This is a genomic window from Marinobacter sp. S0848L, assembly GCF_023016065.1.
Lineage (GTDB): Bacteria > Pseudomonadota > Gammaproteobacteria > Pseudomonadales > Oleiphilaceae > Marinobacter.
The window spans coordinates 1-230,686 of the sequence record NZ_JALKAQ010000003.1 but is presented as its reverse complement, the minus strand read 5'-3'; the positions used below and the strand labels follow the sequence as shown (position 1 = coordinate 230,686).

Below are 230,686 nucleotides of genomic sequence, written 5' to 3'. Positions count from 1 at the left end.
GGCGGAAGGGGTCGAAGATGAAGCCACCCTCAACCTGCTGTCAGATATGGGCTGCGACCAGATTCAGGGATACTTCCTGAGCCGGCCGCTGCCTTTTGAAGAGACCGTTGAATGGCTGGCAGATCAGCCCTGTCGCTCACGGATCAGTGCTTCCTGAGTGGTCGATGCCACCAGCACCCCGTCCCGCGTGTAGAAGTTACCTCGATTGAAACCGCGACCGCCTGACGAACTCGGGCTGTCTTTGTCATACAGCAGCCACTCATCCATTCGAAAATCCCGATGGAACCAGATCGAATGATCGAGGCTGGCCACTTGCATATCCGAACTCATAAAACTGCGGCCATGGGGATCAAGCGAGGTCCCCAGAAAGCTGAAGTCCGAAGCATAGGTCAGCAAGCACCGATGCAAGACGGGGTCGTCAGGTAGCGTACCGGCCGCGCGGAACCAGTTCTGCCGGAAGGGCGGGCGCTTCTTCGGGTTGAACGGGTCCCCGGGATCAACCGGACGAATTTCAATCGGACGATCACGGGTCAGTACGTCCCGAAGCTTTTCCGGCACCTTATCGGCAATCATTTTGCCCCAGTCCTGCTCGGATCGCAGAGTTTCCGGCTCTGGCGCGTCCGGCATTTCAAACTGATGGCTCAAACCCTCTTCAGCAGTTTGAAAAGACATGGAGCCGGTCAGAATCTCTTTTCCATCCTGCCGGGCGATGACCCGGCGTACCGCAAAAGAACCGCCATCCCGAACCCTCTGCACTTCGTAGTCGATGGGCATACGGTGGTTACCGGGGCGCAGGAAATACGCGTGCAGTGAGTGGCAAAGCCGGTCTTCAACGGTGCGGCTCGCCGCCATCAAGGCTTGCCCCAACACCTGCCCGCCAAAAACATGGGGGAACCCCAGGTCTTCACTATCCCCTTGAAAATGATCATCCCCAATCGGCGATAGATCCAGCAATTCCACCAGCTTTTTGGTTACTTCCAGCATGCCCGCTCCTGTCACGTCATTCGAGAGCTTTTTGTAGCTCCTTAGCTTACGAATAGTTTTCTACCTCAGGCGCAGGCTTTACGCAATGCTAATCGGGAAAAGAAACTTGCCTGCCCGGCACTGCCGCTGCCCTATTCCCGATGGATCGGCGGCACCTGTTTGGCCAACGCCTGCTTTTCAACCGCAAACCGGCCAGTCACAGCAAACCCTAACAGGTCGCCCGAGGCAGTCTTGAACACAGCCTTCACGTCGGAGCCCGCTTGCTCGACCTGCCATTCACCTTGCGCATCTTTTGGCGGCGGGCACACGGCGGTTGGGCAGCACGGTGTTTTGATCATAATCGGCATGGTGCCGTAGCGCACTTCCGTTCGCTGGCCCGTCAGCGTTTTCGCCAACGCCCGCGCACTCGCCATCAACGGGAGCACGTACAACAAAACCTGGCCGTCTACCTCTGCGCAATCTCCCAATGCGAAAACATCCGGTGCAGAGGTTTCCAGAGCACGGTTCACCGTGATACCACGGCCAACGTCCAGGCCAGCCGCTTTTGCCAATTCAACTCGCGGACGAAGGCCCACGGCTGAAACCACCAGATCGGCATCCAACTGTTCCCCGTTGGCCAGGGTCAACCGAACCCCTTGCTCTTGGCGATCAACACGCTCAACCACCGTGCCCAAATGAAAACGCGCGCCCAACTCGGTCAGTTCATGCTGCACCGCTTTTGCCGCGGCCTCAGGCAGCAAACTGGGCATTACGTTGGTATCCGGTGCAATCACATCCACCTCATAGCCACCGTTACGCAGGTCGTTGGCAAACTCACAACCAATTAACCCTGCCCCCATAATGGCGACGCGCTTACCACCGTGAAGGGCTTTTCGGAACGAGCGGTAATCAACCAGGTCGTTAATGGAATGGATATGCTCCTGGCCATCGCCTTCAATGCCTAAACGAATCACATCTGCGCCCCAGGCCAGCACCAGCTTGCCATACGCCAAGCGCTCGTCGCCCAGAATCAGCTCACGATTCGCGGTATCGATCCCGGTCACCGTGGTAAAGGTACGCACGGTAACGTTCAGTTGTTCCGACATGGCGGCCGTTTCGGCCTGAGCCAAACCTTCGGCGTCTTTACCTTTGGTGAACCCGGTCGAGAGCATCGGCTTGGAATAACTCACGCCATCGTCGGCGGTAATCATAATAACCGGTGTTTCTTGATCGAGCTTGCGCAGCTCTTTCGCCAACGAATATCCGGCGAGTCCGGTTCCGACAATAACAATGGGCGCTGGATGTGACATGGCGGTGCTCCGTTTATCAGCTGATTTCGATCATCTCGAAGTCTTCTTTCCCTACGCCGCAGTCGGGGCACTCCCAATCTTCTGGCACATCTTCCCATAGCGTTCCGGGCTCGATACCGTCTTCCGGCCAGCCTTCCGCTTCGTCATAGATCAACCCACAAACCACACACTGCCACTTTTTCATAACCGCTTCTCTCTCTAAACATTCAGGTAAAACTTGTCAGACAATACATCAATCATCCATATTTTCAAAACGCTTGCCTGCGCAGCATTGTCTGAGTCAGAAAACAGCCGTCATCATAACCGCCTCACCCGCACCAACCAATGCCGGATCCGACGAGCTTCGTCACTTTACCGGCCAATAGCTGTAATTACACATAAGGATCACGCTATCCGCACTCCCTTCAGGCCTCTCGGTTCGGTATAATCTGCCGTTTTGAGACAGGACCGACCGTTATGACCGATACCGTCGCCGAAATGAACCAAGTCATGGCTGAAGCTGACTGTTTAGTGAATGACCAACAAGTCAGTGCAGCGATCGACAATATGGCGAAAGAGATTACTGATCGCCTGAAAGACAGCAACCCGCTGTTGTTTTGCGTCATGAATGGTGGCCTTATCCTGACAGGCCAGTTGCTACCCAGGCTCAACTTCCCCGTTCAAGCCGAGTACCTGCACGCCACCCGTTATCGGCAGGAGACTACCGGGGGCATTCTGGAATGGAAGCTTCAGCCCGAAGCCGACATGAAAGACCGCACCGTGTTAATTGTTGACGACATTCTGGATGAAGGCACCACCCTGTGTGCGATCGCCGATTACTGCAAAGCACACGGCGCCCGCGAAGTTCTGACCGCCGTACTGGTCGACAAAGACCACAACCGCAAGGCAACTCCTGACCTGAAAGCCGACTTCACTGGCCTGTCAGTCGAAGATCGCTTCCTGTTCGGCTACGGTATGGACTACAAAGGGTACTGGCGTAACGCCCCCGGTATTTATGCTGTCAAAGGACTTTGATACAGCGACCGGGCTGACCATCCCCTCTACCCAATGGTACCAATCACTGGCGGCTGCCGGACTCCAGAACCCGGACGTTTACGGCCCAGCTCGCCACTGGTTGCAGGTGGAAGGCTCGTTTACCAAAGCGCTGCAGAAAAAGTGCCGGTCCGGCGTTCAGGTAGACGTTATCCGGGAAGGGTTCGCCGAGCCTTCTGACGAAGAAGCCCGGCGTTTGTCGATTCCGCGCCGGCAAAAAGCCTGGATTCGGGAAGTACAGCTGTGCGGAGATGGGCAGCCCTGGGTTCTCGCGCGCACCATCATTCCCGTCAGTTGTCTTGAAGGCCGTGGCCGGCGCTTGCTCAACCTTGGCAACAAACCTCTGGGCGCTTATCTGTTCAGCAGCCCGGACTGGGCGCGCGGACCGCTGGAAACCGGGCTCTGCCAGACGGAACTCGCCCATCAGCCCCAGCTGGCCCGCCGCTCGCTTTTCCATTGCGGACAATCCGCTCTCATGGTCTGCGAGTTTCTTTTGCCCGCCCTGTATCAGCCGGACCATCCGCTTTAACCCGCACCACACTGGTGGCTATAATCAAGCCTCCACCCCCATGTTCGACGAACGGATGACCACCATGTTGCAGAATGCTCTGCCTGAGCAGGTTCAAGCACGTTTAACCGATTACGCCAAATTGCTGCGCATCGACCGCCCCATCGGTACATTGTTACTGCTGTGGCCGACCTACTGGGCGTTGTGGCTGGCGGGCAACGGCAGCCCTTCTGTGGCCAACATCATTATCTTCACGCTCGGTGTGTTCATGATGCGCGCCGCCGGCTGTGCGATTAATGATTTCGCTGACCGGGAGTGGGACCGGCACGTCGAACGTACTCAAGCCCGCCCTTTGACCACGGGGCGCATTCAAGCCTGGGAAGCCATAGCCCTGTTCGGCGGCCTTTGCCTGATCTCCTTCCTGATGGTGGTACTGTTCACTAATTCCCTCACCTTATACCTGTCGTTTGGCGGCGCAATTCTGGCGTTCATTTACCCGTTCATGAAACGCTACACCCACCTGCCGCAACTTTTCCTCGGTGCCGCTTTTAGCTGGGCAATTCCAATGGCGTGGGCTGCCGAAGCTAATGAACTCAGCCAGCTCACCTGGCTTCTGTTCACAGCAAACGTACTCTGGACCGTCGCTTACGACACCTTCTACGCCATGGTTGATCGCGACGACGATTTAAAAGTGGGGATCAAATCAACCGCTGTTCTGTTTGGTGACGCCGACCGCGCCATCCTTGCAATCCTCCAGACGCTCGTGCTTCTGGTACTGATCATGGTGGGCCGGCAGGCTGATCTCGGCAGTTTCTATTATCTCGGGCTGGTGGTGATGGCCTGTCTGTTCGTTTACCAGCAGTATCTGGCGAAGGATCGCGCCCGGGACGGTTGTTTTAAAGCCTTTTTGAACAACAATTGGGCCGGGCTGGCCGTGTTCGTCGGCTTAATTCTGGACTTAGCGCTGTAACCACCCGCTCCTGTCATAAACTTGTAACCTAGGCACGTTGTAATGGGTCGGTAACAAATCTGGGAGCAACGAATGGACTCCCCTGCTTGATACAGGTTGAAGCTCATGACTGGAAAAACCGTGCTGATCGTTGACGACGAAGCGTCAATTCGTGAAATGATTGCTGTTGCGCTGGAGATGGCCGATTACAACTGCCTTGAGGCGGCCGATGCGCTGGAAGCGCATACCCTGATCGTCGATAAACAGCCCGATTTGATTCTGCTTGATTGGATGTTACCCGGCACCAGCGGCGTGGAACTCGCCCGGCGCCTGAAGAAAGACGAAACCACCGCCGACATTCCCATCATCATGCTTACGGCAAAAGTCGAAGAAGATAACAAAATACAGGGGCTTGAAGTCGGTGCGGACGACTACATCACCAAGCCTTTCAGCCCGAGAGAACTGGTCGCGCGACTGAAAGCGGTGTTACGCAGAGCAACGCCGGCCGGCGTTGACAGCCCGATTGACGTCGAGGGCCTGATACTTGACCCCGTCAGCCACCGCGTGTCTACCCCTGCCGGGCCTTTGAATATCGGGCCAACCGAATACCGGTTACTTCAGTTTTTTATGACGCACCAGGAGCGGGTTTATACGCGCGCTCAACTGTTGGATCAGGTCTGGGGTGGCAACGTTTATGTGGAAGAACGCACCGTTGATGTTCACATCCGGCGGTTACGGAAAGCCTTGGGTTCCGACTACGACCATCTGGTTCAAACCGTGCGTGGCGCCGGCTATCGTTTTTCAACCCAGGCGGCCTGACATGTGCGGCACTCCCATTCATCAGAAGCAGCAATGCCGGGCGGGTATGGATGCGGTATAACTGGTCCCGATATTTACGTCTGATTCTCGCGGGCATCGCCGGCAGCACACTGGTTGGCTGGTACTTTGGCTTTCCGCTCTATGGTTTGCTTACCGGGTTGATACTCTATTTGTGGTGGACGTTACTGCAAGCCCGCCGCCTCTACCAATGGCTAGGCAACCCCAGCGGGTCTGACGAGCCGCCTCAGAGCATCGGCATGTGGGGCCATATTTTCGACAGCCTGCACAAACTGCATCAGGGCCACCTGAGCAAGCAAGACTCGCTGCGCTCACGCATCAACCGGGTACAAGACTCCACCAACTCCATGCGGGAGGGTGTGATCATGACCAACACCCGGGGAGAGATGGAGTGGTGGAACGATGCCGCCGAATACCTGCTGGGCTTTCAGCGCAGCACCGACCGGGGCCAGTACATCCAGAATCTGATTCGCTCCCCGGCGTTCAAAGCCTACTTTGAAAAAAGGGACTATGCCGAACCTCTGGAACTGAATTCGCCTGCCAGGCCGCACATTCATCTGGAGTTTCAGATCAACCAATTCGGAGACGACGACCGGTTACTGGTGGTCAAAGACGTGACTCGCCTGCACCAACTGGAACAGATGCGCAGAGACTTTATTGGCAACGTCTCCCATGAAATGCGAACGCCGCTGACGGTCATCAGCGGATACCTTGAAACCATGGTCGATCACGGCGACGAGTTACCCGCAAAGTGGCGCAGAGCCATCCAGACCATGGCGACCCAATCGTCCCGCATGGAAGCCCTGATTACAGACTTGATCTTGTTATCGATGATAGAAACCGGTGAGCACAGCGCCGATCAGGAACCCATCGACGTATCGGCAATGATTGGCCAGATCGGTAACGACGCCCGCGCCCTCAGTGGTGACAACAACCACCAGATTGAGATCAACGTGACCGGCCAGCCTCTGCTGAAGGGGGATCAGAAACAATTGCGTAGCGCATTTTCGAATCTGATTTTCAATGCCGTAAAGTATACGCCGCGGGACGGGCAGATTGTCGTGTCTTGGCGCGCCGACAAAGACGGCGCTCAGCTGTCGGTCAAAGACACCGGCATTGGCATAGACTCGAGCCACATTCCCCGGTTAACCGAACGCTTTTACCGGGCCGATCCCAGTCGACACAAAGACACCGGTGGCACCGGCTTGGGGCTGGCCATCGTTAAACACGTTCTGATCAACCACGACGGTCATCTGGAGATCAACAGCCGCATTGGCGAAGGCAGTGAATTTACCTGCCACTTCCCGAGAGAACGGCTGATTGACGGCGGGCCGGACCAGGCCGTGCGCTAAACCGCTCCGGAACGAAACCGCGCAACAAACCGGGACAGGTCTTCCAGCTTTTTGGGATCGTCGTCAACGAAGCGGATGGTCACGCTGACAAAATCGGTGTCCTGACGCTTGTCCACCGCCTGCAACTGATGAACGTATCCGTTCAGGCGGGCCACAGCCCCTTCCCCAATATCGATATCCACAACGGCCTGATCCAGAATGCCCGGAAAATCCTGATCCCGCTTCGCAATCACTCGCACGTCGGTCAGACTGATATCCTTCACCACTGACTTTAACGTACTTTCAGCAAATCTGACCGCAGCCACATTAGCCGCACGGGTCGACGATTTCGGGCTCGGCGCCGCATCTTCCGTGACTGGCTCGGGCCCGCTTCGCTTCTGGGTCAGCAAATCGGCAGATTCCGACAACGCGCCCGCCGAAAGACCGGACAGCGAGGCCTTCTGTCCCCCTACCGGCTGCAACCGCCGGCCCATCACTTTCAAGATCTTTTTGCTAAGCCCCTCCGGACTGAACGGCTTACCCAAATACTCGGACACACCCTCTTTCACCGCCTCGACCACGTGGCCTTTATCGCCGCGACTGGTGATCATTATGAAGGGAATCTTCTCGTATTGGGGTTGCTGGCGCATCCATTGCAGCAACTCCAAACCCGACATTTCCGGCATTTCCCAATCACACAGCACCAGATCAAAGGTGGTCCGCGACATAAGCGATTGTGCCCGGCGACCATTCTGGGCATCGGTTGTTTCGATCATCGGAAAGCGCTGTCGCACGGTCCGCTTTATAAGATCCCGCACGAAACTGGCATCATCCACTACCAGTGCCTTTAAACTTGCCATAAACGCCATTGCTCCGGGATTGCTGAATGCCTTCAACTATAGAACATTCACCACTATCTGGGGCCGGATCAACACAAAAAGACAACAATCCCTCGCCTTTCAGAACCCCATTAAACAATTGTCACCTGCCTGGCCTTGTGGCGGCGTTTCCTTATCGAAAAAACACGCTACCATGGCTTCTCCGATTTCATTATTTGGTTTACGAGGTTCACTGTGGCACAGCTTATGACACGGACGACATTACGGCGCGCAATGACCGCCCTAACCTTCTCTGCTTTGTCCTTTTCCGCGCAGGCGGAAACCGTGTCGGCAGACGAACTCTCAATAACCGGAACCGCCTTCGCTGAGTGCAAAGAGACACTGCACGATAAAGCGGTTCAGGGGGGCGTAAGCGAAAAAACGGCAACATCGGTGTTGGCCGATGTCGAGTATCTGGAGCGCGTGATTGAACTGGATCGCCGCCAGCCCGAGTTCACCACGACCTTTGCAGACTACTTCAACCGCAGGGTCAACGAAGCCCGGATCACCAAAGGCCGGGAACTGCTGCAGGAGCACCGCGACCTGCTTGCGCGGGTAACCGAGGAAACCGGCGTACCCGCGCCCTACCTTCTGGCATTTTGGGGCCTTGAAACCAATTTCGGCAGTTATTTCGGGAAAATGCAGGTACCCAGCGCCTTGGCCACCCTGGCCTGCGACCCTCGGCGTACCACTTTCTTCACCGAACAGTTTGTTGCGGCACTACAGATCATCGACGAAGGCGCTATTCCGCTGGAGCAGATGGAAGGCTCCTGGGCCGGCGCCATGGGCCACGTGCAATTCATGCCGACGGTCTTCTTGAAGCACGCAGTTGATGCCGATGGCGATGGCCGAAGAGATCTCTGGAACAGCCTTCCAGATGCCATGATGTCCGCAGGCCGCTTTCTCCAGTCCATGGGCTGGGACGGCGACTATCGTTGGGGACGCGAAGTGTTGATCCCACGCGACTTCGATTTCAATCTGGCCGATGGCCGCCGCCTGCTACTGAAGGAATGGAACCGTCTGGGCATCACCGACGTGTTCGGCCACCCTCTGGATGACGAGCCCATCAACGCGTCGTTAGTGGTTCCGGCGGGACATCAGGGCCCGGCGTTTCTGGCGTACAACAATTTCCGCGTCATCATGGGCTGGAACCGATCGGAGTTCTACGCCATCGCCGTTGGCCACCTTGCCGATCGCATTGCCGGTGCCGGCGGGCTGGAAAACCCGCCACCAGAGGACCAGCCTGCGCTGTCTCGGGACCAGGTGATCCAGCTGCAAGAAACCCTGAGTGAAAAAGGCTACTCCAGCGGGAAAGCCGACGGCATTCTGGGCTCCAACACCCGCAAAGCCATTCGCGCCTACCAAAAAGCTGAAGGCATGATCGCGGACGGTTTCCCCTCGGCGCAGTTGCTTGAAAAGCTGAAGGTCGAGACTAGCGGCTGAAGTCCTGACCGAATCCGCGCATAATATCGGCATCTACAGCAACGATGTTATCCGGGCCTCATGGACTCAATTACTCAAATAGCGTTAGGCGCTTCTATTGCTGGCGCTGTGGCAGGCAAGGCACTTGGCCGTTCGGCTTTGCTGACCGGCGCGGTTCTGGGCACTCTGCCCGATTTGGATGTGCTGATTGACTACGGCACAGCGGTCGCGAACTTCACCCAACACCGGGGCTTCAGCCATTCGTTGTTGGTGTTGGCCCCTTTATCGTTGCTGATTGCCTGGGGATTGTCCCGCTGGCAACCGAAGGTGTCGTACCGGCGCTGGCTGGCGCTGGTAGGGCTGGTGCTGCTTACCCACCCTTTGCTCGATACCTTTACCACCTACGGTACCCAATTGTTCTGGCCTTTCGGCAGGCCGCTTGCCATCAACAGCATTTTCATCATTGATCCGCTCTACACCTTGCCCTTACTGCTTGGCTGTCTGGCGTTTCTCGTTCGCCCGCCGGCGACAAAAACGCTCGCGCTGAGCTTGATGTTATCCACGCTGTATCTGGGCTGGAGCGTTACCGCTCAGCATTGGATCACCGAAAGGGTCAAACCTGCCCTTGCGGCTGCCGGTTTCGGTAATGCCGCCTTAATGGTGCAGCCAATGCCATTCAACACAGCACTGTGGCGGGCAACCGCCATCACCGATGAGACGCGCGTGGAAACTGTAACGGGCTTTTTCGACGGCGATAATGATCTTACGCTGGAGCGCTTCGCTCGCGATCCAGAACTCGCCCAGTCGGTTTCACATCTCCCCGAAGCCCGACAGCTGGATTGGTTCACAAACGGTTTCCTCCACTATGAGCTTAGAGGTCAGCAGATAACCGCGACCGATATCCGCCTGGGTATCCCCGGCGCACACCCATTCACCTTTGCTCTGGCCGAAGTTCAGGGTTCAGATCTGACAGCGCTTCCCAGCGGCCAACTCCCTCGCCCCGCCATGAACCCGGATGCTCTGCCGGTGCTTTGGTCGCGGCTCACCGGAAAAACACCCGCGCTTTGCCTTCGCACCCTCAGTGCGCCTCTGGAAGGAGGAAACTGTTAATGCGGCTGGACCAGTACCTTGCCACCAGCACAGAGTTATCACGCAAAGATGCCAAAAAAGCCATTACGAAAGGTCGGGTGCGTGTCGATGGCGCAGCCGTCCGGTCAGCGAATACGCAGGTCGCTGGCAACGCCGTCGTCGAACTGGATGGCTCCGTGCTTCATTTGCCGGGTGAAATCTACGTGATGATGAATAAGCCTGATGGCGTCATCAGCGCCACCACCGATAGCAGCCAACCGACGGCTGTTGATTTGCTACCGCCTCGGTTGGCCACCCGAGTGCACATTGCAGGCCGATTGGATAAAGACACCACCGGCTTACTGCTGCTCACCAGTGACGGCCAGTGGTCACACCAAGTCACCTCCCCCAGACGGGATTGCCCAAAGACTTATCAGGTTATGTTGGCGGAGCCGCTTTCAAACGAGGCCAGAGTGAAGTTAGAAACGGGGGTGCTGCTCAGAGACGAGGAGAAAGCCACGCGACCGGCAACCGTGGTCATTTGTTCAGAAACAACAATTGAATTGACGATCAACGAAGGCCGTTACCATCAGGTAAAGCGTATGCTGGCCGCTGTCGGCAATCACGTGAAAGGGCTGCACCGTTTGCGAATCGGTGAAATCACACTGGACCCGGCACTGGCGCCTGGCCAATACCGGGAGTTAACCGAAGACGAATTTCGCTCTATTGTCCGCTAGAGCGACCTAAGGCCGCGTTCTTTTCCTGTTCATAGCGCTTCGCGGCTTTTGCGACCGAACCGGGTTCGCCTGTCGCCATCCATCGCTTAATGCGCCCGGCATCCCCCATGGGAGAGCGGGTACCCAACGAATCCAGCAGCACGGTAATCACGTCTTTCCCGTCCATCTCGGACACCATAACCAAACACCGCCCCGCTTCTTTGAGATAACCGGTTTTACTTAAACTTACCCCCCACCGTTCACTTTGCACGAGGGAATTCGTATTGCCATAGGACAAGCTGTAACGGGGTTTTCGAAACTCCGCACGGAAATATCCGGTGGTAGAGTACTCCCGAATTTGCGGATGTTTTAACGCGGCTCTTGCCAGCAATACAAGATCGGCGGCCGACGAAGTATTCTGTGTCGACAGCCCCGTGGGATCAACAAATCGAGTATCGGCCATCCCCAAGATTTTAGCTTTACGGTTCATAGCTTCAACAAAGCCATCAAAGCCTTTCGGGAATGCTCGGGCCAAGGTATAGGCCGCGAAGTTCTCGGAGGCCATCAGGGCGATCCGCAAAACATCTTTTCGGCGTAGTTGGGAGCCGATTCGAATACGCGTCCAGGCATTTGCAGCAGCGGGCCGGTGCCGCTCTTCAAAGGTCAGCCATTCGTTCATATCCAAACCCGACTCCACAATCACCAAGGCCGTCATCAGCTTGGTAACTGACGCCACCGGTACGGGCCTATTCGCGAACTTGTCCACCAATAAGCGGTTGTCATCGACCAGAGCAACTGCTGCACTCGCGGAAGCGAGGTTGGGTTTTTCTACGGTTTTACCGTGGCTTACGACCGACACCAAAACAAGTAACAACAACCACCATTTCATGGAACAAGCCATACCTCTGTGAACCCGCCTTCTGCAGCATTGAAAGGGTGGCTACTATAACAGCGCAGCCGTTTGAGCGCAGGCACGAGTCACGGTTATCCATAACCCTCTTAAGCATTATCGGAAATCCTTGTTTGTCTTGATTTTCGACAAGCCGTATTATTGCGCACCCTTTTGGTGCAATGGAACAAGCATGGGTATTCGTAACGAAAGGTTGCGCTGGCAGCTCGCGATCGGGCTTCTGAAGGCGCTTCATCTGGAAAATCTGGCACAAAAATACAGCCGCAAAACGGTGCTGGCCGGCTTCAACCTGATTAATGGTGGCCTGAGCATTGCGCTGGTGTCGTTTGTCGCGCTGGTTACTCAGGAAGCGTTCATATTCCCATCCCTGGGTGCGACCGCGTTTATCCTTTTTTACGTACCGATGGCTCAACCTGCTTCCCCCAAGAACACCTTATGCGGTCACTTGATTGGCGCGTTAATGGGGTTGCTCAGCCTTTACCTGTTTGGCCTGCAAGAACAATCGTCAGCCTTTCTAACGGGCGTGGACCTGCCTCGTGTCGGTGCAGCAGCACTGTCGCTCGGATTAACCGGGTGCTTGATGGTGCTCTTCAATGTTGCACACCCACCCGCCGGTGCAACCGCATTGATCGTATCCTTGGGATTGATGCCCGACCCAGCCCAGCTGCCTGTGCTTATGGCGGGGGTTGCGCTGCTGATTGCTCATGCGTTTGCCATGAACCGGCTCGCAGGTATTCCCTACCCACTCTGGTCAACGGAAGCCGACTCAACTGCGCCAGCCGCATCGTCGGTGGCGCAGTAAAACCCTCAACCACCAATGATTACGGTGCCGCTACCGATGGTCACGCCGCCACAGGACACGGCGCTGCCGGTAATTGCGGCTGGCTGCCCGTTGATCATGACGGTCGCTGAGCCTGCAGCAATTGCACGGGGATGGGGAGGATGTTTTGGTTTGGAGTGCGGTGCCAATGGATCCCCCAGCCGGGCGACGGGTTTGCCGTCAACCAAGACATCGGGAGAGCCTGCAATTACGGGGGTTGGGGGGAAGCCGGCGTGATCCATACCCAGATCACCAAGTAAAACGATGGGCTTACTCATCATCTGATTCCTTTCAAAGTTGAGTGCGAGGCTGACATCCTATAACGATTTCAGCCCCAACCCAAGTCAGCACCTCCATCCTTAGAAGTGCTACACACTATCCGTCAAAAATCAGCCGCTGATGAAGACCGGGCCAACGCCCAGATTCCACAGAATAACCGATCCCCCACGGGTCGAAACCAGAATGACCAAAGCAACCGTTAACAGTGCTCCGCCGTACATCACGGCCCGCTCTTTCTCGATCCCCATGACGATAGGCAGTCCGTCGTACATCAGCCACGCGCTGTAGGCCGCTGCTGCCAGAAAAACAAACGCATTAAACCATGGAACCGGATACAGCAGAGCAAAGCCTGCCAAAAACATGGGCGTGCACGAATAAGCCGCCAGCGCCACACCATTGGACGGAACATACTCTTCTTTCGCGCCATAGGTCTTGGCCATCCAGTTAATGGCATAACCCAGAGCAAACACGCCCACCAACATTGCCAGGTAGGTCAGAATGCTCAGCTGAAGCGCGCTGATTTCCGTTAATTTGATTAACCTTTCGTTGCCCACCGTCCAACCAAAGTGGGCTGTGGATATATAGGCGCAAACAGGCGCAATGGCGGCTAACGCCAGCACATAGGCCACGTAGAGTTTCATCGGACTTTCATGTTCTTTACGTATCGATGCCCATTCCTCGCCGGGATGGGTAAAGAGACCGAACGCATGAGACAGCAGCATAGACTACCCCGCATTTTACTGTTGTTAGTATCGGGACACACGGCGCCCGAGGTGGCTCGGGTTTCTGCCGTTTGTTGTCTTAACTATAGTCAAGAACTGCGGGTGCAACAGGAAGATTTGATTCTATTTCGTTCATAGCATCGCGCGCTCAGATCATTTGGTTCTTGGCGGTCAGCGGTTTTTCTCTTTCCCCAAAAACGCAAAAAGGCAGCCGAAGCTGCCTTTTCATGTTGTGCTTGAATCTTTACAGATTACAGAGCAACAACGTTCTCCGCCTGAGGACCTTTCTGGCCCTGAGTCACGGTGAACTCTACCTGCTGGCCTTCGGCCAGAGTCTTGAATCCTGAGCCTTGAATGGCGCTGTAGTGAACAAATACGTCCGGGCCGCCTTCACGAGTGATAAAGCCAAAACCTTTAGCTTCGTTGAAGAACTTAACAGTACCGGTAACAGTAGACATACGTAAACTTCCTGAAATCAATCATTTTATCTGCTGCCACACACCATTCTGATGCTGGTCAGCGTGTATACGGAAAAACTGAACTCGCGGGATCAAAAACAGGACGGCACTACTAACTGCGGAGGTACGTCTTATTCATGAACTGCTTTGCTAATCTTTCCTTCAGTAAACACTCTACTCTGGAATATCGGGCTTGCCAAGAGTCTTTGTAAGATTTTGTGTAGGTAAAGATACACAGGCCGAAATCGGCGTGTTTTCGAGCGTTAACCTTTAAGCAACGCGAAGGTCCAGAACCCCAAAGCGGTCATTAATATTGAGCCCACAACGTGTAACAGTATCCCGGTCAAGGCCGCGGCCCACTTGCCGCCCTGCAGCGCGGCAAACATTTCCAGGGAAAACGTCGAGAAGGTTGTCAGGGCACCACACAATCCGGTTATCGCAAACAAACGCCATTCCGGTGCCAGCGAGCTATTGTGTGTAAAGTAACCAATCAATACACCCACCAGCCAGCCCCCAAACAAGTTGGCCGCCAAGGTGCCCCAAGGTACAACGTGGTAGGACGCGTTCAACCACATCCCCAAAGCCCACCGAAGGTTGGCACCAATAACGGCGCCAACACTTACAGCAAAGGCAGACAGCCACATTTCAGCTCACGCCCTCACGCCGGGTTGTGGTCGATAAGCGTGTCCTTGTTACTGGCAAACTCATCAAACGGGAAGTCGTCGACGGTCAGCATTTCAAGCACCAACGCTTCATACTCACGCATAAAGTCGGCTTCTTCCTGGGTGAACACGTCCGCCTTCAGAGCCGCTTCGAAACGTTCTTCCGGGTGCAAGGCCGTCATCGGCAGATCGCCTTTGGCGTAGGCTTTGGTGGCCTTTCGATACAATTGTTCCGCCTTGTCGTAATCCTTGAGCAGGTGATTGTACTGGGCGACTGGATTGGGCACATCGCCGTCACCGTCAGTGGTCCAGGCACCCGCCAGCAACTTGTTACGCAGCGGTGTATCTTTGGAGATGGCCTGCGCCAGGGCCCGGGTCAGTTTGTCGTTAGGTTCTGCCCAGCAACGGCCCAGCGGCAGCGTGACAACCCGCAGTGCCATGGCCACCGGACGGTTCGGCAAATTCTTGAGGAACTCGTCGAGGGCAGTCTCGGTGCGGTTCAACAGCAAGGTCATGCTGTATTCCATCAGTTCTTTCTCGCCTTCAGCCGGCTGTTCTTCGTGCCAGTTCTTCAGCACCATGGACCCCAAATACAGGTTCGCCAGCATATCGCCCAAACGCGCAGACAGCAGCTCACGCATCTTCAACTCGCCACCCAGGGTGGACATAGCCGCATCGGCACACAGGCCAAATGCAGAGCTGAAACGCGCCAACGCCTGAGCGTATTTGCTCGAAGCACTGTCGAGGGGAACATCCGCTTTACCGATACCAAAGGCTTGGGTGAAGGCACGTGCGGCGTTGCCGAAGATCAGCCCGGCATGGCCAAAGAAGGCTTCGTCGAAGGCTTTCAGGTCGTCGTTGTCTTTGGCGGCCAGCTCTTTAAGCACATACGGATGACAACGAATGGCACCCTGCCCGAAGATCATCAGGCTGCGGGTCATGATGTTGGCACCCTCCACCGTGATCGACACCGGCATACCGCTGTAGCCAATGCCCAGATAGTTACGGGGCCCCAGTGTGACTGCTTTACCACCGTGTACGTCCATGGCATCGGTCAAGACGTCACGTTGGAATTCGGTCAGGTGATATTTCAGGATTGCAGACGGCACTGCCGGCTTCTCACCCCTATCAATCATGTTCGCCGTGTGATTAACCGCAGATTGTGCGATGTAGGTCTTACTGGCAATGCGCGCCAGAGGTGCCTGCACACCTTCCATTTCAGCCACCGGGGTATTGAACTGGCGACGAACGCGGGTAAAGCCACCTGCGGTGCCAACCGAGTACGCCGCTGCACCAGCCGCGCCGGACGGCAGTGTAATGCAGCGACCAACCGACAGACATTCAACCAGCATACGCCAGCCCTGGCCGGCCATTTCCTGACCACCGATGATGAAATCCAGCGGAATGAAGACATCTTTGCCTTTAATCGGCCCGTTCATGAACGGTGAACCAATCGGGCAATGACGACGGCCAATTTCCATGCCGTCAGTATCACGCGGAATCAACGCGCAGGTAATACCATGATCTTCGGTGTCGCCCAGCAGCCCATCAGGGTCGAACATCCGGAACGCCAGGCCAACAACGGTGGCAACCGGGGCCAGAGTGATCCAGCGCTTCTCGAAGTTGAGGCGGATACCCAGCACTTCTTTTCCATCAACTTCCTGTTTGCACACGATACCGGTGTCAGGCAATGACGTGGCATCGGAGCCGGCACGTGGGCCGGTCAAACCAAAACAGGGAATCTCGCGACCATCGGCCAGACGCGGCAGATAGTGCTTTTTCTGTTCTTCTGTACCGTACTTCAGCAGCAGCTCGCCGGGCCCAAGCGAGTTTGGCACCCCGACGGTCACCATCAGCATTTCATTGGCGGCCAATTTCTGCAGGACGGCCGTCTGCGCTTTCGCCGAGAAACCCAAACCGCCGTATTCTTTCGGAATAATCATGCCGAAGAACTTTTCTTTCTTCAGAAAATCCCACAACTCTTTGGGCAAATCGGCACGCTCAACCGCCAGATCCCATGCGTTACACATGCTAACGGCCTGCGTGCACTGGTTATCCACGAAGGCTTGCTCTTCTTCATTTAAACCACTGTGACGATTGATCAACAGGTTGTGCCAATCCGGGCGGCCGGTGAACAGTTCACCGTCCCAGCCCACGGTGCCTGCTTCCAAAGCGACCTTTTCGGTTTCCGAGACTTTCGGCGCCACTTTTTTGAAGATGGCAAACACCCGCGGGGTCAGCCAGTTAATGCGGAATTGCGGCAAGCCGGCAGCTGCGGTGATGGCGGCGCCCACGAACAGCACCAAGCTTAACCAGCCGGAGCCAACGAAAAGGGATAGCACGCCCACAACCAACATCACGCCAATAGCGTGCTTGGCGCCCGATTCCCGACGCATTACAAAGAGTAAGCCGGCTATTGCCGCCAGAAAAAGAATCAAGGTCATTTTAGGTTCTCTCTGTCTTCCATGGATTAAAGCCTTGGTCGTATTGACCCAAGGCTCTGGCTAATGATTCGTTTATTCAACTTACCTTAACAGGTGTCCTTGCGCTAGATAACCACGAGAGCAAATTCACGGCTTTTGTCACGATGTCACAATCACCCGAATACCTTCCAGCGCCAGGCTGGCATGCCCCACCGCTTCACGCGCGGCGGCCAGTTGGTCACGCAGGAAGTCGACTTCCTCATCGCGGATCGCCGGGTTAACCTTTCGCAACGCCTCCAAGCGCCGGATTTCTGGTTCGAAACCCGCTTCAACCTGAGCAAGCGCCTGCTCTTTAAGCGGTGTCAGGTGCGGATCAGACAGCCGCTCTGCGTGATCCACCATGGTTTCCACTTCAGCCCGGATTTTAGGCACGATCGCCTGGGCCGTACGCCGACGAATGTTTGAGCACAATTCATTCAAGCGGTCATGAGGCAAAGCCTTCGACAAATCACGGCCATTAACGTCTACCACCAACCGCAGCGGCGACACCGGCAAGTAACGGGTTAACTGCAGGCTCTCAGGGGCTGGGCAATGCACAGCAAAAACCGCTTCCAGCAATAGCGTTCCCGGGGGCAGCGCTTTGACGGACAAATTGGCAAGGGCTGCTTTACCCAAACCAGAGCTAGTGACTGAATCCATTACCCCCGTCACCATCGGGTGTTCCCAGCTCATGAACGCCATATCTTCACGCTGTAACGCTTGTTCGCGTTCCCAGGTCACCGTCAGGCCATCTTCCGGCAACTCAGAGACGTGGCCAGACTGATACTGCTCGCCAGGCTTAAGTACGTCGGCGTGTTCGCTGTGGTCTTCGATATCGACACCCAATATATCGAAGGCCTGCACCATGTAATCGCGCACCTGCGCCGAACCTTCTTCTTTCTCGATCTCGGCGATCAGAGCTTCTGCCTCATCCCGGCGGCAGGAATTTAATTCGATCAGTGCATCCCGCCCGTTGTGCAACAGTGTTTTCAAGCGCTTGGTTTCGTCGGCGCTGGCCGCCAGCAACGGCTCCAGTGCCGCCTGATCTCCGTCGAGGGCCTTCTGCCAATCGTTACTGACGTGCTCATGCACCGCAACGCCCACAGCACAGCTTTCCGTAAAGGCATTCAGGCCGTCTTCGAACCAACGGTACTGAACCTCCTGACTGGTGCCCTGCAGGTAGGGAATGTGAATCTTGATTGTTTCAGTCTGGCCAATTCGGTCCAAACGGCCAATCCGCTGCTCCAGCAAATCGGCGTTTGCCGGCAAATCAAACAACACAAGGTGATGAGCAAACTGGAAGTTACGGCCTTCACTGCCGATTTCCGAACAGATCAACACCTGAGCGCCCTGCTCGGTGTCGGCAAAATACGCTGCAGCACGATCCCGCTCGACCAGACTCAAGTGTTCGTGGAAGGCGGCACTACGAATGCCTGCCCGTAGCTGCAAATAACTTTCCAGCGCCATGGCCGTATCGGCCCGAGCACAGATAACAACGACTTTCGCCGGGCGCAGACTGGCCAGTTTTTTCTCTAACCAGGCCACGCGTGGATCTTCGGCCAGCCATTGTTCTTCCGCAGCGGTTTGCTCCGGTGCCAGCCCTACATCGCCGTATCGGGCGTCGTCATAGAGTTCCGGGCAAGGCAGAGGTTCTGGCAGCGGCTGGCGTTCGGGGAAACCTTGAATCGCGGCACGGGTATTTCGGAACAACACTCGCCCGGTTCCGTGACGGTCCAGCAATGCGTCGATAACAGCTTGGTGCGCCTCGCCCTGCTCCAGTAATTCGTCGAGCTCATCGCCTAACCAGTTCGCCAGAGCGGCTTTATCTTCCTCGGCAATTTGATCCGGCGATGCCTGCAGGCGCCGCACTACCGAGTTGATGGCTTCGTACTGTTGTTCTTCCGAGCGAAACGTTTCCAGATCGTGGAAGCGGGCCGGGTCCAGCAAGCGCAAACGGGCAAAGTGGCTGGCTATCCCGACCTGTTCCGGAGTTGCAGTCAGCAACAATAGCCCTTTACTGGCAGCCGACAGCTCTTCCACAACCTCGTATTCTGAACTTGCTTGTTCTGGCGCCCAAGCCAAGTGGTGAGCTTCGTCTACCACCATCAGGTCCCAACCCGCTGATAAAGCGTGGTCACGGGCTTTTTTACTATTCACCAGAAAATCCAGGCTACAAAGAACCAACTGGTCCGATTCGAACGGGTTTTCGCCATCATCTTCGTCACCGAAAATGTGGTTAACCAGCGCATCAACATCGTCTTCCTGAGCCTTGATGTCGTCGTAACGGCCTTGATCAACAATCGAGAACCGTAGATTGAATCGACGAAGCATTTCTACCAACCACTGGTGCACCAATGAATCCGGCACTACTATCAGCGCTCGACGCGCACGGCCAGTATGCAATTGGTAGTGCAGAATGAGGCCGGCCTCAATGGTTTTGCCCAAACCAACTTCATCAGCCAGCAACACTCGTGGCGCGTGGCGGCGGGCCACTTCATGGGCGATGTACAGCTGATGGGGCAAGTGTTGAGTACGGGCACCAATCAGCCCTTGCGCCGCCGAAGCCCGAAGCCGGTCTTGGTGTTCTAGCGTGGACACCCGCAAACGGAAAGCGCCATTGCGATCGAACTGGCCGGCAAACAAACGCTGGTGAGGCGCCGAAAAGTTGACCGAGCCCGCCAGTTTTACTTCAGAAACCTGCGCAATCTCATCGCCGTCATCGGCGTGGTACATCAGAATTCCGCCCACTTCTTCCACGGCACGCACGGTATATTTGTTGCCATCAAAGGTTTCTATGTCCTCACCTAGTTGATACACAATTCGCGAAAGAGGTGCGTTATCGATGGCGTAAGTGCGCTCTTCATCGGCCGCAGGAAACCCCAGCGTGACTCGGCGACCGGAGATGTCGGTAACAATACCCAACCCCAAAGCCGTATCACTGTGGCTAACCCAACGCTGACCGATGGCAAATTCCGATGTTTCCAAGAAACCTCCGCTAGAAATTACTGATGTTTTGAATCGTTTTCGCGAACCCAATAGGCTGTTGCACCGCACACGGCGGCCGGAACAACAATCAAGTTCAATATGGGCACCATGGCTGCCAGCGCGACCGGCAAGCCAAATCCCAGAGCCGACAGCCGGCTGGCCGCAAGATCTCTGCGCAGTTTGGGGAAACTGACCTTGTGGTTATCGGCGGGGAAATCCACGTACTGCAGGGCCATCATCCAGCTATTGAACAGGAACCAAAGCACTGCTGCTGCCAGGTTGACCACAGGAATCAGGCCGATGATGAACAATCCTAAGGCTCTGGGAAGGTAATAGGCGATCTTCTGCACCTCACGCCAGAGCGCCCGGGGAATATCTTTCACAATCGCCGCCCAACTCCCCTCGGTGCTGACCTCTTGGCCGGTAAGATGTTTTTCCGTTAATTCGGCGAGATAGCCATAGAAAGGCGAGCCAATCAAATTGGCGATGATGACAAAACCGTAGGCCAGCATCAGCAAGATCACCACGCCATACAGCAGCCAGAACAGCCAATCCAAAGCTTGCAGCCAGGCCCAATCAGGCAGCCACGCCATGGCGCCGGCAATCATCACCGCAAACAATTCAGCCAGGAAGTAAAATAAGAGTCCGAACAACAGAACGTTGATCACAAGTGGAATGATCACGAACAGCCGAAGGCCGGGTTGGCGAATCAGCCTGAACCCCTCTCCCAGGTAGCCCAGTCCTCGAAAAAAGTTTCCCTTGAGCATTGCTGGTGGTCCTCCGCTGCCATGACAATAACGGGGCGCAAAGCATATCATGTCACGCACAATCCCACAGCCCGCAACTACACTCGGATTTCCCTATGCGTCGTTTTCGACAAACTCTTCATTCACTCCTGCACCTGTCCCGGCTCTGGCAAACGGTGCTGTTTCTGTCCCTTGCGGCTATTTTATATCTGGCGACCACCGACCAGAGCTACCCCATTCCGTCGTCCGCCAATGACAAGATCAATCACTTGATCGCTTTCGCTGAGCTGACCATCGTCACGCGATTGGCCTGGCCGCGCCTCGGTTTCTATTGGTACGTACCGGCATTACTGGGTTTTGGCTTTGTGCTTGAAGCGGTTCAGGCCACTCTGCCCTATCGGGATTTTTCTCTCGCCGATGTACTGGCCGACGCCCTCGGCATTGCTGTCGGCATGCTGCTTTGGCCGGGCATCCGGCGCATCGGGACAACCACGTAAGATAATTCCGAACGGCCTTGTGCGACATATCTCACAAGCCCGTAGGAACTTTCGGCTTCATGACGTACGCAGCTCTTCACCGAGCACCCAAAAAGACGCGTAAGCCATTAATTTTACGTAATTATCACCAAAATCATTCAAAACAGATCCAAGTTTTCGTGCCAGGGTCACAGGTTTGCAACAGAAGCCTTGGTATAGTGTTTCTCGTCAGGGATGACAGGGAAATGGACGACGCATTGGACGCACCCCCACAAGGATTGAGGGGGGAGGCAAGGACACATGGACGCCTCGCTTAAGGGAAATCGAATTGGATTGCCGGCTCGGACGCTGGCACCAGGGAAAGGCAAAGGATCCAGCAACAAGGCTGTTGCTCACCGCGCAAGGACGCGCTATTTGTTCCGACTGTGAACTGCTCAGGATGGCGGTTCAGTACCTGTAAAGGGCGACTTCCGGGTCGCCCTTTATTTTTTTCGCCTGTTAACCCTCGCCTTCTGCCAGGTAAATTCGCACCTTATTAAACTCTTCGAATTCGTTCAGGTCTGGCCAAGTTCGTGCCTCAACCATGCCTTGGCGCACAAAGGCCGCATTGCCCAAATCCTTAACCCGGGAATCTGCCAGCAGCACCTGCTTCGCCGCGGCCTGAAAGGCTGCCAATAACGGCCGGTTTTCAGGGTCGTAAAGCACATCAGCTGCCGTAACCAAATCCAGATTTTCTGGCCGGTTTGCCCAATCGTCACACAACTCCACGTTCACGCCGTTAAGGTCGGCATTTGCGACTGCCGCATCCAAGGCTGCAGGATCGATATCACACGCAATCGAGCGAGCGGCCCCCGCCCTCGCGGCTGCAACCGCCACCACCCCCGAGCCGGACCCGAAATCCAGCACCGATTTACCACGAACCAACTCCGGGTGATCAAGAATCCACTGTGCCAGCACCTGACCACTAGCCCAACAAAATGACCAATAAGCAGGCTCGGCAACAACCGCCTGCGCTTCATCATGGCTGAGCGGACCTTCCAATACCGAAGGATCAAACAAATAGAGTGGCATACTCGGGCAGCCCGCGGGTGCAGATTCGGCGACGCGACCCCGACTCAAGGTCTTACGAAGGTGCTGATTGAGATGTTCTGGCGTCATCATAGGTCCTGATCAGGTACATAAACGAGCGACATTGTACCCTTAGCCAGGATGCCGGGATAATAGCAGTCCGGTATACTGCCGGCTCACTCAAAACCACAGTGACCCGAGGACATGGCCAGTAGACCCGATACCGATGATTATCTGAACCTGTTCCTGAACGATGTGCCGCTAATGGACGTGCGAGCACCGATTGAGTACGACAAAGGCAGCTTCCCCGGTGCCGTCAACGCGCCCCTGATGAACGACGAAGAACGTCACCGAATCGGCATCTGCTACAAAGAAAAAGGACAGGACAAGGCCATCGAGCTCGGTCACCAACTGGTTTCAGGCGACCTCAAGGCACAAAGGATCGAAGCCTGGAAACGCTTTGTCACCCGGCATCCGAACGGCTACCTGTTTTGCTTTCGTGGCGGCCTGCGTTCCCGGCTGACTCAGCAGTGGATCAAGGATTCCGGCATCGACTACCCACTGGTTAAGGGCGGCTACAAAGCGCTGCGCCGATTCCTGATCGACAGCCTTGATGCGCTCATCGAGAAGCAAGATTTTCAGGTTCTCAGTGGCCGCACCGGCACCGGCAAAACCCGGGTTCTGCTCAAGCTGCCCAACCCGGTGGACCTTGAGGGGCTGGCGAATCACCGCGGCTCAAGCTTTGGCCGGCAAGTCAGCCCGCAACCGTCCCAGATCGACTTTGAAAACCGCTTGGCGGTCGCCATCCTGAAAGCCCACCATAACGTGGGCGGCCCCGTTTATCTGGAAGACGAAAGCCGCCTGATTGGCCGCTGCGCCATGCCAGAACGTTTGCGCGCCAGAATGAGCGAATCCGGCCTACTCATACTGGAACAGCCGATGGACGAACGCATCTCCATCATCCGGGCCGATTATGTGGAAAACATGCTCGCTGATTACGTTGCGCGCGATGGTGAAGAAGCCGGCTGGCTCAATTTCCGGGACTACCTGCTAAGCGCCCTCGACCGCATCCGCAAACGCTTGGGTGGCGAGCGACACCAGCAGCTACGCGCCCAGATGGAGCAGGCGCTCGAGCAACAGCAAAGAGGTTCGATTGAAGCCCACGACCTCTGGATCGAAAACCTGCTCACCCGTTATTACGACCCGATGTACGACTACCAACTCAGCCAGAAGCAAGGCCGGATCCTGGTACGAGGCGGCCCCGAAGAAATCGTCGAGTACGCCCAAGCCCATCGCAATTAGCCGTCAACGCAAACTTGATTTGCGTCATGCGGTTCGCTGACTCTAGGATACATGCCTATACTGGTTCAGGTTAAACCTGTTAAGACAGCAAGTTACCCCGCTTGCACATCCACCAAAAACATCAAGGAGCGTTTCTATGGAAGAGCTATTCAGCGATAGCGGCAAAGCTTCCGAATTACTGGAGCAAGGCATCACGATGGTCATGGCCTATGCCCCCAAGGTATTGCTGGCGATCATTACACTCGTGATCGGTTTATGGGTGATCAATCGTTTTGTCACCGTTCTGGACAACAAACTCGGCAAAAAAGACCCGACTCTGAATAAATTCCTGTGTGCCTTGATTGGCGCGCTACTGAAAATTCTATTGCTGATCTCCGTTGCCTCAATGGTCGGCATAGCCACCACGTCGTTCGTGGCCATCATCGGTGCGGCTGGTCTGGCGGTAGGTCTTGCACTACAAGGCAGTTTGGCCAATTTCGCCGGCGGCGTGCTGATTCTGATCTTCAAACCGTTCAAAGTCGGCGATGTTATCGAAGCGCAAGGCTTTTTGGGCTCGGTACGTGAGATCAGCATTCTCTACACCATTGTCGATACCTTTGATAACCGTCGTATCGTTATCCCTAACGGCGACCTGTCCAACTCCAGCCTGACCAACATGAGTGTTTACGAAACACGGCGTTGTGACATGACATTCGGTATTGGTTACGACGATGACATCGATAAGGCCAAGGCCATTTGTAAGCGCCTGATCGAAGAAGACGAACGTGCCTTGAAAGACCCCGAACCGCTGATCGTGGTTGGTGGACTGGGCGACAGTTCTGTTGACCTGAAGGTTCGTGCGTGGACCAGCTCTGCGGATCTGTGGCCGTTCTACTGGGACATGCAGGAACGTGTGAAAAAAGCATTCGATGCGGAAGGCATCTCTATTCCGTTCCCACAGCGCGATGTGCATATGATCAAAGCCGACTAATCGGAACCCTGTCACACAGGACGAACGATTATTCGCAAAGCATAAATCCTGGGCTAAGCTGACGGTATGGCGGGCGAACAATGCTCCGCCTGCTACCGGAGCCAGCCCGGGATTTTTTTCGGAAGGCTCTACAACCCTGTCCGTACTGTCAGGAGGTTGTATTTATGCCAGTACAGCAGCTTAAAGATTTCCTGGACAAAACCGGCACCGAATACATGTGCCTCACCCACCCTCCGGCCTTCACCGCTCAGGAACTTGCTCGCCACGTTCAGATTGCCGGTGACAAAGTAGCTAAAACCGTCATTCTGGAACTCGATGGCAAAATGGCCATGCTGGTGATGCCCGCGACTTGGCGCATTCGCTGGGACAGCCTGTCCAGAATTCTCGATACGGACTTCGTGGATCTTGCCGACGAACAAGCCTTTCAGGATCGCTTCCCCAACTGTGAAGTCGGCGCCATGCCGCCTTTCGGCAATCTTTTCGACATGACCGTTTACTGCGCAGAATCGCTTACCGAACAGGAAGATCTGGCATTCGCCGCCGGCAGCCATACCGAAACCCTGCACATGAAAACCAAAGACTTCCTGAGCCTCGTGCAGCCTCTGGTGCTCACGCACGGGTTCAAAAAACCGGGCACCCAGAAGCCGGCATGGCTGGCAAAAGGCCGCCAGCAAGCCACAGAACCTTCACGCCAGCGGGTATCCGGCATGACCGGCTAACTGCTCCCTCCCACCAACGGAGTCGATTGAGTTCCATCGCTTGTCAGTTCTTTGCCTTCGCGTAAACTGTGGGCATCAGACAGGAACCCGATATGACTCAAGTTTTTGATATTGTGATCGTCGGCGCCGGCATGGTCGGCGCCGCCCTCGCCACCGGTCTGGGCCGCGAGGGCTTCAATGTTGCCATGGTAGACCGCGCCCCTGCGCCGGCGTTCAACCCGGACGCCGCGCCCGATATTCGGGTATCCGCATTAAGCGCAGGAAGCGAAGCCTACTTGCACAGCCTTGGCGCCTGGGAGCCGATTCTGGCGATGCGTGCCACCCCCTACCGCCGCCTGGCCGTTTGGGATGAAGCGCCCCACCCGCTGAGCAAACTGCTTCCCAGAACCGTCAATCAGGTTGAGTTCACCGCCGATGGGCTAAAGGCCGCTCATCTGGGTCACATTGTCGAAAACTCCGTCACTCAAAAGGGGCTATGGCAAGCGGCAGAGGCCGAGCCGACCGTCTCAATTCTGGCCGGTCACGGTGTTTCCAGCATTTCCCAAACCGAGGCCAGCGCCACCGTTACACTTGAAAACGGTCAGGAACTGACTGCCGCTTTGGTGATCGGTGCCGACGGTGCGCAATCCCGGGTGCGGGACATGGCCGGTATCGGCATCACCAAAGACCAGTACAGCCAGCAAGCGATGATTATTTCCGTGCGCTATCAGGGCGAGGTGCAGGACATCACCTGGCAAGGCTTTTACCCCTCCGGCCCGAGAGCGTTTTTACCGCTGTACAGCGCTGGGGCACAATACCCGGGCGAGAGCCGCGGATCCCTCGTCTGGTACGACGCACCGGCCGAGATTGCACGCCTGAAAAGCCTCAGTGATGAAGCTTTGATGACGGAAATCCAGAAAAGTTTTCCACAAGAGCTGCCGCTGTTGACCCATATCGAAGACCGTGGCAGCTTCCCCATCGCCCGCCAGCACGCCAAGCAATATTATTCGGGCCGTGTTGTGCTCACCGGCGATGCCGCCCACACCATCAACCCGCTGGCTGGCCAAGGGGTGAATCTGGGCTTTCAGGATGCGGAGTGCTTGCAAGGTTTATTAAAAGAAGCGCGCCGCGGCGGAGATGATCTGGCCAGCGCCCATTGGCTGGGGCTTTACGAACAACAGCGCCGACCGGCCAACCGGCGCATGATGCTGGCCATGGACCTGTTCTATCACTTGTTCAGCAACACCATTCCGCCGCTGCATCTGGCCCGCAACCTCGGGCTTGGTGCGGCTCGCGCTCTGCCCTTTGCCCGCAACAAAGTGGCCCGTTATGCCATGGGGCTGGACAGTCAGCCGCCGGCGATATTTCGGGAAATCACCAACCGGTTACCTATGCCAAACTGGCTATAAGCGAACACTCAACGGATTCAAAGAACAACCAAGGAGCCATTATGTCTGAAACACTCTTTACCAAAATCATCAACCGGGAAATCCCGGCCGACATCGTTTACGAAGACGACCTGACCCTGGCGTTCAAGGACATCAACCCGCAGGCACCTGTGCACCTGTTGATCATTCCGAAGAAACACATCGCCACCATCAACGACATCGAAGAAGGCGACCGCGAGGTGGTCGGGCACCTTTACTGGGTGGCCGCCAAGCTGGCCAAAGAGATGGGCTTTGCCGACGATGGCTACCGGGTGGTTATGAACTGCGGCGAAAACTCGGGCCAGACGGTTTTCCATATCCATCTGCACCTGCTGGCAGGCAAGCCGCTGGGCTGGCCGCCGTATACCGACAAGATGAAGCAGGCCTGATTTTCTACACTCAAGGTCTCGGGAACCGGCAGCCCCACCCAAGCCAGATTGGCCGATGTGCGGAGCTGCCTCCCAGCTCGATGCCCCAGACTTCAGCGCCCAACCACCCGCTCGGCTTCTTCCATGGGCGAGTGTCGAACGTCTTCGCCTTTGGCCATGAAAATCACGTGTTCGGCAATGTTACAGGCATGGTCACCGATACGTTCCAAAGCACGCAAGACCCACATCACCATCATGCATCGCGTGATGTTACGGGCATCTTCCATCATAAAAGTCAGCAACGCGCGGGCGGCAGCCTGATACTCCTCATCGACTTGCTTGTCTTCTTTCATCACCCGTAACGCCTGATCGGAATCCAAGCGGGCAAAGGCATCCAACGCGTCGTGCAGCATGCTTTGCACGTGCTTGCCAATGTGGCGGATTTCCACGTAGCCACGGGGGGCCTGCCCTTCTTCCGACAGTTTGATGGCCATCTTGGCGATCTTTTTCGCTTCGTCGCCCACCCGCTCAAGGTCCGCAACCATTTTGATCACCGAGATCACTAAGCGCAGATCGCGTGCCGCCGGTTGGCGACGGGCGATCACCAGAATAGCTTCTTCGTCGAGATCCATTTCCATCCGGTCAACGGTTTTGTCGTTCTGCCGAACATCTTCGGCCAATTGACTGTCGTTATTGGTGAGCGCCTCAATCGCCTGCTCGACCTGGCTTTCCACCATACCGCCCATGTTCAGGAACTGGGTTTTCAGCTCGGTCAGTTCGTCGTTGAATCGGGCGGAAATGTGATCGCCGTATACATCATCTTTTGTGTTGGACATGCTTTCTGTCTCCAGCGTTGCCAGACCGGTTTAACCAAAACGACCGGTAATGTAGGACTCGGTCAATTGGTGATCAGGGGCGGTGAATACTTTGTCGGTGTCGTTTACTTCCACCAGATGGCCAAGGTGGAAGTAAGCCGTGCGATCTGAAACCCGGGCCGCCTGCTGCATGGAGTGGGTCACGATCACGATGGTGTAGCTTTCCGACATTTCCGCAATCAGTTCTTCAACCTTCGCCGTCGCAATAGGATCGAGCGCCGAGCAGGGTTCGTCCATCAGGATGACTTCCGGGCTGACGGCAATTGCACGGGCAATGCACAACCGCTGCTGCTGACCACCGGACATACCGGTTGCCGTAGCATCCAGGCGATCTTTTACTTCATCCCACAAACCGGCTTTGCGCAGGCTGTTTTCAACAATGTCGTCCAGGTCGGACTTGCGATTCGCCAAGCCGTGAATCCGGGGGCCGTAGGCCACGTTGTCGTAAATCGACTTCGGAAACGGATTCGGCTTCTGGAACACCATGCCAACCCGGGCGCGCAGTTCCACCACATCCCGCTTGGGGTCGTAGATATCCTGATCGTCCAGCATCAGCGACCCTTTCACCCGGCAGATGTCGATGCTGTCGTTCATCCGGTTCAGGCAGCGTAAAAAGGTGGACTTACCACAGCCGGACGGCCCGATAAACGCGATCACTTCGTTGCGGCCGATATCCAGACTGATGTTCTTGATGGCCGGATTCTCGCCATAGAACACTTCCACATTTCTCAGTTTGAACTTGGGGTCATCCGCAAACGGCTGGCCTACAGTGGAGCCTTCGGTAATCACTGCGGTTTCCGGTTTTTCATCAATCACGGGTTTAGCCACCTTTTCGGACACATTCTGTGCAGGCATTGCTGCTGTATTCATACTGTTCATTAGTGTACTCCTTACCACCGGCGCTCAAGACGTTTGCGCAGCCAAATGGCCAAACCATTCATGGAAATCATAAACGCCAGCAGAATCATGATGCCGGCAGAGGCCAGTTCGACAAACCCTTGCTCGGCGCTGCTGGCCCACTGGTATATCTGCACGGGCAGCACGGTGGCGGAGCTGAAGAAGCCTTCCGGCACTTCGACGATAAACGCCACCATCCCGATCAACAGCAAGGGCGCGGTTTCGCCCAGCGCCTGGGCCATACCAATGATGGAACCGGTCATCATGCCGGGCATCGCCAGTGGCACCACATGGTGCATAACCACCTGCATTTTTGACGCGCCAATACCCTCGGCCGCCTCGCGAATGGACGGCGGCACACTTTTTATCGCCGCCCGGCTGGAAATGATGATGGTGGGCAGGGTCATCAGCGCCAGCACCAGACCACCCAATACCGGCACCGACCGGGGCATCCCGAACACGCCGATAAACACCGCCAGCCCGAGCAAACCGAAGATGATGGAGGGCACCGCCGCCAGGTTGTTGATGTTCACTTCAATGAAATCGGTCAACTTGTTTTGCGGGGCGAACTCTTCCAGATACACCGCCGCCGCCACACCGGTCGGGAATGCAATCACCAGGGTCACCAGCATGGTCAGCAGCGACCCGACAATCGCCCCCAGAATGCCCGCGTTGGAGGGCTCCCGAGAATCTCCGCGACTGAAAAATACGTCGTTGAAGCTGGTGGTGACCACGCCCTGCTCTACCAATTCATCCACCCATCGCTGTTGCTGCTCGGTCAGCCGAATGCTGTAGGCCGGGTTATCCGCATGTTTGACGTAAACCGACACGGTGTCGTGGACCAGAAACTCCAGAGTTTGAGTGGTGCCCAGCCGTTCAGGCTGTGCTTGCAGCAGATCACGAATCTGATTGCTGGCGTAGTTGCCCGATAACCGACTCAACTCACGAACGTCTTTGCGAGACTGCGCCTCTGGAAAATAACGCTGCAAGGCGGCGATGATCGGTGCCTGGAAATCCGCCATAGAGATCTGATCTTTATCGGTCGGATCCTCCAGATACATCTGCTCACCATCCAGCACCACCTCCAGCGTCATCGTGGTTTTGATGAATCCGGTGTAGCCCTTGCCAATGATGTCGGTGAACAACACCACCAGAGACAGCAGGGCAACGGCAATCGCGGTCATGCCATAGAGCCGGAACCTGCGCTCCTTACGGTATCGCCGCTTCAGCGACTGGCGAACAATCTCCGCCTGTGTGCGTGAGTTAGTCATATTGTTCCCTATATTTGCGAACCACTTTCAGGGCAATCATGTTGAGGGCGAGGGTCAGAATGAACAGCATCATGCCCAAGGCGAAGGCTGCGAGGGTCTTGGCGCTGTCGAACTCCTGGTCACCGGTGAGCAACGTGACGATCTGAACCGTGACCGTGGTTACCGAATCCAGAGGGTTGGCGGTCAGGTTGGCGGCAAGGCCCGCGGCCATTACCACAATCATGGTTTCACCAATGGCCCGGGATGCCGCCAGCAAGATACCGCCCATAATGCCGGGCAAAGCGGCCGGGAAAATCACGTTTTTCATGGTTTCAGACTGAGTCGCGCCGAGGGCGAGAGAGCCATCACGAAGAGTGCGAGGCACGGCGTTGATCACATCATCCGACAGCGACGATACAAACGGGATGATCATAATGCCCATCACCAGGCCTGCCGCCAGAGCACTCTGGGACGACGCTTCAAGGCCGACCATTTCAGCCAGATCCCGGATAAACGGGGCAACGGTCAAAGCGGCAAAGAAGCCGTAAACGACAGTGGGTACACCGGCCAGCATTTCCAGTAAGGGTTTGATCACGGACCGAGCCGATTTCGAGGCGTATTCAGAGAGATAGACCGCTGACAGCAAACCGGTAGGCACCGCCACCAGCAGAGCGATGGCCGAAATCAGCAAGGTCCCGGTAAACAGAGGAATGATGCCGAACGCACCATCCGAGCCCACTTGATCGGCTCGAAGTGCCGTTTGCGGACTCCAGGAGGTGCCAAACAGGAATTCAGTAATTGGCACCTTGCCGAAGAAGCGGACGGTTTCGAAAATCACCGAAAAAACAATGCCTACGGTGGTCAGTACCGCCACCGCCGCGCAGGCGAAGAAGATCCACCGAAGCGTGCGTTCAACGTTCTCGCGGGCATTAATCTGGGGCTGCACCCGGCTCCACGCGAACGCCGCACCGAGCACGGCGATCAGAACCACCAGAACCGTCTTGAACTGGCTGCTCTGGGCATTCAGCGCACCCAGTTTATCAGCCGCGCCCACCACATCTGCGGGCACGAAATTCGGGTTCAGCTTACCCGCCGCCACGTTGTTGATCTGCGACATCAGCAAGCTGGCTTCGCCCGCCGACTGAGGCAGCAACTCTGATGGCAGGGAGCCAACCACCAGGTTCTGAATCACTTTACCTTCAAACGCCGCCCAAGCGCTCAACACAATCAAGGCAGGAATGGCACACCACAACGCTGCTCGGGCAGCGTAATAAAATGGCAATGCCTTGAGGTTACGGATACCACCCAAAGGGCCGGCAACCGTTCGCGACCGCATGTACGCCAATCCATAGGCTATGACGGCAATCACCAGAATCAGGGGCAATAGATTGGCCGTTTGCATAGAGTTCTCTGTGTTAAGTGAATAGTTAGCGCAAATCAGAAACAACAAAAGAACGCGAACCTTCCGGCTCGCATTCTCTCATCGTCCCTGATGATTCTGGATGTTGCTCAGAGCTCGTTACCGGTCATCGGTGTCAGATTACGCACCTTCTTAGCCACGTCCATGCGCACGTTACGCGGGTTGGGAATCAGGCCGACATCCACCAGATAGCCGTTGTCACCCCATGCGCTTTCGCTGGTGAACGCTTCCGCGTATTCCTTGATGCCGGGAATCACGCTCACGTGCGCACTCTTAATGTAGAAGAACAGCGATCGCGCGACCGGATAATCTTCATCGGCAATGCTGTCCGGAGTCGGTTCAACACCGTTGATGGTGGTGGCCTGAATCTGGTTCGCATTTTCCATCAGGAAGCTGTAGCCGAAAATACCCAGTGTGTCTTTGTCCTGAGCCAGACGCTGAACGATCAGGTTATCGTTTTCACCGGCTTCAACGAACAAGCCATCTTCACGCATGCTGTGGCACACGCTGCGCATCTCTTTTTTATCCATCGCCTTGATGAAATCAAAGGTCTTGCAGCCACCCTCCATGGCAATTTCAACAAACGCATCGCGAGTGCCGGAGGTGGGAGGCGGCCCCATCACGCTGATTTCTTTGTTCGGTAAACTGGAATCGATGTCACTCCACTTCTGGTACGGGTTCGCAATCAGCTTGTCGCCGCCTTTCGGATCCGGGACTTCTTTGGCCAGAGCCAGAAACACCTGACGCAGGCTTAGATCCATCTGATCCGCGTCTTTCGAGTTAGCGATCACGATGCCATCAGCGCCAATTTTGACCTCGGTGATGTCTTTCACACCGTTGTTCTGACACATCTCGAACTCGCTTTTCTTCATGCGACGAGAGGCGTTGGTGATGTCCGGGTGCTGAGTACCAATGCCCGCGCAGAACAGCTTCAAGCCACCACCAGAACCGGTGGATTCAAGCTTCGGGGTCGGGAAATCGGTGTTGCGCCCAAAACGCTCGGCTACCACGGTCGCAAACGGGTAGACCGTAGACGACCCGACAATGTTCACGGTATCACGGGCCATGGCCGGTACCGACACAGCGGCAAGGCTTCCTGCCAAAGCAACAGACGTCAAAGCTGTTTTCAGTTTCATCACGTATTTGTCTCCAATGTGGGTGGACGCTGTTTACGTATCTCGTTCTTCGATAAGTGCATCCTAAGGAGACTCTGTGACAACTTTGTTACAGCGTTTAACAAAGATTGCGGCAAGCTATGCCTATCATTAGTCGAATTTGCTTGCAGACCGCGCCGGCCCCGCTACCATGCAGGAAAACAATTCATAACATCAGTAGTAACAGGCTAACCAATGACAGCGTTTGATGATGACAGACCGAACCCTCGCGGCGAACTGACCCTTCAGATAGTGCCACTTCCTTCCGACACCAATGCTAACGGCGATGTATTTGCCGGTTGGCTGGTCAAGCAGATGGATCTCGCTGCCGCCACCATGGCAGGGCGTATTTCCCGGGGCCGCAGCGCGACGGTCGCTATGGACCGGATGGAGTTTCTATCGCCTTTGCGCGTTGGCTCCCAAGTCAGTTGCTATTGCGAACTGGTGGACATTGGCCGCAGCTCCATGAAAATCAACGTGGAAGTGTGGATGCTGGACCGCTTCGCCAAAACGCCGAGAAAGGTCACTGAAGGTTTGTTTGTGTACGTGGCTATAGACGAACAGGGCCGCATCCGGGAAGTGCCAGACCAGCGGTAAAATCCGATCAGGCGCCTTGTTCGGCGGTGAGCAATTCGTTGATCAGCGTTCGATAGCGGTGCGCCAACTCGGAAGATTTCCAGGCGTCCGGCGTACGTAACGCCGGTGGTTCGTTCAGAATGCCCTGCAGGCAGTCAAGCGCTGATGCGGCTTCTGCTTCGGCGTCTTGTTCGAGGCTCTGGTATCGGCAGCCCTTGGGCACGTATTCGCGGTAGGCCAACCGATCCGGCGCCAAGGGCACACACCCGGACGCCATGGCCTCCAGCATCGAAAGGCCTTGGAAATCATGCAGGGCCGTGGAAAGCACCACATCCGCCTGACGCAATAAAGCATCGTACTCGGACCGGCTTGCCAGAAAGCCCCAATGTTCGAGCCGATGGGCGAACTTTGCCTGAATTTCACCAAACGCCTTCGGGTGGTTGCGAAACCCTTCCCCCACCACACTCAACTTGTAGGACTGGCGGCTCTGTTCCAGCCGCTCCAGAAAGTTCAGCAATCGATCCGGGCCTTTGTCGTATTCCCAACGGTGGTTCCACAGTATGTGCGGGCAGGCTCGGTTGATAGCGCGAGGTTCGTCTGTGAACAGGCGGTCTTCGATCGGCACCGGAATTACGTCGGATTTTTGCTGAATACGTTCGATGATCCCGCCGGGCACGGCATCCGGCAGTTTATTCAGCAAGGCTTGAGCGCCGTTTAAAAAACTGTCCCGATTCCAGGCACTGTTGAAGGCCACTCGATCCGCCGCCACCACGCTGTACAGATTCACCATCTGGGGTTCCACGCGATCCTGCTGCTGTTGGCTGATCGGGAAGGCAAACTGATTTTCGTGCATGTAGAGCACGCAGGGCGTGCGGGCCAACTGAGGGTTCAGCCCCCGCAAGGTTGCGAGGTCCACCATGGAAGTGGCAACCACCAAGTCCCAGCGCTCTTGCAAACAAGGCTCGTCGAGCCAGCTCAGGGCGTTACCCCGGATTCGCCACTGAAAAAAGCGCGGGGGCAAGGTCAAGCTTTGCCAGTGGTACTCTGGCAATAGATCCGTCAGCTGCTCCCGCCAGCGCTTATGGCTGGCTGCATCGTAGGCTGACAGGAGCAGAACGCGGGGTTTGGAATCACGCACTCCCTTGCTCCGCCGCCGGGTGAGCCGTTCGTTCGGGTAGCCAAACCGACAACAGGGCAGCAACGGCCACCAAAGCAGAAGATATCCACAGGCACGCTTCCAAGCCGTATGCCTGATAAACCCATCCGGACAACACGGTGCCCAACAGCCGGCCAGCGGCGTTGGACATGTAATAGAAGCCCACATCCAGCGAAACGCCATCACCCCGGGCATAGCTGACAATCAGGTAGCTGTGCAGGGATGAATTGATGGCAAACAACACGCCGAACAGCAGCAACCCCCCGATGACCACCAACTGAGCCGACCAACCGGCCATCAAAGCGCCGGCAATCGCGGCCGGAATCACCGCCAGCAACGCAGCCCACAGCACCGCGCCGGATTTACCATCAGTATGGCCGGTAATTCGGGGCGCAATGGTCTGAACAAAGCCATAGCCAATGATCCAGCTGGCCATAAATCCGCCCACCTTCCAGTGATCCCAGCCGAATACAGTCGCCATATACACCGGCAGCGCCACCACAAACCAGACATCCCGAGCGCCAAACAAGAACATCCGCGCTGCCGAAAGCACGTTAATCGCTTTGCTTTTGGACAGGATTTCGCGGAATTTGGGTTTTGCTTTGCTCTTACCCAATTCCTGTTTGAGCAAAAACAAGCTGGCCAACCACACCAGCCCGAGTACCGCAGCCATCAGCACCACGGCTCCCGTGAAGCCAGCTGACATCAGCAGCACACCACCCAGGAAGAAACCGACGCCCTTCAGAGTGTTCTTGGAGCCGGTGAGTATCGCCACCCACTTATACAGCGTGCCCTGCTGTTCATCCGGCACCAGCAGCTTGATGCCGCTCTTGGCAGACATCTTGTTCAGATCTTTGGCAATGCCAGACAACGCCTGCGCTGCCATCACCCAAGGTACCGTCAACATGGCGGCCGGCACCGCCAACATCGCCAGAGCAACAATCTGCAGGAACAACCCGATGTTCATGGTGCGATTCAGGCCCAGTCGGGCACCGAGATAGCCACCAACCAGATTGGTCACCACCCCGAAAAACTCATAGAAGATGAACAATAGGGCAATGGCTAACGGCGAGTACCCCAGCTGATGGAAATGCAGCACCACCAACATGCGCAACGCGCCATCGGTCAGGGTAAAAGCCCAATAGTTTCCGGTGATGACCAAATACTGACGAATGGCGGCAGTCATATCAGGCCAAGCCCACCTTGCGCGTCAGTTCTACAGTACGGTTCGCGTAACCCCATTCATTGTCGTACCAAGCGTAGATCTTTAGCTGACTGCCATTAATGACCAAGGTGGACAGGGCATCAACAATGGAAGACCGTGGGTCAGTTTTGTAATCGATAGACACCAGCGGGCGTTCTTCGTAACCCAAAATATCCTTCAATTCCCCTTCGGCGGCTTCTTTCAACAACCGGTTGACGGTATCGCGGTCGGTGGGCGTTTCCACCTCAAAAACACAATCGGTCAGCGAGGCATTGGTGAGCGGAACACGCACCGCGTGGCCATCCAACCGCCCTTTCAGTTCCGGGAAAATCTCGATAATCGCCGTAGCAGAGCCGGTGCTGGTCGGAATCAACGAGCTGCCACAAGCCCGGGCCCGGCGCAGGTCCTTGTGGGGCGCGTCGATAATGGTCTGGGTATTGGTCAGGCTGTGAATGGTGGTGATTGAGCCATGCTTGATGCCAAGCTTCTCGTGAATCACCTTCACCACCGGCGCCAGACAGTTGGTGGTGCACGACGCTGCGGTCACAATGCGGTCGCTAGCCGGGTCGAAAATGTGCTCGTTCACGCCCACCACGATGTTCTTGGCACCCTTTTCCTTCACCGGTGCTGTGACCACCACCCGCTTCACGCCCTGATCCAGATAAGCCTGCAACACCGCGACCGTTTTGTTCACGCCGCTGGCTTCGATCACCAGATCGCAACCGGACCAGTCTGTGTCGTCGATGGCCCGGTTGTGGGTAACGGCAATGCGCTGGTTTTCAATGACCAACGCGTCCCCGGAGGCTTCGGCTTCATGATTCCAACGCCCGTGGACACTGTCGAAATTCAACAGGTGCGCCAGCGTCCCGGCGTCTGCGCCTGGATCGTTGATCGCCACAAACTCCAATTCCGGCCACCCCCACGCCGCCCTCAACGCCAGTCGGCCAATGCGGCCGAAACCGTTAATACCTACTTTGATCTTGCTCATGGCGATCTCCTTTTATGAATGGCCATTCGATCAATCTTCAGGGACACCTGGGCGCCGGGCGCTCAGCCAATGCCCTAAGCTTCGCCAGCGGTGCGAAAATCAACGCCTGATTGTGCGCCGCCGTTTCATCGAGAACCCGCAGGACCCATATGGGCAGACCAGGGTTAATAGAATAATAGACCCACTGCCCCCGCCGTTCTGTTGCTACCAAGCCGGAATCCCGCAATATCGCTAAATGTCGACTGACTTTCGGTTGGGATGCCTCGAATGCTTCCGTCAGTTCACAGACGCAGAGTTCCTTCTCACGCCGAATCAACAACAGCGTGGTCAATCTCAGCTCATCACTTAAAGCTCGGAACAGGCTGACAGGGCTGAACTCGGCCGATCGTTCATTGGTTTCAGGTAATGGCACAGTGCTTTTTTTATCCATCAGGCGAGCGTGTCACGCTATTGTATATTCGATTATCCATATATATGCTTTATACGATATTAGGGGTGAAAAATGTCAAAGTAAAGACACCAGCCCGCGCTTTTGCTTATCCAACTTTCGGGATTTTCTAGCTGCCTTATGACATCAACCAACCTACCCAACATCGATGCCGACCTGTTCCAAGCACCCAGCAAAGATCAGCTGTTCGCGAACGCGCCTTCAGAGCACGCGCCACGCATTCTTTTGCTGTACGGCTCACTGCGTGAGCGTTCTTTCAGCCGTCTGGCTGTAGAAGAAGCCGCGCGACTGCTGGAAGCGATGGGCGCAGAAACCCGCATATTCAATCCCCGCGGCCTGCCACTGGCCGATGCCGAAGATGCGTCGCACCCGAAGGTACAGGAGCTAAGAGAGTTGGCCGAATGGTCTGAAGGCATGGTGTGGTGCTCTCCGGAACGCCATGGCTCTATGACCGGCATCATGAAAACTCAAATCGACTGGATTCCACTATCCATGGGCGCAGTTCGCCCCACCCAAGGCAAAACCCTGGCCGTCATGCAGGTATGCGGTGGTTCCCAGTCTTTTAACGTAGTCAATCAGTTACGGGTGTTAGGGCGTTGGATGCGCATGGTGACCATCCCGAACCAGTCCTCAGTGGCCAAGGCCTTTATGGAATTTGATGACAACAATCGCATGAAGCCATCGTCTTACTACGACCGGATTGTGGATGTGATGGAAGAACTGGTGAAATTCACTATGCTGGTGCGCGACCGCAGTGACTATCTCACCGACCGCTACTCCGAGCGCAAGGAAAGTGCGGAAGAACTGTCCAAACGTGTTAACCAGCGGTCTATCTGAGGAACAGGCATGAACATCGATACCGAAGCGACAGCGAGTGAGACGGGTGCCGAGGGCATGGATCTATTCGGCCGCTATCTGTCAGTCTGGGTTGCGTTGGCCATTGTTGCGGGTGTGGCGTTGGGCCAACTGGCACCGTCTGTACCCGAGACCCTGGCCCGCTTTGAGTACGCACAGGTTTCCATTCCCATCGCTATCCTGATTTGGGCCATGATTTTTCCGATGATGGCGCAGATTGATTTCAGTGCCGTGGTCGGTGTGCGCAAGGAACCCAAGGGCCTGGCGATCACCACAGTCGTGAACTGGCTGATCAAGCCCTTCACCATGTTCGCCATCGCTTGGTTTTTCCTGATGGTGGTGTTCAAGCCCTTCATTGCACCTGATCTGGCCAGCGAATACTTGGCAGGTGCCATTTTGCTGGGTGCGGCCCCCTGCACCGCCATGGTGTTTGTCTGGAGTTACCTCACCAAAGGCGATGCAGCTTACACGCTGGTCCAAGTGTCCCTGAACGACATCATCATGCTGTTCGCTTTCGCGCCCATCGTGGTGTTTCTTCTGGGCATTTCTGACATTCAGGTGCCTTGGGATACGGTGATTCTTTCTGTCGTGCTGTACATCGTCATCCCGCTGACTGCCGGCTACCTGACTCGCCGCGCACTAATCGCCCTCCACGGCCAGCCGTGGTACGACGACGTGTTTATGAAGCGCCTCAGTCCGGTCACACCGGCGGCGCTGATCGTGACACTGGTGCTCCTCTTTGCCTTCCAAGGCGAAGTGATTTTGGAAAACCCGCTTCACATTGCTCTGATTGCCGTGCCGCTGATCATCCAGACGGTGTTTATATTTCTACTGGCCTACGGCTGGGCCCGCCTATGGAAAGTTCGCCATTGCATCGCCGCGCCGGGCGCGATGATTGGTGCCAGCAACTTCTTCGAACTGGCTGTGGCCGCCGCCATCGCCCTCTTCGGCCTGCAATCCGGTGCAGCACTGGCGACCGTCGTGGGCGTGCTGGTGGAAGTGCCGTTAATGCTGGCGCTGGTTAAAATCGCCAACAACACTCGGGACAAATTCCCAACCTAGTCACCATGATCGCTCCGGGTGCTAGTAGAAACAGCACCCGGAGACTACACCTGTTCAGCCAACGACCACCCTGCTAATATCCCGCCCATCCAAATCACCCTGAACAGCAAACGCTGCCCCGAACGGAACCGATACCATGGATTTTTTTCAGGCCCTTTTCCTTGGCCTTCTCCAGGGACTGACTGAATTTCTCCCCATCTCCAGCTCTGCCCACTTGATCCTTACTCCCGCGTTCTTCGACTGGGACGATCAGGGCGTAGGCTTTGATCTCTCGGTTCACATCGGCACTCTGTTGGCGGTAGTCCTATACTTCCGCCGCGACGTCTTCGGCATCGCCAGAGACGGTTTGCTCTCCGTTGCTCAACGCAAAATCGTCGGCCAAGGCGCCCTCGCCTGGTATCTGGTCATCGGCACCATCCCCGCCGGCTTGGCGGGATTGGCGCTGTTGGACATGATCGACAACGAACTGCGGGCGGTGGAAGTGATCTTCTTCACCACCCTGATCTTTGGCATATTGCTGGGCATCGCTGACTGGCTGCCAAAACGCCAGCGCACACTGGATTCCCTGAACTGGAAAGACGCCGTTCTGGTGGGCATCGCCCAAGCCATGGCCTTGGTACCGGGCACCTCCCGCTCGGGCGTGACCATCACCGCCGGCCTGTTCCTGGGCATGAGCCGCGAAACAGCCTCTCGCTTCTCGTTTCTGCTGGCTATTCCCATCATTGTGCTGGCATCTGCCGTGAAATTGCTTGAAGTAGCGACTTCTGATGTCATCGTCGATTGGAGTGGTTTTCTAGTTGGCGGGGTTACATCCTTCTTGATGGCCATTACCGCGATCCATTTCTTCCTGAAATGGCTCAACAACGTGGGCATGTGGCCTTATGTGATCTACCGGATTGCGTTGGCTGGGGTTATTTACGCGGTTTTGATGTGATTATTTTGACTTGGGAGCTCTGATCTTCGGGGCTTCTGGGTTTGGGGGTGGCAGGTATCGGGGACGGCTTTCCAAAAAGCGCTCGAGCCGTCCGTGGTCGCTTGTGTTCCGCCATCCATGGCTCCACAAATTTTTGGAAAGCCGTCCCCGACACCTGCTCCAAACTTCCGAATAGTCTTTAAGAAAAAGCGGCCTGCACAATGCCTGCCGTGTTGGGGCGCGAGGGCCTGTCCAAAAATGTGCGTAGCCATGGATGGCGGAGCAGAAGCGTCACATGGACGTGCCGAAGGAGCGGTTTTTGGACAGGCCCTCGCGCCCCAACACACATGCACCAAATCTCAAAGGCTAACAGGCCTCCAAAGGCGCATAAGCCAACACCAGCCACTTGGCACCTTCATCGAAGTTCACCTGAACGCGGGTGTGATGCCCAGTACCCTCGGAGTTCATCACAATACCCTCGCCAAACTTCGGATGACGCACCCGCTGCCCCAAACTAAAGCCAGACTGGGCAGCTGAATCCTGCGCGAACATACTCTCGTTAGGCCGCCCCACCATCGCCGGACGCGTCACCGTATTCCGTAACCGAACCTCCTGCAGACAATCCGCCGGAATCTCACGCACAAACCGCGACAACGCATGAAACTTCTCCTGCCCGTACAAACGGCGGGATTCTGCGTAAGTGAGTACCAGCTTCTTCATGGCCCGCGTAATCCCCACATAGGCCAACCGGCGCTCCTCCTCCATACGCCCCGGCTCTTCCAGCGACATGCTGTGAGGGAACAAACCTTCCTCAACACCGGCCAGAAACACCAATGGGAACTCCAGTCCCTTCGCCGAGTGCAAGGTCATCAACTGCACACTGTCCTCATGATCTTCGGCTTGAGACTCACCGGCATCCAACGCCGCCTGCGCCAGAAACTCCGCAAGCGGATCAACTCCGTCTTCCACTTCATAATCCGACAAGGCATTAACCAGCTCTTCCAGGTTTTCCACCCGGGCCTGGCCCTTCTCGCCTTTTTCGCTGGCGTGGTAATCCTTCAAACCACTGACCTCAATCGCGTGTTTCATCAAACCCTGCAGGGAGGCATCGCCGGTCATTTCAGACAAGCCATTAATGATATCGAGGAACGACTGCAAACCGGTTCGGGCTCGGCCTTTCACCTGACCCGCCGCCAGCAGGCGCTCGGAGGCTTCCCACAACGAAATACCCTGCTCCGTGGCGTAAGCGCGAATTTCCGCAAGACTCTTGGCGCCAATGCCGCGGGTCGGGATGTTCACCACCCGCTCAAACGCCGCGTCGTCCCGGTGGTACTGTACCAAGCGCAAGTACGCCAGTGCGTTGCGAATTTCCTGACGGTCGTAAAAGCGCAAACCGCCGTACACCCGATACGGGATGCCCTGGCGCATCAACGACTCTTCCAGCACCCGGGACTGGGCGTTCGAGCGGTAAAGAATCGCGGCTTCGCTGCGTAAATTGCCCTGATTCACCCAGTCGGTGATGGAATCGGCAATGTAATTGGCTTCGTCTTGCTCGTTAAACGCCGCGTACAAGCTGATGGGATCGCCATCGGGACCGTCCGTCCAAAGCTCTTTGCCCAACCGGCCCTGGTTGTTGGCAATCACCGAGTTGGCGGCCTTCAGGATCATCTGTGTCGAACGGTAATTCTGCTCCAGCCGCACCATGCGAGCGTTAGGAAAATCCCGCTGGTACTGCTGAATGTTCTCGATCTTGGCGCCACGCCAGCCATAAATTGACTGGTCATCATCACCCACCACCGTCAGTGGTACACGATTGCTGGCCAACACCTGCAACCAAGCGTATTGGATGGTGTTGGTGTCCTGAAACTCGTCCACCAGAATGTGCTGGAACCGGTCCTGGTAATGGGCCAACAACTCGGGCCGGTGCAGCCAAAGCTCGTGGGAGCGCAGCAGCAATTCACCGAAATCGACCAAACCGCCCTGCTGGCACAGTTTTTCGTACTGGCGGTAAATCTTCAGCATGGTGTTGGTGAAGTGGTCGCCGGGGTTTTCCTGAATGTGATCGGCCCGTAAACCTTCGTCTTTCTGGCTGTTGATGAACCACTGGGCCTGCTTGGGGGGCCACTGGCTTTCATCAATCTGGAACTCCCGCATCACCCGCTTGATCAAACGCAGCTGGTCGTCGCTGTCCAGCACCTGGAAGTTTTCCGGCAGACCGGCGTCTTTCCAGTGGGAGCGCAACAAACGATGAGCAATACCGTGGAAGGTGCCAAACCAAAGGCCGCGCGCGGGAATGTTCATCATCTGCTCGATGCGCGAGCGCATTTCCTTGGCGGCTTTGTTGGTAAAGGTCACGGCCAGAATGCCCGTCGGCGGCACCCGGTCTACGGTCATCAACCACGCCATCCGGTGAACCAGAACCCGGGTTTTGCCACTGCCGGCTCCAGCCAGCACCAACAGGTGGTCGTTCTGGGCGGTAACGGCCTCGCGTTGGGCATCGTTCAAGGGATCAATGATGTGGGAAACGTCCATAGCACCTGGCTTTTTACTGGTTAAATAAACAGGCCTGGAAGTATAACAGGAGATAACGGGGATTTCTGTTGGGCCTGATGATCCGACTCAGCCTCAGATGCGGACGCCCACGAGCGGGGAGGCCTTTTCAGGACTATTGAGGGCCAAGGATGGCCCGAAATAAGCCCCATGGATGGCTCGTAGCGTGTCCTGGAAAGGCCTCCCCGCCCGTGGGCGTTAACTCCAAAAGCTAGAGGCTTCAGAAGCCCCGAGGTACCGTCTGCGCTTCCACAAACTCGAACAAACCTTCCAGACCACCTTCGCGGCCAATGCCAGACGCCTTCATCCCCCCAAACGGTGCTTCCGGTGTGGGGCCGGTGCCGGTGTTCCAGCCTACATGACCAAAACGAAGCCCTGCCGCCACACGCTGGGCACGCTCGGCATCCGCGGTGAACACATACGACGCCAAACCAAATTCGGTGTCGTTACCCGCTTCGATCACCTCATCCTCGCTGCGGAACAACGCCATGGGCACCAGCGGGCCGAAGGTTTCTTCCTGGTAGCAGCACATATCCCGGGTAACGCCCATCACGGCGGTTGGCGGGAAGAACAAACCGTCACCCAGTTCCTCTGGTTGCTTGCCCGCCACCAGTGTCGCGCCTTTGCTCAAAGCGTCTTCCAGATGGCGTTTCACTTTGTCGAAACCAGCCTGATTTACCAGCGGCCCGATATCGACACCGTCTTTCATACCATCGCCGACCGTCATACGGCCGATTCTCTCAGCCAGCTTTTCGCCAAACGCTTCAGCTACGTCCTCATGGATAAACACCCGGTTGGCGCACACGCAGGTCTGGCCACCGCCCCGGAATTTATTGGCGATCAGGTTGTCCGCCGCGGCATCCAGATCGGCATCGTCAAACACAATAAACGGTGCGTTACCACCCAGTTCCAGCGCCAGTTTCTTCACCTGGTCGGCCGTATCCACAACGAGTTTCCGGCCGACCTCAGTAGAACCGGTAAAGCTAAGCATCGGCACCTCTTTATGCTCGCACAGCACCTTGCCAATCACGCTGGCTTTACCCATCACCAGATTCACCATCCCCTCGGGTAAGTCGAGTTTATCCATCAGCGTGAACAGCGCCACCATGGTCAGCGGGGTTTCACTAGCGGGTTTAATCACCGACGGGCAGCCTGCCGCCAGCGCCGCCGACAGTTTTTTCGCGATCATGCCAATGGGAAAGTTCCAGGGAACAATCAGGCCAACCACGCCCACCGGCCGGTAGTGAACCGTCCAGGTGCAGTCTTTTGGTTTTTCCGGAATGGTGTGAGCGTCCAGCGCTTCGACATGTTTGGCACAGTAATCAAAAAAACCTGCCGCGTATTCCACTTCGCCCTGCGCCTCGGCCAATGGTTTGCCGTGTTCCATGCACAGAATTCGACCGATTTCGTCTTTGCTTTCTTTCAATGCATCCCGAATGCCTTCCAGCCACTTTCTGCGGGTTTCGATGGGCCACGGGTTGGTCAGCCTCAGCGCCGATTTACCCGCATCGACCGCGGCCAGAACATCGCTTTCCGGCATGGAGGGCACCTCGGCGATCCGCTCTCGAGTCGCTGGATTGAACACCTCGAAGGTATTGCCCCCGACATTATCTACCCAACGTCCGCCAATATAGCCTTTAACATTTTGCAGCAATGGTGACTCAATCATCTCGGCTCCTTTTGGATCACGGATACTGCCCCGGTAAAGGGCAGAACGGCTTGTTCATCTATGCCCTTCATAGTGGTAGCTGACAGCCAGCCTGTAAAGTTCTCCCGTGTTTTTGACGCAACCCAGTTCGTGCCTATACTCGAAGGAGCTAACCAAGGAGGCCGGATATGAAAGCATTCTTCCATCCCTCGCAGGATCTGCACATTCCCAAGACCTACTTTACGCGAGGACAAATGCGCCAGCCCCAGGAGGTGCCGGATCGGACCGTACAGATGCTGGAGGGTTTGAAGGAACTTGGCATCCTCGTGCTACAGCCGGCGGACCAAGGCACTGCGCCCATTTCCCGGGTACACGATCTTGGTTATCTGAGATTTCTGGAATCCGCCCACCGCCGCTGGCAGGAAATGGATGACTGGGGTGACGAAGTCATCTCGAACATCTTTGTGCGCTCACCCAACGCCCTGCGCGGGGTGCTCGCGGAAGCGGCTCGCTACCTTGCTGATGGCAGCTGCCCGATCGGCAAGAACACCTGGGAGGCCGCTTACTGGTCGGCGCAAACCGCATTGGGTGCTGCTGATACGTTGATGGCGGGCGAACGCACCGCGTATGCGGTTTGTCGACCACCCGGGCACCACGCTCGCAAAGATGCCGCCGGCGGGTTCTGCTATCTGAATAATGCCGCGATTGCCGCCGAACACCTGAAAAGCCGTTTTCCACGCACGGTAATACTGGATACCGACATGCATCACGGCCAAGGTATTCAGGAAATTTTCTACGACCGGAGCGACGTGCTTTATATATCAATCCACGGCGACCCCACTAACTTCTATCCCGTGGTGACAGGCTTTGAAGATGAACGGGGCGAAGGGGATGGCCTGGGTTACAACATCAACCTACCCATGCCTCACGGTTCCAGCGAAGAGGATTTCTTTACCAAACTGGACGATGCGCTTGCCGCGATCCGTCTGTATCAACCGGACGTACTGATTCTGACGCTAGGCTTTGACATCTACAAGGACGACCCTCAAGCAAAAGTGGCCGTTACGTCAGAAGGTTTTTGCCGCCTCAGCACCCACATACGCCAACTGGGATTACCGACACTGGTCATTCAGGAAGGAGGATACGATCTGGACACGCTCAGCGAGAATGTCCAGCAATTCATGAGAGGGCTCACCGGCTAACGCGCCGGCGTGTAGACCTTCACATTGCCGTGCCCGTCGGCCTTCAAATGGCCGGCGTGCATGCGGCTCATAGTGCCTCGGTCGCAGTACAGCAGGTATTGGCCATCCGCCGGCAGATCCGCCAGCTTTTGATTGATTTCATAGAAAGGAATCTTCAGCACGTCATTACTGGTTAGCGTCAGGGGTGCCCGCTCTTCCTCGGAAGGATGGCGGATATCGATAATGACATCGCCCACTGCCGGGGTTTCTACCAGCTCGACTTCTTCCGGAGTCACCACGCTGTCGAGCAACTGGCTGACCATCACATCCGTGCGGTCCTCAATGGCCTTGGCCAGAACCTCCGGGTTCATTTTCTCTTCTTCTTCCTCAACCCGGTGCAGCTTGGCCCGGGTAACCGGCTTGCTGGAAATCACACCACAATATTCCGGCATGGTTCGGGCAAACGGCTCAGTGCCAATGTCCTTGGCAATCTGAATGATATCCTGCTTGTCCATAGCAATCAGCGGGCGCAGAACGATTTCGTCACTAGCACGGTCAACCACGTTCAGGTTGGTCAGGGTCTGGCTCGACACCTGGGCCACGGCATCGCCCATCACCAAGCCGCCCACGTTGTAGTACTGGCCAATCTCGGCCGCGGCTTTCAGCATCATCCGCTTGAGAACCACGCCCCAGTGGCGATGGTTCACGCTGCGCATGATTTCTGCCACCACGCCTTCAAACGGTACAGAAATAAACTTTACGTTGTGAGACGACGCGTACCGGTCCCACAGATAATGGCAGACCTGACGCACCCCCACCTCGTGAGCGGCACCGCCCAGATTGAAGAACAAAAAGTGGCTACGCATGCCCCGACGCATCATCAGATACGCCGCAACCGAGGAATCGTAACCACCGGAGATCAACGTCATCACGGTTTCAACGGCTCCGATCGGGTATCCGCCCGCGCCTTCATGACGACGATGGGCGATATGGAACTGGTCGTCTTTAACCTCGATGCGTACTTCGATCTGCGGATTCTTCAAATCAACGCCGCGAGCGTTGGTGGCTTGCAACAGCATGCCGCCCACCGTGCGCTCCAGATCAATCGAGCGGAAAGCGTGATTACCGATTCGCCGGGCCCGCACTACGAAACTCTTGCCTTCAAGCCGGTCTGCAAAGGCCGCAATGGCTTTAGCGCCCACATCCTGAATATCCACAAACGGGAACACGCCGATTTCCTGGATAGTGGAAATGCCCGGAATACGCACCAACTCATCAATCACTGGCCCGGCCAGACCACGCTCCTCCGGCACATCCACATCAATGCGGTCCCAGCTGCCATCCACCCGAATGTCCGAATCCAGCCGTGACAGGATTTTCCGGATGTTCTGCCGCAAATGTCGCATTTGCTGCTTACGAACGGGTTTACTCTTGATGGCGACTTCAGAGGCAGGGCGAATCAGCAATTTCATAAGATAAGGACTTCAAATAGATAGAGACGTTGGTTGGAGAAACGTCGGGTAGCGAATTAGCGGGAAAGGGCTTAGTGTAACCTTAAGACCGTTATGATCAAAATCCGTCATAGCCGAAACACTCAGGAGCTCTCCAAACGATGACAGAATCCACCATGAATGCACTGGTTTCCCCCGAAGGCAGCCTCGAGATTCTATCCAGTCACGAGGTCAACAGGCTCAAGGATAAGAGCGAAGGAGGACTGTATCGATTATTCCGTCAATGCGCGCTGGCGGTTCTGAATACCGGCGTGGAAACAGACGACTGCAAAGAGTTAATGGAAACCCACGCGGATTTCGACGTACATCTTGTGCCCCAGCCCCGAGGCCTGAAGCTGGAACTCATTAACGCACCGGCCCACGCTTTCGTGGACGGTGAAATGCTGCGGGCCAACCGGGAACACTTGTTTTCTGTGCTGCGAGACATTGTTTACAGCCATTCTCTACCTAACTTCGTAGAAGGCTTTCGCAAAGACAACCCGGAAGACCTCACCAATTTGGTGTTCCACATCCTTCGTAATGCCCGGGTACTGGAAGCCGGCAGGCAACCGGATATCGTGGTTTGCTGGGGCGGGCATTCCATCAGCCACAATGAATACCAATACAGCAAAGATGTCGGGCACCAATTGGGTCTGCGCGGGCTGAGTATTTGCACAGGGTGTGGTCCGGGAGCCATGAAAGGCCCCATGAAAGGCGCCACCATCGGCCACGCCAAACAACGCATTAAAAACGGGCGCTACATTGGCATCACTGAACCGGGCATTATTGGCGCTGAAGCCCCCAACCCGATCGTCAATGAACTGGTGATCATGCCGGATATCGAAAAACGCCTGGAAGCGTTCGTGCGCGCCGGCCATGGCGTCATTGTCTTCCCCGGCGGCGTCGGTACAGCGGAAGAAATTCTGTATTTGCTGGGCATACTGCTGCACCCGGACAACGCCGACCTGCCGTTCCCGGTGGTGTTCACAGGTCTTCAGGAAAACGCGGAGTACTTCGAGATGATCGACCGTTTCATCCGCGATGCACTAGGCGACGAAGCCGCCAGCAAATACGACATCATCATTGATGACCCTGTGCGAGTGGCCCAGACCATGAGCCAAGGCATGAAAGACGTAGAAACCTTCCGCCGGGCCATGCAGGACGCCTATTACTTTAACTGGATGCTGAAGATCGACCCGGTTTTTCAGTTACCGTTTGAACCCGATCACGACAACATGCGGGCTTTGGAGCTTCACAGAAATCAACCACCGCACATGGTCGCCGCCAATTTGCGTAAAGCCTTTAGCGGAATTGTGGCGGGTAACGTGAAGGAAAGCGGTATTCGGAAAATTCAGGAAAAGGGGCCGTTTGAGATTTCGGGGGATCCGGCGCTGATCGAGCCGTTAGAGGAAATGCTGGCGCAGTTTATCGAACAAAATCGAATGAAGCTGCCAAGTTCATCCGCATACAAACCCTGCTATCGGATTGTCAGTGGCGCAGCCTGAGCCGCACCACTGCCATGGCTTGCAAGCTGCAGCTTACTTACCGCCGGCCGGCAGGCTGGCGTAGTAGGCGGCCAGGTTGGCAATGTCAGCATCGCTCAAGCCTGTTGCCTGACCTTGCATTACGGGCGCTTGGCCACCTTTGCGCTGACCCGCTTTGTAGGCCTTAAGCGCGCTGACCAGATACTGCTCATTCTGGCCCGCGAGGTTCGGGTAAACAGGTATTTGAGCAATACCGTTCTGGCCGTGGCAAGCTGCACAGACAGCCGCTTTCGCTTTACCTGCAGCAGCATCACCTGCCGCCATAGAAGCCGCCGGCGCCACCGCGCCCAGTGCAAACAAACCAGCAACTGCGAAATGTTTCATATTCATGGGGATACCCCTCTCATCTTTTCGTTTTTTAGTTGGCTAAACGCCGAGCCAAAACCTAAGACTCAGTTATAGCACAGCAAACACAAGTGACAAATGCGATAGATCAAGGACATTGAAAGCATCATAATGTCCTTTGTACCCCCGAATATACGAAGCCACAGTAAGAACAAACCACAAGACAAACACAAAACGTATCATCCGCCGATTACCGGAGACAGTGCTCATGCCAGTAAAGGTCCAGGAACTCGCCTGCCGGGAAGGCCACATCGGCCTGCTGACCCTGAATTCGCCAAAAACCCTCAACGCGCTGACCGAAGAAATGGTGGTGCAGGCACAGGCAGCGCTTGACCGCTGGGCAGACGACAGTCGCATTTGTTTGGTCATTTTACGCGGCAGCGGCGACTGCGCTTTCTGCGCCGGTGGCAACATCCGCGCCCTCTACGAAGACATTCTCTCTGACGGCAACAGCGATGCCGCGGAACGATTTTTCACCCAGGAATATCGCCTCAACTACAGTTTGCACCGCTTCCCCAAACCGGTGATCGGATTGGTTCATGGCATTGTGATGGGTGGAGGCATGGGGCTGATGTCTGGCTGCCGCTATCGTCTGGTGACACCCGACGTCACGCTGGCCATGCCGGAAATCAGCATTGGCCTGTTTCCAGACGTTGGTGCCAGCTGGTTCCTGAACCGCCTTCCGGGCCGGCTCGGTTTGTTCATGGGCCTGACCGGTGCGCGCCTGAACGCTGCCGATTCCCTGCGCGTGGGACTTGCCGACATGATCATTGAACCCGACCAGATCGAGACGTTGCTGCAAAAGCTTCAAGAAGAGTATTGGCGAGGCGAGCCCGCAGCCGACGACAACCGCCTGTTCCGTTTGCTAAACCAAGTGGAGGCTGTGGATTATCGGGCTTTGCCGTCAGGCCATCTGGAGCAACACGAACAACACATAGCCAAACTCACCGCCGGTACGGAACTTCCCGCCGTGGTTGAACAACTGCTTGGCAGCGACAGTGACGATCCGTGGTGGCAAGGCTGCATCCAATCCCTGCGCAAAGGATCTCCGGTTACCGCCTGGCTCATTTGGCATCAGCTGCAAAAGGGGCAGCAAATGTCCCTGAAAGATGTGTTTCGGATGGAGCTGGCCATGGCACTGGAATGTATCCGCCGCCCTGACCTGGCCGAAGGCATTCGAGCTTTAATGGTCGATAAAGACCAGGCTCCGGTATGGAGCTACCCGTCGGTGGCGGAGGTGCCGGTAGAGGTTGTGGAGCAACACTTCCAACCGGAATGGAACGATCAGACCGACCCCATGGGGCTGGAGTAATCGCGTTTGCAGGTGCTACCGTGTGGCACCCGCATGCACCAGCAACATTTCGAGGTCGCGATTGTTCTGAGCGCGGGCCAGATCCAACGCTGTGCGGCCGTCATCGCTTCGGTAATTTACATCGGCACCGGCCGCTAGCAGCATTTCGGCGGTCAGAAGATCACCGCTACCCACCACTTTCATTAACAATGACTCGCCGTTCTGGCTGACATTCACATTCGCGCCTGCCGCCAACAACGCCCGTACCACCGACAAATAGCCATTTTCAGACGCATGGATCACGGGGGTATAACCGGCAGCGTCCTCGCCATTCACATCAGCGCCAGCCGCCAACAACAGCCGCACGATGCGCCGATTACCATTTGCTGCGGCTATCATTAAGGCAGATTCGCCCGCGGCGGTTGTCGGATTGGGGTTTACGCCTTGCGTCAGCAGGTTGAGCACCTCGCGGTCTTCGTTGTCCGCGACCGCATTCATCAACGCATTGGAGGGTTCGTTTGTTTTCGGCTCCGGCTTGGTGTCCATCGAGCTACAGCCAACCAACAGCAGCACAACGAAACCCCAGAGGTACTTCAATTTGCCTACTTCCATGACCATTGCTCTGAATCCCTGATTAACGTTCGGCTATTTTGAGCGGCAACCCGTGCCATTTAAATCGAACCGATCACAACTCCGGGCCATTTTTCAGGAGTTCACCGACCAGCTTTCGCAGCCGGCTTTCACCGTCTTTCTGCCCGGAACACTCGCCGGCAATCCGAACCGCGCTCCAAGACCAACCCTGAGTGACCATCCGGCACCACAAGGCCAAATCCGACTGCGCCTGAAGCCATGCAATTACCCCAGAACATTGCTCTAATTGCCGCAACACCGGAAGCGTTAGTTCAAAGCCCCGATATCCTTCGGAAAAATTCACCAAATCCCGGCGATCATGGGCATCCAACCGAGCCGAAGCAGGAAAACTCTTAGCAATAGCCGCCAACAACTCAGACGCCAGCCCGGCCCAATGCCGAGGCACCAGCACCGGCCAGTGCCGGGCAAACCGATCACACAGGCCTTGCGCCAGCTGCTTTCCGGGCCCGGACACGCCGCGCAGCATCTGCACCGGAAACTCCCCGGTACTGGCCTCTTGCCGCACCCCCAAACGCACCACACGCAAACCGCACGCTTGCCAGAACGCCAACAACCCCGGCTCGCCACCAAAACTGGTACCCAAACCATCTAATTTTTGTTCCGCACAGGCTCGTTCAGCCTGAGCAACCAACTGTTTACCCATGCCTAACTGGCGATATTCCTCGGAAACCGCCACTCGCACAACCCTGAGCGTGCGCTGCACTGCTGCTTCCGGAAAACCACCATGAGTCGCCAGCGATTGAGCAAGCAGATGACCACGAGGCCTGCGCACCCCCTGCGCCACCTGCTCCGCCAGCTCCGGTGCCAAACCGCCTTCCACCGAAGCCCACAGCACCCCCACCGTTACCCCGTTCACAACGGCACGCCAACTTTGCGCACCCGGATCATCCAGCCACTGCCGAAGATCCGCCGGTGTGGTCCGGTAATGAGCATCCACCAGCAATCCGAAGGCTTCAGAGAGCGCCCGCTCGTTCGCTTCGGCCGGGTGCCAACGCTCAATCACCACGCCATCTTCAGACGGGCGAGCACCCTTCGGGCTATCCGCCGACAATAAAAACAACGCCGAAACCAGACGCTCCAGCGGATCACCCGCGGCCCAACGCACCGGCTCTGTCACATGAACCGACTGCCAATGAGGCGTTTCCCGATCCAGTACCTGCCTAAACCGAATGGCGAAGCCCCGGCCCGTACCTTCGTATCCATGCACCGTGCTGGCAAACGCCACCCGCGGCCATCCCAGCAGAATCACCCGCAACCAATGCGCCGGCACCCCGGCGGCCTCATCCACCATCACCACCTCGGCATCGGGTTTGTCGGCCAATAAATCCTGCACCGACAGATACCGAATAGACGCGCCGCCTTCCATCACCAATTCATCATCGCGACACTCGGCCAACCGCTCACCCAGCGTTTCGGCCGCATGCCGGAAAAAACTCGTTAAATTCTCCACCGAAGGCGATGTCACCAACACCCGCTGCCGCCCTGCAAGCAACAGCTCCGCCGCCGCCATACCCAGCGCCGCCGACTTCCCTCGCCCCCGGTCCGCCGTCACCACCAGCGGCCGACGCCGCCGGCCCAAACCAAACCGTACCAACTGCGAAACCAACTGCGCCTGCTCCGGCGTAGTCGCGGGCTCGAAAACCGACGAACCCGGCTTCACCACAGGCAAAACCGGCGCCTCCTCATATCCCTGCCGAACCCGAATCGCATCCTCATCAGACACCAAAACACCGGCCATACGCATCGCAAAGGCATGGTGTTCTGCTTGATCGAGCCCCGTACGCACATAATCCGGATCATTAAACGTGGCCCAACTCTCCAACGGCGGCATCAACCAAAACAACAAACCACCCGCCTGCAAGGTCCCCGACAACGCCGCCAACCCATCCGGCGGATTCCCCTGCCAACCGTCCCAAACCAAAACGGACGTTTCCTGTCCCAACCAGCGTTTGAACTGCTTCGACGCAATACCGGTCACACCCGCCAACCTCACATTCTCTACACGACCCACCCAAAGGGCCTGAGACGAGTCCAGCGTTTCAAGACATTCAGTTACCCACGAACGACACCACTCCGGTTCACCCTCGACCATAACCAGACGGCGTTCACCGGCAGCACGCAGACTTTCAGCGAGCGCTTGCCAGTTCCTTTTAGCAACAGATGTCATCGTCAAAAGCAGACTCCAAGATAATGCGAGGCATAAAACCCGTCTGAAGTAGTGCCTTGCCGGGTAGCCCTTTCCAAAACTGTGCGCAGCCATGGATGGCGGAGCTCAAGCGCCACATGGATGTGCCGCAGGAGCGTGTTTTGGAAAGGGCTACCCGGCAAGGCGCGGGGCGCAAGGCACCCATACTCATGCTAAATCAAACAGGGCAACCATTATGGAGCCCAACTACCCCCACCGCCAGTTGCCAAGTACAATACCCACCATGCCAACCAATCCCCAAACACCCGACACTAGCTTCCTTCCGGACTACCTCACCGACGAACAGCGGAACATCATCACCGCCGGTTACGAACACTCGGTGATCACCGCCGTCGCTGGCAGCGGAAAAACCTCCACCCTGGCCTGGCGCATCCGCTACCTGCTGGCACAGGGCCACGACCCCAACCGCATGCTGGTCCTCATGTTCAACCGCAGCGCCCGGGTCGATTTCGAACGCAAACTCCAACAAGTCTGCGACCAATCCGGCTTGGCACCACCCGAAATCCGCACCTACCACGCCATGGGCTACCGGCTCTACAAGCGCTTCGTGCGGGAAGGCTACCTGCCGAACTTTTCGGACAAAATCCTGACCGAACAGGAAATCGGCTACCAAGCCTGGATGCTCACCCGAAGACTGGCCCCCGAAGATCTGGCCGACGAAATCCGCCGCAACAAAAAAGACTATGTCGAAACCGCCACCGGCTTCATCGACCTGGTCAAAACCTGCTTGTCACCCGCCGAAACCGTCTTCGAAGAACTCGGCTACTCAGACAAGCACAAATACCTGATCGACCTGTTCCACAGCTTCGAACAATGGCGCAAAAGCCAGGGCCGAATCAGCTACGCCGACATGATTTACGAGCCGGTTATGGCCATCCACCAGAACCCGCCATTGCAGCGGCTGGTCGGTAATAAAATGGACCTGATTCTGGTGGACGAATACCAGGACACCAACGAAATCCAGCACCTGCTGCTGCGCTACGTGGCGGGTGATCGGGCCAGAGTGACCGTGGTCGGCGACCCGGACCAGACCATCTACGAATTCCGTGGCGCCAAACCGGAATTCATTTTGCGCCGGTTCAGCGACGAATTCGAAAGCCCACTTGAACAAACCCTGAGCTTCACATTCCGCTATGGCAATCAGGTTGCTCTGCTCGCCAACCACCTGATCTGCCACAACACCGGCCGGAAAGATGTGCTCTGTCATTCTCATCCCTCAACCCCGCCGACCCGTGCCGAATTGCATCGGGCCGAAAACGATGGCGATGAAGTCCTGAAAATTCTGCAGAGCCAAAGCCCGGAAACAAACAACCAGACTGCCGTACTGTTCCGGGTCTGGAGCCAGAGCGTGCCCATTGAACTGAAACTGCTGGCACGACACATTCCTTATCGGATTGATGCCGGCAAAGGGGCCTTGTTCAGCCGGGAAGTTCAGGCCATCACCTCACTGTTGAAGGTGGTCAGCGGCCGCATCAAACAGCTGCCCGATTCTGACCGATTAGACATCGCCCGGCAGCTGTTGCGTTTCCCACACGTGGGCCTGAAAGAACCGGAACTCGAGAACCTTGCTCAGTTTTTGACGGGTTTTGGCGAAAACTGGCACGAGCGCTTATTAGCCATGGACTTCGACGTCCTGCAGCCGATGCCTGCCCGCAAACTTCGGAAACTCGGCGAGGCGCTGGCTCAGCTAACCAACTACCAGGGCCCGGTTGCAGGCCTGATCCGAATTTACGCCGAACACACCGACCTGTATGACGGTATCCGCAGTCTGGCCCTGACCCATGACAGCGCCGAAGAACGCATCGACACTATCCAAGGCTTCCGGGTTTATCTGAAAAGCCTGGACACCGATGCCAGTGGCGCGCTGGATCACCTAAAAGCCCTGAAGCAACAAGCCGGTGAAAACGCCGACAGCGGCGTACTGCTGTCCACCATTCACCGCACCAAAGGCTTAGAGTGGCCGGTGGTGATTATTCCCGGTTTGCAAGAGAAGTACCTGCCCTACAGCCCACGCCCGCAAGACAGCGCACAAGCGCTGCTGGAGAGCGAGCGGCGGCTGTTGTACGTGGGTATGACCCGCGCCCGCAACGCCTTGCATTTGATCACTCGCCCCGCCAGCCAACGGCCTCATCTGGACGGTGACCAAGGGCCCAGCCGGTTCGTGTCGGAACTCTGCTACGAGCTGTCGCACGAACTGGGGTCGCACCTTGACGAGCACGCGGCTTCCAGCACAGCTCCCTTGACCTTGAGCCGAGCCACAACCGCCGTCAGCGTTCGCTATGCAGCCCGCGCCGGGCTGACACTGGAAGGCACCAACCCAGATGATGACTCCGATTTAATGGAACCAGTCTGGCATCATCGTCGTATTACTCATACGGTATTCGGCGCCGGAGAAGTGATCAGTGAGGACGAAAGCTCTTTCGAAGTTCGCTTTGACAATGCAGATACTCTGAACTTCAGTAAAAAGAGTGCACACCTGTACTTTTCGACGAGTAAGTAACAGCACTATCCGTAAAACTCCGAAGGCGTTAACACCATTATCTTTTTGTGTTTTTGTGGCGGCTACTCTACTCTTTAGAGGACTAAAGGTATCCGCGCAGGTATATTAATATCCGGGCATTAGTCGGACTCAAAAAAACGAAACAGGAGGTTCCGCATGAAGTTTATGCGTCCGGTGGCTTTGGCTGCCCTTGCTACAACCCTTACAGCACCCGCCCTGGCCGAAAGCCAGCAAACCATCTATCTGAACCCGTTCGCCGGTTACCAGTACTTCGGTGACAAGCGCGATCTGAGTGAAAGCGACACCTACGGTGTGGGCATTGAGTACCGCTTCCGTCCGCACTGGGCGGTAGAAGCCGTATACTCACGCGCCGATGTCGACCGCAAGTACAACTCAGGCGAATCCGAGTTCGATGAAGTCCGTGTGGATGGCCTTTACTACTTCGCCGGTCAGGACAAAGCCTGGAACCCGTACGTTTCTGTAGGTGCCGGCCACGCAGACTTTGGCTCAGGCCCGGCAGGGCTACGCACGCCAGGTACCGACCACGACGAAACCCGGGTTAACGTGGGTGCCGGTGTCCGTTACAACATCAGCGACATGATCTCTCTGCGTGCAGACCTGCGCGAATTCCACGGTATCGATGAAAGCACCTTCGACACCATGGCTTCGCTGGGCCTGAGCTTCGCGTTCCATCGCACGACTGAAAAACCGGCTCCTGCCGACGCTGATAACGATGGCGTACCCGATACCCGCGACCAGTGCCCGAACACACCGGCCGGTGTTCAGGTCGACAGCAACGGTTGTGAGTTAGACGACGACAACGATGGCGTGGTCAATAGCAAAGACCAGTGCCCGAACACCCCTGCCGGCGCTCAAGTAAACAGCCGCGGCTGTGAGCTGGACAGCGACAACGATGGCGTGGTCAACAGCAAAGACCAGTGCCCGAACACCGCTGCTGGCGTTGAAGTGGACGAAAACGGTTGTGAAGGTGTTACCGACACCATCGAAACCATCAACCTGCGTGTTCAGTTCCCGCTCAACAGCTCGGTGATTGACGATGCCTACGATCTGGAAATTCGTCAGGTTGCCGAGTTCATGGAAGAGCATCCGGGCACCACGGTTGAGATTGCCGGCCACACCGACAACACCGGTAAAGCCGAATACAACCGCTTCCTGTCTCAGCGTCGCGCTGAAGCCGTTGCTGAGCGTCTGGTATCCGCACTGGGTGTTGATGCCGACCGCGTCAGAGCCGTTGGTTACGGTGAGGTTGAACCGATTGCCACCAACGACACCTCCGCTGGCCGTGCCCAGAACCGTCGTGTAGAAGCCCGCATCCAGGTGCTCCGCTAAGGCACTTTGATTCGGCCATACCAAAGAAGGCGCCTGAGGGCGCCTTCTTTGTTTCTGTTATTTATTATGCGTTCGCGTGAACCGCATCCAGCAGCAAATTGCGTGGCGTCAATGAACGCTCGCAGAACGTTCCCAGATTCACCTGATACCCCTGCTCTTCCAGATACACCGCATAATCGAATACCAACCACAGCTCCAGCGGCCGTCGAAACAGATGCCGAAGCAGCTCATGCCGGCGAACCTGTCGGGACCGTTGCTGCCCCACCGCCAGCCAGTATGACCAATCCGTGCCTGGCGGTAACGCCACGCGTTTATTGTCTGCAGCCCATTGGCAAAACGCTTCAAAACCAGCGCTGTTCAAATAAGAAGGATGCGACGGCACCGGCAAATACCGCCTATCCGCCGACACACTTCGCTGCAACGCATCGAAGCCTAACCGCCACACGCGCACGCGGGCCGACTGAGCGCGTTCCCTCGCCGGGGCTGTCACCGTTTCTTGCACTGCTAAACGAAGGCCCGCCCGGTCCATACTAAGCGCATTCACCGAATCCCGGGTCTGTCGCGAAAGCAAACCATAAGCCCCGCGCCCACCCAAATGGTAGCAACAAGGCGACACACTCAACCGCGCCAGCTCTGCTGCACTGCCTAAACGCAACAACTGCCGGTGCAAATCACCACACGCGTGCAACGCAGCGCCGTGATCAACGGCGGGCCATTGCAAGGTGTCAGCCATCACATCCTGCTGCAACACATGCACCGGTTCACCGTATTTTTTCGCAAGACGATTGCCGTCCTGCACCAAGGCCGCGTCCCACTCGAAGCCGATCACGGCCTGCGCGCCCTGCCCCAGCATCGTGCGAGCCAAGTGGCCCTTGCCGCAGCACCAGTCCAGGACGGAGCCGTTCAACGGCGAAATAGAGGCAGCGAAGGCACCGGCCTGCAGGCGCTTTCGGCCCGGCATATCCACGGCCTGAACTTCCTTTAAGGCGGCCTGCGAGCCACGATCATGGCCGGACAATGTTGGCAGCGCGACTAACTCGCCATAAACCGACATGGCCGGGACAAAGCGAGCAACCTCCTGCGCAAACGCTGAGAGCTGCTCATCCCATTCATCGCATTCGGCGTCTGACAGTTGCTCCAACCAAGTCGCCAGATCCGGATACCGCTGGCTCCAGCCGGGCTTCGGCTCTTTAAACGGCACCGGCCGCCACAAAGCTTCATGGCGAAGCAGCCAATCATTGACCGCCTGCCACCGCTGGAAGAACGATGCGTAGATCTTACAGTCCTCCGGCAAAGCGACCCGGGCGGAACGCATCCAGCGACACCGCAGGCTCCTCACCGTCAATCACCTGGGCAATCACCGCGGCGCTGCCCGCGGACAATGTCCAGCCAAAGGTGCCATGGCCGGTGTTCAGGTACAGGTTGTCGCGCGGCCCCTTGCCAATAATTGCCGGGCCATCTGGTGTCATCGGGCGGAAACCGGTCCAGGTTTCCGCCGCGTCCAGTTCCGCACAACCGGGGTAACGGGATTGCACCGACTTTTTGATGGTAGCAATTCGGGCCTCGGGAATGTCTCGATTGAAATCGGCCAGTTCAACAAACCCTGTCGCTCGCAAACGATTGCCCAGCCGGGTTGAAACCACTTTGTAGTTATCATCGTGAACCGTTGCCGTGGGCGCTTTGTCGGGGTCGCTCAGGGGCACAGTAATGCTGTAGCCCTTAATCGGATAAATCGGCAGCGTCAGCCCCAGCGGCTTCACCAGTTCCGGTGACCAGCAACCGGCAGACACCACCACCGCATCCGCTTCCAAGCGTTCAAGTTTGCCGCTCGCAGTACGAAACCGCACCGCGTCAACCCGCTGGTGATCCGCCAAAAGAGCCTCTACCTCTACCTCATAGCGGAAGTTGACACCCAGCTCCTCGCACACCTTTGCCAGCGCTCGGGAGAACAGGTGGCAATCGCCGGTGCCATCGGTGTCGTAGCGTATCGCACCGTATAGTGGCCCGTTGCCGGTCATACCGGGCTCCACTTCACGAACCTCTTGGGGCGACAGCAAATGCGACGGAATACCAACCTCGTTGAGAAGCTCATGTGTCTTGTGCAATTCATCCAACGCTTCTGGCGTGCTGGCCAAATGCATCAACCCGTCATGGGCCCCGTCGAACGCCAACTCGTGTTCTTGCTCGAGCGCCAAAAAGCGCTCACGACTGTAGGCACCCAACTTCAACATGGCTCGCTTGTTAAGCCCGAACAACCCCGGAGACCAGGCGTAACGTAGTGTCGCCAGCAAAAACCGCGTGGCCGCTAGCGAGGGCGGCAGCCGCATCTTCAGAGGGCCGTCGGTTTTCACCAGCCAAGGCAGCGCCTTGAACACCATTGACGGGTCCGCCCAAGGATAAACCACGCCGTAGGAACGCTGCGCCGCATTGCCTTTACTGGTTTCGTTTCCCGCCAGTGCGTGGCGCTCCAAAACCGTTACCTGATGACCGCGCCGCACCAGTTCCCGGGCTGTCGTTATACCAACGACACCGCCTCCAACAACCACAATATGCATGGTGTTCTTCCCCTAATCACCGCTACTGAATTATCGCCCTACTCTCTTCGCTCGGTGCAAACTGGTAAACTCGACCATAGTCGCTCTCAGCATAGCACCCACTCAACTTCCGAGATGGAGTCAGGACACCGGACATGAGCAAAAAACGCCGCGAAATTCCCGTATTTGACCACCCGATCATCGAGACTCACTGTCATCTGGATTATCTGAAAGATCGTCCTCTGGAAGACACGCTCGAACAAAGCCGACGGGTGAACATCGAAAAAGTTATCACCATCGCCGTATCCCCAGACAACCTGGCGGCGGTCCGAGAACTCAGCCAGGCCAAAGACTGGGTGTATGGCACGCAGGGCATCCACCCCCATGAAGCCGAAAAATACAACGATCAGGTAGAGGAAGAAATACGTACCCATGCGCAAAACGAGAAGATCGTTGCCGTGGGCGAAATCGGTCTGGACTACTTTTACGACAAAGCCGACCGGGCCACCCAGCGCGATGTATTTCGCCGCCAGCTTCAAATCGCCTGTGACAAGGATAGGCCCGTGGTGATCCACAGCCGTGAGGCCGATGATGAAACCATCGAGATTTTGAAAGAGTTTGAAGCCTCTCTCAAACGCCGCGGCGTGATCCACAGTTTCACATCCGGGCCGGGTTTAGCTCAATACGCATTGGATCAAGGCTGGAACTTGGGCTTTAATGGTATTACCACATTTAATAAAGCGGAGAACGTCAGGGACATCGTTCGTATGACGCCTATAAGCCAGATTCTCCTTGAAACGGATGCTCCGTTTTTGACCCCTGTGCCGTATCGCGGCAAGGAGAACGCGCCGTTCTATCTGCCGTTTGTCGCTGAAAAAATTGCGGAGGTGAAAGACTTGGCACTGGAAGACGTAATCGTTCAAACCTATCAAAACAGCCTGAGAACGTTTTTTCCTGAGCGATGATCAAACGCATTCCAATCGCCGCGCTGAAGGTCGGGATGTACATCACCGACCTGAACAACGACTGGATACCTCACAACACCCAGAGAAAGCGCGGTGTTATTCGCGACGAAGCCACCATCGAAAAGATTCGCGCCATGGGCGTGCAGTTTGTCTACATCGATGCAGACAAAGGCCTGGATACCCAAGACTACGAAACTGCATCAGAAGTAGACGCGCGCAATGAGGAAGCGCTGCAAAACGTGGGCGAACACAAGCCCGGAGCTTCCGCCAAAGTTCCCCTTGAACAGGAAATGGAAACCGCTCAAGGCATCCATACTCAGGCGCAGCGACTGGTGGACAGCTTCATGAGCAACGTCAAAATCGGTGCTGCTGTGGATGTCGCGGCCATCCACCAACTGGCCGACGATCTGCAGAATTCCGTGATCCGAAACCCCAACGCATTGGGCTGCCTGGGGCGTATTCGCGACAAAGACAATTACTTACTGGAACACTCCGTTAACCTCAGTGTCTTGATGACCCTGTTCGGGCAATACCGAAAACTGTCCGCGGATGTTCTGCACCAAACCGTAGTGGGCGCCCTGCTTCACGATCTCGGCAAGATCTTGACCCCAGACGACATACTCCACAAAGAGGGCAGACTAACGGCAGAAGAATTCGAAGTGATGAAGCTGCATGCCCGCCAATCCCGGGACATTCTTCTGGCAACCGAAGGCATCGGTGAGCTCACCGTTGTCACCGCCGCACAGCATCACGAGCGCGTGGATGGCACTGGCTACCCGGAAGGCCTGAAGGGTGAAGAGATCTCGATCTACGGGCGCATGGTGGCCATAGCGGATGTTTATGATGCCATCACCGCGGACCGTGTTTACCACAAGGGCATGACACCCACTCAAGGCCTGAAGAAACTGCTGGAATGGAGCGACTCACACCTGGACGCCACCTTGGTTCAGGACTTTATTCATTGTGTTGGTTTGTACCCGGTCGGCTCTCTGGTGTTGCTGGAAAGCGGACGGTTGGGTGTGGTGACCGAAACCAACGAGGACGATTTACGGTTGCCGGTGGTGCGGGTTATGTACCACAGCAAATTCAGGGCCCCCATTACCGTCACCGATGTTGATCTTGCCAAACCGGGCAATCAGGACCGCATTACACGAGCGGTTGACCCCGGCTTATACAAGATCGATGTGGGCAAATTCCTAAGCTACTAACCCAGAGACAAAAACACCCCCATCAGCACGGGCGAGAGGAACGACAACAGAAAACCCGAAGCAATGGCGACCGGCACACACGCCAAGCCACCGCTGCTGCGAATCACTGGCAAGGTAAAGTCCATAGACGTAGCGCCTCCGTATCCGATGGCCATGGCCGGGCGGGCGCTGATCACTACAGGGATCAACGCCAGAGCAATAATTTCGCGCAACACATCGTTCAAGAAAGCAACGCCACCCCACGCTGGCCCCATGGCGTCACCGATCATGATGCCGGATAAAGAGTACCAGCCAAATCCCGACGCAATCGCCAGTGCCTGATTCCAGGTTACGTCTAACCAAGGCGTGAGGGCCAGCCCGGCAATCAGCGAACTCGCTCCCATCGTCAGCGCTATCCCAAGACCCTGACGGTTCATCAACAGCTTCCGCAGCGACAAGCCGGCATTGCGAAGCTGAAGACCAATCAAAAACAACAGCAACATCAGCGCCCAGGTGGCCACATCTTCAACCATGGGCAGCTCGGAAAACCAGAGGTAGCCCAGAAACCCTCCCACAACCACTGCCAGCAAGGGTTTCAGGCCGGCCATAAATAACCGCCGATAGCTCGGCTTGGCACTGTCGTCGGTGGGCCCGATGTCTAACGGCAGAAAGTGATGAAATAGCCAAAGCGCCGCGAGGTTTGCCACCAGCATCGCAATCACCAAACCCGAGACCTGATAAGCCATGGTGCCCAAATGCGAAAGCAATCCTTCCATTTGCCCCAAACCAAGGCCCAGCAACACCAGAATGAAGTACACCAACCCTTCTACGAGGTAGTGAATCACCGTCATCAGGCGACGATTGGAAAGGGCGAACGCAAAGCCCAAAAACAACGGGGCCAGAATCAGCAAAGCGCCGGTCAGCATAACAGCCTCTGAAAAACAGGTATCGAAGAGAAAGCCGGCAGACGAATGCCTGCCGTCGGAGAAAAACTTAGTGGAGTTTACTCGCAGAGCGGTCTTGCACCAGCACCCAAGGTGCCACCACAACAGCCCAGAGTTCGCTGTTCTTTTCGTACCAAGCACGGGCAAGATCCGGCGATACATCGCCCACCGAGCCGCTGGCTAACCACTGCTCAAACTGCGCCTTGTTATCCGCCGTCAGCTGCGCCGCCACGTCGAGAAGATCCAGCTCTGACTCTACCCGCACCACGTGGCCGCGAGCGTAATAGGTCTGTAGTTCATGCCAATGAATCCGGGAGGTTTCCAGATTGAGTTTGGCTTTCAATTCGTCCGGCGATGACATGCAATCCTCGTTAACTCGTGCGCGTAATTTAAAGCAGACAGCCTATCTCAAAATGCCGTTGTTCGCACCCGAGACAATGAGCCAAACCCGGCTCAGGCAAGCTCCTGGTATATTCTCCGTATTTCATCGGCCAGCGTCATCGGGTCAAACGGCTTCGGAATCACGCCCAGCGCACCCAACGACAGGTATTCATCAATCTCTGTTCGCTGAATTCGGGCGGTCATAAAAATAACCGGCGTCGTTTGAGTTGCCTCAATCTTGCGCAGTGCTTTCAAGGTTTCCGGGCCGTCCATTTCCGGCATCATCACATCCAGGAGGATCAAATCCGGCTGAAAACCCGGCGCAACCTCAACAGCTTCCGCGCCGGAGCTACATAGCTTGGCGGAAAATCCGCCAACGTCCTGCAACGCCAACTCCGCGATGGCCCGTATGTCGGCATCATCCTCCACGTATAACACTTTATTCAACTCGTTTCCCTCATACGGCATCGCTCGGCGTCTCCTTGGTAAGCTCCGTTGCATCCAAACCCAATTGACGCAACAATCGCTGGCACTCTTTTTCTTCTTGTCGGCTTTCAGCCATCAACGCGGCAGCCCGCATAATGATTGGCCCTTCCCGGTGGTTGTCGGGCGATAAAAAATGCACAGCGCCTATCAACTCCCTCAAACCTAACGGAAACTTCCAGTGTACTTTCAGGCGGTTGCCGTATTCCTCAGACCAGCGCGCCAAACACTGCTCAATCTCGGCCTCGGCAAGGGTTCCGCCAGCCGCATCAAACTGATTCAGCACTTTAAGCACCGCCATTTCACCCAAACGACTCAGTAACCCGGCGCTTCGATACATCGTAGAGGCTTTACCAACACGAAGGGCTATTTGATTTGCATCCCGAGAAACCCGAAGCGAGATATCCTGATAACGGTCTGCGACCGCTTTCAGTTCCGGGCGAGTCAGTTTTGCGGTCACATCCAGCGCAAGCGCCAACGCCTGGTTCAGTGCCATGGAAACACCGATGCTTCCGATAGCCACTCTAAGAGACTCAACCGGTTTACCCGTTCGCCTGAACGAACTGCTGTTGGCCACATCCAGAATGCGGGCGGTCAAACCGATCTGCTCCCGCCAGCGCTCCGCCAGTTCCGAGGCAGATAGGGTATCAGCACGACCGATCAGCTCGATGATCTCGGCCGGGTCAAGTTCGGTCGGCAGTTGGACCACCGAATTCGAAGCTTTGGCCATGAATTCATGCACGGAGGCGCTCTCAACAGTGGGCGCGGGAATGAGATCCGTCAACCGTTGGTGCAGCAGTTCGACATCCAGCGGTTTGGTGATATACCCGCTGATGCCATGATGCGCGGCTTTTATTACAGACTCGCGGTCCGAGCGCCCGGAGATAATAACCACAGGCACCACCGAATCCGAACGCCGTATTTGTTTCACCAGTTCCAGACCAGACCCGTCCGGCAACTCCCAGTCCACCAGATACAGCCCAAAGGCATCGCCGGCCACACACCTCTTGGCTTCGGTTAGCGACCGGGCCAGCGTGACTTGCTGCACGCCGCCAAGACCCGCAACAATCGACTCAATCAGCTCACCCACAAGCTCGTCGTCTTCCAGAACCAAGGCCTTCAAGGGGCTACTCCTCAATCATCCTGATTTTCGTCTTGGCGCTGATAAACGGACACACCGTTACGCCCTGCCTGCTTGCGCTCATAAAGTGCCTGATCTGCTGCTTCAATTGCCTCGCTGGCCAGCGGGAAATCATTGATAGCTGCAATACCCGCACTCATAGTCACCTGAAAACTGTCGTCGCCTGAGGTGAACACCAATTCCGAGAACCTGGCCCGAATGTCGTCGATCAGCTCTTTGGCTTGCTCGGTCGGGCAATCCGACAAAACCACCAAAAACTCTTCGCCGCCATAGCGCCCGATGGTATCGGATTCTCTGAGACGGTTACGCAACAGATGCGCAAGCGTTCGAATGACAATATCACCCTGCCCGTGACCCCAGGTGTCATTCACTTTTTTAAAGTGATCCAGATCCAGCATCACCACGCAAGATAAATGCCCCGAACGCCGGCAGCGAGCCAGTTCACGCTCCACTTCCTGCTTGATCAACGAATGTTTGAGCAAGCCGGTCAAACTGTCACGGTTCATCAAATCCGACAATTGGCGGGCGCGGTAGCAGCGAATACGGACCGAGCGAATCAGATACTCGTCGGTGACCGGCTTTACCAGAAATTCGTCGGCCCCTTTGGCCAACGCATCCAACTGGGTTTCCGGGTTGTCTTCCGATGACAAATACACAATCGGCAACCCGAGCCAACGGGGCTCGTACCGTATCATTCGAGCCAGAGTCACCCCGGAATGGGCTCGTAACTGAACATCCATCAACACGATATCCGGTTCAAACGCCGACAAGGCAGACATCATCTTCGTGGGGTCAGACACCAGCTTCGTTTTCATTCCGGCATTGTTCAACACCAAACAATAACGCTCGCCCAGTTCCTTATCATCATCCACAATCAACACTCGCCCCTGGGGACGGGACCCGCGCTCCAGCGCCAGCGACTCAATCCGTTCCGCCAATGCGGGCATATCCAGAGGTTCACTGAAGTATGCGGTCGCGCCCTGTTCGGCGACGTGATAAAGGCTTTCGAAGGTATTTTGACGACCAATGCCGACGACCGGAAAACGCCGGTGCTCGTTCTTTTCGATATGGTCTGAGCGAAAGCCGAGCACATCCGCCAGATCAGAATCCTGACACAACAGAATGGTGGCCCCCGAGCGCTTGTTCAGGCTTTTGATGGCCGCCTCTGATTCCTGCAGCAATATCAACTCACAGGCAAACCCGTATCCTTGCAAATCGGCCATCAAATTCGACAAATAGCCGGTATTATGGGCCAATGCCATTACCTGGACTTTCATGCCGTGAGAACCTTCATAGGCATTTTCTGCTTGATGAAGACGGGGGTGTGCATGTGTCGATTCCGGCTTCGTTTCATCGGTGCCCTTTTGCACCAACGCCGTCAGCTCATGGATCTGCATGGCTATGTCGGCCGGTAACGCGACTGGGGCATCCTGCCACTCCGCGTGTCTGGCCTTTGCTTCTACAACCGTCCTGAGCTGATTCTCGATCGAGCGCGCTGCGGCACCCAGTTCCGGGAGCCCGAACGTACCCGCAGACCCCGCCATACGGTGCAGCAACTGATAGCATTCCACCAAGTCTTGCCGGCTTAACTGTTGTTGTTCGATCTGCCGGGCAAAATGACCTAGCGTTTCTACGTCACTCTGGGCGCGTTCGATAAAACGATCCTGCAACAGTTTCAGGCGTTTCTGGAGTTGATCATGGGCTGCGGCGGTCAAAGCACTTCCTCACCAGTTCATTCAGCAGAAGAAATCCACTATCCTCACCTTATGTAAGCATGTTTTCATCATTACGACCACAACCACAAGAGTCTTCCTTGAAAACACTAAACCTTGGCACCCGTGTTGTCCTGATTACCGGCCTGAGCATCATTTTCAGCGTTTTCCTGATTTTGTTTGTGGCGTACGGTCGATTACTCCACGATTTCGAAGAGGTGTTGAGCGAACGCCAAGCCCTTCAGGCCGATTCAATGGCCAGCCGGGTCAATGAAGAACTCTCGATTCGGCTGAATGCTCTGAGCGCGTTTGCCAGTACTTTGACCGATGGCGAAGATCTGCTTCCGATGGACCAGCTCAAGTTCGCGATGGCGCGACAACCCGGGTTGGAAAACCTGTTTCAGGACGATCTGCTAATTTTCGATAACAACGGCGTGGCGATTACTGAAAACCGCTTCGTACCGAACCGGATCGGAACCTCCTATGCAGATCGGCCCCATTTCAAACGCGCCATGGCCGCCAATACTCCCATTGTCAGTCGTCCGATCATTGGCCGACGAACCGGACTACCCTTGCTCTCGTTTCTGGCACCGATACGGAGCGACGACGGCGATTTGTTAGGGCTGGCAGGTGGCACTATCAACCTGACACAAAAGGGCATTCTTCCTGACGACCTCAATCCTGAACCCGGTACTCTGCTGAAAGTACTGGATACCGGGCACTTCATTCAGGTGGATGCGCTGCAACCGGGGACACCCGCGCCGGACCTGCCGCCACCGGGTGAAGACATGCTCATTGATGCCGCCTTATCCGGCGTTAACGCGGGCGTTGTATCCGACGGGTCCGGTGAGGACTGGGTGTACGCAACCCAACATCTTGACCGGCTAGGCTGGCTGTTTCTCAGCGCAGCGCCATACGCTCTGGCTACCCAACCCGCCAAAGCGTGGTTCAAGAGTTTCCTTTGGGCCAGCGTTGCGGTCATGGTGCCATTGCTGTTTTTCGCCTATCTGATGACCCGTGCCGCTACTCACAGCCTCAGCAGCATGTCTGAAAAAATCCACGAAATGACCACCGGCAATGCACGCAACACCCGGCTAAGTATCACCGGCACAACCGAAACCCGAAATTTGGCCAATGCTTTCAACGCCTTGATGGACGAGAGAGAAGCGTTGGATGCTCTCAAAAGCCAGTTTGTCTCCAACGTCAGCCATGAACTTCGTACTCCGCTCACCTCGATCAACGGGTCGATGAAGCTATTGGATTCCGGCGCAACCGGTCAGCTTCCCGACAAAGCCAGCGCCCTGATCAAAGTTGCCCTGCGCAACGGCGAACATTTACAAGCCCTGATTACGGATCTGCTGGACTTTGACAAGGCGGTGTCGGGGAAGCTGAGCATTCACACCACCACAACCCGGATAGACGAAGCCATTCACCAAGCCTGCGAAGGCAACCAAGCCATGGCAAACCAGTACGGCGTTCGCCTGACCAGTAAACATGCAGAGGGTTTGGCAGCCTGTGCCGATCCCGAACGATTGCGGCAAATTCTCAATAACTTCATCAGCAACGCCATCAAGTATTCACCCAGAGACGGGTTGATTACAGTAGAGGCTGAAGCCACCCAGACCGGTTATATCCGCATTACTGTTAGCGACGAAGGCGACGGTGTTCCTGAACATTTTACTCCCAACTTGTTCCAGAGATTTGCGCAGGCAGAGGTCGGATCTTCTCGGGCGAAATCCGGCACGGGGCTGGGTTTGGCTATTTGCAAAGAACTTGCCGAGCTCATGAACGGTAAAGTGGGCTATTTTTATAATCACGGTGCCCACTTCTGGCTTGAACTACCGACATCACCTTGTACGCAAGGAAGCCTTCATGAAAACACCTGATTTCCCGTCAAACGAAGCCAGCAGGCTCGCCGCGCTTCAATCGACTCTTTTACTCGACACACCGCCAGAAGAGCGCTTTGATCGGGTTACCCGCCTCGCTGCGCAGTTATTCGACGTGCCAATATGCCTAGTATCTCTGATAGATTCAGACCGGCAATGGTTCAAATCCTATTATGGCCTGGATGTAAGGGAAACCGGTAGAGACATTTCATTCTGTGGACACGCTATTCTCGGCAGCAATCTGTTTGTCGTGGAAAACGCGCTCGCCGATGAACGCTTCGCCGACAACCCCCTGGTGACCGGAGCACCGGACATTCGGTTCTACGCCGGCGCGCCCCTGACCGATCTGGAAGGTTATCGCTTGGGCACTCTGTGCCTGATTGACAGCGAACCCCGAAGCTTTTCCGCACAAGACCGACAATCTTTACGAGACTTTGCGGATATCATCGAGCGGGAATTCCGGTATCAGGAGCTCAACAGCTATTACACCGACCGAACTCGAGCCCTTAACATTCTCAATGATATCGCCCTGGATACGAGTGGCAAAGTTGATCAGCGCATTGAACGCGCCCTGGCAATTGCCTGCCAGTACCTGAACATTGATACCGCCATTGTCAGCAAAATCGAAGGCGAGGCGTACACCATACTGTGGCATCACGAGCGGCAAGCTCCCTCGTTGCAAAACGGTTTGACACTGCCTCTGGCACAAACCTACTGCGCTATATTAATGAGCCAGCCCGATATACTGGCCATCGACCACATGGCAACATCACCCTATCGCGACCTGCCCTGTTACCAGATGTTCGGTCTGGAAAGTTATTTGGCCGCCCCCATATGGGTTGATGGCGAGGCCGTGGGCACCCTGAACTTTTCGTCAACCGCGCCCCGGCTACCGGGTTTTTCCGAAACCGAAAAAACCTTCGTCAGTCTGCTCGCCCGCTGGGTTGCCGACATTATCCAGCAACAAGAACAGGCCGAGACCCTCGATAAGCTGGTGTCCAACGCCCCGGGAATGCTTTACCAGTACCGGCTGTGGCCCGACGGCCACGCCAGCTTCCCTTACACCAGCGAAGGCATTGAAGATGTTTACCATCTATCGCCAAGCGACGTTCTGGAAGATGCAACTCCGGCATTTGAGCGCATACACCCCGATGACTTGCCGAAGGTTGCCGAATCTATAACTCAGTCCGCAGAAACTCTTACCCCTTGGGAGGCACAATATCGCATTGTTTCCAGAGACGGTCACTGGCTCTGGATTGAAGGCAAGGCCAACCCGGAGAAGCTACCCGACGGCAGCGTCTTATGGCACGGCTATATCGTCGATATCGATGAGCGGCGGAAGAATGAGGAAATGAAAAACCAGTTCGTATCGACTGTCAGTCACGAGCTGCGCACGCCACTCACGTCTATTTCGGGTTCTTTAGGATTGATTCTTGGAGGCATTACCGGGGAGATTTCCGAAAAAACCAGACAAATGCTGAACATTACTCACCGTAACGCGGATCAACTCCGGGCGCTCATCGACGACCTGCTGGATATCGACAAACTGATCAGCGGCAATATGGTGTTGGTTATGGAGCTCCACCCCATTGCCAAGGTTGTTTCAACGGCCGTTGAACACATTCAGACCTACGCCAATCAGAAACACGTTGAATTGCGCCTGAAAGAAACCTCCACAGGCCTTGAAGCAAATATAGACCCACAACGCCTTCAACAGGCTGTCGCCAATTTACTGTCCAATGCCGCCAAGTTCTCACCCGCTCATGAGGATGTCACGATCGAAATCCGCCAAGCAGGCGATCAGGCCGTGATCGAAGTTTCCGACAAGGGCACAGGCGTTCCCGAAAGCTTTCGAAACCGTATTTTCGAGAAGTTTGCACAGGCAGACGGCTCATCCGCCCGAGCCAAGGAAGGCACAGGTCTGGGCCTTGCAATCACCAAGCAACTGATGAATGCGATGGGGGGCGAGGTCGGTTACGAATCGGCGGAAGGGGCCGGCGCCACGTTCTGGCTTTCGATACCAATTCAGGGCAAGGCCAATAACAAGTAACCGAAGCAGGCGACTTGCCTGCTTCGGTTCAGGGTCATGCCGACTTCAGCATTTCCCGCACGACGTAGTGCAGGATGCCGCCATGCATGAAGTACACCGCCTCATTGGCGGTATCAATCCGTGATTTCAAATCGCAGGTTTTGGTGGAGCCATCGGCATACGTCACCGTCATGGTCAGTGTCTGGCCCGGTTTGATATCACCAGCCAAGCCTTCAATGCTGATGGTTTCTTCCCCGGTCAGCTTCAACGATTGTCGATTTTCGCCTTCCGGGAACTGCAGCGGCATCACGCCCATACCAATCAGGTTGGAGCGGTGAATCCGTTCATAGGACTCTGCCACCACGGCCCGGACACCCAACAAACGCGTACCCTTGGCCGCCCAGTCCCGGCTGGAGCCCGTGCCGTATTCCTTACCGGCAATGACCACCAATGGCGTACCTTTCTGTTGATACTTCATGGCGGCATCGTAGATCGGCATCTGCTCGCCGGTCGGTACGAATTTGGTGAAACCGCCTTCAACACCGTCCAGCATTTCGTTACGGATGCGAACGTTGGCGAAGGTGCCGCGCATCATCACCTCGTGGTTACCCCGACGGGACCCGTACGAGTTGAAGTTCTTCGGCTCTACACCGCGCTCCTGCAGGTATTTCCCGGCAGGACTGTCAGGGCTGAATGAACCCGCAGGCGAAATATGGTCGGTTGTGACGGAATCACCCAACATGGCCAGAATGTGCGCGTCTTTGATGTTTTCCACGGCATCCGGCTCTGGCCCCATGCCTTCAAAGAACGGCGGGTGCTGAATGTATGTCGACTTATCCGACCAGTTGTAGACCTTGGTTTCCGGCACATCAATTGCCTGCCAGGTGGCATCGCCATCGAACACGGCGGCATACTCGCTGCGGAACATGTTGGTTTTCACCTTCTCCACCGCCTGAGCGATTTCCTCCTGAGACGGCCAGAGGTCCTTCAGATACACCGGATTGCCATCTTGGTCGTTACCCAGCGGATCTTCGTGCAGGTTCACCCGCACGTTCCCGGCTAGCGCATAGGCCACGACCAAGGGGGGCGATGCCAACCAGTTGGTTTTCACCAGGGGATGAATGCGGCCCTCAAAGTTACGGTTGCCTGACAACACAGAGGCGACGGTAATATCACCATCTTCGATGGCTTTCTCGACCGCATCCGGCAGCGGACCGGAGTTACCAATACAGGTTGTGCAGCCGTAACCCACCAGGTCAAAGCCCAGTTTGTTCAAGTCATCCTGAAAACCGCCAGCGTTCAGGTATTCGGTCACCACTTTGGAGCCGGGCGCCAGCGACGTTTTTACCCAAGGCTTGGTCTGCAGGCCTTTTTCAACGGCTTTGCGCGCCACCAACCCGGCGGCCATCATCACGCTGGGGTTGGATGTGTTGGTACAAGAGGTAATGGCGGCAATCACCACCGCGCCCGGGTCCAAACGGGTTTCCTGACCGTTCAGTGTCAACGACCGGCTGCACGGATGGTGATAACTCTTATCCACACCGACCGCTGTTTGGCCGCCTTCAGATTCCAGTTCGGCATCACGCTTTTCAGTTGCATCCGGGCCACCTTCGTTGGTTGCCATAAGCAGCTCAAACGCCGACTTCATGTTTTTCAGGGCAACTCGATCCTGCGGCCGTTTCGGCCCTGCCATACTGGCTTCCACGTCGCCCATGTCGAGTTCCAGCGTTGCGCTGTAAACCGGTTCGTGGCCCGGCTCGCGCCACAAGCCTTGTGCTTTCGAGTAGTTTTCGACCAGATCGATCAATTCGTCGTCCCGGCCAGTCAGGCGCAAGTACTTCAGCGTTTGTTCGTCAACCGGGAAGAAGCCACAGGTGGCGCCGTATTCCGGTGCCATATTGGCAATGGTGGCGCGGTCTGCCACCGGCATGTCTTTCAGGCCATCGCCGTAGAATTCCACAAACTTGCCCACTACACCCTTCTCACGCAGCATTTCCACCACGGTCAATACCAGGTCCGTAGCGGTGATACCTTCGCGCAATTTACCGGTCATTTTGAAGCCAACCACTTCCGGGATCAGCATGGATACCGGCTGCCCCAGCATCGCGGCTTCGGCTTCAATACCACCAACACCCCAGCCCAAGATGCCGAGGCCGTTGATCATGGTGGTGTGGGAGTCGGTGCCCACCAGCGTATCGGGGTAGGCGATGGTTTTGTCGCCGTCCTGTTTCTGCCAAACGGTTTTGCCGAGATATTCCAGGTTTACTTGGTGACAGATACCGGTTCCGGGCGGCACCACACGGAAGTTATCAAAGGCTTGCTGGCCCCAACGCAAAAATTCGTAACGTTCCTGGTTACGCCTCATTTCGATTTCGACGTTTTTGCCAAACGACGACGCGGAGCCGAATTCATCCACCATGACCGAGTGGTCAATCACCAGGTCGACCGGCGACAACGGGTTAATGAGGGCCGGGTCGCCCCCTGCTTTCTTGACAGCTTCGCGCATTGCGGCGAGATCCACCACACCGGGCACACCGGTAAAGTCCTGCATTAGCACCCGGGCCGGGCGAAACTGGATTTCGGTATTGGACTTTCGGTCTTTCAGCCACTGCACCATGGCGTCGATGTGGGAGCGATCAACGGTTGCGCCATCTTCGTTGCGCAGCAGGTTTTCCATCAGCACTTTTAACGAGAAGGGCAAGCGCTGCAGATCGCCCAAGGATTCTTCGGCCTTTTTCAGACTGTAATAATGAAACGTCTTGCCACCGGCCTCGAGGGTGGAGAGAGTACTCAGACTGTTGGAACTCGACGATTTATTCGACATACGTTGCCTCCTCTAATTACGCTCTCGATTTGGTCCTTATACTTAACTATCGCACCGAAAACGCAGACTTCAACCATTGGTCGGTAAATACTCATACATGATAGCCGGTTGCCATGCCGGGTTGCCGATATGAGAACAGAGCTGATGCGGGCTTTTAGCACTTCTGTCATCATTAACTCTGATTTCTGACGGACCAGGACTTTTGCCATGAAACACGATTGCCATTACCACCCGGGCGACCCCGCCAAGTGGCACTGCGGTGAGTGCCAGATGCACTATTGCAGCCGCTGCATGCCCGATGCCGATACCCGCCAGCGCCAAGGCCTGTGTCCGAAATGCAGTAAGGCCATGCGCTATCTGGGGGCGGCCACCGAAGTCGTGCCCTTCTGGCAAAGAATTGGCGCCTTCTTCCGCTATCCGTTTCATAGCGACCCGCTGATCGTTATTGCTATCTGCACGCTGGTGCCGATCGTTGCACCTGCCAATCTCATTGGATTGATCATCTGGGTGGTGTTGGCGCTGGCGCTATTCAAGTACACCTACGCCGTCATCAATCGAACAGCGGAGGGGCACTTGAAGCCACCTCCGGTGTCAGAAGCGTTTTCAGGCAGTGGTTTCAACATCGTGATCCTGCAATTGCTGGTGTTTGTGTTGATGGGTGCCTTGGTGACCGCCGCCGCCATGCTCGGCGGTTCGATTTTAATGATGTTGGCCATCGCGTTTGTGGTGCTGGGGCTGCCCGCCAGCATTATGGTTCTGGCAATGGAACGCTCGGTGGGTGCGGCGGTGAACCCGCTCAATCTGGCGGTGCTTATCTCCCGTATCGGCACGCCTTATTTCTTGCTGTACGGGTATTTGATCCTGCTGACACTGGCCTCAGGGGCGGCCCAGGATTTTGCGGTGACTCACTTTCCCTTGTGGGTGGCGCAGCCTTTGGCGGGCTTTTTGAACAGTACGTTCACACTGATTCTGTTCCACATGCTCGGCTACCTGCTGTTTCAGTATCAGGAAGAGCTGGGCTTTGCCTCGGATATTCAGGATGAAGACGATCTCGCCGGCCATCAGCACCGGGACCGGTCCAGCCGGTTGGATGCGGATCTGGATATGAACCTGAAAGACGGCAACTACGATCGCGCTCAGGCGATCCTCAAAGAAGCGCTCAAGAAAGACCGGAATGACCCACGTCGGCTGGGGCAATTGTACCAACTGCTTACCGCTCGCAACGATGTCTCCGACTTGTACCGGTATCATCCGCGGTTGATGGCTTGGCTTGCCGACCGCAACGACGGCGACGGGCTGAACGAGCTGATCGGAACGCTGCAAACACTGGAGCCGAACTTTCAGGTAGACGATGCCGATCTGGCGCTGGCCTGCGCGACGGCTTTGTACCACCGGCAGCATTTCAAGCCTGCGCTTCGGCTGCTGCAGGACTTCCACAAGCGCTTTCCGGACAGCGAACAACTGGCACCGGCTTATCTGTTGGCGGCACAAGTGTTAGCGAACGGCCTGCAACAATGGGAAAAGGCGAGTGCGTTTGTTACCTATGTTCAGAAGCGGTGTAACGGACACCCTACCCACCAGCACATTGAAGTCTGGTTAGATCAAGTAAACAACAGGGAGCCTCTGAAGGGCCCGAAAGCCAGTTTCCAAATCGCTGAATAAGCCTGCAGAAGAGGGGCCTAATGCTTATTAGCTCAGGCCCTGCAGCAATTGCCGGTAATGTCGGGCTTTCGGCTCCATTTGCAACTTATCAAACTCGCTCACCAACAGTTGGCAGGCCTCGTACACCATTTCAGGCTCCGCCCGCGTGCGCATCCGCTCGAACGCCTTCTCAGCCGCTTTCAGATCATTGTTCTTCAGGCTGGCAAACAGTACCCGGTTGTGGTCTTCGCCGGCCAACGGGTGATGGGCTTCGCCCTTGCTGAGATATTCCTGCCAAACCGACACCAGCTGTTCAGGTTGGCGCCGAATCAGCGCATCCGCCATCAACTCGGTGGTTCGCTCCCGATACGCTGGAAGATCGGGCCGAAGTTTGGCGAGCTGATACAGGTGTTCGAGCAAGACCGGGCGCTCAGGATAATGCTCTCTAAGCGCCTCAAACTGGCGTCTGGCCTGTTCAAATTCCATCCGGCCAAGGCTGGCCATGGCCTGCGCGTATCCAGCGGTAAAACGGGCATCCTGTTCATCGGGCTCTGGCTCGTAGAATTCTTCTTTCACCTGCAGCCAGCTTTTGCCCAACAGCCAGACCAAACCGGCGCCAGCAACCAACCCGCCCGCGTGGGCCATGTAGGCAACACCGGTAGCACCGGCAAACCAGTAATCGTAAATTTCCTTACCGAGCCAAACCGGCAACATGGCAATGGCCGGTGCCCGGAAGTAGTTGAAATAAACGCCTAGGAAGTAGAAAAAGCGAATTTTTTGCAGGCCGTAAATGGCCACGTACATGCCCATCAAACCAGAAATGGAACCCGATGCACCGACCAGCGGTATCTGGCTGCCTGAAGAAAACGCGGTAAACACCAAGCCCGACAGCGCACCACACACCAGATACGCCACCAGAAACCGCCCCGGACCCAACGCCCGCTCTACCGTGAACCCCAGTAAAAACAGGAACACCAAGTTACCTATGATGTGCCCCCAGCCACCGTGCAGAAACTGGTAGCTGATGAGGGTGTAGAGCGACAGTTCGGCCGGCACTAACCCCAGCTGAAACGCGCTCATCTGGCTGATCCATTGCTCTTCTATGGCCGTGCGCTGCTGCAGCCATACCCGACGTTCGGCAGGCGCCCAGATGATGTCGGTGTTGTCCTGCAGGTATTGGTAATACTCCCGGTCCATCAATAAGGTAATCGCTTGCCAGAGCTCATTGTTTTGCTCCTGAAGCTGCTGGAAGTCTTGCAGTTCCAGCACGCTCTGCTGATCACCCTCAAAGCGGATCTCCCGCTGCAGATAATCTTCGTAGGCTGGCGCTTCCAGTTCTAACAAACCGCTGTTGATGTACTGTTCGAGTGCGTGTTCCAGCTTCTGGTCGTCGCCGCCCTGATAGAAAAGAAACACCAGCAGGCAGGCCATGATCAGACTCAGCGTTACCCAAGGCGGGCGTTTCCAATTAACGGTATTCTCGGCGGGGATAATCAACATAGGCGGTCACTATTCATCACAATCGGTCCTTGATAGGCTGCTTTTTACCACAGCGGTGCCTTATTTTCGCGGTGTAATGTCATCAGGCGGTCATATAAGCGCTCTTCAATGGGTAACCGTACCCGCGGATCTTGTATCGACTATTCGCCAATTGCTGTTATTGCTCTATAACTAAATAGTACCTGAGCAATAACAAAAAGAACCTGACTTTGATTGCAAGGATACTGCAGATGACGACTCTCGTTTTAGATAACCCTGAAATGCTGGCCCAAGCCGCGCTGATGTCCGGATTGAATGCAGCACAGCAGTGTCAGGAGGCAGGTCGCCCGCACCGCACTCGCTTTCATTACGGTTTCAACAAGCACACGCTGGATGAGGCAGATAGCGAGATTCTCAAACAGCATGCGGCCTATCTGAAGCGGAACCCGGGCACACGGGTAAAAATTCACGGTCACTCCGACAACTTCGGTTCTGGCGACTACAACCAGTTTCTGGCGCGCCTGAGAGCCCACTCAGTGGCGCGATTGTTAACACAGGAAGGGGTTTCGCCATCGGCTATGATCATGGCGACTTGGGGCGCTGAGCGGCCACTGGCGCGGCCAGAAGATCACGCGGCCAATCGCAGGGTTGAACTGGAATACCTGTCGATGGACATCGCACAGGCGCTTTAACGCTTACTTTCGAACCTGAAAGATACAAAAACGGGGCCTGACAAAGGCCCCGTTTTTGTTTGACCGGTGTTCGGTATTAACCGTATACCGTGCCTACGTTCCACAGCAGTAAAACCGCGGCGACCAGAATCGACAACCAGGTCAGTACCATTCCGAACAATCGGGCCATGTGGGTTTTGCCCTTACCTTTAATCATGCCGAACGCATGCAGGATTCGCCCAACCACCAGCGCCATGCCGGTCCAGTAGATCAATGTTGATGACACGCCATTGAGTTCAGCGATGGCCAGCATAATCAAGCCAACCGGCGCGTACTCCACCAGGTTGGCGTGAGCCCTCACGGTGGCCTGGAATACAGGGTCGTCGTTTACCCCCATGCCAATCTGGTACTTCAGGCGGAATCTGACCGCCAGCACGGACAGAACCAGCAACAAAATGCCTAAGACTGCAGCGAAGACAGCCGTAACGGGTATGATCATGTCAGCCCTGCTTTATCTTGTTAACAACAGCGAGTAGCAGTACCGCACCCGCCGTTGCTGTGACCAGCTCTCCGACCATGCTTTTTACCGCAAGTCCGAGCAGACCAAATACCACTCCGCCAATGACCGACCCCACAATACCGATACCAATATTGGCCAGCACGCCGAAACCTTTGCCTTTCATAATCAGGCCGGCTAACCAGCCAGCAAGACCACCAATAATCAGAAACCAGATCAGACTCATCTATCGGTTCTCCTGTCGTTTAGTCGTTCAACCGTATGTGCCAAAGACTGCCCTGTTTGTTAAGGCTGTTCAAGCAGTTCTGGGTGTAGCTGGAAGCTCGTTCACCGCCTCAGCCATTTGCTTGTGACAACGGTCCATCAACTCTGTGACATCAGCATTAGTCAAACCTGCCGTTTCGATCGGTGGAAGGATGCGTACCGGCACGGATCCGCGGCGGCCAAGTAACCCTTCGGTTTTGCCGTGGTAGTTGGCCACACACACCATGGTAATTGGCGCGCCCGCAGCAATGGCCATGTGAAACGCGCCTTTTTTGAAGCGTCCAAGTCCCTGGCCCCGGCTGCGGGTGCCTTCGGCAAACACCCAGATACTCTTGCGGTCTTTGTTAATGGCATCGCTGGTGGCCTTCATGATGGCCACCGCTTTATGAGATTGGCGTCGGTTAAGAATGATGTTGCCCCCTAACCAGAACACCTGACCAAAGAAAGGAATCCACAATAGCGCTGATTTACCCACGGCAACGGTTCGCGGCGGCAACAAATCGCCCACCACCATCAAATCATCGTTTTCCTGATGGTTCGCCACAATGACCGTAGGCCGGTCTTGCGGCATGTTCTCGGCACCGTACAAAGGGCGCTCCATACCCAGTACCCGCCGGCAAAAGCGGGCAATGAATCCCGCCAACAAACGGTTATTGTCCGGGTTAAAAGGCCGTGCCAGATACAACACCAATGACAACAAACAGAGAACGGCAACCGACACCCAAGCCAGTAATTTTCGTACGACACCCATACTGTGTTTCCGGATCTTAAAATTTTTGGCGCACAAGTGTACGCCAATTTATAAAATCGCAACAGCATTGTTTGGCCCCTTCTGCGTGGTGGGGCGCGCCTTTACAACATAGCGCAAAGGCCCTCTGGCATCCAAGGTATCAAAGGGGTAACAGGTAATCAGAAGCACCGAATCCTGCGGGAGCTGGTGGGTATCTATCGACTCCGTACGACTGTCTACTATGGCCACATCGGTCACCTCATATTCCTGCCAGCGCCGGCTCTGGTCTTGCACGCGTAGCTGATTACCCGGCTGCACGTTCTGCAAGTGACGGAAATGGGTATCCCGGTGGCCCGCCAGAATAAGCGGGCCATGCTCACCGCCAAATACCCGGCCGGGTCCAAAGGCCAGGCTTTCGCCATGGCCGCCCTCCAGCACGATCATGGAAACCCCGAATTCCGGTAGTTCAAGCCTGGCCACGGGCCAGGTATCAGCCCAGGGCCAGGGCCGCTGCTCGGTTTGTTGTGCCTGGCTCTCAGACCAGGCTTGCTCCAGCAACTCCTGAGCCACCAGCGCCTTCAACGGAATCCATAATCCGAACATCAGCACAATAAGCGAAGCACTCGTCAACAGCACCAGAAAACGTCTCATGCGGTTGCCCTCCGGTTCAGCATGGCTAACGCCAGCGCAAACATCAGTCCCACCAAACCCAGCGCACTGAATAGCGGTCCAAAGGTAGCCGTCTGGGGATAACGCAACATACCTGACCGGCTGCCGGCGGGCAGCAAGGTCGGTAACTGCTCACTTTCAAGATTCTCAGCGGCGGGTCGAACCGGTTGTTCCTCCACGGCAACAAAGCTGGTAAACGGCGACATCACCCGGTGCGCCATCGACAACCGGATAATCCGGGCTTGGTCGGGCGATTCTCCATTCAGGCGCGCCGTATCCATCAGTTCATCAATCTGGCCTCTGGCCCAGTGTCGGTTCAAGCCGGTTGCCGGGGCCGCATGATTAAGGTTCAAGCGTGTGCTCCAGCGTCGGCCACCCGGAAGTTTGCCTGACACGTCTAACTCACCAGCTGCGGGCACGCCTTGGATCACTTGTACCAATGGTCGGCCAAGGAATAGATCACCGGGTTTGGACGGTACAGGGTTCGACTCTGAGCCTTCCGAGGGCCAGCGCACTTCAAGGTCGGTCAGTACCGGCGCCTCCATAGCGGCGAAGAGTTTTTTCAGCGCCTGATTCACCTCTCCGCTGTTGTGAATGGCGGTGTACTCCCCGCGGCCCCAGCGGGCCGCTTCCCGCAGAAAGTGCATATTGGGCGCCGAGCCAATACCCACCGTAAACAGGCGACGCTCATCCAGTCCTTGGCGAATCTTCTCGAACAACGCGGATTCGTTACCCACGGCACCATCGGTGATGAACACCATTTGCTGAACCAATGCCTCGACCGGCGCCCTGTTCATACTCATCGCCAGCGACAAAGCACCCGTCATTTCGGTACCACCGTCTGCCTGCAGGTTGTGCACATAATGGCGGGCACGAGCCAGATAATGCCGCTCTGCCGGCACCGGTTGAGTAAACAGTGCGTGGGCCTGGCTGTTGAACTGGATGACATTGAAATAGTCGCCCGGGCGCAGGGTATCGAGTCCACGCAACAAAGCCTCCCGTGCTTGCACCATGGATTCACCCGCCATAGAGCCGGAGGAATCGATCACGAATTGCAGTTCACGGCGCAACACCGGACCGGTACTTTCCGGCGGCAACACCATCGCCATCAGAAAATCCTGGCCCTGCCATTGTTGATGAAACACCGCCGCGGTCGGTTCCCGACCTGCCAGGGCACGCCAGCGCACGATCACATCCTTGTTCATCAACACCCGATCACCTTCGGGGGTCACGGTGGCCCGGGTACCGTCGATATTCGTGTGCAGGCTATGGCTCGGGCTGGTGACTTCGGCCAGCGGAAAACCGCCTTCAATGTCCAGTGCAATGGTTGCTCTGTGGCTATGCGGCGATACATCGTCGGCACGTACCGTGAACGGGCTGATATCTCGGGCATCGGGCACCTGATCGGTCGGCGTCGCCCAGCCAGACTGCCAGTGCTTCGGAGCATCGGCGATCGTTTCCCCCGGCATGTAACGTGGCGTTAGCGTAGTAGGGAGACGCAGCTCAAACTCGCCGTGCCGATAGCTGACCGGCTGTTGGTAACGAATGTCTACCCGAACCGTTTCACCCGGTGGAATGTTGGCAATCCGACTGGTGAACATATTGGGGCGCTGCTGCTCAACCGTTGCCGCATGCTGTCCGGCAGCTTTGGCTTTGTCATAGGTTTTGCGAGCTTGCGCCTTCGGCTCAAGCCGCCCGACGACCCGGCGCTCACCCACCGTCATCTCCAAACCGTAGACCGTGGCTTTTTCCGGCAGCGGAAACACAAACACACCTTCTTGCCACTGATCGCTGGTGTTTTTAAAGCTTCTGGTCAGCCGGGTTTGGGCCAGCAAGCCAGAAACCTGCACTTTAAAATCACTGTCCAGAACCAGCGCCGGTTGTTGCCACGAGCGTTGTCCATCCATCAGGTACAGCTGCCCTGCTCTTTCTTCATTGCCCTCGCTGGCTTCGGCATACAAGGGGTGCACAAACAGCATCATCAACACCGCCAGCCAAAGGCTGACACCTTCGGCAATACGCAGCCTTTTGCGGGCATCCAATTTCGGGCTTAACCGGCGGGAGGCATTGAAACCGGCTCTGGCGGCCGGATTGGCAAACAGCGTTAGCAACATCATCACGTCATCCTTTTTTTGGCAGTGAGTGATGCTATTGCAACAGCCGGATACGACCTCGCCGTGGCAAAAGCAGGCAAACTGGCGGAAAACTATGATGAATTGTGGCAATCAGGCAGCCCTGACTTGAACCGGCCCTTGAGCGTGCTTTAATGGGGCGACATATCGCTGAACGACGGGTTATGAAAAAACACATTGCACTGATAGAAGACGAACCAGGCATTCGCGACAACTACCGGGCGGCGTTCGAACGCCGGGGGTATCAGGTATCTGCCTACGGTGACCGGCCCTCGGCCTGGCAGGTACTGCGCCAGCGGCTGCCCGACCTTGCCATCATCGACGTTGGGCTGGGCGACGAACCGGAAGGCGGTTTTGAACTGTGCCAGGCGCTGCGTGACCAATCGGCAACCCTGCCGATTATATTCCTCACCGCTCGGGACAGCGACATAGACACCGTTCACGGCCTGCGCTTAGGGGCCGATGATTACGTCACCAAAGACATGAGTCTGGACCACCTGTTGGCCCGGATTACAGCCCTGCTTCGCCGTGCCGAGGCCTGGGCCGAAGCCCTGCAAAAACCCGATGAAGTGGTGCAGCGAGGGCGCATGGAAATGAACGTGGACCGCATGACGGTGAGCTGGGACCAGCAACCGGTTGACCTGACAGTGACCGAATTCTGGATGCTGCATTCGCTGGTGCAACACCCCGGCCACGTTCGCAGCCGTGAACAGCTGATGGAAGCGGCCAGCACGGTACTCGACGACAACACCGTAACCTCTCACATCAAACGCATCCGGCGTAAATTCATACAACTGGATGCCAGTTTCGACGGCATTCAAACCGCCTACGGCATGGGGTATCGGTGGAACGCTCGTGAGGTTTAAAGCGTGAGCCTCAAACGCCAGTTATTTCTCGCCAGCGTGCTGATGCTGCTAATCCCGTGGGCCGGTCTGAAATTCGTGCTGGAGCTGGATAACGCCCTGCGGGCTCAAGCACTGCAGCAACTGGAAGAAAAAGGCACCCGACTGGCAGAGCTGGCTGGCGATTTCATGCTGGGTTTGCCTATGGTGACTGACAATGATGCTCTTTACGCCGACACCACCACCCAGTTTCCGAAAGTGGACGGTTTCACAACGACCTGGCCCGGCTTTCGCGACCACGAAGACCAATTGCCCTGGCAATCGCGCCCCGGCCAAGACCACCTTCGCTGGCTGTTAACCAGCAACAACCGGTATCTGTATTTACTAGTGCAAAAGCGCAATCAGGGCCTGCGCTCCTTTAACCCCAGCCAGCCCGACCAGCCTCATGACCGCATCAAACTGGTGTTGAGCCCGCCCCCCGGCCAACTTGACGCGGGCCGACCAAAGGCATGGCTGATCAGAACCACGGCCCCGGGCACCAACGTGCCCGCCCTGATTGATGGCGACCCCACGCAAACAGACCGCCAGCTTGAGGTGGCGTGGGAAGATCTGGGCTCGCGCTGGCAACTGGAACTGAGGATGCCGAAACCCGCGCCGGGCAGTCGGCTGGGTTTCCAGACTGGGCAATTCAGCGATAGCCAAAGCGCTGAAGGCACGCCGCTCACGCCACCACCGCTCCTGGTTCAACGCAATACCGCCCTTGAGCGCGCGCTGGCCCGACAACTCAGCGATGGCCAACAGGTGACTGTGATGGAACCTGCCGGTTGGATAGCAGCTCACAGCGAAGCCGAAAATCCTGTTTCCTCAACCGACTTCGACGACCTGTCCACCAGCCAGATTATTGAGCAAATCACCCTCAATGCACTGCGCAGTCTGGTCCGGTTGTATCAGCCACAGCCGAAACCGATGGCGACAACAGCCCATCAGCTACACACGGACGGCCTGCCAGAACACCACTTGGTTCAGCAGGACGGTAAGGTCTGGCTGGCCACAGAGCACCCTTTCTTCAACGGCCGGTCACTGTTGCTGAAGCAATCGATGCAACAACTGCTCAGTGTTTCAGGATCGGCTCTGGGAAGCGTATTGGCTCGGAGCCTGCTGATCATTCTGGCACTGACGCTGGCCCTGCTCGGATACGCCAGCTGGCTCTCATGGCGCATCGCTCGCTTACAGAAATTGGTGAGCGCCAGCGTTGACGACGACGGCCGGATTCTCGAAGCCATCCCGCCCGCCCGGGCTCGCGACGAACTGGGGCAGCTACAGCAACATTTCGGGCACATGGTGTCGCGTCTGCAAAGCTATAACCATTATCTGGAAAGCTTCTCGCGCCGACTGTCTCATGAATTGAAAACGCCTGTGGCGGTGGTTCGCTCGTCATTAGAGAACCTGACCCATAGCCATTCCGAGGAAGAACGCCAACAGTATCTGGAACGAGCCGCCTCCGCCGCCGAGCGCTTAAGGCGCATTCTGAACAGTATGAGCGAAGCGGCGCGGTTGGAGCAGAGCTTTGATCAGGCCGACAAGGAACATTTCGATCTGGCAGACGTTATCCGTCAGGCCAGCGCGGCCTATCAACAACTGGATCCGCACCACCAGCACCATTGCCAGACCCCGGACAGCGACTGCCCGCTGCATGCTTCACCGGAAATGCTGGTGCAAATGCTCGACAAACTGGTTGATAACGCACGGGACTTTACCCCGGAGGGCGGCCAGATTCTGCTGCGCCTTGAGCAAGACTCCGAGCACTACCACATCGAAGTATTCAACGAAGGCTCTCGCCTGCCGGTCAATCCGGGCGTGGACATTTTCGGGGCTTTTGTGTCGAAACGCGAAGGTAACGCCGAGGGGCATCTGGGCCAGGGCTTACTCATTGTTCGCTTGATTGCTGAGTTCCACGGTGGCCGAATTGACGCTAAAAACCAGCACTTTAATGGCATTGACGGTGTCGCCTTCCGCGTTATCATCCCTAGACTTCCCAACGAACAAAGGACTGCCCCGTGACAGCCAAGCCCGTCGCTTTGGATTTTCACCCCCTGCGAGCCGATCTCTATCAGGAGCTGCATTCACGGCCATTTCAGGTGCTGCCGCCACAGGCCAGAGTAACCCACATCGCGGTTGTGACCACGCCGGAACAACGCCAAAACCAGTTCAAGCATCTGCAGAATCTGCACCGCATGCTGGGTGAGCCCTGGCCGGAAGAAGAAGTGACCTGCTACGAGCAGACCTTTGATCAACTGCGAATTCGCCGCGAAGTGCACATGGAATTTACCGCGTACACCTTCACCAATCTGGCACCTTCAGACGCAGAGCCTTTCGAGGAAACCGGCATCAGCGCGCTGCCCCATGGCTGGCTGAAACAGCTTCAAGGCACCGTGGTTGCCGCCTTTCACATCGATGTGAGCCCCTCCTCGGCCCACGCTCGCGACGAGCCCGCATTCATGCGCCGGCATTTTGAAGGCATGCGACTGGTGGGCAGCAGCCCGCAGGAAGGCGCAGCCCGGGTACTCGGCACCTTCCAGCTACACAGTGACAACTTCGGGCGCTTCATGGTGATCAACGACAGCATGTCGGACAGCCAGCTGGGCCGTTTGGTGCAGCGCCTGATGGAGATTGAAACCTATCGACTGATGTCGTTGCTGGCGTTGCCGGTCGCGCGGAAAATCACTCCGGCCCTGAACGACATGGACCAACAACTGGCCACCATCACGCAGGCTTTAGCGGATAACGAAAGCCTGGATGAGCAAACCATTCTGGCCAAACTCACCAACATCGCCGCCAAAATCGAAGCGTTTCGGGCCCACTCGACCTTCCGTTTTTCGGCCACCAAAGCCTACCACCAGCTGGTACTGACCCGTTTGGAAGAGTTGCGGGAAGACGAAGTATCCGGCCACCTCACCATCACCGAATTCATGACCCGGCGGCTCACCCCGGCGGTCAAAACCTGTGAGTCCGTGAGTGTTCGGCTGGAAGACTTATCCCGCCGGGTAGACCGGGCTTCAGACATGATGCGCACCCGGGTTGAACTGGCCATTCAAAGCCAGAATCAGGAACTGCTCAGCTCCATGGACCGGCGCTCGCGCATACAGCTGATGATGCAGCACACGGTTGAAGGCTTCTCGGTAGTTGCGATCTCTTACTACCTGATCGGCTTGCTCAGCCTGGGGCTGAGTGCTCTGGCAGGCGCCGGTTATTCGATTAACAAACCGGTGGCTCTGGGCATCGCGATTCCTGTGGTTCTGGTGACGGTGTTTATTGCCATCCGGCTGATCCACCATCGATTTATTCGTATGGCAGATCGCCAGTGACACGCCTCAGATAAAACGGGGGTCGCCCGCAAACTGGCGGTAAAACTGCTGGGCCGAGCGGCCATTGCGCACGCCTTTTCGGGTCGCAAAGCGGACCGCCTCAAGATGCAGTTGCTCGCGATCCGCCACCGCGGGAAACAACGCGTCCACTGCCTGCAGGTAAACGTCCTGAGAGAAGGGATAGAACGACAACTGCAGTCCGAAACGATCCGCCAGCGACACCTGCTCCTCGATGGCTTCCGCGGGATGCAACTCGCCGTCGCGCACCTCGCTTTTCAGGTTGTCGCTCATAAACTCGGGCATCAGATGGCGACGGTTCGAGGTGGCGTACACCCGCACGTTTTCCGGGGGCAATTCTAAGGAGCCTTCCAGCACACTTTTCAGCGCCTTATACCCCGACTCGCCCACATCAAACGACAAATCATCGCAAAAAATCACGAACCGGAACGGCAGATCGCAAATGTCATCAACAATTTCCGGCAGGTTCACCAGATCGTCTTTATCCACTTCGATCATCCGCAGGCCCTGGTTTTGATAGCGGTTCAACAAAGCTTTAATCAGAGACGATTTACCCGTGCCACGAGAGCCCCAGAGCAACACATTGTTAGAGGGCTGCTTATTCAGGAAGCGCTCGGTGTTGCGCTCCAAAGCGGCCTTTTGCGAATCAATACCCGTGAGGTCATCCCAACCGATCGGGTCCAGCCGACGAATCGCTCTCAAGCCTGACCGATGGCGGCGCCATAAAGCTGCGGGCGTATTTTGCCAGTCAAAAGAGGTCGCGCTCATAACCTTACTCCATTTGGTTCTTAGGTTTGCTTGCTTACAGTCTGGCCTTTGCCAGACCCTCAAGGGTAGGATCTACACATCTTACCAGACAGCAGGAGCAAAGCATGGCACGTATCTACGACGACAACTCCCTATCCATCGGCAATACCCCGCTGGTCAAACTGAACCGGGTTAACGATGGAGCCACCATTTGGGCCAAGATTGAAGGCCGCAACCCGGCCTATTCAGTCAAATGCCGAATTGGTTCGGCCATGATCTGGGATGCCGAGAAACGTGGTGTGCTCAAACCCGGCATGACCATTGTTGAGCCCACTAGCGGTAATACCGGCATCGCCCTCGCCTACGTAGCCGCCGCCCGAGGCTACAAGCTGGTGCTGACCATGCCGGCATCCATGAGTCTGGAGCGACGCAAGGTACTGAAAGCACTGGGTGCGGACTTGGTTCTGACCGAGCCAGCCAAAGGGATGCCCGGCGCCATTGCCAAGGCAAAAGAACTTGCGGAAGCTGACCCTGAAAACCACTTTCTGCCCCAGCAGTTCGAGAACCCGGCCAACCCCAAGATTCACGAAGACACCACCGGCCCGGAAATCTGGAACGATACCGATGGCGCCGTCGATGTATTTGTTGCAGGCGTAGGCACCGGCGGCACCCTGACCGGCGTGTCCCGTTACATCAAGGGCACACAAGGCAAAGCGATCACCACCGTGGCGGTTGAACCGACCGATTCCCCGATCATGACCCAGGTGAAAAACGGGCAAGATCCGAAACCGGCACCGCACAAAATCCAGGGCATTGGCGCGGGCTTTATCCCCGGCAACCTCGACATGGATCTGGTCGATCAGGTGGAAGCAGTATCCAATGAAGACGCCATGACCATGGCCCATCGCCTGATGCAGGAAGAAGGCATCCTGTGCGGCATTTCCTGCGGAGCCGCGGTTGCTGCAGCCGTTCGAGTCAGCAAACAGCCGGAACACAAAGGTAAGAACATTGTGGTGATTCTGCCGGACTCGGCCGAGCGCTACTTGTCCAGCGCACTGTTCGCTGACACTTTTGGAGAACTGGAAAATCAGCAGTAATAAAAAAAGCGCAGCCGAAACCGGCTGCGCTTTCGTTCTTTCTGCACTAACGAATCAGAACTGGAATTTCAGACCCACCCGACCGGTATCGAAATCCGGACCGCTATTGGTCACCTGACCGTTAAAATCGTCTTCATCGATATCAACGTTGTACCGGTTATATTCCGCAAAGGCGGTAAGTTGTTCCGTCACTCGGAAATCCACACCGGCACCCACAAACGGGCTCACGTCATCGTAGGTCTCGCTGTCATCGAAGGCGTCTACGTCAAACGCTGACGCGAAGGCACCCGCTTTCGCATACACACCAAAGCTTTGCGTTAAGGGTAAACGGCCTATGGCACTCAGACCGGCACCTTTGAGCTTACCTTCTACGTCGTCGTCACCGAAGTTGCCAAAGTCGATGTACTCGGCCTCCAGCGCGAAAAATTCGTTAAACTGGTAACCTAGCGCGGCGCCCAGCATGTCATTGCTATCGTCGAATTCGCCACCGTGAGACTTATAGCCACCGTAGCTACCACTGATGTACGGGCCGGAACTGTCACGGCTGGTATTGTCTTGTGCCCAAACTGCCGGTGCAGTCAGTACTGCGGCACTCAGAACCGTGGCACACACAACATGAGATTTATTACTCATAACGCGTTTTCCTCCGTGGTTTGATTACGTGCTTTCACCCTACCAAGGAAAATCCCGTGTTTGGGTTAACCTCCGACTACGTTTTGTTCATTGTTTCTTCATGTGCAATTACGACATTTCCACCAGAACGCTTCACGCTAAACCATCGGCCCTGCACTCGGGATCACTTCAACTATTCTTAATCGCACGGCAATCACGACATCAGATGAGGGCTGTTAGCCTTCCCGATATTCTCACGGAAAAGACGTTTTTATCGCTGAACAAATCAGGAGTTGATGCATGCGCTTTGCCCTAATAATCCCCGCCCTTATCAGCGCTTTATTTGCCACGGGCACCCAAGCTGCCAAATCGGCTTCAGACACTTCACCGGAAGCCCCGGAGGTGCTGGGCTTCGTGGAATGGGTGGTTATGGACGACACGGAAGTCCGGCTTAAAGGGAGGCTGGACACGGGCGCCAAGACCTCATCCCTGCACGCCATTAACGTCGAACCGTTTGAAAAGAACGATGAAGAGTGGGTTAGGTTCAAACTGCCGCTGGGAGATCATGAAGACCAACCCAGTGAAGGCCAGTTGGACCACGAAGATGTCATCCTGGAGTTTGAGCGTCCGGTGCATCGCACCGTGCTGATCAAGCGGAAAGGCGCGCCCTCCCAACGCCGCTATGTGGTAAACATGGAATTCTGCATTGCCGGCAAGCTGCACGAAACCCAGTTTTCTCTCACCGATCGCGGGCGCTTTTCGTATCCGGTTTTGCTCGGCCGCCGCTTTATGCGCGACGACAACATTCTGACCGACTCAGCCCAAAGCTTTATGGCTACCCAAGAGTGCGAATACCGCACACTGGAAGAACTGGCCGAACGCCCGGAAGCGCTGACCCGATAAGGCCAAACAATCATCGGGCGTTTTCTGGCTCGTCATTGCGAACGCGGAGGTAACTGGCGAAACGGGGCAACCCGGTTGCAGTAAAGCCGCGGTATCGAAAGGTCACCGTCGCCCCGATCGGCGGTGGGATGCGCCGGTCTGCATCGCTGAACCCTGTTCCGATGCGAAACCGGCGGCCATTCTCAAGCGCGACTTCCAACGCCCCCATCATGCCCCGATACTTGCCTTTACCCGGCCAGTGGCCAATCACCACCGCTTCGGCATCCTGAACGGTTTTCACCTTGAGCAAATCATCCGAACGGCCACTTTGGTAAAGACCGGCTTTACGTTTGAGCATCAGACCTTCACCGTCAGCCGCAACGATTGCGTCCAGCTTCTTCATAAGGGCGGCATGGTCTTTGACCGTGCTTTGCTCAACCAATACCAGATAGCTGGAAACGGACTCGTCCACCAGCCGTTTCAAGCGCTGATAACGAGTACTGAACGGTGTGTTTTTGATTGGCAGATCAAAGACATGAAAACGCACAGACTGCCACTCTTCCGCAACCGACTGCTGCTTGCGAACCGTTCCGGATAAGGCCGAAAACTGCCCTCGCCCGCTCCACAACTCGCCGTCCAACGGCTGATTCGGAAACCGTTTGGTGAACCAGGCCGGGGCTTGGTAAACGTGCCCACCACGAGACCAGAATTGCTGCCCATCCCAATAGGCGCGCACACCATCCAGTTTTTCACTGACCCAATACGCCTGGAGGTCAACGCCTTGCTGGTAAACGTTCGCCAACGGAATAGCCGGCGGTTGCGCCTTTGCAGGCGAGGAGTGCATGAATACGATCAATAACATGATCAAACCGGTGGTCAGAGTTCTCGCTCCGACCAACCGAGTGATGACAATCGGCATCATCCTTTGCCTTATAACGTTCTGTGGGGTACGTACCAACACTGGGCTCGATGGATAACGCTAACCCGGACAGCCCCGTCTTTTTCATGATCCGCCCGGCGCTTTTCACGTCTACAGAGATCTCTCACAAAGCGAACCGGAATGCTCCTACAAACAATATCCACGGGTAAGGTACTTTCAGCCGCCCCAAAACCCGTCTGGAGTATCGAATGGATTCCCAAACACTTTCAAGGACCGAGCAATGGCTGAGCCCTGTACTGGCCAGCCTGAAAAAATACATACTCGCGATCGCCGGTGTCGCGTTCGCGGTGTTTCTCGCCATGTCGTCGTTCTTTACTACGCAACTCGGCTATACCTATGTGGTGCAGGACACCTTATTCGGCAGCATCCGCGTGTTCACAGAGCCCGGTGTTCACTTCAAGGTTCCACTGTTTTCCAACGTTTACACCTACAATCAGGCGATGACACTCAGCTTTGGCAATCAGGAGAGTGGTGAGAAAATCAAATCGACCCGCCAGCTGACCGAAGTTGAAGTTCAGTTTGCAGACACCTATACCGCCCGCATCCCTGCTACGTTTCGTTTTCGATTGTCGGCTGACCCGGAAAAAATCGTGGCCATGCACCGGGAATTCCGCAGCTACGACAACCTGATCGACTCCCTGCTTATTAAAAACGCGAAAAACGTAACCGTGGTTACCGCGACCCAGTACACCGGTGAGGAATTTTTTCAAGGTGGCCTGAACAAGTTCAAGGTGCAGCTGGAAGACCAGTTGCAGAACGGCCTGTACGAAACCGAAAGGCGACAAGTTGAAATCGAGCAAACCGACCTGGCAGCCGTCTCTTCCTCTAACGACGATGGCGACCGCCTCGAGCGGAAAGTGCAGCTGGTGTGGAAGAACATCATTCTTCAAGACAAGGCGGGGCAAGCCAAGCGAATTGCCAACCCGCTGGATTCCTACGGCATTCAGGTGCGCCAGGTGACCATCGGCCGGCCACTTCCAGAAAAACGTCTGGATGAACTTTTGATCAAGAAAAAAGACCTAGTGGCCAAGCGCATCACTGCGATCCAGGCACAAGAAACCGCGCGTGCAGAAGCCAAGACCGCACAGCTGGAAAAAGAGATCGAAAAAGCACGGGCAATTCAGGACGCGCAGCGCAGCAAAGAGCTCGCCATTATTTCGAAGCAGAAAGAAGTAGAAATGGAACGCCAACAGGCTCAGCTGGAAACGGTTCGGAAAGAGAAAGAAAAGGCCGTGGCCGTTCTGGAAAAGCAGAAGCAGCTGGAGATTTCGGTCGCCGAGCGTGACATTCAAAAAGCCAATGCAGAAGCCGCCACCTACGCCGCCAAAGCCATTCGTGAGCAGGGTATGGCGGAGGCCGAAGTTGCCAAGGCTCATCTGTTGGCCAAGCAGGCCGCTCGGGACATCTACATGGCTGAGATCCAGCGGGATATTGCTCAGGTAATGTACCCGGCGCTGAAGGATGTCACCATCGACATGCCCGATTATTACGTGGGCGGTGACGGCTCAGGAAACCCAGTCAGCAGTCTGGAAGTGTTCACCAGTTTGGGGGCCATGGAGCAGCTGCGCAGAGCCGGCGGTCAAACCGCGGCCCGATAAGACAAAGCCCTTACAATCAAGAAATTCGATTGTAAGGGCTCACCAGCTGTCCGATTGTTGATAGCTTGGCGGTTAGACCGCCGTCATTACGCGGTAACGTACTTCAACAGCTCAACCACTTGCTCGGGGGTTTGCGCCCAAGCCATGGCGGCGGCATCCACTTCTTTCAGCGGATGAACAATGTCTTCATCGTGCAGGGTGACGTAGGGCGTACCCATGGCCGCGCAATAACCGGCATCAAACGCCGCGTTCCACTGTTTGTATTTGTCACCGAAGCGAATCACCGCTATGTCACACTGCTCCAGCAGGGTCTTGGTACGGATCGCATTTACCTTGGAAGACTGGTGGTCGCGCCAGAAGTTATTCTCCGGCTTGCCCAGAAAATCACCGGCGGCGTCGCTGGAATCGTGATCGGTATTGGCAGACACAAACTCTACCGGCAGGCCAGCGGCTTCCGCACCGGCTGCAATCTGCTCACGCCAGTCTGTGTGGATTTCACCGGATAGGTAAACAGTCCAGATCATTATGCTCTCCTGTAGACATTGAAAGGCTTTGAACCGGGGATGATACGCCAATACCCGCTGATGTTCACTGCGGGTTATCCGGCACTGGCCGGTAACCCGCAGTCTGGCGCACAGGAACGTGCGTCAGGCCATCAACTTCAACAAAGCTTCTGCAGCCGCCGCCGAAGACGCCGGGTTCTGCCCAGTGACCAACCAGCCGTCGGTGACCACGTAGGACTGCCAGTCATCCCCTTTACTGTAGTGCCCACCGTTGTCTTTCAGCATGTCTTCAACCAGAAACGGTACTACGTCGGTCAGGCCAACCGCTTCTTCTTCGGTGTTGGTAAAGCCGGTGACGTTTTTGCCGGACACCAGAGGCTTTCCGTCCTGGCCTTTGACGTGGCGCAGCACGCCGGGCGCGTGACAAACTGCCCCTACCGGCGTGCCGGCCTTAATCGCGTTTTCAATCAACGCGATGGACGTGGGGTCTTCCGCCAAATCCCACAGCGGGCCATGACCGCCCGGATAGAACACAGCGTCAAAGTCCTCCAGCGAGACATCCGCCAACTTGGCGGTTGAAGCTAATGCGGCCATGGCTTCAGCATCGGCTTCGAAACGATCGGTGGCTTCGGTGAGCGCGTCTTTCTGACTGCTGTTAGGGTCGAGCGGTGGCTGGCCACCCTGAGGTGACGCCAGAACCACCTTGGCACCCGCGTCTTTGAACACGTAATAGGGTGCAGCCAGTTCTTCCAGCCAGAAACCGGTCTTTTCACCGGTGTTGCCGAGTTGATCGTGGGATGTCAGTACCATCAATACGTTCATAGTCTTTCCTCACCTGATCTGAATGGTTTTTGGGTCAAAGTCGCGAAGGTTAGGCTCCGAAATCCACCACCACTTTGCCGAAGTTCTTACCTTCCAGAAGGCCGATGAAGGCCTCTGGGGCGGCTTCAAACCCTTGCACCCGGTCTTCCTTGATACGGATCTGGCCCGCTTGCAGCCATTGGGTCATTTCTTTGGCGAACGGCGCATAGCCGGTTTCGTAATGATCCATGATGATGAACCCCTGCATGCGGATGCGCTTGCGCAGAATCATGCCGGCCAGCATGGGCACGCGATCGGGCCCCTGCGGTAGTTCCGTCGCGTTGTAGTGGGCGATCACACCGCACACCGGAATACGGGCGAAATCGTTAAGCAGCGGCAATACGGCATCAAACACTGCGCCACCTACGTTCTCGTAATACACATCAATGCCTTCCGGGGCGGCCTTGGCCAGCTCTGCCTCGAAATTCGGCGAATGCCGGTCCAGGCTTTCATCAAAGCCCAGCGTGTCTTTCACGTACTGCTGTTTTTCACCACCACTGGTGATGCCAACCACCCGACAGCCTTTCAGCTTGGCGATCTGCCCTACCACTGAGCCTACCGCACCGCTGGCCGAGGCCACGACAACCGTTTCGCCCGGTTTTGGCTCACCGATGTTCAGCAAACCGTGATAGGCGGTGAAACCGGGCATACCCATCAGGCTCAAGGCGTAAGAAGGCTCGGGTAAGCCTTCAACCGACATCAGACCCGTGCCGTCAGACACTTCGTATTCCTGCCACCCGCTACCAGCCAGTACCCGGTCGCCTTTGGCGAACTTCGGGTTTTTGGATTCAACCACTTCCGACACCGTGCCGCCGACAATCACCTCGCCAATGTTCAGAGACGGCGCATAGGACGGCGCGTCGCTCATTCGGCCACGCATGTACGGGTCTAAAGACAGGTAACGTGTTTTGAGCAACACCTCACCTTCGTTCAGGTTCGGGATGTCGCTCTCCACCAGTTTGAAATCTTCGGGTGTTGGGGCGCCGTTCGGACGCTGGTTCAACACCCACTGACGATTTTTCAACGATGACTGTTCCATGATCTTTTCTCCTCCGTTACAGGCTGGCTTCAAGGGCACGACGGCTGATCTCCGGGGTCACATCTCCGTGCTCACCCAATTTCGTCATGCCGTGGCGTTCAAGTTGGCTGATGATGTCGTCGATGGAGCTTTCATCGAGTCCGTAATCCGGCAACCGCGTAGGAATCGAAAGGCTTTCAAAAAACTGGCGGGTGGCCTGAATCGTTTTCTCAATACGCTCGGCTTCAGAGCCTTCCCGAATGTTCCAGACCCGCTCACCATACTGTAGCAACTTTTCAGCTTTTGACTCGCGGCGCACCTCCAGCATGCCGGGCAAGACAATGGCCAGGGTCCGGGCATGGTCAATGCCGTACAGCGCGGTTAATTCATGGCCAACCATATGGGTTGCCCAATCCTGAGGTACGCCCGCACCGATCAAACCGTTCAATGCCAGCGTTGCCACCCACATCAGGTTTGCTCTCAGCTCGTAGTTTTCCGGGTCTTCCAATACTTTCGGGCCGATCTCGACGAGGGTTTGCAGCAGACCTTCCGCAAAACGGTCCTGCACCAAACCATTCGCCGGATAGGTCAGATATTGCTCAATGATGTGCGTAAATGCATCGGCCACCCCGTTGCTGACCTGCTTGGCGGGCAGCGTGAAGGTTTTCACCGGGTCCAGAATGGAGAACGCGGGATACACCAATGGGCTGGCAAATGGCAGTTTTGCCTGCAGCGCCTTGTTGGTCACGACCGCGCCGCTGTTCATCTCGGAACCGGTGGCGGGCAGGGTCAGTACAGAGCCGAATGGAATGGCGTGGCTAATATTCCGCCCGCGTTTCTCAAGAATGCTCCATGGGTCGCCGTCGAAATTCACGGCGGCGGCAACAAACTTGGTTCCGTCAATGACAGACCCGCCACCCACCGCCAGCAAGAAGTCGAACCGCTCTTGCTCGATCAGCGCTACGGCTTTCATCAGTGTTTCGTAGGTCGGGTTTGGCTCAATGCCACCAAACTCAGCAATGTGCCGGTCGCCCAGCGCTTGCTTGACCTCATCAAGGGTGCCGGTTTTCCTGGCACTTTCACCGCCAAACAGCACCAGCACCCGCGCATCGGCCGGTACAAGGTCATCAAGGCGCGCCACCGTGCCTTCACCAAATACGATTCGGGTGGGATTGTAGAACTCGAAATTATTCATAACACCTCACTCTTAGACCAGTCGTCTAGTGTTTAGGTAAATAAAAAGCCGATCAGATCAGCTTAGTTTTTAACATCTGCTCTCAGTCTAAAACATGATTAGACCAGTCGTCTACACTCAAATGAAAATTCGAATATTGCACCGACATACCACGGGGCCTAGACCAATGACACCAACGCCAACAGCCCAAAGAACAAGCCGATAATCGCGGCCATGGGCAGGGCCTCGGCAGTCGATTGCGTCGGTTTCATGAAGCTACGCTTCAACGCTTTCAGAAAACGCCTGGGGGTGTAGATGTTTTTCCGGTAGTTGGCCTGATAGTACGCCTGCATTTCCTGGGGCATGCTGTTCCGGTCGAAGCGGTACCAGAGTTTTAGTACGCCCAACTGATCCTTCTTGCGGGCCCACTCTCCTATCACCCCCGGCAATAAACGGAAAAATACGGCAGACCCAAAATCGATGATTTTCGGTTCGCCCGAAGGCGAGCACAGCACGTTACCGGAATTACCCAGATCAAAATGCACCACGCCGCTTGTGTGCATCTGTTGCACCGAGGCGTATAGCTTCACGAAGAAGTCGTTCGGAACACCGCCACGCCGGCTCAGCTCTTTGAGGGGCACACCCTCTACGTGCTGATACTGAAGAGCACCGCTGCAGTCAGCGCACCGATAAACGTCATTAGGGGTAAACGGAAGACCCTCGACAGCCTTAAGCATTCGATATTCATGCCGGGCCAGCATTCGAAAGTATTGGGTAAGCGGAAACACAAAAGAAGGATAGGTTTTCACCACCTGCTTTGCCCCCGCCGGGTTCTCGGCCACAACGGTTAACGGCTTGTGCCAACGCTTGGCACGCTCACGGCTTCCACCACACTGTTCACCCACATCAAAACAATCGACAAAACTGCCACTACGAGAACTCATTCCGCCTTCCTTTTGATGGATGTTACCGAGCAATGTCGGAGGAAGGGCCATTATTAGCGGGCGGAAGGGGTTTGAATAATTCGTAAGTCGTATCCTTCATATCACTGAGAATGATATGAAGAAAAAAAGGTCGTCGGCGGTATGTTTGGGGCTAACTCTAATTCAACGAGGCGTTATAGACCAAGAATTTCTTTAGTCGCCGTGAGCGCGCACTTCATGGGCTCCGGGTCACGGATGATTTTGCTGCGCAGGCTTGCGCCCAGCCACAACTGGTAAAGGGTGGACGCGGTGACTTTGGCATTCAGAGTCGCAGGCAAGGAACCGTCCTCTATACCCTCTGCAACCGCCTGCTCCAATCGTGCAACAACCCGGGAGGTTTCTCGCGCTAAAACCGCTCGCATGGTTTCAGACAAATCACTGACCTCGGCAGCCAGCTTAACCGTGAGGCATTTACCTTTTGGATCACAGGCCGATTGGGTCTCCAGCCAGGTTTGCCAATAGCTGATCAAACGCTCGGCACCGTTCAGGCCCGGGCGCGACAGCATAGCATCCAGCGTTTCGTGGTAATCGGCAAAATAGCTCTTGAGCAACTCTTCACCAAACGCTTCTTTGGAGCCGAAATAATGATAGAAAGATCCTTTCGGCACACCGGCAGCCTGCAGGATCTGATTTAATCCCACAGCGCTAAAACCCTTGCCACTGATGATGACTTGGGCGGTTTCGAGGATGTGGCTGCGCACATCTTGAGTTGCTACTTTTGGTTCCATGGCGAAATTCTAAGTGGGATTAGACCAATTGTCTAGAAAGCAAACACTAACCGGCGATCAGGAGTTTCCGCAGCCTTGGCGTTAAAAACTCATCCTAGGCTGTGAATCACATTTATCAGTGTTACTGATAACGCAAACACGATTAGACCAGTCGTCTACAGTGTGCGATAGTAAGAATCGAAATCGGCAAACACTTTATGGAGCCCACCCTATGATTCTTGTTCACCACCTAAACGACTCGCGCTCTCACCGCATCCTCTGGTTGCTCGAAGAGCTTGGCCTGAATTACGAAGTTCGATGCTACCAGCGCGACCCAAATACCCATTTGGCACCGCCCGAGCTGTTTGACGTTCATCCCTTGGGCAAGTCTCCAGTCATCGAAGATGGCGAGAACATCATCCACGAATCAGGCGCGATCATTGATTACCTCGTTCGGAAATACGCGACCAATCAGCAGCTACAGCCAGAACCAGATAGCTCAGCCTACGAACAGTACGTTCAATGGCTTCACTACGCCGAGGGGTCGGCGATGCTGCCGCTGTTACTGAAGATCTATGTTGGCCAACTCGGGGATAGCGGCGAGCCTCTGCAGCCCCGCATTAACAGCGAACTGGACAACCATTTAGGTTTCATCGAATCATCGCTGGCCGGTAAGACGTACCTGGTTGATGAACAGTTCAGTGCTGCAGACATCCAGCTGAGCTTTGTTGGTGAGGTTGCCCACTCCTTTGGGCTATTGAGCCAGCGCCCCCACCTGAAAGCATGGGTTGAGCGCTTTCAGGCCCGTCCCGCCTATAAAGCGGCAGTTGAACAAGGCGGGGCTTACTCTTTGGCCAAGTGATGCGGGTCAGCGATCACCTCAAAGTGGAGAGCACGGTGAAGCCGTCATGATTTCTTCCCAGCGCTCCTGAAGGAGTCGCTCAAGATGGCCCCGGATCCAAATAACCCCGGGGTCACGATCGTGGCGGGCGTGCCAAATCAAGTAAAGACTGGTCGGGTCTACTTTGAACGGCAGCTCGCTCATCCACAGTCCGTTGACGAAACCGCAGTCCTGACTGATCAGTTCAGGCACTGCGGCGATAAGGTTGGTTTCTCTTAGCAGTTCAGGGGCAATGGAAAACTGGTTGACCGTTGCCGCAATTCTTCGGCTCTGGCCTTTCTGGTCGAGATAACTGTCCACGAACCCGTGAACATCTCCGGACATCGTCACCAGCAAGTGACGAGCCTCCAGAAATTCCTCCAGCGTGATGGGCCTTCCGGCAAGAGGATGATCTTCGCGCATCGCCAGCACGAACCCACTTTCAAATAGCCAGGTACTGCGCAAGCTGTGGTCGTGCTGCTGCAACATCCCCACCGCCAAATCGACGTTCGCTTCCCGAAGATCGTCATGGGTGCCCTCGGGCGTATAGGGCACGGCATAGATATCGACTCCCGGTGCCTCTTGCTCCAGCAGCTTGATCAAAGGGCGCCAGACCATTTCTACGATAACGTCGGTCACCGCCAGCCGGAACTTCCGCTTCGAGGTTTTCGGATCAAACTGTGTAGCGCTTACGGCGTTCGTCAAAGAATACATGGGCCCGCCCACTTGGTCCCAAAGACTCAACGCATAAGACGTGGGCTCGATATTCCTACCTTTGCGCACGAACACCGGATCGTTCCAGATCTGGCGCATTCTGGAGATGGCATTCGACACCGCCGGCTGAGTCATGGCGAGACGGTCAGCCGCGCGCGTGACCGACCGTTCCGTCATGATGGCATCGAAGATATAGAGCAACTGGAGCTCTTGGTTTTTCATCAACAGTTACTCCGGGTGATTCCGTTTAGGATCTTACAGGTAACCTTTCACAAACGTACGCAGCTCACTCAGGCTACCCGCACCGGTTTGGCGAGCGATGGCGCCACCGTCTTGAAAGAGCGCTAATGTGGGGATGGCCCGAATACTCATTTTAGCCGCCACTTCCGGGCTATCATCAACGTTTACTTTAGCTACGGTCAACTGCCCATCAAACTCTTCGGCCAGTTCTTCAAGCAGGGGCGCTATTGCTTTACAGGGGCCACACCAAGGCGCCCAAAAATCAACCAGCACGGGCTGATCGCTCTGAAGAACCGCTTTATCAAAATCGGCGTCGGTTACATGGATAATGTCAGTCATCGTTATTGCTCCTAAAGAATAAACTTCTGATCGCTACCTTGCGACTGAATGACCGGCAATACCAATTTTCCAATCGTATGATCCACATTCACATATCTGATACCAGACTTGCCCCTTACCGTAGGCTAGCGGCGTTTTTTCTTTTGCACCCTGGCACCGGGGCCGCGCGTCTTTTTCCTTCAATTTTATTGGCTCCCACAACCCCAGTCCGCTAGAGTTCTAAACCAAAATTCCGCGCTCTAGATAAGGTATGAAAGATGATGTCTGAATCCAGCCATAGTACCAGTCCCGCTGGCCCAAATACTCTGTCAGCAGGCTGGAAGCTGGCGCTTATCGGCATCGCCGTGGTTTGCCTATCCATCGCTTCGTACATCGAGATCCCCATGGTGCCGGTGCCTATTACCGCGCAAACCTACGTGCTGCTGACCGTTGCCGGGGTTCTAGGCTGGAAACTGGGCACCGTTTCAACGGTTTTATGGCTAGCTCTCGGCGCTGCGGGGCTACCGGTTCTTGCGGGCGGCGGAAGCGGGCTGGATTACTTCTTCGGCGCTACAGCAGGCTACCTCTTTGCCTTTCCCTTGGCCGTTGCTCTTGTTGGTTTACTCTTTGCCCGTGGCTGGGACACAAAACACCTGAAACTTGCCTTCATAGCCATGCTGTTGGGCCATGTTGTATGCCTGGGTTTTGGTGGGATATGGCTCGCTTTTACCATCGGCCCAGCTGATGCATTCCTGAAGGGTGTTCTGCCGTTCTTGCTCGGGGGCGTTATAAAGTCCGCTCTTGCGGTTGCTACCGTCGTTTTCGTTAATCGTTTTACCTGACAAAGTGCTTCCCGCTAAGGGAAACAGGGACCTCATGCCTAGAACACGTGCTTATAACTGCCCTGCATGCTCCAACTCTGCTCTGGTGGCCACCAGCAATCCGTCGATCTTTAAATGCCGGCACTGTCACGGCATGTGGTTTGAAGACGGTGCGCTGAATCAAGCCATTGCCAACCGGCATGACCACATCGACCACTACGACCATGAGCAACACTTAGGCTCTGCACTACGAACCAGCGACCGACAATGCCGACGCTGCCGGACTTCCATGGTTCATTACCAACTGCTGAAACACTACACGACCGAAATCGACTGCTGCCCGAGTTGCGACGGAGTCTGGCTGGATAAGCACGAAGTCGATCAAGTGATGCACTCTCCGGAACTGAAACGGGCGTTGAACAATCTCAATGAAAAAGTGAACTGGAAATCTTGGCTGTTTCAGTTTTTTACGGCCATGCCGGTGGAATACAACATCAAGCCCCATCGCACGCCTTGGGTTACCCGAGCATTAATTGCACTTTGCAGCATCGTGTTTATCGCCGGCCTACTCTCCCCCGAAATCAACGATTGGGTGTTCGCATACTGGGGGTTCAACTCTGAAAACCAGAGCCCTGCACATTTTGCCATCCAGCTCCTGACCTACCAGTTCATCCATGGCGGTTTCATGCATTTGGCTGGCAACATGTATTTTCTGTGGATCATTGGGGACAATCTGGAAGACGCCCTTGGCCATGGAACCTTTCTGGCGCTGTACCTATTCGCCGGCGTGATGGCGGCTTTGGCGGAATGGTTGTTCTTCAACAGTAGCCAAGGCCCGCTGCTGTTGGTGGGGGCCAGCGGGTCTATCGCTGCGCTATTCGGCCTTTACTTAATGTGGTTCCGCCACGCCAGCCTGACCTTCATGTTCTTTGTTTACCAGAAGAAACTCGCACCCCACTGGTACTTCCTGATCTGGAGCCTGATTAATCTGTTCGGCATGTTCTCCGGCCAAGGCGGTGTGGCTTGGGTGGCCCACTTGGGCGGCTTCGCGCTTGGCCTATTGCTGGGTTATCTGCTGCGGGATTATGTGTTCAGGAAGAACCCGCTGATTGCGATGCTGAATCGGTCGGAGGCTGAGTTGTTGCGTTAGGGCGCTTGCTGCTTTGTCAGTACCAGACGTTTCCTGAACCTTTTTGTCATTACCACTGATTGTTATACAACTTATGACGATTGTCTTTCATAAACCGCTCGTAATCCTGCTTGCTCATATCCCGCCAGTAACGGGGATTTCGGCCCGTTTTATCGTCATGGCGAACAGTGCGCGGATCTTCGTGACGAAAGGACTCGAATAGCGGAATATCCGGTAGTGGCTGGGTGACATCCATGTACCGGCAAATCAGCAGCCAGAAAGCCAGGACGTCTTCCCGGTTAGTGGTGGCTGGCATCAACTGGTTCAGGGGTAAGGCCCACTCTTCAGTTTTGTGTACCAGGTTCAGTCGATACCAGAGGTTGCCCTGACGATCCGGCAAGGTAACCAGGTAACCATCCCATTCATCGAAGGGTGCCTGGGCACTGATCTCACCTGCCCGCTCGTCCGTGTCCGGATCGTAGTAGAGGGTCACCATGCCGGTGCGACGGTTCAGCTCCCATTTGGGGCCTTTGGGGCGGCGGTAGATGATGTGGGGGAAGTGCTTTTCAAGAAAGCGACCTATCGCCCAAAATAAAAAAGCCGGTGCATAGAGATATGCGACAAAAGGGAAAACCGCTTCCGTCCAGAAAGCGTGAGCGCCAATTTCTTCGCCTATGTTGAACCAAGTCATCAACATGGCTATGACAAACAAACCAAACAACCAGGTCGCTATAAAGCGGCCGCCATGCTGCATCCACAACAAAGCCCAACTCACGCGAGGAAGTGTTGCGAATCGGATGCTGATTCCGTTGATCCAGCCTGCTGGATTATAGGGCTCTCCGCCTTCGGCCGCTTCTCGCTCGAACTGGCGCCTGAGATTATCCTCTTCCACCATGACTTCGGGCGACCAGGTTTCCAAAGCCTTGGGTGGAAAAACACCAGAGCGGCTGCTTTTCGCAAGCGGCCGGCCACCCTGAGTCCAGCCATTTATGAACAGTTTACTTTGTTCAGATGGAGCAATAGGTTCAGGGCTTTTTCTGTTGCCACGATACGCGGTGTCTTCGTACTGAAGCGAGGCAGCGTTACTCATAGAATCCTTCCTGTCTAGCTTGTACCGTGGGTTTTCTGGCTCGCCCAGAAAAGCAGCTTATCTGATTCAAAATCCGGATCACCATGGGCCGCCGGATCAAATCGAGTACCGTCTGCAAGTTTGGGAGCCGGAAAAACCAATTTGCGGCACCGATCAGCACCGCTCCAGATCGACGACCATTGGGCACGCACTTCCAACCCTGAAACTGTACTGCCGGATTTTCGCTCTGGTAATTCCAAATACAGTTTTATCCCGTTTTCGAGCGGTTCCTCCACCACAACCTTTACGTTCTGGATCCTAGTGACCTGACGGGCCCCTAATCCCCAGCTTGATCCCATGTAAGATGCTTCAACAATTCTTAATTCGGACCTCAATGAAACCTCATCCAACAACCCGTACAAGTTGTTCTCTATAGTCACTTCCGCGTTTATAGCGGAAAGCTTTCGATCCTGCTCCAAAGTCGGGGCATAACCACGTTTAACCGCATTAATGTTGAAGTTATACACGTTCTTTACAGCAATTCGCGGCCGGCTAAGAAGGTTGGTCAGCCGATAAAAAGACTCGTCCGGATCATTCTTTAAATGCTTAAACTCGCTGTCATTCTCTCTTCCAAACGGACCACGTTTCAGCCACTCTTCTAAAGGTTCATCATCGAGAAAAACTGCCGCAACTCCTCCAGCGATCGCCAGTGTCAGGCCAAGGGCCACCCAACCCCACGGGCCCGCAAGGGCTAACCACCCGGCTCCTTTACCGGCTACCTGCGCCAACAACATACCACCGTACATCGTCATGCCAGTGCCAATAATCGACACCCCATACGCTGCGGCTGCGTCATAATCACCGGAGTTCACTTCATGAATAAGATCCAACACCGAGACTATAACGGCCAGTCCACCAGTGGCCATACCGCCAACGACCCGTGTAGTAATCACTTTCGGAAGCGCTTTGGCCAGAGATGGGAAGAGCCGAACGATTATCGTTCCCTCGGTTTTCAGCAAGGTCTTATCCAACAGCTTGGGAACTCCTTTCCAAACAGCAAGCTCCTTACTTATTCGCTCAGCAGCAAGACTACCAGCAAAAGTTAAATCTGCCAGAGCGCTTAGCGCACCTGCGCCCATCCGGGCAAAGCCCTTGTCATTGGTGATCTGGGACTGCAAACGCAGTTCACTCGTCAGGTTGAGCGTCTCAATGGCAAAAACTAAATATGGGATTCTCGCATGATCAAGAAAGCGCTCCCATTTAGTGGTTGATCGTAGCTGTCTATGGGTTTCAATCACCTCAGAATCTGCTGGCGCTGCAAAAACCTGCATTTCCCTCGCATGACGGGACGCCCCGGGGTCAACATCATCCGCGGACAAATCCAGGCGGGATTTTGACGTCGTCGCCAGGAGATTACCCTCCTCATCATAAAGTTCACCGTACAACCTTTTATGCAGATTCGCTTTATGGCGATATTCGTGATCAGCCTCGGTCAGGCCATACTTCAAGCCGATTTCAGGATCAGAGATTCCGATCATTAACCACCCCTGCGGAACAGCATTTCTGGCGACCAGTTCCACTGTGCCGAAGAGATCAGGATCCCTGGCCTTCGCCATGCGCAACAAAGGCCCATAGAACTTGGCAGATATCGAGTAACTTCGGGATTTCAACTTGTTCAAAAGTGCTTGTGAATGCTTTTGCAAACTATCCAGTAGCGTATTGACTGCGGCACTCCAACGCTTCAACTCAGTTACCAGATCAAGACTTTTCTCGTCTTTGGCGACTGCCGCCAGGGCAACGGCCGTCAGGGATTGAGAATTCTCTATCTCCGGAAAGGACTCGGAGATACCTTGCAAATCATTGGGCCGGCAACGGCCGTCACCACACTCCTCGGGAGCTGGAGTTTCAGCCCTTGATTTCAAAAGCTCATCACTGGGAAAAATCATCGCATGTAAGGGCTGATCACTGCCCTCTTCAATGATCTTCAACAAAAGGTCATTGGCATCGCGCACCTGCGCTTCATTGGTGACGGCTCGCTCGGACTCCGGATCCCAGTCGTTCGGGTTCTGACAAAGAACCTGAAAAATATTGCTGCAAACAGCAAACCCTTCGATATAGTCCTCTTTCTTCAGGGTAAACAGATCAGCAAGTACTGACTGGTACTCTGTGGACTTGATGGTATCTGCAACCAGCTTCTGGGCCCTGGCCAACTCCTCTCGGGCAATGCGTCGTTGGGCAGACCGCAGCGCCATGTGAAGTGGCCCGAAATAGGTCGTATCCAGGTGTCGGGCAAACTCGTTTAAAGGATTTTTCTTTCCGCCGAGCTTCTCAGGCAGAATGACCGACTGCACAAGGTAAGCACTATCAATGTGTTTCGACTTCTGCGCCAGCTGGGCAACAGTTTCAATCAATGACTGGGCCGACAACGCCTGAGATACGTGGTGACGTACACAAAACAGGTGATCTTGCAGAATCACGCCGGTGTAGCCTGCATCCCTCGATTCTGCCAGGCTGTCACCCGTTTCGCCGAGTGCTTGCCACAGTTCGCTCTCCTCGCCACTTAGCTGACTCTCCAGTGCCGCCAATCGGACAGATGCTGATCCTTTGAGAGCCGAGTCCCGATACCCCGCGTTTTCCCAGGCAGAACTGGCGGATTCCTTGTTCGCTGCAAAGGCTTCGGCTTCCTCCTTGGCCTGGGCGTACAGGTTTCGGGAGTATTGACCCTTAAGGTCGTAAACGCTCTTCCATGGCCGTGACAGGTTTTGCTCCAGATATGGCTCCCGCAACCTCATTTCCGGAAGTTTAAACAAAGACATCAAGCAGCCCGGCTTTTGCCTGTCTTCCGGTTGAGATGCCACTTCAGGCAGTGGCTCAGGACCTTTGAGAGACTGGCACCGCTCCTTTCGTGCAGAATGGGACGCTTCGAGGTAAGCAATGCGCTGAGCCGACCACTGCACCTCGGAAAAGGCCATCTCGAATTCAGACAACAGGGACCGGCTCATTTCACTGACCGGAATCCAGATAGCAGGCTGGGCCTTCCCTAAGGCCGGCCGCCGGTCTTCGGTAACGCCTTTCCTCCCGTCTTGTCGATAATCCGTCAGGCGAACATCCCGAAATTCCATGACGCCCGAATCGGCGTACTGCACCTCAAGCTCTCGCCACAGGCGACCATTGCGGAACACATAAATAAACCCGGGGCGCACCGGCACAAGCTGTTCCTTCGGCTGCCCCGGCTCAGGTTCCGGATCATGGATCAGCGTCAGGGGAACCAGCGGCAGAATGCGGTTCTGTTGTTTCTCCATCTCCCGTTTTGTTGAGGTTACGGACTCGAACAACGGCACGCGGATGGCAGCACCCTCTTCCGCAGAAATATCCAGCCACAGATTATGACTTAGCCCCCGCTGCCAAGGCCAAACATGCAGGACTGAATTATCCAGGGGATCTACTTCAAGCTGTCTCTCCAGCCATTCCTGCTGCTCATAGTTAGTTTCATCGAAGATTCTGAAACTATGCCCTTCCGGATGCTCCTTACCGATCACTTCAATAATCAGTGATTCGCCCTCACAGGCAGGGCCGCAGTTTCCGGCAACCTGATTTGAGTTGTTCTCAGACATCCCTGTCATTCCTTGGTTTGCATAGGGTGAATTCGTGCTCAGACAGTAACGGTGTTCAATGCCTGCCATTGGCTTTCGTTCAGCGTGGGCACAGGTAACATGTTAAACGGGCTTGGTTTTTCGGTGGTCAGCCAGCGGGCCTCACCCGATTCACCATGCCAGTAGATAACGCGCTCCACCACATCCGCTTGCTCCTGGACCACTGGAGATAGCCGATGCCAAACATCCGGGTCATAGAAGCGCAACAGGCCCTGTCGTTGCCCATCGAAGCGTACTTTCAGACGCGTTCTTAACCATTTCGTGACGGACTCGAGTCCTACTGACGACTCCAGAATCAGGCCCGTTAATCGTCCCTCTTTCAGTCCTTTCAGCGCCCACTGGTATTCAGGGCTACTCTGGTTTGCTTCCAGGACAACGGGGCTTTCAGTCAGGTATTGCTGCCAGTCTGTTTCAGCAAACAGGTGCACCCACGTCGGGTTGTCTGCCTGCTCATACAACGACCGCACAACCGGTGGATTCTGGCGGGCTTCCAGCACCAGATAACACACTTTGTCAGATGAAGGTTTTGGTAATGCCACGGACCTCTCCCCTCCGATCATGCCGACTTGTTCTTGCCGCACGGGCAGTTCCCGAGCGGACACGAGCCATCGGGTTGTTGCTGACACTGCTCAACAATGGCGGTTCCTTGCATGCGTGCCTGCTTGAGGCGATGGGCAACGATGGCTTTTGGTTCGGCATCCAGACGTTGATCGACTTCCGCCAACGCCACCGGCGCCACAACCCCGCCCGCAGCCGTTACCAATCCGGGCCGCTCCGGCACCTGCACCTTCTGCCCACTGCCTTTACCTGCAGCCCCACCGGCATTCATCTTGATACTCGCGCCCCCCATGGCCACGCCACTGGGATCGATCTTTACGAAGCTGCCACCGGCTTTGAGGGTGATTTCGGCTCCTGCTTCGATCACCGCTTTCTGACCGGCTTTGATATGCAGCTCGGTGCCCGAGTCACTGAGCCAGGCGGTGCCGGCTTTGAGGTGCAGGGTGCCGGTGACGTTGAAGCTGTGGTCTTTGCCGGTTTGTTCGCGCTTCTCGCCGTCCACGGTGTGGTGGCTGTTGCCTTTGGTGTGGCTGAAGCGGTTGTTCTCCACCGTCAGGTGGCTGTCGTTCTTGATGACTTCTGTGCGGTTGTTATCCGTCAGCAGGTCCAGGTCTTTCTGGGCGTGGACGTAGATCTGTTCCTGGTCCGCTTCGTCTTCAAACCTGAGTTCGTTGCTGCCCTCACCCTTGTGGGTTTTGGTTTTTAATGTGGTCCGGGTTTTGTGTTCCGGCAGCGCGTAGGGCGGTGTGTTGGTGGCGTGGTAAGTCCTGCCGGTAATAATGGGCTGGTCCGGGTCGCCGTCCAGGAAGGAAACTATTACTTCATTGCCGATTCTGGGCAGGGCCATAAAGCCGTATTGGCCGCCGGCCCAGCCCTGGGCGACGCGCAGCCAGGCACTTGAGTGTTCGTCGTTCTTGGAATAGCGGTCCCACGGAAATCTTACTTTCACCCGGCCACACTGGTCGCAGTGGATTTCTTCACCCTCGGGGCCGGTGACGAGCGCCATCTGGGGGCCGTCCATCACGGGTTTGTGATTACACAGGGGGCGCCAGGTTTTGTCGGCCGGGATAGCACTGAAGGTGTTGTGGTAGCTGGTGGGTTCGCTGCCACCCTCTTCTTCCAGGGCCTGGGGCTGTTTGCCGGTGTGGGTGATGGCGGTCAGCAGCCATTCCCGGTTCAGACTTTGGCTGTCGTGGTCTTGCAGTTCCACTTTGGCTCCGGCGGCGAAGTCTGGGCGGTTGCTTTTACCTTTGGCGACGGAAGCGTCGTTTCTCAGTGCGTCTAATCGGGTCTGGGTAAACGGTTGGCCGCTGGCGTCGGCTTTGTAGCGGCCGGGGTAGTCGTAGTGTTGGTAGTCATCGCGATGATTGGCTTCGGCGCTCTGCTCATGCATCAGAGCGTAAGCAGGATTCTTGAAGGTGTAGTCTTTCATCGCCACCGATGAAGCCCGCACCCTTTCTTCGTAGGCAAAGCTGGAGATGCAGGCCTGTTGGGTGCTACCGCCGGCTTTGGTGTTGCATTCAACGGGCGTCAGCTTCGGCGCATCACCGTGATGGTCGGCGATGACTAACGCTGGCTGCTCTTCACCGTCCACGCTGCCGTGTTGGTAGCGGTAGTGCCAGCCTTCTTCAGCAGCCAGTCGTTCTAAGAATTTCAGGTCGCTTTCGCGGTGCTGGACGCAGTATTCCCGCTCTTCGGGCGCGCGTTTCAGGTCGAACACCGTATCCACAATGCCCCGCTCTTCCAGCAGCGTGCGCACGATGGCATCGGTGGTCTGGGCCTGGAAAATCCGGCTGTTGTGCATTAAGCCCAATCGCCACACGGGAGGCTGAATCACCACTTCGTAATGGGTACGGCGATGGCCGGTGTTGCCCCGAACAAATTCGTTCACTACGCCGGTGAATCGGCGCAGGGGCTGGCCGTCTTGCCACACCACCAGATCCACCGGCTGTTCCAGCACATCCGCTGCTTGCACGTCCGGGTCGGTGCTGGCCAATTTTAAGCGGCCATGGGAGAGCGTGGATAAACCTTCGGTGAGCACAAAGCTGGCAACCACGAAGTGGTCTGAGGGGAATTCGCCAATACGGGCGGTGAACTGCAATCCGCTTGCCTGGGGCATAACTTCAGTCCCTGAAGAATGAACATTTCCTTTTCAGCCAGCGCCATCCGGGTGCCAGCTCCCGCCAACCCGAGCATTCATGCTCGGGCGACGGCACACAGTCTAATACAAGCTGCGGGGTATTCGGTACCCTGCAAGCATCTGCTGTGTGAACGGGTTGGTATTACTGGCCGCATGCAGGCGGTAACGCATCTCGCCATCGTCCACTTTGAACATCACATCCACCGCATTACTGCTGACTCCAGTGATTTCTGCTTTGTTCAACAGCCGGAAGAGCGCCCACGGGCCACGTTCGGAAATGCTGCGCGGTGAGCGGTTTACCTGTATCGGCACCAGGGTAATCCGGCTTTCCACGCTGTCACGCAGAGTGTTCGGCCAAACCAGCGGGATGCTTTGGCGAGGCCCATGGGAAAACTCCACCAGTTGCCCGTCGATATTCACCACGGCGCGGCGCTTGTTGTTGGTCAGGTTCAGCGGCTCTAGCGCGAACTCAACATCCAACGTGCCACTGCGGGTGAAGAACGCCTGGCGAATCTGGCGGGCCCGTTCCAAGGCGGCGCGCACATCGCGGCGCACCAAGCTCGCGCGGCGGGCATCGCCGACCTGTTCAGGGTGGTCTTCCAAAAACAGCTTCAGGTTATTGTTGTAGAAAGACTCCAGAATGCCGTCGGGAGCGAAGAAGCGCTCGAAATCCTGCAACGCGGCATCTCGGCTTGCGTCTGTCGCAAACGGGTAATGCCGGGCAAGGGTTTGCTGGAACGGCTGGTACACTTCCCGGTACCACTCCCGCTCAAGCTGGGCCACGGCACGATCAAGCACCACTCGCCAGCTTTCGGTAGCCAGTCGGCTTAACAGGCGGTTCAGCGGCTCGGGCTGATGACTGGCCATGCGCTGGAGCGTGAAGATGGGGTCTGACCCCTGAAGGGCCATACGCGCTCGGGCAGCACTCAGTGCAGCCTTGCCGGAATCCGGTGATTCCTGAATGCTGCGCATGTACTCGTGCAACTCGGCTACCACCACCATGACTTCTTCCAGACCACTGGGCTGATCGCTGTTTTTGCGAGTCAGCCGGTTCAGGTCGTCAAACTGGCGCTCGATATCCTGTAGCATTCGGTAATGCGGCGATTCCTGCAGTAACTTACGAGCCACTTCGGCTTCACCTTCACCGGCAGGAATCAGTTTGGTATTGGCCTGCACCTGGCCAAGCAGACGCGCCAATGGCTGATGGCCGCTGGTCAGGCTTTCAAGAATACGCACGCCATGATTCAAGTCTTCAAAACGATGCACATCGATTCGGCTGAGCGCGGTGCGCCACACGTTGGCGTAGTTCTCGGCATAGAGGGTCTGCAAGCTCGACAGCAACTCGGCTTCATCAGCTTTACTGAAATCTACGTCATTCCGGCGCCCTAACACCCAGGCATCCACCAAGGCCAGCTCCGTCACCGAGCTTGATTGACGCAGGAACCATTTTTCCAGGCCATCCCGGGTCAGCAGTGCCGGAATGGAGAGCGGGTCGTCCTCTGCCGGCAAGGCGTCGCCCTGCGGCTCGCCGTAGGCATCCACGCGAGTGAAGACAGTGGCAAAGGCCGGGCCAGAGCTACGCGCCAACTCCAGCGGCGACTGAAAATCCCGACCGGCTTCAACTTTCAGATCACGATACACCCTGTCCGGGGTGCTGATCCGACCCAATTCGTGCTGCGCCCACTGCACACTGCTCCGGAAAGGTGCCAGTGCCATGCTCGCAGCCTGATCACCTTCGGCGGCCATACCCGCAAGGTTGGTGTGCGCCATCGCGTACTGCAGATGGCTGTGCAGCCGGTTCTGTACTTCCCGCTGGCCGGGGAAGCGCGCCTGCCAATACTCGCGCATGTATTCCGATACGATGTCGCCACGGCGGCCGCTTTCGTCATACATCATGCGCAGAACCCGCAAATGCTCCAACCGCTCGGTGCTGTTATCCGGCGCTTGCCCCATCTCTTCCATCACACCGAACATCAGCGCTGGAAGGTATTGATAGGCCAGCATATCCAGATAGGCAGCATCCACTTCCGGCCCAACTTTATGGCCTTGATACAGGCCCATGTCGGTTACCAGCGGCCACTCTTTACGGTAGTCGCCGAACGCCAGGGTGGCTTCTCGAAGCTCATCCAGTGGCTGCAGCAGGTTGCGGCCGGTTGTGTCCGGCTCGTAGCCAACCGGCTGCCAATCGTTCAGGAAGGCGTTAACCCGGTTTTCCACCTGCGCCGCAGCTTCGGCATTCTTGATGAAATAGTGCTGCCAGCCGGCCGTCATACCTGCGCCGGCACACAGAGCGACAATTGAAGCCATCGCGACTTTGCGGTGGCGCTTTTTGATCACTTTTCGGTTATCACCGGCCAGACCGGCCTCGCGATAGATCACACCCGGGAACAGGTTCTTGGTGAACAAACTGACTGACTGGGCATTCCGCTGCGCCGGTTGAATCGGACCGCTCATCTGGTAATTACGGGCGGCGGCGGCCACGAAGGCATCTTCAGGCACCCCTTCCTGCAGAACGGAGGTGAAATACGTCCCCCGCACCAAAGCCGGTGTCGAGAAAGCGTCGGCGGACAGCAAGTCGCTGAGGAACTGTTCTACCGCCGGCTTGAGGCCCGCCAGCTGGCGCGTGAAGGAATACGCTGCCGCCCGTTCTTCAGCGTCCCGGGTATCGGCAAGCACGTCTGGTAAGCGCTGGCTCAGTTCATCCACCAATTCGGTGTATCGTTCCGCAAACTGTTCAAGCCATTCGTCGTGATCTTGCTGGTTATCCAGCTGGAAGGTGAAGCCGAGCGCCTGATCTTTTTCGGCCTTCGACATGGCCCTAACAAACGGGGCAAAGCCGTACATCAAGTCCATTTTGGTGAAGGTGACGTACACCGGAAGGCGCGAGCCCAACTGCTCCATGAGCTCCCTTATCCGTGTGCGTAATAAAATGGCGTGGGCTTCCCGCTGTTGCTCATTGGCCGTGCTCAATCGCGCCAAGTCTACGGCAAGGATCAGGCCGTTCAACGGTCTTTGCGGACGGCTGTTTTCCAGCCAGCCGATGAAGTGGTTCCACAACCGGTTCTGGATTTCACCCGAGGCCCCTTCGCCCTGGTTCTGGCTTAGCAATTCACCGTCTGGATCAATCAGAACGCCGTTATCACCAATCCACCAATCGAAACCGAAGGGGTTGCGATCACTCCGGTTATTGCGCGTGACGTTGGTCAAGGTGTAGGTTTGCCCTGAGCGCTGGATCAGACTTGTTTTACCGGCGTCTTCAAGCCCCATCACCAAATACCACGGCAGGCGATACAAACCTTTTCGGCCCGGCAAGTTGCTCTTGAGTGCCTGTAACTGGCGATCCAGTAACCGTTGTTGCCGGCGCTCCATGGGGAGAATCGGGTCTTCTTGCTCTTGTTGCTCGGCCGCTTTGGTCTTATTGACCTTGCTCAACCGGCGAGCCAGCGCCATGCCCCAGAATATGACCACCAGCAGAACAACGCCGAGAGTCACCAGCGCCCGCATCTGCCAGGCCACCAACGGGTACTCGCCGTTGATCTCCAGCCGTGGCCCTAACCACCAAGTCGCAACCAATAGGGCGATCACGCCCAGGGTCAGCGTGACCGGGGCGGCGTTACGAAGGTATGGCAGCAGCCATCGACCAATGAGTAATGCTTTTCTCCACATGGTTTCCATTCCTGCGTTTAATGCGTGTGGCGATTACGCCAGCCGTTCCATTTGTTTGATCAAAGCCGGTTCCCAGTCTTCCAGAACCAACCCTTGAACCTGCCCTTGCAGGTCCTGAATTTGCTGTGCAGCCATGGCTTTCAAGCCGCTTTCTTTCATCAGTTTTGTCGTCGCCAGGCGCCAGTAGAATTTCTCCCGGGGCTCACGAGCATCAGCCAAACCTTGCTCCAGCAACTCCAGAGCGGATGACAGCTTGTTCTGCTGCACCAACTCCAGTGCGGTTTCCAGAGCCTGCTCCCAAGGGTTTGAACTGCCGCCACCGGCTTTGGCCGAAGCCGGGACTGTATACATCCACTCCGCTGCTTGTTCACTGAGAAACGGTGTTTGGTCGTTGAAGGTCAACTCGGCGAGCTGAGGCAACCGTTCGACAAATTGCTTTAACGCGTCCCGGATTGCTTCTGCGCAGCGGTTATGGCCCAAAGCTTGGGCGGCGCGGGCGCTCAGCCAATGGCCATCGAGCCAGAACGGGCTTACTGACAAACTTTGTTCAATGCGCTGCCACAGGTCGATATCGGGCGTTTTTTCCAGCGCCTCTTTGTAGTCCGCAACCCGGTCTGCACTGACTGCGGCCAAATCGGTACGAATGCCGTCCCGTGTCGGCGGCAGGCTGGTGATGTTTTGCCAAATGGCGTAACGGCGCAGCTGATAGCCCAAGGGGTTGTCCGGTTCGGTACCGGTCAGCAACTCCGCCACTTTCAGCAAGCTTTGGCGGGTTGCTCGTTCGTTGCCCGGGTCCAGAGTGAGATTGCCCAAGGCCGCCGGAGCCGCAGCTGACTGTGCCGGTGCTTGAGCAGGTTGCGCTTGTGCGGGACTTTCCGGTGCAACCGTTGAAGCCGGTTGCTGGCTGCTGCCTTGATCCGGCTTTGGCAACTTATCCACAGCCCGCTTCAACTCGAACAGCGGGTCATCCGGTAAATCCCGGTTCCGCGCCTGCTCATCCAACCTGGCAATCAAGTCCAGGCAAAACTGCCGCCCATCACCCACACTGGCATCAAAACCCAGACCGTCCACGCTTTTAACCGCACGCTGCACAATCTGGGTGAACAGCATTTTTCGGGCCCGCTGTCCCTTGGCTCCCGGGTAAGGCCACGCGCTTTCCCACCAGTCATCCAACACTCGATGCAACAGATACAAGGACAAGGCGAAGTGCTCGCCATCCTTGCCCTGCTGCAAGCTCAGCATGAAAAAGCCGAGCACTTTCAGGTCTTTGCTTCGGTCGGCCAGCAGTTGCAGAGATTCGCTCTGCACTTTTTGCCAATTGATGTCGTTGTGAGCCAGCGAGCCCACCTTCATCACTTCGTCTTCCAGAAACTCCAGCACGGAATCGTCGGCAAGGTTGTCCCCCACCCCGGAGTCCCCTGGAATGGCGGCGAGAACCTGATCAACGTATGGATGCTGTTCAATCACTTGCATAGCACTCTCCTCACCAGCCACAGGCTTGTCGCAGCGGGCGAATGGCGTCGCGGTAACCGGTCAGGTCAAACAACAAGCCATCCAGCTCCGGTACGTCTGCCTGAATACGAACATCTGGCTGGTGTACGATATCAAGCACCGCACGTATTGCCGGCAGGCCACGGCCAGCACTCACCACCAGCCCTTCATCCCGCACTCGCCACTGACCGGGTGCCGATGCCAGCGCAACATCTACACGCTCCCGGCTGATCGGTTTCGGCAACATCACCGTCAATTCCGTGATGTTGTTGTGGCACTGGAGTGTCAGCACCGGCCGCGGAGGCTGAGCCCCCAAAGCGGCTACCGTTACCATGTGTCCGGCGACCGAGCCGGTATCGCGGTAGATCGGACCACTGGCATCGCTTTGACCCGCTTGCGCAAAGGCCTGGCGCCAACGTTCGGGCTGGTTAATAACCGCGTCGCTGGCGCCGGCTTCGTATCGAGCCAGTGGGGTATCAAACACCTCATCAAAGCACGCCAAGCGGGCCAGCCGATTGGCTTCTTCGGTGCAGGCTTGAGCATCGCTCAGGCGGGTATCCGCTTGCCCGGCGCTGCTCATCAGCACTAGTGCGAGGCCGAGTAAGTGGGCTCTGGTTTGGTCTTTCAGGGTCATACGTCGGTTACCTGATACTTCAGACATTTATGGGCCAGTGTTCGCTTGGGTAAACCCAAACTCTCGGCGGCCTGGGCCCGGTTGCCGCGGTATTGCTGCAGGCGTTCCCGAATGATGGCGGCCTCGAATGCTTGTGCGGCGGCTTTCAGATCCCGAATTTCCTCAGCCACGGGGATGCCCGGAATCGTCGCCACGTCTGCGACCGCAGGGGCGGCGTGCCCGGCGTCCATCAGCAGATCATCCAATCGCAGTGCTTCGGGTTGAATGTCGCCGTTGGCGGCGGTTTGCAGACAGGCCAGCTCAATGATGTTGCGCAATTCCCGCACGTTGCCGGGGAAGCCATAGCCTGCCAGTCGCTTCAACGCGTGGCTGCTGATGCCCAGCGGTCCACTGCCTTCGCGCTCAACGTAGAGCCGGATGAAATGCCGGCTCAACGCTTCGAGATCGTCGGTCCGTTCGCGCAGCGGAATCACCCGCAGCGGGAACTGGCTGAGGCGATAGAACAGGTCCCGGCGAAACAGGCCGTCATCAATGCCTTGCTGCAGCGGTTGGTGGGTTGCGGCCACCAAGCGGAAGTCTGAAAACTGTTCTTCCCGAGCGCCCAAGGGGCGGAACTGCCGGCTTTCCAGAACCCTTAACAATTTCGATTGCAGGGCCATGGGCATGTCGCCGATTTCGTCCAGAAACAGGGTGCCGCCGTTGGCCTGCGCCAATAGCCCTTCTTTGGCTTGATCGGCACCGGAGAAGGCGCCTTTGGTGTGGCCGAACAGTTCGCTTTCCAGCAGAGTGTCGGGGATGGCGGCGCAATTCACCACGACCATCGGGCCTTTCGCCCGCTCGGATAGGTCATGAATGCCTCGGGCAACCACGTCTTTCCCGCAACCGGTTTCACCCTGGATCAGTACCGACAGCTGGCTGCTGGCCGCGCGCACGACTTGTGCCCGGAGGTTGGTCATGGCTTCGGAGTTGCCCACCAATGTGTGGGACAGTTGCTGGCAGCGCTGGCGTACACTTTCGGCATCGTGCAGGTGGTCCAGCGAGCGTTTAAGCATGCGCCGCTGCCAGACTTGGTCACGGGTTTGCAGTTGGCTGATCCATTGATGCACCAGCAGTTGTTTCAGGCCGGTGTACAAGGGTTGGCCGATAATGCTTTGCCAGTCGTCGTGGTCACCGCACAGGGCGAGTACGCCAAGGGTGCGGCCGTCTGCGCCGGTGAGTGGTTCGAGCCAGAAGCTTCTGGGGCGGTCGCTGTGTTCGAACAGGGTTTGGAAGCCGGTGTGGTCAAGCCGGTAACTGGCTGCGCGGGTGAGTTCGCGCGGCTTACCAGTTTGCAGTACGTGAGCGAAGGGGTGGCTGAAGTCGCCACAGTCGAATTCGCTGGCATCACCTAGCTGGCCGCAGTGGAGTGTTCGGCCACTGAGGTCGAGTTCTAGCGCCCAGCATTTGCTGAGGCCAAAGGCGCTTTCGAGTTGGCGGGTGGCTGTGTCGAGCAAGGCAGGGAGTGTGTCCTGCTTGATCAGTGCTACCGCCAGTTCTATGCCGGTGTGCAGTTCCATCTGCATCCGTCCCATGCTTTCTACCCCAGAACAATGACTTAGGAGATTGTCGCCCGCGCATCCTGCGGGGTGGCTTTCCAAAACACGCTGTGAATACATCCTTGTACGCTCCGCTCCGCCATCCATGGCTCCGCAGGGTTTTGGAAAGCCACCCCGCAGGCTACGCTCCGTTTCTATAGGCCGTCAGGCAACGACCCCGGTGAACTTTCCGTCGTTCACCCCCAAGGTGACCTTGGTCACCGGCTCTCGTGCCGCCAGTTTTTCCAGCAGCGCCAAGGATACCGGTGGCAGCAATTCACCTTCGATGATCGATTCCAGCATCCGGGCGCCGTTTTCACTTCGGGTGGCGCGGCTGCGGATGGCTTCTACCAGGCCGTCTTCCAGCGCCACTTCGGTGTGGTAGCGGGCCGTGATTTGGTCAGCAAGGCGCTGGAGTTTATCGCCCACGATGCGGTTGAGGGTGTCTTCGCCCAACGGCAGGTAGGGCACCACTTCCATGCGCGCCAGCAAGGCCGGTTTGAAGAAGTTGGCCAGTTCCGGGTAAAGCGCCTCTTCGATCTTTTCCGGCTCTTCAGCGTGGTTAACGATGGTTTGGTAGCCAAGGTTGGAGGTCAGGAAGAAGACTACGTTTTTGCAATCGATCAACCGGCCTTCGCCGTCTGCCAGTTCGCCTTTGTCAAAAGCCTGATAGAACAGGTTGAGGACTTCCGGGTGGGCTTTTTCGACCTCGTCCAGCAACACCACAGAGTAGGGTTTCTGACGGATGGCTTCGGTGAGGATGCCGCCTTCGCCAAAGCCAACGTACCCCGGGGGTGAGCCAATCAGGCGGGAAACGGTGTGTTTCTCTTGGTACTCAGACATGTTGATGGTGGTTAGGAACTGGCGGCCGCCGTAGAGCAGTTCGGCCAGTTGTACCACGGTTTCGGTTTTCCCCACGCCACTTGGGCCAACCAGCAGGAAGGCGCCCATGGGGCGGCCGGGCCGGCGCAGGTCGGCGCGGGCGGTGAGCAGGTGCTGGTGCAGGCAATCGATAGCGGTGTCCTGGCCTTTGATGTGGGCCTGCAGGTATTCCGGCAAGTGGGTGATTTTTTCCAGCTCGTCAGTGGTCATGCGATTGACCGGAATGCCGGTCCAATCGGCGATCACTTCAGCCACTTGGCGGGCATCCACGCGGGCGTGAACCAGCGGTTCGTCGGCTTGAAGTTCCGCCAGTTCCTGTTCGATGGCTGCGGCTTCGCTTTTCAGGTCCGGGCGCTCTTCGTTGTCGGCGTCGGCCGTTGCTTCCGGAGCTTCCGACACTTCTCCGGTGAGCAGTTGTTCGCGGATTTCGACCAAACGGGCCACCAGCTCTCGCTGGTCGTTCCAGCTTTGCTCCAAGGCTTCGGACTCAGCGGTAAGCTCGGCAAAGCGCTGCTCCAGCGCCTGCTCTCGTTCATTATCGACCGCTTGGCCTAGCGTGTGTTCCCGGCTCAGCAGGTCTTGTTCCATGGCCATTTGGTGCAGTTCGCTGCGCACGTGACTTAGCCGGCGTGGCGGGGTGCTCAGGTTCAGGCTGACGCGGGCGCAGGCGGTGTCCAGTACATCGATGGCTTTGTCCGGCAGTTGGCGGCCGGCCAGATATCGGGCAGACATTTCAGCGGAGGCTTTCAAGGCGCTGTCGGCCACCAGCACTTTGTGGGCTTTTTCGTAGACGGTGCGCAGGCCACGGAGAATGTGAACAGCCTCACCCGGCGTGGGCTCGTCCAGCGCCACGGGCTGGAAACGGCGGCTCAGGGCCGGGTCTTTTTCGAAGTATTTTTTGTACTCGCGCCAGGTGGTGGCGGCAATGGTGCGCAGCTCGCCACGGGCCAGTGCGGGTTTCAACAGGTTAGCGGCGTCTGAACCGCCCTCGCTGTTACCCGCGCCAATCAAGGTATGGGCTTCGTCGATGAACAGGATGATCGGGGTAGCAGAGCCTTTGACCGCTTCGATGACGCCTTTCAGGCGCTTTTCGAACTCGCCTTTCACCGAGGCACCGGCTTGCAGCGCGCCCATGTCCAGGGTCCAGAGTTCAACGTTTTTCAGGCGGTCCGGCACATCGCCACTCACAATCCGCAGGGCCAGCCCTTCTACCACCGCACTTTTACCCACACCGGCATCGCCCACCACAATGGGGTTGTTCTTGCGGCGACGGCAAAGGATATCGATCATTTGGTCGATTTCGGCATCCCGGCACACCACGGGGTCGAGTTTTTCGTCCCGAGCCAGCTTGGTGAAGTCTGTGGCGTAACGCGTGAGCGGGTCCATGTCGGCTTCGGTCGCTGGCTTGGCCGCACCGTTTTCTGCCAGCTGTGGGCGTTCCACAGAGCCTTCGGTTACCCGGTCGAACTGCTTACGCAGTTGTTCACGGTTAATGTCCACCAAGGCTTGAGCAACTCGTGGCATCAGGTAGCGGTCGGCGTTCATCAACAACGCCAAGAACAAGGCGCCAGAACGCAATTCGCTGTGGCCGAGTTCGGTTGAGGCCAGCAACCAGGCGTCCTGCATCAGTTCCACCAGCAAGGGTGAAAAGGACGGGTATGGCTCGGCGCTTTGTGGCTCGCCGTTCAGGCTGTCGCCCACCAGAGGCTGCAGTTGCTGATGGTTGATACCGGTTTGTTCGAGAATCTGACGCACATCGGAAAACGGCGTTTCCAGCAGTTTGAACAGCAGGTGTGCCGGCGTAATTTCCGCCCCTTGTCGGCTGATGCACAGCGCGGCAGACCCTTCCAGAGCCTGACGGGAAATCTCGTTAAGGCGCCCGATCAGCGCCGGTAGTTCTACCCGAATCACAGTGATGTCCTTATTTCGGTAGTTGTTCCAGTACGCTGAGCACATCCCTGATGCGTTCGTTCAGCGCTACGTTATACAAGTGATAAATCCCGACCATGGCCGCGGCAAACGCGCCGGTGATGAGCCAGATGGGCAAGCCCGTTCGCAAACGGTTGCGTGCCGGCACGACGTTTTCCGAGGCATCGGCCAGCGGCTTCGGGTCCCGATCTCCGCGCAAATCACGCAGCTGTTCGTACAACCCGCGAACAATTTGCTCGTACTCATCACGGCCGCTTTCCATGACCTTGTAGCGGCCTTCAAAGCCCAGACACAGGCACAGATAGATGAAGCCGAGCATGTCACGGTAGCGTTCCGGCTCTTTCTCCATGCGCGCCAGAATTGCGAACACTTTTTCGCCGCCCCAGGTTTCGTTGTGGAAACGCGAAAGCAAAGAATGCTGCGACCACACGCTGTGTGCGCCCCAGTCGGTGCCCAATACGGCTTCATCGATAAAGGCACAGAGCACGTAACGATAGGCCACCACGATGGGCCGCTCATAACCTTGTTCAATCAATTCGCGGTCAATGGCCGCCACTTCATCGACGACCTGCTGGTACAGGCTTTCGACATCGTGAAAATCGGCCAGCCGACGAACCCGAATGACCAGCCCCAACAACGGTGTGCTGGCATCAATCAGTCGATTTTCTTCCAGTCCGCGCAGCTGAAAGTGGGTATCACCCAACTCGGTGCGGCGGCCAGTGTTATCGGTGTCCGCGAACAACAACTCACTGAATGCACTATCACCCGTGTCCGTGGTGGTATTTGGTCGATCCATTACCGGTGCATTGGTCATTATTTAGCTCCTGATTGCCCAGAACTGCATTTCCAGCCCCGGATAGCTGCCTGCTACGTGGAAGGCAAACCCGCTGGCGTTATCGAGCATTTGCCAGGCCTGGCTTTGGTCATCTAACCGGAAATACACGAAGCCGGCGTGATACGGCAACTGGCGCGGTGCCACAGGCAAAGCCGACAGCGGAATACCCGGTAGCTGCAAGCTGATGAGGTCGCGGATTTTTTCCACAGAGGCCACTTTGCACTGCTGGGTGAATTGCTTGCGCAGGTCGTCCAGCGGCATATCGGCCTTCACGGCCAGAATGAACTCGGCATCCTTGATCAGCTGACCGTCCTGAACCGGTGCCACCGTCAGTCCGTATTGACGCTGCTGCAGGGCAATCGACAAGGCTCGTGGCTCCAGCACGGTGCTCAGAGCTTGTCGCAGCACCTGCATCAGCGGGCTGAAACAGCCTTCGGGCAGATCGTGATCATAGGGGGTGTATTCCCTCGGCATACGGCTTTCATCGGTAAACGTCACCAACTCGCCACACAGCTCCAGCAAGGCTTCGTACAACCGCTCGGGATGCAACTGACGCAAGCGTGCCAAATGCATGAATTTAGGGTGCGCACGGTTCAGCATTTGCAGCAACATGAAGTCGGAGACATCGGCGACACCGCCCTGCCCCGGCGCGCCTACTCGCTCGGCAATGTTGCGGGCACGCTCCTGCATCAAACCGGCCATTTCGCCGACAAATCGCTGCAAGCGAGGCGCTGCACGCACGCTGAGCATGGTGGGCAGGAAGTTAGGGTCCATCACCAAACTGCCGTCTGGCCGCTTCTCCAGAATTCGGCCAATGGCCAAGGCCGCGTAGGCGCTGCGATCTTCACGCTCCAGCATCAAGCGCGGTGCGACTCGCCCGACATCGATGCTGTGAGCATCGCCATCAATGGAGTGCAAATCGCGAATTTCCACAGACAACGCCCTGAAGCGCCCGGCAACCGGCGCATCCGGCCACTCCACTTCCGCCAAGGAATCACTCCCGAGAGGCAACGCCAGATACACCACCTGATTGGCCACCGAAGCATCGGTAATTTCCAAAGGCTCTGGCATCACGTCGTCTTGCGGCAGATTGAAGCGCGTGCCGTCCGGGAACAATCCTGTAGCGCGCACCAGACCCACCCGGCCAAAACTCAGATATTCGGCGTTTAGTTCCAGATCACTGAAGCCGTAGAGGTAGTCCGAAACCGCCAGCGCGCGCTCGTTGATCTGATGCTCCAGATACCGTTGTTGCTGCTGGAAGTGCTGTGGTTTGATGAACAGACCATCACTCCAGACCACTCGATTGCTAACAGCCATCAGCTTTCATCCGAACGTGTCAGTTTTACTTCCCGCTCTCGCAGGTTGACCAGCAAATGGTAGTTGCCACCAATGGGGTCGACCTTCACCACCTTTTTCCACTGCGATAAGTTGGGGTACGCGTAGAAGGCAATCACACCGATAAACCGAGTGTCTTCGCTGATCTCGAACGGCTCCACAAACTTGAACTGGCCCGGTACGAGGGTGTAGTCGCTGTGGTCCACGTAGTTGCGACCCAACGAGTCTTCCAGGTTATTCAGTAACTGGTCGAAATCACCCGCCATCAATAGCGAACTGTCGCGAAGTTCAATAATCTGAAACGCGATCGGCGTGGGCGCCAATGACTGGTTCGGGTTGACGCTCGGTTCGGCCAGCATGGTCAGGTCTACCCGGCTGGGCTGATCTTCCGGGTAGCCCACAGGAATATCGGGGTCCCACAACACTTTGGCGGTTTTGGTAACGGCGTTGTAGGGGGTGCTGCACCCCACCAGCAACATAACCATCGTCAGCAAGCTCCATTTGCAGTACTTCACTAGCCATTCTCCCTCTGTAATTGGCGCAAGTGTTGGTCGTAAGCCTGGTCGAATACCTCTTGGAAAAGACGTTCAAAACCCTGCTGACGACTGGATCTAAGTTCTTGGTAGTAATGTTGATACATGTCCCAGGCCCAACGGCCCTCGTCTTCGTTGTCCTTGAGCCCACGGCGGTATCCGTGGAACCTTCTCAGCAAGGCCTCCGGCGAGAAGGCATGCAGAATCGCGTCCAAGGCTTCGCGAATGGCTTCCTGCGTGGCCCGCTGGTGGTGGTTCAAGCTGTCCAGGCTTTCTCTCACCGCAGCAGGCGCAGATAGGTGAACCGGGCTACGTTCGGCGGCAAACAGGGTTTGAATGGTGCCGTGGTAATCGTTTCCCAGTCGCAGCGGGTTGTCTTCAAGGGGCTGCAAGCGGGTACGCAGCGCCTGATGCCGGGTATCTTCGCTCTGGTGCAGCGTAAGCAAGCCATCCACCACGGCTTTCAGGGTTTGCCCGGCTTCTTCCAGAAACAGCTGCATGTCTTCGCTGTCGGTAAATTCAATATTCGCCTGCAGCCCTCGCAATAAGGGCGCCCCACTGATGTGCTGACGGCTGGCATCCCGGATGGGTGCTCTGGTGTCTGACATTCCCTGTCGCTCCTTTTCCTGATCACTCTGATTGCGGGCCGTGCGGTTCACCGGTAGCCCCATCGCCACATCCCGGTTTTCCCGATATTCCTCATCCACATCAGTAGAACCGGCAAACCAACGCTCCTCGCTGGCCAGCAGTTCTGGCGTTGATTGCTCATCCGATGCCTCTGGCTTCTGCCAAGGGGCCAGTGGGTCGTTACTTTGAGGCGCGTCGGCCGGGTTTTTCAGCCCCGCCAAAGGCTCGCGGCCTTCCGGCAACGTCTGGCGCTGACTAGATCGCAGCAAGTCGCCTTCATCCACATTCACCAACCGATGATCTTCGGCGCTGGGCTCGTTCAACTCGCTTCGCCCTGAACAACCACCCTGCAACTCCGCCCGGATTTGGTACCGGCCAATGCTGACGGTATCGCCATGGTTCAGGCGCGCTCGCCGTCCACGACCTACGGGCTGGGTGCTGCTGTTGATAAAGGTTCGGCCGCTGCGATCGATCAGGCAGAAACCGCCATCCAGAAAACGCACCTCGGCATGCCCCGCTACCGCACCGGTACGGTGAGGCGATAAACGCCAGGTATCGTTGGCCGCGGTGCCTATCGAACCCCCGGTTGCGCTGAAACGGTGTTCGATGTTGGCACCACCTCCCGCTTCCGTGGGGTTGGTGATCACCAAGGTTAATTCTGCTGTTTGCGTGGTCACTCTTGGCTCCTTGCCTTAACGTCTGATCTGGATTCGAACAGCGGGGCGTTTGCTCGCCCGCTCTGGCGTCACGAACGAATTCCACCCCAAACGCACCTCTTGCCCCATTTGCATGGGCCGTATGTCTTTCGGTCGCATTTCCAGCTCAAGGTCATAGGCCAGCTGCTCCCGTGTGGCAAACTCCACCAACTTAACCAGCCGTTCATGCTCAGCACCGTTGGGCAGGAAATCGGCAAAGCGCTGTCGGCTCAGGTTACGTAGCCGAAGTATGAATTTGCCGCTGCGGTCCCGAATGCTCGACCCTAACAACGTGTCATGGCCGAGGCTGGCATTCGCTTGCCCCAGACGAGTTTGCTGGTCTTCTGCGATCGCCACTTTTCGTAGCACCCACTGTTCAATACTGACATCATCCAGATCAAAGCAATGAGCAACGATCCCGCTGACGACTTCCGGAGACCGACTACGCCCCGCCATCAAACCGGCATACGCCAGCATTTTCGACCAGTTCACCGGCGTGGCCTCCCGGAGGCGGCGATCACCCAGCCCCGTCAGGGAAAACACCAGTTCCGAAAACCCGTCACTGGCACCCGGCTGAAATCGAATGTAATAGCGGTACTTGCGCCAGGCCCGGTGAAACAGGGTCACCAAGCGGTGGTTAAAGAAGTCCAGAAAATGCCGGCGTACGCCCAGATTCTGGCCCGCTTCCCACGCCAGATCCTCCAGGTAATACCCCGGTAACGGCGACTGGGAACCGTGTAATCCGAGAAAGCTCACTTCCATCTGGTAGGGCGCATGCTCGTGCTCCGGCGATAACGCCGACACCACATCACTGCCCGGAAACCCCAGCCCGGCTGAGGCGGAAAACCGGATGCGCTCTTGCACTGAATCACCCGAGCCGGAGCGTTCCAGATCATCGCCATGGTGCCGGTGAATCAAATCCACCAGCTGGAAAAAACTGTAGCGCCGCGCGTTGCCCAGAACGGGTTCCAGCCCGGCTACATCAGCGGCTGCTGACCTTGCTGTAACGTCCATGTGTACCGTTCCTGATTCTCTGTATTCACCACTTCCAGCTGGTGAAAGGCGTTAATGCTGGCGTAGAGCGCAAAGAACTGGCTCAACACCGTGCCAAACAGGTACAAATCGCCTTCACTGGCGAAATTCTGTTGGTCGAGTTTTAGCACTGACCGGATACCCCGCACCGGCAAACCACGCACCATCCGGTCTACCGGTTGCGTGCTGATGTCGCTGATGCCCGCCAGCCGCTTCTGAGACACCCGCTCAGCCTGGCGATCTACCAGTGCCCGAAAGTCGTATACCCGCAGCACGGTGCGCAAGGCATCCACATCGAGCATCGACAGGTAGTTCAGAGACAAGTTGGAAATCAGCGTCCATAACAAACTGCCATCCAACGTGGGTCGCAGAGTGGCGGTGGGCCGGGTAATGTTGCTGAACGAAGCGAAGGCCGGTGTGGTTTCGGTGGCCATGCAGATCTCACCCACCGCCAGCTGTTGCGGCAGTTGCCGGTTGGTGCAGGTAAGCGTTAACGAAACCGCTTCCTGGCGATTCAGGCAGTCGGATTCGTCGGCGCGCACGAAGGAGATGTAGTGATCAAAGCCATCGCCCCGAACGCTTTCGCGGGTGCGCACGCGGTAATACAACGCGGTGCGGCCACGGTCCCGTTCCACTTCATGCTGAAAGCTCTCAAACGCCGTGTATAAACGAGGTTCGCCCCGGCCCGAGCGACCTTCCAGCCAGCCTTCAACTTGTTCGATGCTGAACACTTCGTAGTGCTCGGGGCAGCGGCTGGACGGCGAAATCCGGTACTCGGTTTCACGACCGTTCAAATCCACCGGTTCGCCTTCGTGGCTGAACAAATTCACCGCTGGCGTGCAATACAGCTGCAGGGAATCCCGGGTGACTCGGGTGTCCGGCGGCAAGATACGGCTAAAGTGGAAGCGCAGGCTGATCTCGTCGGCCTGAACTCCGGGTAGGCGCTGCTTCAATCCGGCGACATCGATAAACCGAAACGCCTCGGGGAAGCTCAGGTACTCCTGAATAATCCGGTAGCCGGAGTAAGCATTTTTCGGATACGGCAGCATGGCTTCATCTGCCGCAAAGCCGACCGGTTTGAGTAACGATGTGGGCAGGCTGTATACGCTGTCGCCCACAACTAGCTCCATACGGCTGAGATAGTGATTCAGCCACAGGTACAGAGTTTCCGCGGTGTGGTTGTCGCCCCCCAGATAAAAACGCAGGCTGTCCATGCCCAGTTGGTTCAGTGGCTGGTCGGTGTGCAGGGCCAGATCGACCGACACTGAAGACACTTCGCGGGAATGCTCGGCGTGGGCTTCTGCCACGCTGACGGGAAAGATATCCACAGCCCGGCAAGTACGGAAACGGCACTGGGTTTGACGGGTGCTTTCACCCACGGGTCGGCTTTTGATTTCGGTATGGCGTTCCACCCGTTGGCGTTCGCTGATCGCATGTAGCTGGGGGTCGAAGCGCATGATGGTGCAGCTGGGCACGGGCCGCAGGTAGTTAGGCCAGAGCATGTTGAGCAATGAGTGCGTCAGCTCCGGGAATTCGTCTTCCACTTTTTCGCGCAGCTTGCCGGTCAGGAAGGCAAAGCCTTCCAGAAGGCGCTCTACGTCTGGGTCGGTGCTTTGTTCGGATAAAAATCGGGTGAGCTGCGGGTGTGCATCGGCAAATTCCCTGCCTTGCAACCGCAAAAAGCTCAACTCATCCCTGTAGAACCGATTCAACTTCATAAATACTGCACCAGTCTGGCTCCGAGCGGTTAGTAGGGGGGCTATCCAACCGCTCTCATCCTTGCCTTTAACCACTCGGATTTATGCTATCCGGTAGTACCGCTTTTCATCCAACACCAGATCGATCGTGGTTCTGTCATCACTTCCCGTGACGCTCAGATAAACCGTGACCTGAAACTTCAACTGCAACGGGTTTGGGCCCGGCGGCAACGCCACCACGTCCACCCGTTTCACTCTGGGCTCAAACTTCTCGATACACTGACGGATCGCCCCGCGAATCTGGATACTCAGATCGTGCGTACCCAAGGTGGCGTCGTTGAAATCCAGCAAGCCCAGGTCCGGAACGCTTGCGCTGTTGCCAGGGTGGGCGTTTAGCAAACGCACCAAGTGGCGCTTGATGGATTCCACCACATGGGTCACTTCTCCCATGCCCTGCCCTGCGGGGGCGGCAGCCTGTTCAAGCCTTTCGAACAGACTGCCGGTGTTGCGAACGCCGTCAGTGGCTGTGTCGCCGAACACGGATTAATCCTTGTCCAGTCGACCAACCAGCGAAAGCTCGAAGTTCGCGCCCATATACTTAAAGTGCGGGCGTACCGCCAAGGAGATCTGGTACCAGCCCGGATCGCCCTCAACATCCGACACCACAACCTGCGCGGCGCGCAGTGGGCGACGGCTGCGAACTTCCGCCGGTGGATTTTCCTGATCGGCTACGTACTGGCGAATCCAGGTGTTCAGCTCGCGCTCCAGATCCTGACGTTCTTTCCAGGAACCGATCTGTTCACGCTGCAGCACTTTGATGTAGTGTGCCAATCGGTTCACGATCATCATGTAAGGCAGCTGGGTGCCCAACTTGTAGTTGGTTTCCGCTTCTTTGCCTTCCTTGGTGTTCGGGAACTGCTTGGGCTTCTGCACTGAGTTGGCAGAGAAGAAGGCGGCATTGTCACTGCCCTTACGCATGGTCAGGGCGATGAAACCTTCTTCAGCCAGTTCGTATTCACGACGGTCGGTGATCAACACTTCAGTCGGAATCTTCGCTTCCAACTGGCCGAAAGACTCGAAGGTATGCACCGGCAAGTCGTCCACCGCGCCGCCGCTTTGGGGGCCGATGATGTTCGGGCACCAGCGGTATTTGGCGAAGCTGTCGGTCAAACGGGTGCCCAACAGGTAGGCAGTATTGCCCCACAGGTAGTGCTCGTGATCGCCGGATACGTTTTCTTTGTAGTTAAAGCTGCGCACCGGGTTTTCCGTGGGGTCATAGGGTGTACGCAACAAGAAGCGCGGCGCAGTCAGGCCCAGATAACGAGCGTCTTCGGATTCACGCAGGGAACGCCACTTGGCGTATTTCGGGCCTTCGAATACAGCGCTCAGTTCCTTGATGGCCGGCAGCTCCTGGTAGCTGTCCACGCCAAAGAACGACGGAGCCACGGAAGACAGGAACGGTGCGTGAGCCATCGCGCCCACGGACGACACATACTGCAGCAGCTTCATGTCGGGCGTAGAGGGGCTGAAGGCGTAGTTACCCACGATAGCGCCAACAGGTTCACCACCAAACTGGCCGTATTCGGCCGAGTATACGTGCTGGTAAAAACCGGTCTGGGTCACGTCTGGAGCAAATTCGAAGTCTTCCAGCAGTTCCTGCTTGGTGGCGTGCAGGATGTCTACTTTGATGTTTTCACGGAATTCGGTGCGGTCGACCATCAGTTTCAGGCCGCGCCAGGAAGATTCCAGCTCCTGCAGTTTGGGGGCGTGCAGAACTTCATCCATCTGCGCGCTGATCTTGCGGTCCAGCTCTACCACCATCTGGTCTACCAGAGCTTTGTTGACCGGCTGGCCTTTTTCGTCGCTTTTTAGCAGGTTGGCAATAAACGTTGCAACGCCTTTGCGTGCGACATCGTAACCTTCGTCAGCCGGTGCCATGCGGCTGTTGGCCATAACCTGGTCAAGCAGAGAGCCCTCTGCCACGGATTCGGAGGCAGCAGATTGCTGCACAGCAGTATCAGACATACCACATCCCTTCAGTACGTAATTGATAATTGGTGTTGGGTGTAACCGGTGCCAGAAACGCGCTTATTCGTCGTTTTCGGTTGCCAGTTCCAGTTCCGCCAGCAGCGATTCCCGTGCGCGTTCGTCGTCCAGCAGCTCCTGAAGCTTGGAGCGGAAGGACGGCACATTGCCGAGGGGACCTTTGAGGGCCACAAGCGCTTCGCGCAGTTCGATCAGCTTTTTCAGCTCCGGAACCTGGCGGGCAATACTGTCAGGCGAAAAGTCTTCCAGACTTTCGATCTGCAGATTCACCGGAAGGTCATCAGCGCCGTCTTCGAGCTTGTTAGATACGGAGGTTGAGAGCGTAAGGCCAGCTTCCTTCATGACAGAACGGAAGTTGTTCTTATCCACAGAAATGGCTTTACGGTCTTCAATGGGGGTTTCTTCAGCATGGCCCTTGAAATCGCCGACCACAAACATCTTCAGCGGCAGTTCGGTTTCAGCCTGCTGATCGCCGGTGGCGGGGACATACTTGATATTAATGCGCTCTTTCGGCGCGACAGAACCATCTTTACCAGACATGACTTGCTCCCTGTGCAATTCATTTGCAGCGTATTTCATTCCTTTGTGCCTGCCATCCTGGCAAACAACAGGCGAAACTGTACACCTGTGTACGGTCTATCTCAATAAGCCTTTGGCCATAATTGGCTCAAAATGAGCACTCGGGCAAACTTTTGCCAGATTGCCGTAATGCCAAGTAGAGCGCTCTTTTAGTCAATGACGAGCCCCGCACCCAAAGCTATACTTCGCTGACCTTTATAGGAAGCAACCATTCACACCAAGGACCACAACGATGAGTGACCTGAAAGCCAAGTTTGAAGAGTCAGTAAACTACATCCAGACAGCCGAAGGCGATTTTCAACCATCCAACGAACTGAAGCTGGAATTCTACGCCCTGTACAAGCAAGCCACCGAAGGTGATGTTTCAGGAAAGCGTCCCGGCATGATGGATTTCGTTGGCCGCGCCAAGTACGACGCTTGGGATAAGCTGAAAGGTACTTCCAGCGAAGAAGCCATGCAGCAGTACATCGATAAGCTCGAATCACTGAAGTAAACCGTTGCAGTCGTAGCCGCTGGCCATTACCGGCGGCTGCATCCACGTTCCACAACGTTTCTCTTCCGCTCCATCTTTGCGCCTTTCAAACGTTTGTCATATGATGCGCGCACCATAAGAACAACAAGTCATTCGGAAGACCTTACACATGGATATTACTGGAGCGCTGGAGCAGTCACGCCCCGGCTTGGTGAACCTTGTTCAAGCTGCTATTCACAAACGCGAACTCAACCAGCGGGCAGAACAGACCTATCTGCACTGGATCAGCCGTTACGTGCTGTTTCACGATCTGAAAGACCCCGGCACCTTGTCCGACGACGATCAGGCGCATTTTTTTGCGTACCTGAACGAACAGTTGAGAGTGTCCCGGGCCCGGCTCAACCAGGCCAGACAAGCGCTCGAGTTTTTCTACGACGACGTACTGAGCAAGCCGGAGCAACAAGACAGCGCTGCGGCCTGAGCCAACGGGCGGTTACGGCCGCTCGGTCATGTTCACATTCAGCGCGTCGTAGGTTCGGTTCTGAGGCGGGCGGATCACGTAGTTGTTGCTGTGTGTCTGCCCCGGCACCACTTTCGGGTTTGCGAAACGGATATCCACAGGGATTTCTGAACGCCCCAGATCGGTCCGCTCGTCCCTGGGCTGAAGAGCCAAGGGATCAAGATAAAAGTCTGCGTCTTTTCCTGCCTGTACCGGTACGCCCGCTGCAGGCGCAGCGAGCCCGCCCTCTATAACGGTATTCGCCAACACCTCTTCATCCATTGAGCGGAAAGGGATGGTATCGATGGTGGAGCGCTCTTCGTATTCAAACACCGGGGCATCGGTATCACTGGCTGGTGCCTGACCATAAGCCGGCAATGACAGCCCAATTCCTAGCATCAATCCGATGCACGCTCTCCAAAAGCCGTGGCCTGACGTTTTTTCGATGGTGTAGTTAGCGGCATTCATGGCAATCGTCCTGATCAGACCGTACACCCCACTGGACATTGGAGTGACAATTTTTTGATCAGTGTATCGTCAAAATTGACAATTCGCTCACCAATTAGACGATTTTGTGACAGCTCTCACTCGCCGGGCGCGTTGGCGTTATACCGAATGCCTGTAATAACAACGTTTTTCCAGGCATCGGGTGTTTTCACCGAGACTTCGTCGTCCAGGTGTTTTCCAATCAACGCTCTCGCCAGCGGTGCATTGATACTCAAATAACCTTTGGTCAGATCAAACTCGTCCGCCCCTACCAAACGATAGGTTTGCTCCTCGCCGTCTTCGTCCTCGACCGTTACCCAAGCCCCGAAATACACGCGGGTCTGGTCGTCCGGCAGCCGGTCTACGACCGTCAGCTCATCCAGCCGTTTACTGAGAAAGCGCACCCGGCGATCAATCTCTCGTAATTGTTTCTTGCCGTAGATGTATTCCGCATTTTCAGAGCGATCGCCTTGAGCGGCCGCTTCGCGCACGGCCTGGGTGACCTCGGGTCGCTTGATTTTCCACAGGTACTGAAGCTCTTCTCGCAGCGTCTGCTCTCCCTCCGGAGTAATGTAGCGGGGCGGATGTCCGGAAGATGTGGGTTTTACCATGATACGTTTGCGCTCAACCTGACTGAAGAATGTGAGGGCATAAAAAAACCCCGTGGATCACGGGGTATAAGGCTAGCGCTGTGCTGGAGGAAGAAGCAACCTTGTTGGGCCAGCTTCTTCATCTACACTATCCATTATGCAGTTTGACCATTACCCGGCGGTGGCCACTGCATTACCTTTTGGCAAGAGCCCACAAGCTCGTGCATCGAAAAATTAGGTTGCGCACTCTAGACACTATCGCTAATTTTCCCCTCACTAGCCCTTACTCACCATTTTGTGGAGACACACCATGAACACTCAAAAGATTCTGAATCTGGCGCTGGAAGGCGTCGATAGCATCGGCTTTAAACTGGACGAACTGGGCGTTACCAACAAGGTAAACCGACACAACATTGCGGCGTTCATGATGGCTGAGCAAAAGCATCTGGAGGGTGAATGGGACAGCCTGCAGGTAAAAGTGGATCACCGCCGCGCTCAGTTCGAAGCGTTGCTCAGTCCTTTAATGGCGCAAGTTAACCGTTTCCGCGCCAGCCACTGAGATCAGGCCTGACTGTTGGCGGATGAGCGCGCCTCATCCGCACCGTCGGGAAGCTGCTCCACCTGAGCCGTTTTAATACGCTTTCTTACCCCGGTAAATGCTGGCATTTTCACCGCAACCGTGAGCCCCGGCATCTCCGCTCCCGGGTGACTGTCACTCAACAGGATTTCCCCTTGGTGAATCTCTGCCACTGCGCTGACCAGGCTAAGGCCCAAGCCATTGCCCGGCAATGAACGACTTTTGCCAACCCGGTAAAAGCGCTGAAACACCTGATCTTTTTCATCATCCGGAATACCAATGCCGGAGTCCTGCACTTCGAAAATGGCGCTGGCTCCCTCTTTACGAACCACCACCACAATGCCGCCATGCTCCGGCGTGTACTTGATCGCGTTGTCGATCAGGTTACTGACCATCTGGAACAGCAGATCCCGGTCACCCTCGATCATAACCTTGGGTTCCATCACCTGCTTGAATTGCTGATCTTTGTCTTCGGCCAATGCTTCGTAGAGTTCGCAGGCATCACCCACGAGCTCGTCCAGCGAGATCACTTTCATGTCGGCCGTGTTACCGCGGGTTTCCAGTCGAGCAATCCGTAACAGCGCATTAAACGTCGCCAGCAGTTGGTCTGCTTCGCTTACGGCCCGGCCAACCTGTTCGCGGGCTTCATCGTTATCCACAGAAATCAGGGTTCGTTCCAGCTGGTTACGCAGCCGTGTCAGCGGTGTTCTCAAATCGTGGGCAATGCTGTCGGAGACGTGCCGGATACCTTCCATCAGATACACGATGCGGTCGAGCATCTGGTTCAGGTTTTCCGCCAGCTGGTCAAAATCGTCTTCGGTACCGCGAGTGGGTATTCGCAATGAAAGGTGGCCGTTCATGATACGGCGAGAGGTGTTGTTGATTACTTCAATACGGCGGGTGGTGCTTCGGCTCATTAAAAAGCCGCCCAACAAAGCCAGCGCCAGGGTAATGCCCATACCCCAGTTAATTGCGCCTTCGATGACTCGCTTGAGGCTGGTCAGCTCGTCAACATCGCGCCCCACCAACAACCGAAGACCGCCCTGCACATCGAAAATACGGGCACGGGCTAATCGTTCCGGACCTTTCCAGCCGACGCTGGAGTCCAGGGTAAAGTTGATCCAGCCACTTTCAGCCGTGCGGCTGCCTTCCGGCCAGGCTTCAATGTTGCCTGCCAGCTTTAGCAGATCATCGGTCGAAAGAAGATAAACCGTTTTAGCGTTGGGGTCACGAGCGACGCGTTCCCGGATGATGGTGATCAACCCGTTAACGCCTCGCCCGCGGTACTGCTCTGCGAGGCCTGCAATTTCGGCCTCGATCGTCTCATCAGTCTGAGCGGTCATGAATCCAGCGGTGCGCCAGTATATAAATGCCAGAAGCAAAAATACCGAGGTGGCAAACACCACCATGTAGAGCAGTGCCAGCTGGAAAGACGACGTTCTAAGCTGACTAAGCAGTTTCACGCAACATGTATCCCGCACCCCGGACTGTTTGCAGCAAAGGGGTGTCGAATTCCTTATCGATTTTCGCGCGCAAGCGGCTGATGTGCACGTCGATCACGTTCGTCTGGGGATCAAAGTGATAGTCCCAGACTTTCTCCAGCAGCATAGTTCGGGTGACCACTTGGCCAGCATTGCGCATCAAATATTCCAGCAACCGGAACTCTCGGGGCTGAACATCAATGTTCTGACCCGAGCGCTTAACGGTACGCGCAAGCAGATCCATCTCCAGATCGGCCACTTTCAACACCGTTTCGGTTTCGGCCGCCTGACGGTTACGGCGTACCAGCGATTCAATGCGTGCCAGCAACTCAGTGAACGAGAACGGCTTGGTCAGGTAATCATCACCACCGCCCCGCAGGCCTTCAACGCGGTCATCCACATCACCCAGCGCGCTCAGAATCAGCACCGGAACCTGATTACCGGTGGCCCGCACTGTCTTGATGATGGAAAGGCCGTCCATGCCGGGCAACATACGATCCACAATCATGATGTCGTACTCTTCACTCGCAGCCATCATCATGCCGTCTTTACCGTCGGCAGCGTGATCTACTACGAAATCGGATTCCTTCAGTCCCTTTACCAGGTAACTTGCTACATCCTGATCGTCTTCGATTACCAGTGCTTTCACCGGTGAGCCCTCCTGATAGCGGATAACATTAACTCTAAGGTTACGAAGAACCGGCAGCCCGGGCCAGTTACGATCTTGTAAGAGGGTGTCGCGTCTGACGACGGTCAAGTAATGCGACGCAACCAACCCATTGATTGCCCGGTCGCCCCGGACGGCCTGTACTCAGCGCTCGCCCAGCCCTCGTAACCCATACGATCCAACGCCTCGAAAACATTCGAAAAGTTAATCTCACCAGTGCCCGGTTCGTGTCGGCCCGGGTTATCGGCAAATTGCACATGGGCAATCCACGGCAGCAGACACTCCATGGACCGGACCAAATCCCCTTCCATAATCTGCATGTGGTAGATGTCGTACTGCAACCGAACGTTATCTGCATCCACTTCTTCAATAAGCGCCATCACCTTGCCAGAGGTATCCAACATAAAACCCGGCATGTCCACTCGGGAATTAATCGCCTCCAGACACAAGGTCAACCCAGCCTCGGAAAAACGCCCGGCGGCATATTGAACGTTGGCGACCAGCGTACGCCAGGCTTCGTCTTCACTCAGCGTTTCCGGCTTTAACCCGGCCAAACAATTCAGTTGTTTACAGCCCAGTACTTTCGCATAGCTAATGCCTTGCTCAACCCCGGCCCGGAACTCCTCAACCCGGTCTGGCAAACAGGCAATGCCCCGCTCACCCGCGCCCCAATTGCCGGGCGGCAGATTAAACAACACCTGAGTCAGCTCATTTGCCTTCAGTTCCGCCGCAATGACGTCCGCCGGCCACTCATACGGAAACAAAAACTCCACACCATCAAACCCGGCAGCGCGCGCCTTGGCAAAACGCTCCAGAAACGGCACCTCAGAGAACAACATCGACAAATTGGCCGCAAAACGAGGCATCACAATCTCCTGAATTCGACTCTTACTGTTTCGGCCCGCGGCCCAGAGAACCCATCAACGTGCCATTCACGTGCTCCAACTCCAGCAAAAGCCCACTGTGGTCCACCTCACTGTGGCCGTTCGCCACCAACGACAGATACTCATTATGCACCTGCTGAGACAAAGGCAGCGTCAACCCTTCGGCACGGGCCTCATCCAGAATCATCCGCAAGTCCTTCAACTGAATCCGCGCCGGCGCACCCGGCGCAAAATCCCGGTCAATCATCCGCTGGCCGTGCAGTTCCAAAATCCGACTTCCGGCAAACCCGCCCATCAAAGCCTCCCGAACCGCCGCCGGATCAGCGCCTCCCTTGGCCGCCAACAACAAGGCTTCAGACACCGCTCCAATGGTAATCCCGACAATCGCCTGATTCGCCAGCTTAGCCAACTGCCCGGCCCCCACCGGCCCTATACGGGTACACTTCCCGAGCACCTCAAATACTGGCAACGCCCGAGCCACATCCGCCTCGGAACCACCCGCCATAATGCTCAACCGAGCTTCCGCCGCACCCACCGTGCCACCCGACACCGGCGCATCCAAATACCCCGCACCCTGCTCCGCCGCCAACGCTGCGTGACCACGCGCCACCGACGGCTGCACCGAACTCATATCAATCAGCAACGCGCCCGCCTTTAACGCAGCAATCGCGCCCTGCGCCACCAGCACCTCGTCCACCACTTGCCCGTTCTCCAGCATGGTGATCACCACATCCGCATCGGCGACTGCTTCAGCGGGTGACTGGGCAATGGTGGCTTCACCGGCAAACGGCTCGCACTTACTCTGCGTTCGGTTCCACAACGTCATTGGATATCCGGCGTTCAGCAGGTTTCGGGTCATAGGCGCGCCCATCAAACCAATACCGAGAAAAGCGATACGAGGAAGTTTTATTGTCATCTTTTGGAATCCCACTCAAAGGTCCGACGAAGGGGTTGGGGCAGCCTTTCCAAAAATGTGCGCAGCCAAGGATGGCGGAGCAGAAGCGCCACATGGATGTGCCGCAGGAGCGGTTTTTGGAAAGGCTGCCCCAACCCCTTCGTCGGACGGCATGAATTTATATAGGTATCAGGTTTATACAAACAAAAACGCCACCAACCGCGAAACGGTGGTGGCGTTTTCAAACACTCAAAACAAAAGGGCTACTAAGCCGCTTCCGTCATCTGAGCCTTAATTTTCTTCATGGCATTCTTCTCTAGCTGCCGAATCCGCTCAGCAGAAACGCCATACTTATCCGCCAACTCATGCAGCGTCGACTTACTGTCCGTCAACCAACGCTCACGAAGGATATCCTGACTGCGCTCATCCAGGACACTCAACGCCTGCATCAAACGGCCATTGGAATCTTCAGACCAGTTCGAATTCTCAAGCTGCACCGCCGGATCGGCACGGCGATCCTCCAGATAATGAGCCGGCGCCTGATACACCGCATCGTCATCATCGTCCATCGGACCATCAAACGACGCATCACGGGAAGCCAAGCGGCCTTCCATCTCGCGAACCACTTTGGGCTCCACACCCAAGTCCTCCGCGACCGCGTTCAGCTCATCGTGATTCAACCACGCCAGCTTCTTCTTTTGGCTGCGCAGGTTAAAGAACAACTTACGCTGCGCCTTGGTCGTCGCCACTTTCACGATACGCCAGTTGCGCAAAATGAACTCGTGAATCTCAGCCTTGATCCAGTGCACGGCAAACGATACCAAGCGCACACCGTATTCCGGATTGAAGCGCTTTACCGCTTTCATCAAGCCTACATTGCCTTCCTGAATCAAATCAGCCTGAGCCAGACCGTAGCCTGAATAACTGCGAGCAATATGAACCACGAACCGAAGATGAGAAAGCACCAACTGGCGGGCTGCTTCTACATCACCCTCATAATGCAGCCGCTCCGCCAAATCCCGCTCTTCTTCTACTGTAAGAACAGGAATGCGGCTTGCCGCCTGAATATAAGATTCTAGATTCGCGCCCGGAACCAGTCTGTCAGCCAGCTGTAAACTCGTACCCATGCATTAACCTCCGAACCTGACGGACCTAAAATATAACAACAAATAGCAAGACCGCCAAGATCTCAATAAGTTCCCGAGAACCCCAGTAAAACGTTCATTATCAACAATCTGGAATACTCACCGTGCCTGTCTGAAACACTTTGTTAACACTTTAACGTTAAGCCAGAGCAAGCTCTAAATTCAATACGGTATTGCCGTGATCTACATTACCCGCCGGCAATCTCACCCGGCTCTATATCGTCCAGATGACGCTTCACTGCCACCCAAGCGCCTAACCAGCCTAACAGCATTGCGATGATAATCAATGCTGCCGCGCCCTCGAAGCCCGGGCCCTGCAAAACAAACTCACTACGATACAAATCAGCCAAACGTTCGATCGGACCATTCAGCCACCACAGCGACACCTGAATCAACACCCAGGCCACCACACCGCCACCTAGACCAAACCAGGCACCGGCATACAAAAAGGGCCGACGCACAAACGCATCGGTGCCACCGACCAGTTTCGCAACCAGGATTTCATCGCGACGATTCTCGATTGCCAAACGTACGGTATTTCCGATCACCAAGATTACCGCCGCGCCCAATAACAATGACAAAGCCCACACCGCTCGCGCCAGAATATCGGTCATGGCATTGAGACGTTGCAACCAACCCAGATCGACCTGAACCTGATCTACTTGCCCCATACCTTCAACAAAAGCCACCAACGCCTGCACGCTTTCGGCCGTGCGGGCGTTCTCCTGAGGCGTAATCAGCAAAGTGTGGGGCAGCGGGTTCTCACCCAGAAAATCGAGCGCATCGCCCAAACCGGAGGCGGCCCGAAACTCGGCCAAAGCCTGATCCCGCTCAACCAGCTCGACCGACAAAATACGACCGTCGCTGTCTACTTCACGAGCAAGCGCCCTAGCTTGCTCTGTGGTCGTATCCATGCTCAAGTACGCCGTGATCCGGGCGCTGCTTTCCCAACCCGCACTTACTCCCTGCAAACTCGTTAGCAGTAACAGCAAAGCCACCGGCAACGCCAACGCCACGCCCATAACGGTCCACGTCATCAAACTGGCAATCGGCGTTTTCAGCAGCCGCCGGGCGGAGTCACGGGCCACTTTGCGATGGTGATCCAGATAACTTCTGGCCTGATTATTAATCGGCGACTTCGCGCGGGTGGCGGCACCACGCGGGTTATCCGGCTTCTGTTTTGGGTCAGCGGCCATGCAAACCTCCTCCGACCGGAGCGCTGCCACCTGCAATCAACTCACCGTGATCCAATGTCAGCCGACGACGACCCATTTGGTTGATCAAGGCAATGTCGTGGGTAGCAATCAGCACCGTAACCCCAACCTGACTGAACTCCGTAAACAATTGCATGATGTCTGCCGACAATTGCGGGTCGAGGTTACCGGTAGGCTCATCCGCCAACAGCACAGGTGGTTTGTTCACCACCGCCCGGGCAATGCCAACCCGTTGTTGCTCCCCTCCAGATAACTGCATGGGATTCATCTTTTCTTTGCTTAGCAGCCCCACCTTGTCGAGCGCAGCCCGCACCCGGCGGCCGATGTCTCTGGGGGGCACCCCCATGACTTCAAGCGGCATGGCCACGTTGTCGAATACGGTGCGATCGAACAGCAATTGGTGATTCTGAAACACCACACCGATATGCCGGCGAATGTAGGGTATCTGGCGTTTCGGCAGACTATTGAGCCGCTGGCCGCCCACAATGACTTCCCCCGCGCTTGGCCGCTCCATCACCATGATCAGTTTCAGCAGAGTACTCTTACCGGCCCCGGAATGACCGGTCAGAAACGCCAACTCACCCCGCCCGAGGTGAAAGTTCACCTGGCGCAGAGCGGTGTGATCAGAATCGTAGCGTTTACTTACCTGACGAAACTCTATCATCTAGGCTGGGACTCCCGAGCTGGGTGTTATTCGTCGAACAAGGCACTGACGAACGTTTCGGCATCGAACGTGCGCAAATCTTCGGCCTGCTCACCCACGCCGATGTAACGAATAGGCAGCTGCAGCTGGCGCGCAATGGCAAATACGATACCGCCTTTGGCGGTGCCGTCCAGTTTCGTCAAGGTAATGCCCGACACACCTACCGCCTGCTGGAAGACCTGAGCCTGACTCAAGGCATTTTGGCCAGTGCCGGCATCGAGCACCAACATAACTTCGTGCGGTGCCGACTCATCCAGCTTCTTCATCACCCGAACGACCTTGCTCAACTCGTTCATCAGGTTGTCTTTGTTCTGCAAACGCCCGGCGGTATCGGCAATCAAAATATCGGTACCACGGGCTTTCGCCGATTCAATGGCATCGAAGATCACCGACGCACTGTCGGCTCCGGTATGCTGAGCAATCACCGGCACGTCGTTACGCTCACCCCAAACCTGCAGTTGCTCTACCGCAGCGGCGCGGAAGGTATCGCCGGCAGCCAACATGACAGACTTGCCTTCGCTCTGGAACTTGCGGGTCAGCTTGCCTATGGTGGTGGTTTTGCCCACCCCGTTAACACCCACCACCAGAATGACATAAGGCGTTTTACCTGAGTCAATTTGCAGGGGTTTGGTGACATCTTTCAGCAATCCGTGCAGCTCTTCCCGAAGCGCTTTGCGCAAGGCTTCGCCGTCTTTGAGCTGATTGCGCTCCAGTTTTTCCGTCAACGAATCGATGATTTCCGACGTCGCGGTCACGCCCACATCCGCCATCAACAAGGACGTTTCGATTTCTTCCAACAGATCTTCATCGATCTTCTTACCGACCGAAAACAGGTCGGCAAGCCCGCCGGTCAGACTGGCGCGGGTTTTCCCCAGACCTTTCTTGATGCGCTCGAAGACGCTGATCTCTGGCTCTGGCTCTGGCTCTGGCTCTGGCTGAGATATTACTTCCGGCGCCGGGGCGACCTCGGGTTCTGTAACCGCGGGTTCTTCAGCCGGTGCTTCCGGCGCAACCTCGGCTGCGGGTTCAGCCGCGTCTTTCTCGGCCTCCTCGATGGGGGCCGGACCTTTGGCAACATCGGGCTTGCGCTGCGGAACCGGCTTCGGGCGCGGAATCCGCTTACGATTGCCGGCAACGTCCAGCAAGAAGAAAAGAACAAGAAGGGCCAACAGGCCAATTGAAATCCACTCTGCCGTCATAGTCTTACCATCTGTCTGAAAATGGGCGCGCGAAAGAAAGCGGACATTCTAGCAGACTGCCGGCGCTAAGTGATGGGTCGCGCGGTTATCGCTCCGCTCTGGCTTTCCGGTACTATTACCGCCCTAATTCACAACTCTTCCAGCCCGTGGAGCAGATCATGGCGAAACGCAAACCAGCCCCCCGAAAACCTGGCTTCGTCGCAGCACAAAGCGCTAGCCAAGGCGGCAATGGCGAGTTGCGGATCATCGGCGGTGACTGGCGCAGCCGAAAACTACGCTTCCCGGATGTAGGCGGCGTGCGTCCGAGCCCGGCTCGGATCCGGGAAACCCTATTCAACTGGCTGAATTATCACGTAGCGGGCAGCGATTGCCTGGACCTGTTTGCCGGTTCCGGCGCGCTGGGCCTCGAAGCCCTGTCTCGCGGTGCAGCTCAAACCACTCTGGTGGATCACACACCTGCGCTGGCGAAAGCTCTGCGGGACAACCTTCGCCTGCTAAAATCGGACCAGGGCGCGGTGATCTGCCAAGACGTTGAGCAGTTTCTGAGCCATCGACAACAACCCCCGTTCGACATCGTGTTTATGGACCCGCCGTTTCGCCAGGGCTGGCTCGACAAACTGTTCCCGCTGCTGGATTCGGAGCAATGGTTAAAGCCCGGAGGCTGGGTGTACGTGGAGCACGAAAGTGAGCTTTGCACCCCGCCCACGCCAAAAAACTGGGAACTGCACCGCCAGAAAACTGCGGGACAAGTCACCTACAGCCTGTACCGAGTGACCACCGAAACGACCTCGGAATAAAACCGGCCAACAACCCGCCGGTTTTAAACGCAAAAAGCCCGAATGACCAGGTCACTCGGGCTTGTTTCAGTGCGGCAGCTAATCAACTCACCGGGCGTAGGGAATACGCTCGCAGGTGGGCTGAAAACTCTTCCAGATACCGAATGCCACTGGCCTCGGCATCCTTGCACCATTCCATCAGCGCCTGCAGCTTTTCCTGGGGCTTCAACCCACGCTGACGCCACAGCAATTGCAGCTCCTGATGCTTCTCGTAGATCTGGCGCAGTATTTCGTTGCGCTCCAGAACCGTCTCCAAATGCGCTTTTTCACGCGGTTTGATGAGCGCCTCTTCCCGATGCAGCAGCCGCTTCAGCTTGCGATACATGGGCCGGATGTCTTCATCCATCACGGACCGTTGCTGGCGCAGCACCGGCGTCATAACGCGCTTACGATACTGGCGCATAATGTCAAAGCGGTTGTTGGCAATGGCCTGCACGGTTTCCACATCCACATCCATCTTTCCGGGCACATGGTGTGCGATCGGGCGATAACCTTTCGGTCTGGCCAGACCAAACAACTGGAACAACCGGATGTAGCCCCAACCGATATCCACTTCGAACCAGCGCCGTGACAGTTTTGCCGAGTTCGGATAAGTATGGTGGTTGTTGTGCAACTCTTCTCCGCCGATCAGAATACCCAGGGGCGAAATATTGTGGGCATTATCCGCACACTCATAGTTCCGGTACCCCAGATAATGGCCAAGCCCGTTGACAACACCGGCAGCCCAAATCGGGATCCACATCATCTGTACAGCCCAGATCCAGATACCGTTCACGCCAAACAAAGCCAGGTTGATCACGGCCATCAGCGCAATACCCAGATATTTATGCGGGGTATACACCTTACGCTCGATCCAGTCTTCCGGCGTTCGCTGACCGTAGCGCTCAAGAATCTCCGGAGTCGCAGACGCGGCGTACAGCTCAGCACCTTCAAACAGCACCTTACGAACACCAAGAACAACCGGGCTGTGCGGGTCTTCTTCGGTTTCACATTTGGCGTGGTGTTTACGGTGAATGGCCGTCCATTCTTTGGTGTTCTGAGCCGTGGTCAGCCACAACCAGAAACGGAAGAAGTGTTTCAGAACCGGGTGCAAATCCAGTGCGTTATGGGCCGAATGCCGATGCAGATACAGCGTAACGCTGACGATCGTGATGTGAGTCATCACCAAAGCAGCCGCAATTAACTGCCATACAGAAAGGTCCAAAAGACCGTTAAACCACATAAACTTTCCTCGAAAATCAATCTACTTCGACATACGGCACGAAAACACAACTGCGGGCATTCGAAGGGAATTATACGACGCACACTTTAGCGTACAGCTGTAAGCCAGAACAACCATATTTGGTGGACTTTTTGTTACCGTTTACACTTATTCTTTTCGTAAGCGGCGAACGGCGGAGGCTCAGTGCCCGAATTACCCGAAGTTGAAACCACACGGCAAGGCATCGCACCCCATTGCGAGGGCCAAACCGTGACCCAGGTTCGAGTGCATAATGGCAAACTCCGCTGGCCGGTCCCTGACGATCTGCCCGTTTTACTGCAACATCAAACCATTCGCGCTGTTGATCGTCGCGCCAAGTACCTGTTCCTGCACCTCGATACCGGCACCGTTATCGTTCATCTGGGCATGTCGGGCAGCTTGCGGGTCATTACCGACCACAGCCCGGCGATGAAACACGATCACGTCGAGCTGAGCCTGAGCAACGGACGAATCCTTCGCTTTAACGATCCCCGTCGATTTGGCTGCTGGCTTTGGACAGAAGATTACCGCGCCCATCCCCTGATCCGGGAGCTTGGGCCTGAACCGTTATCACAAGACTTCAACGGAGCCTTGCTATTCCGCCTATCCCGAGGCAAAAAAACACCGGTGAAGTCGTTCATCATGGACAACCACGTGGTGGTTGGCGTCGGCAACATCTACGCCAACGAAGCCCTCTATAAAGCGGGCATTCACCCTAAGCGAAAAGCCGGACGCATCAGTTTGGACCGCTACCACAAACTGGCCGAAGCCATAAAAGAAACCTTAAGCGCCGCCATTCTGATGGGCGGTACTACGCTGCGGGATTTTGTGAACAGCGACGGCAAACCGGGATATTTTGCTCAATCTTTGCTGGTATATGGTCGCGCCGGTGAAGCCTGCCCGGAATGCCAAACCTCTTTAAAAGAAATCCGCATGAACAACCGCTCCACCGTCTACTGCCCCCGGTGCCAGCGTTAGCCCTGTCCTAATTCGAGGGCAACCCCTCTTTTTAACCAGAAAGCGTTTGAAATTGCAGCAATATGATTCATAGTTAACAGAGAATTCATGACCGTGCGCTATACTTACCCCTTACACCACTGAAATGCGTACACAGATTTCGGGCTAGAAGTTCCGGTTACGCCGGGCGATTCGTTCAGGAGAGATTACCCATGATTCGCAAGTTTTCCCGCACACTGGTAGCCACTGTCGCCGCCTGCCTTCTCGCGTTTTCGTCCATGGGCCACGCCCGTGCAATCGATGAAAGCCCTTCAGCCCTTGCCATGACGACAGACGCAGTGCTGTTGCGCCCGGCTCTGCTGGCCACCACCATTGTCGGCACAGCCGTTTATCTGGTGTCCTTGCCGTTTTCGGCGCTTGGCGGCAACGCCGGTGAAGCCGGAGAGGTTCTGGTGGTTGGTCCAGCCAAGGCGACGTTCGTGCGCTGCCTGGGCTGCACGCGCAGCGGCCGCAAGCAAGACGCGGTGTCGCAATCCGACGACTGAGCACCCCGTTTTCTCCGTATAATTCCGGCTTGCCAGAGGCCGGAATCTAAGGCAGCCTGAAGCAAAATTCTTCAGGCTGTTTTGTTATGGTTGATTGGTCATCGCTCGACACAGTGTTTCTGGATATGGACGGAACGCTGCTGGATCTGCACTTCGACTCGCACTTTTGGCTGGAACACCTGCCCAAACGCTATGCCGAGCAGTTCGACCTGCACCCACAGGAAACCAAAGACCAGCTGATCAGCATGATCATGGCCGAACGCGGCACACTGAACTGGTACTGCACTGATTATTGGAGCGAACGTCTCTCCGTAGACATCACTCGACTGAAAGCGGAAGTTGGCGATCGAATTGGCTATCGGCCCCACGCTCATGACTTTCTGCGCAGCTTGCGAACAGCCGGACTTCACTCAGTCATCGTTACCAACTGCCACCCTGACCCGTTGGCACTGAAGCTACAGCGAACCGGCCTGGATCAGCACGTAGACATGATTATTTCAAGTCATGAACTGGGCAAGCCCAAAGAAGATCGGGGTTTCTGGCGCGATCTGTCTCAGCGGGTAAACTACCAGCGCGAACGCACCTTAATGGTCGATGACAGCTTCCCGGTGCTTGAGAGCGCACAAGAAGCTGGCATCAGCCAATGCCTGGCAATTCTTTCGCCCGACAGCACACAAACAGCCAACCCCCATCATCCTGATATTCCGGGTATTTGTCATTTTGATGAAATCTTGCCGTCTTTGCAGTCCCGCCGACCACTGCCATCAGCCTGACGAGGCCGTTATAATTTGAGGGATGGTTGCGCGGAGCGCTCATCAGGTGAAAGAGATATGAAGGCTACAAGCACTGAAGATCAAAAAGTACGACTCGACAAATGGCTGTGGGCAGCACGCTTCTACAAAACCCGCTCTCTGGCGAAAGAAGCCATAGAAGGCGGCAAAGTCCACTACAACAGCCAAAGAACCAAGCCGGGCAAGATTGTCGAGGCGGGGGCCAAAGTCACTCTGCGCCAAGGCTGGCAGGAAAAAATCGTCGTCATTGACGGCATCAGCGACCGGCGCCGCGGAGCGCCGGAGGCACAAACGCTGTACCACGAGACAGAAGCCAGCGTTAAAAAACGGGAAGAGCTGGCCTGGCAACGTAAAACCATGCAAGCCGCACAACTGCCGCCCGCGCGCCGGCCCAGCAAAAAAGATCGCCGCAAGATCCAACGATTTCGGGAAGAAAACGACCTGTAGCCCAGCACTACAGGATCGAAAGCTCCGGCATCAACACACAGAACTCGCTGCCCTGATTGGGCAATTGACCAACATTTTCAGGAGAGACCATGGCATCCCGAGATCAATTTCAGCGTTTTATCTTTGAGCACAGCCAGGTGCGGGGTGCCTGGGTGCAGTTGGGCGACAGCTACAACGAAATCACCCGGCAAGCGCCCTACCCCGACACCATTCGCGACTTGCTCGGCGAAACACTGGTTGCCAGCGTTTTGTTAAGCAGCACCCTCAAGTTCGAAGGTACCGTGGCACTGCAAGCCGCGGGCGAAGGGGCCTTGCGCACCTTGATGGCCGAATGCAGCCACGACCGAAACATCCGCGGCCTGGCCCGCTTCGACGAGCAGGCTATGAGCGGTGGTACGCTGAACGAAATGCTCGGCGAAGGCCGTATGGCCATCACCATCACACCGGACAAGGGCCAGCGTTACCAAGGCGTGGTTCCGCGTGAGGCCGACACACTCTCCGGCTGCCTGGAAGAATATTTCGAACGCTCCGAACAGCTTGCCACCAGCCTGTTCCTGTTTGCCAACGAAGGCTCAGCGGCGGGGCTGCTGTTGCAGCGACTGCCGGGGCATACCGAGGAAGACGACGAGCTGTGGAGCCGGGTGAACCATCTCGCCAGCACCGTTAAGGCGGAAGAACTGCTCGAACTGGACAGTGAAACACTGCTGCACCGCCTGTTCAACGAAGAAACCGTGCGTTTGTTTGACCCAGAACCCGTGGCATTTCGCTGCAGCTGCTCAAGGGAACGCACCCTCGGCGCACTGGAATCCATCGGCAAAGAAGAGTGTTACAGCATTCTGGAAGAGCAGGGCAGCATCGAAATGGACTGTCAGTTCTGCCACGCCAACTATCGCTTCGATAGAAACGAAATTGACCATCTTTTCACCGGTCATACGTTACACTGACACCCGACAAATTTATCCGGAAGCCGCGCCAGACGCGGCCTCCGGAGCAGTCGTTTTTTACCGGCGTCTCTGGCATAATAGCGCGCCTGAATTGACCCGATTGCTCAGAATTCCGCCAACTTTGAAATGCGGACTGGGCAGTCACTAAGACATCCCGAGGGCGAGGTCGAAGTGAGCAACACTTATACTGATCTGAATACAGCACGGCTGGTCGAGCTAGCACTGGCAAGGAACGAAGGCCAACTGGCAGCGAACGGTTCTTTAGTGGTCACCACCGGTGAGCGCACCGGCCGGTCACCGATGGACCGCTTCATTGTTCAGGAGCCCAGCACGGCCGACGATATTCATTGGGGTCCGATCAACCGCCCCTTTGATGCCGACAAGTTCGACGCCCTCTGGGATCGCGTTGAAGCCTACATTGCCGAAAAAGACCAGTTCGTTTCAAACGTTCACGTAGGCTCAGACCCTGAGCATTACCTGGCCGTGAAGATGACCACCGAAACAGCGTGGCAGAACCTGTTCGGCCGCAACCTGTTTATCCGCCCGGAAGCATACAACCCGGCCGACAAGCAGGAATGGCAGATCCTCAACGCTGCGAATTTCCAGTGCGTACCCGAGCGTGATGGTACCAACTCCGATGGCTGCGTAATCATCAACTTCGCCAAACGCAAAGTCCTGCTGGCAGGCATGCGTTACGCCGGCGAGATGAAAAAAGCCATGTTCTCTGTACAGAACTTCCTGCTGCCAGAGAAAGACGTACTGCCAATGCACTGTTCTGCCAACGTCAGCGAAAACGGCGACACCTGCCTGTTCTTCGGCCTGTCCGGCACCGGTAAAACCACCCTGTCTGCTGACCCGCACCGCTTCCTGATCGGTGACGACGAGCACGGCTGGGGCCCGGGTACTGTGTTCAACATCGAAGGCGGCTGCTACGCCAAGTGTATCGATCTGAGCCAGAAGAACGAGCCGATCATCTGGGACGCCATTCGCTTCGGCGCAATCGTCGAGAACGTGATGATTGACCAGGAAACTCGCGAGCCGGATTACACCGACGTTTCCCTGACCGAAAACTCTCGTTGTGCCTACCCGCTTGAGCACGTCGAGAAGCGCGTTCTGGAAAACCGTGCCGGTGAGCCTTCGCACATCATCTTCCTGACCTGCGATATGACCGGCGTTCTGCCTCCGGTGTCTATCCTGACCCGCGAAGCAGCTGCGTACCACTTCCTGAGCGGCTACACCGCCCTGGTTGGCTCCACCGAGATGGGCTCTTCGTCCAAGCTGAAATCCACCTTCTCTACCTGCTTCGGCGCACCTTTCTTCCCGCGTCCGGCGGGCGTGTACGCTGAACTTCTGATGAAGCGGATCGATGAGTTCGGCAGCAAGGTATTCCTGGTCAACACCGGCTGGACCGGCGGCCCCTTCGGTGAAGGTAAGCGCTTCAGCATCCCGACCACTCGCGCCATTATTGCTGCGATTCAGAACGGCGACCTGGACGATGTGGAAACCGAGCATCTGGACGCGCTGAACCTGGACGTGCCCAAGCACATCCCGGGTGTAGACAGCGATCTGCTGAACCCACGCAGCACCTGGACCAGCCCGGAATACTACGACGGCAAGGCTCAGGAGCTGATTGGTCAGTTCGTTGAGAACTTCAAGAAGTTCGACGTGGCGGATGCCATCGTTGAGGCGGGCCCGAAACTCAGCTGAGTTTCAACCCGGTAAAAAAAAAAGCGCCCTGCGAAAGCACGGCGCTTTTTTTAATGCTCCTATCAAACTTAACTGGCGTAGAACAGCAAAGGCACAAACGCCACCAACACCAGCGAAATACCCATCGCAATCAATGGCATGATGATGCGCTCGTGACGCTGATAAAAAGTGCCCTCTTCCGCTTGGGCCGCCAGCACCTCGGCTTCTCCGACCACCTGTCGTGTCAGCAGGTGGTTCAGCGCCACCGGTGGGCTCAGGTAGCCCAGCTCAAAGGCCACCAAGGTCACCATCCAGAAATGAACCGGGTGGATACCACTGGAATAGGCAATGCCTGCAACTGTGGCCGTAACCAGAATCACGGCACCAAAGGCGTCCATAATCATCCCCAGAACAACCAGAATCACCACCATCAGCAGCATCGCTGACCAGGCACTGTCAAAAGCCTGGGGGAAGGCTTCCATGATGTGGGAACGCTCAATCACGCCACCGATACTTACCGACAGACCCAACAACAGCAACAGCGCACCAATTTCCGCCGTGGTGTCGTTGGTGGCATTTCGAACGCTTCCCTCCAGCCCCTGGTGACCAGCCCCGGAGGCCCCCATTCGCTCCCCCTTACGACTCAGGTGTTCGTACACCAGAATTGACAGCATGATCACTGGCAAGAGCCGCGGCGCGGAAAATTCGTCCATTTTCACATCGAGAGCAAAGCGGTACAGCAGCACCACCGACACGATCACCAACACATACGGAAGCAAAGGCCGAAGGGCACGGATACTCGCCGGGAACGCTTCTGCGCTGGGCGCAAGGTTAAACTGGCTTTGTCGGTTAACGGTGGTCGCAACAAGGCCGAACAAGGTGGCGGTCAGCACGAATACCCAAATGCCCCAACCGAACAGTTCGTCGGTGGTAACCTCGCGGTTCAGATAGGCAATCACGACCACCAACAAGCAGGGCCGCAGCACCACCCCCAGCGAGCCTGACATGGCCGTAGCAGCCAGCGCCAAATGGCGCCGCGCACCCGCCGCCCGCAATTCACTGTATATAACCGCACCGGCGGCGATCACGAAGATACCAGACGCGCCTGTGTACGCCGTAGGAATGGCAGCAACCAATACCGCAACCACCGCCAGCATCTCCGGCGGCATGCGCCATGGCCGGAAAACATCGAACACCAGAGTGGCCAACCTAGTCTGTTTGAGCATCATGCCCACCCAAACGTACAAACCGACATTCAGGAACATATCCGCCAGCTCAACCATCTTGCCCAGATAGATACCAATGCCGGACGAATGGCCAATCACCGCAAAGTAGGTGCCGGAGATCAAACACATCACGGTATACAGCGGCACAGCCATAAAGGCTTTGCTCGGGCTTCCGCCGGGCTCCAGCTCATCAGGCACCCGAACGAGGCGATACAAACTGGCCAGGGTCAGGCAGGCGAAACCGGCGATCCAGAAATTGTGCAGCAACATCTCTTCGCTGGATATGGCCGTACTGCTGGCAAGTGTAGACTGCCGGAAAATCACACTGGACCCGAGCAGCATCGCGTTGGCAATGGTTTGCAGGGTCATGGAAACCGTATAATCCAGCCGGGTTTCCATCGCGCGCATGGCAATGTGGTGACGCGTTAGCGTGGCGGTGACAGCACACAGCATCACCAAAATAACCAGTATATAGCGCTGCGCGGCGAGCCCGAATGCGATCAGGTCTGCCACAAACAATTCAACGGCCCGATACGCCTTTACGCCCGGTGTCAGTTGATCTTGTAACTCGGCATAACTGGTATGAGCGGCACGGCAATCCGCGGCTGAACGCTCAATCGCCAAGCGAACTTCCGCGGGGTCTTTCTCAAAATCCCCCAGTAGCGATGCCATAGGGTCATCAGCCGGTGGTGCTTTGGCCATCTCCTTCGCCACCGCAGCGTCTACATCCTGAATGACGTCGCACTGTGGCTTAACCGGATCCATCCGCAGCTTGTAATAGCCACTCCACATCTGCTCCCCACCCCGGAGCATCTGATTATGGATATCACTACTGGTAGAAAACAGCACGACCGCAAGCAAAAGCAGACAGGCCGGTAGCGACGAAAACCACTCCAACCCACTACGGTTCATTCGACCCTGAATCATGACAACCCACTCTGGAAAATGACGGATTTACAACAGATCGTCGAGATCCATAGTCTCAACGGGCGCTCTCTGGTCATCCCAGAACGACCCGAAACGGCCGGTGGGCGTGCGGTGCCCTGTGTTTTCCATCCACAGCTTGTCGGAGATGGTCACCAGCATGTTTTTGGCCATGGCATCGATGAAGCGCCAGTCTTCACTCACCTCAACCGTTTGCTCCGATTCAGCGAAGTCGCGAATAATAGCCTTCACAAGCGCCGTATCGTTTTTGTTGGTGGCGGCAATGGCGTGGAAAACGTGCCCCAGGCGAACACCGGCTTCCTTACCCTGCTCTTGCGCGGCAGCCAAACGCTCAAAGGCATCCTCGCCCTGTGGCTGAGTGCCCGGGATCATGGCCCATACGGTCGCTCTTAAGCCCATGGGCGCGCCCCACCACTGTTCGTTGTCCAGACACTGGCTGGCACGACCAACAACTGAACCGGTATTGAACGGCACACCAATGGATGACGCCGCCTGAATCTGTGCACTCAAGGCTTGCATGCCCGACAGCAGGCCTGCCATGTAGATGAACTCATCGGCTTCGTCGTCAAAACTTGGGCATTCGCCGCCATCCGGGTTGCCGTAATGGGCGTTGTGATGCTGCCAACCTTTGAAATAGCGCTTGGCAGCCACGGTATAGGCCCGCTTTTTCTGAATGAATGCGTCTTCAGCCCCGGTGCCGTCATTGGCATACAGCTTCGCTATACCGTCCAGCTCGTGCTCGATGGCACGCTCTTCAGCGCAACCTCCGGCGGAGAGGTACAGCATCACGGCAATTTGATCCGGCTCGCTGGTGACACGGCCAAACGACATCAGCAACGGTGCCGTGGCCTCACTCATGGCGCAACCCATCGCCAGATCGTCGGACTGCATCAGGTACGGCACGGTGTGACTGCGGGAAAAGCCTTTCATTACATCACCCGTGGTTTTGTAAACCATGTGGTTGACCACCCCACAGCCACTTAATACAACGCTGGCAGCAACGGCGGCCACAAAACCGCGTAGCCGTGCACCTGAAGCCATCTTTTTCCGGGAAACTGTCATATCAACTACACCCTTTTATTCTTATGCGTATTCGCAGATCAATAAGGCTCGGGTTTGCACATTCGTGCCAAACCCACTATAGATTGCATACGCTGCCCGCCTGCGCTCGGCAGCTCACACAAAGACAACAATCAAAACAAAAGACAGGAGTACCTTATGCGCAAACCTGAACTTTCCGCCGCTATCGCCGATCAAGCTGGTCTGACCCGGGAAAAAGCCAGCGAGGTAATCAACGCGGTGACCGATCAGATTACTGCAGCAGCAGCCCGAGGCGACGACATCAGTCTCATCGGCTTCGGCACCTTTTCTGTTCGCAAACGGGAAGCTCGGACCGGTAGAAACCCGCAAACCGGTGCCACCATTCAAATCGCCGCCAGTAAAACCGTGGGGTTCAAACCCGGAAAAGCGCTGAAGGACGCCGTCAATTGATTCCAAACGAGCCCGCTCAGGCGGGCTCGTTGTCACTGATTACCTCAGGACGCACATTCCGATCTGGCACCATCTACCCGGCAACGTATCGCCTTCATCAGCTTGATGGCGCGTTCGTCGTACACGCCGTCTTCAAGCAATGACTTCCGTACCTGGCGAAGCATTTTGTCGTACTCAGCGGTATCTTCCTGAGGCAGCTCCACCCAAACGTCGCCGGGAATACTAGCTTCCGCTTCGGCGATAATCTGATAGGCCTCGTCGATCCGCTTGATCGACTCGTCCCGCACCATTTGGCCGGCATCTTCCGGGAAGCGCTCGGTGTTGATAATCACCTGGAAATTCATATAACCGAGCGCGTACTTGAACACGCCACCTTTGTCGCCGATGCCCTTATAAAGCTCGAGCGGCTGGTAAGCCACCGCAGGGGCATAAGCAAAATCGACACTTCCGTTGTTGAATTTACCGGCAAAATTGGCGGAGTTAGAACCAACAACGGAAGCGCCCACATGGCGAACCATCCGCACCGAAGCGGTATCGTAATCCAGGGTCGCAATACGTTTACCCTGTAGCTTCTGAACCGTGTCCAGAGTCCGGTCGCGGGCATGCAGATACACCGCACCGCCGGGGAAAACGCCGGCCACTTCATAAGGACCGTCAATCAGGAACGGGCGCGCCTTGGGCTGGCTTAGGGTATTGAACAGTAACCGCATTTCCTGCTCACCCGGGATCGCCCCCATGGCTTCAAGCGTGCCGGTAAACTTGTTGAATTCCCGAGCACGGGTTCCCGTTAGCAACACGGCGTCACATTGGCCCGCCTTGAAGTCTTCTGCCGCCACTTTTTCATCGGTGTAGGCACGCAGGTCAAGTTTGATTCCACGCTGAAGGGCGACCGGCTGAAATTCTTTGGTAATCGAGAAAAGCGGACCGTTCGCGCCTACCGGATCAAACACACAAAACGATCGTTCGATGATGTCGGTCTGAGCTTGCGCATGCATCGGAGCAATGAAACTGGCGCAGAGTGCCGCAGCCGCAGCAACACGGCGGGTGATTCGAATGGCTTTCACGGGATGACTCCTGATTATTATTGTCAAAAGCATGGGCTGGCCTGCTACCAGCAACTCATTCATTTTACGAGTTATGGTAGTTCGAGGGGATCTAGGATACGTTGGCTGAGGTGACTGCCGGCAAGGCCTTTTAGGAATATTGGCTACAATTTGTGATGGATTCGACAGAGGTTATGCCGCCTCTGTCGAATCTTGAGATGTGGCTCAGTGGTTATCCACCCATACCGGACGGCCAGCCACCAACGTCAGCTCGACCTTTCCTGTCAGTTCCCGTCCCACCAACGGAGCGTGTTTACCGGTAGACACCAGTGTTTGCTCGCACGGTTGCCAGCTGGCAGATGGGTTAAAGATGCACAAATCGGCATCAGCGCCACAGGCGATTTCCGGCGACAATCCAACGATACGCCCCGGGCCCAGAGTAAGCGCGGTCAGCAAGCGTTGCCGGCTTAGTTCTCCGCTTTTCACCAACTCCAAACCCAACGAAAGTACGCTCTCAATACTGGACAGGCCGGGCTCGGTGGCGGGCAACGGTGCTTGCTTGGCCGCCGTATCATGAGGCTGATGCTGACTGACAATGGCATCAATCACACCCGCCTGAACACCTGCCACCAACGCTTGCCGGTCGGCTTCAGAACGAAGCGGCGGCCGAACGTGGAACCGGCTGTCAAAACCCGCTAACGCCTCTTCGGTGAAGCACAGCTGGTGCACGGCCACATCGGCTGTCACCTGCACTCCTAGCTGCCGGGCTTGGGCCACCATTTCAACGCTGCGGCCACTGGACAGCTGGCTCAGATGCAGTTTCACGCCGGTTTCTTCAGCAAGCAACAGCATTTCCATCACCGCTGCCGTTTCGGCCACCTCTGGAATGCCTAACAGGCCCAGACGAGTGGTCACCTGACCATCGTGAGCGTACCCATCGGCCGCCAGCGCCTGATTTTCCGGGCTGAACATCACCGTCAAACCAAAAGTCTGGGCATAGGCCATACACCGGCGCAAAATCCGCGCGTTTTTAACGCCCCGGGAGCCATTACCGACCGCAACACAACCTGCGTTTTTCAAGCCGGCCAGATCGCTGAGCAATTCTCCTTCCAGGCCTCGGGTAATGGCACCAACAGGCAAGACACGCACCGCACCTCGCAAGGACGCGCCGTCACGAATCAAGTGGGTCACGGCACTGGAATCGTTAACCGGCGAGGTTTCCGGTGACGCGCACACCGTGGTAAAACCGCCATGGGCGGCGGCCAGGGTTTCTGATGCGATATTCCCCTTCTGGCCATTTCCCGGCTCTCTCAGGTTGCAGCACAGGTCGATGAACCCCGGAGCAATCACACAGCCACTGGCATCGTACTGCTGATCGGCGTTGGCATTCAGGGCATCCGCCCCCATGGCCACAATCTTGCCTTCTTTGACTAACAAGCCCGTGTTGTCAGTCTCGGTGCCCGCGCCATCAAACAGAGTGCCGCCGGTGATTCTCAAGCTTTCATATTGTGAACCCACCTTCATGCCCGGCCCCCTTCTCTTTCCAGCTGCTTTTGCTGTCGCTCTGCCATTTGCCCCCCCATGGCCATGGACATCACCGCCATGCGAATGGCGATGCCATTGGTGACCTGGTTGAGAATCACCGATTGTGGGCCGTCCGCCACCGCGGATTCGATTTCAACACCCCGATTAATGGGGCCCGGGTGCATCACAATGCAATCGGGTTTCGCCAACGCCAACTTATCCTGATTCAGGCCGTACAAACGGTAGAACTCTCGTTCACTCGGCAGCAAGGCCCCTTCCATACGTTCTTTTTGCAGCCGCAACATAATCACTACATCGAGGTCTTTCATACCTCGCGCCATGTCGTATTCCACCGTGCAACCCAGATCCTCCACATCTCTCGGCAATAGAGTTCCGGGGGCAATTACCCGCACTTCTTCCGCGCCGAGTTCGTTCAGTGCACGTATCTGGGAACGGGCCACGCGGGAGTGCAAAATGTCGCCAACGATGGCCACCTTCAGGCCCGCAAATGACCCCTTGTGCTGGCGAATGGTTAACATGTCCAACATGGCTTGTGTCGGGTGCGCATGGCGGCCATCGCCGGCATTGATAATGGCCACTCCAGGGGTCACACTTTCCGCAATAAAGTGCGGGGCGCCACTTTGGGAATGCCGCACCACAAACATATCGCTGGCCATGGCTTCCAGATTCAGCAAGGTGTCGGAAAGCGATTCGCCTTTGGATGTGGCTGAGGTGGAGATATCAAGGTTCAGAACGTCGGCCGACAGCCGCTTGGCAGCCAGCTCAAAGGTGCTGCGGGTGCGGGTACTGGATTCAAAGAACAGATTGACGACGGTTCGCCCTCGCAGCAAGGGCACTTTTTTGATGCTGCGCTCACCCACCTCGATGAATGAATCGGCGGTATCGAGAATGTCGGTGAGCAGTTCGCGGTTCAAGCCATCAAGGGTAAGAAAATGTCGCAACTGACCACCCCGGGTCAGTTGCAAATGGTTCGGGGAAGGGTCAATCGCGGTCATGGCTCGCCTGTTATCAATGGGAAGGTTTTACTGCCCGGTTTCCTGAAATTCAATGTGCAACGGCTCGGGGCCGCGCAGTTTTACTCTCTGATAGGTTTCCAGTTCAAGTACTTTACCGACCACATCCGGTTGGATCGGCAACTCTCTGGCACCCAGATCAATCAATGTGGCGAGTATGATACTGGCAGGACGACCATAATCGAAGATCTCGTTCATGGCAGCCCGAATGGTACGGCCACTCATGATCACATCGTCCACCAAAATGATATCCCGCCCCTCCGTATCAAACGCCAAGCTGGACGGTGTCACCGTCGGATTGAGCCCGATGCGGCTGAAGTCATCTCGATAAAACGAAATATCCAGCTCACCAAAGTCCTGCTTCAGGCCCAGACGTTTGTTCAGAATATCGGCAATCCAAACGCCACCGGTACGAATACCAATCAGCGCCGGATTATCGATTCCCCGGCGCTCCAGAACATCACGCAATCCTGTTTCCAGCTCATCCAGCAACGGATTGATATCAAGCAATGCGGTCATTAAAGCCTCGTTAATCAGCTCGGCCGGATTGTTCCCGGCACCAGGTTTCCAAAATCAACACCGCCGCCAGATCATCGACACCGTGGCGGCCAAAATCGCGACTACCACCTTCGGCCATCACCTGACCTTTGGCTTCAAAACTGGTCAAACGCTCATCAACCATTTCCACCGGCACATGGAACCGGCCGTGAATGCGCTTACCAAACTTCCGGGCTCGGGTGCACATATCGTTTTCGGTATCGTCCATGTTCAGCGGCAAGCCCACCAACACGAGGTTCGGCTGCCATTCGGCTAACAGAGTTTCGATCTGTTCCCAATCAGGGATGCCATCCCGGGCCGGGATCATGGCCAGTGGCTGCCCGGTGCCCAACATCTCCTGACCGGTCGCGACGCCAATACGCCGGGTGCCAAAATCGAACGCCACGACTCGTCTGTTACCCATCTCAGGCATGCCCCACCGAATCGCTCAACTGGCTCAAATCTACACCGATCAGATTGAGAACGGCTTCGTAACGCTTTTCGATGGGTGTCCGAAACAACACATCGTCGGTGGCCGGGCAGGTCAACCAGGAGTTACTGCCCAGCTCTTCTTCTAGCTGGCCTTCGCCCCAGCCCGAATAACCCAGCGCCACCAAAAATTCAGGCGGACCGTCATCCTGCCCGATGCTTTCCAGAACATCACGCGAGGTGGTCAATGAAACCTCGTCGGTCACCCGTGCGGTGTGCTGCCACTCCCGCCCCGGCGTGTGCAGTACGAACCCCCGTTCCGGCTGAACCGGGCCACCGGTATAAACCGGGATATCCAGTTCGCCGCCGTGCATATCCAGCTGTTCCAGTATTTCCCCCAGGTGGATGCCCAGAGGCTGGTTGATCATCAAACCCAGTGCACCGTCTTCGGAATGTTCACAGATGTAAATCACACCGCCGTGAAAACGGGGATCGCTCAGCCAGGGCGATGCCACCAAAAAATGGTGCTTCAAGCTACCTTGCACAGTGGTATCGTCAATCATCCTGAACTGAGCCCCCGTTTCTGGAACGACCAGGTTCGTATAATTTCCAATTCATCCGCTTTCTCACGCATGCTCTCCGGGAATGGCGCAAACGGTGCCGCCATCCGGACAATACGAATGGCCGCATCGTCCAGCACCGTGCTGCCCGACGACTGTAAAATGGCCACTTCCTTTATGGTGCCATCTTTCCGGATAGAAACCAGCATTCTCAGGTCGCCATAAATACCGGCCCTGCGTGCCTCAGTCGGATAATTGATGTTGCCTACCCGGGTCACTTTGCCGACCCAGTCCTGCACATACCAGGCGTTACTGGACTTCAACGTGGAAGCCGCCGTCACGCGCATCACCCGCGGCTTGCGTGCATAGGCCTGTTGCTGGGCATCAAGCCGGGCTTCCAGACTGGCAATCTCCAGGCTCCGCTCCATCAGGCTTTTGCGTTTGGCTCGGGGCAAAGGCTCCGGATCGACCTGGTCGTTTTGTTGCGACACTTGCCGACGGGCGCTCTCCGCCTGAACCACGATCCGGTTCTGGCTGGGTTGAGGCTCCGTTGTGGTTTGTGGCTCCGGCTGCACTTCAGCAACCTCCGGCTGGCTGACATCGGTCGGCTGGGGCGAGGTCATTTCCAGAGCCTCGTTTTCCGTGCCGCTTCCCTGCTGATTGGTCTGCGCCAGAAAGTCCGCCTGCTCCGGGGCTTGCTCGTCATCAAATTGCGACAGTGTGATTTCCATCGTTTGCGCCACAGAATTGGGCAGCTCCGGAGCAAACGTAATGCCCAACACCACAATGGCATGAAGCGCCACTGCCATGAAAAGGGTGAATGAAAATCGATCGAAATCGCTTACCTGAACTGCCATCACGTGTCCTGATTGTGCATCCGGGATGCCCGTCGATATTGTTCCAGCTTATTACTTGAGTCGCCGCTCGATCGCATCCATCAACAACGCCGAAATATCGATACCATACTGCGCGTCCAACTCCCGAATGCAGGTTGGACTAGTGACATTAATCTCGGTGAGATAATCACCAATGACATCCAGCCCGACAAACATCAGACCTTTCTGTTTGATCACAGGTGCAACACGGGCGCAGATTTCACGGTCGCGGTCGGTCAACTCGCGCCCCTCGCCACGGCCACCGGCCGCCAGATTTCCGCGATTTTCGCCCTGCGACGGAATTCGGGCCAGTGCATAAGGCACCGGTTCGCCATCAATCATCAGGATACGCTTATCGCCATCGGAAATTTCAGGCACGAATTTCTGCGCCATGGCCTGGTGCTCGCCATAGTTGGTCAGGGTTTCAATGATCACCCCGAGGTTGGCATCGTTTTCTTTTACCCGAAAGATCGACCGGCCACCCATACCGTCTACCGGCTTCATAATGATGTCACCGTGCTCGGCGTAAAAGTCCCGAAACCGCTGCGAGCTGCGGGTGACAATCAGCGGCGGCGTTAAATCTTCAAACTGGGCGGCAAACAGTTTCTCGTTGCAGTCCCGCAGCGTTGATGGCGGGTTAACAACCAAAGCACCTTGCTGCTCGGCCGCGTCGAGTATGTAAGTCGCCACCAGGAATTCGCGGTCAACCGGGGGATCCTTGCGCATCAGGATAACGTCCAGATCACCCAGCGCCCGGTCCTGGCTCTCACCATAACTGAACCAATCGTCCGGGTTATTCCGCACGGTCAGGCTACGGGTGCTGGCCCGGGCCTGCCCCCCCGCCAGATACATGTCCTGAAGCTCCATGTACTCGAGTTCCCAGCCACGGCTCTGCGCTGCAAGCAACATTGCCAGCGAGCTGTCTTTTTTGAAATGGATGTCCTCGATCGGATCCATAATGATCCCGAGCCGAATTGCCATAGAGTCTCCTGGATTATCAAGTTGGAAATCTGTAAACGAACCACTGAAAACACGAACCAGGCAGCAGAGTGCATCACTGATAAAGTGCTATGCTGATGATGGTATTGTACCCCAGTCACGAATGCATCCGCAGAAATCCTGTGGCAATTCCGTGACAAGGGATACAGAAGTACATTTGGTCACAAACAAATACTTTTTATCCAGCCATGGATACTCTATAAATGAGAGGGATTTATAGAACAACCTTAAGGTTTGTGCTAAAACCCTCTCTAAAATAATGACACCCGCTCGAGCGCAAGGCAGTCGGACAATGGATGACAACTTCGAGAACTTGAAGATCATGGTGATTGACGATAGTAAAACCATTCGTCGCACCGCAGAAACCCTCTTGAAAAAGGTTGGCTGTGAGGTCATCACCGCCACTGACGGCTTTGACGCTCTCGCCAAAATTGCTGATTCCCAGCCAGACATCATCTTCGTAGATATCATGATGCCTCGCTTGGACGGCTATCAGACTTGCGCCTTGATCAAGAACAACTCTACGTTCAAGAACACACCCGTCGTTATGCTTTCGAGCAAGGATGGCCTGTTTGATAAAGCAAAAGGGCGCATCGTTGGCTCGGACCAATATCTGACCAAACCGTTCAGCAAGGATGAACTGCTCAACACCATCCGCCAGTACACGCCTCAGGCGGAACAGTAATCCTGCTGCCACCCAGAACCATCGAGGAAACCATGGCTCGCATTTTGATTGTTGACGATTCGCCAACAGAAGTTAAAAAGATATCCACCATTCTGGAAAAGCACCAGCACGAAGTGCTGACTGCAGATAACGGCGCAGACGGTGTTGCCAAAGCCCGTGCCGAGACTCCGGATCTGGTGCTCATGGACGTTGTAATGCCCGGCCTGAACGGCTTTCAGGCAACCCGTCAACTGACTCGCGCGCCGGAAACCGCATCCATTCCGGTTGTGATCGTCACCACCAAAGATCAGGAAACGGATCGAGTGTGGGGAACCCGTCAGGGTGCCAAGGGTTATCTGGTCAAGCCAGTTAACGAAGACGACCTGATCAAAACAATCAACAACCTGATTGCCTGATCCTTCGCCGTGGAGTTAAGCATGTCCGCCGAGGCCGCCCCTTTCGCCGTTCTGACGGATATCGCCCAGCGTAGCCGGGCCATGGCCTCGGGCCTTCCAGAGCAAGAACAAGCTGTTGAGCTTTGGAACGGCATCGGGTTCATCCTCTCGGGCCAGCGCTACGTTGCTCCAATGGGCGATGTAACAGAAATATTGCACGTACCCCGTTTTACCCACATACCCGGGGTACGCCCATTCATGATGGGGGCAGCCAACGTTCGTGGGCGGCTTCTTCCTCTGATCGATCTCGCCAGTTTCTTCGACATCCCCCGGTCCTCACGCAGCCCGCGTGAACGCCGGGTACTGGTGATCGAGCAAGGCGATATTTTCAGCGGGCTGGTCGTAGACGGCGTGTTGGGCATGCAATATTTCGCAAAAGACAGTTTCCGGGCCAGCCCGAAAGGGGTGCCCGACAACGTTCGGCCGTTTGTAGATGGCGGTTACGAGCGCAACGAAGAGATCTGGAACGTGTTCTCCGCCGCCGATCTGGTGGACGACGAGCGCTTTCTCGATGTCGCACAGTGGTAGGGATGATGGTACTGGCAGGAACGTCACCCTGACCGTCTGCAACCCGATACAACAACTTGCCATTTCCAGAAGAAAAAGGCCGGGAGCCAGAAGATGAAAAACAGAGCCGGAAAACTCAGTATGGGACAGGGAGGCAACAAGCTGATTGCCGGCCTGATCGCAGCACTGATTGCACTCACTATCCTGCTCGTTGTGGTGCTGTTCATCATCAACAAAGACAGCCAGAACGATCAGGAATACATCGCCAATACCGCAGAAATGCGCGTGCTTTCCCAGGAGATAGCGAAAAACGCGACCGAAGCGGCCGGCGGTACTGCCGAAGCCTTCGACCAGTTGCGCCGCTCCCGGGATGAATTCCAGCTGCTCTGGACCAGCGTCACCAAAGGTAATCCGGAAACTGGCCTCCCGCCCAGCGAACTCGCTCAGCAGAGTAATACTCAGAAGCTTTGGAACCGGGTGCGCGAAAACGCAGACAGCATCCTTTCCACTCAGGAAGCGGTACTGGGGCTGCACGAAGTTGCCCGCACACTGAACGAAACCATTCCACAGCTGCAGGTTGAGTACGACGACATTGTACAAATCCTGCTGGAAAACGACGCACCGGCCGAGCAAATCGCTCTCGCTCAGCGTCAGTCGTTGCTGGCGGAGCGGATTGTGCGCTCGGTTAACAACGTTCTTTCCGGTGATGAAGACGCCGTCATCGCGGCCGACCGTTTTGGCCGCGATGCCAGCCTGTTCGGGCGTGTACTGGACGGACAGTTGAACGGCAACCCCGGCATGGGCATCTCGCAAGTGGCTGATGAAGATGCCATTTACGGCCTTGAAGCGGTCGATGAGTTGTTCGAGTTCGTGTCCCAGAACGTTGACGCCATCCTGGAAGCCTCCCCTGATCTGTTCAAAGTGCGTCTGGCAGCCAGCGACATCTTCCAGAACTCGGAAGTTCTGCTGACCGAGCTATCCGCTTTGGCAAATGACTTTAGCTCGCAAGCCGAATCCCGTGTGATCAATGCCACCCTGGCGTTCGCCATCCTGGCGGCGATGGTTGCGATTGTCGTGTTCATCGGCTTTGCGCTATACCGCGAAACCCAGTCCCGCCTGACCACCACTCAGGAACAGAACGAGCAGAACCAGAACGCCATCCTGCGACTGCTGGACGAGCTGGCTGATCTGGCCGACGGTGACTTGACCACCGAGGCGACCGTAACCGAAGACTTCACCGGTGCCATTGCCGACTCCATCAACTTCGCCATCGACCAGATGCGCGGACTGGTTCAGTCCATTCGGGGTACGGCAGTACGGGTTGCCTCCGCGGCTCAGGAATCTCAGGCTACGGCTATGCATCTGGCCGACGCCTCCGAGCATCAGGCTCAGGAAATCGCTGGCGCCTCTGCAGCGGTGAACGAAATGGCCGTGTCCATCGACCAGGTATCCTCCAACGCGGCCGAATCTTCTGCGGTTGCGGAGCGCTCGGTTGCCATCGCCAAGAAAGGCGCGGAAGTGGTACAAAACACCATTCGCGGCATGGACAACATCCGTGAACAGATCCAGGAAACCTCCAAGCGGATCAAACGTCTGGGTGAATCGTCCCAGGAAATCGGTGACATCGTATCTCTGATCAACGACATTGCCGACCAAACCAACATCCTGTCTCTGAACGCTGCGATTCAGGCCTCCATGGCCGGTGACGCAGGTCGAGGCTTTGCGGTTGTTGCGGACGAAGTTCAGCGCCTTGCGGAACGTTCCTCTGCCGCTACCAAACAGATTGAAGCGCTGGTTAAGACGATCCAGTCTGACACCAACGAAGCCGTCATCTCCATGGAGCACACCACCGCCGAGGTAGTACGTGGTGCTCGCCTGGCACAAGACGCGGGTATCGCGCTCGAGGAAATCGAGAACGTATCCATGAGCCTTGCGGAACTGATCCAGAACATCTCCAACGCGGCACGCCAGCAGTCCTCTTCTGCGTCGCACATTTCCAACACGATGAACGTCATCCAGGAAATCACCTCGCAGACGTCTTCCGGTACCAACGCCACCGCGAAGTCGATCGGAAATCTGGCCGAAATGGCTTCTGAGCTGCGTTCTTCGGTTGCCGGCTTTACCCTGCCGGAAGAAGAAGCGCTCAGCGAAGACAGCGAACGTTACGACGAATCGGTGGTCAGCTGACCACCGGCCCGGGGCAGCTGAAGGTCTATGGTTCAGACACATAACCAAACGGCACCCGCAGACGGAATCTGGTCACTGCGCAAACTCCCGGCAATGGACGATGCGCAGTTCGGTCAGTGGCAGAGCTTGTTGGAACACCGAACCGGCATGACCCTGACCCGAGACCGGAGATCGTTTCTGGAAACCAACTTAGCTATCCGGATGCGGGAAATTGGCTGCAACAGTTATCAGGCCTATTACGAACAGATCGTATCGGGCCCGAACGCGATTCAGGAATGGGCCACGCTGGTAGACCGCCTGACGGTTCAGGAAACCCGTTTCTTTCGTGATCCTGAAGCCTGCAAACTGGTGTCTGACTATGTCATGACCCGGCCCCGGGAAGGCTTGAAAAACCAGGCTCTGGAAGCCTGGAGTGTAGGATGCTCGACCGGCGAAGAGCCTTACACACTGGCGATGGTGCTCAACGAATGCATGGAACAGCTCGGCCTGAAGCCTCTGTATGGGGTAACCGGCTCGGACATCAGCCAACCGGCACTCGTTAAAGCCAAATCCGGTTTGTTCAGCGCCCGCAAGCTGCTGGGCGTGGATGAGGCCCTGAAATCCCGGTACTTCCGGCCTGCCGAGCGGAATACCGTAGAAATCGTGAACAGCATCCGTGAACGGGTGTGCTTTGCCAGGCTCAACGTATTAGACCTGAACAAAGCCCCGATGCACGGCATGAACATTATCTTCTGCCAGAACCTGCTGATTTACTTCCGCCGCTGGCGCCGGCGCGAAATTGTCAGACGGCTTTCAGAGCGTCTGGCACCGGGGGGGTTACTGGTGTTAGGCCAAGGTGAACTGACCGATTGGCAGCCACCGGGCCTGCAGAGGGTTCCCTCGGAACATGTACTGGCGTGGATCAAACGCCAGTCCGACGAAGAATAACCGGAGTGGTTATGGGCAATCACCATGACAGTATCGCCCTCGACTGGGTTCGGGGCGAAATACAGGACACGCTGACTCAAGGCCAGCATGCACTTGAAGCGTACGTTGATAATCGTGACGATACCGCGCGCCTGCGCTTCTGCCTGAACTATCTTCACCAGGTGCACGGCACTCTGCAAATGGTGGAGCTCTACGGTGCAGCCTTGCTCACCGAGGAGATGGAGAAACTTACCCAGGCCATTCTGAACGAAACCGTCGTTAACATTGATGACGCCGTCGAAGTGTTGATGCAGGCCATTCTCCAGCTGCCACAATATCTGGAGCATCTGGGCAGCAGCCGCGACGACTTCCCGATGGTGTTGTTGCCGTTACTGAACGACCTGCGCGCGGCCCGCGGCGAATCTCTGCTGTCGGATACCTCGCTGTTCAAACCGGACCTGACCGCCGCCCGTTTCAATGTAACCGGCAAAGTGTCTGAGCGCCTGCAAGACCCTAAAGTATTGGGTCACCTGCGAAAACTGCGGCAGATGTACCAGTTTGCACTGGCCGGCGTGGTTCGCGAAGAAGATCTGGACGCGCATTTCGGCTACATGCAAAAGGTCATCGACCGGCTCTCGCGCTTGTGCCAGAAAACCGCTCAGGGCGAGTTGTGGAAGGCCGCCGGGGCGTTTGTTGAAACCCTCGAAGCTCATGTGAACCCGGTCAACACCGCGGTCAAATCGCTGCTGCGTGAACTCGACGGCGAAATCCGCAAACTGACAGACGAGCACGCGGACATCCTGCTACAGCCGGTTCCCGAAGCGCTGTTGAAGAACCTGCTGTACTACGTTGCCCGAGCCCGGGATCTGGACCGACCCCAGGTCAATTATCTGCGCGGGGCCTACCAGTTGTCCGATGCCCTACCCTCCGATGACGATGTCAGCGAGGCGCGCACACGGGTGTCTGGCCCCGGTCGCGATGCCATTCAATCGGTGGTCGGCGCGCTCAACGAAGAGCTTGGAAGACTAAAAGACCAACTCGATTTGTTCGTGCGTGCGGAGCACCGCCAGAACAACGAGTTGGATGAGCTACTCCCGGGTCTTCGCCAGGTCGGTAATACCCTGGCGGTACTTGGCCTTGGCATTCCCCGGAAAGTGGTCACGGAGCAGATTGAACTGCTCGAAAAGCTCAGCAGCCAATTAGAAACCATCGATGATGGCACCTTGATGGACATCGCGGGCGCTCTGCTCTATGTGGAAGCGAGTCTGGCCGGCCTCGACGTCGATCGTCACACCGAAGTGTCCGACAGCGTCGAGACGGGTGAGCCCACAAACATCGGCTCCCGAGAACTGTCTGAGGCCAACGAAGCGCTGATCCGGGAATCCCGCAACACGCTGGAACAGGCGAAGTCCGCTATCGTTAACTTCATTGCCTCGCAATGGGACACCCAGGAAATCGAACACGTTCCGGCGCTGCTTCACAGCATTCGAGGCGGCCTTGGGCTGATGCCTCTCGAGCACATTCCGGACATGCTCAACTCGGCCGAACGTTATATCTCCGATGTGTTGCTCTCGAGCCAGCAAGTACCCGACTGGCGCCAACTCGACACACTGGCCGATGCCATCACCAGTATCGAGTACTACCTTGAACGGGTTGCCGAAGGCATCACCGACAACGACACCATTCTGCGCATTGCCAACGAAAGCCTTGCCAGCCTCGGATTCCCGGTCGGGGAAGATCCCACATGGAGTGAAGCCGGCCAGCCAGAGGCTGTCGAAGCTGAAGACGTTCCGGTTCTTGAGCCGATACAGGAAGAACCCGGCTCGCCGCAGAAAGGCACTGACAGCGAGCTACTGGACGATGAAATTCTCGGCATTTTCGTCGAGGAAGCCGAAGAAGTTCTGGGCACCATTCAGGAATATTACCCTCGTTTGCGCCGGGATCACGGCGACCGGGAGGCACTGACCGAAGTCCGGCGCGCGTACCATACTCTCAAAGGCAGTGGTCGACTGGTGGGTGCCGAGAGCCTCGCCGAGATGGCCTGGTCGGTTGAGAACCTGCTGAACCGCGTGATCGATCAGACGCTGAAAGCCACAGACGACATGTTCGCGCTTCTCGATGACGTGAACGCACGCATACCCGAGCTGATTCAAGACTTCCGCCATGGCGAAACCGCAGGCGATGTCGACGAACTCATTGCCCGGGCAGAGGCTTTGGCCACTACCCGGCGCACCGATGCCGCGGCCACAGAGCCTGCCAGCGCCGAAGAAAGTCCGGAGCCACCTGTTGTTACCGCCGACGACTCGTCAACCCCCCCCACTCCGGCAGAGCCCGTCGTTGCCGACACGGCAGAAGCGCTCGAGCCAGCCGCAGATGATGAAGACGATCTTATCGACGACGAGATCCTGGAGATCTTTGTTGAAGAAGCCGGCGAAGTTCTCGAAACCATCAACGAGTACCTGCCCATGCTGCTGCGTCAGTACGACGATCGCAGTGCGTTGGCCGAAGTAAGACGCGCTTTCCATACCCTCAAGGGCAGTGGGCGCATGGTCGGCGCTCATGTCATTGGAGAGCTGTCCTGGTCTGTTGAGAACATGCTGAACCGGATTATCGAGGGCAGCATCTTCATGAACGACGACCTCGCCCAGTTGCTCCAGGACGTGACCGAAGTCATTCCGACACTGGTCAGCGACTTCGAAAATCGCGTCGAGGCAAGTGCCGCCACCGCACCGCTGGAAGTCCGGGCGCACGCTCTGGCCAGTGGCGAGTTCCCCGACACCTCCACCATGCCTGTGGCGGAAGCTCCGGAAACATCGTCCGAACCGGGCAATGCGGCAACCAACAGCGATGACTCTGACCATCCGCACTCTGACGACGCAGACCTGGTCCTGCTCGAGATTTTCGAACAGGAAGCCCAGACACACCTGCAAACCCTTAAAAATTACCTGCTGACAGCTCAACAGCAGACAGCTGCCCCTTATACCGACGACCTGTCACGGGCGCTACATACCCTGCGCGGCAGTGCCAATACCGCAGGCATCGCCCCGATTGCCGCGATCGTCACCCCTCTCGAGCGCTTTATTAAAGAAGCCAGAGCGCAAAACAAACGGGCCGATCACGATGTGCTTGAGCTGATATCCCGGGCCAGTGATTTCCTGACCCACGGTTTGGCACAAATTCATAATGATCCACAAGCAGAACTGGACGGCACGGCGGACTACCTCGAAAAACTCGACAAAGTCAGCACGGCCACCTTCCAGGGGCAGGTTCTTGATGACGATTTAGCGCCTGCAAATCAGGTTTCGTCACAACTGGTTCAGCTGTTTTTGGGCGAAGGCCTCGACATTGTCTTGGATGCCGAGACGATTCTGGACAAGTGGGCCGCCGACCCGCAGGAGCAAGAAGCCCTGTCCACCCTGCGCAGCGAACTCGAGTCTCTGACCGACGACGCCGCAGATGTTGGCTTGGCGGACATCGCAAACCTGGCCGATGCGCTCACCCGTTTGTACGGCGCGGTAACCGTGTATGGATTGCCCGGCACCGGGCAGTTCTTTGAAACCGCCAGAAAGGCTCAGGAACAGCTCGTCAACCAGATGGATCAGGTAGCCGCCGGTCTGGCGACCGACTCCTGTGACGATGTCATCCTCGAACTTCACGCGTTGACCGATGCGGTTAACCGGAACGACGAGCCCGACGAATTCGAGCAGCAGTTCACCGACGATCTGGAAGAAATAGATCTGAGTCTGGAAGACAGCGAATTTGCCGCTCCTGAAACAACAGACGAGCTACAAACCACGCTGCCCGAGGAATCCGATGACAGTGAAATGGACGCAGAATTGGCGGCCATCTTCCTCGAAGAAGCCCGGGACCTCATCGATAGCACGGCCGAAGCCCTGCAAAACTGGAGCGAAGACACTGGCAATATCGACATTCTGCGCCTGCTGCAGCGAGATTTGCATACTCTGAAAGGGGGCGCGCGTCTGGCCGACATTGAAGCCGTAGGCGATCTGGCCCACGAACTGGAAAACCTGTTTGAAGGGCTGACCGAACGGCGGCTAACCATCAACGACACGCTTTCTGACTTGCTGTTCCGGTGTCACGACCGCCTAGCAGGCATGGTCGATGCGCTGGAAGCCCAAGAACAACCCAAATCGGCTCCGGATCTGATCGTTGAGATCCAACAATATATTGCGGAAGCTCAGGGTATCCGCCCGGTTACCGATATCGCACCGGAGGCAGGAGCGGCCGGCGAAGCCGGCGATCAGGATTCAGCAGCAGGCACCGCTGGCGAAGACGCTGACAGCGACGTGGCCGACCTGTCCCACCTGGATCCGGAACTGCTCGGTATCTTCCTGGAAGAAGCCTACGACCTGATCAACTCTACCGGTAGCGCCCTCCACAGTTGGAGCGAAAATCCGTCTGACCGCAACCTTGCCGCAGAACTGCAGCGGGATGTGCACACCTTGAAAGGTGGTGCGCGCATGGCCGGCGTCGATGCCATCGGCGATTTGACGCACGTTCTTGAAGACCTGTTCGAAAAGGTGGCTGAAGGCCAGCTGGAAGCCAGCAGCACCATGACGGACATTCTGTTTGCATGCCATGACCGACTGGCACAAATGGTCGAGCAAGTGGCCACACAGCGGCCTTGCCCGCCCGCGAAGCAGCTGGAAGCGCAGGTGCAAGCGATCCTGCAGGGAGACGAGGCTTCCGATACCGCGACTTTGGACGCTGAAGCCGACATCGTGGCGCACGCTGAGCCAACGAGCATTGAACCCGAGTATGACGACGCGGTCCCGGACTTCGAAGCCGACGATATTCTCAGCATCTTCCTGGACGAAGGGCTGGAAATTCACGACTCCATGGCTGAAAGCCTGGAGCATTGGCACGAACAACCGACGGAACTTGCGCCGGTCATGTCGCTGCGCCAGGACCTCCACACCCTCAAGGGCGGTGCTCGCCTGTCGGATCTCGATGCCATCGCGGATCTCGCCCAAGCCTGGTCCGAACTGCTCGACGACACGCTTGCCGGCAGTAAACCGGCGGAAACCGCACTGGCATTGAGCGTTCGCGCTCAAGCCGGCCTGCGCTCGATGTTAACCACCATGGAAGCAGGACAGCGGCCGGAGCTCGATTTCACTCTGATCGACGCGCTGTCGCAATCCGGCACCGAGATGCCGGAGCCGAGTTTCGAAGCCGAGCCGGCTGAAGCCGAGGTTCAGGAAACCCCAGACCCTGAAGTTCTGGAGATTTTCCTCGAAGAAGCCAACGAAATTATGGACCAGCTGGAACAACTGCTGGCCGATTGGCACAAAGAACCGGGCAACCACCATTTCAACCAAGAGGCTCAACGGGCTATGCACACCCTGAAAGGGGGTGCTCGCCTGTCTCAGCTTTCAGGTCTGGGAGACAAAGCCCATACCTTCGAAACCTTGTTGATTGATCTTGGCGGTAATGCGCCAACCGAGGCGCAGTGGCAGGAAATTGGCCGCCAGCATGACGACATTATCGCGGCTGTCGCGGCGATTCGTGCCCATTACGAACAAGGCGCAGCGCTACCCGAGCCGGAAGTTAGCCAGCCGGTCGAAGCGCCAGAATCGAAGGCCGTCGAGACCGCCGTCGCGCAACCGGAGCCCGAACCCAAACCGGTTGCCCGGAAACCGTCCAGGCTTCGTAGCAACAAGGCCGTCGAAGCTCAGCGCGCGGCGCAAGAAACCATTCGTGTATCGGCGCCGCTGCTGGACGATCTGGTTAACCTTGCCGGTGAAACCAGTATCACCCGTGGCCGGCTGGAACAGCAGTCCAGTGACTTCAGCCACACCCTCGACGAGATGGCCGCCACCATCGAGCGTCTGCGCGAGCAGCTGCGCCGGATGGACATCGAAACCGAAACCCAGATTCTGTTCCGTGCCGAGCAGGAACACGGTGCCGACTACGGCGAAGATTTTGATCCACTGGAGATGGACCGTTACTCATCGATCCAGCAGCTTTCCCGGGCCCTGACAGAGTCTTCGTCTGACCTTGCCGACCTGCGAGAAACCCTGGCGGACCGGGTGCGCGATACGGAAACCTTGCTGGTTCAGCAGTCCCGCATCAATACCGAACTCCAGGAAGGTCTGATGAAGACCCGAATGGTGCCATTTGCCTCTACCGTGCCACGGCTGCGCCGGATTGTGCGCCAGATCAGCGGCGAACTGGGCAAGAAAGTCGACTTCGACGTTCGCAATGCCGAAGGCGAGATGGACCGAAGCATTCTGGAGCGCATGATTGCGCCGCTGGAGCACATGCTGCGCAACGCCCTGGATCACGGCATTGAAACCCCGCAAGAACGCCGTCAGGCCGGCAAGCCTGAAACCGGTGAGGTGGTGCTGTCGCTGACCCGCGAGGGCGGCGACGTAGTGCTTCGGATGATCGATGACGGTAAGGGCATTCCCGCCGAGGTGATTCGCGACAAAGCCATTCGTCAGGGCTTGATGCACGAGAACGAAGCGCTCTCGGAGCGGGAGATCCTGCAATTCATTTTGCAGCCCGGCTTCTCCACCGCCGAGAAAGTGACCCAGATTTCCGGCCGTGGCGTTGGTATGGACGTGGTCGCCAGCGAAATCAAACAACTTGGTGGCAGCCTTGATATTGATTCGTCGCTGGGGCGCGGCACCATCTTCACCGTGCGTTTGCCGTTCACCGTATCGGTGAACCGCGCCCTCATGGTGGCCACGGGCGAAGATTTCTACGCCATCCCGCTGAATACCATCGAGGGTATCGTTCGGGTCAGCACCTACGAACTGGAAGAGTATTACAAGCCCGATGCGCCCATGTACGAGTACGCCGGACAGCAATACCGCTTGCAGTACCTCGGCAACCTGTTGAACAGTGACCATCATCCCAAGCTGCAAGGTCAGGCGCTGCCACTGCCGGTCATTCTCGTGCGCGGTGCCGAGCAGCCACTGGCTCTGCAGGTGGATCATCTGATGGGGAGCCGCGAGATCGTTGTTAAATCCCTCGGTCCGCAGTTCAGTACGGTGCGCGGGGTATCCGGTGCCACTATTCTGGGTGACGGTAACGTGGTGGTGATTCTCGACTTGCCAGCCATGATCCGTTCAGACGTGCTGTCTGACCGTCAGCGCATGGCCAACCTGGCCAAAGAACGCACAACCAGCCGCTTCGAAGAGCAAGTCACTACGGTCATGGTGGTGGACGATTCCGTCACCGTTCGCAAAGTGACCTCACGCTTGCTGGAACGCAACGGCATGGAAGTGATCACGGCAAAAGATGGTTTGGATGCGGTGGCTCAGCTGCAAGACCACCGCCCGGATGTCATCTTGCTGGATATTGAAATGCCCCGGATGGACGGTTTCGAAGTCGCCAGTTTTGTGCGCCATGATGAAACGCTCAAACATACGCCGATTTGCATGATTACCTCCCGAACCGGCGAAAAACACCGCGAGCGGGCTCTGGCCATTGGCGTCAACGAGTACCTTGGCAAGCCGTTCCAGGAAACCGTGCTGCTTGAAACCATTAAACGGCTGACCGAGAGCGAGTGATGGCCGGCCAGACCGGCCGACCAATGGTCGGGATCGTTTCTGATGACGCGTTGCAGCGCCGGCGGCTACAGGAAGCCGCCGGCAAGTTTGGCTTGGACAGCTGCTTTGCAGGTGATCCCGATCGTTTGATCGACTACCCGGAGTTTCCGGAAGCGGCGTTGTGGCTGGTCACCCTTCAGGACGAAGCGGATCACCCGACGTTTTTCGATCATTTGCTCGGTCACACCGACGCGCCAGTCTTGTTTGGGGTTGATCTCGCGCCGAAGCCAAGCAGCAAAGAGTTTATTCGATGGGAGCGCCGCCTTCAGAATAAACTGGAAAAACAGCTGGGGCCTCTGGAAGCGCTTGATAGCGCCCGCGATCTGGAACAACTGGTGGATTGCGAGCCTGCGCCCAATAGTCCGCCAAGCCTGCCCAGCTCTGTCACACCCGCATCGCCCGGTTCACTGGCCAGCGAAATCTGGATACTGGGCGCGTCTCTTGGCGGCCCCGCCGCCGTGAAAGCCTTCCTGGACCAGCTGCCACCGGGTTTGCCGGTGGGTTTTGTTTACGCACAACACATTGATGGCAATTTCACCGATGTCCTGACGCGCGTCTTGGGCCGTCACGCCCATTACCAGCTAAAAAAAGCCGAGCAAGGCTATCGGGTACAGAACGGTGATGTCGTGTTGATCCCGGTCGAGAACGAGTGGTCGTTCGATTCGGAAGGCCGCCTCCAGCAGCTGGACAACCCCTGGCCCGGGCCATACGGCCCGTCCATTGATCAGGTCCTGCTCAATGTCGCTGACCACTACGGTAAACATTGCCACGCCATTCTCTTTTCAGGCATGGGCAACGACGGAGCCCTTGCGGCCCCCATGCTGAAAGCCTACGGTAGCCACATTTGGGTTCAGGATAGCCAAAGCTGCGGCAACAGCTCAATGCCCGACTCCGTTGCAGCCACGGGCTGTACCAGTTTTCGTGGCACACCGGAACAATTGGCTGAACAGCTGATTAAAACCATCAAGAACAACAGCCTGCTCAAGAGCCGGCACAAACGGGATTCCGCCTGAGGACACACGCTATGACTGAAAACAGCCAATCCCTATCCTGCGTTATGGTACCGGTCAGCGATCGGCAACTGCTGCTTCCGAACGTATCCATTGCGGAAGTTGTTGATCTGAACAACACCAAAACGGGTCGGGGCACACCCGATTGGCTGGTTGGTTTCATCGACTGGCGCGGCCTTAACCTACCGGTGATCTCCTACGATGCCGCCAATGGCAATGAGTTGGTCGTGCCCGGCGGCAACCGTGGCCGGATCATCGTAATCAACACCATTGGCCCCAAGCATAGCCAATTGCCGTTCATGGCACTGGTGACTCAAGGCATCCCGAGTCAAACCCGGCTGACCGAACCCGACCTCAAGAAAGTGGACGCACAACCCGGGCCCGCCGACCTGATGCAGGTTGAAATTGACGGCGAAGCCGCCTGGATTCCGAATCTTGAATATCTGGAATCACTGGCAGCCACTGCAATAGCCTGATGTTAGGGTCAGTCCCCATAGCGAGACGCTCTGCAAATGTTATAATGTTGCAAACTTTGCAGGAGCTTCCCCATGCCAGAGCGCGCGCTTCCTTACCGCCCTCACAACCATGAAGCCTGCGTCAGCCAAGCTCTGACTGACGCACAAGACATTTGCCGCCAGCAGAATGCCCGCCTGACGCCGATCCGGGAGCGCGTTCTCGAGCTGATCTGGCAATCCCACAAACCGCTGGGCGCGTACGACATTCTGGCCCAGCTCGGAGCCGAGGGGCACAAAGCCGCACCCCCCACTGTGTACCGTGCGCTGGACTTCCTGCTGCAATACGGCCTGGTGCATCGCATATCCTCTTTGAATGCTTTTATCGGGTGTGCCCATGCCGGCGAGCATCATCGCAGCACCTTTCTGATCTGCCGTGAATGCGGCATTGTGCTGGAGTTGGCCGTAGACACCGTAACCAACGCAATCGAGTCTGCCGCCAAAGCCGAAGCGTTTCAGGTTGAAGACATCACGCTGGAGATTTCGGGCTTGTGCCCCAGCTGCCAAGGAAGCACCAGTCATGCCTGAACACTTGGTACAGCTGAATCAGCTAACGGTGCGGTTTGATGAACGGATCGTGGTCGATCACGTCAATCTTGTGGTTGGCCGCGGCGACATCATCACCATCATCGGCCCCAATGGCGCCGGGAAAACCACCCTGATCAAAACCGTTCTGGGCATTCAGAAAGCCACCAGTGGGCAGGTATCTCTGGCACCGGGTCTGGTTATTGGGTACGTGCCCCAACACCTCTCCCTCGAGGCAACGCTGCCGTTAAGCGTCAAACGCTTCATGTTACTGAGTGGCCGCCCGCTGAACGCCTGTGAAGCGGCCTTGCGACGTACCGGTGTCGGGCATCTTCTCAACGCGTCGGTACACCATCTGTCCGGTGGTGAAAAACAGCGGTTGCTGCTGGCACGGGCCCTTGCTCGCCAGCCCGATTTATTGGTGCTCGATGAGCCGGCCCAAGGGGTCGATATCAACGGTCAGGCGGCTTTGTACGAGTTGATCAGAGAACTCAGAGACGAACTGCACTGCGGTGTGATCATGATCTCCCACGACCTTCATCTGGTGATGGCGGCCACGGATCAGGTGATTTGCCTGAACCAGCACATCTGCTGCAGCGGGCATCCGGCAGACATTTCCCACGATCCGGCGTTCATCGAAACCTTCGGTCATCAGGTCGCTGAATCACTGGCAGTGTACCACCACCGGCACAACCACAGTCATGACCTGCACGGCGATGTCGTCACGGGCAACGGACCGCACGGAGCCTGCAACCATGAACATCATTGATCTGATTCTGGGCGACTTTTTCTGGCGGGCATTACTCGGAGGGCTTGGCGTCGCTCTGGTCGCGGGTCCGCTCGGCTGTTTTGTGGTCTGGCGGCGTTTGGCTTACTTCGGGGATACCTTAGCCCACTCGGCCCTGTTGGGTATCGCGCTGAGTTTTCTGATCAGCATTCCGCTCAATCTCGGCGTGATCATCACCTGCCTGCTCATTGCCTTGGCGTTGGTGCTGTTATCCCGCACCCGCGCTCTGGCCACGGATACGTTGTTGGGCATTCTGGCGCACAGCGCGCTCGCCATCGGCCTGGTAACACTCAGCTTTATGCCGGATATCCGGGTTGACCTCACCGGTTTGCTGTTCGGGGACTTACTGGCGATGAGCCGCCAGGACCTGCTGTGGATATACGGCGGCGCCGCCGTGGTGCTGACCCTGTTGGCGTTGCTGTGGCGTCAGTTGTTGATGAGCACCATCCACGAAGAACTCGCGCGCGTGGAAGGCGTTCCGGTCGAACGGCTGCGCCTGGCGCTGATGCTAATGTTCGCTTTAGTGATTGCCGTGGCGATGAAAATCGTTGGCGTGCTGTTGATTACCGCTTTGCTGATCATCCCCGCGGCCACCGCCCGGCGTTTGGCAAAAACCCCGGAACACATGCTAGGGCTGGCCATTGTATTCGGGTTTATAGCCGTGTCAGGTGGCCTGACCCTGTCCTGGCATTTGGACACCCCCGCGGGGCCATCGGTGGTGGTCACGGCCTTTTTGACGTTTTTGTTGGTCTACGGCGGCGCCCGCAACAGCCGCTATTAAATCCCCCCGGCTTTCCGGATGGCGCAGACTGGTCTATTGTGGATTGGCTGACCAACGGAAAGCCTGAGGGAGGGTCCTGGCATGGGCAGCAGCCCGGACAGCACATCACTTGGTTCTAAAATCCGCAGGGCTTTTTGGCCAGGCTTGTGGGTGCCTGTGGTTATTCTGCTGGTTGGCAGCGCGCTCAGTGTATCTGTTGCCAAACGGGTTGCCGACCAAACCGAAGCCCTTGCCTATCAACAATATCAGCAGCAACACCGCGCTCTGGTTCTTATGGTGCTCGATCAGTTATACCGGCACGGCAACGACATTTCCCTGTTGAAGGTGCCATTGGCCAAAGCCATGCCACAACATTTGCGCCTTCGCATTGATACCCTGGAGCGACACACCAAAAGACCGTTACTGGAACTGGGCTCCGTCCATACACCGATGAAAGGCCATGCCCTGCGCACAGAACTGAACATCGATGGCAATCGATCGATGGTCACCACATTGCCCGATGCCCAGCTGCTCACCGCGCCGGCTCAACAGGCTCGCTGGTTGATTCTCGTCAGTGGTCTGACTCTTTCTTTGTTAGCGTTTGTGCTGTCGCTTTACCTGTGCTGGCGTAATCACCAGCAAAGCAGGCTAACCAGACGGCAACAAAAAAACCTGAAAACCCAAAACCGGAAAATCGCCAACCTGAACGTTGAAAAACTCGTTCTAAGGCAAGCACTCAACGACAGCGAGAGCCGGTCACGGGATTTGATCAACCTGTCGGGAAACCTGATTGCCGAGTTGGACGATCAGGGGCAAATCAACTATATCTCGGCCTTGGCGGCCGATATTTTCAAACAAGCACCGTCCGATTTGGACCAAACCCCTTTCCAACAGCTGGTTACTCAGGCCGATCAGCAGCGTTTTTCGGAATGCCTTGAAGCCGCCCGCGCTGACCACGACATTACCCGGGCCGATCTGGCTTTGATGGGAGACCATTCTGAGCAAGCCACGCCGGTTACCTTGCAGCTGAAGGCATTAACGGATCCGGTCAGAGGCATCGCAGGGTTTCGGCTCAGCGCACAGATGAAATCCCCAGGGGTGGATTAGCGTTTCACAGAGGTTGAACCCGCTCCAGAAGCCGCCCAGTCGCAAGCAGTTCCAAAAACTCGTCCCCAAGCCGGTCACTCTCGGCAATCGCCCGGCGCCAGGACCTCTCCCGCCCGGCATCGTCGCCCAAATAGGCCTCGAAATCCTTCCGATCCGGCAGTTTTCGGTCCGGCAAGGCGTCCAAATAGTCTCGGGACGGTGATAACAACAGCACATCTTGTAAGCGAGTGGCATCGCCTTTGCGCCAAGGCAATGTTTTATCAAACCACCCCGGCACCACTCGATCGGTAAAATGCGGGTAAAGCACAATGCCGGGCTGCTCGTAGGGCAGGTCCAGGTGATAATCCAGTAACCCGCCGTCCCGGTAGACCCCGGCCGGAGCCCCCGGAATGTTGCGCACCGCCGACATCACCATCGGGATGGATGCCGACGCCAGCAAAGCAGACAGCAAGTTGTCAGGCGTCAGCGCCACTTCATGGCGCGGGAACTCGGCGTGGGTGGAAATCGGCGTCTTCTGCCGGGCATCGTGCACAAAACCCCGCTCCATAAAACGACTGAGGTGGCGACGGCTGAGCATATTGGCACTTATTGCGCTCATCAGCCCCATACCCAAACGGCCTTTGGAATCATGCTGCAACAACCCAAGGCTCCGTACCACCACCACACTCAGCCGATACACCGGATGAGCCAGCAGGTAATCTTCGCGGCCGCCAAGCAGCTCCTGCAAAAACGCAACGCTTTTACGACTGACTTCCTCTGCACTCACGCCTTTGCTGAAACGCTGTTGGGTGTAAAGCTCTGCCAACTTGCTCAATTGCGCGCGCGGGTTGTCCGAGGAAGCCACAGCGGCAAAACGCCAACTGCCGATCGACGAGCCAATCAGTGCGATTTCCTGTTCGGCACCGGCCAGCCACTCACCGAATATGGCCTTGTCCAAACCACTAATGCCCAACGCTTTCGGGCCTCCGGCCGCGCCCGGGACAACGTGCACATCGGACACTTCAAGGGGTTTCTGACGCAGCCGCTCCAAAGCGCGGCGGCCGGCCCGAATCGTGAGTGCCGGGGTACGAGTGTGAACTGCAGTCATTCGATATCCTCTGGTTAGCTGGCGGGAGTGTAACCAAGGCTTAAGGGTCCGGCCAACTGAACAAAATTCATGACGCCCATTGGCATTGTGCATAAATCGTCAACATTGACGCTAAAACACACAAATTTCGACTTTTCCGCAAACACTGCCATGCTAGACTCTAATCAATGATGGCACAGGATAGGTGCCGTAGAATATCAGCCGGAGCTGAGCGTGAAAATTCTGACCTCACCAGAAACCATGCAGTCTAACCCCAACCTCGCGGTGCTGGGGTTCCGGCGCCAATTGGTTTACCACTTACACTTCTGGGCTTTTATCGCCGTCGTCCCGCTGATTCTGATTCAATGGGAGCATGGCAACCACTTACTCGCCGCTTTTTTAGCTCTGTTCTGTGCCAATGCTGTGCTCGTTATTGGGTGCTTACGGCTGACCGGCCGTTACTTTCTGAAAGGCTGGCTGTTCCCCATTCTGGCGGTGGTTTCCGCCGCCTATTCCACAGCAATTAATGGGCACGCAGGCCTATACTGGGCCTATCCAGCCGCCATCGCGTTGTTCTTCCTGCTTCCTCTGAAAGAAGCCGGTGCTTGCAACATCCTGTTTGTCACGGTCATGTCGGTGACCTCGTTCCTGAAGTTTTCAGAAGCCGATTTCTGGCGCATCACTTTCTCGCTGGGTTTGAGCTGTGTGTTTGCCATGGTATTTGCCTGGCTGGTCGGGCGCATGCAACAAGAACTGACAAAGCTGGCCACCACTGACCCCCTGACCGGCTGTCTGAACCGCTCCCAACTCGCCGACATTCTGAACAGCCAGATCCAGATGCGCGAACGCTACGAACGGGTTTCAAGCCTGGTACTGGTAGACCTGGACTACTTCAAGGTGATAAACGACCAATGGGGCCATCTGGCGGGTGACAAGGTGCTGAAAGAGCTGGCGCTGCGCATTCGCAAGCGCCTACGGGAGAACGATCAACTGTTCCGCATCGGCGGCGAAGAATTCATGATTGTGCTGCCGGAAACCCGCCAAAAGGATGCCGACACCTTGGCCCACCAATTGTTAAGCAGCATCAGCGCCACGCCGTTTCTTGAAGACATCCGGGTAACCGCCAGCGCCGGTGTGGCCGAAGTCAGTCAGGGTGAAACCTGGTCAATCTGGCTCAACCGGGCCGATCAGGCGCTGTATACCGCCAAACATCAAGGCCGGAACCAGATTGTAAACGCATCGAAACCGCACGCGGGGGTGTCAGCAACGGTCGAAGAAGAACCCTTGCCTCCGATCAGCAAAGGCGGCGAAGTGGCTTGATATGCCGGTTCGGGTATTAAACGGTTTTTCGGAACTCACGGTAGGCCGAGAACACATCCCAAGGCTTCTCAAAATGCGGGTAATGCCCCACCCGCCTGAGGCTGACCACATCTGCAGATGGCACCAGCTCACGATAACGTCTGACCATGGCTGCACCCGATACCGGATCTGCCATACCTGAAACCAGTCGTATCGGTTGGTCTGCATGCTGCAACGCACCCACCCACCGATTACGATGGCAACGGCGCTCCTCCATAAACTGGATGAGGTCGTGCAGAATGCCGCGACCGTTGTTGTAATTCAGCAGATGCCAGAAATCCAACAGATCGTCTCTGTCGGGCTGATTGTCTGCGCCAAACAGTCGCCGAAAACTTCTCTCAAACGTCGCTTTGGTCAGACCCCGGCTGATCAACCCACCCAGCGGACTCTTCAGTACTTTCTGAATAAATAAGGGGGAGTGCACTTCGGGAAAGAGGCCGCCATTCAACAAACAAACGCTGCTGATCCGAAACCCCAGGGTGCCTTCCTGATCTCTGGCAAGCAGTTCCTGCACCACAGAGGTGCCATAGTCATGAGCCATCAGGTGGACTTCCGGCAACCCTAGCCCTTCCAACCAGCCCTGAACCAAATCGGCCTGATCTTCAATGCTGTAACGATAGGATTGCGGCTTATCGGAAAACCCGAAACCTAGCATATCCAACGCCAATACCTGATAGTGCCGAGTCAGCATCGGCCAAAGCCGGCTCCAATCCCAACTGGCCGACGGGAAACCATGTAACAGCACTAACGGTTCGCCTTGGCCTGCCATACGGCTAAAAACGGCATGGCCACCATAGCTGAACCACTTTCCCGTTTGTTGCCATGCCTCTAACGTGGCAGCCGTTTCACTCGCTCCTGCCATTTCCCCCGCCATAAACTGCCCCATGATTTGCCCCGACACCCCCTGTGAACAAATCACTTTAGTGCAAAGCACCACCACTAGCCACTCTGGCACCCCGTCTCCTTGCTCTTCTTAAAGCCCTCGAAACGGCCTAAATCATGGAGGTGAAGCGCGATTTGCCTTAAGCTTCACACTTTGACAGGCACACTATCGGGAACCACTATGTCTCTACCTCTTGATGATCTCACCGGCCATTACCACGCGATTCTGGAAGGCTTGGGGGAAAACCCCGGCCGCGAAGGCCTGATGGACACCCCAGCCCGTGCTGCAAAAGCCATGCAGTTTTTAACGCGCGGCTATCAACAGGACCTGCAGAGCCTGGTGAATAATGCGGTGTTCGAGTCGGCCATGGATGAAATGGTGGTGGTCCAAGACATCGAGCTCTACAGCATGTGCGAACACCACATGCTTCCGTTCATCGGTAAATGCCACATCGCTTACTTGCCTCAGGGCAAGGTTCTGGGGCTCTCCAAGTTTGCGCGCATCGTAGACATGTACGCCCGTCGCTTGCAGATTCAGGAAAACCTGACACGGCAAATTGCCGAAGCCGTTGAAAGCGTAACCGGCGCAAAGGGTGTGGGTGTCGTGATCGAAGCGCAACACATGTGCATGATGATGCGCGGTGTTGAAAAGCAAAACAGCCGCATGAAAACCTCGATGATGCTGGGTCAATTCCGCAAATCACAAGCAACCCGCAGCGAGTTCCTGACCCTGATTTCGAGCAACCGCGGATAAATTTGGCACATTACCCTACTTAGATTGGCGTTTTTGGCTGCTGGAAAACCGTCATGGTTGCGACAGGATAGACTGGTACCGGCTAACAGCAGCCCCCGATCATTGCTTGCGACCCCAGCAGCCTGATCGGATAAACGCTGCTCCGGCGTTAGCCTTCACTGTTCAGGAGCTGCCATGAGTTCACTAAAAAATAAGACCATCATCATCACGGGTGCCAGTCGCGGGATAGGCCGAGAAGTCGCGCTGGCTTGCGCTGCAGAGGGTGCCAATATTGTTATCGCGGCCAAGTCTGATCAGCCCCACCCGACACTGGACGGCACCATTCATTCTGTTGCCAAAGAAGTTGAAGAAGCAGGCGGCCAAGGCCTGGCCATCAAAGTGGATGTCCGAAGCGAAGAAGACATAGACAACCTGATCGCCAAAACGGTTGAAACCTTCGGCAGCATTGATGGCATCATCAACAACGCAGGTGCCATCGCCTTATCCGGTGTTGAATCTACGCCACTGAAAAAGCTCGACCTGATGATGCAGATAAACTTCCGCGCGGTGTTTCTGCTCAGCCAAAAAGCACTGCCGCATCTGAAGAAGTCTGAAAACGGGCACATTCTTAGCTTTTCCCCACCCTTGGACCTCGACCGCAGCTGGATCCGCAACCACGCGCCCTATACCTTGACCAAGTACGGCATGTCGATGTTGACCTTGGGCATGTCTGATGAATTCAAGCGCTACGGCATTGCCGTCAACGCCCTGTGGCCACGCACCGTTATTCGTACTGACGCCATTGCGTTCGCCGGTAAGGAAACATTGGATCGGGCCCGTACACCGAAAATCATGGCAGATGCTGCCCTCGCCGTATTGAAAACACAGAATCGCGAGGTGACCGGTCAGCTGCTCATCGACGAAGATTTCCTGCGCACCCAAGGCGTCGACGATTTCGAGCATTACCGGGCGAATCCGGATTACAACAAAAAAGACTTGATGCAAGATCTCTTTGTGCAAGCACCCGATGCGTATGTGAAAGGCTCGGTGCCGCCCCTTTCGGGCTGGCCTGCTGACGAGTAAAACAACTAACCGCGTCGTCACGAACACGACACCGCTGTGACGATGCGGTTACCCCCACTTGAGACGATTCTACATGCCCCTGCTCAGCCTTCGCCGTGAGGATCGCGTCGCGATCCTTTCCATGGACAATGGAAGCAACACCAACAATCTCGCCTTCGCACAGCAGCTTTTGGCCCTGCTAAACCAAGTCGTTGATGACAAAACCTACAAAGCACTGATACTGACCTCAAGCAACGAGAAAAACTGGAGTCAGGGCATTGATGTCAGCTGGTTACTGGGCAGCATCCAGAAGGGAAACAGGGACGACGTAAAAGCTTTCTTGTCCACCATGGATGAGATTTACCGCGTCATGTTGCAGTACCCCATGCCGATTATTGCCGCCATCAATGGCCATACCTTTGGCAACGGGGTTGTGATTGCCGCCGCCTGCGACTTCCGGTTTATGCGCAGCGACCGGGGCTACGTGTGCTTCCCGGAGGTCGACATGAACATTCCGTTCCTGCCTGCCCTGATCGACGTAGTTCTCAAAGCCATGCCACAACACACCTTCAACGATATGGTTCTGACCGGGCGGCGCGTGACCGCAGAGGAACTCGCTGGCGCCAGGTTTATAGACCGAACCTTCGATTCAGTTGATGCCTTGAACGATGCCGCATTAGAGTTTGCAAGAAGCTTCAAAAAAGGTCGCGCCATTTTTGCCGAGCACAAAAGGCGTTTGCATAAACCGGTGCTCGACGCTCTGGCGGACAAAAACCCGCCGGTCATTGAGGCGCTGGACATTCTTTTGTAACCACGCCATCGCAATTTCAAGGAGAACACTTGTGCCTATTGAGAACGATCAAGGCCTTCGAGACATTCTAACCAGCGTTCGCACCATTGCCTTGGTCGGTGCCAGTGAGAAAACCAGCCGGCCATCCCACGAAGTGATGGAATATCTGCAACGCCAGGGCTACCGGATCATTCCGGTGAATCCGCGACTTGCGGGCAAACAGGTGCTTGGCGAAACCGTTTACGCAGATCTGGCCTCGATCCCGGAACCGGTTGATATGGCAGAGCTGTTTCTCGCCCCCGAGCGCACCGATGCGGTCATCGATCAGGCAGTCGCCGAAAACATTCCGGTGTTATGGCTGCAAATCGGCGTGATTAATGAAGCCGGAGCGGAAAGAGCCGAGCAAGCCGGTTTAAAAGTGGTTATGGACCGCTGCCCAAAACGGGAAATTCCCCGGCTCAAGATTGCCAGCTAAACCGGGCTACTCTATTCTGAAAAGAATTCAGAATATGTGAGCTGGTGTATGTCGTTCAAAGATCACCCTGGCAGCGGGCTGGTGCCCCCCACCGACCCCGGTCGCACAGGGGCTCGAACAGAAACGTTCTTGCACAGGGCTCGCATTCCTGTCGATTTGTTGCAGCTCGGCATGCGTGTTGTGCAGCTGGATCGCCCCTGGAACGATGTACCGGTGTTATTTCAGGGTTTTACGCTATCCACGCCCGGTGAAGCCAAGGTTTTACGCCAGTATTGCTCGTGGGTTGTTGTGGAAGATGAGGAATCCAGGCTGGCCCCGGTGCTCAGTAAAATCCCCCAGCTTCGGCAAAAAACCACCGAACCCTTGCCGGAAACCCGCACGCTGGAGCAAGAGTTCCCGCGTGCGAAAGAAACCTGGCGCCGAACCCAGACCTTTGTCGACAAAATTACCGTCGATATCATCCAGAACAACACTCTGGAGCTGGGCGATGCACGTACCATGATTCGGTCGTGCGTCGAGAGTGTTAAAGCCAACGCCAGCGCCATGCTCTGGATGGGGCGCATCAAAAACCGGGATGCGTACACCGCCGAACACTGTCTGAGGGTGGCCGTTTACGCCATCGCGTTCGCGCGATTCCTGGGCATGCCGGATGAAGACATCGAGACTGCCGGTATGTGCGGCCTGCTGCACGACTTGGGCAAGCTAAAGGTGCCCAGCGCCATCCTCAACAAACCCGGCCCGCTAACGCCTGATGAATACGTCATCATGCAGTCACACACCACCCACGGTTTTAACTTGCTCAAGCAAGATGAAAGTCTGGAGCCCATCATCCGCGACGTGACGCTGCACCATCACGAACGTGTGGACGGCAAAGGCTACCCGACGCACCTGCCTGAATCACAAATCAGCCGGTTTGCCCGTTTGATTTCCATCGTCGATACCTACGACGCAATTACCAGTGACCGCTGCTACCGGGACGGACGATCCCCGGCCGAGGCGCTTAAAATTCTGTACCAGAACCGCGGCCAGCAATTCGATGCCGATTTGGTCGAAACCTTCATCCGAATGATCGGCATTTACCCTCCCGGCACCCTTGTGGAGCTGAACACCGGCGAAGTCGCTTGGGTCGTCAGCACCCACCCGGGGCGTAAGCTCAAACCCAAAGTTGAAATTATGCTGGATAAAAACAGGCAGAGAATGACACCATATATTCTTGACCTGAGCCTACAGACATCAGAAGATGGAAACGTTCGTGAAATTCGTACCCCACTGCCTGACGGTGCATACGGAATAACTATAAACGAGCGAATTCACAACTAGCGACTCACGATAGAAAGGACTCTGCCGTTACCCCTAGGAATACGTCAAGGTAAACTCGGAGCAGAGCGTGACCCCAGCACAGCGCACCATGCCGTTTGTAACGCGCGTCCTAAGAAGCCCCTTATTTGCGGCCGTCATCTTTTTAGCTTTTTTCGCTTTAGCCTGGGTGCTTCGAGCCGGCCTGATTCAAAAAGATACCGATCAAATCCAAGCCAATCTGACCAACGAAGCCCGGGCTCTGGCCAACAATCTGGAGCGAGAGTTTTCGGTACAGGCTGGCGCCCTGGGCCGCATGGCCAAACGCATGAGCAACAACGTTTATCCATCCGAAGCGGTTTGGCAAGCGGATGCCCACACCTACCTCAACGACTTTGGTATTTACCAGGCCATCGAGTGGATTGATAAAGATTTCATCATTCGATGGCTCGAGCCCGCTACCGAGAACCGGAATGTTGTGGGGTTCAACGTAGCCTTTAACGAACAGCGGCGCCGAGCGCTAGAGCACTCGGCTGAAACCGGCGAGCCGGACACTTCGGGCATCATCGATCTCCAGCAAGGTCCGAAAGGCATTGTGACCTATCACCCCGTTGGTCAGGGTTCGGAGAACAATGGTTTTATAGCCGGTGTCTTTAAAATGCAGGTACTGGCAAAGCAATTGCTGACGGCACGCATCATCGACCAGTTTCAAGTTGAAATCCTGCAACGCGGTGAATCCAGCTACGCCCTGAACACCTCGAGTGATATCAGCGCAGCGTTTCGCGAATCCGTGCCGGTTAACCTGCCCTCGCTGGATTGGCAGCTTACGCTGAGCCCCACCATGAACTGGGTCGAAAACCAACGCAGCCAGTGGCCCAGCATCACCTTCGTTAGCGTAATTTTCATGGGCGCATTGGCCAGCTTAACCACACTGTTGTGGCAGGTGATCTTTAAACGCACCAACACCCTGCTCAGAACGCAGCTTGAATTGGAACGTCAGGTCGATGAGCGGGTCGCGGTGCAGGTCGATCTGGAGCGTTTGGAATCGACGGACACCTTAACCGGCCTCGCCAACCGTCGCTTTTTCATGCAAGACCTGGCTCACACCCTGAACATAGCCGATCGGCAGTTGCGCCAGGTTGCCTTGGTGATGATTGATCTTGACCGCTTTCAGCTTCTTAACGATACCCTGGGCCACCAATTCGGTGACGAGTTGTTGATCAAGGTTTCGGAACGGCTGAAGTGCCTTAGCAGCGAAACCATTCTTGTCGCCTACTCGGGTGGTGACGAGTTTATGATTTGCCAACAGCAGATGGACGACATTGACGATGTCATCCATCTGCTTGGCGAGATCAAACAGTGCTTCGCTGAGCCTTTCGAGGCCATGGGGCAAGTGCATCAGATCACCGCCACCATGGGCGTTGCCGTGTATCCCCCAAGCGGCCAGGATGCCGACACTCTGCTCCGCAATGCGGATATTGCTCTTTACCGGGCCAAGGATCAGGGCCGCAATACCTATCAGTTCTATACCGAAGGTATGCAAGAGAAAGAGATGATGCGGTTGGAGCTCGATAAGGATCTCAGCGAGGCCCTGGCGAACGATGAATTTGTTCTGTATTACCAGCCTCAGTTAAATCTCGACACGGGTGAGATCAATAACGTGGAGGCCCTCATTCGCTGGCAGCATCCGACTCGCGGCTTGTTGTCACCGGTCGAGTTTATTCCGTTGGCGGAAGAGAGTGGGCGCATTACCGAGATTGGCCGGTGGGTGGTATTGGCTGCGTGCCGTCAATTGGCTCGCTGGAAAGGGACCCCCTGTGAGCACTTGCGCATTGCCGTGAATTTATCCGGCCGGGAGCTGGAAGATGCCACTTTGGTTGATCACGTACGGGATGCTCTGGCGGCAGAGAATATTGCCCCGAACATGCTTGAGCTTGAATTGACTGAAGAGATTTTCATTCAGAACATCGCCCAAAATCGCAGCCAGCTGTCGCAGCTGCATCAGTTGGGCACGCGCTTGGCGATTGATGATTTCGGCGTGGGTTATTCGTCGTTGGGTTATCTGCGGGATTTCCCGGTGGACTTGCTGAAGATTGACCGGTCGTTCATTACCAATGTGACGGAGCGGCATGATGATGCGGTGATTACCCGGGCGGTGATTAATCTGGCCCACAACTTGGGTATTCAGGTGGTAGCTGAAGGTGTGGAAACGGAAGATCAGCTGCATTTTCTGCAGGCTCATCGGTGCAATCTGGCACAGGGTTATCTGATCAGCCGCCCGATCCCCGGTGCGGAATTGGAGAAGGCGATCCGTGAGGGTGCGTTGTTTACCGGTCAGCCGGCCACTTCCGAATTGTAATTAGAGCACCGGCGCTGCAAACTTTGTGGTCTGTCTTTCTTTGAGTGTGATGTCTATGTCTGCCAGGTATTTGTCTTCGGAGCAGGATGCGAAGCTGCGCCGCTGGGAGCGCTGGAACCGAAACTATTTCATTTTTGCGTTTTTTGCGCTGATTCTGGTGCTGGTGTTCAGCAGTCAGTTGGGGATTTCGTCGGGTGATGACTGGGGTGGCCTTGGGGTGCTTCTGGTGGTGCTGGTGATTCCGATCATTGTGTTGCAGTTGCGGCTGGCTTGTCCGGCGTGCGGCACGAAAATTGGCTGGCAGGCCAAGTTGATGGCGCCGGATCAATGTAAGTCTTGTGGTGTTTTTCTGCGTTCTAAGAACTCTTCTTCCTGAAACCTTTGACCTGTGAGTGGGTCATAGGTTTTAAGATTCTGCTATAAGTTTGGGAGATCGCCGTCTCGGTGTGGGTGGCGCTTCCGAAAACCGCTGCCAGTACATCCTTGTACGCTTGTCTCCGCCATCCTTGGCTCCGAACATTTTCGGAAGCGCCACCCACACCAAGACTCCGCACCTTCTGACGGGGCATCTCTTCCGCCCATGAACTTACTGGGGGATTCAGCATCATGAAAGTCAAAGAACTCGCCACCGCGGCCGATGTCACCCCGGATACGGTTCGGTTTTATACCCGGGAAGGTTTGCTGCGGCCCAGTCGTAATCCGGACAACAATTATCAGTACTACGATGCCGAGGATCTGCGGCGATTGCGGTTTGCCCGGAAGGCTCGGCAGTTGGGTTTTTCGTTGCCGGAGATTCGGCAGATTTTAGGGCAGGCAGACGAACATCATTCCCCATGCCCGATGGTTCGGGATGTGTTTGAGCAGCGGTTGGCGGAAGTGGAGCGGGAGATTGCCGAGTTGCAGCAGTTGCGCACCCGGATGGTGTCGGCGTTGTCGGCGTGGCAGGAGATGCCGGATGGTACGCCGGACGGGCATACGATTTGTCGGTTGATTGAGCATTGGGACGATCCTGCGACTTGTTCAGGTAAGGAGCATTGAGTTATGAGCGAAGCATCTGGTTTGAGTACCGCTCTGAGTATTTCCGGAGCCTCTTGTCAGGGTTGCGTGAAGAAAATTCGTAACGCTCTGGAGCCGTTGACCGGAGATACCGATCTGGTTGAGGTCGATCTGGAGGCGCAAACGGTTGCGCTGCCCGAGAGTGTCGATAAAGCCGAGGCTGCGAAGATTGTGTCGGATACCGGGTATCCGGCGGAGCCAATCGCGGCTGGGGAGCCCTCGTCGGGCTGTTGTGCATCGAAGAAGAGTGACGCCTCTGAAGAGTCGTCAGTTCAGTCAGAGCAAACCGAGCCCAAAGGTGATGCTCAAGCCGCATCAGCCGAGGCTTCCAGCGACGAACAGGTGCTTCTGGCGGTGACAGGGGCCACCTGTGCGTCCTGCGTGAGCACCATTGAGAAGGCGCTGTTGTCGGTGCCCGGGGTTTCTCATGCCCACATGAATCTGGCCGACAATACCGCAACCGCCACTGGCGCTGCGGATTCCGCCCGTTTGATTCAGGCCATTGAGAGTGCGGGTTACGGGGCCAGTGAGATCGAGGATGAAGACGCCGCCGACGATCGCAAGCAAGCGGAAGACAAAAAGCAGTATCAAACCTTGCTGGTCAAGATGGCCATCAGTTTGGGGCTGGGTATTGCCCTGATGGTTTGGGGCATGGGCTTTGGCTCGATGACGGTGTCCGACGACAACCAGATCACCTGGCTCAATCTCGGCATCCTGACGTTGGGCGTGATGATTGCGACCGGCGGGCATTTTTATACCGGAGCCTGGAAGGCGTTCAAGCATCACAACGCCAATATGGATACCTTGATTGCGCTGGGTACCGGTACAGCGTGGCTGTATTCCATTGTGGTGGTCAGCATTCCCGAGGCGCTGCCGGAGATGGCGCGGCATGTGTATTTTGAAGCGTCGGCGATGATTATCGGTTTGATCAATCTCGGACAGGCTTTGGAGCTGCGCGCCAAAGGTAAAACCTCGGAAGCGGTGCGGCGGCTGTTGGATCTTCGGGCGAAAACCGCCCGGGTGATTCGGGACGGCGAAGAGCAGGACATTCCGGTAGAAGACGTTCAGAAAGGCGATCGTATTCGCGTTCGCCCCGGGGAAAAACTGCCGGTGGACGGCGTGATCGTGGAGGGTTCTACTCGTATCGATGAGAGCATGCTCACCGGTGAACCCATGCCTGTGAACAAAGCCGACGGTGATGAAGTCTCCGCCGGCACTTTGAACACCCACGGGTCGATTATTTACGAAGCCACGCGGGTAGGTAGCGAAACCGCGCTGGCGCAAATTATTAAGCTGGTGAAGAAGGCTCAGGGCTCAAAACCGGCGATCGGTCGGCTGGCAGACAGGATTTCAGCGGTGTTCGTGCCCTCGGTCATGTTGATCGCGGTGGCATCGGCACTGGTCTGGTACAACGTTGGGCCGGACCCCGCGGTGGTACACATGATGGTCGCGGCTACTACGGTATTGATCATCGCCTGCCCGTGCGCACTTGGTTTGGCGACACCGATGTCGGTGATGGTGGGCGTGGGCAAAGCGGCGGAATACGGCATTCTGATTCGTCAGGGTGATGCCCTGCAAACCGCCGGCAAGATTGATCTGGTGATTCTGGATAAAACCGGCACTATCACCGAAGGCCATCCGGCGGTGACCCGAGTCCACGCGCTCGACAGCGATGAAGACAAACTGTTGGCACTGGCCGCAGGGCTGGAACAGCACTCGGAACACCCTTTGGCAGAGGCCATTGTTGCTAAAGCCAAAGAGGACGGCGTTGCTCCCGAAGCAGTCTCCGGCTTTGAAGCCCTCAACGGCAAAGGCGTCCTCGGGCAAGCCAACGGCCAAACCCTTCGCTTGGGTAACCGCCGCTGGCTGGAAGCCGAAGGCTTATCCATTGATAGCCTGTCTGAGGCCGCGAAAGGCATTACCGACGAAGCCGGTACGCCGCTGTATCTGGCACTTGGCAATAACGTGCTCGGTGTGATCGGTGTTGCCGATGCCATCAAGCCCGATTCCAAAGCCGCCATTGAGCGCCTGCATGACTCCGGCATTAAAGTCATGATGGTGACCGGCGATATCGAGGCCACCGCCCGCGCTATCTCCGACGCAGCCGGCATCGACGATTTCCGCGCAGAGGTGCTGCCGGAAGACAAAGCCGACGTGGTGAACGAGATGCGCAAGCAAGGCTATACCGTAGCCATGGTTGGTGACGGCATCAACGACGCACCCGCTCTGGCCGCTTCCGATGTCGGCTTTGCCATTGGCACCGGTACCGACGTGGCCATCGAAAGCGCCTCGATCACGCTGATGCGCGGTTCATTGCACGGCGTGCCCGATGCCATTGAGATTTCTCAGGCCACGGTCGCCAACATTCGGCAGAATCTGTTTGGCGCCTTTGTCTACAACACGCTGGGTATTCCCGTGGCGGCAGGCCTGCTGTATCCGATCTGGGGCATTCTGATGAGCCCGATTCTGGCGGGTGCCGCCATGTCACTGTCGTCCGTAACCGTCGTGTCTAACGCCAACCGCCTGCGGTTATTCAAAACCAGTCAGAAATCCGTTCAACACAAGGAGCCGAACTCATGACGACTTTTCTGGTCAATATCAGCGGTCTTGCGCTCATGGCCGCCATTGTGTGGTGGTTCTGGCTGTCCGGTTCAGACAAAAACTCCACAGATAACCAACATCACCACTGAGGTAACCACCATGAAAAAACACACTCTGGCCTTCGGCCTGATGGCCGCTCTCGGATTTTCAACTACCGCCCTAGCCGGCGGCGCGGCCCCAAGCGTTCACGTGTACAAATCCCCGACCTGCGGCTGCTGCGGTGATTGGATCGACCACCTTGAAGAGAACGGTTTTGACGTAACCGCCACCAACAGCAACGACATGGGCAGAATTAAAGCCGAAGCAGGTCTACTTCCCGGTTTGGGCAGTTGCCACACCGCCATCGTTAACGACTACGTGATTGAAGGCCACGTGCCGGCTGATGACATCAAGCGTTTACTCAGCCAAGCGCCCAAGGCCACCGGGTTGAGTGTACCGGGCATGCCGGCCGGCTCGCCGGGTATGGAAATGGGCGACCGAAAAGATCACTACAAAGTGATTCTATTCAACGAACAAGGCCAAACCCGGGTGTTTGCCGAACATAACTGATTGCTCGATTACTGCGGTTGAGGCTTCAGAGCCTCAACCGGCCATTTCTTAGACGAAAGCCCCGCCGACAAATCTGACTCACACTGGCAGAACCGTTATACTTCGCAGCATCATCCATTTTAAGCCCAGGTTACTTCTTCATGCTCAATGCCGACGCTCTCAATCAGTTGCGCCAGCTGAAAACCGATATCAAAGAAAACAAGGTGGTCTTCCCCGGAACCGTTAAGTCCACCAACGGGCGTTTTGGGTTCGTTGCCCTCGATGAAGGCCGGGACGTGTTCCTCCCTCCCGAGGAAATGCAAAAAGTACTGCCGGGCGATCGGGTAAATATTGTTGAGCAGGAAGCCGACAAAGGCAAAACCCAAGGCGTTATCGACGAACTGCTGGAATCGAACCTGAGCACCTTTGTGGGCCGCTATCTGGTCAAAGGCAAAGGCCACTTTGTGGCACCGGAAACCCCGGGCATCAATCGCTGGATCTATATACCGCCAAAAGAGCGCATGGGCGCAGAGCCAGACGATTTCGTGTATTGCCAGATCCACCGTCACCCGATCAAAGATGGCAAAGGTCAGGCGAAGGTCTTGCGCATCATCGGTAAAACGGGCGAACCGGGTATCGAGCGCGCCTTCACTCTTGCCAACTTCGACCTCGCCGACTCCTGGCCCGAGAAGGTGCAGCTGCAGGCTGACGGCCTCTCGGAAGAAAGCATCACCGGCCATACCGATAACCGGGAAGACCGCACTGCCGAGCCCTATGTCACCATCGACAGCCCGGGCACCCAGGACATGGACGATGCGCTCAAGGCAACGCCAAACGCTACCGGCTGGACCCTGTCGATTGCGATTGCCGACCCTACTGCGCTGATCGAACCAAACAGCCCGGCCGAGCAAGAAGCGTATAAGCGGGCCACCGCCATCTATTTCCCCGGCGAGCCCCTGCCCATGCTGCCCGACAGCATCAGTACCCGCCTGTGTTCACTCATGCCCGACGTACCTCGGCTGGTCTTGGTGTGCGATCTGCAAGTGAACAACGATGGCAGCCTTGGTGAATACAGTTTCCATCAAGCGGTTATTCGCTCCAAAGGCAAACTCAGCTATGAGCTGGTTGCCCATCTGATTGAAGGCCGGGAAGACGAAGACATCAACGCCTTGCCAGACGACGTCAGCAACAGCCTGGATCAATTGCATCAGGTCGCCACAGCCCTGCGCAAATGGCGTTCTGAACACGCGCTGCTGAGCAGCGACCGCCCGGAATTCCGTCTGCGTCTGGATGAAAACCGCCGCATTCGCCTGATTGAGCCGTCCGTGCAGAACGAAGCCCACCGTTTGGTGGAAGAATGCATGGTCGCCGCCAACCGCTGCGCTGCTGACTTCCTGGGCCAACAGGGCAAAGGGCTGTTCATCCAGCACCCCGGCCTGCGGGACGACCGGGCCGACAACATCCGTAAATTGCTGGAAGGCTATGCACCGCAGCTGGCTGATATCGACGCCAGTACCGCAGACGGTTTCAAAGCGTTGATGAAAGAATGTGAGCAACTGGACGCAGAAGTTCCCGTGAAAGCCATCCTGTCACGCCAGTTGGCGCGAGCGGAACTGAGCGCAGAGCCTGCACCGCACCAAGGCATGGGGCTGGCGGCGTACACCACCTTCACCTCACCGCTGCGTAAGTTCTCGGATTACTACGTGCACCGGCTGATCAAAGCCGCGCTTTGGGATGCGCCCATCACCCCGCTGAACAAAGACCAGCTGGAAACACTGCAAGCGACTCAGTTCAAGGCGCGCCAAGCTGCCAACTCACTGGAAACCTGGCTGAAAGCCGACTTTGCCAAGACGCTTACGGATGAGCCGATGGAAGGCATCATCAGCCGCACGGTACCGGCTGGATTCTTCGTGCGTCTGGATTGCAACGGTCTGGAAGGTTTTGTCAGCTGCCGGGACCTGGACGGCAAGTTCAGCTTTGATCCGATCACATTGCGCCTGGTGCACAACAAAAACGGGCGCATCTTTCAGATCGAGCAGCGGGTCACCGTCAGCTTTGTCGGTGTGGACGACGAGCGCAGGCAGATCAACTTCAAACTGGTCAAGGCCGAGGAAATCACTACCGGCCAAAACAACGAGGGCGGTTAATACCGCCCCGTTTTACTTCTCCAGCATTTGGGTCAGGCGGGCGTCTTTCGCCTGCCAGATTTCGCCCAACCAGCTCTTCATGTTCTGACGATGCTCGGCATCGTTGGTATAGTCACGACCGCTCAGGTGCTCAGGAATAGTCTGGGTTCGAATATCCATCCGGATTTCAGGCACCTTGCCGCACAGGAAATCCCAGAAACTGGGTGCGCCTTTCGGGTAAGCGATGGTGACATCCACCAGCGTTTCAATGGAATCGCCCATGGCATCCAGCACAAACGCCGCACCGCCCGCTTTGGGCATCAGCAAGTGCTGGTAAGGTGAATTCTGTTTGTCGTGTTTGGTCTTGGTAAAACGCGTGCCTTCCACAAAATTCATCACGCTGACCGGGGTATAGCGGAATTTCTCGCAAGCTTTGCGGGTGGCTTTCAAATCCTCACCGCGCTTTTCCGGATGCTTGATCAGATACTCTCGGGTATATCGCTTCATGAACGGGAAATCGAGCCCCCACCACGCCAGCCCAATCACCGGCACCCAGATTAACTGCTGTTTCAGGAAAAACTTCAGAAACGGTGCTCGGCGATTAAATACCCGCTGCATGGCGAAAATATCCACCCAGCTCTGATGGTTGCTGAGCACCAGATACCAGCTTTCCCGCTTTAAATTGTCGGCACCGGTCACCTGCCATGCGGTGTTTTGAGTGAGCTTCATCCAACCGGTGTTACACGCCACCCAGGATTCCGAAAGCCAGATAATCAACTTGGTGCAAAGCACGCGAAAACCCTGATGGGGGATCACCAGCTTTAACAGTGCCGGGATATACAGCAGCACACACCAGAAAACCGTGTTAATGGCCAGAAGCAGGGAATTGATGACACCGATAAGCGGAGCAGGCAAAAAACTAAGCATGGAGGTCCTGTTTTGATTATTGTCGCCAAAAGATGCGCCATCATAGCAATCCGCGGCGGCCTTGGGCAGTGGCCAGACGTGACCCGTTCGCCGGCACGAAATGACAAGATCGCCATGGACTGAATAGTAATTCAGCCTTACGCTAAACGCATTCTGACTCTAGAGCTCCACGGAACCCCCTATGCTTAAGCCACTGAAGCTTGTCGTCAACACGGCATCCAACCTGTCGCAAAAAAGCAGGCACTACGCCAGCAACGCCTTCGATCGCATTTTTAAGGCCACCAGTTTGGTACAGGCTGGGCAAACGCCGTTCGAAACCCTGCATACCAATGGGCTCGTCAGCCTACGTTACTACCCACCGCTGGAAGAGGATGCCATTGAAATTGACGGCATGACGGTCCCGGTCGAACCCTCAACCCACAAAACCCCGATCGTGATCATTCCACCCTTGGCGGTGAACATGCTGATCTACGACCTGCTCCCGGCCCGCAGCCTCGTGCGCTTCCTTCGTGCCAAAGGCTTTGAGGTGTATTTAATCGACTGGGGTATCCCGCAACGGGAGCACACCCACTACAACCTGCACACCTACGTTGCAGAACTGCTGCCCGAATACCTGAACCGCGTACGCGAACACAGTGGCGAACAAGAATTGTCGCTGCACGGCTGGAGCATGGGCGGTATGTTCACCATGTTTTATTCGGCGCTCAGCCAAGACCAGCACATTCGCAACGCCATCGTGGTTGGCCTACCCATCGACAGCCACGCCTCCGGCGTTCTCGGCTTGATGTACCAGCGGCTGGCGGATATTTCCGGGGCGGTATACCGGCGCACTGGTTTCCACATCCATAAAGTAAAACCGCACTGGTTCCATACCCCCGGTTGGGCCAACACCATTGGTTTCAAACTCTCGAACCCGATCGGCAGCGCCATGGGTTATTGGGAATTATTAGTGCGCTTGGGCGACCGCGAATTCGTCACCAACCACGCCACCACCTCGGCGTTTCTGGACAAGATGGTGGCCTACCCGGGCGGTGTTATTCAGGACACTCTGGTTCGGGTCTGGATTGATAACCAGCTGGCAAAAGGGCAAATCCAGATTGGCGATGATTTTGCGCGCCTGGAAAACGTCAACGCCAACCTGCTGGCCATCGCCGGCGAAAGCGACACCCTGGCAACACCTGAGGCCGCCAAACGCATCATGGACCACGTCAGTTCTGTGGATAAAACCTTCAAGGTCACGCCCGGCGGACACATGGGCATTCTGGCTGGCAGCAAAGCGCCGAAAGCCAGCTGGCTTGAATTGGCCGACTGGCTGGCCGCACGCTCGGACTGAACTGTTGGCGGAGTCTGGCATAAGGGTGCACCGTGACAATCCGGGCACCCTGCCCTAAACTCCAATCGATGAAATCCGTTGATATATTAAATCTCGATCTTCGATCCCTGGCCACTTTCATTGCCGTGCTGGACGAAAGCAGCGTCTCGAAAGCAGCCGTTCGCTTAGGCGTCAGCCAATCTGCCGTCAGCCACACCCTGGACCGCCTGCGCCTGGCGTTCGGCGACCCGCTGTTCGTGAAATCCGGGCGAGGCATTGTCCCCACCGAATACGCGCTGCGTACCGGTCCCCATATCCGCCACCTGCTGGACGACCTTCGCACCCTGCCCTCGGGCCCACCGTTTGACCCGGCCACCGCCGAGTTCACCTTCACCATTGCCGCCAACGACTACCAGCGGGACCTGCTGTTACCGGGCTTGGTGAAGATCCTGCGCGAACAGGCACCGGGCATTCATTTGCAGGTGATCCCCTCGGGCATTCCCAACCCCGACATGCTCAGAAAAGAAGCCTGCGATCTGGTGATCAGCCCCCACGCGCCGGAGGCCACTGACATCATGCAACGGGGTTTGATGGCCGATCGCATTGTGGTGTTCTACGACCCGGACATGCGAGAAGCACCGGTGGGCATGAACGATTACATGAAGGCTGACCACATCACGGTGTTGTTCTCCACCGGCGAAAAACCAGGTTTAGACAGTACGCTGGATACCCGTGGCGTTCAGCGCAGAAGCATGGTGACGGTCTCTAACTTCTCGGGCCTGCCCGAGCTATTGCGAGGCACCACCATGCTGGCCTCGGCCCCCGAACGCATGAGCAGCCAGCTGATGCGAGACTTCGCCTACGTGCCGCTGCCGTTCGAATACAACCCCTTCACCCTGCTGATGCTCTGGCACCGCCGACACCAGACGGACCCCGCTCACCGCTGGCTTCGCAACCAGGTAAACTCGGTCGCGGCCACCATGAATGGTTTGAACGACTAATCAATCAATTCCATTCATATATTAAATTAAAATCAGAGCGTTATTTTTTCGCGTTTATCCCCCTAGACTTCCGCTCCATACGTTCGCTGGCACTCCCCCAATAACGCCAAACACCAAAGCCGGAAGCAAGAATGCTCGCACTGACAAGTATCTGGACAACTATTTTATTGGCCGCAGCCGTTGCCCTCGCGCCAATGGCAATCGACATGTATTTGCCTGCATTTCCGCAAATCGGCAGCGACTTTGGTGCGAACACCGCGCAAGTTCAGTTAACACTGAGCATTTACATCGGCGGCTTTGCCTTGGCTCAGTTGATCTGCGGGCCATTGGCGGACCGCTTCGGGCGCAAACCCATCATGATTGGCGGCATGCTTTTGTTCGCTCTGGCGAGTATCGGCTGTGCGCTGGCCACAAACATCGAAACGTTGCAGCTATCCCGCTTTCTGCAAGCCTTGGGCGGCTCCGCGGGGCCGGTACTTGCCCGTGCCATTGTCAGAGACGTATACACCCCCCGAGACGCCGCCAAAATCCTCGCCATGCTGGCCGGCATGATGGCCCTGGCACCCGCCATAGCGCCCACATTGGGTGGTTTCATTGTTGCCATCTTCGATTGGCACTGGATCTTCATCGTCATGGCCGCCTACGCCCTGATCATGGCTGCCGTCATCGCCTTCGGCATCCCCGAACCGCTGCGACCAGAAAACCGCCAGCCGTTCCGCCTGTGCAGCCTATTGCGCAACTACCGGTTGGTCAGCACCGACCCCACTTTCATCGGCTACGCACTCACCAGCGCAGCCGTCTACGGCGGCCTGTTCGCTTACCTGTCGGGCTCAGCCTTCGTGCTGATCGAAGTGCTTGGCGTATCCCCCGAACACTTCGGCCTGTACAACGCCGTAACCGCCGCTGGCTACTTGGTCGGCAACATCGCTTCTATCCGCTTAGCGAGCCGATACACACCCGATCAAATACTGCGCTATGGCTTATTGGGCGGCCTTACCTCCGGAGCCATCATGACAACACTGGCCTATAGCCAGTTCTATAGCCCATGGGCCGTGGTACTGCCGCAAGCCGCTGTTATGGCCTCACTGGGCATGATCCTGCCCCAGAGCATGGCTGGAGCGCTGGCCAATTTCCCGAAAATGGCCGGCTCCGCCTCAGCCTTACTCGGCTTCACCCAAATGGCCGCAGCCGCAGCCGCTGGGGCCCTGGTCGGCCACCTCCACAATGGCACGCCCTTAGTCATGGCCACCATCATCACCGCCTGCGCGGCACTGGCCCTGTTCGCCTACCTGTTTCTTGTACAGCGGTACCCGGCGCAAGACTTTGAAGCGCAGAGTGCGAATTCGTAATGTCTAACTCCGTGCATGGTGCTCGGTCAGGGTAGGCCTTCCAAAAACCGCTCCTTCGGCCCCCCTCCGGGGTCCGGCCCGCAATCACAGATTGCGGTCGTTCAGCTTTCGCATGAAGCTTTGCTTCATATGCGCTCGGCTGAACCCATGTGACGCTTCTGCTCCGCCATCCATGGCTGCGCACATTTTTGGAAGGCCTACCCTGACCAAGCCCCTCAGACTATTGATATCCCCTCCAATGAATAACAAAGATGAAAACTCATCCGATTTAAGCTAAACAGGGTAAGTACACGAACTCAAAACCAAAAAGGGAGCAACACATGCCAACCAACGTAACTCTTGACGGAAACCCGATCGAACTCAGCGGCACCTTCCCAAGCGCCGGCGACAACGCCGCCCCCTTCACCCTGACCAGCAGCGGTCTGGAAGAAGTAAAACTCGACAACTGGGCTGGCAAACGCAAAATCCTGAACATCATTCCCAGCATCGACACCGGCGTCTGCGCCGCCAGTACCCGTAAATTCAACGAAAAAGCCGGCAACCTGGACAACACCGTCGTCCTGGTCGTCTCCGCCGACCTGCCCTTCGCAGCGTCCCGCTTCTGCGGCGCAGAGGGCCTAAACAACGTTGAAACCCTCTCAACATTCCGTAACTACAGCTTCCAGCAAGACTACGGCGTAGCCATCCAAAATGGCCCGCTGGCTGGCCTGTGTGCCCGTGCAGTGGTGGTACTGGACGAAAACGACAAAGTTATCCACAGCGAACTGGTGAGTGAAATCAAAAACGAGCCAGATTACGAAGCAGCGCTGAAAGTTCTCTAATCGATTGAGAACACCTGCACCCTAGCTCGCGCATCGGGGAATCAGACTCCGGTGCCGAGGCATCCGTGCGGGGAGGGCCTTCCAAAAATGTGCGTAGCCATGGATGGCGAAGCAGAAGCGTCACAAGGACGTGCCGAAGGAGCGGTTTTTGGAAGGCCCTCCCCGCACGGATGCATACACCATTAGCCAAACAGGCTTAATCCAATGGCATGCACCAACCCCATGACCTGTTAGAATCTGCGCCAAACACCCAACCGAAGGCCCCAAACCCAACGTGCAACAAGCCCTGCAAAACGCCTCCCTAGGCCGCCAGCTCTATCACATGACCTGGCCCATGCTGTTCGGCGTCCTCTCACTGATGACCTTCCAACTTACCGACAGCGCCTTCGTCGGCCAACTCGGCCGCGACCCACTCGCGGCACTGGGCTTCACCGTCCCCATGCAACAACTCGTCAGCGGCATGTACGTCGGCCTCGGCATCGCCACCACCGCCATAATCTCCCGCACCCTCGGCCAAGGTAACGACCAACGGGCACAACGCCTCGGCGGCCTCGTCATCGCTATTGGCGCCGGCCTCGCACTGACCCTATGCATCTCCGTATGGTTGCTGCAAAACGTCATACTCGACTTACTCGGCGCCGAACACACACTGCGCCCCGTCATCCGCGAATACTGGGCACCCTGGCTCACCTCCGCCTGGGTTGGCGCCATGGTCTACTTCAGCTACTCCATCAGCCGAGCCAACGGCGACACCCGATTGCCCGGCTACATGATGATTGCCACCAGCTTGCTCAACATCGCACTGGACGCCCTCTACATCTTCGTCTTCGGCTGGGGCCTGCCCGGAGCCGCCTGGGCTACCATCACCGCCTTCAGCATCGGCGGCCTCGTTATGTACCCGATGCTACTGAAACGTCAATGGCTGCGGTTCGACCTGCTCCAACTGCAATTACTCAAAGCGGCGAAACAACTGGGCAGCATCATGGCCCCTGCCATGGTCAGCCAACTCATGCCACCACTGGCCGCCATATTGGCAACTGCACTGGTGGCCGGATTCGGCTCCGCTGCGGTCGCTGCCTGGGGCCTGGGCACCCGGCTGGAGTTTTTCTCCATCGTCGTCGTACTGGCACTCACCATGTCCATGCCACCCATGGTCGGGCGCTTGCTTGGGGCAGGAGAGATCGTCCAGATCCGCAAACTGGTGCGCATTGCCGTGCGCTTTATCATCGGCTGGCAACTGTTCATCGGGCTGGTCTGGCTTGGGGCCTCGGGGGTGGTGTCCAACCTGTTCAGCTCCGACACCAACGTACAAGACGTACTGGTTAACTATCTGCTGCGCGTTCCCCTGAGCTACAGCGGTCTGGGCGTGTGCATTTTGATGGTATCCATCAACAACGCACTCGGCATGTCCATGCGAGCGCTTGTGATCTCGGTGCTCCGTCTATTTGGGTGCTACCTGCCCATGCTCTGGATCGGCTCCCAATTGGGCGGGCTGACCGGCCTGATGACCGGCGCACTGATCGGCAACCTGCTCGCCGGAATCATGGCATACAGCCTGTACCGCCAGGGCCAGAAAACCCTGGACCAACAACGCGCTCGCGACTGAACTCCCGAGAGTTGTTAGCGGCAGCCGTGTAAACCTGAGACCGCCAGATTACCGGTAGCTCATAAAGTCGTAATAGAAAAATATCTATTTATTTTCAATAACTTAGAATGACCAACGCTCGTCGACTCCGGGCAACATCCCGTTCACCGGTTGTCAAATAAATGCGCCTGTGCCAGCCTAAATATTGAGCTATATGGCTCAGTAGTTAAGCAATAACGTTTTACCTCGAGGTAAAGGTTGATGGAACACCTACCCCTTTAGCTCTGAATTCATGCAATTATTTTCAAGATGAGGATAAGGTTATGAATAACGACATTCTGGAAGGCAACTGGAAGCAGCTGAAAGGTAAAGTGCGCGAACAATGGGGTAAGCTGACCGATGACGATGTTGATGAAATCGGCGGCAAAAAAGACAACTTTATCGGCAAACTTCAGGAAAAATATGGCCTGAAGAAAGAAGAGGCCGAAGAAGAGTGGAACAAACTCTCCAGCTAATTATTTGTTCACACGGCTGACCCCAATACCGATGGCGCGTCCGCGCCATCGGTTGTTTTTTGTCTTCGCTTTCTACGCAAACCTCGCACGAAAACTTTCCGGCACCGGCGTTACTTCACGGGTGTTGTAATTGAAAAACACGAAACCGTACTTCGCCAGTGCAACCGGCTGACCGCTGTCGGCTTTGGTCACCCGGAACACGAAGTCGCCACCGTATTTATTGAAATCCATCAGCCCCACTTCAAACCGCAGCATGTCCGGATAGAACGATTCGCCCTGATACATGGTGGCGAGGTCGGTAACAATAATGCCATTACCGCTCGGGTCGGCTTCTTTGATGCCATTTGCCACGAGGAACTGCGCTCGAGCTTCTGACAGCATGGAAATGAGTGCATCGTTGCCCAAATGGTTAGCACCGTTAATATCGCTGATTCTAACGGGCAGCAGAGTTTCGAAGCTGAAGGCGTCGTCCGGGAATTCCAGTTTAATTCTTGCCACGGTGATGTCCTGTTTAACGATCGTTTTTGACGTGGACGCATCATACCCTTGCGCTTGTGACTTCTCATCTTACGTCGGTATCGGGTATCTTGGGTCTTGCCCTTGCGCTTTTGACTTGGGAGCGGGCAATGATTGGGGTGGGCTTTCCAAAAACCGCTCCTTCGGCACGTCCATGTGACGCTTCTGCTTCGCCATCCATGGCTGCGCACATTTTTGGAAAGCCCACCCCAATCATCGCTCGACTATTCGAGGCGCATCTGGAATAACAAAACAAGAGTGATCTATGAGCATTCGTCCTGCGGCCACTTTGGCTCTGACTCGTGATAGCGAGTACGGTATTGAAGTCCTCCTGCTGCAACGCACCTGGGAGGCGATCTTTCTGCCCGGTTATTTCGTCTTCCCCGGCGGCGCTGTGAATGTCGAAGAACCCGAATGCCGGGAACATGCCATCGGCGTAGACGACTCCGCTATTAGCCAGACCATGAGCTTGGTCGAAGGCGGCGGGGTGGATTACCTGCTGGCCGCTGTTCGAGAGTGCTTTGAAGAATCCGGCATTCTTCTGGCGCAGGACAAAACCGGAAAACAGATCGGGCCAGACCACCCCGTGCATGCCGAACGCGATGCACTGTTTCAGGAAACCGTATGCCTGGCAGAGCTTTGCGAAAAGTACGAGCTAACCTTGCCCCTGGACCATTTGGCCTACCTGAGCCACTGGGTGACACCGCCGGGACCGCCACGCCGGTTTGATACCCGCTTCTTTGTAGCCGCCGCCCCCGAAGGGCAGGTCGCCAGCCACGATGGCTCGGAAACCATTGATCACGTCTGGATCTCACCGGCGCAGGCATTGGCGGAACACAAAGCCGGGCAACGCCTGCTGGGGCTGCCCACCATCCGCACGCTGCGGGTGCTGTGCGACTTCGACACCACGGCAGAATTGATGCGATACGCCCATGCTAATCCGCCAGAACCCTTCCCGACTGACCCATGGCCAGCCATTCGCAAAGGCAAACCGGTCTTTCTTGAGCCGAACGCCCCGGCTTACGACGAAGCCGTAAAACTGGACCCGGAAGCAGCCGGTGCGGTACAGGCACAGATTACAGCGGGCGAACCGGTTGAAGTGGCCGCCGGAGTGGTGCGCTTGACCGCGCCGAACCCGGGGATGATGACCGGGCCCGGCACCAACACCTACATTTTGGGCTTTGACCGCTTTACCGTGCTTGACCCGGGCCCAGCCCATGAAGGTCATATCGAACGGATTCTGGAAATAACCGGCGGTGCGGTGGATCAGGTGGTGGTCACACACACTCACCACGACCACTCACCCGGCACCCGATTGTTGAAAGAGCGTACCAACTGCCGGGTGTTCGGCTGGCCAGCGCCGGAAGGTGCCGGGCAGGACACCGCATTCACCCCGGACGACATCCCGGAACACGGGGAATTGATTGCCACAGAAGCCGGTGTGCTGAAAGTTTTGCACACCCCCGGCCATGCCTCGAACCACTTGTGTTACCTGCTAACAGACCAGGACCTGCTGTTTTCCGGTGACCACATCATGCAAGGCTCGACCGTGGTCATTAATCCGCCGGACGGTGACATGAAGGCCTATGTGGAATCGCTGTACGAACTGTTGGAAGAGAAGATTCAGTTTATTGCCCCGGCACACGGGTTTCTGATGGGCCAGCCGGAAGCCGTAGTGGATTATCTGATTACTCACCGCCTATCCCGTGAGCATAAGGTGTTCCGCGCGCTGGAAGCGCTGGCTCCGGTTTCGCTGAAAGATCTGACGGCGAAGGCCTACGACGATGTGCCGACGGCCATCCACGGGCTGGCGGCCCGCTCTGCGCTGGCACATCTTCTGAAACTGGAAGCCGAGCACCGGGCCTACCAAAAAGAGGATCTTTGGCACACCGTTAGCCCGGCGTAACCGCTGGGCTACTTTTTCGCGATCACCCACACCGCATGAACAATGCCCGGAATGTAGCCGAGAATGGTCAGCAGGATGTTGATCCAGAAGTGCTTTCCGATACCCACCTGTAAAAACACACCCAGTGGCGGTAACAGAATCGCAATCAAAATACGCAAAAGGTCCATACAGTTCACTCCTTCGTCTCGGTATAACAGTCTTATCATTGCAAGATAGTTCAGTTATACACAATCAGCCGTGTGAATTCGGCCCGGAATCATGAAAGTGGCATTACAGCTTCTTCACAGCCGTATTCATTACTCGCTGCGAGCCCTATCCTAGGGCCGTTTGATCAAAGTACTCGAGGATTTATGCTGTTTCAACGTCATCTCAACCGCACCACCCCCACATGGTTCGCCTGTTTGGTTCTGTCCATGACATCTGCGGGTGCCGTGGCCGATAACCAAAACTCAGAGGCGGATTCCGAACCGCCGGTTCCTCTGGTCGCTCAGTTAGCGGAAGATGAAAGTGTTGAAGACGTGGTTCAATCCGAGCCCCGGCATGACACCAAAAACGCATCGTCAAAGGCCAAAAAACCCGCAACACCAGAAACAGCAAAGAGCGCTGAAGCGGAACCTGCTGCACCCAACCCCAAGCAGCCGCGAAAGATTGCGCCCAATGTGGATCTGAAAGAAGTGGCGCCCATGCCCGAGCCGGAACCCACTCCGGAAACTGCGCCGACTGATGCCGCCCCAACCGACACGGCGACATCCGAAGAGCCCATGGCCCCCGAAGAAAGCGAGCCCGGGGTGCCTGAAGCCGAGCCCATTCCTTCGGAAACTTTCTCCATACTGGGTAAGGAAGTGCTGCCCGGCACCTCGACCCGTCTGGCCTGGTCACCCAACATTCAAATTGCCGGGCTGTCCCAGATTACACCGGTTCTGGTGGTGAACGGTGCCCACGCAGGCCCCACCCTGTGCCTGACCGGCGCGATTCACGGCGATGAACTGAACGGCATCGAAATTGTACGGCGCGCCATGTACGACCTGGACCCCGCCAAACTGAGCGGACAGGTAGTCGGTGTTCCCATCGTCAACCTGACCGGTTTCCAGCAAGGCACCCGCTACCTGCCCGACCGTCGTGACCTGAACCGTTACTTCCCGGGCCGACCCGACGGTACTCTGGCCGATCGCATCGCGCACTCACTGTTCAACAGTGTCATCCGCCATTGCGACATGTTGGTGGACATCCACACCGGATCACTCAAACGGACCAACCTGCCGCAGCTGCGCGCCGATATGAATGACCCGGAGGTTGCCGAGTTCACCAAGGGCTTTGACCGCATGGCGGTTGTCCACAGCTCAGGCTCGGAAGGCATGCTGCGAACAGCCGCGGTCAACGCGGGCATCCGCGCAGTCACACTGGAAGCCGGCGAGTCGCTGCGCATTCAGGAACACCAGATCAAAGCAGGCGTAAACAGCCTCAACAGCCTGATGGAAAAGCACGGCATGATCTCCCGCATGTTTGTCTGGGGTGACCCACAGCCGGTGTACTACGATTCGTTGTGGATCCGTGCCCAGCACGGCGGCATTCTGTTCAGCGAAGTCGCCTTGGGGGATCGCGTGTCTGAAGGGGAAATCCTTGGTTACGTATCCGATCCTATTACCAACGAGCAATACCCGATTCGCTCGAATGCCAATGGCCGCGTGATCGGAATGGCGGTGGATCAAGTGGTGATGGCCGGCTTTGCGGCCTACCACATTGGTACGGAGGCAGAAGTTCCGGGAGAGTAGTATGCTAGGCGTTTAATGCACAACGCCTGAAGGATGACTACGTGGCTGCGGAAAACGCCGGCATCGTGCCCCGCACACCGGGGCTGGCCTATATCGGTTTAGTACTGACGCCCCTGTTCTGGGCCGGAAATGCGGTCATCGCGCGCGGAACGGTAGACAGCATTCCGCCGCTGTCCATGTCGTTCTGGCGCTGGGTGATCGCCCTGTGCATTCTGCTGCCTTTCGGCCTGCCCGGCGTCTGGCGCCACCGGCAGGTGATTCGCCAACACCTTGGCTCCATGCTGGCGTTGGCCACCTTCAGCGTGGCCGCGTTCAATTCGCTGCTGTACTACGCGGCACTGACCACCACCGCCACTAATATTGCTCTGATCAATTCCACCATTCCCATTTTCGTGGCCCTGCTGGCCTGGGTCCTGCTGGGCGACAAAACCCGTCCGCTACAGGCGCTGGGCATTGGTTTGGCCATTCTGGGTATTGTCACAGTGGTGGCGCAGGGCGACTTGTCGGTTCTGCTGAATCTGCAGGCGCAACCCGGTGATTTGATTATGGTGGCGGCGGTGGCCAGCTGGGGGCTGTTTTCGGTACTGCTGCGGCGCCAGGCCGTGCCATTGCCACCTCTGACGTTTCTCACCGCCCAGATTCTGTTGGGCAGCCTTGTGTTGTTCCCGTTCTACCTCGCCGATGTCTTGTTCTTTTCCGGCGGTTTCAGCTGGTCGGGCGACACCGCGCTGCCCCTGCTGTACTTCGCCATCTTCCCCGGCATTCTGGCCTACGGTTTCTGGAACTACGGCGTGCAGCAGATCGGCCCCGCCAAAGCAGCCATTTTCATGTATCTGGTGCCGGTGTTTGCCTCGGTTCTGGCCAGTGTGTTTCTGGATGAAGCGCTGGGCGCAGCGCATCTGATCGGCGGCGCCTTGATTCTGTCCGGGCTGCTGCTGGCCACGCGGGTAGGCCGGCGCACGCCGGTTTAGTCGGCCTTAACGCTGCGCCAAGGCCGACTCCACGCGGGCCAGCACCTGCTCTAACACGGCTCGCGGGCAACCAATATTCAGTCTCATAAAACCGCTGCCTGGGTCACCAAAGGTGATACCCGGGTTCATGCCCACGCCCGCTTGCTGCACAAAAAAGCGTTTCAGACCGGCATCGTCCAGCCCCAGGTCCCGGCAATCCAGCCACACCAGGTAGGTGCCTTCCGGCGCTGACACCCGAATTCCGGGCCACCGCTTGGCAACCTGTTCCAGCACAAAGTCCCGATTGCCCTGCAGATACCCCATCAGTTGATCCAGCCATTCGCCACCGTGGCGGTAACCGGCTTCAAAGCCCGCGACGCTGAACGGATTACACTGGGGCAAATGCAGAGAATCAAACACCGTTCTGATAGCGCGCCTGCGTTCAGCGTCTGGAATCACCAGCGCGGACAACCCCAGCCCGGGCATGTTAAAACTTTTACTCGGGGCTATGGCCGTTACCAAAGCATCCTGCTCCCCCGCTAGCCGGGCCAGCATGGTATGAGCGGGTTTGTCCGGGTACACCAAATCGCAATGGATCTCGTCGGTCAGCACCGTCAGTTGATGCCGGCGTGCGATCTCAAGCACCGCTTTTAATTCGTCTTCACTCCACACCCGGCCAACCGGATTGTGAGGCGAGCAAAACATCAGAATGCGGGCATCCGGCCGGGCGGCGCATTGCTCAAGGTGCTCCAGATCCATGCGGTATTGGCCGGTTTCCGCGTGTTGCACCAAGGGGTTTTCGATCACCACCCGACCAGTCTGCTGCACGGAACTGAAGAACGGTGGGTACACAGGCGGCTGAATGATGACGCCTTCACCGGGTGCGGCATAAGCCATGCAGGCAGCGTGCAGCGATGGCACCACACCCGGCGCCATCAGAATCCATTCTTTCTCGATCTGCCAGTTGTGGCGTTCGGCAAACCAATCAATGATGGATTGGTAAAGGCTGTCCGGAAAAATCGTATAACCGTACACCGGATGCTCCGCCCGGGCTTTCAAGGCTGCAGTTACCGCCTCGGGCGCGGCAAAATCCATATCCGCAACCCACACCGGAATCACATCGTCACGGCCGAACACCGCCTTACGCACATCAAATTTCACCGAGGCGGTGTTTTCTCGTTGTATCGGCTGGTCAAAATCCATAGCTACTGTCATTCCCCGTCAGCGTTACTAACCGCTACTTGTCGAAACCGTTGAGAATTGCGAACCTGCTGAGTTTTAACGCAGCCCGCACCGGAAAATTTATGATCGCGCAAATACTGGCCACTATGCTACCCGTATTCCTGATTGCAGGCTGCGGAGCTTTGTACGGACGTTACCGCACGCCGGATATTCAGGGCCTAAATGTGCTCAACATGGAACTGTTTGTGCCCATGTTGGTGTTTGCCGTACTGGCCGACCAGCAAGCGCCGCTGCAGGATTACGGCTGGCTGGCGCTGGCCGCGACCGTAGTGGTGCTGGGCTCGGGCATTATCCTGTACCCCTTAGCCCGGGTGCTGGATCTGAACCTGAAAACCTTCCTGCCGCCAATGATGTTCAACAACTCCGGCAACATGGGCATTCCGCTGCTGGTGCTGGCCTTTGGTGAAGCGGCGCTGCCGGCAGCCATCGTGTTGTTCATTGTGGAAATGCTGCTACATTTCTCCGTTGGCCTGTACATGCTGGACCCGCACACCTCCGTGCTGAAACGCCTGCGCCAGCCCATTGTCTTTGCCAGCATCGCCGGCCTTGCGGTGAATTTCAGCGGAATGGCATTGCCCAGCTGGCTGCTGGAGGCCCTGAACATGCTCGGCGGCGTGTGCATTCCGCTGATGCTGTTCGCTCTGGGTGTGCGCATGCTGGACGTAGATTTCAGCGACTGGAAGCTGGGTATCATTGGTGCCATCGCCTGCCCACTCAGCGGGCTTGTGCTGGCGTGGCCACTCATTGCAATGCTCGATCTTCCGGGCTTGCAGGTAGCCGCGCTCTGGGTATTTGCCGCCCTGCCTCCGGCGGTGCTGAACTACATGGTGGCAGAACAGTATCGCCAGGAACCCCACAAAGTCGCCTCGCTGGTGCTGATCAGCAATCTGGGCAGCCTGGTGGTGATGCCGATCGTACTGGGTCTGGTGTTTGCGGCAGGTTACCTCTAGGCAACTTGCAACAACCTGTTTTATGGCCGATGGTTAGAGTTAAGCGTGCTGATTTCAAAACCGATACGGAGGTCTTCTCTTGAGCGTTCTGCTTCTTGTTCTCAGTGCTTTGGTGCTGATTTACTTCAGCATAGGCGGGAAAACCGCGGCGATTGTTATGTCGGCAGCCACCTTGGTTGGCGTGGCGCAAGACGACTGGCATATTCTTAGCTTTTTAATCGGTGGTATGTTACTGGCGCTCGCTTTGTTGGTGGTTCTGCCCAGCGAGTTGCGCCGTGAAAAACTCAGCCGCCCTTTACTCGGTTGGGTACGGGGCCGTTTGCCCAAGCTTTCCTCCACTGAAGAAGAAGCCCTGAAATCCGGCTCGGTAGACTGGGATGGCGAACTGTTTTCCGGCAAACCGGAATGGAACAAGCTGCTGGATGCGGCCCCGGCGCGTCTTTCCAGTGAAGAACAAGCCTTCCTCGACGGCCCGGTGGAAGAACTCTGCAAGATGCTGGATGACTGGCAGATCACCCATGAAAACTACGATCTTCCGGAAGAGGTCTGGTCGTTTATTCGCAAAAACGGCTTTTTTGGCCTGGTGATTCCCAAGGAAGACGGCGGCAAGGGCTTCTCTAACACCGCCCATTCCGAAATCGTCATGAAAATTTCCACCCGCAGTGTCTCGGCCGCGGTAACCGTGATGGTGCCTAACTCTCTGGGCCCGGGCGAGTTGCTGATGCACTACGGCACCGAAGACCAGAAACAACATTACCTGCCCCGCCTCGCCGGCGGCGATGAGATTCCCTGCTTTGCCCTGACCTCGCCCATTGCGGGTTCTGATGCCGGAGCCATCCCGGATAAAGGCATCGTCTGCAAAGGGCAGTGGAACGGCGAAGAAGTGCTGGGCCTGAAGGTCACCTGGAACAAGCGCTACATCACGCTGGCCCCGGTTGCCACCCTGATAGGCCTTGCCATCAAGGTTTATGACCCGGAAAACCTGCTCGGCGAACAAGACGAAATCGGCGTGACCTGTGTGCTGGTGCCCCGGGATACCGAGGGCGTGAATGCCGGTACACGTCACTTGCCCATGAACACCGTGTTTATGAACGGGCCTACCTGGGGCACCGAAGTGTTCATTCCGATGGAACAGGTCATTGGCGGCCAGGACATGCTCGGCAAAGGCTGGACCATGTTGCTGGAATGCCTGTCCATCGGCCGCTCGATCTCACTTCCGGCCCTGGGCACCGGTGCCGGAAAACTGGCCAGCCTGGCCACCGGTTCTTACGCCCTGACCCGGGAACAATTTGGCCGCACCATCAGCCAGTTTGAGGGCGTTCAGGAAGCGCTGGAGCCCATCGCTGGCTACACCTACATGATGGATGCCGCGCGCCTGCTCACCGCGGGTATGCTTGACCGCGGCGTGCGCCCAGCGGTGCCTTCGGCGGTCTTGAAATACCGCAACACCGACCTGATGCGCGAAGTCATTAACCACGCCATGGACATTGTGGCAGGCCGAGGTGTGATCACCGGCCCCCGTAACTTCCTGGCTCGCGCCTATCAAGCGGTGCCGATCGGCATCACGGTAGAGGGTGCGAACATTCTGACCCGCAGTCTGATGATCTTCGGCCAGGGCTCTATTCGCTGCCATCCGTTCATCGTGGACGAAATCGAAGCCGCCGGTATGGACGATCAAGAAGCGGCCACCAAGAAGTTTGACGATATTTTCTACAGCCATCTGGCGCACACCACCCGTAACTCGTTGCGGGCCTTCGTGCTGGGCTTAACAAAAGGCTTGCTGGAAGCCGCACCCAGACAGGGCGATATCCAAGGTTATTACCGCCAGCTTGGCCGGTTCTCGGCCGCCTTCGCCATGATGACCGACGTAACACTGCTGACAGTAGGCGGTGGCCTGAAAGCCCGGCAACGGCTGTCTGGTCGCATGGCCGACTGTCTGGTGCAATTGTATTACGCCACCGCCGTGATCAAGCAATGGCACGAAGAAGGCTACCCGGAAGATCAGCGCGATCTGGTGGAATGGAGCCTGCAAACCTGCCTGCACGATCTGCAGAACTCCATGCGCGAAGCCATCATCAACTTCCCGGTTCCCGCGCTGCGCTGGCCGCTGCGGATCTTGGTCTTCCCGCTTGGTGCGACCGGTCTGAACGGCCCGGATGACAAACTCGGCGCAAAAGTGGCCGCCACCATCGTGGACGACACGCCTGTGCGCCAGCGGGTGAGCAGAGGTACCTTCACCACTCAGGACCCGAACGACCCGTTAGGGCGTGTGCTGAACGCTTACCGGCTGGCCAACGAAACCCACGACATGCGCCAGCGCCTGCACGAAGCCATCCGCAACCGTAATGAAGATGAGTTGGATGGTATTGCTCTGTTGATGGGCCACCAACGCAAAGAGCTGGTGGACTGGGCCTGTGCTCAGGGCATAGTAACGGCCGACGAGTGCCCGAAACTGGAGGAGGCGCTGACTGCGCTGTACGACGTGATACGCGTTGATGCGTTTGAGCCTGACGGCCTGAAGTCTCTGGCCAAGACCGCCAAAGGTAAACGCAAAGTGGTCGAGCGGCCCAAGAAAAAACACTAACCCTTGAGTGAGGGGCGTTCACTCGCCCCTCAGCCCTCCCCGAATCGCCTCATCAACCAGCCAACGCCGTAGCGTTTGAATCCCCCGCTCCCGCCGACGACTCGTCTTCCAGGCAAAGTAGAATTTATCACCGGTCACCACCGCATGGGCCGGCAGCCGCACGAAGTCTTCCGAGTCTTTCCGGGTACTGAGCATGTAATCGTTGGTCAGGGCAATGCCCTGATTAAAACGTGCCGCTTCCAAGGCCAACAACATATGGCTGAAGTGCTGAACCCGGGTGCCCCCGGGCAGAGATTGATCCACCGCGCGAAACCACGCGGCCCAATCGCCGGCCGGTCTGTTGAAAATGCTGTGCGTCGATAACAAAGGAAATTGAGCAATTTGCTCCGGCGAAATAACCAACTCACTCCGGGCATCGGGCTCTGTGTCCCAGCCCATTTCACGCCGTATCCGCTGCCAATAATCCTGACTGCACACCGGGAACAGGCGCTCTGTGTACAGATGCTCGTAACTGTAGGCCGGCGCCGAGGTGTAAATGGTGATGAAACAATCGGCGACCCGATCCGACAAAACCGGGTTCTGGCTGCTCATTTCCAGCGCCAAATCGATCTGTGGGTGCAATCGCTGCAAATCCGGCAAGCGCGGCACCAACCAGCGCACCGCGAAGGAGCTGAACACCGACAACCGCAACCTCGATTCTTCATGGCCCAACAACTGCTCACTGGCCCGCTCGATCTGCAGCAACGCCGAACCAATGGCATCAAAATACTGACGGCCTTCGTCCGTCAACGTTACCACCCGCCCGGAACGCCAGAACAACGGTTCACCGAGATAGGTTTCCAGCTGTTTGATCTGGTGGCTGACGGCACTTTGGGTGATCGACAACTCCTCGGCAGCCGCGGAAAAACTGGTCAGCCGGGCAACCGCTTCAAACACCGGTAAGGCTCTTAGGGGAGGTAGTCTCATCTATCTAAATTTCTAATAGTGGCTAAATAATCATCATTTTATCGGATAGTAAATCACAGATAGACTTGTGTTCACAGTTCACCGAGGCATTCGCCTCATCATCACAATTCAACGGGTAAAAAAGGGGGGATTGAATGTCAGGCAAAACCGTTAATAGCGCTATCTTGTTACTGGTCATCGGCAACGCTATGGCGATCCTCTCCGATATTTTTATCAAAACATTGGAGCCAGGCGGATCCCCGTTTCAGTTCGCGTTTTTGCGCATCGTGATCACCCTGGTGTTCTTGTTACCGCTGATTGGCAAACTGAACCGTGATCATCTGTTCAGCGGTTTCGGCATACACGCGCTCCGGGCGCACGTGCATCTGGCCGGTATCCTGGTGATGGTCATCGCCTTGACCAACCTGCCTCTGGCCACCGCGAACGCGTTGTTTTATGCCGCGCCGATCATGGTGATGGCGTTGTCTGCGATCTTGTTCAGTGAAAAGCTCACGCGCTTGAGCATGGCCGCCGTGGTCAGCGGGTTTGTCGGCATCATCGTTATCTTGCGGCCGGTGGAATTCAACTGGGCCGCCATTGCGGCACTGGTGTCGGCTTTGACGCTGGCCATCAACGCTGTGCTGGTGCGCAAGCTGCCCCAGGAACAAAGCACGGTGCACAAGCTGTTTTTGAACTACCTGCTGATCATCCCAGCGGCCGGAGCTCTGGCACTTTGGGAAGGCGCCGAATGGCACCCGGAAATGTTGATCAGTGCCGCCGGTTCGGCATTCTTTATTCTGGGCTACAACATCGCGGTGTTGCTGGCCTACCATCAGGTGGATGCCAATCAGGTAACCAGTGCCGAATACACCGGCCTGATCTGGGCGGTTGCGATTGGCTGGATATGGTTTGGCGAAGTCCCCGACGCGTGGTTCATTGTCGGCAGCTTGATGATCATTGTGCCGTTGGTGCTGATCGGCCTGCGCAACCGTAAGCGTTCACCGGCTCGGGGCTTTAACCCCGCGCCGCGAGATCGCGAGTGTTCGGTTAGCGACCAAGCGCCTCAGCGTTCTGAGGAGAGCTGCTCTTTCAAGCAGGATTCAATCGCAAACGTATGATCGCACTGGTCACCCAGCTCGCGGAGTGATTCGGCCAGCCTAAGCAAGTAATCAGTGTTGGGGCCACTGGGCCCCAATGCTTGCGCAATCTGCCGGGCAATATCCGCGGGCGGGGCTTCGCCCAGAAACGCTTCATTATCTTCTGTTGCGATGTACACCAAGCCTTCCGCTTGCCCACCGTCGTCGAAGGTCATGGTGGTGCTGAACCGCAGATAGCCGTTCTTTTCCCGCACATCCAGATGTTCAAACACGCTCGGTGCTACCCGAAACGCCATGCCCTTGCAGACCGCTCCGGGCTGCTCGATCAAGGTGACTACCCGGCCCGGGGCTTCCGGCGTACCTCGATGATCGTGAGAACCTTGCCAGAACCGGCGCGCCCAACCTCGAATGGTGGCAGGCTTTTGCTCCAGAAAGGGAAAATCGACCTTGTAAATCAAAGACCCATAACCAAACAACCACACCGAATCGATGCCCTCGAAATTCTGGCGGGTACGATTGTGGTCAATGGTATTGGCGGCCATGCTTATCCTCGTGTCTTAACATCCAACGCAGTGTCTCAGGCAACCTGGGTGCTGGCAATAAAACCGGCAATACCGGTCAGCACGATTTCAGCGGCCATCGCCGACAAGATCAAACCACTGATTTTCGACATGATGTTCAGGCCGGTTTTCCCCAGCGCCTTCTCCAGATAGCTCGACAGCCGCAGCAATACGCCCAGAAAGAACAGGCTGGTCACAAGCCCCAGCAGGCCACCGACCACTTCCGGTACCTCTTTGAGTTCGGCACCGTAAACCAGAATCGCACCGATGGTCGCCGGGCCGATCATCACCGGAATTGCCAGCGGGACCACCGCAACGTCTTCACGATCTTCGTCTGGCAGGCTGGTCGCGTGATTCCGCGTACCGCTGGTGACCAAACTGATGGCGGTCAGGAACAGCAAAGCACCCGCGCCAATGCGGAACGAGTTCAGAGTAATGCCAATGGCGTTAAACAGCAGCGGCCCGGCAAAGAACAAAATAAGGCCCAGAATCAGTGCTGAAATACAGGCGCGACGAATGATCGACGCTTTCTCCGACGCGGGTAACCCCCGGGTCAGCGCCAGAAACATAGTCACCACGAAGAAGGGTGCAATCAGGAACCAAAAGCGGATGGTACTGCTGAGGTAGGTGGAGAAAAGCGTTTCGAGCATCCAAGGAAATCCGGCAGAGAATTGTTCCGGTAAGGATAGCGCTTAGCTCCGAATTCTGCCGTAAGGAAGTGAACCTATTTCCCGCCCATCAGGCACTTAACGCTTGATGGACGGCTTGCGCGGTTTCTTGGGTTTTGCTGGCCGCCCCTTTGGGCCCGCAGGATTACGCCCGCCCCCTTTTGGGCCATCTCCCGGCTTGCCACCGGGTCTTCCGGGCCGCTTACCCGGCCCCGGACCTTTACCTCGGCCCTTTCCAGAACCTTTTCCGGGCGCACCACCCGCGCCCTTCCCACCCCGGCCAGCGGCCGGTCGCCCTCCGGGCTTGGCACCCGGACGCGGCGGTTTTCCGCCAGCTCCCGAACGGGCAGGCTTCTTCTTGGGTTTGCTCGATGCGGGCTCGGTCGCTTCCGACGAAGAATCCCGCACGGCATCCAACAACGTGGTGAGCTCTTTCTCGGTCAAATCCCGCCATGCTCCCACCGGCAAACCACTGAGGTTCACGTTCATGATCCGCACCCGCTCCAAGCGGGTCACTTCATAACCGAAGTGCTCCGCCATGCGGCGAATCTGCCGGTTTAACCCTTGCACCAAGGTGATACGGAAAACAAAGCGAGAGATTTGCTCAACCGGGCAAGGCTTGGTGACGGTGCCGAGAATCGGCACACCACTGCTCATGCCTTTGACAAATTCTTTCGTCACCGGTTTATCCACCGTGACGATGTATTCCTTGGAATGGTTATTACCCGCGCGCAGAATCTTGTTGACCAGATCGCCGTTGCTGGTCAGAAAAATCAGACCTTGAGAATCTTTATCCAGCCGGCCAATCGGGAAGATCCGCTCGCTGTGGCCCACAAAGCGGACAATGTTGTCGCGTTCTGCGCTGTCGGTCGTGCTCACCACACCCACGGGTTTGTTCAGCGCGATAAAAATCAGATCGTCTTCGTCCCGCGGCTCCACCACCCGGCCATTAACCTTCACGGTATCGCCCGGCATCACCTGATCACCCACTTGTGCACGGCGCCCGTTGATGTGGACGTTGCCTTGCTCAATGTAGCGATCCGCATCCCGCCGGGAGCACATCCCGCTTTCGCTGATGTATTTGTTCAAACGGGTGGATGTTTTGGTGGCCATGGTGTCCTGCGGGAGATGGTAGTGAAATCGATATGAAAGGTGCGCTCGGCACAGAGGGCATCATCCCATCGAGATGCGGGCACGGCAACCGCCCAAGGCAGTTCGTCCGGAGACAGCGGCGAATAGATATAGAACAAACACCATAGTTAGACCAAATGATTACGCAATTTCACTAATATTTTTCACAAAATCTTCATAATTCGCTGCTAGAATAGAGCGCTTTTTTGTAGCTCGCTAATTGTCAGCGTATTTTCCCGCTCGCCCCTGCCGAGCCGTTGCCCTAAACGTGAGGTCGATCATGTCCACCGAATCCCGAATTCGTTGCCCGAAACTCCGTCAGCGCATCATGAGCGCCAGAGATGCCGCTGCTTTGATCCCCTCCGGCGTTAATGTCGGCATGAGCGGCTTTACTGGCGCCGGCTACCCGAAAGCAGTACCCGGAGCTTTGGCGGAACACATTCGGGCGGCGCAGGCACGGGACGAAAACTTCCGCATCAGCGTGTGGACCGGCGCCTCCACCGCGCCAGAGCTGGACGGTGCGCTGGCCGAGGTCAACGGAATTCAAATGCGCCTGCCCTACCAGAGCGATCCTTTGTGCCGCCAGAAAATCAATGATGGCCACATGGAATACATGGACATTCACCTGTCTCATGTTGCCCAACATGCCTGGTCCGGCTTTTACGGCAAGCTGGACATCGCCGTCATCGAGGTGGTCGGCGTCACCGAAGACGGGCGGCTGATTCCGTCTTCGTCTGTGGGCAACAACAAAACCTGGATTGACCAGGCGGATAAAGTCATTCTGGAAGTGAATCACGGCCAGAGTGCCGGGCTCGAAGGCATGCACGACATCTACTACGGAACCGCCCTGCCACCCCGCCGAAAGCCGATTCCGCTGACCCGCCCTGAAGAGCGTTTTGGCGAAAAGTACCTGATGTGCCCACCTGAAAAGATCATCGCCGTGGTGGAAACCAACGCACCCGACCGCAATTCCCGGTTCAGCCCGCCGGACGAAAACTCCCAGCGCATTGCCTACCACCTGCTGGACTTCTTCAACCGCGAAGTGGAAGCCAAACGCCTGCCGCCGGAATTGCTGCCGTTGCAATCCGGTGTTGGGAACATCGCCAATGCGGTGATGGCCGGCTTGAACGAAGGCCCATTCAATAACATGACCGCATTCACCGAAGTGCTGCAGGACGGCATGCTGGCCATGCTGAAATCCGGCAAGCTGGCGAAAGCCTCTGCTACCGCTTTCTCTCTCAGCCCGGAAGCCAACGAAGAGCTGGCCAACAACATCGATTTTTACCGCGACCGCATCGTCCTGCGTTCACAGGAGATCAGCAACCACCCGGAAGTGATTCGTCGCCTGGGTGTGATCGCGCTAAACGGCATGATCGAAGCCGACATCTACGGCAACGTAAACTCCACCCACGTGATGGCATCCCGCATCATGAACGGCATTGGCGGCTCCGGTGACTTTGCCCGCAACGGCTACCTGTCGGTATTCATGACGCCTTCAACCGCCAAGGGCGGCACCATTTCCACCATTGTGCCCATGGTGTCACACGTGGATCACACCGAGCACGATGTCCAGATTGTGGTTACCGAACAGGGCCTCGCTGATTTGCGCGGCCTGCCACCCCGCCAGCGGGCGTTGAACATCATCGAAAACTGCGCCCATCCGGATTTCCGGCCCCAGCTGCGTGACTACTTCGAGCGCGCCTGCAACAGCAAACGAGGCATGCACACCCCGCATCTGCTGGACGAAGCTTTGAGCTGGCACCACCGGTACGAAGCCTGCGGGCAAATGTAAGCAGGCAGACAAACGCACAAAAAAAGCCGCGGGCCCGAGGGCGCGCGGCTAAAAGGGATCGCAGAATCGAAGGGGCGATCAGTAAAGCTTGGCCAGTGACTTCTTGGCAAAGGCATCCACTTCATTCAAGCGGCCTTCTTTCACTTTCACCAGCCACTCAGGATCTTGCAGCAGTGCACGGCCTACCGCGATCAATTCGAATTCGTGGTTAGTCAAACGCTCAACCAGCTCATCGATACCCGACTGCTCAACCGCTTCTTTCTTGCTGGCGAAGGTGCCGCTGATGAAATCTTCAGTCAGACCAACACTGCCCACCGACATAGTCGGGATGCCAGTCAGCTTTTGGGTCCAGCCAGCAAGGTTCAGGTCGGAACCTTCAAATTCAGGCTCCCAGAAGCGGCGCGTGGAGGCGTGGAAGATATCCACACCGGCTTCCACCAGCGGCTTCAGGAACTGCTCTAGCTGCTCCGGGCTGTTTACCAGGCGGGCTTCATAGTCCTGCTGTTTCCACTGGGAGAAACGCAGCATGATCGGGTATTCCGGGCCCACGCGGTGGCGAACTTCTTCCACGATTTCCACCACAAAGCGCAGACGGTTTTCCATGCTGCCGCCATACTCGTCGTCACGCTGGTTGGTGCCTTCCCACAGGAACTGGTCCAGCAGGTAACCGTGGGCACCGTGGATTTCCACGCCGTCGAAACCCAGCGCCTTGGCGTCCTGAGCGGCATCACCGAACGCTTTGATCACGTCCTGGATGTCTTCTTTGCTCATGGCTTTGCCGTTGGGCTTACCCGGCGCAAACAAACCTGACGGGCTGTAACCCGGTTCGGACGGATCCGGCTCGGTACCTTCTTGACGAACCGCGCCTACATGCCACAGCTGCGGAAAAATCGCGCCACCGGCTTCGTGCACGGCATCCACCACCTTCTTCCAACCGGCCAGGGCTTCTTCACCATGAAAAGCCGGTACATTCGGGTAACCGTTAGCGCCGGCATGGTTCACAGTGGTGCCTTCGGTGATGATCAGGCCAACCCCGGCTTCCGCACGGCGACGGTAATAATCCACCACGTTCTCACCCGGTACGCCCTTGGGGGAGAAATTACGGGTCATCGGCGCCATGGCTACGCGGTTGCGCAGCTTGAGGTTGTGGAGTTCAAACGGTTCAAACATCGGGCCTAGATTCATGCTCATAATTCGGTGCAACCTTGTTAATTTGGTTTCTTAACGCAACCCTATTAAAGTTGGTTTCATAATGCAACCCTATTCGGTACACTCACCTACATGGCCAGAAAACGTTTTGATGACTCGAATTGCTCCGTTGCCCGCGCACTCAATGAAGTGGGCGACTGGTGGTCCCTGCTGATTGTGCTTCACGCTATGTACGGCACGCGCCGGTTCGTGGATTTTCAGCAACAGTTGGGTATTGCCAAAAACATCCTGTGCGACCGCCTGAGCAAACTGGTGGACAACGAAGTGTTGCGCAAAGTGGAAGCCGGCGAGCACGGCTCTCGCTTTGAATACCGCCTCACCGAAAAAGGCCGGGACTTGTTTCCGGTGGTGGTTGCCCTGCGCCAGTGGGGTGACAAATGGAACCCCGCGCCCGATGGCAAGCAACTGGACCTGCGCGACCGCGCAACCGGCCAGCCCATCCAGCCCGTTACCGTTCGCAACAGCGACGGCGAACCCTTAACCATTCGCGACGTGTTAGTCGCCGACGACTTGAAAGCCGCAAAAGACGCGGGCTGAACAGTGTGGAAAGCCACATGCCGTGTGGCTTTTTGAGCTATATCAATATCTCGACCCTCTCGTTTCCCTTGCCTTGCGTTTTTTGCGCTAAATCAAAAACACACAAGCCATCACCGGTAAATTGGAGCCATCAATTAATGGCGCAATTCTGGAGATGGATATGTCTCGTAGTTTCAAACTCAGCGTTCTGGCAGCAGCCGTACTGGCCGCAGCACCGGCCGCCCAGGCCTTCGAAGCGGGTGATTTTATTGTTCGGGCAGGTGCTATCCATGTGGCACCGGATGATTCCAGCGATCAGGTTTTGCTGTCCGGCGGCGCGGCTACCGGCTCTGAAGTTGCCGTAGACACCAATACACAGCTGGGTATCCGCGGCACCTACATGTTCACTCCAAACGTGGGTCTTGGTGTACTGGCCGCCACCCCGTTCAAGCACAACATTTCGGGCAAAGGTGGTGCGCTTGATGGTGCCGATATCGGCGAAACCAAACACCTGCCACCCACCATTACGCTTCAGTACTACCCGATGAACAGTACCGAGAACGTGCAACCGTATGTGGGCATTGGCGTTAACTACACCACTTTCTTCGAAGAGAAGTCTGCTCTGGGCGACCTGGAACTGGATGACAGTGTAGGTGTGGCAGCAGAAGTGGGCGTGGACTACATGCTAAACGAACAGTTCGGGCTGAACGCCGCTATCTGGTGGGCAGATATTGATACTGAAGCAGAAATCAAAGGCGTGACCGAAAAGCTCGATGTAGAAATCGACCCCATGGTTTACATGGTCGGCTTCACCTACAAGTTCTGATTGCTTCTACGTTTTCAGAGCAAACAAAAAAGCGGGACTTTTCAGCCCCGCTTTTTTAATGCCCGGAAAACCGGTTTGGCTTACGCGCTACGGCGCTGAGCCGGGCGACCACTACGGCCTTGCCCTTCACCCTGACCTTGACGACCGCGGCCACCACTGCGGCCAGCAGGCTTAGGCCCGAAGCTCTTGCCATTGCCACCCTGCGGGCGACGGTTACGGGCTTTGCTCGGGTCCGCTTTGGCTTTCGGCTTCAGCGGCAGGTTGTTCTTCGGCTCAAAGCCCTCGATTTCCTTACGCGGCAACTGCTTTTTGATCAGCCGCTCGATACCCGCCAGCAGTTTGCCTTCGTCGGCACTGACCAATGACAAGGCATGGCCTTTCTCGCCGGCACGACCGGTACGGCCGATACGGTGCACGTAGTCTTCCGGTACGTTCGGCAGCTCGAAGTTCACCACTTGCGGCAGCTGTTTGATGTCCAGGCCACGGGCAGCAATATCGGTTGCCACCAGTACACGCACTTCGCCGGCTTTGAAATCCGCCAGCGCACGGGTACGGGCACCTTGTGACTTGTTGCCATGAATCGCGGCGGCGGTGATACCGTCACGCTCCAGCTTCTGGGTCAGACGGTTGGCACCGTGCTTGGTGCGGGTGAAAACCAGTACCTGATCCCAGCTGTTATCACGCACCAGTTTGCTCAACAGCGCCGTTTTCTGGCTCTGATCGACCGGGTAAACCGACTGCTTGATGGTTTCGGCAGAGGTGTTGCGTGCGGCCACTTCAACCTGCACCGGGTTATCCAGCAGGCCTTGGGCCAAGCCACGGATTTCATTGGAGAAGGTAGCGGAGAACAACAAGTTCTGACGCTTGGCCGGCAACAGGGCAAGGATCTTGCGAATGTCGCGGATAAAGCCCATGTCCAGCATGCGGTCGGCTTCGTCCAGCACCAGAATTTCCACTTCGTTGAAGCGCACCGCGTTCTGCTGGTACAGGTCCATCAAACGGCCCGGTGTCGCCACCAGAACGTCCAGACCTTTGCGCAGCTTCATCATCTGCGGATTGATTTTCACACCACCAAACACCACGGCGGCTTTGGTCGGCACGTATCGGCTGTAAAGATTCACGCTGTCGTGAACCTGCGCGGCCAGCTCCCGGGTAGGCGTCAGAATCAGCGCGCGCGGGCCTTTGCCAGCACGCGGCTTTTCCGACAAGCGCTGCAGCAAAGGCAACGTAAAGCCGGCCGTTTTACCGGTACCGGTCTGGGCCGCCGCCATTACGTCTTTACCCGACAGAACCGCAGGAATCGCCTGTAGCTGAATGGGGGACGGGGTATCGTAACCCTGATCGGAAGTGGCACGGACCAGCTGCTCGGACAAACCGAGGGAAGAAAAACTCATAAACGATGTACTCTTGATTGATTCTGCCTCCACGAACACCGTCGTCGGCGAATGCGGGCAGATGCCATGAAAGCTCATGGAATAAAAGACGACTACGGTCACGCGCCGATAATGGGGTGACGTCCTCTGACAGGTCGTATGGAGTGTTCGCAAAGCGGCTTAAAAGCCGAAAACTGCGGAATCCCTAGAGGCAGGATGCGTGCACGGTAACAGAGCACTTTCGAAATAGCCATAAGTGTTTATTGTTAGCTACCGTACGATTTACTTCGCAAAATGGAACTCACGCCGGGTCTTGGGGTCAGTACCCGCTTGTAAGCGATTATTTATTCTATGGAAACAGGAGACGTCATGATCAGCGTAGGTATCGGCCCACTGAGCCTCTCGATTGGGCATCTACTTCTGGTGCTGGCCTTTGTGGTCGCCCTGATCGTCGGCGCTCTGACCGGCCGCAAACGGAAAACTCCGGTGGCCGGTACCTTGGCGGATATTTTTCTGGTGGCCATGGTCACGGCTCGGATTGGCTTTGTGGTGCGTTACTTCGAGCACTACCAGAACGATTTATGGGGCATCATCGATATCCGCGATGGCGGTTTTGATATGGCCACCGGCCTGATTGCGGCACTACTTTTTACTGCCTATCTGATGTGGAAACGTGCAGCCATTCGCCGTGCGCTTGGCTCTGCCGTAGCCGCAGGGCTCATCACCTGGGGCTTTACCAGCGGAGTGATTGGCCTGATCAATCAGCAAACCCAAGGCTTACCGGAGGTGGCGCTGACGAACCTAAACGAGGAGCCGGTCAATCTGGAAGCCATTGCCGGTAACCGCCCCACCGTAGTGAACCTGTGGGCCACCTGGTGCCCACCCTGTATTCGTGAAATGCCGGTGCTGGAGCAAGCCCAACAACGCTACCCGGACATCAACTTCGTGTTTGCCAATCAGGGCGAGCATCCGGAAACCATTCGCAAGTTCCTGATGGAACAAAACCTGAACCTCAGCCATGTGCTCAGTGATCGCCAAGGCCAATTTGGCCGGGTTGTGGGCAGCTACGGCTTGCCCACAACCCTGTTCTACAGCGCTGAAGGCAATCTGGTAGACACGCATTTAGGCGAACTGTCCCACGCCAGCTTAGCGCGCAGCCTTGAGCGCTTTGAAAGCACGGGGCTGGTTGGGGCTGATCAGGCAAATTCCAGGTAGCCGTCTTCAACGGCTTGTTTACACAGCACCTCGATATCCCGTTGGTAATCCTGTACCGCTATCCAGGGCCCATGGGTGCCCTGGCGGGGCAGGCTGTCTTCCGCCCGCCGAATATAGCCTGATTCCAGCGAGCCCATAACCGTGTCCTCGCTGCGACTGTTCTCGTGGTCCCGTGGCACAGCCACTTGATAGCCGTTGTTGTCCATGTGATTCAACAACCGGCACAGATACTCACTGGCGATATCGACTTTCAGGGTCCAGGGGTTGTTGGTGTAACCGAAAATCATGCCGGCATTGGGCACGCCTTCCACCATCACGCTCTTGTAGAGCACTTTTTCGTTGAGCTTCACTTCCTCCTCATCCACGGTAGGCTTTATGCCACCCAGCATTTGCAAGCTCAGCCCGGTTGCCGGGATGACGATGTCTGCCGCCAATTCTTCGCCGGATTTCAACCGGATACCGGTTTCTGTGAAGCGGTCTATATGGTCGGTTTTGATCGATGCGGCACCCGTTTTGATGGCTTTGAACAGATCTCCGTCTTTCACCACACACAGGCGTTGGTCCCAGGGATTGTAGTCCGGCGTGAAGTGACGCATGTCGGCTTTACCATTCAACTGGCGTTTGACGATCCAGAGAAAAAACCGGCGCATGGCCTTCGGGTTCTTGCGCGAGCGTTTGTACAACTGGCGCGAAATGAAGATATTGCGAGAGCGAGTCAGCTTGTACGACAGCTTGGCGGGCAGCACTTTTTGCATCGCCAAGGTGATTTTGTCCGTCGAGGGAAGCGGCATCAGATAGGACGGCGAACGCTGCAGCATGGTCACATGCCCGGCGTCTTCCGCCATGGTTGGCACCAATGTAATGGCGGTTGCGCCGCTGCCAATCACCACCACCCTCTTGCCGGTGTAATCCAGATGCTCGGGCCAATGCTGAGGGTGCACAATCTGGCCCTTGAAATCGGCCTCGCCCGGAAAATCAGGCTTATAACCCTGATCGTAGTCATAGTAACCGGTACAACCCACCAGGAAGTTGGCGGTCCAGGTTTCGAGCTCACCTGTTTCGGCATTCTCGGCGATCAGTTTCCAGCATTTGTCCTCGCTGGACCAGTTCGCCTCCTTCACCGCCAAACCATAATGGATGTGCTTATCAACCCCTTTTTCTTGAGCCGTCTTGCTCAGGTACTGCTTGATTGAAGCACCGTCTGCCAGCACCTTACCGCCGGACCAAGGCTGGAACTTGTAGCCGAAAGTGAACATATCGGAATCGGAGCGGATACCGGGATAGCGAAACAAATCCCAAGTCCCGCCGAGGGACTGGCGGCGCTCCAGAATGGCAAACCGCTTGCCGGGGCACGATCTTTTGAGGTGACAGGCCATACCAATTCCCGAAACGCCTGCTCCGATGATCAACACATCGTAATGCCGATTACCCATGCCAGTTGCTCCCTCTTTAATCATTATTGTTTGAGCATCACCAACACTACGTGTTTCAGTCCCAGCTTCGATTGGCCTGAATCACGTTTCGGGCGGTAAATCCGGTCATTTATGCAAAAAAACCGGTAGCCGCATCCAGCGGGTACCGGTTTCAGGGGTCAGCCTGAGGCTGTCAGACTTGCGTAAACTTACTCTGCAGAGTTGCGGATCAAGAAGTCGAAGGCACTGAGGGATGCCTTTGAGCCTTCGCCCATAGATATCACAATCTGCTTGTACGGCACTGTGGTGGCATCGCCAGCCGCGAACACGCCCGGAATCGAGGTTTCGTTGCGCTCGTTGATCACCACTTCACCATGCTGGCTCAACTCGATGTCGCCTTTCAGCCACTCGGTGTTCGGCACCAGCCCGATCTGAACAAACACACCTTCCAGTTCCACATGGCGCTCTTCACCGGTGGTGCGGTCTTTATAGTTCAGGCCGCTGACCTTGCCGTTTTCACCCACGATTTCAGTGGTCTGGCCAGACGTGATGATGTCCACATTCTTCAGACTGCGCAGTTTCTTCTGCAGCACTTCGTCTGCACGCATCTGATCGCCGAACTCGATCAAGGTAACGTGGCCAACAATACCGGCCAAGTCGATAGCCGCTTCCACACCGGAGTTACCACCACCGATCACCGCTACGCGCTTACCTTTAAACAGCGGGCCGTCGCAGTGCGGGCAGTAGGCCACACCTTTGTTACGGTACTCTTCTTCACCCGGAACACCCATCTGGCGCCAGCGGGCACCGGTAGACAGGATCACCGTTCTGGATTTCAACGATGCGCCGTTCGCCAAACGTACTTCGTGCAAACCGCCCTTAGTTTCAGCCGGGATCAACTTTTCGGCACGCTGCAGGTTCATCACGTCCACGTCGTATTCATTCACGTGCTGTTCCATGGCAGACACCAGTTTCGGACCTTCGGTGTAAGGTACAGAAATCAGGTTCTCGATCGACATGGTGTCGCCCACCTGTCCACCAAAACGCTCGGCGGCCAAACCGGTGGAAATGCCTTTACGGGCGGCGTAGATCGCTGCGGCCGAACCTGCCGGGCCACCGCCAATGACCAGCACGTCAAACGCGTCTTTCTGGTTCAGTCTTTCGGCTTCTTTCGCACCGGCGTTGGTGTCCAGTTTGGCAACGATTTCTTCCAAGGTCATCCGGCCCTGGCCCCAGGACTGGCCGTTCAGGTATACGCTGGGTACCGCCATCACTTCACGCTGCTCAACTTCTTCTTGGAACAGAGCGCCGTCAATGGACGTGTGCTTAATGCTCGGGTTCAGCACACTGATCAGGTTCAGCGCCTGCACCACGTCCGGACAGTTCTGGCACGACAGCGAGAAGTAGGTTTCAAACTCGAACTCACCGTCCAGTTCCTGAATCTGTTCAATCAAATCCTGAGACGCTTTGGACGGGTGACCGCCCACCTGCAACAGCGCCAGCACCAACGAGGTGAACTCGTGTCCCATCGGGATACCAGCAAAACTGACACCGACATCCGTACCCACTCGATTGATCGAGAACGACGGGCGGCGCACATCCGCAGACTCTTCATCCCGAAGGCTGATTTTGTCTGACATGCCGGCCAATTCTTCCAGCAGCTCTTTCAGCTCTTTGGACTTGTCGCTGTCGTCGTACGCTGCGACCAGCTCAATCGGCTGTTGCAGCTTGTCCATGTATGCGTTCAACTGTTGCTTGATATTGGCGTCTAACATAGTGGCTCATCCCCTCAACTCAGGTGAAATCAGATGTCTGCGTAATTAAAGGTCGCAAACTGAATATGTCTCTAAGATAAAGATTTACTATCAAAAGCTCAAATTAATTAGTCAAAAGCATTTGATAGTGAATCTCTATCCTTATGTTTCGGCCAATCCCTGCCAACATCCCAAAAAAAAGGCCCGCATGGCGGGCCTTTCATTCGCTTTACCGTTAAGGCAAAACTTAGATCTTGCCAACCAGATCCAAAGACGGAGCCAGAGTAGCTTCACCTTCTTTCCACTTAGCCGGGCAAACTTCGCCTGGATTGTTGCGAACGTACTGAGCGGCTTTCACTTTGCGCATCAGGTCGTCTGCGTCACGGCCGATACCTTCAGCAGTGATTTCCATCGCCTGGATGATGCCATCCGGATCGATCAGGAAGGTAGCGCGGTCAGCAAGGCCTTGGCCTTCACGCATGACACCGAAGTTGTTGGTGATGCTGCCGTTCTGGTCGCCAACCATGTAGTAGTTGATCTTACCGATGGTTTCAGAGCTGTCGTGCCATGCTTTGTGGGTGAAGTGCGTGTCGGTAGACACGGAGAATACTTCAACACCCATCTTCTGCAGCTCTTCGTAGTGATCTGCAACGTCGCCCAGCTCAGTCGGGCAAACGAAAGTGAAGTCGGCTGGGTAGAAGAAGAAAATCGCCCACTTGCCTTTCACGTCTGCTTCAGAGATCTCTACAAACTCGCCCTGTTTGAAGGCAGTTGCGTTAAACGGTTTGATTTCGCTGTTAATAATTCCCATCTCAGAATTTCTCCTGTTGGTACACGTGCGTGTTTATGAATCTACGGTGCCTAGATTAAGCAACGAGACACTTTTAGTAAAATTGATTATTCAAAAGATCAGGATAGGTTTACCCTATACCTTGGTGCAACGTCAGCGCGATAATCTATGGTAGGAGCTTGGCAAATATTAGCAATAGGGATTGTAACCACTAGACGCGCTTGGCAGGGTCGTTCAAATCTGTTTTGTGCATAAAAAATGGAGCGTCGCAGACACTCCATTAATCAAAATAACGCATTGGCTACGCGTTTTTAACTCCGGGCACTCCGGCGACGAAGCCCCAACGCAACCAGGCCAAGACCTAACAAAGCCAGTGACGCGGGCTCTGGCACACTAACCGGAGGACGTGGGGTAAACACCAGAAGGTCCTGTGACTTCGCTGAGGTCAGCACATACATATCAAAGCCTTCGCTCTGCGAACTCAAGCCTGACAACCAACCATCCGCAATTCCCCGAGCTCCACTATATTTGCTTGATGTGAAGGTTCCGGTGGTCATGCCATACGATGAATCGGTCTCGTTAATCAGCTCCCAAAGAGCCAACTGGAACGCAGCAGACGTTTTCGCATTCGACACACTGCTCTCATACCCGGTATAGAGCTTGGTGATCGACGAAACCAGCCCGGCATTACCAAAGTGGCTGGTAGCGGTTTTCAGCTCGTAGGTGGTATTGGTTTTATCCAGATAGGTGTCCAGTTCAATACAAAAAGCATCCAGCTTGCTCGACCAAGTGATCGGAGACGCACCCACCGGATTGCTGGTGTTGAAGGCAAACATGCCTGCATAAACATTGTAATTCTTGGAGGTTGCCGTGTTGCTCAACGTGCCGGACTTATAACCGTGTGTAGCGCCGGTGTAGTCCAGATCGATGGTTGGGCCAGCTAAAGCACCACCTGTGAAGAGGGCTCCGGATAGTGCAGCCGTGACGAGAAAACCTGTTGTTTTATTCATGGCGTATTCCTTTATTCCCTTTCTGAGTTCTCTATTACTCAAAAGCAATAGCTGAACCAGAACGGAAAATATGACCATTTTTCAAACAGATTTTTACAGACAACGCACTCAGACGGGTCGCTTCAGGAAGACATGTGTAAAAGATTCCGCCACCAAATCGGCCCCGCATCATGCCGCTGATGCTCAATGCTGAACCGACGACGAAAACACATTCATCACCACAATCCCGCTCACAATCAGCGCCATACCGACAATGGCAGGCAAATCCAGCTTTTGGCCGAACATCGCAGCCCCCACCAACGAAATCAGCACCACACCGGCACCTGCCCAAATGGCATAGGCCACGCCAACCGGAATCTCGTTCAGCACCAACGACAGGAAATAGAACGCCATGCAGTAGCCCAACACCACAATGATGCTGGGCCCCAAATTGGTGAAACCCTCGGAGGATTTCAGGGCGGCAGTGCCCGCAACTTCGGCAATAATGGCAAGGGCCAGATACACGTAACTCATAGTTAAACCTTTCATACTGGGCTCAGGTGTCGGCTGGCGTCATCATGCGGATTCTATGCGCCTTTTGCCAGAGCGCGAGTAAGATCCGCGGCGGGAATTTCCGTGCAGCCACGAACGTTCTGGCCGGCCCACAACGGCGAAAACTCGCCACAATTGGCCTGTTCCGCCGCAGCGCGTAAAGGCGCCAAAGCCGCCGACGCCAACGGGAATGCTGGCGCTGCCGGACTGATAGGCCCCAGCTCCCGCATAATGCGATTTACAATACCCCGGGCCGGTCGACCGGAGAACACGTTAGTTAACGCCGTAACCGCGGCGGCATCGCTTTTGATGGCTGCCCGGTGCAGCGCGCTTGTGTTGGCTTCTGGGCACAGCAGATAAGCGGTTCCCGCCTGCACACCCGCTGCCCCCAGGGTCATGGCAGCCGCTACCCCGTTAGCATCGGCAATCCCACCGGCCGCAATCACCGGCACGTTCACGGCTTGGACAATCTGAGGCACAAGCGCAAAGGTTCCGAGCTGGCTGTTGAGATCTTCCGACAGAAAAATTCCGCGATGCCCGCCGGCCTCCAAACCCTGCGCAATAATGGCGTCGACACCTTGAGCTTCCAGCCAACGGGCCTCTTCTACAGTGGTTGCCGTCGACAGAATTTTTGCGCCCCATGCGCGCACACGATCCAGTAAATCCTGCTCCGGCAGGCCGTAATGAAAGCTGACAACGGCCGGCTCAAACTCCGCCAGCACATCGGCGGCTTCCGCGCCAAAGGGCAAACGGCCCGCCCCGGTGGCAACGTTGTTTTCATCGATACCAAACTCCCGATAATAGGGCGACAGCGCGGCTTTCCATTTTGCGTCCTGTTCCGCATCGGGTTCGGGCTGGGTATGGCAGAAGAAATTCACATTGAAGGGCCGGTTCGTCCTGGCCTTGATCGCAGCCAACTCCTTACGCATGGCCTCTATACCGAGCATTCCACACGGAAGCGACCCCAAACCCCCGGCCTCGGATACCGCAATCGCAAGCTCACTGCCCTGCACGCCCGCCATCGGCGCCTGGATAATGGGAAGTTCGATACCCAGCAGTTCCTGAATGCTCATAAAGCGCCTCTTTCAGTTGGGGATGGAAAAATCACAACGTCATCGCCTTCTTGCCACGGTTGATATTTAACCATGACCTGCTTAAACACCGGGTGATCCAGCCAAGCGCGCAGCCACTTCTGAAGCTTGGGGTAAGGCAGGCTGTAGAACACCTCTCGGTCTACATGGGCAAACTGGCGTACGAAGGGCATCACGGCAATATCCGCCAGGCTGATGCGTTCTCCCAGCAGAAACGTATTCTGGCCCAGCAAAGCCTCCAACGCCTGCAAAAACACCTCACCCTCTTGGCGGTACTCCAATTGGCTTCGTTCAGGGTGCCGGTCGGCGTATTTATAGCGATCCAGCCAGTGCTTGAACTCGTTGTCGTTGCGCTCAATCAGGGCGCTCGCCTTCGCCAGATCGGTGTTGAGCAGTCCCTGAGGATCGCTCTGCTGCAGCGCCCATTCAAGAATGTCCCGGCTTTCCTCAATCACCCGGCGCTGGCTGCCGCCCTCCTCAACCAATTCCAGCACAGGCACCGTGCCTTTTGGGCTGATGGCCAGCATTTGCGCGGGTTTGTGTTTCAGAACGATTTCCCGCAGTTCGACCTGCAGCCCGGCAAACACCAGACCAAGGCGGGCGCGCATGGCGTAGGGACAACGGCGGAACGAGTACAGTCGGTGAAATGAAGTGGTAATAACGGGCTGCCTAAACAAATTGCATGTAACGACCATTATATAGAGCGAGCGAACTTGTTCGATATGGCTGATCAGAAAATTGCCCGGCGTTACTCAGAAATCACTATGAGGCAATCGCCGGGCCGGATAAGGTGGCTTACTTCGCAGTAACGACTTTCATCACCAACTTGCCATCTTTCTTGATCGGGCCGTCTTCTTTCGCCCCTAGGGTGTATTCGAAGATGCCGGGTTTCATGCCGCCGTCTTCCGAATGCACCATTAACATCAACATGTCGCCTGATTTAACGTCTTCCTGTAAAATCGCAGTTACGTCCATGTTTGTGCCTTTCTTCAAAGGCGCGTAGCCAACCACCGGGCCGGGTTTCATCGCTTCACCCGTGCGATGCACGACCAACCAGCCGTTTGCTTCGGCGTTGACTTTTTTAGCGGTGACGGTGCCATCCGATACGGCTTGGTTCTCTGCCCAGACTTTCGCCTGCATATCCATCCCCGCCTGCGCGAACCCGGTTAACAGGGCACCTGAAACCAGCGCGGACATTAGTACAGTGCTTTTAAGATGTTTTTTCATTGTTTTCTCCTAGATGTCAATGTTACCCACCGTTCTGACCAATTTAGGATGGGTTATCTACACCTACGTATACCGTGCGGAAAAAGATTCAGACTCGACGATATAATGACAATTATTATTCGACAGAACCATCGGGTTTCGTCAGCCGCACCGCGGTGACTGGCATGGTTATACACACTTCGCCACCAACATCTCGGTAGCACCTTTTTGGAACCGGTAGCTAACAGGCTGCAACGAGACATCAACACCGTTCGCGGATAATGCCGTCATGACCTGATCCAAATGCTTCGAGACCGCCCCATCCAGCGATACAACAGGAAAGACGCGAACTTCAGACGCAACTCTGCATAGCTCCCGCATTGATTCTAAGTGAGCCGCGCCATCTACATGGTCACTGTAGAGAAAAAGATAGTGGGAGCAGAGTGCTAAATCGAATTCGGAGTCGGAAAATGGCAGCGAAGGCAACGATGCTGATACATACCGCCTTTGCGAGCAACCCGCCTCAAAGTCGGACAGGAACCTCGACATGGCCTTCATCCGGACTTCGCCAAGCTGCTCGACGCTACTCAGTGATTCCCAAATATAGTTGCCTGCGCCCTGCCGCATTTTCGCTATTATTTGCGGGTACACCTCGTCAATCCGGCGGCGTATTTCGTCAGCCTGAAACTGGTATACGGGATCACACGACGTGACCTGACACCCACGGTCTGTTGCCTCTACATTGAAGCTCGCCGGGCCATCACCACAACCAAGGATACGCTTGCTCAGGTCACCCTCGGATAATCCAAACATCGCCTGATATTCATCAAAAGACCGGCCCCAAGGGACTACGCTGGTTAACTCCAATCCTGACTCTCCTTAGTCTGTATGGCGCTTGGCTTTGCGGGAACGAACTTGAAGTCTGGTTGAAACCTGGCCTCAGGAGCCACCGGGCTTAGCCAGCCGCACTGCGACATTGCTGTGTTGCGATCCCGTCTCGCTCTCATGCTGCGAACCGAAAAGAGTGAGCCACTGTCCTTGAACTAGCAGCAACTCCCCGTTGCCAGCACTGCTCCCATTGCTTGTAGTGTAATTGCCAGAATAGCTGAATTGAGATTGATCGGATGAGCCAGAAACTGGCTTTACCTCATACCCTATGGACAACCCATGCGAAGAAACAAAGCCTTTATCCTCGCTCGATACGCCAACCTTTAAAAGACGCGATTCTTTCAGAAAACTGGGCAAAAGCTCAGAAGGTGCGCTTTCAGATTTGGTCGCTTGGCACTCACAATACCGAATCTCCAACACCAACGATTTACCGGCGAGATAGTCTTCAGGGGCCGGAGTTCCGGCAAGAACAAAGCTGGGAAGCAGGAGTAAAAAGAGCAGACTAAACTGCCAAACAATTCGTGATGCTATCCGTTGCATGTAACCTCCTGGTTTTTAGTTTTAACGCCGTGTTAACTGACCCAGCGTAGCTGGGTCAGTTAACACTTTGTTAGGCTAATTGTGAGCAAACAAGCTAGAAGACCAAAATTATTTGCCAGCTTCTGCAATAATCTCAAAATTATGAATGTTGTTTAGAACACCGTTATCCCAGCCGCCAACGACAAGATCATCCGCTTGGGCCTTGAGGGCAGCAGCAACTTTCCCGGCAAAGTGATCTTCTCTTCCACGCTCATCGGCAAAGGTATCAAAAATACCAAAAGTGTTGCCATCTAATTTAAGTGATGTCCATAACAGCGTTTTTGGTTCAGTTTCTGCGACAACAGATGCGGCTCCGATTAATAGCTGCTGTAATTCTTGCTCTTTTCCTGGTTGGGCTTTTAACAATATATAAGTTGCGCTTGTTGCATTTTCTAAGTCTGTGTCAGGTTTTTTATAGGATAAAACGCTAAAGTTAGAAATATTAGCAACAACTCCCTTATCCCAACCATGCTCTACGAGCGTATCTGCATTGGCATTTAATGCGGCTGCTACTTTCCCTGCAAAGTGCTCTGACCGGCCCGCTTCGTTTGGAAAAAAATCAAAAATTCCGAAACTGCCATCGTTTTTTTTAAGCGCATACCAATACAATGTATTGGGTTCAGTTTGCGCGACTAGTGTTGCGCCTTCCTTTAGAAAAGCAGTTAGCTCTTTGTCTTGTCCAGACTTGGCCTCAAATGGAATATAGCTTGCTTCTTTCATGATAGTCTCCTGTTTTGGTACTTCTGAGCGTGATATAGACGCATTCATTAACATGAATAGAAATACAGTTAGATAAATATTTGCTTTACGCATAGGATTGAAAATTTTCATAAATTCCCCTTATGCTGAAATCGAGGTGCCATTGTAGGGATTGGCGCAGCTTGACCAGTAGTGGCAGAAAAGACAACATTCATGCAATATCTGCCATTATTTGTTTGGAGTGTATGGATGACGACAATTGTGATTCTTTCAGTGAATAACGCCTTGCCATCAGGGCTTATGGGCATGGTTGATATCTTTGCATTAAGTGGTTTGCATTTTGTGCAGAAGTCTGGAGATGGAGCGCTTTCGAAGGTGGAGTGGCACCCAAACGTGATTTTGGCGAATCATGATGGGCAGCCGATAACTGACGGGCATGGGCGTATTTTTGAGGTCGACTCTAATTTTGCTTCAATTGAGCATTGCGATGCAGTGTTGGTACCGGGGTTTATTCCAAATGGTCAAGGACACCCACCCAAAACGACTACAGATAAGCTTACCTCCTCATGGTTGGCTACACAATATAAAAAAGGAGCGCTCATGTGTGGCTCTTGTAGCGGTGTATTTGCACTTGGAGAGGCGGGCTTACTTAATAACCGAAAATGCACTACCACGTGGTGGTTACATGATGAATTAAAGCAACGATTCCCAAAGGCGAATGCGGTATGGGCAAGTGAATTAATTGATGATAACGGTATCATCTCTGCTGGTGGCCCACTTTCCTGGGTCACCATTGCATTGCATATAGTGAAAAAGCTTGCTGGTATTGAAACGGCGAAGGTTGTGGCTGATTTTTCTGTCGTTGATGCGATACCAAAATCTCAAAACCTGTATGTGCCGGAGGGGTATCAGGCTTCAAACAATCCATTCCTAGCAAAAGCGGAATATACCATTCGTAAAGCACACTACCAAACCATGAGCGCTGGTGATTTGGCAAAAATAATGGCTGTTTCTGAACGTACGCTAAATCGTAAGTTAAAAGAGTTAACCGGAGAAACCCCCAAAGCCTTTATTGACGGGGTTAGAATAAGCCATGCTTGCACATTGTTAGCAACCACCAATACGTCCGTAAAGGAAATCGCCCTTTCTCTGGGTTATACGGACGATAGCGTATTTCGTCGTCTCTTTAAGCAGAAAATAAAAATGACACCTTCCAGCTATCAACAACAAAGACGCAATAATTAAAGTTAAGCTTTTAGCCTAACCCTATGTGTCAGCGTAGTTGTCGCTTGAGCAGCATGAGATGTTTGGCAAAGACATGGCAGCCAAATGCGCCGACAACTACCGAGCGCTTCGAAAAAGGGGCATCACGATTAGAAAAACTGCTGATGTGATCATCGCACCCTTCTGCATAGAGATGGAGATACCTTTACTGTTTTTGGACCGCGACTTTGTTCCTTTTGTTGAGCACCTTGGGCTCGAGCCTGCTCTGAGAGAAACATAACGCCGTTGTTCAGCGGCAGCCTTGGCAGAGCAAAGCGGCGACAAGGCTGTCCGGTGGAGGGCCTTCAGGCCCGGAACGTACTGGAACTATTGGTTAGGAAGTCGCAGCGTTCCATCACCAACCAAGCAGACTTTGCCCCTTATGGTTACGTTTAGCTCAGAGCCTGCCTGAACAGTCGCATAAAGCTCGCTTGGCCTATGAAGAAATCGTCCCTGTGCCAAAACAAGGGTATCACTTACGGGTGCGCGCCCATGTGTAACCAAATAGACCGCTGCAGGTCCTGCTGCGCTGCCAGTTGCGATATCTTCGACACTTCCATCATTTTCCCAGGTGCGTCCTTCGAGTTCATTTACTTCCAAAACGTAGACAAATTTGGCACCCACTGTCGCTAGCAAAGCCTCAAAGTCAGAAACAACTATCCGAGCGCGTTCAAGGTTGGAAGCTATAGGTACGATTAGGTAAGGAAGTCCCGTTGAAACGACCTGTAACGGAAGCCCTGGCGCTAGATCAGTGTTTGAAAGATTCAGCGCCTCCAAAAAGACTTCATTCCTCTCGGCTGGAATCGGGGGGTCAATGGTTGGGTAATCCCCCCATTTTTAAGGGGGTTCAAAAGTAGACCTCAGGCCATCATGGCCAACTTCTGTTGAGGAGTAATTCCTCCGAGCCCCATATTGG

At 56.2% G+C, this 230,686-nt stretch carries 206 protein-coding genes and 1 pseudogene (1 of these 207 cut by a window edge); 92 read left to right on the top strand and 115 right to left on the bottom strand.

Going from position 1 to position 230,686, the window contains the following annotated elements:
* Positions 1-157, top strand: the end of a protein-coding gene (locus MWU64_RS06120; RefSeq protein ID WP_348645548.1) for an EAL domain-containing protein. It extends 2,399 nt beyond the left edge of the window; 157 of the gene's 2,556 nt are visible here — the last part of the coding sequence; its start codon lies beyond the left edge, outside the window; its stop codon occupies positions 155-157.
* Here MWU64_RS06120 and tesB read toward each other — a convergent pair.
* The 3 genes from tesB to MWU64_RS06105 form a co-directional block, all read right to left on the bottom strand.
* Positions 124-984, bottom strand: a complete 861-nt coding sequence (gene tesB, locus MWU64_RS06115; RefSeq protein WP_247062560.1) for an acyl-CoA thioesterase II — start codon at positions 982-984, stop codon at positions 124-126. The genes MWU64_RS06120 and tesB overlap by 34 nt on opposite strands.
* Positions 985-1,115: 131 nt before the next feature.
* On the bottom strand, positions 1,116-2,273 hold the full coding sequence (locus MWU64_RS06110; RefSeq protein ID WP_247062558.1) for an FAD-dependent oxidoreductase: 1,158 nt from the start codon (positions 2,271-2,273) through the stop codon (positions 1,116-1,118).
* A gap of 16 nt (positions 2,274-2,289) precedes the next feature.
* Positions 2,290-2,457: a rubredoxin gene (locus MWU64_RS06105; protein WP_133007201.1), complete on the bottom strand. Its 168-nt coding sequence runs from the start codon at positions 2,455-2,457 to the stop codon at positions 2,290-2,292.
* Positions 2,458-2,729: 272 nt separating this feature from the next.
* On the opposite strand from MWU64_RS06105, the gene MWU64_RS06100 reads away from it, so the two are divergent.
* The 5 genes from MWU64_RS06100 (at position 2,730) to phoR (ending at position 6,951) form a co-directional block, all read left to right on the top strand.
* Complete coding sequence (locus tag MWU64_RS06100; RefSeq protein ID WP_247062556.1) at positions 2,730-3,287, top strand: hypoxanthine-guanine phosphoribosyltransferase; 558 nt, start codon at positions 2,730-2,732, stop codon at positions 3,285-3,287.
* Positions 3,268-3,834, top strand: a complete 567-nt coding sequence (locus MWU64_RS06095) for a chorismate lyase (RefSeq protein WP_247062554.1) — start codon at positions 3,268-3,270, stop codon at positions 3,832-3,834. Before MWU64_RS06100 ends, MWU64_RS06095 begins: the two co-directional genes overlap by 20 nt.
* Before the next feature lie 64 nt (positions 3,835-3,898).
* Positions 3,899-4,783, top strand: coding sequence for a 4-hydroxybenzoate octaprenyltransferase (gene ubiA, locus MWU64_RS06090; RefSeq protein WP_247062694.1), 885 nt, complete (start codon positions 3,899-3,901; stop codon positions 4,781-4,783).
* A gap of 105 nt (positions 4,784-4,888) precedes the next feature.
* Positions 4,889-5,581 carry a phosphate regulon transcriptional regulator PhoB gene (phoB, locus tag MWU64_RS06085; RefSeq protein WP_247062552.1) on the top strand — a complete coding sequence of 231 codons (693 nt, stop codon included), beginning with the start codon at positions 4,889-4,891 and terminating at the stop codon, positions 5,579-5,581.
* Between the two features lie 50 nt (positions 5,582-5,631).
* Complete coding sequence (gene phoR, locus MWU64_RS06080; RefSeq protein WP_247062550.1) at positions 5,632-6,951, top strand: phosphate regulon sensor histidine kinase PhoR; 1,320 nt, start codon at positions 5,632-5,634, stop codon at positions 6,949-6,951.
* Here phoR and MWU64_RS06075 read toward each other — a convergent pair.
* Positions 6,948-7,790: a response regulator gene (locus MWU64_RS06075; RefSeq protein WP_247062549.1), complete on the bottom strand. Its 843-nt coding sequence runs from the start codon at positions 7,788-7,790 to the stop codon at positions 6,948-6,950. The genes phoR and MWU64_RS06075 overlap by 4 nt on opposite strands.
* 252 nt (positions 7,791-8,042) lie before the next feature.
* On the opposite strand from MWU64_RS06075, the gene MWU64_RS06070 reads away from it, so the two are divergent.
* Genes MWU64_RS06070 through MWU64_RS06060 form a run of 3 tightly spaced genes read left to right on the top strand, consistent with a single transcriptional unit; the run spans position 8,043 to position 11,035 of the window.
* The gene (locus MWU64_RS06070) at positions 8,043-9,251 is read left to right on the top strand and encodes a lytic murein transglycosylase (RefSeq protein WP_247062548.1); all 1,209 of its coding nucleotides are present in this window, start codon (positions 8,043-8,045) and stop codon (positions 9,249-9,251) included.
* A gap of 60 nt (positions 9,252-9,311) precedes the next feature.
* A complete protein-coding gene (locus tag MWU64_RS06065; RefSeq protein WP_247062547.1) occupies positions 9,312-10,340 on the top strand; it encodes a metal-dependent hydrolase in 1,029 nt (342 codons plus the stop codon).
* Positions 10,340-11,035: a pseudouridine synthase gene (locus tag MWU64_RS06060; protein ID WP_247062546.1), complete on the top strand. Its 696-nt coding sequence runs from the start codon at positions 10,340-10,342 to the stop codon at positions 11,033-11,035. Before MWU64_RS06065 ends, MWU64_RS06060 begins: the two co-directional genes overlap by 1 nt.
* On the opposite strand, the gene pbpG is transcribed toward MWU64_RS06060, so the two are convergent.
* Positions 11,022-11,903 carry a D-alanyl-D-alanine endopeptidase gene (gene pbpG / locus MWU64_RS06055; RefSeq protein ID WP_247062545.1) on the bottom strand — a complete coding sequence of 294 codons (882 nt, stop codon included), beginning with the start codon at positions 11,901-11,903 and terminating at the stop codon, positions 11,022-11,024. The two genes, MWU64_RS06060 and pbpG, sit on opposite strands and share 14 nt — an antisense overlap.
* Positions 11,904-12,096: 193 nt before the next feature.
* Here pbpG and MWU64_RS06050 point away from each other — a divergent pair, with 193 nt between their 5' ends.
* Positions 12,097-12,726, top strand: coding sequence for an HPP family protein (locus MWU64_RS06050; RefSeq protein WP_247062544.1), 630 nt, complete (start codon positions 12,097-12,099; stop codon positions 12,724-12,726).
* A 5-nt stretch (positions 12,727-12,731) separates the two neighbouring features.
* Here the strand turns inward: MWU64_RS06050 and MWU64_RS06045 are convergent, their stop codons facing one another.
* The 7 genes from MWU64_RS06045 to cysZ form a co-directional block, all read right to left on the bottom strand.
* Positions 12,732-13,022 carry a type VI secretion system PAAR protein gene (locus MWU64_RS06045; protein WP_247062543.1) on the bottom strand — a complete coding sequence of 97 codons (291 nt, stop codon included), beginning with the start codon at positions 13,020-13,022 and terminating at the stop codon, positions 12,732-12,734.
* A 111-nt stretch (positions 13,023-13,133) separates the two neighbouring features.
* A complete protein-coding gene (locus MWU64_RS06040) occupies positions 13,134-13,745 on the bottom strand; it encodes a Yip1 family protein (RefSeq protein WP_247062542.1) in 612 nt (203 codons plus the stop codon).
* Positions 13,746-13,996: 251 nt separating this feature from the next.
* On the bottom strand, positions 13,997-14,203 hold the full coding sequence (locus MWU64_RS06035) for a cold-shock protein (RefSeq protein ID WP_008939715.1): 207 nt from the start codon (positions 14,201-14,203) through the stop codon (positions 13,997-13,999).
* Positions 14,204-14,466: 263 nt separating this feature from the next.
* The gene (gene crcB, locus MWU64_RS06030; RefSeq protein ID WP_247062540.1) at positions 14,467-14,847 is read right to left on the bottom strand and encodes a fluoride efflux transporter CrcB; all 381 of its coding nucleotides are present in this window, start codon (positions 14,845-14,847) and stop codon (positions 14,467-14,469) included.
* A 14-nt stretch (positions 14,848-14,861) separates the two neighbouring features.
* A complete protein-coding gene (locus tag MWU64_RS06025; protein WP_247062539.1) occupies positions 14,862-17,309 on the bottom strand; it encodes an acyl-CoA dehydrogenase in 2,448 nt (815 codons plus the stop codon).
* Positions 17,310-17,447: 138 nt separating this feature from the next.
* Complete coding sequence (rapA, locus tag MWU64_RS06020; RefSeq protein ID WP_247062538.1) at positions 17,448-20,312, bottom strand: RNA polymerase-associated protein RapA; 2,865 nt, start codon at positions 20,310-20,312, stop codon at positions 17,448-17,450.
* Positions 20,313-20,329: 17 nt separating this feature from the next.
* The gene (gene cysZ, locus MWU64_RS06015) at positions 20,330-21,079 is read right to left on the bottom strand and encodes a sulfate transporter CysZ (protein ID WP_247062537.1); all 750 of its coding nucleotides are present in this window, start codon (positions 21,077-21,079) and stop codon (positions 20,330-20,332) included.
* 95 nt (positions 21,080-21,174) lie between these two features.
* Between cysZ and MWU64_RS06010 the strand changes: the two genes are divergently transcribed.
* A complete protein-coding gene (locus MWU64_RS06010; protein WP_247062536.1) occupies positions 21,175-21,555 on the top strand; it encodes a VanZ family protein in 381 nt (126 codons plus the stop codon).
* 477 nt (positions 21,556-22,032) lie between these two features.
* On the opposite strand, the gene MWU64_RS06005 is transcribed toward MWU64_RS06010, so the two are convergent.
* Positions 22,033-22,692 (bottom strand): 50S ribosomal protein L11 methyltransferase, encoded by a 660-nt coding sequence (locus MWU64_RS06005; RefSeq protein WP_247062535.1) that lies wholly within the window; start codon positions 22,690-22,692, stop codon positions 22,033-22,035.
* A 114-nt stretch (positions 22,693-22,806) separates the two neighbouring features.
* Between MWU64_RS06005 and mnmH the strand changes: the two genes are divergently transcribed.
* The 5 genes from mnmH to MWU64_RS05980 all read left to right on the top strand — a co-directional run bounded on the left by mnmH (position 22,807) and on the right by MWU64_RS05980 (position 27,388).
* Positions 22,807-23,904, top strand: coding sequence for a tRNA 2-selenouridine(34) synthase MnmH (gene mnmH, locus MWU64_RS06000; RefSeq protein WP_247062534.1), 1,098 nt, complete (start codon positions 22,807-22,809; stop codon positions 23,902-23,904).
* Positions 23,905-24,040: 136 nt separating this feature from the next.
* Complete coding sequence (locus MWU64_RS05995; RefSeq protein ID WP_247062533.1) at positions 24,041-24,874, top strand: mechanosensitive ion channel domain-containing protein; 834 nt, start codon at positions 24,041-24,043, stop codon at positions 24,872-24,874.
* 164 nt (positions 24,875-25,038) lie between these two features.
* Positions 25,039-25,593 (top strand): YbaK/EbsC family protein, encoded by a 555-nt coding sequence (locus tag MWU64_RS05990; protein WP_247062531.1) that lies wholly within the window; start codon positions 25,039-25,041, stop codon positions 25,591-25,593.
* Between the two features lie 92 nt (positions 25,594-25,685).
* Positions 25,686-26,981 (top strand): FAD-dependent monooxygenase, encoded by a 1,296-nt coding sequence (locus MWU64_RS05985; protein ID WP_247062529.1) that lies wholly within the window; start codon positions 25,686-25,688, stop codon positions 26,979-26,981.
* A 41-nt stretch (positions 26,982-27,022) separates the two neighbouring features.
* Positions 27,023-27,388 (top strand): histidine triad nucleotide-binding protein, encoded by a 366-nt coding sequence (locus tag MWU64_RS05980; RefSeq protein ID WP_199005766.1) that lies wholly within the window; start codon positions 27,023-27,025, stop codon positions 27,386-27,388.
* A 92-nt stretch (positions 27,389-27,480) separates the two neighbouring features.
* Here the strand turns inward: MWU64_RS05980 and phoU are convergent, their stop codons facing one another.
* The 5 genes from phoU to MWU64_RS05955 all read right to left on the bottom strand — a co-directional run bounded on the left by phoU (position 27,481) and on the right by MWU64_RS05955 (position 32,948).
* Positions 27,481-28,203 carry a phosphate signaling complex protein PhoU gene (gene phoU, locus MWU64_RS05975; RefSeq protein WP_247062527.1) on the bottom strand — a complete coding sequence of 241 codons (723 nt, stop codon included), beginning with the start codon at positions 28,201-28,203 and terminating at the stop codon, positions 27,481-27,483.
* 30 nt (positions 28,204-28,233) lie between these two features.
* Positions 28,234-29,112 (bottom strand): phosphate ABC transporter ATP-binding protein PstB, encoded by an 879-nt coding sequence (pstB, locus tag MWU64_RS05970; RefSeq protein ID WP_247062692.1) that lies wholly within the window; start codon positions 29,110-29,112, stop codon positions 28,234-28,236.
* 20 nt (positions 29,113-29,132) lie between these two features.
* A complete protein-coding gene (gene pstA, locus MWU64_RS05965; RefSeq protein ID WP_247062525.1) occupies positions 29,133-30,410 on the bottom strand; it encodes a phosphate ABC transporter permease PstA in 1,278 nt (425 codons plus the stop codon).
* Complete coding sequence (gene pstC / locus MWU64_RS05960; RefSeq protein WP_247062523.1) at positions 30,403-31,791, bottom strand: phosphate ABC transporter permease subunit PstC; 1,389 nt, start codon at positions 31,789-31,791, stop codon at positions 30,403-30,405. The genes pstA and pstC overlap by 8 nt, the downstream gene beginning before the upstream one ends.
* 107 nt (positions 31,792-31,898) lie before the next feature.
* Positions 31,899-32,948: a substrate-binding domain-containing protein gene (locus MWU64_RS05955; RefSeq protein ID WP_247062521.1), complete on the bottom strand. Its 1,050-nt coding sequence runs from the start codon at positions 32,946-32,948 to the stop codon at positions 31,899-31,901.
* Between the two features lie 210 nt (positions 32,949-33,158).
* Between MWU64_RS05955 and MWU64_RS05950 the strand changes: the two genes are divergently transcribed.
* A complete protein-coding gene (locus MWU64_RS05950; RefSeq protein ID WP_247062519.1) occupies positions 33,159-33,560 on the top strand; it encodes an acyl-CoA thioesterase in 402 nt (133 codons plus the stop codon).
* Positions 33,561-33,567: 7 nt separating this feature from the next.
* Here MWU64_RS05950 and MWU64_RS05945 read toward each other — a convergent pair whose 3' ends face one another.
* The 4 genes from MWU64_RS05945 to MWU64_RS05930 are packed head-to-tail and all read right to left on the bottom strand — an operon-like array spanning position 33,568 to position 37,317.
* Positions 33,568-34,677: a DUF3524 domain-containing protein gene (locus MWU64_RS05945; RefSeq protein WP_247062517.1), complete on the bottom strand. Its 1,110-nt coding sequence runs from the start codon at positions 34,675-34,677 to the stop codon at positions 33,568-33,570.
* On the bottom strand, positions 34,670-35,881 hold the full coding sequence (gene arsJ, locus MWU64_RS05940) for an organoarsenical effux MFS transporter ArsJ (protein ID WP_247062515.1): 1,212 nt from the start codon (positions 35,879-35,881) through the stop codon (positions 34,670-34,672). The genes MWU64_RS05945 and arsJ overlap by 8 nt, the downstream gene beginning before the upstream one ends.
* Position 35,882: 1 nt before the next feature.
* Complete coding sequence (locus MWU64_RS05935) at positions 35,883-36,887, bottom strand: ArsJ-associated glyceraldehyde-3-phosphate dehydrogenase (RefSeq protein ID WP_247062514.1); 1,005 nt, start codon at positions 36,885-36,887, stop codon at positions 35,883-35,885.
* A gap of 37 nt (positions 36,888-36,924) precedes the next feature.
* The gene (locus MWU64_RS05930; RefSeq protein ID WP_247062512.1) at positions 36,925-37,317 is read right to left on the bottom strand and encodes a metalloregulator ArsR/SmtB family transcription factor; all 393 of its coding nucleotides are present in this window, start codon (positions 37,315-37,317) and stop codon (positions 36,925-36,927) included.
* Between the two features lie 138 nt (positions 37,318-37,455).
* Here MWU64_RS05930 and arsH point away from each other — a divergent pair, with 138 nt between their 5' ends.
* From arsH to MWU64_RS05915, 3 genes are all read left to right on the top strand, one after another.
* Positions 37,456-38,172 carry an arsenical resistance protein ArsH gene (gene arsH / locus MWU64_RS05925; protein ID WP_247062510.1) on the top strand — a complete coding sequence of 239 codons (717 nt, stop codon included), beginning with the start codon at positions 37,456-37,458 and terminating at the stop codon, positions 38,170-38,172.
* Between the two features lie 9 nt (positions 38,173-38,181).
* Entirely contained in the window at positions 38,182-39,252 is a 1,071-nt protein-coding gene (gene arsB, locus MWU64_RS05920; protein WP_247062502.1) for an ACR3 family arsenite efflux transporter, read from the top strand.
* A 136-nt stretch (positions 39,253-39,388) separates the two neighbouring features.
* Positions 39,389-40,186: an undecaprenyl-diphosphate phosphatase gene (locus MWU64_RS05915; RefSeq protein WP_247062501.1), complete on the top strand. Its 798-nt coding sequence runs from the start codon at positions 39,389-39,391 to the stop codon at positions 40,184-40,186.
* Positions 40,187-40,531: 345 nt separating this feature from the next.
* Here MWU64_RS05915 and uvrD read toward each other — a convergent pair whose 3' ends face one another.
* Complete coding sequence (gene uvrD, locus MWU64_RS05910; RefSeq protein WP_247062498.1) at positions 40,532-42,697, bottom strand: DNA helicase II; 2,166 nt, start codon at positions 42,695-42,697, stop codon at positions 40,532-40,534.
* A 238-nt stretch (positions 42,698-42,935) separates the two neighbouring features.
* A complete protein-coding gene (locus MWU64_RS05905; RefSeq protein WP_247062496.1) occupies positions 42,936-44,384 on the bottom strand; it encodes an NAD-dependent succinate-semialdehyde dehydrogenase in 1,449 nt (482 codons plus the stop codon).
* Positions 44,385-44,551: 167 nt separating this feature from the next.
* On the opposite strand from MWU64_RS05905, the gene MWU64_RS05900 reads away from it, so the two are divergent.
* Positions 44,552-45,565 (top strand): histone deacetylase family protein, encoded by a 1,014-nt coding sequence (locus MWU64_RS05900; RefSeq protein WP_247062495.1) that lies wholly within the window; start codon positions 44,552-44,554, stop codon positions 45,563-45,565.
* Here the strand turns inward: MWU64_RS05900 and thiI are convergent.
* On the bottom strand, positions 45,562-47,016 hold the full coding sequence (thiI, locus tag MWU64_RS05895; RefSeq protein WP_247062493.1) for a tRNA uracil 4-sulfurtransferase ThiI: 1,455 nt from the start codon (positions 47,014-47,016) through the stop codon (positions 45,562-45,564). The genes MWU64_RS05900 and thiI overlap by 4 nt on opposite strands.
* A gap of 140 nt (positions 47,017-47,156) precedes the next feature.
* On the opposite strand from thiI, the gene ppnN reads away from it, so the two are divergent.
* Positions 47,157-48,539, top strand: a complete 1,383-nt coding sequence (gene ppnN / locus MWU64_RS05890; protein ID WP_281496267.1) for a nucleotide 5'-monophosphate nucleosidase PpnN — start codon at positions 47,157-47,159, stop codon at positions 48,537-48,539.
* Between the two features lie 33 nt (positions 48,540-48,572).
* On the opposite strand, the gene MWU64_RS05885 is transcribed toward ppnN, so the two are convergent.
* On the bottom strand, positions 48,573-48,908 hold the full coding sequence (locus MWU64_RS05885) for a c-type cytochrome (protein WP_247062483.1): 336 nt from the start codon (positions 48,906-48,908) through the stop codon (positions 48,573-48,575).
* Between the two features lie 223 nt (positions 48,909-49,131).
* On the opposite strand from MWU64_RS05885, the gene MWU64_RS05880 reads away from it, so the two are divergent.
* Positions 49,132-50,235, top strand: a complete 1,104-nt coding sequence (locus MWU64_RS05880) for an enoyl-CoA hydratase/isomerase family protein (RefSeq protein ID WP_247062481.1) — start codon at positions 49,132-49,134, stop codon at positions 50,233-50,235.
* A gap of 15 nt (positions 50,236-50,250) precedes the next feature.
* Here MWU64_RS05880 and MWU64_RS05875 read toward each other — a convergent pair whose 3' ends face one another.
* Positions 50,251-50,826 carry an ankyrin repeat domain-containing protein gene (locus MWU64_RS05875; protein WP_247062479.1) on the bottom strand — a complete coding sequence of 192 codons (576 nt, stop codon included), beginning with the start codon at positions 50,824-50,826 and terminating at the stop codon, positions 50,251-50,253.
* 73 nt (positions 50,827-50,899) lie between these two features.
* A complete protein-coding gene (locus MWU64_RS05870) occupies positions 50,900-53,032 on the bottom strand; it encodes a GNAT family N-acetyltransferase (RefSeq protein ID WP_247062684.1) in 2,133 nt (710 codons plus the stop codon).
* Positions 53,033-53,294: 262 nt separating this feature from the next.
* Between MWU64_RS05870 and MWU64_RS05865 the strand changes: the two genes are divergently transcribed.
* Together MWU64_RS05865 and MWU64_RS05860 are read left to right on the top strand one after the other, a co-directional pair.
* The gene (locus MWU64_RS05865) at positions 53,295-55,571 is read left to right on the top strand and encodes an ATP-dependent helicase (protein ID WP_247062478.1); all 2,277 of its coding nucleotides are present in this window, start codon (positions 53,295-53,297) and stop codon (positions 55,569-55,571) included.
* 156 nt (positions 55,572-55,727) lie between these two features.
* Positions 55,728-56,921 carry an OmpA family protein gene (locus MWU64_RS05860; protein WP_247062476.1) on the top strand — a complete coding sequence of 398 codons (1,194 nt, stop codon included), beginning with the start codon at positions 55,728-55,730 and terminating at the stop codon, positions 56,919-56,921.
* 64 nt (positions 56,922-56,985) lie between these two features.
* On the opposite strand, the gene MWU64_RS05855 is transcribed toward MWU64_RS05860, so the two are convergent.
* The gene (locus MWU64_RS05855; protein ID WP_247062474.1) at positions 56,986-58,236 is read right to left on the bottom strand and encodes a methyltransferase; all 1,251 of its coding nucleotides are present in this window, start codon (positions 58,234-58,236) and stop codon (positions 56,986-56,988) included.
* Positions 58,199-59,476, bottom strand: a complete 1,278-nt coding sequence (locus MWU64_RS05850; protein WP_247062472.1) for a D-amino acid dehydrogenase — start codon at positions 59,474-59,476, stop codon at positions 58,199-58,201. Before MWU64_RS05850 ends, MWU64_RS05855 begins: the two co-directional genes overlap by 38 nt.
* A 134-nt stretch (positions 59,477-59,610) precedes the next feature.
* Between MWU64_RS05850 and MWU64_RS05845 the strand changes: the two genes are divergently transcribed.
* Positions 59,611-60,420: a TatD family hydrolase gene (locus tag MWU64_RS05845; RefSeq protein ID WP_247062470.1), complete on the top strand. Its 810-nt coding sequence runs from the start codon at positions 59,611-59,613 to the stop codon at positions 60,418-60,420.
* Positions 60,417-61,628 carry an HD-GYP domain-containing protein gene (locus MWU64_RS05840; RefSeq protein WP_247062468.1) on the top strand — a complete coding sequence of 404 codons (1,212 nt, stop codon included), beginning with the start codon at positions 60,417-60,419 and terminating at the stop codon, positions 61,626-61,628. Before MWU64_RS05845 ends, MWU64_RS05840 begins: the two co-directional genes overlap by 4 nt.
* Here MWU64_RS05840 and MWU64_RS05835 read toward each other — a convergent pair.
* The 5 genes from MWU64_RS05835 to MWU64_RS05815 all read right to left on the bottom strand — a co-directional run bounded on the left by MWU64_RS05835 (position 61,625) and on the right by MWU64_RS05815 (position 66,271).
* Positions 61,625-62,533, bottom strand: coding sequence for a lysine exporter LysO family protein (locus MWU64_RS05835; RefSeq protein ID WP_247062466.1), 909 nt, complete (start codon positions 62,531-62,533; stop codon positions 61,625-61,627). The two genes, MWU64_RS05840 and MWU64_RS05835, sit on opposite strands and share 4 nt — an antisense overlap.
* Before the next feature lie 67 nt (positions 62,534-62,600).
* Positions 62,601-62,912 (bottom strand): DUF2288 domain-containing protein, encoded by a 312-nt coding sequence (locus MWU64_RS05830; RefSeq protein ID WP_247062464.1) that lies wholly within the window; start codon positions 62,910-62,912, stop codon positions 62,601-62,603.
* Between the two features lie 92 nt (positions 62,913-63,004).
* Positions 63,005-63,400: a response regulator gene (locus MWU64_RS05825; protein ID WP_247062462.1), complete on the bottom strand. Its 396-nt coding sequence runs from the start codon at positions 63,398-63,400 to the stop codon at positions 63,005-63,007.
* Positions 63,390-64,538: a response regulator gene (locus MWU64_RS05820; RefSeq protein WP_247062461.1), complete on the bottom strand. Its 1,149-nt coding sequence runs from the start codon at positions 64,536-64,538 to the stop codon at positions 63,390-63,392. Before MWU64_RS05820 ends, MWU64_RS05825 begins: the two co-directional genes overlap by 11 nt.
* A gap of 11 nt (positions 64,539-64,549) precedes the next feature.
* Positions 64,550-66,271, bottom strand: a complete 1,722-nt coding sequence (locus tag MWU64_RS05815) for a diguanylate cyclase (RefSeq protein ID WP_247062459.1) — start codon at positions 66,269-66,271, stop codon at positions 64,550-64,552.
* Positions 66,272-66,369: 98 nt separating this feature from the next.
* Here MWU64_RS05815 and MWU64_RS05810 point away from each other — a divergent pair, with 98 nt between their 5' ends.
* Positions 66,370-68,154 carry a sensor histidine kinase gene (locus MWU64_RS05810; RefSeq protein ID WP_247062453.1) on the top strand — a complete coding sequence of 595 codons (1,785 nt, stop codon included), beginning with the start codon at positions 66,370-66,372 and terminating at the stop codon, positions 68,152-68,154.
* Positions 68,141-70,204 (top strand): GAF domain-containing protein, encoded by a 2,064-nt coding sequence (locus MWU64_RS05805; RefSeq protein ID WP_247062452.1) that lies wholly within the window; start codon positions 68,141-68,143, stop codon positions 70,202-70,204. The genes MWU64_RS05810 and MWU64_RS05805 overlap by 14 nt, the downstream gene beginning before the upstream one ends.
* Before the next feature lie 34 nt (positions 70,205-70,238).
* Here MWU64_RS05805 and acnA read toward each other — a convergent pair whose 3' ends face one another.
* Positions 70,239-73,007 (bottom strand): aconitate hydratase AcnA, encoded by a 2,769-nt coding sequence (acnA, locus tag MWU64_RS05800; protein WP_247062450.1) that lies wholly within the window; start codon positions 73,005-73,007, stop codon positions 70,239-70,241.
* 207 nt (positions 73,008-73,214) lie between these two features.
* Between acnA and MWU64_RS05795 the strand changes: the two genes are divergently transcribed.
* Positions 73,215-74,669 carry a hypothetical protein gene (locus tag MWU64_RS05795; protein ID WP_247062448.1) on the top strand — a complete coding sequence of 485 codons (1,455 nt, stop codon included), beginning with the start codon at positions 73,215-73,217 and terminating at the stop codon, positions 74,667-74,669.
* Positions 74,670-74,696: 27 nt separating this feature from the next.
* On the opposite strand, the gene MWU64_RS05790 is transcribed toward MWU64_RS05795, so the two are convergent.
* The gene (locus MWU64_RS05790) at positions 74,697-76,148 is read right to left on the bottom strand and encodes a rhomboid family intramembrane serine protease (protein WP_247062447.1); all 1,452 of its coding nucleotides are present in this window, start codon (positions 76,146-76,148) and stop codon (positions 74,697-74,699) included.
* A gap of 230 nt (positions 76,149-76,378) precedes the next feature.
* Between MWU64_RS05790 and MWU64_RS05785 the strand changes: the two genes are divergently transcribed.
* On the top strand, positions 76,379-76,819 hold the full coding sequence (locus MWU64_RS05785) for an OmpA family protein (protein ID WP_247062445.1): 441 nt from the start codon (positions 76,379-76,381) through the stop codon (positions 76,817-76,819).
* Between the two features lie 76 nt (positions 76,820-76,895).
* Here the strand turns inward: MWU64_RS05785 and MWU64_RS05780 are convergent, their stop codons facing one another.
* The 5 genes from MWU64_RS05780 to MWU64_RS05760 form a co-directional block, all read right to left on the bottom strand.
* The gene (locus MWU64_RS05780) at positions 76,896-77,297 is read right to left on the bottom strand and encodes an MAPEG family protein (RefSeq protein ID WP_247062443.1); all 402 of its coding nucleotides are present in this window, start codon (positions 77,295-77,297) and stop codon (positions 76,896-76,898) included.
* A gap of 1 nt (position 77,298) precedes the next feature.
* Positions 77,299-77,541 (bottom strand): GlsB/YeaQ/YmgE family stress response membrane protein, encoded by a 243-nt coding sequence (locus MWU64_RS05775; RefSeq protein ID WP_133007138.1) that lies wholly within the window; start codon positions 77,539-77,541, stop codon positions 77,299-77,301.
* A 69-nt stretch (positions 77,542-77,610) separates the two neighbouring features.
* Positions 77,611-78,330, bottom strand: a complete 720-nt coding sequence (locus MWU64_RS05770) for a 1-acylglycerol-3-phosphate O-acyltransferase (RefSeq protein WP_247062441.1) — start codon at positions 78,328-78,330, stop codon at positions 77,611-77,613.
* Between the two features lie 48 nt (positions 78,331-78,378).
* Positions 78,379-78,960, bottom strand: coding sequence for a class GN sortase (locus MWU64_RS05765; RefSeq protein WP_247062439.1), 582 nt, complete (start codon positions 78,958-78,960; stop codon positions 78,379-78,381).
* Positions 78,957-81,095 (bottom strand): marine proteobacterial sortase target protein, encoded by a 2,139-nt coding sequence (locus MWU64_RS05760; RefSeq protein ID WP_247062430.1) that lies wholly within the window; start codon positions 81,093-81,095, stop codon positions 78,957-78,959. The genes MWU64_RS05765 and MWU64_RS05760 overlap by 4 nt, the downstream gene beginning before the upstream one ends.
* A gap of 179 nt (positions 81,096-81,274) precedes the next feature.
* Between MWU64_RS05760 and pdsR the strand changes: the two genes are divergently transcribed.
* From pdsR to MWU64_RS05745, 3 genes are read left to right on the top strand one after another with little or no spacing between them, the layout of a single operon-like run.
* Positions 81,275-81,976, top strand: a complete 702-nt coding sequence (gene pdsR / locus MWU64_RS05755; protein ID WP_247062428.1) for a proteobacterial dedicated sortase system response regulator — start codon at positions 81,275-81,277, stop codon at positions 81,974-81,976.
* A 3-nt stretch (positions 81,977-81,979) separates the two neighbouring features.
* The gene (locus MWU64_RS05750; RefSeq protein WP_247062426.1) at positions 81,980-84,013 is read left to right on the top strand and encodes an ATP-binding protein; all 2,034 of its coding nucleotides are present in this window, start codon (positions 81,980-81,982) and stop codon (positions 84,011-84,013) included.
* Positions 84,010-85,317: a DUF3422 domain-containing protein gene (locus MWU64_RS05745; RefSeq protein WP_247062424.1), complete on the top strand. Its 1,308-nt coding sequence runs from the start codon at positions 84,010-84,012 to the stop codon at positions 85,315-85,317. Before MWU64_RS05750 ends, MWU64_RS05745 begins: the two co-directional genes overlap by 4 nt.
* A 6-nt stretch (positions 85,318-85,323) precedes the next feature.
* On the opposite strand, the gene MWU64_RS05740 is transcribed toward MWU64_RS05745, so the two are convergent.
* Entirely contained in the window at positions 85,324-86,103 is a 780-nt protein-coding gene (locus tag MWU64_RS05740) for an ATP-binding protein (protein WP_247062422.1), read from the bottom strand.
* A gap of 104 nt (positions 86,104-86,207) precedes the next feature.
* On the opposite strand from MWU64_RS05740, the gene cysK reads away from it, so the two are divergent.
* Complete coding sequence (gene cysK / locus MWU64_RS05735; protein WP_247062415.1) at positions 86,208-87,179, top strand: cysteine synthase A; 972 nt, start codon at positions 86,208-86,210, stop codon at positions 87,177-87,179.
* A gap of 54 nt (positions 87,180-87,233) precedes the next feature.
* Here cysK and MWU64_RS05730 read toward each other — a convergent pair whose 3' ends face one another.
* A complete protein-coding gene (locus tag MWU64_RS05730) occupies positions 87,234-87,812 on the bottom strand; it encodes a porin family protein (protein ID WP_247062413.1) in 579 nt (192 codons plus the stop codon).
* 279 nt (positions 87,813-88,091) lie between these two features.
* Between MWU64_RS05730 and MWU64_RS05725 the strand changes: the two genes are divergently transcribed.
* Positions 88,092-88,694, top strand: coding sequence for an ATP-dependent zinc protease (locus MWU64_RS05725; RefSeq protein WP_247062412.1), 603 nt, complete (start codon positions 88,092-88,094; stop codon positions 88,692-88,694).
* A gap of 10 nt (positions 88,695-88,704) precedes the next feature.
* Here the strand turns inward: MWU64_RS05725 and MWU64_RS05720 are convergent, their stop codons facing one another.
* Positions 88,705-89,592 (bottom strand): DNA ligase, encoded by an 888-nt coding sequence (locus tag MWU64_RS05720; protein WP_247062410.1) that lies wholly within the window; start codon positions 89,590-89,592, stop codon positions 88,705-88,707.
* Between the two features lie 209 nt (positions 89,593-89,801).
* Here MWU64_RS05720 and MWU64_RS05715 point away from each other — a divergent pair, with 209 nt between their 5' ends.
* The gene (locus MWU64_RS05715; protein ID WP_247062408.1) at positions 89,802-91,211 is read left to right on the top strand and encodes an SPFH domain-containing protein; all 1,410 of its coding nucleotides are present in this window, start codon (positions 89,802-89,804) and stop codon (positions 91,209-91,211) included.
* 86 nt (positions 91,212-91,297) lie between these two features.
* Here the strand turns inward: MWU64_RS05715 and MWU64_RS05710 are convergent, their stop codons facing one another.
* The 6 genes from MWU64_RS05710 to MWU64_RS05685 form a co-directional block, all read right to left on the bottom strand.
* A complete protein-coding gene (locus MWU64_RS05710) occupies positions 91,298-91,735 on the bottom strand; it encodes a YtoQ family protein (RefSeq protein WP_199005708.1) in 438 nt (145 codons plus the stop codon).
* 123 nt (positions 91,736-91,858) lie between these two features.
* Positions 91,859-92,536, bottom strand: a complete 678-nt coding sequence (locus MWU64_RS05705; protein ID WP_247062406.1) for a type 1 glutamine amidotransferase domain-containing protein — start codon at positions 92,534-92,536, stop codon at positions 91,859-91,861.
* A 49-nt stretch (positions 92,537-92,585) separates the two neighbouring features.
* Positions 92,586-93,614: an NADP-dependent oxidoreductase gene (locus MWU64_RS05700; RefSeq protein ID WP_247062404.1), complete on the bottom strand. Its 1,029-nt coding sequence runs from the start codon at positions 93,612-93,614 to the stop codon at positions 92,586-92,588.
* A gap of 16 nt (positions 93,615-93,630) precedes the next feature.
* A complete protein-coding gene (locus tag MWU64_RS05695; protein WP_247062394.1) occupies positions 93,631-94,788 on the bottom strand; it encodes an iron-containing alcohol dehydrogenase in 1,158 nt (385 codons plus the stop codon).
* 158 nt (positions 94,789-94,946) lie between these two features.
* Positions 94,947-95,711, bottom strand: a complete 765-nt coding sequence (locus MWU64_RS05690) for a hypothetical protein (protein WP_247062392.1) — start codon at positions 95,709-95,711, stop codon at positions 94,947-94,949.
* Between the two features lie 173 nt (positions 95,712-95,884).
* The gene (locus MWU64_RS05685; RefSeq protein ID WP_247062390.1) at positions 95,885-96,478 is read right to left on the bottom strand and encodes a TetR/AcrR family transcriptional regulator; all 594 of its coding nucleotides are present in this window, start codon (positions 96,476-96,478) and stop codon (positions 95,885-95,887) included.
* Positions 96,479-96,689: 211 nt separating this feature from the next.
* Here MWU64_RS05685 and MWU64_RS05680 point away from each other — a divergent pair, with 211 nt between their 5' ends.
* A complete protein-coding gene (locus tag MWU64_RS05680; protein WP_247062388.1) occupies positions 96,690-97,319 on the top strand; it encodes a glutathione S-transferase in 630 nt (209 codons plus the stop codon).
* Between the two features lie 18 nt (positions 97,320-97,337).
* Here MWU64_RS05680 and MWU64_RS05675 read toward each other — a convergent pair whose 3' ends face one another.
* A complete protein-coding gene (locus tag MWU64_RS05675; protein ID WP_247062387.1) occupies positions 97,338-98,273 on the bottom strand; it encodes a LysR family transcriptional regulator in 936 nt (311 codons plus the stop codon).
* A gap of 33 nt (positions 98,274-98,306) precedes the next feature.
* Positions 98,307-98,630 carry a thioredoxin gene (gene trxA / locus MWU64_RS05670; RefSeq protein ID WP_247062385.1) on the bottom strand — a complete coding sequence of 108 codons (324 nt, stop codon included), beginning with the start codon at positions 98,628-98,630 and terminating at the stop codon, positions 98,307-98,309.
* A gap of 260 nt (positions 98,631-98,890) precedes the next feature.
* Here trxA and MWU64_RS05665 point away from each other — a divergent pair, with 260 nt between their 5' ends.
* Both MWU64_RS05665 and MWU64_RS05660 read left to right on the top strand, forming a co-directional pair.
* A complete protein-coding gene (locus tag MWU64_RS05665; protein ID WP_247062383.1) occupies positions 98,891-99,451 on the top strand; it encodes a biotin transporter BioY in 561 nt (186 codons plus the stop codon).
* Positions 99,452-99,485: 34 nt separating this feature from the next.
* Positions 99,486-100,580, top strand: a complete 1,095-nt coding sequence (locus tag MWU64_RS05660) for a rhomboid family intramembrane serine protease (protein ID WP_247062381.1) — start codon at positions 99,486-99,488, stop codon at positions 100,578-100,580.
* A 49-nt stretch (positions 100,581-100,629) separates the two neighbouring features.
* On the opposite strand, the gene MWU64_RS05655 is transcribed toward MWU64_RS05660, so the two are convergent.
* From MWU64_RS05655 to tssB, 18 genes are all read right to left on the bottom strand, one after another.
* Complete coding sequence (locus MWU64_RS05655; RefSeq protein ID WP_247062373.1) at positions 100,630-101,649, bottom strand: hypothetical protein; 1,020 nt, start codon at positions 101,647-101,649, stop codon at positions 100,630-100,632.
* 14 nt (positions 101,650-101,663) lie between these two features.
* Positions 101,664-105,242, bottom strand: a complete 3,579-nt coding sequence (locus MWU64_RS05650) for a hypothetical protein (protein WP_247062365.1) — start codon at positions 105,240-105,242, stop codon at positions 101,664-101,666.
* Between the two features lie 38 nt (positions 105,243-105,280).
* Positions 105,281-105,820, bottom strand: coding sequence for a DUF4123 domain-containing protein (locus MWU64_RS05645; protein WP_247062363.1), 540 nt, complete (start codon positions 105,818-105,820; stop codon positions 105,281-105,283).
* Between the two features lie 17 nt (positions 105,821-105,837).
* Complete coding sequence (tssI, locus tag MWU64_RS05640; protein WP_247062361.1) at positions 105,838-107,958, bottom strand: type VI secretion system tip protein TssI/VgrG; 2,121 nt, start codon at positions 107,956-107,958, stop codon at positions 105,838-105,840.
* A gap of 102 nt (positions 107,959-108,060) precedes the next feature.
* Positions 108,061-111,654 (bottom strand): type VI secretion system membrane subunit TssM, encoded by a 3,594-nt coding sequence (gene tssM / locus MWU64_RS05635; RefSeq protein ID WP_247062354.1) that lies wholly within the window; start codon positions 111,652-111,654, stop codon positions 108,061-108,063.
* A gap of 24 nt (positions 111,655-111,678) precedes the next feature.
* Positions 111,679-113,118, bottom strand: coding sequence for a type VI secretion system protein TssA (gene tssA / locus MWU64_RS05630; RefSeq protein ID WP_247062352.1), 1,440 nt, complete (start codon positions 113,116-113,118; stop codon positions 111,679-111,681).
* A 10-nt stretch (positions 113,119-113,128) separates the two neighbouring features.
* A complete protein-coding gene (gene vasI / locus MWU64_RS05625; protein ID WP_247062343.1) occupies positions 113,129-113,770 on the bottom strand; it encodes a type VI secretion system-associated protein VasI in 642 nt (213 codons plus the stop codon).
* Positions 113,767-115,332, bottom strand: a complete 1,566-nt coding sequence (locus MWU64_RS05620; protein ID WP_247062682.1) for a sigma-54-dependent Fis family transcriptional regulator — start codon at positions 115,330-115,332, stop codon at positions 113,767-113,769. The genes vasI and MWU64_RS05620 overlap by 4 nt, the downstream gene beginning before the upstream one ends.
* Positions 115,333-115,509: 177 nt before the next feature.
* Positions 115,510-118,137 carry a type VI secretion system ATPase TssH gene (gene tssH / locus MWU64_RS05615; protein ID WP_247062341.1) on the bottom strand — a complete coding sequence of 876 codons (2,628 nt, stop codon included), beginning with the start codon at positions 118,135-118,137 and terminating at the stop codon, positions 115,510-115,512.
* A 10-nt stretch (positions 118,138-118,147) separates the two neighbouring features.
* A complete protein-coding gene (gene icmH / locus MWU64_RS05610; protein WP_247062331.1) occupies positions 118,148-118,969 on the bottom strand; it encodes a type IVB secretion system protein IcmH/DotU in 822 nt (273 codons plus the stop codon).
* 3 nt (positions 118,970-118,972) lie between these two features.
* Positions 118,973-120,307: a type VI secretion system baseplate subunit TssK gene (tssK, locus tag MWU64_RS05605; RefSeq protein ID WP_114335287.1), complete on the bottom strand. Its 1,335-nt coding sequence runs from the start codon at positions 120,305-120,307 to the stop codon at positions 118,973-118,975.
* Positions 120,307-120,840, bottom strand: a complete 534-nt coding sequence (tssJ, locus tag MWU64_RS05600) for a type VI secretion system lipoprotein TssJ (RefSeq protein WP_247062321.1) — start codon at positions 120,838-120,840, stop codon at positions 120,307-120,309. Before tssJ ends, tssK begins: the two co-directional genes overlap by 1 nt.
* Positions 120,840-122,162: a type VI secretion system-associated FHA domain protein TagH gene (gene tagH / locus MWU64_RS05595; protein WP_247062319.1), complete on the bottom strand. Its 1,323-nt coding sequence runs from the start codon at positions 122,160-122,162 to the stop codon at positions 120,840-120,842. Before tagH ends, tssJ begins: the two co-directional genes overlap by 1 nt.
* Before the next feature lie 15 nt (positions 122,163-122,177).
* The gene (tssG, locus tag MWU64_RS05590) at positions 122,178-123,194 is read right to left on the bottom strand and encodes a type VI secretion system baseplate subunit TssG (RefSeq protein ID WP_247062317.1); all 1,017 of its coding nucleotides are present in this window, start codon (positions 123,192-123,194) and stop codon (positions 122,178-122,180) included.
* Entirely contained in the window at positions 123,158-124,930 is a 1,773-nt protein-coding gene (tssF, locus tag MWU64_RS05585) for a type VI secretion system baseplate subunit TssF (RefSeq protein WP_247062316.1), read from the bottom strand. Before tssF ends, tssG begins: the two co-directional genes overlap by 37 nt.
* 81 nt (positions 124,931-125,011) lie before the next feature.
* On the bottom strand, positions 125,012-125,449 hold the full coding sequence (tssE, locus tag MWU64_RS05580; protein ID WP_114335282.1) for a type VI secretion system baseplate subunit TssE: 438 nt from the start codon (positions 125,447-125,449) through the stop codon (positions 125,012-125,014).
* 3 nt (positions 125,450-125,452) lie between these two features.
* The gene (gene tssC / locus MWU64_RS05575; RefSeq protein ID WP_133007098.1) at positions 125,453-126,934 is read right to left on the bottom strand and encodes a type VI secretion system contractile sheath large subunit; all 1,482 of its coding nucleotides are present in this window, start codon (positions 126,932-126,934) and stop codon (positions 125,453-125,455) included.
* Between the two features lie 63 nt (positions 126,935-126,997).
* Entirely contained in the window at positions 126,998-127,495 is a 498-nt protein-coding gene (gene tssB / locus MWU64_RS05570) for a type VI secretion system contractile sheath small subunit (RefSeq protein ID WP_247062305.1), read from the bottom strand.
* A gap of 271 nt (positions 127,496-127,766) precedes the next feature.
* Between tssB and MWU64_RS05565 the strand changes: the two genes are divergently transcribed.
* Both MWU64_RS05565 and MWU64_RS05560 read left to right on the top strand, forming a co-directional pair.
* On the top strand, positions 127,767-128,027 hold the full coding sequence (locus tag MWU64_RS05565) for an acyl-CoA-binding protein (protein ID WP_199005683.1): 261 nt from the start codon (positions 127,767-127,769) through the stop codon (positions 128,025-128,027).
* A gap of 148 nt (positions 128,028-128,175) precedes the next feature.
* Positions 128,176-128,487, top strand: a complete 312-nt coding sequence (locus MWU64_RS05560) for a phage integrase N-terminal SAM-like domain-containing protein (RefSeq protein ID WP_247062286.1) — start codon at positions 128,176-128,178, stop codon at positions 128,485-128,487.
* Between the two features lie 12 nt (positions 128,488-128,499).
* Here the strand turns inward: MWU64_RS05560 and MWU64_RS05555 are convergent, their stop codons facing one another.
* The gene (locus MWU64_RS05555) at positions 128,500-128,973 is read right to left on the bottom strand and encodes a hypothetical protein (RefSeq protein ID WP_247062284.1); all 474 of its coding nucleotides are present in this window, start codon (positions 128,971-128,973) and stop codon (positions 128,500-128,502) included.
* 116 nt (positions 128,974-129,089) lie between these two features.
* On the bottom strand, positions 129,090-129,602 hold the full coding sequence (greB, locus tag MWU64_RS05550; protein WP_247062282.1) for a transcription elongation factor GreB: 513 nt from the start codon (positions 129,600-129,602) through the stop codon (positions 129,090-129,092).
* A 289-nt stretch (positions 129,603-129,891) separates the two neighbouring features.
* On the opposite strand from greB, the gene MWU64_RS05545 reads away from it, so the two are divergent.
* Complete coding sequence (locus MWU64_RS05545) at positions 129,892-130,140, top strand: hypothetical protein (protein ID WP_247062271.1); 249 nt, start codon at positions 129,892-129,894, stop codon at positions 130,138-130,140.
* Between the two features lie 2 nt (positions 130,141-130,142).
* On the opposite strand, the gene MWU64_RS05540 is transcribed toward MWU64_RS05545, so the two are convergent.
* The 8 genes from MWU64_RS05540 to ftsY all read right to left on the bottom strand — a co-directional run bounded on the left by MWU64_RS05540 (position 130,143) and on the right by ftsY (position 138,346).
* Positions 130,143-131,621 carry a HAMP domain-containing sensor histidine kinase gene (locus tag MWU64_RS05540; RefSeq protein WP_247062262.1) on the bottom strand — a complete coding sequence of 493 codons (1,479 nt, stop codon included), beginning with the start codon at positions 131,619-131,621 and terminating at the stop codon, positions 130,143-130,145.
* Entirely contained in the window at positions 131,608-132,288 is a 681-nt protein-coding gene (locus tag MWU64_RS05535) for a response regulator transcription factor (protein ID WP_133007660.1), read from the bottom strand. Before MWU64_RS05535 ends, MWU64_RS05540 begins: the two co-directional genes overlap by 14 nt.
* Before the next feature lie 104 nt (positions 132,289-132,392).
* Entirely contained in the window at positions 132,393-133,172 is a 780-nt protein-coding gene (hyi, locus tag MWU64_RS05530; RefSeq protein WP_247062260.1) for a hydroxypyruvate isomerase, read from the bottom strand.
* Between the two features lie 22 nt (positions 133,173-133,194).
* Positions 133,195-134,106, bottom strand: a complete 912-nt coding sequence (locus MWU64_RS05525) for an NAD(P)-dependent oxidoreductase (protein WP_247062258.1) — start codon at positions 134,104-134,106, stop codon at positions 133,195-133,197.
* A 245-nt stretch (positions 134,107-134,351) separates the two neighbouring features.
* Positions 134,352-135,212, bottom strand: coding sequence for an RNA polymerase sigma factor RpoH (rpoH, locus tag MWU64_RS05520; protein WP_247062256.1), 861 nt, complete (start codon positions 135,210-135,212; stop codon positions 134,352-134,354).
* A 206-nt stretch (positions 135,213-135,418) separates the two neighbouring features.
* Positions 135,419-136,426 carry a permease-like cell division protein FtsX gene (gene ftsX / locus MWU64_RS05515; RefSeq protein WP_247062254.1) on the bottom strand — a complete coding sequence of 336 codons (1,008 nt, stop codon included), beginning with the start codon at positions 136,424-136,426 and terminating at the stop codon, positions 135,419-135,421.
* Positions 136,416-137,108 (bottom strand): cell division ATP-binding protein FtsE, encoded by a 693-nt coding sequence (gene ftsE, locus MWU64_RS05510; RefSeq protein WP_247062244.1) that lies wholly within the window; start codon positions 137,106-137,108, stop codon positions 136,416-136,418. Before ftsE ends, ftsX begins: the two co-directional genes overlap by 11 nt.
* 26 nt (positions 137,109-137,134) lie before the next feature.
* Positions 137,135-138,346: a signal recognition particle-docking protein FtsY gene (ftsY, locus tag MWU64_RS05505; protein WP_247062242.1), complete on the bottom strand. Its 1,212-nt coding sequence runs from the start codon at positions 138,344-138,346 to the stop codon at positions 137,135-137,137.
* Positions 138,347-138,504: 158 nt separating this feature from the next.
* Between ftsY and rsmD the strand changes: the two genes are divergently transcribed.
* Positions 138,505-139,143, top strand: coding sequence for a 16S rRNA (guanine(966)-N(2))-methyltransferase RsmD (rsmD, locus tag MWU64_RS05500; RefSeq protein WP_247062235.1), 639 nt, complete (start codon positions 138,505-138,507; stop codon positions 139,141-139,143).
* An 82-nt stretch (positions 139,144-139,225) separates the two neighbouring features.
* On the opposite strand, the gene MWU64_RS05495 is transcribed toward rsmD, so the two are convergent.
* On the bottom strand, positions 139,226-140,404 hold the full coding sequence (locus tag MWU64_RS05495; protein WP_247062233.1) for a fatty acid desaturase: 1,179 nt from the start codon (positions 140,402-140,404) through the stop codon (positions 139,226-139,228).
* Between the two features lie 183 nt (positions 140,405-140,587).
* On the opposite strand from MWU64_RS05495, the gene mutM reads away from it, so the two are divergent.
* The 6 genes from mutM (at position 140,588) to MWU64_RS05465 (ending at position 145,813) form a co-directional block, all read left to right on the top strand.
* Positions 140,588-141,400, top strand: a complete 813-nt coding sequence (gene mutM, locus MWU64_RS05490) for a bifunctional DNA-formamidopyrimidine glycosylase/DNA-(apurinic or apyrimidinic site) lyase (protein WP_247062231.1) — start codon at positions 140,588-140,590, stop codon at positions 141,398-141,400.
* Between the two features lie 191 nt (positions 141,401-141,591).
* Entirely contained in the window at positions 141,592-141,924 is a 333-nt protein-coding gene (locus MWU64_RS05485; protein WP_199005669.1) for a hypothetical protein, read from the top strand.
* An 86-nt stretch (positions 141,925-142,010) separates the two neighbouring features.
* Complete coding sequence (gene yrfG / locus MWU64_RS05480) at positions 142,011-142,697, top strand: GMP/IMP nucleotidase (RefSeq protein ID WP_247062229.1); 687 nt, start codon at positions 142,011-142,013, stop codon at positions 142,695-142,697.
* Between the two features lie 57 nt (positions 142,698-142,754).
* Complete coding sequence (hslR, locus tag MWU64_RS05475; protein WP_247062227.1) at positions 142,755-143,162, top strand: ribosome-associated heat shock protein Hsp15; 408 nt, start codon at positions 142,755-142,757, stop codon at positions 143,160-143,162.
* A gap of 89 nt (positions 143,163-143,251) precedes the next feature.
* A complete protein-coding gene (hslO, locus tag MWU64_RS05470; protein WP_247062225.1) occupies positions 143,252-144,106 on the top strand; it encodes an Hsp33 family molecular chaperone HslO in 855 nt (284 codons plus the stop codon).
* A gap of 171 nt (positions 144,107-144,277) precedes the next feature.
* Positions 144,278-145,813, top strand: a complete 1,536-nt coding sequence (locus tag MWU64_RS05465) for a phosphoenolpyruvate carboxykinase (RefSeq protein WP_247062223.1) — start codon at positions 144,278-144,280, stop codon at positions 145,811-145,813.
* A 68-nt stretch (positions 145,814-145,881) separates the two neighbouring features.
* Here the strand turns inward: MWU64_RS05465 and MWU64_RS05460 are convergent, their stop codons facing one another.
* Together MWU64_RS05460 and MWU64_RS05455 are read right to left on the bottom strand one after the other, a co-directional pair.
* Positions 145,882-147,945, bottom strand: coding sequence for a TRAP transporter large permease subunit (locus tag MWU64_RS05460; protein WP_247062221.1), 2,064 nt, complete (start codon positions 147,943-147,945; stop codon positions 145,882-145,884).
* Positions 147,946-147,972: 27 nt separating this feature from the next.
* Positions 147,973-149,025 carry a hypothetical protein gene (locus MWU64_RS05455; RefSeq protein WP_247062213.1) on the bottom strand — a complete coding sequence of 351 codons (1,053 nt, stop codon included), beginning with the start codon at positions 149,023-149,025 and terminating at the stop codon, positions 147,973-147,975.
* A gap of 156 nt (positions 149,026-149,181) precedes the next feature.
* Between MWU64_RS05455 and MWU64_RS05450 the strand changes: the two genes are divergently transcribed.
* Complete coding sequence (locus MWU64_RS05450) at positions 149,182-149,454, top strand: HU family DNA-binding protein (protein ID WP_247062211.1); 273 nt, start codon at positions 149,182-149,184, stop codon at positions 149,452-149,454.
* A gap of 44 nt (positions 149,455-149,498) precedes the next feature.
* Here the strand turns inward: MWU64_RS05450 and MWU64_RS05445 are convergent, their stop codons facing one another.
* The 8 genes from MWU64_RS05445 to gshB all read right to left on the bottom strand — a co-directional run bounded on the left by MWU64_RS05445 (position 149,499) and on the right by gshB (position 156,437).
* On the bottom strand, positions 149,499-150,518 hold the full coding sequence (locus MWU64_RS05445; RefSeq protein WP_247062209.1) for a putative solute-binding protein: 1,020 nt from the start codon (positions 150,516-150,518) through the stop codon (positions 149,499-149,501).
* Positions 150,519-150,722: 204 nt separating this feature from the next.
* Positions 150,723-152,021 carry a dihydroorotase gene (locus MWU64_RS05440; protein WP_247062207.1) on the bottom strand — a complete coding sequence of 433 codons (1,299 nt, stop codon included), beginning with the start codon at positions 152,019-152,021 and terminating at the stop codon, positions 150,723-150,725.
* On the bottom strand, positions 152,018-153,037 hold the full coding sequence (locus tag MWU64_RS05435) for an aspartate carbamoyltransferase catalytic subunit (RefSeq protein ID WP_247062205.1): 1,020 nt from the start codon (positions 153,035-153,037) through the stop codon (positions 152,018-152,020). The genes MWU64_RS05440 and MWU64_RS05435 overlap by 4 nt, the downstream gene beginning before the upstream one ends.
* A 27-nt stretch (positions 153,038-153,064) precedes the next feature.
* Positions 153,065-153,574: a bifunctional pyr operon transcriptional regulator/uracil phosphoribosyltransferase PyrR gene (gene pyrR, locus MWU64_RS05430; protein WP_247062203.1), complete on the bottom strand. Its 510-nt coding sequence runs from the start codon at positions 153,572-153,574 to the stop codon at positions 153,065-153,067.
* A 10-nt stretch (positions 153,575-153,584) separates the two neighbouring features.
* A complete protein-coding gene (gene ruvX, locus MWU64_RS05425) occupies positions 153,585-154,025 on the bottom strand; it encodes a Holliday junction resolvase RuvX (RefSeq protein ID WP_247062201.1) in 441 nt (146 codons plus the stop codon).
* Entirely contained in the window at positions 154,018-154,584 is a 567-nt protein-coding gene (locus MWU64_RS05420) for a YqgE/AlgH family protein (RefSeq protein WP_247062199.1), read from the bottom strand. The genes ruvX and MWU64_RS05420 overlap by 8 nt, the downstream gene beginning before the upstream one ends.
* Positions 154,581-155,438: an energy transducer TonB gene (locus MWU64_RS05415; RefSeq protein ID WP_247062197.1), complete on the bottom strand. Its 858-nt coding sequence runs from the start codon at positions 155,436-155,438 to the stop codon at positions 154,581-154,583. Before MWU64_RS05415 ends, MWU64_RS05420 begins: the two co-directional genes overlap by 4 nt.
* A 51-nt stretch (positions 155,439-155,489) precedes the next feature.
* On the bottom strand, positions 155,490-156,437 hold the full coding sequence (gene gshB / locus MWU64_RS05410) for a glutathione synthase (protein WP_247062195.1): 948 nt from the start codon (positions 156,435-156,437) through the stop codon (positions 155,490-155,492).
* 310 nt (positions 156,438-156,747) lie between these two features.
* Between gshB and pilG the strand changes: the two genes are divergently transcribed.
* The 12 genes from pilG (at position 156,748) to MWU64_RS05350 (ending at position 173,452) form a co-directional block, all read left to right on the top strand.
* Positions 156,748-157,140 carry a twitching motility response regulator PilG gene (gene pilG, locus MWU64_RS05405; protein WP_114335249.1) on the top strand — a complete coding sequence of 131 codons (393 nt, stop codon included), beginning with the start codon at positions 156,748-156,750 and terminating at the stop codon, positions 157,138-157,140.
* A gap of 32 nt (positions 157,141-157,172) precedes the next feature.
* A complete protein-coding gene (gene pilH, locus MWU64_RS05400; protein WP_114335248.1) occupies positions 157,173-157,535 on the top strand; it encodes a twitching motility response regulator PilH in 363 nt (120 codons plus the stop codon).
* A gap of 21 nt (positions 157,536-157,556) precedes the next feature.
* Positions 157,557-158,102: a chemotaxis protein CheW gene (locus tag MWU64_RS05395; protein ID WP_247062193.1), complete on the top strand. Its 546-nt coding sequence runs from the start codon at positions 157,557-157,559 to the stop codon at positions 158,100-158,102.
* A 93-nt stretch (positions 158,103-158,195) separates the two neighbouring features.
* Entirely contained in the window at positions 158,196-160,268 is a 2,073-nt protein-coding gene (locus MWU64_RS05390; protein WP_247062190.1) for a methyl-accepting chemotaxis protein, read from the top strand.
* Positions 160,269-160,295: 27 nt separating this feature from the next.
* Entirely contained in the window at positions 160,296-161,195 is a 900-nt protein-coding gene (locus MWU64_RS05385) for a CheR family methyltransferase (protein ID WP_247062188.1), read from the top strand.
* An 11-nt stretch (positions 161,196-161,206) separates the two neighbouring features.
* A complete protein-coding gene (locus tag MWU64_RS05380; RefSeq protein WP_247062186.1) occupies positions 161,207-168,712 on the top strand; it encodes an Hpt domain-containing protein in 7,506 nt (2,501 codons plus the stop codon).
* A complete protein-coding gene (locus MWU64_RS05375) occupies positions 168,712-169,764 on the top strand; it encodes a chemotaxis protein CheB (protein ID WP_247062185.1) in 1,053 nt (350 codons plus the stop codon). Before MWU64_RS05380 ends, MWU64_RS05375 begins: the two co-directional genes overlap by 1 nt.
* A gap of 11 nt (positions 169,765-169,775) precedes the next feature.
* Positions 169,776-170,237: a chemotaxis protein CheW gene (locus MWU64_RS05370; protein WP_247062183.1), complete on the top strand. Its 462-nt coding sequence runs from the start codon at positions 169,776-169,778 to the stop codon at positions 170,235-170,237.
* 72 nt (positions 170,238-170,309) lie between these two features.
* A complete protein-coding gene (locus MWU64_RS05365) occupies positions 170,310-170,801 on the top strand; it encodes a Fur family transcriptional regulator (protein WP_247062181.1) in 492 nt (163 codons plus the stop codon).
* A complete protein-coding gene (gene znuC / locus MWU64_RS05360; RefSeq protein ID WP_247062179.1) occupies positions 170,794-171,567 on the top strand; it encodes a zinc ABC transporter ATP-binding protein ZnuC in 774 nt (257 codons plus the stop codon). The genes MWU64_RS05365 and znuC overlap by 8 nt, the downstream gene beginning before the upstream one ends.
* Entirely contained in the window at positions 171,554-172,366 is an 813-nt protein-coding gene (gene znuB, locus MWU64_RS05355; RefSeq protein ID WP_247062177.1) for a zinc ABC transporter permease subunit ZnuB, read from the top strand. Before znuC ends, znuB begins: the two co-directional genes overlap by 14 nt.
* An 81-nt stretch (positions 172,367-172,447) precedes the next feature.
* Complete coding sequence (locus MWU64_RS05350) at positions 172,448-173,452, top strand: PAS domain-containing protein (RefSeq protein ID WP_247062175.1); 1,005 nt, start codon at positions 172,448-172,450, stop codon at positions 173,450-173,452.
* Positions 173,453-173,456: 4 nt separating this feature from the next.
* Here MWU64_RS05350 and MWU64_RS05345 read toward each other — a convergent pair whose 3' ends face one another.
* A complete protein-coding gene (locus tag MWU64_RS05345) occupies positions 173,457-174,539 on the bottom strand; it encodes a patatin-like phospholipase family protein (RefSeq protein ID WP_247062173.1) in 1,083 nt (360 codons plus the stop codon).
* Between the two features lie 213 nt (positions 174,540-174,752).
* Between MWU64_RS05345 and MWU64_RS05340 the strand changes: the two genes are divergently transcribed.
* Positions 174,753-175,838 carry a GGDEF domain-containing protein gene (locus tag MWU64_RS05340; protein WP_247062171.1) on the top strand — a complete coding sequence of 362 codons (1,086 nt, stop codon included), beginning with the start codon at positions 174,753-174,755 and terminating at the stop codon, positions 175,836-175,838.
* Positions 175,839-175,854: 16 nt separating this feature from the next.
* On the opposite strand, the gene MWU64_RS05335 is transcribed toward MWU64_RS05340, so the two are convergent.
* Complete coding sequence (locus MWU64_RS05335; protein ID WP_247062680.1) at positions 175,855-176,763, bottom strand: alpha/beta hydrolase; 909 nt, start codon at positions 176,761-176,763, stop codon at positions 175,855-175,857.
* A 177-nt stretch (positions 176,764-176,940) separates the two neighbouring features.
* Here MWU64_RS05335 and folE point away from each other — a divergent pair, with 177 nt between their 5' ends.
* The 11 genes and pseudogenes from folE to MWU64_RS05280 all read left to right on the top strand — a co-directional run bounded on the left by folE (position 176,941) and on the right by MWU64_RS05280 (position 189,806).
* Complete coding sequence (gene folE / locus MWU64_RS05330) at positions 176,941-177,513, top strand: GTP cyclohydrolase I FolE (protein ID WP_247062161.1); 573 nt, start codon at positions 176,941-176,943, stop codon at positions 177,511-177,513.
* 174 nt (positions 177,514-177,687) lie between these two features.
* Positions 177,688-178,509: pseudogene (locus MWU64_RS05325) on the top strand (NAD(P)-dependent oxidoreductase); the annotation flags it as partial.
* Between the two features lie 139 nt (positions 178,510-178,648).
* Positions 178,649-179,365, top strand: coding sequence for an enoyl-CoA hydratase/isomerase family protein (locus tag MWU64_RS05320; protein WP_247062159.1), 717 nt, complete (start codon positions 178,649-178,651; stop codon positions 179,363-179,365).
* Positions 179,366-179,396: 31 nt separating this feature from the next.
* Positions 179,397-179,819: a CoA-binding protein gene (locus tag MWU64_RS05315; RefSeq protein WP_247062157.1), complete on the top strand. Its 423-nt coding sequence runs from the start codon at positions 179,397-179,399 to the stop codon at positions 179,817-179,819.
* Positions 179,820-179,867: 48 nt separating this feature from the next.
* The gene (locus MWU64_RS05310) at positions 179,868-181,139 is read left to right on the top strand and encodes an HD-GYP domain-containing protein (RefSeq protein ID WP_247062156.1); all 1,272 of its coding nucleotides are present in this window, start codon (positions 179,868-179,870) and stop codon (positions 181,137-181,139) included.
* 88 nt (positions 181,140-181,227) lie between these two features.
* Positions 181,228-183,474 carry an EAL domain-containing protein gene (locus MWU64_RS05305; RefSeq protein WP_247062678.1) on the top strand — a complete coding sequence of 749 codons (2,247 nt, stop codon included), beginning with the start codon at positions 181,228-181,230 and terminating at the stop codon, positions 183,472-183,474.
* A 55-nt stretch (positions 183,475-183,529) separates the two neighbouring features.
* Positions 183,530-183,850 (top strand): hypothetical protein, encoded by a 321-nt coding sequence (locus tag MWU64_RS05300; protein ID WP_133007051.1) that lies wholly within the window; start codon positions 183,530-183,532, stop codon positions 183,848-183,850.
* 230 nt (positions 183,851-184,080) lie between these two features.
* Positions 184,081-184,512: a MerR family transcriptional regulator gene (locus MWU64_RS05295; protein ID WP_247062154.1), complete on the top strand. Its 432-nt coding sequence runs from the start codon at positions 184,081-184,083 to the stop codon at positions 184,510-184,512.
* Positions 184,513-184,515: 3 nt separating this feature from the next.
* Positions 184,516-187,110, top strand: coding sequence for a heavy metal translocating P-type ATPase (locus MWU64_RS05290; RefSeq protein ID WP_247062144.1), 2,595 nt, complete (start codon positions 184,516-184,518; stop codon positions 187,108-187,110).
* A 120-nt stretch (positions 187,111-187,230) separates the two neighbouring features.
* On the top strand, positions 187,231-187,680 hold the full coding sequence (locus MWU64_RS05285) for a DUF411 domain-containing protein (protein WP_247062142.1): 450 nt from the start codon (positions 187,231-187,233) through the stop codon (positions 187,678-187,680).
* A 140-nt stretch (positions 187,681-187,820) separates the two neighbouring features.
* Positions 187,821-189,806, top strand: coding sequence for a VacB/RNase II family 3'-5' exoribonuclease (locus tag MWU64_RS05280; protein WP_247062139.1), 1,986 nt, complete (start codon positions 187,821-187,823; stop codon positions 189,804-189,806).
* Between the two features lie 12 nt (positions 189,807-189,818).
* On the opposite strand, the gene MWU64_RS05275 is transcribed toward MWU64_RS05280, so the two are convergent.
* Positions 189,819-190,712 (bottom strand): acyltransferase, encoded by an 894-nt coding sequence (locus MWU64_RS05275; protein ID WP_247062137.1) that lies wholly within the window; start codon positions 190,710-190,712, stop codon positions 189,819-189,821.
* 181 nt (positions 190,713-190,893) lie between these two features.
* Here MWU64_RS05275 and MWU64_RS05270 point away from each other — a divergent pair, with 181 nt between their 5' ends.
* The 6 genes from MWU64_RS05270 (at position 190,894) to MWU64_RS05245 (ending at position 197,295) form a co-directional block, all read left to right on the top strand.
* Positions 190,894-192,045 (top strand): alpha/beta fold hydrolase, encoded by a 1,152-nt coding sequence (locus tag MWU64_RS05270; protein WP_247062135.1) that lies wholly within the window; start codon positions 190,894-190,896, stop codon positions 192,043-192,045.
* Between the two features lie 68 nt (positions 192,046-192,113).
* Positions 192,114-193,025, top strand: coding sequence for a LysR family transcriptional regulator (locus MWU64_RS05265; RefSeq protein ID WP_247062133.1), 912 nt, complete (start codon positions 192,114-192,116; stop codon positions 193,023-193,025).
* A 131-nt stretch (positions 193,026-193,156) separates the two neighbouring features.
* Positions 193,157-194,374 (top strand): Bcr/CflA family multidrug efflux MFS transporter, encoded by a 1,218-nt coding sequence (locus MWU64_RS05260; RefSeq protein WP_247062131.1) that lies wholly within the window; start codon positions 193,157-193,159, stop codon positions 194,372-194,374.
* A gap of 320 nt (positions 194,375-194,694) precedes the next feature.
* Entirely contained in the window at positions 194,695-195,195 is a 501-nt protein-coding gene (gene tpx, locus MWU64_RS05255; protein ID WP_247062130.1) for a thiol peroxidase, read from the top strand.
* A 274-nt stretch (positions 195,196-195,469) separates the two neighbouring features.
* The gene (locus MWU64_RS05250) at positions 195,470-196,801 is read left to right on the top strand and encodes an MATE family efflux transporter (RefSeq protein ID WP_247062128.1); all 1,332 of its coding nucleotides are present in this window, start codon (positions 195,470-195,472) and stop codon (positions 196,799-196,801) included.
* Between the two features lie 302 nt (positions 196,802-197,103).
* Positions 197,104-197,295: a CsbD family protein gene (locus MWU64_RS05245; protein ID WP_133007034.1), complete on the top strand. Its 192-nt coding sequence runs from the start codon at positions 197,104-197,106 to the stop codon at positions 197,293-197,295.
* A gap of 72 nt (positions 197,296-197,367) precedes the next feature.
* Here the strand turns inward: MWU64_RS05245 and MWU64_RS05240 are convergent, their stop codons facing one another.
* Positions 197,368-197,793 (bottom strand): thioesterase family protein, encoded by a 426-nt coding sequence (locus MWU64_RS05240; RefSeq protein ID WP_247062126.1) that lies wholly within the window; start codon positions 197,791-197,793, stop codon positions 197,368-197,370.
* Between the two features lie 283 nt (positions 197,794-198,076).
* On the opposite strand from MWU64_RS05240, the gene MWU64_RS05235 reads away from it, so the two are divergent.
* Positions 198,077-199,717 carry an MBL fold metallo-hydrolase gene (locus MWU64_RS05235; RefSeq protein WP_247062124.1) on the top strand — a complete coding sequence of 547 codons (1,641 nt, stop codon included), beginning with the start codon at positions 198,077-198,079 and terminating at the stop codon, positions 199,715-199,717.
* 8 nt (positions 199,718-199,725) lie between these two features.
* On the opposite strand, the gene MWU64_RS05230 is transcribed toward MWU64_RS05235, so the two are convergent.
* Positions 199,726-199,884 (bottom strand): YqaE/Pmp3 family membrane protein, encoded by a 159-nt coding sequence (locus tag MWU64_RS05230; RefSeq protein WP_004581060.1) that lies wholly within the window; start codon positions 199,882-199,884, stop codon positions 199,726-199,728.
* A 183-nt stretch (positions 199,885-200,067) separates the two neighbouring features.
* On the opposite strand from MWU64_RS05230, the gene MWU64_RS05225 reads away from it, so the two are divergent.
* Positions 200,068-201,489, top strand: a complete 1,422-nt coding sequence (locus MWU64_RS05225) for a succinylglutamate desuccinylase/aspartoacylase family protein (RefSeq protein WP_247062122.1) — start codon at positions 200,068-200,070, stop codon at positions 201,487-201,489.
* Between the two features lie 41 nt (positions 201,490-201,530).
* Positions 201,531-202,460: a DMT family transporter gene (locus MWU64_RS05220; protein WP_247062121.1), complete on the top strand. Its 930-nt coding sequence runs from the start codon at positions 201,531-201,533 to the stop codon at positions 202,458-202,460.
* Positions 202,461-202,466: 6 nt separating this feature from the next.
* Here MWU64_RS05220 and MWU64_RS05215 read toward each other — a convergent pair whose 3' ends face one another.
* On the bottom strand, positions 202,467-203,642 hold the full coding sequence (locus tag MWU64_RS05215) for a pyridoxal phosphate-dependent aminotransferase (RefSeq protein ID WP_247062120.1): 1,176 nt from the start codon (positions 203,640-203,642) through the stop codon (positions 202,467-202,469).
* 101 nt (positions 203,643-203,743) lie between these two features.
* On the opposite strand from MWU64_RS05215, the gene MWU64_RS05210 reads away from it, so the two are divergent.
* Together MWU64_RS05210 and MWU64_RS05205 are read left to right on the top strand one after the other, a co-directional pair.
* Positions 203,744-204,631 (top strand): AEC family transporter, encoded by an 888-nt coding sequence (locus MWU64_RS05210; RefSeq protein WP_247062119.1) that lies wholly within the window; start codon positions 203,744-203,746, stop codon positions 204,629-204,631.
* Between the two features lie 79 nt (positions 204,632-204,710).
* Positions 204,711-207,215 carry an acyl-CoA dehydrogenase gene (locus MWU64_RS05205; RefSeq protein WP_247062118.1) on the top strand — a complete coding sequence of 835 codons (2,505 nt, stop codon included), beginning with the start codon at positions 204,711-204,713 and terminating at the stop codon, positions 207,213-207,215.
* 18 nt (positions 207,216-207,233) lie between these two features.
* Here the strand turns inward: MWU64_RS05205 and MWU64_RS05200 are convergent, their stop codons facing one another.
* Positions 207,234-208,181, bottom strand: coding sequence for a LysR substrate-binding domain-containing protein (locus MWU64_RS05200; RefSeq protein WP_247062117.1), 948 nt, complete (start codon positions 208,179-208,181; stop codon positions 207,234-207,236).
* Between the two features lie 134 nt (positions 208,182-208,315).
* Between MWU64_RS05200 and MWU64_RS05195 the strand changes: the two genes are divergently transcribed.
* Complete coding sequence (locus tag MWU64_RS05195) at positions 208,316-209,278, top strand: DMT family transporter (RefSeq protein WP_247062114.1); 963 nt, start codon at positions 208,316-208,318, stop codon at positions 209,276-209,278.
* On the opposite strand, the gene MWU64_RS05190 is transcribed toward MWU64_RS05195, so the two are convergent.
* The 3 genes from MWU64_RS05190 to rluF form a co-directional block, all read right to left on the bottom strand.
* Positions 209,224-209,799, bottom strand: a complete 576-nt coding sequence (locus tag MWU64_RS05190) for a gamma-glutamylcyclotransferase (RefSeq protein ID WP_114335201.1) — start codon at positions 209,797-209,799, stop codon at positions 209,224-209,226. The two genes, MWU64_RS05195 and MWU64_RS05190, sit on opposite strands and share 55 nt — an antisense overlap.
* 35 nt (positions 209,800-209,834) lie before the next feature.
* On the bottom strand, positions 209,835-210,467 hold the full coding sequence (locus MWU64_RS05185; RefSeq protein ID WP_114335199.1) for a MarC family protein: 633 nt from the start codon (positions 210,465-210,467) through the stop codon (positions 209,835-209,837).
* Between the two features lie 96 nt (positions 210,468-210,563).
* Positions 210,564-211,598: a 23S rRNA pseudouridine(2604) synthase RluF gene (gene rluF / locus MWU64_RS05180; RefSeq protein WP_247062112.1), complete on the bottom strand. Its 1,035-nt coding sequence runs from the start codon at positions 211,596-211,598 to the stop codon at positions 210,564-210,566.
* Positions 211,599-211,896: 298 nt separating this feature from the next.
* On the opposite strand from rluF, the gene MWU64_RS05175 reads away from it, so the two are divergent.
* Positions 211,897-213,408, top strand: a complete 1,512-nt coding sequence (locus MWU64_RS05175; protein ID WP_247062110.1) for an acetyl-CoA hydrolase/transferase family protein — start codon at positions 211,897-211,899, stop codon at positions 213,406-213,408.
* Positions 213,409-213,486: 78 nt separating this feature from the next.
* Here the strand turns inward: MWU64_RS05175 and MWU64_RS05170 are convergent, their stop codons facing one another.
* The gene (locus MWU64_RS05170; protein WP_114335193.1) at positions 213,487-214,599 is read right to left on the bottom strand and encodes an NADH:flavin oxidoreductase; all 1,113 of its coding nucleotides are present in this window, start codon (positions 214,597-214,599) and stop codon (positions 213,487-213,489) included.
* 90 nt (positions 214,600-214,689) lie between these two features.
* On the opposite strand from MWU64_RS05170, the gene MWU64_RS05165 reads away from it, so the two are divergent.
* Entirely contained in the window at positions 214,690-215,154 is a 465-nt protein-coding gene (locus MWU64_RS05165; RefSeq protein WP_247062108.1) for a helix-turn-helix domain-containing protein, read from the top strand.
* A 160-nt stretch (positions 215,155-215,314) separates the two neighbouring features.
* Complete coding sequence (locus tag MWU64_RS05160) at positions 215,315-215,959, top strand: OmpW family outer membrane protein (protein ID WP_247062106.1); 645 nt, start codon at positions 215,315-215,317, stop codon at positions 215,957-215,959.
* An 80-nt stretch (positions 215,960-216,039) separates the two neighbouring features.
* Here the strand turns inward: MWU64_RS05160 and MWU64_RS05155 are convergent, their stop codons facing one another.
* A complete protein-coding gene (locus MWU64_RS05155) occupies positions 216,040-217,353 on the bottom strand; it encodes a DEAD/DEAH box helicase (protein ID WP_114335187.1) in 1,314 nt (437 codons plus the stop codon).
* A gap of 348 nt (positions 217,354-217,701) precedes the next feature.
* On the opposite strand from MWU64_RS05155, the gene MWU64_RS05150 reads away from it, so the two are divergent.
* Positions 217,702-218,547 carry a TlpA disulfide reductase family protein gene (locus MWU64_RS05150; RefSeq protein WP_247062104.1) on the top strand — a complete coding sequence of 282 codons (846 nt, stop codon included), beginning with the start codon at positions 217,702-217,704 and terminating at the stop codon, positions 218,545-218,547.
* Here MWU64_RS05150 and MWU64_RS05145 read toward each other — a convergent pair.
* From MWU64_RS05145 to MWU64_RS05095, 11 genes are all read right to left on the bottom strand, one after another.
* A complete protein-coding gene (locus MWU64_RS05145) occupies positions 218,529-219,980 on the bottom strand; it encodes an NAD(P)/FAD-dependent oxidoreductase (RefSeq protein ID WP_247062102.1) in 1,452 nt (483 codons plus the stop codon). The two genes, MWU64_RS05150 and MWU64_RS05145, sit on opposite strands and share 19 nt — an antisense overlap.
* A gap of 188 nt (positions 219,981-220,168) precedes the next feature.
* Positions 220,169-221,734, bottom strand: coding sequence for an alkyl hydroperoxide reductase subunit F (gene ahpF, locus MWU64_RS05140; protein WP_247062100.1), 1,566 nt, complete (start codon positions 221,732-221,734; stop codon positions 220,169-220,171).
* A 226-nt stretch (positions 221,735-221,960) separates the two neighbouring features.
* A complete protein-coding gene (gene ahpC / locus MWU64_RS05135) occupies positions 221,961-222,524 on the bottom strand; it encodes an alkyl hydroperoxide reductase subunit C (RefSeq protein ID WP_114335180.1) in 564 nt (187 codons plus the stop codon).
* A 290-nt stretch (positions 222,525-222,814) separates the two neighbouring features.
* On the bottom strand, positions 222,815-223,513 hold the full coding sequence (locus MWU64_RS05130; protein WP_165823660.1) for a PEP-CTERM sorting domain-containing protein: 699 nt from the start codon (positions 223,511-223,513) through the stop codon (positions 222,815-222,817).
* A gap of 183 nt (positions 223,514-223,696) precedes the next feature.
* Positions 223,697-224,041, bottom strand: coding sequence for an SMR family transporter (locus tag MWU64_RS05125; RefSeq protein ID WP_133297168.1), 345 nt, complete (start codon positions 224,039-224,041; stop codon positions 223,697-223,699).
* A gap of 38 nt (positions 224,042-224,079) precedes the next feature.
* Positions 224,080-225,117 carry a nitronate monooxygenase gene (locus tag MWU64_RS05120; RefSeq protein ID WP_114335174.1) on the bottom strand — a complete coding sequence of 346 codons (1,038 nt, stop codon included), beginning with the start codon at positions 225,115-225,117 and terminating at the stop codon, positions 224,080-224,082.
* Complete coding sequence (locus MWU64_RS05115; RefSeq protein ID WP_281496263.1) at positions 225,114-225,830, bottom strand: glutathione S-transferase; 717 nt, start codon at positions 225,828-225,830, stop codon at positions 225,114-225,116. Before MWU64_RS05115 ends, MWU64_RS05120 begins: the two co-directional genes overlap by 4 nt.
* Positions 225,831-225,930: 100 nt before the next feature.
* Complete coding sequence (locus MWU64_RS05110) at positions 225,931-226,362, bottom strand: hypothetical protein (RefSeq protein WP_247062096.1); 432 nt, start codon at positions 226,360-226,362, stop codon at positions 225,931-225,933.
* Positions 226,363-226,530: 168 nt separating this feature from the next.
* Complete coding sequence (locus MWU64_RS05105; RefSeq protein WP_247062094.1) at positions 226,531-227,208, bottom strand: class I SAM-dependent methyltransferase; 678 nt, start codon at positions 227,206-227,208, stop codon at positions 226,531-226,533.
* Between the two features lie 72 nt (positions 227,209-227,280).
* Positions 227,281-227,769 carry a hypothetical protein gene (locus MWU64_RS05100; protein WP_247062092.1) on the bottom strand — a complete coding sequence of 163 codons (489 nt, stop codon included), beginning with the start codon at positions 227,767-227,769 and terminating at the stop codon, positions 227,281-227,283.
* Between the two features lie 108 nt (positions 227,770-227,877).
* Entirely contained in the window at positions 227,878-228,528 is a 651-nt protein-coding gene (locus MWU64_RS05095) for a hypothetical protein (protein ID WP_247062090.1), read from the bottom strand.
* A gap of 228 nt (positions 228,529-228,756) precedes the next feature.
* On the opposite strand from MWU64_RS05095, the gene MWU64_RS05090 reads away from it, so the two are divergent.
* Positions 228,757-229,752 carry a helix-turn-helix domain-containing protein gene (locus tag MWU64_RS05090; RefSeq protein ID WP_247062088.1) on the top strand — a complete coding sequence of 332 codons (996 nt, stop codon included), beginning with the start codon at positions 228,757-228,759 and terminating at the stop codon, positions 229,750-229,752.
* Positions 229,753-230,686: the final 934 nt, after the last annotated feature.

Coding starts and splice junctions, on each gene's coding strand:
- tpx (WP_247062130.1), top strand. CDS start 194,695: ATGCCAACCAACGTAACTCTTGACGGAAACCCGATCGAACTCAGCGGC.
- MWU64_RS06065 (WP_247062547.1), top strand. CDS start 9,312: ATGGACTCAATTACTCAAATAGCGTTAGGCGCTTCTATTGCTGGCGCT.
- MWU64_RS05790 (WP_247062447.1), bottom strand. CDS start 76,148: ATGTTGATTATCCCCGCCGAGAATACCGTTAATTGGAAACGCCCGCCT.
- MWU64_RS05170 (WP_114335193.1), bottom strand. CDS start 214,599: ATGAGCATGAATCTAGGCCCGATGTTTGAACCGTTTGAACTCCACAAC.
- MWU64_RS06040 (WP_247062542.1), bottom strand. CDS start 13,745: ATGCTGCTGTCTCATGCGTTCGGTCTCTTTACCCATCCCGGCGAGGAA.
- rpoH (WP_247062256.1), bottom strand. CDS start 135,212: ATGGGTACGAGTTTACAGCTGGCTGACAGACTGGTTCCGGGCGCGAAT.
- MWU64_RS05385 (WP_247062188.1), top strand. CDS start 160,296: ATGGTTCAGACACATAACCAAACGGCACCCGCAGACGGAATCTGGTCA.
- MWU64_RS05715 (WP_247062408.1), top strand. CDS start 89,802: ATGGATTCCCAAACACTTTCAAGGACCGAGCAATGGCTGAGCCCTGTA.
- MWU64_RS05555 (WP_247062284.1), bottom strand. CDS start 128,973: ATGAATGCCGCTAACTACACCATCGAAAAAACGTCAGGCCACGGCTTT.
- arsJ (WP_247062515.1), bottom strand. CDS start 35,881: ATGACTGCCGCCATTCGTCAGTATTTGGTCATCACCGGAAACTATTGG.
- MWU64_RS05300 (WP_133007051.1), top strand. CDS start 183,530: ATGTCTGCCAGGTATTTGTCTTCGGAGCAGGATGCGAAGCTGCGCCGC.
- MWU64_RS05980 (WP_199005766.1), top strand. CDS start 27,023: ATGTCTGAAACACTCTTTACCAAAATCATCAACCGGGAAATCCCGGCC.
- MWU64_RS05525 (WP_247062258.1), bottom strand. CDS start 134,106: ATGACAATAAAACTTCCTCGTATCGCTTTTCTCGGTATTGGTTTGATG.
- MWU64_RS05710 (WP_199005708.1), bottom strand. CDS start 91,735: ATGATCTGGACTGTTTACCTATCCGGTGAAATCCACACAGACTGGCGT.
- MWU64_RS05260 (WP_247062131.1), top strand. CDS start 193,157: ATGCTCGCACTGACAAGTATCTGGACAACTATTTTATTGGCCGCAGCC.
- MWU64_RS05765 (WP_247062439.1), bottom strand. CDS start 78,960: ATGAGACGTTTTCTGGTGCTGTTGACGAGTGCTTCGCTTATTGTGCTG.
- MWU64_RS05720 (WP_247062410.1), bottom strand. CDS start 89,592: ATGCCGATTGTCATCACTCGGTTGGTCGGAGCGAGAACTCTGACCACC.
- phoR (WP_247062550.1), top strand. CDS start 5,632: ATGCGGTATAACTGGTCCCGATATTTACGTCTGATTCTCGCGGGCATC.
- pyrR (WP_247062203.1), bottom strand. CDS start 153,574: ATGACCGCATTGCTTGATATCAATCCGTTGCTGGATGAGCTGGAAACA.
- tssM (WP_247062354.1), bottom strand. CDS start 111,654: ATGGAAACCATGTGGAGAAAAGCATTACTCATTGGTCGATGGCTGCTG.
- crcB (WP_247062540.1), bottom strand. CDS start 14,847: ATGTGGCTGTCTGCCTTTGCTGTAAGTGTTGGCGCCGTTATTGGTGCC.
- pilG (WP_114335249.1), top strand. CDS start 156,748: ATGGATGACAACTTCGAGAACTTGAAGATCATGGTGATTGACGATAGT.
- MWU64_RS05455 (WP_247062213.1), bottom strand. CDS start 149,025: ATGACAGTTTCCCGGAAAAAGATGGCTTCAGGTGCACGGCTACGCGGT.
- MWU64_RS05460 (WP_247062221.1), bottom strand. CDS start 147,945: ATGATTCAGGGTCGAATGAACCGTAGTGGGTTGGAGTGGTTTTCGTCG.
- MWU64_RS05270 (WP_247062135.1), top strand. CDS start 190,894: ATGCTTAAGCCACTGAAGCTTGTCGTCAACACGGCATCCAACCTGTCG.
- phoU (WP_247062527.1), bottom strand. CDS start 28,203: ATGTCCAACACAAAAGATGATGTATACGGCGATCACATTTCCGCCCGA.
- MWU64_RS05485 (WP_199005669.1), top strand. CDS start 141,592: ATGATTCGCAAGTTTTCCCGCACACTGGTAGCCACTGTCGCCGCCTGC.
- MWU64_RS06070 (WP_247062548.1), top strand. CDS start 8,043: ATGACCGCCCTAACCTTCTCTGCTTTGTCCTTTTCCGCGCAGGCGGAA.
- MWU64_RS05115 (WP_281496263.1), bottom strand. CDS start 225,830: ATGGTCGTTACATGCAATTTGTTTAGGCAGCCCGTTATTACCACTTCA.
- MWU64_RS05290 (WP_247062144.1), top strand. CDS start 184,516: ATGAGCGAAGCATCTGGTTTGAGTACCGCTCTGAGTATTTCCGGAGCC.
- MWU64_RS05760 (WP_247062430.1), bottom strand. CDS start 81,095: ATGATGTTGCTAACGCTGTTTGCCAATCCGGCCGCCAGAGCCGGTTTC.
- MWU64_RS05685 (WP_247062390.1), bottom strand. CDS start 96,478: ATGGAACCAAAAGTAGCAACTCAAGATGTGCGCAGCCACATCCTCGAA.
- MWU64_RS05395 (WP_247062193.1), top strand. CDS start 157,557: ATGTCCGCCGAGGCCGCCCCTTTCGCCGTTCTGACGGATATCGCCCAG.
- MWU64_RS05830 (WP_247062464.1), bottom strand. CDS start 62,912: ATGTCATCGCCGGACGAATTGAAAGCCAAACTCAATCTGGAAACCTCC.
- ahpF (WP_247062100.1), bottom strand. CDS start 221,734: ATGTTAGACGCCAATATCAAGCAACAGTTGAACGCATACATGGACAAG.
- MWU64_RS05655 (WP_247062373.1), bottom strand. CDS start 101,649: ATGAGTAACGCTGCCTCGCTTCAGTACGAAGACACCGCGTATCGTGGC.
- MWU64_RS05885 (WP_247062483.1), bottom strand. CDS start 48,908: ATGAATATGAAACATTTCGCAGTTGCTGGTTTGTTTGCACTGGGCGCG.
- MWU64_RS05725 (WP_247062412.1), top strand. CDS start 88,092: ATGCGCTTTGCCCTAATAATCCCCGCCCTTATCAGCGCTTTATTTGCC.
- znuC (WP_247062179.1), top strand. CDS start 170,794: ATGCCTGAACACTTGGTACAGCTGAATCAGCTAACGGTGCGGTTTGAT.
- hslR (WP_247062227.1), top strand. CDS start 142,755: ATGAAGGCTACAAGCACTGAAGATCAAAAAGTACGACTCGACAAATGG.
- mnmH (WP_247062534.1), top strand. CDS start 22,807: ATGGCCAGTAGACCCGATACCGATGATTATCTGAACCTGTTCCTGAAC.
- MWU64_RS05995 (WP_247062533.1), top strand. CDS start 24,041: ATGGAAGAGCTATTCAGCGATAGCGGCAAAGCTTCCGAATTACTGGAG.
- MWU64_RS05185 (WP_114335199.1), bottom strand. CDS start 210,467: ATGCTCGAAACGCTTTTCTCCACCTACCTCAGCAGTACCATCCGCTTT.
- rluF (WP_247062112.1), bottom strand. CDS start 211,598: ATGGCCACCAAAACATCCACCCGTTTGAACAAATACATCAGCGAAAGC.
- MWU64_RS05450 (WP_247062211.1), top strand. CDS start 149,182: ATGCGCAAACCTGAACTTTCCGCCGCTATCGCCGATCAAGCTGGTCTG.
- MWU64_RS05420 (WP_247062199.1), bottom strand. CDS start 154,584: ATGATTGACGATACCACTGTGCAAGGTAGCTTGAAGCACCATTTTTTG.
- MWU64_RS06075 (WP_247062549.1), bottom strand. CDS start 7,790: ATGGCAAGTTTAAAGGCACTGGTAGTGGATGATGCCAGTTTCGTGCGG.
- cysK (WP_247062415.1), top strand. CDS start 86,208: ATGGCACGTATCTACGACGACAACTCCCTATCCATCGGCAATACCCCG.
- MWU64_RS05835 (WP_247062466.1), bottom strand. CDS start 62,533: ATGCTGACCGGCGCTTTGCTGATTCTGGCCCCGTTGTTTTTGGGCTTT.
- pbpG (WP_247062545.1), bottom strand. CDS start 11,903: ATGAAATGGTGGTTGTTGTTACTTGTTTTGGTGTCGGTCGTAAGCCAC.
- MWU64_RS05095 (WP_247062090.1), bottom strand. CDS start 228,528: ATGAAAGAAGCAAGCTATATTCCATTTGAGGCCAAGTCTGGACAAGAC.
- MWU64_RS05155 (WP_114335187.1), bottom strand. CDS start 217,353: ATGAGTTTTTCTTCCCTCGGTTTGTCCGAGCAGCTGGTCCGTGCCACT.
- MWU64_RS05705 (WP_247062406.1), bottom strand. CDS start 92,536: ATGAACGTATTGATGGTACTGACATCCCACGATCAACTCGGCAACACC.
- MWU64_RS05930 (WP_247062512.1), bottom strand. CDS start 37,317: ATGGATAAAAAAAGCACTGTGCCATTACCTGAAACCAATGAACGATCG.
- cysZ (WP_247062537.1), bottom strand. CDS start 21,079: ATGCTCAAGGGAAACTTTTTTCGAGGACTGGGCTACCTGGGAGAGGGG.
- MWU64_RS05305 (WP_247062678.1), top strand. CDS start 181,228: ATGCCGTTTGTAACGCGCGTCCTAAGAAGCCCCTTATTTGCGGCCGTC.
- arsB (WP_247062502.1), top strand. CDS start 38,182: ATGAACATCGATACCGAAGCGACAGCGAGTGAGACGGGTGCCGAGGGC.
- MWU64_RS05785 (WP_247062445.1), top strand. CDS start 76,379: ATGACGACTCTCGTTTTAGATAACCCTGAAATGCTGGCCCAAGCCGCG.
- tssF (WP_247062316.1), bottom strand. CDS start 124,930: ATGAAGTTGAATCGGTTCTACAGGGATGAGTTGAGCTTTTTGCGGTTG.
- MWU64_RS05230 (WP_004581060.1), bottom strand. CDS start 199,884: ATGGACCTTTTGCGTATTTTGATTGCGATTCTGTTACCGCCACTGGGT.
- MWU64_RS05680 (WP_247062388.1), top strand. CDS start 96,690: ATGATTCTTGTTCACCACCTAAACGACTCGCGCTCTCACCGCATCCTC.
- MWU64_RS05165 (WP_247062108.1), top strand. CDS start 214,690: ATGGCCAGAAAACGTTTTGATGACTCGAATTGCTCCGTTGCCCGCGCA.
- pdsR (WP_247062428.1), top strand. CDS start 81,275: ATGAAAAAACACATTGCACTGATAGAAGACGAACCAGGCATTCGCGAC.
- MWU64_RS06110 (WP_247062558.1), bottom strand. CDS start 2,273: ATGTCACATCCAGCGCCCATTGTTATTGTCGGAACCGGACTCGCCGGA.
- ubiA (WP_247062694.1), top strand. CDS start 3,899: ATGTTGCAGAATGCTCTGCCTGAGCAGGTTCAAGCACGTTTAACCGAT.
- icmH (WP_247062331.1), bottom strand. CDS start 118,969: ATGACCAATGCACCGGTAATGGATCGACCAAATACCACCACGGACACG.
- MWU64_RS05415 (WP_247062197.1), bottom strand. CDS start 155,438: ATGGCAGTTCAGGTAAGCGATTTCGATCGATTTTCATTCACCCTTTTC.
- tssK (WP_114335287.1), bottom strand. CDS start 120,307: ATGGCTGTTAGCAATCGAGTGGTCTGGAGTGATGGTCTGTTCATCAAA.
- MWU64_RS05160 (WP_247062106.1), top strand. CDS start 215,315: ATGTCTCGTAGTTTCAAACTCAGCGTTCTGGCAGCAGCCGTACTGGCC.
- folE (WP_247062161.1), top strand. CDS start 176,941: ATGTCTCTACCTCTTGATGATCTCACCGGCCATTACCACGCGATTCTG.
- MWU64_RS05905 (WP_247062496.1), bottom strand. CDS start 44,384: ATGATTGAGTCACCATTGCTGCAAAATGTTAAAGGCTATATTGGCGGA.
- MWU64_RS05090 (WP_247062088.1), top strand. CDS start 228,757: ATGACGACAATTGTGATTCTTTCAGTGAATAACGCCTTGCCATCAGGG.
- ftsY (WP_247062242.1), bottom strand. CDS start 138,346: ATGACGGCAGAGTGGATTTCAATTGGCCTGTTGGCCCTTCTTGTTCTT.
- MWU64_RS05840 (WP_247062468.1), top strand. CDS start 60,417: ATGATCAAACGCATTCCAATCGCCGCGCTGAAGGTCGGGATGTACATC.
- MWU64_RS05690 (WP_247062392.1), bottom strand. CDS start 95,711: ATGAGTTCTCGTAGTGGCAGTTTTGTCGATTGTTTTGATGTGGGTGAA.
- MWU64_RS05845 (WP_247062470.1), top strand. CDS start 59,611: ATGAGCAAAAAACGCCGCGAAATTCCCGTATTTGACCACCCGATCATC.
- MWU64_RS05740 (WP_247062422.1), bottom strand. CDS start 86,103: ATGAGCGCGACCTCTTTTGACTGGCAAAATACGCCCGCAGCTTTATGG.
- MWU64_RS05650 (WP_247062365.1), bottom strand. CDS start 105,242: ATGTCTGAGAACAACTCAAATCAGGTTGCCGGAAACTGCGGCCCTGCC.
- tssA (WP_247062352.1), bottom strand. CDS start 113,118: ATGCAAGTGATTGAACAGCATCCATACGTTGATCAGGTTCTCGCCGCC.
- MWU64_RS05545 (WP_247062271.1), top strand. CDS start 129,892: ATGAACACTCAAAAGATTCTGAATCTGGCGCTGGAAGGCGTCGATAGC.
- MWU64_RS05285 (WP_247062142.1), top strand. CDS start 187,231: ATGAAAAAACACACTCTGGCCTTCGGCCTGATGGCCGCTCTCGGATTT.
- MWU64_RS05345 (WP_247062173.1), bottom strand. CDS start 174,539: ATGACTGCAGTTCACACTCGTACCCCGGCACTCACGATTCGGGCCGGC.
- gshB (WP_247062195.1), bottom strand. CDS start 156,437: ATGGCAATTCGGCTCGGGATCATTATGGATCCGATCGAGGACATCCAT.
- MWU64_RS05195 (WP_247062114.1), top strand. CDS start 208,316: ATGTCAGGCAAAACCGTTAATAGCGCTATCTTGTTACTGGTCATCGGC.
- ftsE (WP_247062244.1), bottom strand. CDS start 137,108: ATGATAGAGTTTCGTCAGGTAAGTAAACGCTACGATTCTGATCACACC.
- MWU64_RS05175 (WP_247062110.1), top strand. CDS start 211,897: ATGTCCACCGAATCCCGAATTCGTTGCCCGAAACTCCGTCAGCGCATC.
- pilH (WP_114335248.1), top strand. CDS start 157,173: ATGGCTCGCATTTTGATTGTTGACGATTCGCCAACAGAAGTTAAAAAG.
- MWU64_RS05110 (WP_247062096.1), bottom strand. CDS start 226,362: ATGAAAAAACATCTTAAAAGCACTGTACTAATGTCCGCGCTGGTTTCA.
- MWU64_RS05880 (WP_247062481.1), top strand. CDS start 49,132: ATGCCAGTAAAGGTCCAGGAACTCGCCTGCCGGGAAGGCCACATCGGC.
- MWU64_RS05130 (WP_165823660.1), bottom strand. CDS start 223,513: ATGAATAAAACAACAGGTTTTCTCGTCACGGCTGCACTATCCGGAGCC.
- MWU64_RS05100 (WP_247062092.1), bottom strand. CDS start 227,769: ATGCAACGGATAGCATCACGAATTGTTTGGCAGTTTAGTCTGCTCTTT.
- MWU64_RS05320 (WP_247062159.1), top strand. CDS start 178,649: ATGCCCCTGCTCAGCCTTCGCCGTGAGGATCGCGTCGCGATCCTTTCC.
- MWU64_RS05365 (WP_247062181.1), top strand. CDS start 170,310: ATGCCAGAGCGCGCGCTTCCTTACCGCCCTCACAACCATGAAGCCTGC.
- tssG (WP_247062317.1), bottom strand. CDS start 123,194: ATGGACGTTACAGCAAGGTCAGCAGCCGCTGATGTAGCCGGGCTGGAA.
- hslO (WP_247062225.1), top strand. CDS start 143,252: ATGGCATCCCGAGATCAATTTCAGCGTTTTATCTTTGAGCACAGCCAG.
- MWU64_RS06005 (WP_247062535.1), bottom strand. CDS start 22,692: ATGACGCCAGAACATCTCAATCAGCACCTTCGTAAGACCTTGAGTCGG.
- MWU64_RS05125 (WP_133297168.1), bottom strand. CDS start 224,041: ATGAAAGGTTTAACTATGAGTTACGTGTATCTGGCCCTTGCCATTATT.
- MWU64_RS06045 (WP_247062543.1), bottom strand. CDS start 13,022: ATGAGTAAGCCCATCGTTTTACTTGGTGATCTGGGTATGGATCACGCC.
- MWU64_RS05150 (WP_247062104.1), top strand. CDS start 217,702: ATGATCAGCGTAGGTATCGGCCCACTGAGCCTCTCGATTGGGCATCTA.
- ftsX (WP_247062254.1), bottom strand. CDS start 136,426: ATGGCCGCTGACCCAAAACAGAAGCCGGATAACCCGCGTGGTGCCGCC.
- tssC (WP_133007098.1), bottom strand. CDS start 126,934: ATGTCTGATACTGCTGTGCAGCAATCTGCTGCCTCCGAATCCGTGGCA.
- MWU64_RS05865 (WP_247062478.1), top strand. CDS start 53,295: ATGCCAACCAATCCCCAAACACCCGACACTAGCTTCCTTCCGGACTAC.
- uvrD (WP_247062498.1), bottom strand. CDS start 42,697: ATGGACGTTTCCCACATCATTGATCCCTTGAACGATGCCCAACGCGAG.
- ppnN (WP_281496267.1), top strand. CDS start 47,157: ATGACAGAATCCACCATGAATGCACTGGTTTCCCCCGAAGGCAGCCTC.
- MWU64_RS05245 (WP_133007034.1), top strand. CDS start 197,104: ATGAATAACGACATTCTGGAAGGCAACTGGAAGCAGCTGAAAGGTAAA.
- MWU64_RS05495 (WP_247062233.1), bottom strand. CDS start 140,404: ATGTGGTTTAACGGTCTTTTGGACCTTTCTGTATGGCAGTTAATTGCG.
- MWU64_RS05280 (WP_247062139.1), top strand. CDS start 187,821: ATGCTCAATGCCGACGCTCTCAATCAGTTGCGCCAGCTGAAAACCGAT.
- pstB (WP_247062692.1), bottom strand. CDS start 29,112: ATGAATACAGCAGCAATGCCTGCACAGAATGTGTCCGAAAAGGTGGCT.
- MWU64_RS05390 (WP_247062190.1), top strand. CDS start 158,196: ATGAAAAACAGAGCCGGAAAACTCAGTATGGGACAGGGAGGCAACAAG.
- MWU64_RS05675 (WP_247062387.1), bottom strand. CDS start 98,273: ATGAAAAACCAAGAGCTCCAGTTGCTCTATATCTTCGATGCCATCATG.
- trxA (WP_247062385.1), bottom strand. CDS start 98,630: ATGACTGACATTATCCATGTAACCGACGCCGATTTTGATAAAGCGGTT.
- MWU64_RS05235 (WP_247062124.1), top strand. CDS start 198,077: ATGAGCATTCGTCCTGCGGCCACTTTGGCTCTGACTCGTGATAGCGAG.
- acnA (WP_247062450.1), bottom strand. CDS start 73,007: ATGTCGAATAAATCGTCGAGTTCCAACAGTCTGAGTACTCTCTCCACC.
- MWU64_RS05870 (WP_247062684.1), bottom strand. CDS start 53,032: ATGACATCTGTTGCTAAAAGGAACTGGCAAGCGCTCGCTGAAAGTCTG.
- MWU64_RS05120 (WP_114335174.1), bottom strand. CDS start 225,117: ATGAGCATTCAGGAACTGCTGGGTATCGAACTTCCCATTATCCAGGCG.
- MWU64_RS05215 (WP_247062120.1), bottom strand. CDS start 203,642: ATGGATTTTGACCAGCCGATACAACGAGAAAACACCGCCTCGGTGAAA.
- MWU64_RS05730 (WP_247062413.1), bottom strand. CDS start 87,812: ATGAGTAATAAATCTCATGTTGTGTGTGCCACGGTTCTGAGTGCCGCA.
- MWU64_RS06100 (WP_247062556.1), top strand. CDS start 2,730: ATGACCGATACCGTCGCCGAAATGAACCAAGTCATGGCTGAAGCTGAC.
- MWU64_RS06095 (WP_247062554.1), top strand. CDS start 3,268: ATGCTGTCAAAGGACTTTGATACAGCGACCGGGCTGACCATCCCCTCT.
- MWU64_RS05915 (WP_247062501.1), top strand. CDS start 39,389: ATGGATTTTTTTCAGGCCCTTTTCCTTGGCCTTCTCCAGGGACTGACT.
- MWU64_RS05695 (WP_247062394.1), bottom strand. CDS start 94,788: ATGAATAATTTCGAGTTCTACAATCCCACCCGAATCGTATTTGGTGAA.
- MWU64_RS06025 (WP_247062539.1), bottom strand. CDS start 17,309: ATGACCTTGATTCTTTTTCTGGCGGCAATAGCCGGCTTACTCTTTGTA.
- MWU64_RS05210 (WP_247062119.1), top strand. CDS start 203,744: ATGATCGCGCAAATACTGGCCACTATGCTACCCGTATTCCTGATTGCA.
- MWU64_RS05370 (WP_247062183.1), top strand. CDS start 169,776: ATGACTGAAAACAGCCAATCCCTATCCTGCGTTATGGTACCGGTCAGC.
- MWU64_RS06060 (WP_247062546.1), top strand. CDS start 10,340: ATGCGGCTGGACCAGTACCTTGCCACCAGCACAGAGTTATCACGCAAA.
- yrfG (WP_247062229.1), top strand. CDS start 142,011: ATGGTTGATTGGTCATCGCTCGACACAGTGTTTCTGGATATGGACGGA.
- MWU64_RS05200 (WP_247062117.1), bottom strand. CDS start 208,181: ATGAGACTACCTCCCCTAAGAGCCTTACCGGTGTTTGAAGCGGTTGCC.
- greB (WP_247062282.1), bottom strand. CDS start 129,602: ATGGTAAAACCCACATCTTCCGGACATCCGCCCCGCTACATTACTCCG.
- MWU64_RS05350 (WP_247062175.1), top strand. CDS start 172,448: ATGGGCAGCAGCCCGGACAGCACATCACTTGGTTCTAAAATCCGCAGG.
- MWU64_RS05665 (WP_247062383.1), top strand. CDS start 98,891: ATGTCTGAATCCAGCCATAGTACCAGTCCCGCTGGCCCAAATACTCTG.
- tssI (WP_247062361.1), bottom strand. CDS start 107,958: ATGCCCCAGGCAAGCGGATTGCAGTTCACCGCCCGTATTGGCGAATTC.
- MWU64_RS05950 (WP_247062519.1), top strand. CDS start 33,159: ATGACAGCGTTTGATGATGACAGACCGAACCCTCGCGGCGAACTGACC.
- MWU64_RS06105 (WP_133007201.1), bottom strand. CDS start 2,457: ATGAAAAAGTGGCAGTGTGTGGTTTGTGGGTTGATCTATGACGAAGCG.
- MWU64_RS05795 (WP_247062448.1), top strand. CDS start 73,215: ATGAAACACGATTGCCATTACCACCCGGGCGACCCCGCCAAGTGGCAC.
- MWU64_RS05700 (WP_247062404.1), bottom strand. CDS start 93,614: ATGGAACAGTCATCGTTGAAAAATCGTCAGTGGGTGTTGAACCAGCGT.
- MWU64_RS05190 (WP_114335201.1), bottom strand. CDS start 209,799: ATGGCCGCCAATACCATTGACCACAATCGTACCCGCCAGAATTTCGAG.
- hyi (WP_247062260.1), bottom strand. CDS start 133,172: ATGCCTCGTTTTGCGGCCAATTTGTCGATGTTGTTCTCTGAGGTGCCG.
- MWU64_RS05780 (WP_247062443.1), bottom strand. CDS start 77,297: ATGATCATACCCGTTACGGCTGTCTTCGCTGCAGTCTTAGGCATTTTG.
- thiI (WP_247062493.1), bottom strand. CDS start 47,016: ATGAAATTGCTGATTCGCCCTGCCTCTGAAGTCGCCATCAAGAGTAAA.
- MWU64_RS05875 (WP_247062479.1), bottom strand. CDS start 50,826: ATGGAAGTAGGCAAATTGAAGTACCTCTGGGGTTTCGTTGTGCTGCTG.
- MWU64_RS06050 (WP_247062544.1), top strand. CDS start 12,097: ATGGGTATTCGTAACGAAAGGTTGCGCTGGCAGCTCGCGATCGGGCTT.
- tssB (WP_247062305.1), bottom strand. CDS start 127,495: ATGTCTGGTAAAGATGGTTCTGTCGCGCCGAAAGAGCGCATTAATATC.
- MWU64_RS05825 (WP_247062462.1), bottom strand. CDS start 63,400: ATGCCGTATGAGGGAAACGAGTTGAATAAAGTGTTATACGTGGAGGAT.
- pstC (WP_247062523.1), bottom strand. CDS start 31,791: ATGCAAACGGCCAATCTATTGCCCCTGATTCTGGTGATTGCCGTCATA.
- MWU64_RS05225 (WP_247062122.1), top strand. CDS start 200,068: ATGCTGTTTCAACGTCATCTCAACCGCACCACCCCCACATGGTTCGCC.
- MWU64_RS05900 (WP_247062495.1), top strand. CDS start 44,552: ATGAAAGCATTCTTCCATCCCTCGCAGGATCTGCACATTCCCAAGACC.
- pstA (WP_247062525.1), bottom strand. CDS start 30,410: ATGACTAACTCACGCACACAGGCGGAGATTGTTCGCCAGTCGCTGAAG.
- tesB (WP_247062560.1), bottom strand. CDS start 984: ATGCTGGAAGTAACCAAAAAGCTGGTGGAATTGCTGGATCTATCGCCG.
- MWU64_RS05275 (WP_247062137.1), bottom strand. CDS start 190,712: ATGCTTAGTTTTTTGCCTGCTCCGCTTATCGGTGTCATCAATTCCCTG.
- MWU64_RS05310 (WP_247062156.1), top strand. CDS start 179,868: ATGTCGTTCAAAGATCACCCTGGCAGCGGGCTGGTGCCCCCCACCGAC.
- MWU64_RS05850 (WP_247062472.1), bottom strand. CDS start 59,476: ATGCATATTGTGGTTGTTGGAGGCGGTGTCGTTGGTATAACGACAGCC.
- MWU64_RS05560 (WP_247062286.1), top strand. CDS start 128,176: ATGGATATTACTGGAGCGCTGGAGCAGTCACGCCCCGGCTTGGTGAAC.
- MWU64_RS05660 (WP_247062381.1), top strand. CDS start 99,486: ATGCCTAGAACACGTGCTTATAACTGCCCTGCATGCTCCAACTCTGCT.
- MWU64_RS05145 (WP_247062102.1), bottom strand. CDS start 219,980: ATGGGTAATCGGCATTACGATGTGTTGATCATCGGAGCAGGCGTTTCG.
- MWU64_RS05770 (WP_247062441.1), bottom strand. CDS start 78,330: ATGGGTGTCGTACGAAAATTACTGGCTTGGGTGTCGGTTGCCGTTCTC.
- MWU64_RS05565 (WP_199005683.1), top strand. CDS start 127,767: ATGAGTGACCTGAAAGCCAAGTTTGAAGAGTCAGTAAACTACATCCAG.
- MWU64_RS05375 (WP_247062185.1), top strand. CDS start 168,712: ATGGCCGGCCAGACCGGCCGACCAATGGTCGGGATCGTTTCTGATGAC.
- phoB (WP_247062552.1), top strand. CDS start 4,889: ATGACTGGAAAAACCGTGCTGATCGTTGACGACGAAGCGTCAATTCGT.
- MWU64_RS05295 (WP_247062154.1), top strand. CDS start 184,081: ATGAAAGTCAAAGAACTCGCCACCGCGGCCGATGTCACCCCGGATACG.
- MWU64_RS06010 (WP_247062536.1), top strand. CDS start 21,175: ATGCGTCGTTTTCGACAAACTCTTCATTCACTCCTGCACCTGTCCCGG.
- MWU64_RS05860 (WP_247062476.1), top strand. CDS start 55,728: ATGAAGTTTATGCGTCCGGTGGCTTTGGCTGCCCTTGCTACAACCCTT.
- MWU64_RS05935 (WP_247062514.1), bottom strand. CDS start 36,887: ATGAGCAAGATCAAAGTAGGTATTAACGGTTTCGGCCGCATTGGCCGA.
- MWU64_RS05805 (WP_247062452.1), top strand. CDS start 68,141: ATGAAAACACCTGATTTCCCGTCAAACGAAGCCAGCAGGCTCGCCGCG.
- ahpC (WP_114335180.1), bottom strand. CDS start 222,524: ATGGGAATTATTAACAGCGAAATCAAACCGTTTAACGCAACTGCCTTC.
- vasI (WP_247062343.1), bottom strand. CDS start 113,770: ATGACCCTGAAAGACCAAACCAGAGCCCACTTACTCGGCCTCGCACTA.
- MWU64_RS05855 (WP_247062474.1), bottom strand. CDS start 58,236: ATGCGTTCCGCCCGGGTCGCTTTGCCGGAGGACTGTAAGATCTACGCA.
- rsmD (WP_247062235.1), top strand. CDS start 138,505: ATGGCGAAACGCAAACCAGCCCCCCGAAAACCTGGCTTCGTCGCAGCA.
- MWU64_RS05335 (WP_247062680.1), bottom strand. CDS start 176,763: ATGGGGCAGTTTATGGCGGGGGAAATGGCAGGAGCGAGTGAAACGGCT.
- znuB (WP_247062177.1), top strand. CDS start 171,554: ATGAACATCATTGATCTGATTCTGGGCGACTTTTTCTGGCGGGCATTA.
- MWU64_RS05265 (WP_247062133.1), top strand. CDS start 192,114: ATGAAATCCGTTGATATATTAAATCTCGATCTTCGATCCCTGGCCACT.
- MWU64_RS05440 (WP_247062207.1), bottom strand. CDS start 152,021: ATGAAGGTGGGTTCACAATATGAAAGCTTGAGAATCACCGGCGGCACT.
- MWU64_RS05775 (WP_133007138.1), bottom strand. CDS start 77,541: ATGAGTCTGATCTGGTTTCTGATTATTGGTGGTCTTGCTGGCTGGTTA.
- MWU64_RS06035 (WP_008939715.1), bottom strand. CDS start 14,203: ATGTCTACTGTTACCGGTACTGTTAAGTTCTTCAACGAAGCTAAAGGT.
- MWU64_RS05985 (WP_247062529.1), top strand. CDS start 25,686: ATGACTCAAGTTTTTGATATTGTGATCGTCGGCGCCGGCATGGTCGGC.
- MWU64_RS05435 (WP_247062205.1), bottom strand. CDS start 153,037: ATGACCGCGATTGACCCTTCCCCGAACCATTTGCAACTGACCCGGGGT.
- MWU64_RS05990 (WP_247062531.1), top strand. CDS start 25,039: ATGCCAGTACAGCAGCTTAAAGATTTCCTGGACAAAACCGGCACCGAA.
- ruvX (WP_247062201.1), bottom strand. CDS start 154,025: ATGCCTGAGATGGGTAACAGACGAGTCGTGGCGTTCGATTTTGGCACC.
- MWU64_RS05380 (WP_247062186.1), top strand. CDS start 161,207: ATGGGCAATCACCATGACAGTATCGCCCTCGACTGGGTTCGGGGCGAA.
- arsH (WP_247062510.1), top strand. CDS start 37,456: ATGACATCAACCAACCTACCCAACATCGATGCCGACCTGTTCCAAGCA.
- MWU64_RS05620 (WP_247062682.1), bottom strand. CDS start 115,332: ATGCAGATGGAACTGCACACCGGCATAGAACTGGCGGTAGCACTGATC.